The organism is Rothia uropygialis, assembly GCF_004137765.1.
Lineage (GTDB): Bacteria > Actinomycetota > Actinomycetes > Actinomycetales > Micrococcaceae > Rothia.
This window is the reverse complement of record NZ_NOIS01000004.1, coordinates 1-230,686: the sequence shown is the minus strand read 5'-3', so window position 1 is coordinate 230,686 and position 230,686 is coordinate 1. Positions and strand designations below refer to the sequence as shown.

Genomic DNA, 230,686 nt, shown 5'->3' with positions numbered 1-230,686 from the left:
CGGACCTCATCAAGCGTACCGGCAAGGCGCACATCGTACTCGAGGTCGAGATCGGTGCCGTTGGCGGCGAAGAAGACGGTGTGGTCGGCGAAATCAACGACACCCTGTACACCAGTACGGAAGACGCGCTCAAGACCATCGAAGCGCTCGGGGAAAACGGGGAAAAGGGTCGTTACATCACGGCTCTGACCTTCGGCAACGTACACGGCGTCTACAAGCCGGGCAATGTGAAGCTGCGTCCCGAACTGCTCCAGCAGATCCAGCAGGAAGTCGGAGAGAAGCTCGGCAAGGAGCGCCCGTTCGACCTGGTCTTCCACGGTGGTTCCGGCTCGAGCGAAGAGGAAATCGCCGACGCGGTCTCCTACGGCGTCATCAAGATGAACGTGGATACCGACACCCAGTACGCTTTCACCCGCCCCGTTGCCGGACACATGCTGTCCAACTACGAGGGCGTTCTGAAGATCGACGGCGAAGTCGGCAACAAGAAGCTCTACGATCCTCGCACCTGGGGAGCCAAGGCCGAAGACGGCATGTCCGCCCGCGTGGTGGAAGCCTGCGAGCACCTCGGCTCCGCGGGCACCGCGATCAAGTAGACAGTCGGCGGCGGATGCCGCGGACCCTGGCACCCCGGCGTGCGTCCTCCGACCCTAACGGTCGGAGGACGCACGCCGGTGTCGCCTCCGGGTCGTTGCCGTCATCTCATCCCACAGTTCAAGACGCGTTGGAGGGCCCGTTACACCCGGCAAGATCGGTGGCTAATGTGATGGAATGCACCACGTCGACCCTACCGAGAGCACGAATGACCAGCTGACCACCCCGGCGGGACCTTCGGTGTCCGCCCGCATGGATCGGCTTCCGGTCCTGCGCTCCCACCGCCTGATCACGGTCATCGTCGGGCTCGGCGTCTTCTTCGACCAGTTCGAGAACTTTCTCGCGGCCACCATTTCGAAGGTCCTGCAGAACGAGTTCGATCTGACCGGAACCACCCTCTCGCTGGTGCTGGCCTCCGCATTCCTCGGCCAATTCCTCGGGGCGATCCTGATGGGCCGACTGGCCGATCGTGTGGGCCGTCGCGCGGCTTTCGTGGTCAATCTGCTCCTCTACTCGGTGTTCTCGCTGATTGCGGCTTTCGCGCCGGACGCCGCATGGCTGATCGTCTGCCGATTCGTTGCAGGTGTCGGCATCGGGGGCGAGTACGCACTGGCCGATTCCTACCTCTCCGACCTGTTGCCCAAGGATGTCCGTGGGCGGTACATCGCGTGGGCCTACACTGTCAGCTTCCTCGGCATCCCCTTCGTGGGTTTGCTCGCGCACTGGTTGGTTCCGTTGGCTCCGTTCGGTATCGACGGCTGGCGGTGGCTCTTCGTTGTCGGCTCCGTCGGCGGATTCCTGGTGTGGTTCATTCGGCGGCACGTGCCCGAATCCCCGCGGTGGTTGGAAACCCAGGGCCGGCTCGACGAGGCGCGGAGCATCGTCGAGGGCTTCGAGCGGGAGGCCGAACGGTCCGGCAAGACGCTGCCCGAACCGGACCCGGAGATCAGGCCCGCGCAAGAGATCAAGGTTCCGTTCCGTGAAATCTTCCGGCCACCTTTCCGCAAGCGCACTCTGATGCTGTCCGTGCTGAACATCCTTCAGGTCTTCGGCTACTACGGATTCGGAACGGTCGCGGTTCTGGTGCTGAGCGCCAAGGGATTCGACGTGGTCGAGTCCATCGGGTATACCGCCCTGACGTACTTCGGGTACCCGATCGGTTCACTCCTAGTGGTTCCGTTCATCGAAAAATTCGAGCGGAAGCACCTGGTGATGTTCACCGCCGGTCTCATGGGTGTGTTCGGCCTGGCCTTCGGGCTCGGCGAGAACCCTGTATGGGTGGTCATCGCCGGCATGCTGTTCACGATGGCCAGCAACATGTTCTCGAATTCCTATCACGTGTTCATGGCCGAGAATTTCCCGACGAGGGTCCGGGGCACGGCCTCCGGGTTCGCGTACTCGTTGTCCAAATTGACCAGCGCCTTCCTGCCGTTCATTCTCCTGCCGCTGCTCTCGGGTGCCGGTCCGGTGCTGGTGTTCTGCGTGGTGGCGTTGGCCATGGCATTGTTGGTGCTGAACGTGGGCGTGTTCGGCGACCGCACGACCGGCCGCAGCGCGGACCGGCAAGCCTGACCGGCAGGCCCGACTCGCGCGCCCGACCGGACGACGGGGCAGTCTTTCCCGGGGTCTGTCCGACGCCGGTACAGTGGGCACCAGTCCACCTCCTGACGAAAGGATCCATCATGTCCCTTGCCGGAAAGAATCTTCTCGACGGTCCCGAACCCACCTACTTGGACGAGGAACCCGAGCTGTTGGCCCGTATCGAGGCCGGCGACGAAGGGGAAGACCTCGCCCGCGCCTTCCCGAAGTCCTCGCTGGCCTGGGCCCTGCTTGCGCAGGATGCCCTGGACTCGGGATACGTGGTCGAGGGGTACGCGTATGCCCGCGTCGGATACCATCGCGGTCTGGATGCACTGCGCGGACACGGATGGAAGGGTCACGGCCCGATCCCGTTCTCTCACGAGCCCAATCGGGGATTCCTCCGTTCGCTGTACCTTCTGGGGCAGGCAGCGTCGGCCATCGGGGAAGCCGACGAGGCCCAGCGCATCTCATCGTTCCTGAACGATTCCGATCCCGAGGCCGCCGCCCAGCTCTCGTCCTGAAGGACTCGCCCCGGAATGGCTCGCGAGAAGCGGTGAATGTTCCTGGCGGACGGGCCATAATTGAGGGTGGGCGGTGACAACGACGTTGCCGGCCGGATCGACCGAAAGGAACGACTGAACATGCGTATTGGCGTGCCCACCGAGATTAAGCCCAGTGAGCGCCGAGTCGGGATGACCCCCGACGGCGTGCACGCCGTCGTCAGAGACGGACACGAAGTCTTCGTGCAAGACGGAGCGGGCGTCGGCTCGGGCTTCGACAACGCGGAATACGTGGCCGCGGGTGCTCGCCTGGGGACTCAGGCCGAGGTGTGGGAGAAGGCCGAGCTCCTGGTCAAGGTCAAGGAACCCATCGAGCCTGAATACGGTTTTCTCCGGGAGGACCTGACCCTCTTCACATATCTGCACCTTGCGGCGGACCGTGATCTGACCCAGGCCCTGCTCGAGAATAGGACACGGTCCATCGCGTACGAGACCGTACGGGACGGTCGCGCCCTGCCGCTGCTGACGCCGATGTCGGAAATCGCCGGTCGTCTCGCGGCGCAGGCAGCGGCGCAGTACAGCCTCCACACCGAGGGTGGGCCGGGCATCCTCCTGGGCGGCACGCCGGGAGTAGCCCCGGCCCGGGTCGTGATTTTGGGCGGCGGAACGGTCGGGACCCAGGCCGCGCTCCTGGCCGTCGGTCTGAGAGCCGAGGTCACGATCCTGGATGCGTACCTGCCGCGCGTCCGGGAGCTGACGGACTACTTCGGGAATTCGGCCCGGGTTCTGGCGAGCAACCCGCGTAACATCGAGCGCGAACTCGAAGGAGCCGACGTCGTGATCGGGTCCGTCCTGGTGCCAGGGGCCGCCGCGCCCAAGTTGGTCCGAAGAGAGCACCTCGCCGTGCTCTCGCCCGGTTCGTTGCTCATCGATGTCGCGATCGACCAGGGCGGTTGCTTCGAGACATCCCACCCGACCACGTACGAGGACCCCGTCTTCGAGGTGGACGGGATCAGACACTATTGCGTGGCCAATATGCCGGGAGCGGTGCCTCGGACCGGGACGACCTCGCTGACGAACGCGACTTTGCCGTTCGTCCTCCGACTCGCGCAGGGAGTCGACGAGGCCCTCGCAGCGGACAAGATCCTTGCGGCGGGCCTGAACACCGAGGCTGGCGAGATCACATTCCGGGGCGTCGCCGACGCATTCCCGGATCTTCCATCGCGTCTCTAAGGCCGTGGCGGGCTCGAGGAGCTCGTAGGGCGGTGTGGTCGTGGTCCCGCAGAACGGAACATCGCAACCGTTCTGCGGCGCCGCGCCCCGCTCAAGGTGAAGTGAATCACTATATCCTGGGTAAATGCATTGGTTTTCGCACCGATCCGCCGTCGAACAGCCTCCGAACGACGCCGGATCGATCTATCTGCTCTCAACGGCCGGGATTCCCAACTTCGGCGATGAGCTCATCGCGGCGCGCTGGGTCTCCTACCTCGCCAGCGTCGCACCCGACACGGACGTCTGGCTGGACGTCAGGGAACCCGGGACAGTCGCGTCCCTCCTGAAGGGGCTGCATCCTCGGCTCCACCTTACGAATACGGCTATCCGCGCCGCTGACGACTCCTTGAACGGCTCTCGTCGTACCGTGACCGACCTGGTGCAGAACTTGGGGTCACCACGGTACGACATCGGTCTCCTGGAGATGCGCGAGGCATCTGTTCTGCACCTTCTGGGCGGGGGCTTCGTGAATAGGATGTGGCCTCACAACGAACTCGTCGTCGAAGCCATGCGAGCCGCCGCGGAGGTTTCAGGAGCGAAACTCGTGGCCACGGGACAAGGCCTCATGCCCGCGGGCACGGAGGGCTTCGAGGGATTCGACCACGTCAGCGTCCGGGACCGGCCCAGCGCGGATCTCCTGGGGATCCGGCGGGGGTACGACGACGCCTACTTGATTCCGGAGGTGCCCGGACGGAACACCGACGGTGAGACCGAGGTCGTGCTCTGCATCCAGAGCGACCTTCTCGATCCCGGCGGGTTCGAGCGTTTCGTCGACTTCGCACGGGCCCAGATCCGTCTGTGGGACGTGCCTGCCGAGCGGGTCACCTACGTGGAAGCCATACCGGGAGGGGATTATGCGGCATACGCGGTCCTGAACGAGACGGTGGGAGTGGGTCGTTTCGTGCCATTTACCCAGTTCTGGCGGGAGGAATTCCCGTTCGCGGCGCACCAAGTCTGGATCACGACCCGCTTCCACCACCATCTGCTGGGTTCTCTGGCCGGGGCACGTGGCATCGTCCTGACAGGCAAGACCGGCTATTACGATGTCAAGCACTCGTCACTGTCCGAGCTCGGTACCGGTTGGGTTCTGAGCAGTGGGGCGACGGAGGAGCTCCTTCCGATGGACCAGCTGAGGCGCCCCGGGGACTTCCGGGCGCCGGTGGAAGCCAAGAACGCCGAGGCGGACGGAATCTACGAAAGACATTGAGAAGCCGGGGAAAGGTCGATGTCTTCAAATCGGCCTCCGAGTCTCGCCGGACCCTTGGCTTCTGAGAACCGAAGGTCCGGCGAGACCGGCGAAACAGTGACTAGCTGTTCCCGAAGGACTTCGAGTTGTAGCGGAACAGGAACGCGGCCATCTGGTCACGCTGCACCGGCTGCATCGGACGGAAGGTCCCGTCGTCCCAGCCCTTGGTGATGCCCTGATCTGCCATCCACGCGATTTCCCTGTAGAACACGTAGTCGGTCGGCACATCCTTAAACGGGGACGTTGCGGGCGGCGTGTAGCTCGGAGATCCCACCATCCGGTAGAAGAACGCGGCCATCTGATCGCGGTTCACCGGACTGCCGGGCCGGAAGGTACCGTCCGACCACCCCTTGGTGATGCCCTGTTGGTTGAGCCAACTGATCTCCTTGTAGAAGGTGTGGTTGGTCGGCACGTCCTTGAAGGGGGACGTGCTGGGCGGGGTGTACTGGGGTGACCCAGCCATCCGGTAGAGGAATGCGGCCATTTGGTCGCGCTGCACCGGTTGCATGGGTCGGAAAGTCCCGTCCGGCCACCCGGTGGTGATATTCTTCTCGGCCAACCACGCGATCTCGTTGTGGAACACGTAGTCCTTCGGCACGTCCTTGAACCCGGGGTCGTGTCCTGTCGCGTTCGGGGCCGAACGCGTCGGCAGCACCTCGGCCACTCCGCCGTCCTCGCCCTTCGCGATGCCTGAGAGGTCACCGACCTTGTTGTGCAGATGCAGGAACAGGGCCTTGCCCTCCTCCTGACCACCACGGTGAGCGGTCACGGCACCCTCGCGGTCCTTGAAGAGCACGTCGTTGAAAGCGGCGTCCGAGGAGTACCACAGGTCCGGGGAAACCGGGTTGTAGCCGATCCAATCGGTCGAGTCCACCGGTCCCTGCGAAAGCCAGGACTGAGTGGTGACGCGATAGGAAATCTCCGAGGCCGGGTCGGACACATCGATGCCGATTTTGTTCGCATCCACGGGCAGGACGAAAGCGTTCGTGTCCATCGTGTTGGTGTCCCGGTCGCCCCAGGAGCCGTTGACCGGCTGCTGGTCCAGGAGCTCCAGCTGACCGTTCTTGTACCCATGGAGGCTGGCGACGGGGTAATCCAACCCTTTCACCCGATCAAGAGAGACGAGGTAGTCGGGCCGGCCGTTGCGATCGACGTCGATGGCCACTTCGAAGCCCATCGAGGCGGTCAGTGCGGAATTCGGACCCCAGGTGGAGATCCCGAAACCGATTTTTCCGGAGGTGGTGTCCTTCCCCTTGGCCCGAAACTCTGGCAGGTTGGACGATGCGCCTACGTACTGGAGGTCCATGCCCTGTACCGAACGTGCCGGCAGCTTCTGGCTGTTGATCCGGTCGCTGGTCGCGCCGAGTTGGAAGGCGCCCAAGGCAGAGGTGTAGCCGTTCTGATCCAGGGCGGCGCCCTTGAAGTTCACGTCCTGGCTGTCCTCGCCATTGCCGAAGTCGACGGACGTTGATGTCGCCTTCACATCGGACACCGGCTTGGGCGCGATCTGGAGAGGCACGCGCAGATCCGCACCGTTCTCGGACAGGACGAGCCGACCCGAGAGCGTGGAGATGTACTGGCGCGCCTTGCCCAGTTGCTCGCGCGCGGTGGCGGGGTCCAGTTCCTTGCTCAGTTTGGCCGGATCGATCGTAGCCGTCACGGTGATCGTGGATTTGCCACCGGGGCCGACGCTGACTGACGGCGCGAAGGAGAACGATGCGCCGGTCACCGACGTGCTCCCTGCGAACGAGACGCCGTAGGTATGAAGCGCGGAACCCGTGTTGTCCACGGTGATGTCACGCTTGTACGTCTGCACATCCCCGTTGACCTCCGTGACGCCGAAGCTCTGGGAGACCAGGTCCGGCCGGTCCTTGCTGTAGACCAGAACGTCATCGTTGACCGCCCGCAGAGCGTCCACACGACCGGAGCCGACACGTTCCACCGATGCTGTTGCCCCCTCGTTCTTCACATCGTGGGTGGCCGTGTTCATGATCACGGCCTTGATGTTCTGCGGGGAGTAGTTCTGGTGCTTTTGCAGCACCAGGGCGGCGATACCGGAGGTGTGCGGCGTCGCCATCGAGGTCCCGGACATGATCAGAGGATCCTTTCCGGTTCCGACGCCGGCCGAGACGATCGCGGTACCGGGCGCGGCGACGTCGGGCTTGGTGTATCCGATGCTGCCGTGCTCACCGCGAGAGCTGGACTCGTTCAGAACGTCCTTGTTTCCCGAGTCCAGCCGACCGTGTCCGCGCATGCCAGGGTCCAGACGAATCTCCAAGGAACCCTTGTTTGCCGTATCGATGAGCTTGTCCACCACGGACTTGGGGAGAATGGCGCCGGGGATCGTGGCGTTGCCAGCGATGCCCGAGCCCTCGACCTCGCGATCCGAGGTCAGGATGACTCCTTTGGCCCCAGCCTTGGCGGCGTTGTCGAACCGTATTTTCGAACCGCAGGGGAATTTTTGCGTGGCGTCATCGGCCCAGTCCAGGACGACCCACTTGTCCTTGTACTGATCGCCGCTGAAGGGCTCACACCCGTATTTGTCATCGACGGGACCAGCCACCGCGGAGCCCTTGAGCGTCTCCGGGTCGGCGCCACCGTAGTCGAAGTCGGAACTGTAATTGGCGTTGTACTTGCCCTTGAGGTCATTGGGGCCGGTGACCTCGAATTCGTCGGTGCCGGCGGTGGAACCTTGGGAATTCGCCACGGTCAGTGCGGAGGGCGAACTGCCGGGGTTCCCGTAGATGTTGTACTCGTCCCCCGCGTTGCCCGCGGCGATCACGGAGAGAACGCCCTGGCGGGAGAGAGCATCGACGATGTCGTTCTCCGGGTCGTCAGAGGGGCCGAAGTCGGCACCGATGGAGATCGAGGCGATGTTGGCACGGTCGGAGAAGTCACCGTCTCCATTGGGGTCGAGCGTGCGGTCGAGGGCGGCTCCCACCAAGTCGGTGGAGCCTTCGCAACCGAAGACGCGCAAGGAGGTCAACTTCGCCTCCGGTGCGGTGCCGGGCCCGATGCTCATGGAGGAGACATCCTCCTTGGTCAAGTCGGTGTAGCCGCCGCGATAGGTCGAACCGTTCTTGTCCACCCCGTAGCCCGCCGCGGTTCCCGCAACGTGCGTACCGTGCCCTCCGGCCCTGCAGTCCAGGGGGTTCGAGTCCTCGTGGGGTACCCGTGCGGAGGCGTCGCTGCTCGCGGAGTCGTACTCGTCCCCGGCCAGGTCCCATCCACCCGAGAGCTTGTTCGTATCGAAGAGCCCGGAATCGGCCGAGGGCATATCATGTGATGCCTTAGCCTTGTCGTAGGCTTCGGTGGTCCCCGGGCCGCCGAAGTCCGCGTGCGTGTAGTCCAGACCGGAGTCGATCACTGCGATGGTGACGCCCTTTCCTGTCTGACCGGTCTGAGTCCATTCGTCGAGGGTTCCGGTGTCCACCACACTGCCCGAATTGACACGTTTCTTCGGCACGATCTTGGAGACCTTGACGACGTCGTCCCTGTCAGCGAGGGAGCGGATGCGCTCGGCATTGCCGTAGACGGCAGCTCCTCGGATCGCATTGTGCGTGGTGTAGAGGACTTGGCCGCCGCTCTGCTCCGCAACCTGTTGGGACTGGGTGCGCACGCTCGAGGCGATGGCCTGGACGCGCTCGGCCTGGGGCTGGGTCTTGCCTCCCCTGAGTGCCTCGCTCGGTTGGGTTTCCTCGAAGGCGCCCTTGCCTCGGAACTGTACGTAGACGGAGAGATCACCCTGCGCGTCTTGGACCCCCGGCGAGATCACCGGGGGCTGGTTCGCGGCGCTGGGGCCCTGGCCGGGTTGCCCCGGAATGGGGTCTGAGAACGCCGGTGGGGCGAACGAGACAGTGAGCGCAAGGCCGACCGCGGCTGCCACGCAGCCCCGTGCTCTGGAACGTGGCGCACGCCGGTTCTTGGATGTCTTCATGCATGTTGCCTTTCTTGTGTCACCAGTAAATGCTCATAATAAATACAGGCAATTCATCAAGTGTGTTGCACAGCATACAAAGTTTTTCGAGGCGATGTGCAGTTTTCGGAGTCCACGATGTCCGCGTGGAAAACGACGTGATAGGAATTGGGCATGAACCATCAAGCTCCCTCACCCGACGAACGGCCAGGACAGCAGGGGTCGAATGCACGGCCAACCGACCCGGATTTCGGAGAGGGCCAGCGCTCCCACGGCCATTCCGGACAACCCGGATTCGGTGCCCGGGGAGCGGGCCCCGAGGCCGCTCGCGATCGCTCCTTCGACGCCTACGGCAACCGCATCCCGTCCGATGCCCGCACGATGGCCGTGCTGGCGCACCTCTCGACCTTGGTGATCCTTCTGTTCACCGCCGGCTGGTTGAGCATTCTGGGCCCGCTGGTGTTCTGGCTGATCTACAAGGACAAGCCGGGGTACGCGTTCGTCCGGTATTCCTCGGCCCAGGCATTCAACTTCAACCTCCTGATCTGGATCATCAACATCGCGGCCTGGATCCTGGTAATCGTGACCTTCGGCGTCGGTATCGTCATCGCCCTGCCGGTGTGGGCGGTCGTCAATATCATCGCGATCGTCTGCCACATCATCGGGGCCGTCAAAGCGAACAAGGGGGAGGTCTACGCGTACCCGATGAAGATCTCGGTCCTGAACTGAACCACGGGTTCCCGATCCACATGACGTGTCCCGCGGCTCAGGCAGGGGCGGTCCCCGGAAACATACGAACGCTTTCTTCCACAACTCGGGCCGAGACCGTCCGCACCAGGTATCCTGGACTGTGGCTTTGCGAGGCGCTCATGTCCCGCGTGCCTTTCGCCGCCGTGAAACCCGGTCGGTGATCTGTCAACAGGAGTGGATTTTCCAAATGCCAGCAATCGTAATCGTCGGCGCCCAATGGGGCGATGAGGGCAAAGGCAAAGCTACCGACCTCCTCGGCGGCCGCGTCGACTACGTCGTCAAGCCGAATGGCGGAAACAACGCTGGCCACACCGTCGTCGTCGGCGGCGAGAAGTTCGAACTCAAATTGTTGCCCGCTGGAATCCTGAGCCCCAATGCGACGCCGGTGATCGGAAACGGCGTGGTCGTCAATCCCGAGGCTCTTTTCGAGGAAATCGACGGCCTACAGGCTCGCGGGGCGGATACCTCCAAATTGCGGATTTCCGCGAATGCTCACCTCGTGGCGCCGTTCCATCAGACCATGGACAAGGTAACCGAACGGTTCCTGGGCAAGCGCGCGATCGGAACGACGGGACGCGGCATCGGCCCCGCCTATATGGACAAGATCGGCCGCTTGGGCATCCGCGTCCAGGACATCATGGACGAGTCGATCCTCCGGCAGAAGGTCGAGGGCTCACTCCGTCAGAAGAATGAGCTTCTCGTCAAGGTTTACAACCGGCACCATGTGGAAGTCGACGAGATCGTCGATTACTTCATGTCATTCGCCCAGCGGCTCAAACCGATGATCGTGGATTCCACGCTGGTTCTGAACAACGCGCTGGACCAGGGCAAAACATTACTCATGGAGGGCGGCCAGGCCACGTTCCTCGATGTCGACCACGGGACGTATCCCTTCGTGACCTCCTCGAACCCCACAGCCGGCGGCGCATCGGTGGGATCCGGGGTGGGCCCGACCCGCATCTCACGAGTCATCGGAATTCAGAAGGCCTATACGACCCGCGTGGGTGCCGGGCCGTTCCCGACCGAGCTCTTCGACGAGTGGGGCGAATTCCTGCAAAAGACCGGTGGCGAGTTCGGCGTGAATACCGGCCGTCCTCGCCGGTGCGGCTGGTACGACGCGGTTCTTGCCCGGCAAGCCGTCCGTATCAACGGGTTCACCGACCTCTTCCTCACCAAGATGGACGTTCTAACCGGACTCGAGCAAATTCCCGTCTGCGTGGCCTATGACGTCGACGGGGTGCGGCATGACGAGATTCCGATGACGCAAACCGAATTTCACCATGCCAAACCGATCTACGAGTACTTCGACGGATGGACCGAGGACATCTCTCAAGCACAGTCGCTGGACGACCTTCCGGAGAACGCACGGAAGTACGTCGAAAAGCTCGAAGAACTCTCGGGATGCCGTATCTCAGCGATCGGCGTCGGGCCGGGGCGTGAGAACACGATCGTCGTTCGTGATCTCATCGATGAGTGAAACCCGTCAAGAACGAGCAGTGACTACGGATAGACGGGCTGCGCATGGCGTATCTTCTTCACACGCTCATTGATTCGAGCGAACAAACTCATCCGCAGGATTCGGCGGAGGCCGCCATCGCGGAGCTGTCCACCTCTCCTGGATCGAGTGCATGTTTGGTGATCGAGGATCCTTCGGATGAGGAGCTGAAGCGTCTGGCAGAGTCCCTCGATCTTCACCCTCTCGCGGTCGAGGACGCCTCGCACGGACATCAACGGCCGAAACTGGAGCGATACGGCGAGGCCCTCTTCCTGGCGGTTCATCCGATCTCGTATACGGACAGGACCGAGAAGCTGTCGATCAGTGAAATCCACGCTTTCATCGGGCCCAACTATTTCCTGGTGACCATACCGGAAGGCGGGGCCTCCCAGCTGGTCCTGAACCAGATGCGTCGAGCGTTCAAACGTCAACACCTGGAGCCGCACAATCCGCAGACACTGCTGTATTTCCTGCTCGACGGCGTGGTCGACGAGTACGAACCGATCCTGATGGACCTCGAAGAAGACCTCGACGAGATCGAGGAGGAGCTCTTCACGGGAAGCAATTCCTCCCAGCGCATATACGAGCTGTTCAAAGAAGTCGTGAAATTCCAGCGTGGTACGCGGCCGCTGAGTTACTTGCTGGATCTGTTGATGCGAGGCGCCGAGAAGTACGAGACCCCGAAGCAGCTCCATCCGCATTTCCGCGACGTCAAGGACCACGTGCTGAGAGCATTGGAACACCTGGATAGCCTCCGTTCCGCCCTGCAGAATGCGCTCACCGTGGACTCCACGCTGGTGGGCCAACGGCAGAACGACGCGATGAAGAGGCTCTCGAGCTGGGCCGCGATCCTGGCGGTCCCCACCGTCATCGCGGGAATTTACGGCATGAACTTTGAGGTCATGCCGGAACTGAAGTGGACCGTAGGCTATCCCTTGGTCCTGGGACTGATGGCTCTGATCTGCGGGACCCTGTACCTGGTTTTCAAGAAGAAGAACTGGATGTAGCCGGGCTTCGAGACAGTGTCTCGGACTTGGACTTCATGAATATTCGCCGGGCTCGCGACCTGTCGTACCATGAGGTGGTGCAACGCGCCCGTGCCGATCGAAGGAGTGCTTCCGTGCCCCAACTCAACGATGTCGTGATTGTGGGCGGCGCCCGCACTCCGCAGGGAAAAATCATGGGACAACTCGCTGGCCTCACGGCTGTGGACCTTGGAGCCCACGCGATCGCCGCGGCCCTCGAACGTTCCGGGGTGGCCGCGGAGCAGGTGGATCAAGTTTTCATGGGGCACGTGGTCCAGGCCGGTTGTGGACAGAACCCGGCGAAATCCTCGGCGCTGGAAGCGGGAATTTCACGGAGTGTTCCGGCCCTGACCCTCAACAAGGTCTGCCTTTCGGGTCTCGCGGCCCTGATCGAGGCCGCTCGGCTGATTCGGTTGGGGGAAGCTGACGTCGTGGTGGCCGGAGGCCAAGAATCCATGTCCTCAGCGCCGCACGTGGCCCCGGGAGTACGAGCAGGGAGATCGTACGGGGACCTTCGGCTTGTCGACGCCGTCGCGCGTGACGGGCTCACGGACGCTCAGGACGGCCGCTCGATGGGTGCGATGACCGAAGAAGACAACGTGCCTCGCGGCATCGGGCGTGAGGAGCAGGACGAGATCGCGGCCTCTTCGCATCGCCGAGCGGGTGAGGCGGCGGCATCAGGGATTCTGGGCGAAGAGATTGCACCGCTGAGAATTCCCCAGCGCAAGGGCGAACCTGTGACGGTGGATTCGGATCAAGGCATCCGTCCCGATTCCACGACCGAAACCTTGGGCAAGCTGCGCCCTGCTTTCGCCCACAACGGCACCATTACTGCCGGAAACTCCTCGCCGCTGTCCGACGGCGCCGCCGCGCTGATCGTGACCTCCAAGAAATTCGCAGAGGATCACGGACTCGAGTGGCTCGCCGAGCTCGGGGCAGCCGGCCAAACGGCGGGCCCTGACAGCGCCCTGCACTCTCAACCGTCCCAGGCGACCCAGGCGGCCTTGGACAAGGGCGGCTGGACGGCCCAGGACCTCGATTTCTGGGAGATCAACGAGGCCTTTGCCGCGGTCGCCCTGCAGTCCGGTCGCGATCTGAATATCGACCAGGAGAAGATCAATATTCACGGGGGCGCGATTGCGCTGGGTCATCCGATCGGTGCTTCCGGTGCGCGACTGGCCTTGCATGCGGCCTATGAGCTGAAGCGCCGGAATGGCGGCAAGGCCGCCGTCTCGCTGTGCGGCGGCGGTGGGCAGGGCGAGGCCCTGTTGCTGTTCCGGTAGTCACGGCTTGGCACGCTAATTAGGCGAGACCATCGAGCTCCGGTATCGATGGTTCTTAGCGGCCAACCGCATGGAATTCCGTGGAGAGGCTCTGTCGACTATCGGCCGGTGTCAAGGTTCAAGGCTCGACCGCCGGTCGAATTCAATAGGAGACTAATGAATAGCAGCATCAGGACCGAGAAAAGCGAGGTGAGTGCGAAAGCTGTGAACCCCCATGATTCAAGCCCCAAGGCAAAAAGCTGGCCGCCCATCCACGGGCCGAATATGGCACCGAATCGACCCATTCCGGTGGTCCAGCCGATTGCTGAGCCGCGGGACTCAGTGGGGAAAACGTGGGCGACCGCGGCATAAACCATCGTTTGGGCGCTAAAGAGAAAGAACCCCGCACTAAATACGATGCCGTATGTCAAAGCAATTGGGGCATCGATTCCGAGACAGAAAATTGCGATGGCCGTCAATGCGAACCAAATCATGGAAACGCGTACCGGCCCCCATGCATCAGACGACCTGCCCGCGACCAGTAGTCCGAAGATGCCTCCGAGGTTGATGGTCACCAGAAACAAGAGCGAAGACCCGAGTGCGAACCCTTCAGCTTCCATGAGGCTGGGCAACCAAGTGCTGACGCCGTATACGAGCAAGAGGCCACCGAACGATGCCATCCAGAAAAAGACCGTGATTGCGCCGTTCCGGCCGCGAAAAAGCATCGTCAAACTCGCCATCGGTGACTTTCGGGATACGGCCTCTGGCCGTTGCACGGTGGGCATCGCGATGTTGTACCTGGTTGCGAGCGTGCGGGCCTTCCCAAGACGTCCCTTGGCTACCAGATAGGTCAGCGATTCGGGCAACAGGGCCAGAATGAGAGGAACGATGAGGAAAAGCGGCAGGACGCCAATCCAATAGAGAGATCGCCATCCCAGCGCGGGAAGAAGCCACAGGCTGAGTAATCCGGAGGCGATGCCTCCGGATTGGTGAGCGGTCATTAATATACCGATGGAAAGGTTTCGACGCGGGGTGGGTGCTAGCTCAGAGACCATGGCAATGGCCGTAGGAAGCAGGCCACCCAACCCGATGCCGGCTATGGTGCGGAAGACACCGAAGACAGCCGCATTAGGTGCCAACGCACAAATCGCAGAGGCCAAGGAGAAAACGGAAGTGCAGGCGACGATCCCCCAACGGCGTCCGATAGCATCCGTAATCATGCCCGCGCACAAAGCTCCGATGAGCATGCCGAAGGTTGCGTACGAACCTATATTCCCTGCATGGGACGGGGTCATATCGAATCCCGCATCGGAGGCCATCGACGGAATTGTCGCGCCGTACATGAAGGTGTCGATGCCGTCGAACAAAACAGTAAGCCAACACAAGGTCATAACAAGAAAGAAGGTTTTGTGATTGGTTATGCGTTCTGTAGGAGGAGCAGACTGAGAAGCCATCGGAATCTCCTGGAGTGAAGGACTCGCTTTGGGACCTGAGAACTTGGTGGGTTCCGTGCCTTGTGAGTCGGAGGGTGCTGAATACTGAGTTGACGTTCGAACGTCAGTGAACCAGCACACAGAATCATTGTCAACAATTTGGTTGGCAATTGTGGGAGGGGTCGATTCCTCTAGCTTTGTCCAGCGCCGGTCACGCCCATGGCATCAAAGGCTGCCGGAGTTGCCACGACGGCTCTGGCCACCGTGCGGTAAAACCAATCAAGCGCGCTTGTGCTCTGCGAGGTTCCCCTGCGACAGACATGGAAGCGCACTGGGCGGATCTCGAATGGGGCTTCGGAAACCCATAGGTTCCAGCGATCCCGCCACCCGTATGCGATGGAGGATGGGGCTAAGGCAACCAAGTCAGGGTTTGAGATGAGGACGTTGGGAAGGGCTGTGAGACGTTGGACCGTAACCGTGGGCTCAGCATAGGCATCCGAGCGTCTCTCGGATTCCGCCAATTGGTTCGCTGCGGAGTCTCCGGAGACGAAGGCTCGCCTCGACTGGCGGTACTCATCCAAAGAGAGCGTCTGTTGGCTGAAGGGGTTTTCGGGTGACATGACAACTACGTAGCTCTGGTCCTTGACGCTCGTCCTGACAAAATCGCCAGGTATATCTGCGGGCGCGATGGCCACATCGACGTGACCGCGCTGGAGCCAGTCACCCAATTGGTCCTGTACGAGCGGCACGGATTGGACGTTCACGTGCGGTGCTTCCTTCTTGACCTCGGCCACAATGTTGCCCAACCATCCCACTTCACCCAGCTCCGACAAGGCGAGACGGAACTTTTTTCGCGAGTTCGTGGGGTTGAAGCGCCGTATGCGATTTAGGGTTGCGTCGACTCGGTCGAGCGCTTCTCGCATGTCCATGTATGCGTCTATGGCTACTGGGGTCGGTTCCATGCGGCGATCAATGCGTTCGAAAAGAACGTCTTCGAACAGCTTGCGAAGACGCTTGAGGGACTGGCTAACCGCGGACTGGGTCACATGGAGGTGCTCAGCTGCGGTAGTGAGGTTCCTGGCCTCAAAGATGGCTACAAAAACTCTCATGAGGTTTAGGTCCACGGGATTCCCATCCGTTCAATGTTTAGCGAGATTCAAGCTACTAGTAGTGCAGCTAATCCTAAAGGGTTCCATAAATAAGTAGCGTAGGTCACGAAGGCGGCATCGGACCGCTCTACGTGTCGAAGGAGATCTCATGACGGAGTCAGCAGCCCAGGTCATTGCCCAAGCCGGAAGCGCCGTTGAGGCACTCCGCAATGCCCAAGCGTTGCCCGCTATCTTTCCGGTCAAGCCTGAATTCACGAATTGGCGCTCGGAACAAAAAGCGTGGCGTGAGTCAGTTGCATTTTTGGATCAGTCGCATCACATGACTGACCTGTTCATCTCGGGGCCGGATGCACTCAAACTGTTGGAAGACACAGGGGTCAACAGTTTCAAGAATTTCGAGCCGAATCGCGCCAAGCAGTTCGTGGCCGTCAATTACGAGGGTTACCTCATCGGGGACGCAGTGCTGTTCTACCTGGACGAAAACTCCTTTGACCTGGTTGGTTGGTACATGGTCCAAGATTGGGTGCAGTTTATCGGCGAGACGGGCGGATACGATGTCACCTTCCGAAGGGACTACAACTCGATCATGCGCGAGGAAGGCGATCCGGAGCTCTACCGATACGAAATCCAGGGCCCAAATGCCCTGAGACTCCTTGAATCTGTTATCGGTGGTTCTGTGCCGGAAACCAAATTCTTCGGCATGGCAGACCTGACCATAGCTGGTTGCACAGTGCGATCATTGCGTCACGGTATGGCCGGTCAACCTGGGTTTGAGCTTTTTGGGCCTTGGGCCGAAGGCGAAAGTGTCCGGAATGCGATCCTTGACGCGGGCCGGGAACTCGATCTTGTACTCGTCGGGGCGAAAGCGTATTCAACAGCAAATCTGGAATCTGCGTGGGTGCCCTCGCCTTTCCCCGCGATTTTCACGGGAAACCGAATGGACGAATACCTCGAATGGCTTCCGGCGGACCGTATAGGGTCGCTGGCGGGGAGCTTTGCATCGGATGACATTCGCAGCTACTACAACACCCCGTATGACATTGGGTATGGTCGGACCATCAAGTTCGACCACGACTTCATTGGGCACGAAGCCTTGAAGAAGTTGTCTGAAGGTCCACAACGGACCAAGGTGACGTTGGTATGGGACCCGGATGATCTGGCCGCGGCTCAGAAGACTCTGTATGAGGATGGAGTCCCCGCCAAGTACATCGAATTCCCTAAAGCCCGTTATGGGTTGTTTCAGGTGGACGAGGTCCGGTCACAAGGGGAAACCGTCGGGGTCTCCCACGACGCCGGATACATCGCCAATGAGAATGCATTCGTATCCTTGGCGAGTGTCGATGAAAGTCATGCTCAGCCAGGTACACCTGTTGAAGTGCTGTGGGGCGAAAACCCGAATTCGACCAAGCCTGCCGTCGAACAGCACAGGCAGGTAACTATTAATGCCGTAGTCCAGCCCGCCCCATACTCTTCTTTCGCACGTAGCAACTACCGCAAGAACTAAGGACCCCAATACGCATCCGGAGACTGCACGGAGAACCGAAAGAAGAATATAGACATGGCTGACCAAGTTCGATCTGCGGATAACTTGATGCAGGATTTCTCGCTCGAAATAACAGGAAAGGATGTCGAGGGGCTTCGGGAAGGGGCCTTGCATATCCCAGCGGAAACTAGGGTTAACGTCACCTATTTGGGAAACGAAGACCTTGAACTTCGCGTTGGGGCAGCTCGGGCCGTCCTGGAGCTCGGGTTGGTGCCCGTTCCTCATATTTCCGCACGTCGGATTCGATCGATGGAGGAGCTCAAGGAAATTCTTTCAAAACTCCAGGCGATCGGCGCCACACGGAATATTTTCGTTGTGGGAGGAGATCCGTCGAAGGCTGAAGGACCATTTGCAGATTCGTTGAGCCTGATCCAAACAGGAATACTGCCTGAATACGGAGTTCGGGAGGTCGGCGTGGCTGGTTATCCCGAAGGGCATCCGGATATCGCCGATCAGAAACTTTGGGAAGCTTTGACCAATAAGCTCGACGCACTCGAGGGTCAAGGACTCGAATCGTCGATCATCTCCCAATTCACCTTTAGCGTCGGTGCCGTCCAGGCTTGGGTGGAAGAGGTGCGTCGACGGGGAATCGAAGCAAAAATCCGAATCGGTTCTCCAGGCCCAGCGGGGGTCAAGCGACTTTTGGGGTTTGCCCGACGCTTAGGCATTGCAACCAATGCCTCGATGATCAAGAAATACGGATTCTCGGTGACAAACCTCATCGGATCGTCGACTCCCGATAAGTTCATCCAGGAAGCCGCGCGGGAACTGAACGATCCCAACACAGGAGATATAGCAATTCACTTTTATACCTTCGGCGGGGTCAAAGACTGTGTCGAATGGATACATAAGTTCAGGGGGCGGCCATGAACGTGCCAAAGTCACAGGTGCTGGATGGAAGATCGGCCGCCGAAGCAATTCGACGGGAGCTTTCCGAGCGAATCCGCGATCTGAACGCCCGTGGAGTCGAGCCGGGTCTTGGCATTGTACTGGTGGGAGAGGATCCCGCATCCCGTTCCTATGTACGGAACAAAGTTCAAGACTGCGCCGAAGTGGGCATCGTTTCCCTCAGACGTGACCTGCCCGAAGATGCGACCCAGGAGCAGGTCGAACGGGTCGTAGATGAGTTGAACCAGGACCCTTGCTGCACGGGATACATCGTCCAGTTGCCCCTGCCGAAGCATATCGATGAAAAGCGTGTTCTCGAGAAGATCGACCCACAGAAAGATGCAGATGGGCTGCACCCACTGAACCTCGGAAGACTGGTGTTAAACGTCTCAGGGCATACAGAATCGGCATTACCGTGTACGCCCGCAGGTATCATCGAGTTACTTCAACGGCATCGTGTCGGCCTGATGGGGAAGCACGTGGTCATTCTTGGCCGTGGGATCACCGTCGGACGACCATTGGAATTGTTGCTTTCAAGCAAGCTGATCAATGCGACCGTTACCGTGGCGCATACGGGCACCCCCGACCTTGAGGATGTCCTGTCTAGAGCAGACGTCATAGTGGCAGCGATGGGAGTGCCGCATGCGGTTCGACCCGAACAGGTCAAAGAAGGCGCGATTCTGCTCGATGTAGGTGTCTCGCGGATCATGGAACCGGCAACCGGACGATACCAACTGGTAGGGGATATTCATCCCCAAGCACTGGAGAAAGCGCAATGGTTCTCACCAAATCCGGGTGGCGTCGGACCTATGACGCGTGCGATGTTGTTGGTCAATATTGTGGAAGCAGAAGAGCGGAAAATATCGAGAGGATAAACTCCTTGGCGAGATCCGCTGAGGCCGGTCATCCCCTCGAGAGGAACACGGAGAATCAATGACACATTTGGTCGATCGAATGCAGGACCAGGCCTGTTTGGTCGTTAAAGGTCCCGACCGCCCGGGCATAGTGGGGACGGTAGCTTCTGCGATAGCTCGCAACGGGGGAAATATTCTCCAGAACGACCAGTTTACGAGTATTGACCAGGACCCGGTCTTCTACCAGCGGACAGTTTTCCAGAAAGAGAATTTTTCTGAGTCGATTCCAGAGTTGGAATCCGACCTGCAAGAGACTCTGTCATCTGTTGGGCTCGAATGGCAGCTGATCGATCGATCGAAGCCCAAGCGCATGGTTGTCTTGGCACCGAAGTCTGATCACTGTCTTTTGGAATTGCTGTGGCGCCAGAAGCGCGGTGAACTCCCGGTCGAGATCCCCATGGTCATATCGAATCATCCAGACCTGCGCGACGAGGTCGAATACTTCGGCATCCCGTTCCATCACGTCCCGTCCCACGGGTCGGACAAGTCGGTCGCCGAGGCACAGATCATGGAGCTCGTGAGCGGGAAAGCCGACTTCATGGTCCTGGCCAGGTACATGCAGATCCTGTCCGAGGACTTCCTGCGGCGGATCGATGTGCCGATTATCAACATCCATCACTCGTTCCTGCCCGCTTTCATCGGCGCCGGTCCTTACCGCATGGCCTGGGAACGCGGGGTCAAACTGATCGGGGCAACGGCACATTACGTCACGCCGGAGCTCGACGCCGGGCCTATCATCGAACAGGACGTCACGCGGGTGGACCACACGTTCTCGCCTGCGGATCTGCAGAAACACGGGGCATATGTGGAAAGAGCGACTCTGTCCCGAGCGGTCCAAGCCCATGCAGAAGATCGCGTCTTCTGGCACGGGAACCACGCGATCGTGTTCTAGAGCGGACTGCCCCGAAGAAATTGGGGCGTCCGCAATCAGTCGCGCAGCACAGCGGACGCCGCCACGTCGCCCAGTGCCGCCTGACCGCCCTGTACCGAAAGCTCTTCCAGTCGGTCGGCGGAATTGGTGATGACCACGATGGTCGTCGGGTCCTTGCCCGCGGCACGGACCGCCTCAATATCCATCGTGCCCAGTCGTTGGCCCGCCGCGACCCGGTCGTGTTTGGCTGAATGCAGCTCGAAAGGCGCGCCCTTGAGCTCGACGGTATCGATCCCCAAATGCAGCAGAACCTCGAGACCGTCGTCGGTCCGGATGCCGAGCGCATGTTTGCTGCTCGTCGTCACGGTTACTTCTCCGGCCACGGGGGCGACGATTTCTCCCGAGGTGGGATTCTGAATGCCGAAGCCTTCACCCATCATCTTTCCGGCGAACACAGGATCGTCGACGTGCTCGATCCGAATGATTTCTCCCGCGACGGGCGCGAAAATCTGCGAGGGATGCTCGCTCGTGGGGGTGGAATCTTGGGATTGGGGGTGACCAGCGGACATGAGCTCATTCCTTAAGGGAGATTGCGAGGGTTCTACAGTCCACCCTAAAACAGCCGCTCGCTCGCGATGCGCGCACCCTTCGTCAGAGATTTGAGCTTGGCTTCCGCGATTTGCGGGTGAAGACGTCCACCGAGGCCGCAATCGGTGCCCGCAATGACGTTCTCTTTGCCGACGACCGAAGCGTATTGCTCGATGCGCTGGGCCACGAGTTCGGGATGCTCGACGACGTTGGTCGAGTGGGAAACAACCCCGGGGATGACCAATTTGCCCTCGGGCAGTCTCACATCCTCCCAGGCTTTCCACTCGTGGGCGTGGCGAACATTCGCGGCTTCGAAAACGTAGGCGCCGGCGTTAATAGTGAAGAGCGATTCGATGAGGTGCTTGATCTCGATGTCGGTCGTGTGCGGTCCGTGCCACGATCCCCAACACAAGTGGAATCGGATTTGCTCTTCAGGTATTCCCCGCAGGGCATAGTTTGCGGCCTCAATAGCGAGCTGATTGAACCGTAGATACTCCTCGATCGTCGGTTCCGGAACCAACTGGTCCCATGCTTCGGCGATCGAGGGATCGTCGAGTTGGACGATGAAACCCGCGTCCGTGATCGCCTTGTATTCCTCATGGAGAACATCCGCCCAGGCGTAGATGAACTCTTCGTCGGTCGCGTAGTGATGGTTTCCGATGCGCGAGGCCGAGCCGGGGGAGAGCGACGCGACGAACGCCTCGGATGCGCCCTGTTGGGTCACGGCCATTCGCAGGTTGTTGATGTCCGCGGCGACGGCGTCCTGGCCCTTGTACGTCAGTGGCCCGGTCGCGATCGGGAACTCGGCATCAGGGTCATTGCCCAGGTCTAATGACTCATAGAAGTCGGCGAACCGGTTCCAATCCCGGCGGACGGCAAAGCTGTTGTAGCGTCCGTTGCCTGGGGTCTTGAGGATCTCCCGGAACGAGGTGTCGTCGACCGTTTCGAGGCCACCGGTCCGGGCGAAGGAGTAATGCCACCACGCGCCGTAGTCCACGTCGCTGGCCATCGCGTGACCGTATTCGCCGTCGTTGACGACGTCGATTCCCCACTCGACTTGTTTCCCCACGATCTCGTGGACCGATTCGGTCAGTACACGCTGAAAGTCGGGTTCGGAGATTTCGCCCTTGCCGCGTTGTGCGTTGGCTTGAATGAGCTCATCCGTGCGGGGCAGCGAACCCACGTGGGTTGTGCGGATGCGGTCGGAACTGTTCAGCATGTTTCCTCCATCGGTCGTGGCGTTAGCACCGACGAGGCTCGGGCCTCGCGGGTTGCTGCGGCGTCGTCGAGCCAAGTCTCTCGGCCGCTCGGGATGGTCATTTTATTTGGCCCACTTTTCCCGGAATGAGCCCGGGATTCCAACGCAGGCGAGCCAGCTACGGCTTGTGACACGGTATTTCGTGTGTGGTGCCTGTTACGTGATTGTGACACTTGGGGTTATCGTGTCGATTGCGTCTTTTGTGGATGCAGATCACTACAGCCTGTAGTCGTTACCACAACAGGGTGGTCGTGACTGGCGAGTGACCAGTTGATGCAACACCGACGCCGCGCGCTTTTCCTCTGGCTTGCCCGCCTCGCACAGGCGAACCGTCGGCCCCGCGGTGTCACGAAATCTAGAGGAACCTATGACTCAAACGCCTCAACAGCAGGCAACGAAATATCCGGAAGAAATGGCCTATGAGCAGGAACAGGCCGGACTTCAGCAAGGCTTGGGGCCTCGACAGCTCCAAATGATCGCCATCGGAGGAGCGATCGGCACCGGTCTGTTTCTCGGTGCCGGAGGACGCCTGGCCAGCGCCGGCCCGTCCTTGTTCTTGGATTACGCGCTCTGTGGACTGATCGCCTACTTGATCCTGCGTCAGCTGGGCGAGCTGGTGGTTCACCGGCCTTCATCAGGCTCCTTCGTTTCTTATACGCGCGAGTTCTACGGAGAGAAGGCCGCCTACGTCTCCGGATGGATGTACTGGCTCAATTGGGCAACCACGGCCATCGTGGACTCCACTGCCATTGCGATCTACGTGCACTGGTTCGGGCAGTACAGCTCGTTCATCGACGCAATACCCCAGTGGTTCGTCGCGCTCTTCGTGATCGTGGTCGTGGTGATCATGAACCTGATCTCGGTCAAAGTCTTCGGCGAGATGGAATTCTGGTTCTCGTTGATCAAGGTCGTCGCCCTAGTCATCTTCCTGGTTTTGGCGATCGTTTTCGTCATTTTCGGCACGCCGACAGGCAGCCCCCGAGGACTCGGCCTGATCTCGGAGAACGGCGGACTCTTCCCCAATGGATTCCTCCCGGCGATGGTCATCATGCAGGGCGTCGTTTTCGCGTATGCCTCGATCGAGCTGGTCGGCACCACCTCCGGAGAGACCCGCAACGCGGCCAAGGTGATCCCCAAAGCCATCAACACCGTGATTCTTCGTATCGCGATCTTCTACGTCGGCGCGATTTTCCTGTTGTGCCTGCTTTTGCCCTATACGGCCTTCAGCGAAGACGAGTCCCCCTTTGTCACGTTCTTCTCATCCATCAACGTGGGGGCCGCGGGACCGATTATGGAGTTGGTGGTGATCACCGCGGCCCTGTCATCGCTCAACGCCGGGTTGTATTCCACGGGGCGCATTCTGCACTCGATGTCGATGGCAGGTTCGGCACCGCAATTCGCCCAGCGTTTGACAAAGTCGGGTGTTCCTTACGGAGGGATTCTGCTGACCGCGGCCGTGGCTCTGTTGGGCGTGATCCTGAACTACTTCGTTCCGGACGCGGCCTTCGAAATCGTGCTGAATATTGCGTCCCTCGGAATCATCGCCGGTTGGGTTGCGATCACGATGGCGCACATGAAGTTCGTCTCGCTCGTCAAGAAAGGACGTTACGAGAGGCCCAGTTACAGGGCGCCTTTTGCTCCGGTGACCAACTGGGTCACCCTGGTATTCCTCGGGTGCGTCGTGGTACTGATCGGATTCGATTACCCCGTGGGTACTTACACGTTGAGCTCGATGATCATCATCATTCCCGCGCTGATCATCGGATGGTTCGCGGTTCGCAAGCGCGTCCGCGAGTTGGCGGCCGAGCGTGAAGGCGTGACCGGTCTCTACCCGATCGTGGCGGATCGTCCGGCCGCACAGCGTACGCATCAGCGTGGGCGTCACGGGCACGGAAACACCACGATCATCCATCAACCCGATGAGGAAGAAAACGACGAGGACTGACGCCCCTATGCGTAGCGGTCAGTACTCGGGGCGAGACCCAGCGGTCGTCTCGGCAGGAGCTTGTTCCCGCTGAGACCACCGCCGGGTTTGTCCGCGTCTGCATCCGCTGATCGGCACGGCTCAGGCCTATGCTGGGTCCATGCCCCGCATTCTTTTGGACAACGACACAGGCATCGACGATGCGATAGCCCTGGTGTACCTGGCCGCCCAGCCCGAAGTGCGCTTCGAGGCGATCTCCTGCACCCCCGGGAACGTTCCGGCCGACGACGTCGCGAGGAACAACTTGGGTCTCCTGCGGTTGTGCGGGCGTGAAGATGTGCCCGTCTTTCTGGGGGCGAGGCAGCCTCTCGAGGCGGAGCTGACGACCACTCCAGAAACGCACGGGCCGCAAGGAATCGGCCACGCGCAGGTCCATTCCTCCGAGAGCATCTCTGATGGTTACGCCCCGGAAGTGTGGGCAGAATTGGCGCGAGCGAATCCGGGGGAACTGGATGCGATATGCACCGCACCCCTGACCAATTTCGCCCTCGCGCTGCGGATCGAGCCGCGGCTTCCCGAGTTGCTCCGTTCGCTCACGATCATGGGCGGAGCATTTTTCCATCCCGGGAACACGACCCCGTTGACCGAGTGGAACATTCACTCGGACCCGCACGCCGCGCACGAGGTCTTCGCGGTCTACGAGGCGTACGAGGATCTGCCCGAGGAAAAACTTCCGTTGGTGTGCGGCTTGGAGACGACCGAACGGTATGAACTGATGCCGGAGGAAGCCGCAACCTGGGCAATCGACGCAGGCAATCCCCAAGCCCTCGATCCCCATGGTCGAGGCACCGAACTCCTCAGAGTCCTGGACGACGCCCTACGATTCTACTTCGAGTTCCACGAAGAATACGGTTACGGGTACATGGCCCACGTTCATGACTTCTTCGCCTCCGCCGCCGCGATTGGGGACGCGACCTACGAGGCCGTGACGACCAACATCGACGTCGTGACGAGCGATGGCCCGGCCTACGGAGCGACGGTCGCCGACCTGCGAAATCTCTTGGGGCGCAGGCCTTCGGCCCGGCTCGTGACATCGAATGATCCGGACCAAGGATTCTCGCGCCTGCGTTCGTCGATCGTGGATCTCGCTCGGCGAGTCGACAAGTTCGACTCCTAGCTGTAGGAGGCCAGGACGTTGTTGACGCGTCGCGGGGTAGCGGATGCGGGTGGATTGCCGTCGTGCGCGCCGTGTGGCCGGTGGTAGTTGTAGTGCAGGTTCCAGGTCTCCAGCGCTTTCTCGCGCTGGTGCTCTGAGGTCCAGGTCCTCGCATAGAGGAACTCTTCGGCCAGGATGCGGTTGTAGCGCTCGACTTTCCCGTTGTGCTTGGGCGTGTACGGCTTCGTGCGCCGATGCTCAGCACCAGTGAGGGCAGCGGCGAAGGCGCCGGAGCGGTAGCAGGCGCCGTTGTCGGTGATGATCCGCTCGATCTTCACGATGCCGTGCTTGGCGAACCATTCGCGGGCGCGGTTTAGGAACGCGACGGCGGTGGGGCCCTGCTCGTTCTCGAGAGACTCGGTGTACGCCAGGCGAGTGTGCCCGTCGATCGCGGAATGCAGGTACGCGTCCCCGCCTCGCACCCCGCGGGACTTCGCGCGGGCTGCTGCCCTTGCTTCGGGGCTGCCTTTGCCGTGTGCGCGCCAGCCACCCCCATCGGGAATGCGCCCGACCTTCTTCACGTCTAGGTGGACCATGTGCCCGGGATGCTTCGCGGTGATCGTCTTGACTTCTCGGTTCGTCTCGCCATTTGGGTCGATGAAACGCCGATGGTTCAACCCGAGCTGGGCAAGTCGCCGAGTGATTGCGCGCCGGCTGACCGGAACGCCACCGGGGTGCAGTTCGAAGGCGATGCGCGATGCCGACCATTTCTTCTCCCGGCGCAACTCCTCGATCCGCGCCACCGTCTCGCCGGGCATCGCGGTCGGCTGCCGCACCGGAGCAGACGAGCGATCAAACAACCCAAGTTCGCCGAACTTCCGGTAGCGGTTCACCCATTTCGAGGCGGTCGCCCGCGAGATGCCCATCTCGGCCGCCACGTGCGCGATCGGGCGGGTGCGGCACCGCTCGACGAGACGTCGGCGGCCTTCGGGCGTGAGAGGGCTGTTGCGATGAGTCATATGAGTGGCGGCTTCCGAATGCTTGTTGATTGGTTAGTAGTCAGTAACTAGTAATATAGCGCTATGGTCAGTCGAATGAGTGGCGCCGAACGGCGCTCGCAAGTGTTGGAGCACGCGGCGGGAGAGTTCGCCGCGCATGGGTTGCACGGAGCATCAACTGAGGCGATCGCGCGGTCCGCGGGGATCACGCAGGCGTACATCTTCCGCATGTTCGGGACGAAGAAGGCGCTGTTTCTGGAACTTGTGCAGGACGCCTTCGCCCGCGTCACTGACGGGATGCAGGCTGCGGCAGCGAACCAGACCGGTCTCGAGGCGCTCTCCGCGATGGGTCGGCAGTACTACGAGTTGCTGGCGGATCGGACCCACCTGCTCTTGCAGCTACAGGGGTTCGCAGCCTGTGGCGATGCCGAGGTCCGCGATGCGGTACGCGCGAGCTTCGCCGCGATGTGGCAGGCGGTCGCGGAGACGACCGAGCTGGAGCCCGTCACGGTGAAATCGTTCCTGGCCTTCGGGATGCTGCTGAACTCCGGCGCCGCATTGGATGTCGAGGACCTTGATGAGGAGTGGGCCGTGGGACTGCGCACGCGGGTCAACCCGGGTCTGTTCGCGCACATCACCACGGAGACGAACCGATGAGCACAGCACCGGCAGACAGCTCCGCAGCGCGTCGTCTCGGTCCGGCCATCGTCACTGTCGCACTCCTCGGCGCAGTGATCGGCGGCGTCGGCGCGCCTCTGATCACCTCGGTCGCCCTCAACCTGCGGGTATCCCTAGACGCGGCGCAGTGGACGCTCACGTTCACGCTCTTCAGCGGCGCGATCGCCGCCCCGGTTCTCGGCAGGCTCGGCGCCGGCTCGCACCGGCGCGCCACGATCCTCATCACTCTGGCGCTCGTCGCGGTCGGTGGCCTACTCACCGCGATCCCGCTGCCGTTCGGCGTACTGCTCATAGGACGTGCACTCCAGGGACTAGGGCTTGGGGTGGTCGCCTTGCTGATGAGCGTGGCCCGCGATCACCTGCCTGCCGAGCGTGCACACACAACGATCGCGACAGTGTCAGTCGCCTCCACCGTCGGCATCGGCGTCGCCTACCCACTCATGGGATTCATCGACCAGCTCGCCGGACTACACATCGCCTACGGCGTTGGATTCCTGCTCTCCCTCGCCGCGGTCCTGATCGCCTGGCGCACGATCCCGCAAGATGCACCCCGGCCACCCGTCAGAGTCGACATCCCCGGCGCGGTACTGCTGGGCCTCGGATCGCTCGGCGTACTCCTCGTCGTCGCGCAACCCTCCGTGTGGAAAACCCCTTGGATCGGGGTCTCCATACTCGCCGCCGCCGTCGCCGCGCTGTGGGCGTGGGTCGTCATCGAGCGACGAGCCACCGCCCCACTGGTCGACCTCAATCTCTTCACGAAGGGCGCGGTGCTGCGCGCGAACACGGCCATGCTGACCTCCGGCATCGGCATGTACCTGCTGTTTTCACTGCTCACCCGCTACGTGCAGAGTCCACCCCAAGCCGGCTACGGCTTCGGCCTCTCCGGCGTCCTCGCCGGGGCGGCCCTCATCCCTTTCTCGGTACTCGGCTTCGTCGCAGGGCGCCTCACCCCTTGGCTGACCAGCCGCGTCCCCGCGCGCTGGACCTTCGTGATCTTCGTCGTCTTCGTGGTCATCGCCGCCGGTCTGTTCGCCGCCACCCCGAGCTCACTCGCGGCCACGCTCCTCGCGATGGCCGTTCTCGGCTTCGGCGTCGGCGGGATCTCCGCGATCATGCCCCGACTGGTGCTCGACGGGATACCACAGCCAGAGACCTCGAGCGTTCTATCGATCAACCAGATCGTCCGCAGCGTCGGGTTCAGCATAGGCAGCGCCTTTGCAGGCCTCCTGCTGGCTACCGCCACCCCCGCAGGCTCGCTGTTTCCGGACGAGCACGGCTACACCACCGCGGCCCTGTACGTCCTCCCGCTGCTTCTACTCAGCTCCATCGCCGTCCTCGCCAGCAGAGCAAGCACAAAGCGCTAGCCGCTCCACCCCGGCCGCCCAAGGCCACGGCCCAGCGTCAACAACCTTCTGTCCAGCAACACCTAGCCCGCGGGTCCATGTTCCGACCTGAAGGTGACGGGCGGACCGACTCGGACTAATCTGGTAGCTCATTGGGGCCGAGGTGACATAGGCCGTTTCCATCTGACTTTCGGACGACACCTATGCCTTCATCACCTCGCATCACCGACCGGCCCTCCCTGATCAAAGCAGGTTCTTCCGCGCGCTCCTCGTGGCAACGTTTCTGCATCATCGTGGGTGCGTTGCTCATCGCGGCGATCTACCTCGGGACCGTACTGACTCAACCTACCGATGCCGCGATCGGTGCAACCAATGTTCCGGCCGCGGTTCTGTTCGTGGGATACCTCGTCGCTGCGCTCTTCCTGCTCGCCGGAACCCTCCCTGGACTGTCCGTCGGAACCATTGTTCTCATTCCCGTCGGATTGGTGCTCAACATTCTGTTGGGTCAATTCGTCGGCAGCTCGTTGGTCCCCCTGTACCTCGACTCTATGGGTACGATTCTCATCGCTTTCCTCGCGGGTCGCAGCGCGGCAGTCGCGACGGGAATCCTCGGAAACCTCGTGTGGTCGCTGTTCAACCCGACCCTCTTGCCTTTTGCTGCGGTCGCGGCGGTCGTGGGATTCTGCGCCGGGACGGCAGGACGTTGGGGAGCCGTGCGAAGGATCTGGTCCGCCCCGATCTTCGGATTCGTCTCCGGCCTCATCAGCGCGACGATCTCGGCGCCCATAGCCGCATTCGTCTACGGGGGAACATCCGGGGCGGCCACCGGGGCCATCGTGACGGCCTTCCGAGCCTACGGAGACTCGATCCTTCAGGCGACGACCAAGCAAGCGCTCATTACCGACCCGGGGGATAAGGCGATTTCCTTCTTGCTCGTAGCGCTTTTGATCTATGCGCTGCCCCAGCGCACCGTCCGGAGGATTTCTGAGACGCGTTGACACGACTGCATCCCTTCACGGTTCTTACCGCAGGTCTGGCCGTCGTCCTGGTCTCGACGGCCATCGGTGGTGTCTGGTCCGCGGCGCTCGTGGCTTTCCTGTGTTTCGCATTGGCTTTGTTCCATCACCGTGGCAGGGCGTGGCTCGGCGGCGCGGTGGGAATCATGGTTCCTCTGGCGGTATCGCAGCTCATGGTGCACGCATTGTTCGACACCACCGGAGCCACCGTTCTCTTGAACTGGGGTTGGGTGCGTCTGACCGCTGAAGGCATCCGGACCGCGGGCGACTACGGGTTGAGGCTCGTCCCGATTGTCGGCGTGGGTGTGCTGTGCCTCCTCGTTGTGGACCGAATGCGCCTCGTGGCCGCGATCGACGAGTCGAGAGTTCCGCGCACCATTGGATACGTGGTGATAGCTACCCTGAATTTGGGCCCCCACCTGGCCGCGCGCTCGTGGGTTATCGGACAGGCACAGGCCGTGCGAGGGCTCGACCTGGGTCGATTTCCGCTCTCCTGGGTGCGGCGTGTGAGGCATCAGACTGTTCCGCTCGTATCCTCCGTCGTGTACGAAGCAACGGAGCGTTCCGTGCACCTCCAGGCTCGCGGCTTCCCCGGTCACGGCCCCGCCCGTGTCCAGAGGTATCGCGAGGTCGCCGACTCCCGGGGCCAAGCTGTGCTTCGTCGGACAGTCTTGACAGCCTCGATCGTGGCAACGGCGGTGATCGTATGGCTCTTCTGAACCTCGGGATCGAATCCTTCCACCACGAGGAGCGCGTGGATATTCAGAACCCTCTGCTGTGCGACGTCAACGTCGAGCTCAACGCTGGCGAGGTTCTGGCCGTGACCGGCGGGTCCGGCGTCGGAAAGTCCACATTGGGGCAGATCATGGCCGGAATCTTCCCCAGCAACGGAGGGCAGATGCGAGGATTCATCGAATTCGGGGATCAGCGTGTGGACTACCGCTCGGAAGCCCGTCCCCAGACCGATCTGTCCGAATGGTCCCGGTGCGCGGCCTACTTGCCCCAGGACGCCCGGTCCTATCTCTCGGCCGCGAGAGCGACGGTCGAGGAAGAGATCGCCTTCGGTCTGGAATACCGCGGAATGACGAGGGATGAGCAGAGGTACGAGGTGGCACGGGTTGTCGAGACCTTGGGTCTGGGCGGGATACTCGGCCAGGACCCGATGGAGCTCTCGGGAGGACAAGAGCGATTGGTGGCTTTGGCCTGCGTTCTGGTGCTGCGGCCAGCCGTCGTGATCCTCGATGAGCCAGGTGCAGGAGTCGACCCGGAAACCACGACGGCAGTGAGTGAGAGCATCGACGCACTCGCGGCTGACGGCCTTGGCATCGTGCTCCTTGCCGGATACGACGAACCGTTCCTCGACCGGGCTACCCACAGACTGGATCTGGGGGAAAACCCGACCGGATTCGTACCCCATGCTCGCGCTTTCCCGGTATCGCCGGCCAAGGGATCGGGAATCGGGGGCCCGGGGCTCGAACTGCGGGCGGTGGACGCGTACCGACACGGTAGCCAGATGCCCGTGGTCCAGAACCTCAGCCTCAGCGTGGCCCAGGGGGAATGCGTGGCAGTCACCGGACCGAATGGGGCGGGCAAAACCACACTGCTGCGGGCGATCATGGGGCTTGAACACTCGACGGGGCGGATTGCGGTTCGAGGGCAACCGGTTCCGAACAAGCCCGCGGAAGCGGCGCGCGATATCTCCATTATGTTGCAGAATCCGGCGGATCAGCTGAGTGAACGTACGGTCTATTCCCAGGTGCTCGCCGGCGCCCAGAGTCATCTGGCTGCAGACCAGGCCGTCGTCGACTGCGGGCTGGGTTTCCAATGTGACGAGCACCCCCTGGAACTGTGCGCCTCTCAACGGCGCCTGCTCTCCTTGGCCGCCGTCATTGCACGTCAAACGCCCGTTCTCCTCTTGGACGAACCCACGGTCTCTCTCGACGCGGCTGGACGCTCCATCCTCGAGTGGCACATCCGCCGGTGCATTTCTCGGGGCGCCGTGGTTCTCGTGGTGACTCACGACGAAGCTTTCGCCGAGACGGTTGCCCAGAGGCTGATCCGACTGGAACCCGCTCGGTGACGCCCGTCGTCACAGCACCGGGCCCTGCATTCCACCATTCAAGATGGCCCATCTCAACAATTGGCGTGAGTATAACCGGGAGTAGTCTGGACGGAGCATCAGACGTTCAAGGAGGATATATGCCTGACCTGCGTTCCAGAACATCCACGCACGGGCGGAACATGGCCGGGGCCCGCGCGCTGTGGCGTGCGACGGGAATGAAGAAGGAGGACTTCGGCAAGCCGATCGTCGCGATCGCCAACTCCTTCACGCAGTTCGTTCCGGGCCACGTCCATCTGAAGAATATGGGCTCTCTCGTGGCGGGCGCTGTGGAAGAGGCCGGCGGAGTCGCCAAGGAATTCAATACGATCGCCGTCGACGACGGCATCGCGATGGGGCACGACGGAATGCTCTACTCCCTGCCGTCCCGCGACATCATCGCCGATTCGGTCGAATACATGGTCAACGCCCACCGGGCCGATGCCCTCGTGTGCATTTCCAACTGCGACAAGATCACTCCCGGGATGCTCATGGCCGCCATGCGCCTGAATATCCCCGTGGTATTCGTCTCCGGCGGCCCCATGGAATCCGGCAACGCGGTCGAGGGAGTCATCGAGCACCGCATCGACCTGGTCGACGCAATGGCATACGCGGTAGACGAGTCCGTGACCGATGATCAGCTCGGCATGATCGAGGAAAATGCCTGCCCGACCTGCGGCTCTTGCTCCGGTATGTTCACGGCCAACTCGATGAACTGCCTGACGGAGGCATTGGGCCTCTCATTGCCCGGCAACGGGACCACGTTGGCGACCCAGATTGCCCGCAAGGACCTGTTCCTCAATGCCGGCCGCACCGTCGTCGAACTGGCCAAGAAGTACTACGAGGAGGACGACGAATCCGTCCTTCCCCGCAATATCGCGTCCAAGAACGCCTTCGCGAATGCGATGGCCCTCGATATCGCCATGGGCGGTTCGACCAACACGGTTCTGCACATCCTTGCCGCCGCGCAGGAGGCCGAGGTGGACTTCAAACTCAAGGACATTGACGAGCTCTCTCGGCACGTCCCGTGCTTGGCCAAGGTTGCCCCGAACTCGACGAAATTCCATATCGAGCACGTCCACAAGGCCGGCGGTATCCCCGCGATCCTGGGTGAGTTGGACCGGGCAGGGCTGTTTCGGCACGATGGCGTGCGCACCGTGCACGCTGAGTCGGTGGACGAATGGCTCAACGAGTGGGACATCCGCCGCGATTCCGCATCGGAACGCGCGCGTGAACTGTTCCTCGCCGCCCCGGGAGGAGTGCGCACGACGCAGGCCTTCTCTACGGCCAACAAATTCGAGGAACTGGATACGGATCCGGAATTCGGATGCATCCACTCGGTCGAGCACGCCTACACCAAGGACGGGGGCCTGGCCATCCTCTTCGGCAATATCGCCGAGGACGGAGCGGTCATCAAGACCGCCGGAATCGACGAGAGCCTGTTCCACTTCCGGGGCAAGGCCTTTGTGGTCGAGTCCCAGGACGAGGCCGTGTTCGAGATCCTGTCCAAGCACGTCGAACCCGGCGACATCGTGGTGATCCAATACGAGGGGCCCAAGGGCGGTCCCGGGATGCAGGAAATGCTGTACCCGACCTCTTACCTCAAGGGTCTTGGTCTGGGCAAGGAATGCGCCCTCATCACGGACGGCCGTTTCTCCGGCGGCACTTCCGGCATCTCGATCGGCCATATCTCCCCGGAGGCCGCAGCGGGAGGAGCCGTGGGTCTGATCGAACACGGCGACGAGATCGAGATCGACGTCGCCAACCGGCTCCTGCAGGTGCACGTCTCCGACGAGGAGCTGGCCAGGCGTCGAGAGGCCCGTGGTCCTCTGCCCTGGAAGCCGACCAAGCCCCGTGAGCGTCAGGTCTCCACGGCTCTGCGCGCTTACGCTTCTATGGTGACCAGCGCGGACAAGGGTGCTGTTCGCGTCGTTCCGGAGTAAGCTTCCGCGAGGCAGGTTCCGCGAGGGACCGCACCCCCCTTGTCGTGCATCTTCTGTTGTCCACGGGGCGTGTTGCCCCGTGGGCAACTTTCGTTGTGGCGGGGGTTACAGATGTGTCGACATTTCGGTAAGATACCGTGCAGACTTCACGTACCAAGGGGAGGTTCGTGACCGACGTAAGGGGAGGAACCCCCATGGCATCACCTGGTTCAGACTCGTCGGCGGCGAGTCGTTCAACCGAGGCCGCGCAGAATCAATTCGCGGCGGAACAAGAAGGCTTCAAAAAGGGGTTGAGCCCTCGACAGCTGCAAATGATCGCTATCGGTGGCTCGATCGGAACGGGACTGTTCCTGGGTACAGGTGGGCGGCTCCAAAGCGCCGGACCTACCCTGTTCATCCTGTACGCCGTGGCCGGTTTCTTCGGCTATCTGATCCTCCGGCAACTGGGCGAGCTCGTAGTGCATCGACCCTCGTCCGGGTCATTCGTTTCCTATTGCCGCGAGTTCTTCGGCGAGAAGTCCGCATACTTCACCGGGTGGATGTACTGGCTCAGTTGGGCCACGACCACGATCGTGGATGCGACGGCCATGGCGATCTACGTGAAATGGTTCGGTCAGTACATCTCCTTCATCAATGGGATCCCCCAGTGGGCTCTGGCATTCTTGGTGATCGCCGCAGTGACGGTCATGAACCTCATCTCCGTCAAGGTCTTCGGCGAGATGGAGTTCTGGTTCGCGATCATCAAGGTCAGCGCGCTCGTGATCTTCATGATCGTCGGCATCCTGTTCGTGATCTTCGGTTCCCCTTCGGGCGATCCCACCGGATTCACGTTGATCTCGGAATCCGGCGGAATGCTGCCCAACGGGCTGTTGCCCGCTCTCGTCGTCTCGCAGGGTGTCGTCTTTGCGTACTCCGGTATTGAGCTCGTGGGCACGGCCTCGGGCGAGACCCAGGAACCCGGCCGGGTCATACCACGCGCGATCAACTCCGTGATCCTCCGCATCGCCGTTTTCTACGTCGGTTCGGTCCTGCTTCTCTGCCTCTTGCTGCCGTATACGCAGTACAGCGACGACGAATCGCCGTTCGTGACTTTCTTCGCCTCGATCGGAGTCGACGCTGCGGGTCCCATCATGCAACTCGTGGTGATCACCGCGGCCCTGTCCTCGCTCAATGCTGGGCTGTACTCGACGGGCCGAATCGTCCACTCGATGGCGATGGCCGGTTCGGCCCCACGCTTTGCCCAGAAGCTCACCAAGGGCGGCGTCCCGTTCGTGGGAATTCTGCTGACCACCGGTGTCGGCATGCTCGGGGTGATCCTGAATTACCTCGTTCCCGAGGCGGCATTCGAGATCGTGTTGAACATGTCAGCGGTCGGAATCATCGTTGGTTGGGCGGCGATTACTCTACCGCATCAGAAATTCGTGGCCTTGGCGAAAAAGGGCCTCTATCAACGACCGAAATATCGGGCCCCGCTGGCCCCGTTCACCAACTGGATCACGATGCTGTTTCTGACTGCCGTGATGGTGTTGATCGCTTTCGACTATCCGGTGGGCACCTACACCCTGGCGTCCATGGTGGTCATCATTCCGCTGCTGATCCTCGGATGGTTCTTGGTCCGTCGCCGGGTTATGGAAGTCGCCGCACAGCGCGAGGGGTACACCGGTCAGTTCCCGGTGGTTGCTCAGTGGCCGACGACCGACGAAAAGGACACGCCATTCGACCATGGCAAGTCCAATACGACCATCGATCTCGACGACGAATAAATCGGTTTTCCCTGACGGCCGAGGGCATCAGGAGACCGTAGATGCCGCACTGCGGGGACTTTTCCGGGTAAGCTACGGCTTTGAGCCGATCGAGTGAGGTATGACACACGGTGTCGCTATGGGGCCTCGCGGTCGGTGATGTTTCGAGTCGAGCACCCCTCGTTGACTCCGCCCTCAATACGGGGAAGCGACGGGCGGATGCTCCCTGAACCAAAGGGTTAGTCAATGTCATCGACATTTTCTTCGGGGGACCCGTCGGGCAAGGTCCGCGGAAAATCCGACCAATTCATGGCCGCGGAGGACTCCGGCCTTCAGAAAGGACTGGGAGCGCGCCAGCTCCAGATGATCGCGATCGGTGGTGCGATCGGCACCGGCCTGTTTCTCGGCGCGGGCGGTCGCCTCGCATCCGCTGGTCCTTCTCTCTTCATCATCTACGGTGTCTGCGGTTTCTTCGGGTACCTGATGCTGCGTTCACTGGGCGAGCTGGTCTGTCACCGGCCGTCTTCCGGGTCGTTCGTTTCCTACACACGCGAGTTCTACGGGGAAAAGGCAGCGTACGTCTCGGGCTGGCTGTACTGGCTCAACTGGGCCATGACCGCAATCGCGGATGCGACGGCCATTGCGATCTACGTCCGATGGTTCGGCCGGTACAGCGAGGTGATTGCCAGTATTCCCCAATGGGTTTCCGCTCTCGCCGTCGTCGGCATCGTTGTGGGCGCCAACCTGATTTCTGTCAAAGTCTTCGGAGAAATGGAATTCTGGTTCTCGCTCATCAAGGTCGGCACGCTGGTCCTGTTCCTGGTGCTCGGCATCATCTTCGTGGTCTTCGGCTCGCCCACAGGGCAGCCCACGGGAATTTCCCTCATCACGGATCATGGGGGCCTCTTCCCATCGGGCGGTATGGCCGCGCTCGTGGTGATTCAGGGTGTGGTGTTCGCCTACGCCGGTATTGAGCTCGTCGGAACCACATCCGGGGAGACCAAGAATCCGGAGAAGGTCATTCCAAGGGCCATCAACACGGTCATTCTCCGCATTGCGGTCTTCTACGTCGGCTCTGTTCTGCTTCTGTGCATGCTGATGCCGTACACCGCGTACAGCGAGAGCGAATCACCCTTCGTCACCTTCTTCTCTTCCATCGGCGTCGATGTTGCCGGGCCCATCGTGCAGCTCGTCGTCGTTACTGCCGCTCTGTCCTCGCTCAATGCAGGCTTGTACTCCACGGGCCGCATCCTGCACTCCATGGCAATGGCCGGTTCGGCGCCTCGGTTCGCCGCCAAACTCAACGCATCAGGTGTCCCTTTCGGCGGGATCCTCCTGACTGCGGTCGTTTCACTGCTGGGTGTCGTGTTGAACTACCTTGTGCCTTCGCAGGCCTTCGAGATTGTGCTCAATATTTCCGCCATCGGGACGATGGCCTCGTGGGCGGCCGTGACCCTGTCACATGAGAAATTCGTCCGGCTGGCCAAGCAAGGCCTCTACACCAGGCCCGCGTATAGGGCGCCATTCGTACCGATCACCAACTGGTTGACGGTTGCGTTTTTGGTTACGGTCGTCGTTCTCATGGCCCTGGATTACCCCGTGGGGACGTTGACCCTGGGATCCATGCTGATCGTGATCCCACTCCTTGGCCTGGGCTGGTTCTTCGTCCGGGAACGGGTTATGGAGTTGGCGGCCCAAAGGGAAGGCATCACCGGCGCCTATCCCATTGTTGCGGCGCGGCGGGCGGTTGACGCGCGGCATCGGCATGAGGCGCAGAAGGCCAGGACCGTGATCGCTCCGGGCATTTACACGGAAAACGCTGACAACAAGGAGTAGGCCGAAAGTCCGCTCTTGCCTCACCGGTGATATGCGGACGACGGCGAGCCGATTGGCCCGCTCATTCGGCCATCGGGTGAGCGGGCCCTGATGCGATATCCCACTCGTGAGGTGTCACCAACGTTCCAGTTGAGTCGAAGCTTCGGCGGAATGCTCGTCTCGGCGAAACCGGGTTATCTGACCACCGAACTCAACAACAGGCTGGTCTCGCTGTTCACGACTCCGGATATTCCACGGATGCTCTTGAGTACGGCGTCGAAATCCTGAAGATCCACGCACTGCAATTCGGCCACGAGATCCCACCCTCCGTTGGTCGTATGGAGCGCCAGAATCTCGGGGAGCCCGCGCAACTCGTCGATCACGTGATCCGTGGTTCTGCCCTCGACTTCGATCAGCGATATGGCCCGGACCTGTGAAGCTTCTGCATAATCTCGTACGCGCACACTGAATCCCACGATGATTCCGCGAGCGGACAGGGAATCAATGCGTTTGGTGACCGTCGCCCGGGAGACGTCGAGCTCTTGGGCCAGTGCTGCGATGGAGGCACGGCCGTCCTTGCGTAAGGCCGCGATGAGTCGTCGATCCAAGTCTGAAGTCTTCGCCATGTCCATAATGCTAATCGGTCTCGAACAATCTGAGTACCTCATGGGCATTCTGGATGAATTGCGGTTATTTCGGTTCAATAGTGTGAATACTAGTCTCATGGATGAATCAGGAACCCATCAGGAAGGAAACACATGACGCAATTCGTCGATGTTCAGAACATGGCGCGGTGGATCCAGCGCGACGGCGTGGAGGCCATCATCGGGAAGATGATCGGCTACCTCGAGCATGATTTCGGCCGATGGGCCAAATTCGACAAGACCCCTCGGATCGCGAGTCATACGCCTTTCGGTGTCATTGAGCTCATGCCGACATCTGATGGGGAGCTGTACTCCTTCAAGTACGTCAACGGCCACCCTTCCAATCCCGCTCGTGGGTTCCAGACCGTGACGGCCTTCGGCGTGCTGGCCGACGTCGACAACGGCTACCCGACGTTCCTGGCCGAGATGACACTGCTGACGGCGTTGCGGACCGCGGCGACGTCGGCCATGACCGCTCGGAAACTGGCTCGCCCCGATTCCAAGAAAATGGCTCTGGTGGGCGCGGGCTCGCAATCAGAGTTCCAGTCGCTGGGATTCCGCGCGGCACTGGGCATTGAGGATCTCACCGTCTACGACGTCGACCCCAAAGCCATCGAGAAACTGCAACGAAACCTCGAGCCGCTAGGTTTCCGCATCACGGCGGCCGACTCCGTGGATGAAGCAGTGGCCGACGCGGACATTGTCACGACCTGCACCGCGGATAAGGCCCAGAACACCATCCTGGCCACCCGGCACGTCCGCCCCGGGATGCATTTGAACGCGGTCGGCGGCGACTGCCCCGGCAAGACCGAACTGGAGGCAGCGATTCTCGACCGCGGCAAGGTGTTCGTGGAGTTCACTCCACAGACCCGAATCGAAGGCGAGATCCAGCAGATGGACCCTGATTTCCCCGTCACCGAGTTCTGGCAGGTCCTCAACGGCGAGGCGCAAGGGCGGACGTCGGAAGAAGACATCACGATCTTCGACTCGGTCGGTTTTGCGATCAACGACTTCTCGGCGCTCCGTTGCGTTCGGGACGCTACCGCCGATTCGCCGTTGCAAACCTATATTGATATGGTCGCGGATCCTGACGATCCCAAGGACCTCTTTTCTCTCGTCAACGCGCTGAAGCCCGTGGGCTAAAGGGTCTACCTTCTTATACGCTCCGAAGGACCGTGTCGCGCACAGTGTGGTGTGCGGCACGGTCTTTCGTTTTTGTGGGTAACATATTCGACACATCGGGTCGATAATGTATCGGACTGACTCGCACACACGAGGTTTCCTAAGAGAAGGTAACTAACCCATGTCATCCAAAGCATCGCGCACGGAGGCCGAGCCTCAGAGCCACGGAAGCGGGCACACATTCAACGATGAGCAGGCGGGGTTTCACAAGGGGCTGGGCCCCCGTCAGCTTCAGATGATCGCTATTGGCGGTGCCATCGGTACCGGTCTCTTCCTGGGGGCCGGAGGGCGACTCCACAGCGCGGGCCCCTCACTGTTCATCGTCTACGCAATTTGCGGATTCATGGGCTACCTGATTCTGCGCAGCCTCGGTGAACTCGTGGTCCATCGGCCCTCTTCGGGATCCTTCGTCTCCTACTCGCGTGAATTCTTCGGTGAGAAGGCCGCGTACTTCTCCGGCTGGATGTATTGGCTTTTCTGGGCGACCACGGCGGTGGTCGACGCGACCGCGATCGCCATTTACGTGCGCTGGTTCGGGCAGTACTTCGACTTCTTCGCGGCGATTCCTCAGTGGGCCATCGCTTTTCTCGTCGTGGTGATCGTGGTCGCAATGAACCTGATCTCCGTTAAGGTCTTCGGCGAGATGGAATTCTGGTTCTCCCTGATCAAAGTCGTCGCCTTGTTGATCTTCCTGGTGGTGGGCATCATCTTCGTGATCGTGGGTACGCCGAACGGCAGCCCCACGGGCTTCCAGCTCATGTCCGCCAACCACGGTATCTTCCCGAACGGGCTGCTGCCGGCGTTGATCATCACCCAGGGTGTCGTCTTCGCCTACGCAGGAATCGAGCTCGTGGGTACGACATCCGGTGAGACCAAGGACGCGGAAAAGATCATTCCCAAGGCCATCAACACCGTGATTCTGCGTATCGCAGTCTTCTATGTCGGCTCCGTTCTTCTGCTCTGCCTGTTGCTGCCCTACACCGCTTTCAGTGAGACGGAGAGCCCCTTCGTCACGTTCTTCTCCTCGATCGGGGTCGACGCTGCAGGGCCGATCATGCAGCTCGTGGTCATCACGGCCGCGCTCTCCTCCCTCAACGCCGGACTGTACTCGACTGGTCGCATCATGCACTCGATGGCGATGGCCGGTTCTGCGCCCAAATTCGCCCGTAATCTGACGCGTTCAGGCGTTCCCTACGGCGGCATTTTTCTGACCGCAATCGTTGCTTTGCTCGGTGTGGTGCTCAACTACTTCGTCCCGGAAAGCGCCTTCGAGATCGTGCTGAATTTCGCCTCGATCGGCATCATGAGCGCTTGGCTGACCATCACCATCTGTCACATGAAGTTCGTCTCTCTGACCAAAAAGGGGCTGTACCGACGACCGGACTACCGCGCCCCGCTGAGCCCGTACAGCAACTGGCTGGTCCTGTTGTTCATGGCCGGGGTTGTGGTGCTAATCGCTATGGACTACCCCGTGGGCACGTACACGCTCGGATCCATGGTCATCGTCATTCCGGCCCTGATTATCGGGTGGTTCGCGGTTCGGGGTCGGGTTCTCGAAATTGCAGCCGAACGCGAAGGAGTCACGGGGCTGCATCCCGTCGTGGCCCAGCGCCCCGCGGCGAAAGGGCGAGATAAGTCCTGATCCGTAGTTGATCGAAGCGCAATGTCCCCGTGGTGTTCATGGGGCCATTGCGCATTCGGGCTCTGGCCCCGCGGGGCGAAGTGTCCGGGGTCCGGGCTAAGATTGTGTCATGCGTAATGTCAGTCTCCGGTCCTCCCGACTTGCCCTCGATGCGCCGTGCGCCAACGACGTCGCCGCTATGGTCGACGCATGCCGGGATCCGGAGATTCCTCGGTGGACCGGAGCGGTTCCCGATTCCTATGAAGAAGACGACGCCCTCGAATTCATCGAGGGAGTCGTCGCTCCCGGATGGAAATCAGGAAGCGTGCTGACCTGGGCTTTTCACATCAGGAACGAGGCCGACGGACCGGGAGAGGGGACGCTGGTCCAGGTGCCGCGCGACGCCGCCGATCAAGTTCCGGGAGAGGGCGAGAATGTGGGACTCTTCGCCGGGCTGGTCTCCCTGTCCCTGAGTAGTCCCCAGACGGCCAGTATGGGGGTGTGGACGGCACGGGCCGCCAGGGGCGGAGGCTATACCGCGGAGGCGTGCGAGCTGGTTCTGGATTTTGCTTTCGGCTCGCCGGCTCCCCAGGATCCGAAAGATCTGCCCTCCGGTCTGGGCCTGACCAGGGTCGAATGGCGAGCCATGGTCGGAAACATTCCTTCGGCCAGGCTGGCCCAGCGGCTCGGATTCTCGTACGAAGGCCTGTCGCGTCGTGCGCTGTCCACCGCCAACGGTCGATTGCTCGATGTGTGGATCGCCGGGTTGCTCGCAGAAGACTCCCGGGACCCAGTGCGATGGCCCGAACATTTTTTCGAAAATTAACGAAAGCATTTCGAACACAACCTGAGTCTTTTGGCTCCCGAATCCCATTGGTCAACGCAATTGTGCAGATGAGGCACCGATATTTCACGCGCTGACCCTAATGTATAGTCACGCTTTGATTTCGAAACTAGATTTCTTGTATCAAAACGTGACTATTTCTATATAAAATCGGTGTGCCTCGGCGTCGACGAATGTTTGCTGGGCAATTTGTTTCACCGTCTCTCGTCAGCACTGCGAATGGAGCCCTCCATGGGTCTATCTATGCCTACTCAGTCTCTTCTTGATCAAGCCGCCGGCCGCAAATACACGCCGCGACATGCGGGGCGGGGTCAGTCCTTTGTGCAGAGCGTTGCCCGCGGCAAAGTGACTCGCGTAGCCGTTGCGGCGTCCGCACTGGCGGCCACGGCACTGACCGGGTCACAGATTCAGGCGCCAGCATCGAGCCAAGCGGCGCAGCAGGATATCGTGCAGGTCAGCCAGAGCCAGCGAATGGCCGATACCCAGCGCCTTCTGGACGGGATCAATGCTTACCGCAGAGCTCATGGCCTGAATCCGGTCAAATTCTCCGCTCGTCTGACGCAGATCGAACAACAGCATTCGGACGACCAGGTCATCGCGGAGTCCTTCTACCACACCAATAATTTCCTGACCGACTCGCGAGCCGGACGATACTCGCACGCCAATGAGATCATCGCTCTGACCTACCAGAGAGATGTCATGCAATTGCTCGCCTGGTGGAAGACGTCTCCGGCCCACAATGCGGCCCTGCTCAATCCACGGGCCCAGGTTGTCGGTATCGCCCTGACCTACGCGAACGGCAGCCTCTCCCGTACGGGACAGCCGTGGAGTCTCCTCGGCACCGTCAACCTCTATGGATATGCCTACGGCGGGGCTCCCGCGGATGCCTCGGCCACGGCCAGCGGTGCCGGTTATGAGCCCCAGGCGTCCGGCGCGTACAGCACCTACGGTGCGATCGGAGCGGCTTACTACGGCAACGGGGGTCCGGCGGCTTTTGGCAGACCGATCATGAACGAGAGCAACGCGACCGGTGGCCGGTACCAAATCTTCCAGGATGACCGCGGCCGCCGCCACAAGTTCTTGTGGACCCCGCGCACCGGTGCTCACTACGTCAAGGAATACGGGGCAATAGGTGCCTCGTGGTCGCGGTACGACTACGAAAGGGGATTCGGGTTCCCCACGAGCAATGAATACCATTACGGGAACGAGATGAGGCAGAACTTCTCGAAAGGGTATGTCCTGGGGTGGAACATTGCCGACGGGATCGTGCGCGTCTACCGCTGATCGGCGTCCACAACATAGAGTTGCTGGGTGACCTCGACGAAACCTGGACCCCAGCTGACACGCGCCGTTTTGTTCCTGATGTGCCTGGCCACCGGGCTGTGCGCGGGAGGCAACTACTTCAACCAGCCTCTGCTCGAAGAGATCTCGCAGGCGCTGGGCGTCAGCAGCTCAACCGCGGCGACGTCGGTGACGGTCGCCCAAGTTTCCTATGCCGTCGGGCTAGTCTTCCTGACCCCTCTCGGTGACCTGTTCGAACGTCGGAAGCTGACGGTCGGCCTCATCGGCCTGACGGCAATTGGGCAACTGGTCGCGGGGTTCGCGCCCGCTTTCGGCGTCTTCATGATCGGCATCGCGATCGCCGGTCTGTTCTCTGTGGCGGCGCAGATCCTGGTTCCGTACGCTGCGATCCTGGCCGAACCGGGCAAGGGCGGCAAAGCCGTTGGTACCGTCATGTCCGGGCTGCTCGCCGGCGTTCTGATAGCCCGTGCGGTGGCGGGGATCCTGTCCGACATCGGCGGGTGGACCCTGATCTATCACGTGGCCGCGGTCCTCATGATCCTCGTGGGCATCGGTCTGTGGAAGGTTCTTCCGCCGTCCTATCCCGAGAACCCGCCGAGCTACCTCGGGCTCTTCACATCGATGGCCAAGCTCATCCGGCACCATCCCCGGTTGCGAACCCGGTCCCTCATCTCGGGGATTTCCTTCGCTTCGATGAGCGCTGTCTTCGCGACGACGACGCTCCTCCTGGCTGACGACCCCTTCCGGCTGAGCCCCACGGCCATTGGCCTGGTGGGCCTCACGGGCTTGGCGGGTGCGCTCATGGCCAGCGTGGCCGGAGGCATGGTGGACCGGGGCCTCGGCCGCCGAGCCACCGTCCTGGGTCTGATTGCGCTCGCCCTCGGCTGGGGAGCTTTCATTCTGGGCGGACACAGCGTGTTGTGGTTCTGCGTCGGTATGGTCCTCACGGATGTCGGTGTGCAGCTGGTGCACATCATCTCCATGAACACCGTCTATACCCTTGATGCGTCCGCGCGTGCTCGCCTGAACTCGGTGTACATGACCATGTACTTCGTCGGGGCCGCGGTGGGTTCTGCGGTCGGTGTCTGGGCCTGGAATACGGGTCACTGGGTCGGGGTCTGCATTGCGGGGCTCGTGATGACCGCCTTGTGCGTGCTCGTCTGGTTGCGTGACGTGCAACTGGAGAACCGCCAAGTCGGCTCCGAATCCGAGGCCCTTGAAAAGTGAGCGCATCATTCAGGCTTGTGGCCTATGACCAAGAATTGTGTTTGAGTCCCGGCACAACGGAGTCGGTCCGTATGCCGGGGGCTCGCGCGTTCCGGGGCAATCGCTGTCTTGACCCTCTCAGGCTGAGGAACGGGTGCATCGAGCAGCTCGGCGAATCGAGTCAGAAGACCTCGAGCCCTCGGGCCTTCTGATCCGACTCGACGCCGAGCCCTACGGATCGTGCAAAAGGCCGACAATCGCCGAAGCCTACAACTTCGGTCCATGTCGGCCCTCGTGCGCGGTCACGCCGTGCGCTGGCGCTTCGAGGAGATGACCCCGGTATTGAATCCAGCCAAATGAAGACCACCGTGGAATCGTGCGTGCTCAATCTTGATGCACCGATCCATCACGACATTGAGCCCGCCCTTTTCGGCGACGGCTGCGGCTTCTTCGTTCCACGAGCCGAGCTGCAGCCACAGCGTCTTGGCCCCCACTCTGACGGCTTCTTCGGCTACTCCCGGGAGGTCGTCGTGTCGTCGGAAGACATCGACCACGTCCGGCGCTTCGGGGAGATCTTCGAGTGAAGCATAGACCTCCTGACCGAGAACTTTCTTCCCTTTCTCTGCGAGGATCGGGTTGATGAAATACACGCGGTAGGGGGAGCTGGACAGCAGGTAGGTCGAGACGAAATACGAGGCTCGTGCGAGTTTGTCCGACATTCCCACGATCGCGACGGACCGCGTGTTGTGGAGAATGTTGAGCCGTTCGGGTGCACTAGGGCCGACCCAGGTGCGTTCGGTTGCGACGGGCTGGTTGGTCATTGTTCACAGGCCTTTCTGTGCAGCGGACTCTCGGGTCAGACCTGTTGCCGAGGTCAGTGCTTGATCCAGATCCCAGAGAATGTCTTCCGGATCTTCCAGACCGACCGAGATCCGGATCAGGTCCTCGGCCACTCCTCCGGCAAGAAGCTGCTCGGCGGAGAGCTGCTGGTGTGTCGTGGTCGCGGGATGAAGCACGAGGGTTCGGGCGTCTCCGATGTTGGCCAGGTGGCTCGCGAGCTGGAGGTTCTCGATGAAACGACCGCCGACTTCGCGCCCTGATAGGCCGTTGGCCTCCGCCACCCCGAAGCTGAATACGGAGCCGACGCCGAGGGGCAAGTACTTCCGTCCGCGCTCGTAATGCTGGTGATCGGGCAGACCCGCGTAGTTGACGTAGGCAATGCGCGGGTCGGCGTCGAGCCACTCGACGACCTGTTGCGCATTGGCCAGGTGTGCGTCCATGCGCTGGGGGAGTGTCTCGATGCCTTGGATGAGTTGGAACGCCGACTGCGGGGCCAATGAAGGCCCGATGTCGCGCAGCTGTTCCGAACGAAGTTTGGTCAGGAAGCCGTATTCGCCGAAGTTCCCCCACCATGAAATGTCGTTGTAGGACGGGATGGGCTCGGTCATCGAGGGGAAGTTTCCGTTGCCCCAGTCGAATCGACCGGACTCGACCACAACGCCGCCCAGGGTCGTGCCGTGGCCCCCAATGAATTTGGTGGCCGAGTGGATCACGATGTCGGCGCCGTGTTCGATCGGGCGGACAAGGTAAGGGGTCGAAATAGTAGCGTCGACCACAAGCGGGATCCCGGCCTCATGGGCCACCTGGGCAAGCCCTTCGAGATCTGCGACCTGACACGCGGGGTTGGAGACGGCCTCTGTGTAGATGGCCTTGGTGTTTTCCTGGAGCGCATCTTTGAATGCCTGTGGGTCCATCGAATCGATGAATGTGGTCTCTACGCCGAACCGCCGGAGGGTCACATCCAGCTGGGTCACCGTGCCGCCATAGAGCTGCGCTGAGGAGACGATGTGGTCACCTGCCTGGGTCAGAGCCGCGAAGGTGATGAACTCGGCCGCCATGCCCGAGGCCGTCGCGACGGCGCCGATGCCTCCTTCGAGAGATGCGACCCGTTCCTCAAAAGCGGCGACCGTGGGATTGCCGAGCCGAGAATAGATGTTGCCGTATTTCTGCAGAGCGAACAGGTTTGCGGCGTCGTCCGAATCCTTGAAGACGAAGGACGTGGATTGGTAGATCGGAACCGCTCGGGCGCCGTGTTCGGCGTCGGGGGTTCCCCCGGCATGGAGTGCGCGGGTTCGGAATCCGAAGGTGTGTTCGGCCATGCTGATCCTCTTCGACGGTCGATGCTCGCAGTGAAGCGCTTGGGTTTCATCGTCCGCGCGAAAGCCCTCTGCCTGCAACTATTTCGATTGTTTCAGGACTTATTCAGTATGTGACGATGCCCCATGACGAGTGCGGAATGCCGGGAGATTGAAGGCCAGAATGCTGTCTTTCTGGCTTGACCAGGCCAATTGCAGTATCCGCAAATAGTTGGATTTCATCAGCACCCTGATTACTCTTGGACAAAGCGTCGGTACTCACTGACTGCGTCAGTCATCACACTAGGAACACCATGAGCGAATTTCTTCGTCAACGGTGGGGGCAGATTCTGTTCTCGAGTTGGCAACACATGAGCCTCGTGGTGCAGTGCCTTGTGCTCGCAACGATCATCGCGATCGTTCTGGCCGCGCTGTGCTATCGAAGCCGAGCGCTGACCTCCGTGGCAAACAACGTCTCTGCGGTCGGCCTTACCATCCCCTCCTTTGCCCTGATCGGCCTCCTCATAGTCCCGTTGGGTTTTGGTGTGGTTCCGGCCGTAGTCGTGGTCACGTTCTTCGCGATCCTCCCGATCCTGCGCAATGCCGTCGTCGGTCTCGCGGGCGTCGACCAATCGACCATCGAGGCCGCACGCGGCATCGGTATGAGTCGAGTGAAAACGTTCTTCCGCGTCGAGCTTCCACTGGCCTGGCCCGTGATTCTCGCGGGGATGCGGGTCTCCGCGCAGATGACCATGGGCATTGCCGCCGTCGCGGCCTATGCGCTCGGGCCCGGCCTGGGCGGTTACATTTTCTCGGGCTTGTCTCGCCTCGGGGGAGCGAACTCCCTCGAATCCGTCGTGACCGGCGTCGTCGCCGTGATCATCCTCGCCCTCATTCTCGACGTGGTGCTCATCCTCGTCGGCCGCCTGACCACTTCAAGGGGTATCCGTGTCTGAGAACACCCATAGCAACGCCACTTCCGCCCACGCCGCTGCCCAGAGCGCAGGGGCCGAACAGGCGCCGTCGCCCGTGAGCGACGCGCAGACCGACACGTCTTCCGCCGGGGACGGCCGCCACAAAGGCGCCTCGATCCTGATCGAAAACGTCACCAAACGATACGGCAGCGGCAAGAAACCTGCCGTCGACCAGCTGACGCTGGAGATCCCCGCTGGGCAGATCATCATGTTCGTAGGGCCCTCGGGCTGCGGCAAGACCACGACCCTCAAAATGATCAACCGTCTGATCGAACCCACCGAGGGGCGGCTGATTCTCGGCGGGGAAGACGTCACCAAAATCAATGGCGACAAGCTGCGCCGCAAGATCGGGTACGTGATCCAGGCCGGCGGGCTCCTGCCGCATATGACCGTGGCCAGCAACATCGGTCTCGTCCCCAAGATGCTCGGTTGGGACAAGAAGCGCATCGCAGATCGCGTCGACGAGCTACTGGACCTGGTGTCCTTGGACGCCGATACTTACCGCGATCGTTACCCGAGGGAACTCTCCGGCGGACAGCAGCAACGTATCGGTGTGGCCCGTGCGCTGGCCGCCGATCCTCCTGTTTTGCTGATGGACGAGCCTTTCGGGGCCGTTGACCCGATCACCCGTCAGCGGCTCCAGGACGAGCTCATCAATATTCAGCACGAACTCCACAAGACAATTGTTTGCGTCACCCACGATTTCGACGAAGCCGTCAAGTTAGGCGACTGGATCGCAGTCTTCGACGAAGGCGCGCGAATTGTTCAGTACGACACGCCGGAGCGTATCCTCGCGCATCCCGCGAGCGAGTTCGTGGAGGACTTCATCGGCTCCGGGGCCGGACTCAAGCAGTTGGGGCTCGCCCGTGTGGGCGACGTCGACCTGATCCCCGGCGTGATCGGACACCCGGGGCAGGACGCACGGGAGCTCGAGGGGCATGTGGACAAGGCAGGGTTCAACACCGCCGTGGTCCTGGACGAGCGTGAACGCCCGTTGCAGTGGTTGTCGAAAGAACAGCTGTCTCGGATCAGCAAGGTTCCTGCCCAGCAGGATCCCGACCTCCCCATTGTCAGCACGCGATCAACCCTCAACGATGCCCTTGACACGATGCTCGTGGCGAGTACTGGCGAAGCGCTCGTCCAGGGAGGACGCGGTCGGTACAAGGGAATCATCACCGTTGAGACGGTCATGAAGGCCATTACGGAGCTGAGAAGCTACAACCCCGGCGACTACACGCCGGTCGGCAACAACACTGGGGAGATCCCGGTGGCCGAGGTCAGGGACTCGATTGAGTCTTCGGAAGTTTCCCAGAACGGTGCGGGGCAGAACGCGGGTTCGGGTTCCGGTGCGGGTTCGACCGCAGCGGGCTCCTCGGCCAGCGGAAGACACGTCCCCGGGCAAGAACCGTGGAATGAAAGCGGTGAGCGTTCATGAGCCAGACCGTGGAGACGGCCGGCCTCGATACGAGCCGCCGCCAGTGGGCCGGCCTCGTCATTCAACCGATCGTCATCATCCTCGCACTGGGGGCCATCATTTGGTGGCTCACCCAGGCCGACCTGACCGATCCCGAACAAGTGACGCTGGACCCCAAGAATCTGCTGAACCTGACATGGCAGCACTTGCAGTTGACCGTCGTCGCCGCCGTCGTGGTCCTGATCTTGGCCATCCCGATCGGTGTGCTCCTCACCCGCAAGCCCTTGCGGTGGCTCGGGACGCCTTTCATGGCCCTTGCAAACCTGGGACAGGCGGCCCCACCCGTCGGCCTGATCGTGTTGTTCGCGTTCTGGCTCGGCTTCGGTTTTCAGGCCTCCGCCCTCGCGCTGATCCTGTATGCGTTCCTGCCCGTTCTCAAGAACACTATGGTGGGGCTCGACGCCGTGGACCCGCGACTCGTGGAATCCGCGCGCGGCATGGGCATGAGCAACATGGGGGTCCTGCTGAAGGTCGAACTCCCTCTCGCGATCCCGGTGATGCTTGCCGGTATCCGCACCGCACTCGTGCTCCTCGTGGGCACGGCAACACTCGCGACATTCGTCGACGGCGGTGGCTTGGGGCTCCTGATCACAACCGGCGTCAACCTGTCCTTGAACAGGGTGCTCATTACCGGATCGTTGCTGGTGGCCCTCCTCGCGCTGAGCGTGGACTGGATTGCTCGCGTTTTCGAGCAGGTCGCTCGACCGAAGGGACTCTAGACATGTTTGGAAAGAAGAAGACCAGGCTCGCCGCGTTGGGCGTCATCGGGATGCTGGCTTTGAGCGGTTGCGGTCTGCAACCGGCGACGTCGACCCTTCCCGATCTGAAGCCCGGAAGCATCAAATCGATCGACGGTGCGGGGGACCAAAAGGTCACGGTCACGTCCAAGAACTTCACCGAACAGCTGGTCCTCGGCAAGATCGCGGTTCTGACCGCGGACGCGGCGGGGTTCGACGTCTCGGACATGACCAACGTGCCGGGTTCTCAGCCTTCACGCAATCTCATGGTCAGCGGACAGGCGCAACTCGGGTGGGAGTACACGGGTACCGCGTGGCTCACCTACATGGGGGAGACCGAGGCAATCCCCGACGCTCAGCAGCAGTGGGAAGCCGTCAAGAAAGCAGACGAGAAGAACAATCTCACCTGGGGCAAGCCTGCTCCATTGAACAACACGTATGCGTTCGCGGTCCGTCAGGAATTCGAGGACAAATACGGCGTCAAGAGCCTTGACGATATAGCCAAGGTGCCCGTCAACGAACGTACGTTCTGCGTCGAGTCCGAGTTCAACTCGCGCAGCGACGGATTCAACCCGATGTTGGAAAAGTACGGTCTTCAGCGGGGTGCGCCGGATGGCGTTCCGGAGAGCAACGTTTCGGTCATGGACACCGGTACGGTGTACGCGGCCACCGCCAAGGGCGATTGCAATTTCGGAGAAGTCTTCACGACGGACGGTCGCATTCCGGCCCTCAACCTCACGGTCCTCCAGGATGACCGTGAATTCTTCCCGAAGTACAACGGCTCGCCCGTCTTCAACTCGGATCTGGTCAAGAAGTACCCGGAACTGCAGGACCGCTTCGAACAGGTCTCTAAGCTGTTGGATGACAAGACAATGCAGAATCTGAACTACAAGGTCGACGTCGAGGGGCAGGACCCCGGCGACGTCGCACTGGACTGGATGGTCGACAAAGGCCTGGTCGGGAAGAAGTAGCTCGATCTGCCGAAATACTTGAAACGCCCCGGTTCTGTGCTCGATCCGGGGCGTTTTGGGTTCCTGGCCCGCTCTCCGGCGCGGTGAGGAGTTCAGAGCCCGTATTGCCTCTTGACGAATTCTTTGTAGAGGACTCCGTACAGGCTCGGCGAGCCTTTGAGAAGGGTGCCGGCGAGGGCATAGACCGGGCGAGTCATCAGGCACCGCAAAAGCAGGGTGCGGTTCATCGCGTTCTGGCAGGCGGCGACATGGGAGTCGAGGGCCGGCGGATTCAGCCTCAGCGCGGCCTGCGCGGAATTCAGAAACGTCAGAATCCAGGCCGCGGCCAGCGCGTTCTTCTCCCGGTAGGAGCCACGGTGCGCCTGGGTCCGATCCTTGAGAAATTCCATGAAGCGGTAACTCTCCGAGATCGGCGGGACCGAACCCCATGTGATGGACTGCGGATTGACCGAATACAAGTGGAGAGAATCCTGGATGTAGACGACCTCCCTGGCGCGTTGGTATGCGGCGATCGAGAATCCAGAGTCCTCGACCCTATTGAGAAGCGGAAATTCCAGGTCCCCCAGGGAAGAAACACGGAAGATCTTGTCCCACGCATAGGGTGTGAGCTGATCCCGCATGAGGTTGATCATCGCCTCGCGGCCCGTGAAGACTCCGGTGGTCCCTCGTACGCGATATCGGTGCGTCCCGTCGGGGTACAGGATGTCGTGACAACAGACCACGACGTCGGTCGAGGCGGTTGTCTGCGCATGCATCTTCTCGAGAAATTCCGGATGGTAGACGTCGTCGGAATCCAGGAAGGCAACCCATTCTCCCTGTGCTTCGTGCATTCCACGATTCCGGGATCCTGCCAAGCCTAGATTGTGCTCGTTGACGATGTATCGGATGCGGGGATCAGCGATGCCCGTAAGGTGTTGGCGAATCACGCGGTCGGCGTCGTCCGGCGACGCATCGTTGACCACCACGAGTTCGAAGTCCGGATCGGTTTGAGCGGTTACGCTCCTGATCGACCGAATGACGCTCGATGCCGTGTTGTAGACAGGCAGAATGACGCTGGTTCTTGGGGACATGGGTTCACCTGTGTGCGAGGGTGAGCTATATAACAGGGGAAGTATACCTTGGAAGTGTACTCGTGGGTACGCGACCATGTGCCGGGATCATTGTGCTGCGTCGGCCGCGCTGCCCTCCAGACGCCTCAGAATCTCGACCAGGGCGAAATAACCCTCGGTCTGCTCGTGCCACCCCGTGCGGATGAGGGCTTTGCTGACCGCCTGAGGGGAAATGCCGAGCGCATCGGCAATGGCACGGTGCTGTCCGCGGACGCCCGGGAGCAGGAGGTCCACAACGTGCCACTCGGCTTGGGTTCTCGTGCCGATGAGCCGCGAAAGCAGGCGCGCAACGCCGGTCGCCGCATCGGCAAGCCGCGGATCGGGGGCCTCGACCGCGATGTTTCGATATGCCGCATTGGCCTGGGTCGGTCCTGCGGTGCAGCGATCCAAGCCCGCACGTGCGTAGGCCATCGGGCTTCCGGCGACTTCCTCCGGGGCGTTGCCTGCGGTGCCGAGCCCCACCTTGACTCCGGGCTGCCGCAGGGTCATGAGGGTGGCGTCGAGCGCGGCTTCCGGAGTGGTGAATACGGCGCTGAGCCTTCCTGTGGACGAGACGGCGAATTCATGGGAGCACCGGTCGGCGGAGGGCAGCGTGTTCAATTGGTCGGCGAGGGCGCCGGCGTCAGGGGATTCGATGATGAGGGCGTACATGTACGGCTATTATGCCCGGACGGGATCAGGAGATGGTTTTTCGCAGTGATTCGCGCAAGGCGTCGAAGTGGGAGCTCAGCAGGAGCGCGGCTCGTTCCTTTTCCCCATTCCTTACGGCTTCGAGAATGTCTCGATGGGCTTGGGCATTCTTTTTGGCGACAGGAATGGACTGGCCAACCTGCTCCCTGATCTGTCCGTACACGGACCAGAAGACTTCCAGAAGGCTGGCCAGAAGCCCATTGTTGAGAGGGGCGAAGAGCAGGCGGTGGAATTCGTGGTCGTGTTCCGCGTTGAGTGCACCGTCTTGGGCGGACTCTTCCATGCCTTGGATGCATTTTTCCAGGGCCGCATGGTCTTCCGCGGTCATCGCGTCCATGGCCGAGCTGACCAGCGACGACTCGAGGGCCTGGCGGACCTCGACGACTTCCATGGCCTCGTTCCCATGACCCAGGAGGGACATGCGGGCATGGAATTCCAGGCCCATGGCCAAAGCCTCGAGGTTCTTGTGGGCCACGAACATTCCGTATCCGTGGCGTACCTCCACCACGCCCATCGACTGCAGTACTTTAAGCGATTCGCGGACCGTATTGCGTCCAACGCCGAGCTCTTCGACGAGTTCGTATTCCGTGGGCATGGGGTCGCCCGGCGTGAGGCCGCGGTCCAGGATGATTGTCATGATCTCCTGTTGAAGCGCGTGCATGCGATCGGCGGCGCCGACCCGGCGTTTCGAGGTGTAATCCTTCGGTTCCATGCATTCTCCTCGTCGATGGTCGAACTTTGTGGATTTTATCGTGGTCTCATGATCGCTCGACGGCCGCCCACCACCATAAACGTGATGTTGACAACAGGGTCCTATGTGGATAAATTTACACCAAGCATAGGACATCCTACATCCCATCTCCTCTGGAGGCCCAGATGATCCCAGCGTCTTCGACGAAGAAGTCCCAGACCGCGCGCCGCATCTCACGGCGCGGATTTCTCACGGCTGCCGGTGGGTTGAGCGCGGCCCTCGCTTTTTCGGCGAGCCTCTCCGCCTGTTCGGCGGATACCGTACCAGCCAAAAAACGCATCGAGGCGGGCATTTCGTACTCCCTCTCCACCGGCTTCGACCCGATGATCACCACGAGCGCGGCGGCCATGGCAGCGAACCTGCATATCTTCGAGGGCCTCGTCGACCTCCACCCCGCGACCCGGAAGCCGTACCTTGCCCTGGCTTCTGAGATGCCCAGGAAAATCGACGAGCGCACCTACGAGGTGCCGTTGCGGCAGGGTGCCCGTTTCCATGACGGTTCCCCCGTCACCGTCGACGACGTCGTGTACTCCTTCACGAGGGTCCTCGACCCGGAGAATGCATCGACGTTGCTCCAACTCGTCGATTTCATCGACGGCGTCGAACCTCGCGGGGACAAATCAGTTCGGTTCCACCTGAAGAACCCCTTCCCTCTGTTTGCTGAGCGCATCTCGTGCATCAAGATCGTGCCGAAGTCCGTGATCGAAAATGACCCGAAGGGATTCGACGCCCATCCGGTGGGCTCGGGGCCGTACAAGTTCGTCCGGGCCCTCAAAGACAACCGCGTAGAGTTCAGCGGATTCGCGGACTACAACGGTCAGTACAAGGCCACGGTGGACGAAATGATTTGGTACCTGCTTTCCGACTCCGCGGCTCGTGTGACCGCGCAGGACTCGGACCGGGTACAGGCCATCGAGGACGTTCCGTACCTCGACTCCGAATGGCTCCAGAAGAGATCCAACCTGGAACAGGTGCCCTCTTTCGGTCTCTTGTTCATGATGTTCAATCTCCAGAAGCCGCCGTTCGACGACGTCCGTGTACGCCAAGCCCTTCATTACGGCCTGGACACCCAGCAGGTCATCGAGCGAGGGCTGCTGGGGCACGCGAGCGCCGCGACCTCGTTCGTTCACAAAGAGCATCCGGACTACATCAAAGCCTCTACGGTTTACGACTACGACCTCGAGAAGGCTTCTCAGCTCCTGCATCAGGCCGGCGTGGACAAGCTCGATTTCACGGTTCATACCACCGACACTTCGTGGGTCAAGGACGTCATGCCCGTGATCCTCGAATCCTGGAACAAGATCCCCGGCGTCTCGGTGAACATGCAGGCCATGCAGTCGGGTGCCCTGTACGCGCAGTACGTGGACACGGGCAACTACCAACTGTGCGTCGCCCCTGGTGACCCTTCCGTCTACGGCAACGACATGGACCTGCTGCTCTCCTGGTGGTTCCGGGGCAAGACTTGGGCGGACAAACGATTCCACTGGGCCGGCACACCGGAACACGCCCGAACCCTGGACCTCATGGACCGCGCGGTGCAGACCAGCGACCGGGATGAAGCCCTGCGCCTGTGGGGCCAAGCCATCGACATTATGGCCGAGCAAGTCCCGCTCTATCCCATTTTCCACCGCAACTTGCCGACCGCGTGGCACGGAACCGACCTCAAGGGCTTCAAACCTCTGCCGACCACGGGTCTCTCTTTCCTCGGCGTAGAGCGGAACTGACCCAGCCAACTTCTCCCGCATACGATCCAAGGAGGATTTCTCGTGGGGAACATACTCAGACTTTTCGGGCGACGAATCATCGCCCTACCTTTCATGATCCTGGGCATTACGTTGCTCGTGTTCATAGTGCTGCACTTCTCGCCCGGTGACCAGGCAACGGCCGCGCTCGGAGAAAACGCCAGCGCGGATGCCAAGGATGCGTACCGGGAAGAACACGGACTCAACCGGCCGATGATCGTCCAGTACCTGACTTTCCTCGGTCGGTTGTGCACCCTGAACTTCGGCGTCACGACTCCGCCCGAATCACCGATCTCGACCATGATCGCGGGGGCCTTCCCGGTCACGCTTCAACTGACACTCTGGGGCGTCGTCATCGCCGCGGTGGTCTCCCTGGTCCTGGGCACCATCGCTGCTCTGTGCCGGGACCGATGGCCGGACCAACTGATCCGCGTATTCTCGATTGCTGCGGTCGCCACGCCTTCTTTCTGGCTCGGAATCCTGCTCATCCAGTGGTTCGCCGTCGGGTGGCGCATTCTTCCCTCCGGCGGATACACATCCTTCTTCGACAGCCCGAGCAAGTACTTCACCTCGATGCTGATGCCTTCCGTGGCCCTGGCAATTCCGGTGTGTGCTTCCCTCATACGGGTGGTTCGCACCTCGATGGTTGAGGAACTGGACAAGGATTACGTGCGAACGGCCATCGGCAACGGCGTTCCGCGCGGCGAAGTCCTCCGAACGAATGTTCTGCGCAATGCCCTCGTGACTCCGGTGACGGTGCTCGGCCTGCGCATCGGTTATCTCTTGGGCGGTGCCGTGGTGATCGAGATGATCTTCTCGATGCCGGGCATGGGCCAGCTGATTCTCAACGGAATCACCAATCAGGACGTCAACTTGGTCCAAGGCGTCGTCGTGACCATTGCCGTCACCTTCGTGGTGGTCAACATCGTCGTCGACCTGCTCTATCTGCTCATCAACCCTCGCATTAGGACGGTGTGACCATGAGATTCAAGCTCGCCGACCGACTCTCCCAGCCCGGGATTCGATTCCGCAGGATGCCATGGGGATCGAAGGTCGCCACAGTATTTCTGATCCTGATAGCGCTCGCCGCGATTTTCGCCCCACTCCTCGCACCACACGACCCGTTGCAGACCGGAGCGGGAGTTCCTCAGGGCCCCAGCTGGGACCACCTGTTCGGCACGGACCGGCTCAATCGGGATATTTTCTCTCGTCTGCTCTACGGTGCCCGCAGCTCACTCGTCATCGGTTTGGGCTCGGTCGCTTTGGCTCTGGTCCTTGGCGGTATCCTCGGGGCCATCGCCGCGACGGGACGTCGCTGGGTCAACGAGGGGATCATGCGAATCATGGACGTCATCATGGCGTTCCCCGGTATCGCGCTCGCCGCCGTTCTCCTGTCCACGATGGGCAATTCGGTTCCCGTGATCATCCTGTCGATCGCGATCATCTATACACCTCAGCTGGCCAGGGTGGTACGCGCCAATATCCTGACCCAGTGGAATGAGGACTACGTCCGCGCGGAGCGCATCATCGGGGCGAAGCGCGCATTCATTCTGACCAAACACGTGCTTCGCAACAGCGCGGCTCCCGTCCTGGTCTTTGCAACGGTCATGGTCGCGGATGCCATCATCTTCGAGGCATCGCTTTCATTCTTGGGAGCGGGCATCCAAGACCCGGATCCTAGCTGGGGAAATGTCATTTCCTACGGGCGAAATGTGGTCCTTGCGGGTGCGTGGTGGGCCACGACCTTCGCCGGTATCACGATCTTGCTGACGGTCCTCGCCCTGAACGTTCTGTCCGAGGGAATGACCGATGCGATGGCCAATCCGCGGTTGCGAGCCCAAGCGGCCTCCTCGGAAGCGACCTCGCCCCGCAGCGAAACGGCCCAACCCAGGACCGAAGCCATTTTTGCGCCGGAGTCCTCACGGGCCGTCCCGACGTCGAACATCCAGACGGTCAGCCCCCGCGGCAAGTCTTTGCTGGACGAGCAGCTTGCGGCTCTGGCGGCCGCAGAATCACGGCGGGGCGATCGGTTCACTCCCGATCCCCATGCGAAGCCGTTGTTGGAGGTCAAGGACCTCTCGATTTCCTTCCCTGACAGATACGGGGACACCAAGGTCGTTCGTGATCTCAGTTTCTCTGTCGCACCGGGCGAAACGATGGGACTGGTCGGGGAATCCGGGTCGGGTAAATCGATTACCTCTTTGGCCATCATGGGTCTTCAGGCGAACAACGCGGTCGTCACCGGATCTATCCTCTTCAGCGGGAAGGAGCTGGTGCCTTCCAAACCGGGTCAGCAAGCCCTGGACCGCACCTTTGCCGGACTCCGTGGAGAACAGATCGCCATGATCTACCAGGACGCTTTGTCCTCCCTGAACCCTTCGATGCTCATCAAGGATCAGATGGAGCAACTGACCAAGCGCGGCGGACGCATGAAGCCGAATGAACTCTTGCGGCTCGTGCAGCTGGACCCGGATCGGACGCTCAAGAGCTACCCCCACGAGTTATCCGGTGGACAGCGGCAACGCGTGCTCATCGCAATGGCATTGTCCCGTTCGCCCAAGCTCGTCGTCGCGGACGAGCCGACGACAGCCCTTGACGTAACGGTGCAGCGCCAGGTGATCGACCTGTTGCTCGACCTGCAGAAGCAGCTCGGCTTCGCGATGATTTTCGTCAGCCATGATCTCGCTCTGGTTGGGTCCCTGGCCCACCGTGTGACGGTCATGTATGCGGGCCAGGTCGTCGAAACCGGCAGCACGACGGAGGTCCTGTCCGATCCTCGCCACGAGTACACGCAGGGTCTGCTCGGTTCGGTTCTGTCCATCGAGTCGTCGGCCGAACGCCTTTACCAAATCCCCGGCACCGTTCCCAGCCCGCGCGAATTCGCGCCCGGCGACCGATTCGCTCCCAGATCGCAAAGACCCGACGCCAATCCGCTGGCGCCCCTGCATATGGAGCAGATCGACGGATCGGATCATTACTGGGCGACCAACGCTCCCAGGAACGGATCCGCTACCGTCAAAATCATTCAAGGAGCTGACTCATGAGTGCCACGGCATCCCGGACGGACGAAGCCGTTCTGTCCCTTAAGGACCTGAAGGTCCACTTCACGACGCGCACCGGGTCCCTGTTCAAGCGCAACGTCGTCAAAGCCGTCGACGGAATCTCCCTGGACGTCCTGAGCGGTCGTACCGTAGGCATAGTCGGGGAATCCGGATCGGGTAAGACGACCCTCGCGAACGTCATCGTGGGTCTGCAAGAGCCCACGGGCGGTGAGTTGCTGTACCGCGGAAAGCCCGTGGGCACGGGGGCCGCGGATCGCAAGAAATTCGGCAAAGCCGTCACCATGATCTTCCAGAACGCCTCGACCGCGTTGAATCCCCGAATGACCACGCACGATATCGTCAAAGATCCCATGGACGTGCATGGGATGGGGCCCACATCCAGCCGATCGGACCGTGTGTACGAGCTGCTCGATCTGGTCGGGCTTCCGACCTCGGCGGCCGAAGCCGTACCCGCCCAGCTCTCGGGCGGTCAGCGGCAGCGCGTGGCCATCGCCCGAGCGCTCGCCCTCGACCCGGAGGTCATCGTGGCCGACGAGCCCACGAGCGCCCTGGACGTCTCCGTCCGCGCTCAGGTGCTCAACCTCCTCATCGACCTGAAGAAAGAGCTCAATCTGGGAATGGTCTTCATCTCCCACGATATTCAGACCGTCCGCCATATATCCGACGATCTCTTGGTCATGACCAAGGGGAAGGCCGTCGAGCAAGGGTCTGCGGAGGATGTCTTGGGCAATCCGTCCTCCGAATACACAGTGAATTTGTTGAAGGCAGCTCCGACGTTTCTGAGCTGAGGGCCGAACCCGCTACGGCGAACCTGGTGGTCTTCTGAGGACAATGAGACAAGCGCCCGCTCGAAGAATTCCTTCGAGCGGGCGCATTGCCGTGCCAGCCTGCGGCTGGGCTTATCTCACGACGGGATAGTCCGCGATCCATCGATAAGGGATCCGAGAGAAGTAGATACCGTCCCACTCCAATTCCCAGAGCAAGCCAAGATCGCCATCCGGGAACTGAATCATGCTGGAATATACATAGTTATTGGCCCGGAAGACCCTGTTCCGGCCCCAGGTCGCGGAATCGTCGACCGACATTCGGATGACACCGCGTCCCCGCGTGTTTCTCCCGTCCTCACCGGGGAAGGTCTTGCTGGCGTTCGAAAAGAACATGCGGCTCTCGCCGGAGCTCGGATCCTTGCCGTTGATCAGATTGGGTTGAGAGAAAATATCGGGCACGTTGTCTACCGGTGTCGGCACATCCCAAGTCTCGCCACCGTCGGAGCTGCGCGAAGAGAGCACTTTCCCACCCGGGGCCCTGTTGCGCATGTACATCACCAGCGTTCCGTCAGCCCTTTCCGCGACCGAAGGTTCGTGAGTCGCGAGTGACATCGTGTTCAGCGTTTCCGAGGAAATCGTTGTTCCGTTGACCACGCGACCGTCGTTGGGGGACTTTCCCCGGTGCCAGGTGGCACCGGCATCGTCCGTGTAGATGACTGCGCTGGAATAGATACCAGCCATAGACTTCGCGTTGTTGTAGTAGACCGGAACAACGATGCGGCCTCGGTTCTTCTCCGCCGTGAGTTGAATCGCGCTTCCAGGGCCCGTCCCCAAAAATCTCATCCACGGCTCTTTGACCTGATGAGTGATGTCCTTCGGATTGCCCCAGGACTGGCCGTCGTCGCTGCTGGTCACCATCACGAGATACGACGTTTCGTGCTCGAACAACCCTCCGAGGGCGGTGGCTTCTTTCGGCAGGTGAATATTGCCCTTATCAGCTCCGTCTCGTGTCACGGAGCCATCCCCTGCGACTCTGTAGCTGGTTGCCGACCCGTCTTTCCTGGTCACGGAACCGTCGTCATGCAAACGGAATTCTTCTCCGGCCTGGTCAAAAAGGATCTTGAGCCCATTTTCGTCGTACCCGGTTCCCGGTGCGCAGTTTCCTTGTCCAAAACCTCCGGGGAATCGATCGATGACAGCCACCAGTTTTCCAGACCTGGAATCTTGCACAATTGTGGAGTCGATCGCTGATGCCCCAGCCCGGCCGGCGCCTGGCTGGGGCAGAATTGTCTGAAGCGCGGACCACGTTCGACCGCCGTCGGTACTGCGACGGCAGGTCGTCTGAATGTGGTTGGGGCTGTCCATCGGGTTCGAAGTGCGTTGGTCGGCTACGGCGATCAAAGTACCGGCGCTCGTCATGGTGAGAGCGGGAATCCTGTAATTCGATGAGCCGGCATACCCCTTGTCGAAGAGGGCTTGGGCGCTGATCACCGGTTGTTCCGCCAAGCCTGCGATCTGCTGCGACGTGAGCGCCCAAGGGAAGATCTTGACTCTTCCAATGCGGCCGGTGAATTTCCATTCCTCGCCGTGAATATCCGTATTCCCGCCAATCCATAGTCCATTCAAGTCGTCGAGAGATGAAGCGAAACTGTGGTGCGAGTGGCGCTCAACTTCTGAGCCATCGATGTAAATACGGGTGCCGCGTTCGGAAACAGCAGCACACACGGAGTGCCTCTTCCCGTCGTTGAGCTGGGAGGCAACGGTGAACTTCATGTTGTTCGTGCCTTTGGACCGGTGCTCCACGACAAGTTGCCCATCCTTGAGGGCCAGACAAAAGTCCGTAGATTCGGCCCGGGTGTCTCCCAAGCTCATGATTGCCATGGTGCCTGAGCTCGTGGTGCTGAATTCCGCGAACACCGTTCCTTTGTCCCACGACTGGAGCCCCGGAACCTCAGTGAAGCGGTTGACCAGTGGCGCGGAGGCCGAATAGGCCAGGAAGGGGGTCCACTTGCTCTTCGTGTCCGGTAGCGTGCAGCGGGCGGCGATAATTTCATCGGTCAGAGCAGTCGGGGTGCATGAGATCGCCCGTATCGAACCAGTGAAAAACTCGCTCGCGCTACTTCGATTCCTGACGGCACCAGCGGTGAGTACGTTTGGATTACCCCATGCGAACAGCGAGTAATCCCGTGTGAACGCATGGGCCCATTGGCCATCCACGTAGAGCGAGGTTCCTGATTCCTCACACCGTAGGGTGACCCAATGAAGATTGCCGTCGTCCAACTCTCCTCGCCGATCCGAAGGCACGGGAAAGCGTCCCTCGGTTTTCTTGCCTGACGAAGATTCGGAGATGACGACGTGGCCGCTGTCGATTCCCAACTTCCAGATGTCCGGGGAGCCGCTGTCTCCTGCACTCAGGAGCGTGCCACCGGAGCCGGGCGAAGTCTTGAACTGAATGCTCAGCGTCATCGGTCTGACAGTGAAATTGTCCTTGGCCGCCGCGAGATCGTGGAAAGACTTCCCATCGAATTCCATGGGGAATCCGGGAGCCGTTTCTTCGGCAGATTCGGCCAGGCTGGGTGTTGGCATCAGAGCGAGGCAAGCTACCGCTGCCCCTCCGGCAAAGAATTGTCGGCGATTCACAGGTGGGTTCATGATGTTCCTTCCCTCGGGAGTTTTTGTGCAACACCGAGGCATGAGGAGATGAAGTGGTGAAGAAATGGGGATCAGACGTGAGTCGACGAGTCAGGCCGTGGTAGCGATGATTTCGTCGTTTCCGTCTTCCGGGCGAACGCTCTCAGCCGATACGGCCGACTGGGCCCTACGGGGCAGGTTCAGCCAGATGGACAGGATGACGAAGAGGGCGAATCCCACGGAGAGCACCGCCAGGGCGGTGCCCAGGGAGAACTTATCCGCCAGGCTCGCACCGAGAATCGGGCCGACCGCGCCACCCAGGGCGCCCACGTTGTAGGTGAAGCCCAAGCCGGCCGCTCGCTTCTCGACCGGGAAGTAGCTGGAAACCCACTTGGGCAGGAGCCCGGAGATGCCCTGACCGAACATCTGGTTGAAGAAAAGCAGAATCCCGACCAGGACCACGTACTTGCCGTTCTGCAGGAACAGGGGGAACACGAGGACCTGGGAGATGGTCAGGCTGATGGCGTACCAGCGGCGCATGCCGACGGTGTCCCCCGCGAAACCGGCCACGATATAGCCAAGGGCATTGCCCAAGCCCGCGATGGTGACGATATTGGCCACCACGTTCGGGTCCATGCCAACTCCCTTGAGGTATGTCGGCAATAGACCCTGAATCGGCCAGGTGTACATGAAGCTCGCGAAGACCGTCAGGACAATGCCTATCCCGGTGGCCCAGCGCTTCTTGTCGAACTGGATGATGAAGGCGATGAAGACCGCGGCCGACACAGCGGCCAGAAGGATCACGGCATACCTGGGAAGCCCGAAGCCGGCGAAAATGAGCAGGAGGGAGACCGCAGCCGCCACGGTGCCGAGGAGGTTGAGGAACTTCTTCGGGCCGCCGAACAGCGTCGTGAGCATGTCGGCTTCCTTGGTCGTTCCTGTCTTCTTGGATTCCTCCCAATCCTTGGCTTCGGGGAGAGAACGGCGCATGTAGATAGCGACGACGATGGGAACAATGCCCGTCAGGTACAGGGCCCGCCATCCCCAGCCGTGACCGAACTGCTCGGCCCAGGGCACGAGGTACTTGTCGACCTGGGCCGCGAGGACGACGCCGAAGGCGTATCCGGACAGCAGGAAACCGGAGGCCTTGTTGCGCATGTGCTTGGGCCATGACTCGATGACGTATGCGGCCGAGGCGGAGTACTCGCCCGCCATGGCAAACCCGATGATGAGACGGAAGACGAAGAGGAACCAGTAGTTCGGGGCGAAAGCCATGCCTATGGAAGCAATAGCGAACATGAGGATTGAGACGACCATAGCCGGGCGCCTGCCGAACTTGTCACCGACGGCACCCAGAACGAGCCCACCGAGCCAGCGGGTAATGAAGGCCGCGGAGACTAACGAAGCACCCTGGACGAGAGTGAGGTCGAAGGTCTCGATCATCGCGGGAAGGGCGAAAGAGATGAGAACGAAGTCGTAACCGTCCAGGAGAACGCCAAGCCACGCTGCGAAGAACGATTTCCTGTCCTGTGCGCTGAGGTGCTGCCACCAACGTTTCCCGGTCCGAGGGGAAGTATGAGGCGAAGTATGAGGAGAACTCATGACCAAGAGATCCTTGCTTTGAAGGCCGTCAGCCGGCCGCGAATGAGATGTCAGTCATAGGTAGGACGTCCTACGGGTGAAAATAGCAGGTTGAGTGAGCCGGGTCAATATCCAACTTGGGCTCGGAAGGGCATCCTCTTGCCGGTGTTAAACGAGGTGTTAGAGTGCAGTCATAGGATGTCCTATGTGTTGGAGGGCACCCTATTGAAAGCTTCTTTAAACGGAGGAATTGTCATGGAAGCATCGCTGTACGGCAGCGGGGTTCTGGTGGACGAAGCCGGTTCCTGCGCCGACATCAATCGTGCGATGGCTCAGCGGCTGGATCCGCTGCAGGGGCTCAGCAAGGGAACGATTCTGCTGAAGTTCGCGACACTCGTCGACGGCACGTTGCTGTCGGCGCGCGCTGCCGATGAGAGCGCGGAGTGGGAATTGGTGATCGAGCGGAATCGCCTGATTCGCCGTGTGACCGTTGACGGCAAGGTCTCGTCCTTCCTCGATGCCGAAGATGCTGACCGGCTCAATGACGGACGGGAGCACGACGTCGCCGTCGTGGTCGGGCCCAGCGGGACCTCCATCTTCCTGGACGGGTACGAGCTCTTCACCGCAACCGATACAAGCTTCTTTGCGGGGCTTGGTGAGCTTGGATGCCTCGAGGTGGGCCGGGAGGGAGTGCCGGAAGTCTCCCACCTGATCATCCGTTCCGACATCCTGACGCCGCGCGGGGTCTTGGCGCGTACCGAAGAAACGCGGCCTCTGGTCGAGTTCGCCGCAGAGAGGCTCGCGGATCGCGATGCCCGCCGCTGCGCCAGCCTTTCCGCCGGATCCCTGCGGGCCAGATTCCGGGTGAGGGGTCGTCACCAAGGCGGAGTCATCCTCCAGGGTGGCACCGAGACACAAGACCCGGAAAAGCATGCCGTGACCCTGCGGATCGATTCCGGGGACTTGCGCTACAGCGTGGTTGCCGGTGGTCGAGCGCTCGTGGATGTGGTCGCCCCAGGCAATTGGGATGACGGAGGGTGGCACGACGTCGTTGTGACCTCCGGATACGGCGCGACCATCATCTACGTGGACGGTTTTCAGGTCGGTCGGGCGCCGGGCGTTGCTTTCTTCCACGATGTCCCGGACGTCGACATCGTCGCCGTGGGAATGGACATCGGAGGCTCCCGACTCTTCGGTGAGGCCTCGACCGCGATGGTCTTCGACCAAATCCTCTCCGATGCACAAGTCAAGAGACTCTCGATGGTCGACCCTCTCGATACGAACGCACTTTTCGACACGGGAATGCTCGGTTCCGTGAGTTACCGGATTCCATCTCTTCTGCGGACGCAGAGTGGCGTGCTCATAGCCGGAGCGGATCAGCGGACGGCCATAGCCAATGACAGCCCGAACCACATCAATTTCGTGATCCGCAGAAGCCTCGACGACGGCGAGACGTGGGAGGACCTGCAAACCGTCATCTCTTCGCCAGGTGAAGGCCCGGAAGGCGCATCGGTCATCGATTCCTTGTTGGTTGAGGACAGGTCAACCGGCAGGATAGTCGTCCTGATCGACCATTTCCCCGGTGGCGTTGGCCAACCGAATGCCGCGCTCGGCACCGGTTTCAACGACGCGGGTCATCTGATCCTGACAGACGCTGAGGGTGATGAATACCATCTCCAGGAGGACGGAAAAGTTCTTCGAGAAGATGGAACACCCACCGAATACCGGGTCCAAAAGGACGGGACGGTTCTTCGTGACGGCGAGGATCAAGGCAACGTCTGGGCATACACGAGCAACCCACCGCTTCGCCCACTTCCCAGCTGCTACCTCTGGATGATTGCGAGCGACGACGACGGTGAGACCTGGAGCGAGCCGGTGGACATCACGCCGCAGGTCAAGCAACCATGGATGCGCTTCTTGGGTACGTCCCCCGGCTCCGGGATCCAGATCGAGAAGGGGCCGCACGCGGGCCGATTGGTCATGCCCGTTTACTACAACCGCGAGGAGAACATCACCTTCTCCGCGGCGGTCGTGTACTCCGATGATGGCGGAGCCACCTGGTCCCTCGGCGAATCGCCGAATGACGACCGGGAGATCGACGGACAGACCGTCCATTCCAGGACGCTGAGCTGTGATGCTGCTTCCCTCCACGAATCCACTGTCTTCGAGGCCGAGAGCGGTGACCTCGTGCTGCTCATGCGCAATCAGAACAGCAGTGGTCGTGTGGCTCGGTCCCGGAGCAAAGACGGCGGCCGGACGTGGGGACCCGTCGACTTCGATCCTCAGCTGACCGAGATCTTCAGCCAGCCCAATGCGGTTGCGCTCAAGACCGAGAAAGGCCGCGGCGTCGTCTTCGCGAACGCCTCTCAGTTGTTGCCGTTCCGAGGCTGCGGGGTACTGCGGCTTTCCTACGACGACGGCCGAACCTGGCCCCACAACAAAGTGTTCAACCCCCGCCACTACGTCTATCAATCCATGGCGCAACTGAGCGACGGATCGATCGGGCTGTTGTGGGAGAGGGAATGGCACGGCATCTACTTCACCCGCATTCCGTTGTCTTGGCTCGAAGAGTCGCGCCAATCCCTGATCTCGCTTTAACGAGACCTACCCCTAAGGAGAACACATGAGCAACCCCCGTTTCCACGGCGTTATCCCGCCCGTCGTCACCCCTCGAACCAACGACGGGGAGATCGACCGCAACGGCCTCGAAAAGGTCGTTCGCCACCTGATCGACGGAGGAGTGCACGGGCTGTTCATGCTCGGTTCCTCCGCCGAGACCCCCTACCTGAGCGACGACGAGCGGCGCACGGTCGTTGCACTGACCGCAGAATTCGCCAACGGTGCGGTGCCCGTGATCGTGGGCGCCAACGATCAGACGGGCGTTCGCGTAGCCGAGGAAGCGCGGCGGATGAGCAACTTCGGCGCGGACGCCGTCGTCGCCTCCAGCCCGTACTACGTGATCACCAACCAGAACGAGATCCTCGATCACTTCCGTATGGTGCGGGACGCGGTGGACGTTCCGGTCTTCGCCTACAACGTTCCGGTGAGAACCCATATCCCGCTGACCGCGGACCTGCTCGCACAGCTGGCACAGGAAGGAACGATCGTCGGCGTCAAGGATTCGTCCAACGACGACGTTGCCTTCCGGCAGCTCGCGCTCGCGACGCGCGACATCGAAGGATTCTCGCTATTCACCGGGCACGAGATCGTGTGCGACGGTGCGATGCTCTCCGGTGCTGACGGCATAGTGCCCGGTCTGGGCAACGTGGATCCCGCCGGTTACGTTCGACTGTACGAGGCGGCCGTCTCGGGAGACTGGGAGGCCGCACGCCGCGAGCAGGATCGACTGGCGGACCTGTTCAGGATCGTCGGGTGTGCGGATTCGAATCGTGTCTCCGGCGGTGCCGCGGGCCTGGGCGCATTCAAGACCGCGCTGGTCGAACTGGGCGTGATTTCGTCGAATAGAATGTCCAAGCCGATGGCGGCGCTCAACGAGCAGGAAGCCGCTTCGATTCGTACGATTTTGGAAAGGACCGGACTCCTATGACCCACGCCGCGGTCGCCCTCGACCTGGGTGGAACGAAGACGGCGGGAGCGCTCATCACCGCCACGGGAGAAATTCTGGGGCAGGCGGCCGAGCCTACGCCGGCCCAGAGCGGAGCGGCTGCAGTCCTGGCCACCGCGGCGTCGGTGTCCAGAACCCTGCTCGACGAGGCACGCGAACGCGGTATCGAGGTCCGTCCTGTTCTGGGCATTGGCTCGGCGGGTGTCATCGACCCGTATACCGGCCGCGTGGTCTCGGCGACGCCGAATATTCGTAACTGGACCGGAACCGCGTTGTCCGACGAGCTCGCCGCCCGGTTGGAGGACGTGCCGGGCCGACCCATCACGACCGTCCGTCCCGTCAACGACGTCCACGCGCATGCGTTGGGCGAAGCCATGTACCGGAATAATCATGGCATGGCGACCGAGGGGACGATGTTCCTGGTGGCGTTCGGAACAGGCGTGGGCGGGGCCATGCTCATCGACGGGAAGCCGCAGGTTGGCAAGCATTTCGTCGCCGGTCACGTGGGCATGACCCCGTTGCCGCACCACCCCGACGCCGAGCTCTTCGCGGCCGGCTCGAAGACGCCCGAGCACATGATTCTCGAGAACGCGTGCGGCGGCATCGCATTCGCCTCTGCCTATCGGAGCGCCGGGGGACGCGCCGACGTCGGCACCGCCCGTGACGTGTTCGCGCTGGCAGACGAGGACACCGCCGCGCGCCGAGTCATCCGGGTCTCGGCGGAAATCGCCGGCACCTTCCTCGCCGGGATAGTCAACATGATCGACCCGGACGAGCTCGTGCTTTCCGGCGGCCTGGGGGCGTCGGGACCTTTGTGGTGGGAACCCATGATCGAATCCTTCCTGAAGGTCCGCCTGCCAGGGATCACCACGCGGCCGGTCGCTGCCTCCTCGGCAGACTTGGCGGCATTGCTGGGCGCGGCGTCGCTGGCCTGGTCGGATCGGAACCCTGCCGAGCCTTCAACCTGAGAATTGCCTCCGGGCGGAAAGGAATCCATGCTCCTTACCAACGAACAGCTGGCCGGTCTTCGGGGACGTCTCATCGTCTCCGCGCAGGCCTACCCCGGAGAACCCATGCGGGACCCGAGGACCATGGCCCAGGTTGCGCAATCGGCCGTGATCGGCGGAGCCGCGGCCGTCAGGGTCCAGGGCCTGGCGGACATCCAGTACGCCAGATCGGCCGTGGAGGTGCCCGTCATCGGGCTGTTCAAGGACGGTCACGAGGGAGTTTTCATCACACCGACTCTGCATCACGCCCTTGCCGTTGCCCAGGCCGGCGCGCACATCGTGGCGCTGGACGGGACGCGACGGGACCGGCCGGATGGCCGTAGTCTGCGCGAGACGATCGAGGCGATCCACGAGCAGACCGGGGCCACCGTCATGGCCGACTGCGGCTCCCTCGACGACGCTCTGGCAGCGGTCGACGCCGGGGCCGATGTTCTCGGTACAACCCTCGCGGGATACACGGGTGAACGACTCAAGACCGATGGGCCGGATTTGGAACTCATCGAACGGATTGCGGCGGCCGAAACCGGCCGAATGCTGATCGCCGAAGGCCGCATCCATACTCCGGTTCAGGCATCCTCGGCTCTGGCCGCTGGGGCCGACTCGGTGGTCGTCGGAACCGCGATCACGCATCCGGCCAGCATCACCTCGTGGTTTGTCGACGCCCTGCCCGCCACGGACTGACCCAGGGGGTGAGGGTCTAGCCCGGAGGCTGGGGGTGGGTGACCTTGAGGGGCTGGCCCCGATACGTTCGAGGCATGGGGGGGCCTCGGTGTGGCACCTCCGGCATAGCAGCTCCGGCACGAGGTGCGTCTGGGCGGGAAATGCGCGTTTCACGCGGTCGGCAAACCCCACCGACTCGTGTCACCGCCGCTCGTCAGAGCTGCCAGATCGGCCGGTTGTCCCTGACGAAGTCGTAGTACTCTCGGTTCTTGAGCTTGGACGCCGCGGCTTCGTCCACGACGACGACCGCGCGGCGATGCATTTGTAACGCGGTGGCTGGGCAGAACGCGCCCACGGGGCCCTCGGCCATGGCCGCCACGGCGTCGGCCTTGCCCTCGCCCGAAGCGACGAGCAGTGCGACGTCGGCGTCCAGAATCGTGCCAATGCCCTGGGTGATGCAGTGGGTAGGCACCTTGGAGAGGTCGTCGTCAAAGAAGCGGGCATTGTCCCGCCGTGTGGTGGGCGTGAGGGTTTTGACGCGGGTCCTGCCCGAGAGCGAGGAACTTGGCTCGTTGAAGCCGATGTGCCCGTTGCTTCCGATGCCCAGAATCTGAAGATCGACGCCCCCGGCGGAACGAATCGCGTCCTCGTACTCCTCGCAGGCCGCAGGCACATCCTCTGCGTGGCCCTTCGGCACGTGCACCCGCTCGGGGTCGAGCCCGAGCCTCTCCGTCACGTCCCTTCGCACGACCTCAGCATAGCTCTGGGGGTGGCCCTCGGTCAGGCCGACGTATTCATCCAGGGCAAAAGCGCTGACCCGGGACACGTCCAGGCCGTCGCGCACCCTTTTTTCGAGTGCCTGGTAAGTGGGGACGGGGCTCGAACCGGTCGCGACACCGAGAACCGCATTCGGCTTCCTCCGAACGAGTTGGGCGATGCGATGCGCCGCAACGTGGCCGACGGCTTCGGGATCAGCAGCAACGATGATTTCCATGTCTTCACTCTACCGTGTTTCATCCAAATTGGTACGGACCAATATTCCTCATTGAATGATCCGTGTATGTTTGGTGCGTACCAATATTCAATCGATGGGTGGTGTTCGATGGCGGCCGCAAGGAATGCAACGATCGTGCCGAAGTACCTGTCGCTGGCGGCCGCTCTGGAGACCGACGTCGTCGCTGCGGGTGAACCGCACCAGGTGCTGCCGACCGAGCGGTCTTTGCAGGAGGAGTACGGCGTGAGCCGGGCAACCGTGCGTCGGGCCATTGCGCATCTGATTGCCTCGGGCGCGGTGTACTCGGTCCGCGGTTCCGGTACCTATATCGCGGACCCCAGCGTGATTCGCAAGGGCCTGAGGCTGACCTCGTTCTCGGAGGACATGGATGAGCGGGGGCACCGGCCGTCGAGCGAGACCCTCGGCAACGACGTCGTCGCGGCGGACGAGGACCTGGCCGAGCGGCTGAATGTGGCCGTGGGGGAGGATCTGGCACGCATCCACCGGTTGAGACTCGCGGATGGCCTGCCTATGGCGCTCGAGCTGGCGTGCATTCCCCTGACGTTTTTTGGCGGCATCCTGCCCGATCCTGGTGGTTCGCTCGACGAGCAGCTATCGCGCCGGGGCCACCGCGTGGAATTCGCGGATCAGTCGATCCGGGCCGTCAACCTCGGGTTCGAGGAAGCCACCCTGCTGTCGCAACCGGTCGGTGCAGCAGCGCTCCGCGTCGAGCGACAAGCTCGTGATGCTCTGGGACGGCTTGTCGAATGCACAGAGACGACCTACCGCGCGGACCGGTACGGATTCGACCTCAGCGTCGTCCGCGAATCGAAGGACTGAAGTCATGAATATTGTGATCCACAACGCGCGTCCAACCGAAACCCTAAGGGACGTGCCAGTTTTTGCCGGTGTCCCGGCCGAGGCGTTGACGACGGGGGCCGGGCCGGTATGGGTCGAGTGCGACGACGCCGGCGTCCCGGTTCGCGGTGGCCTGGGGGACTCGTACCATCAGAACACCCGAAGCGCGACTGCGTCGCGACCATTCGATGCGTCGGGCATGTTCTTGACAGCCCCGTTTACTGACATCCATTGTCACGGCGCGGGGGGATTCGCGTACGAGGACCCCGAGAGTTTGCCGACTTCGTTGTCGGTGCACAAGGATCAGGGGACCGGGCGGGCGTTGGCTTCGTTCGTCGCCAACCCGGTGGGCCAGCTGGAGGAATCTTTCCGGCGCGTGGCCCGGGCGATCTCGACAGGCGAAGGCATTCCCACCGGTTTGCGGTTGGAAGGGATCCACGCCGAGGGGCCGTGGCTCTCGCCGTCGCACAAGGGCGCACACCGGCGGGATTACCTCCAACCGGCAACGCTGGACCAGGCCCAACGCCTCCTCGACGCGGCCGACGGGTATTTGCGCCAGGTCACCCTTGCTCCTGAGATGGACGAGGGCCTCGCGGTGACCAGGTTCCTCGTGGACCAGGGCGTTCGCGTGGCCGTGGGTCACACGGACGCCGACTACGAGACCGCGCGCCGGGCTTTCGACGCCGGCGCGTCGATTCTGACGCATGCATTCAACGCCATGAACGGCATCCACCACAGGCACCCCGGTCCCGTGGTTGCCGCGATGGAGTCACCGCATGTGGTCGCCGAGGTCATAGCTGACGGGGTGCACGTCGCCCCCGAGGTGATCGCGATGTTGTTTCGGTCCTTGCCCGGACGGGTCGTGCTCATTACCGATGCGATGTCCGCCACCGGGCAATCCGATGGCGACTACCGGCTCGGTTCCTTGGACGTGCGGGTGGACGACGGCATCGCTCGGCTGACCACCTCGGATGGCAGCCAAGGCGCCATTGCGGGTTCGACGCTGACCATGGACCAGGCGGTGCGCACCGTGGTCAGGGCCGGTATCGACGTAGATGAGGCGTTGACGGCGGCCTCGACCCGGCCAGCCAGAGCCGTGGGACTGACCCCATGGGGTGACGGTCTGCAGCTTCGGCTCCTGGACACGGATCTGGTGCCGGTCCGGAACCTCATTCCCAGAACATCGATTCGACGTCCACGCCCCTGATCATGAGCTCTTCCTGGAGAGCATCCCGGCATTCTATGGGCAGGGCCAAGGAACCGACCGAGTCATCCGGCCCAATGTACGGCGTGACCTGGTCGAAACCGATCCGGAAGCGGGCAAGGGACCGGCAGAGTTCCATGATGTCGGAGAGATCGTCTTCGGCCGCGAAGACCCAGAAGGAATCCGCTTCGGTGAGTTGGAACAGGCCCACCGGATAACCGCGGCCGTCCACGGAACGACGTCGAACCCAACCGCCAGGTCCGCCCGGGCCCAGTGGGGGGCACACGGGATCGAAATACCATGACTGAGCATGGGACAACCACTCGGGCACGTGAGGTGCGTACACCACGGCGTCCTCGCCCTCGGGCCATTCGGTCTGTTGGAAAATCGCCGATTCGATGGCGTTCCAGAAGACCCGCTCGTCGCCTTCAATGCCGACGCTGTTCATGTCTTCGGGCTCGGGATCCGGGTCGAAGTCGAGGGGGTCTTCCTCGTCCGTGTCCCAGTAGGTGGTGCGCGTCGCCAGGTCCGCAGTGAGAAGGAACGTCTCAACCTGTTTCAGGTACTCGGGATCCCCCAAGACGACCGTCTGCTCGTCGAAATGGAAGATGTAGGGAGTCCGGGCTTTAAAACTCGGGTTGATGTTTATCATCCCTTCCTCCTGGTTGTGTCCGTGGGGTTCTAGATTATTATTCATGGATCATCCCTTCTTTGTCCCGCGTGCTCCCTGAGAGCGGAAGTTCGTTCCATCGTGCGGCCTCCCGACGAAGGGCCGTGAAACCGCCGAGAATCGACAGCGATTCGGGGCTGGTCGGCCAATAATCTGTGAGGCTGGGGGAGCTGACGATCACCGCCGCCCATTGTCCTCGGGAGACGGCTACGTTGAGTCGGTTGGGTGACAAGAGGAAATCCATCCCCCGAGGCACTTCTTCGGCAGAAGAAGCCGCCATTGAAATAATGACTATCGGCGCTTCCTGGCCTTGAAACCCATCAACGGTGCCCACCCGGACCCCCGTTTCATCCGGATGCGAAAGCCCCTCTTTTTCCAGGGCGTCACGAATGACCTCCACCTGGGCGTTGTAGGCAGCCACGACGAGGACATCCTCAGGTTCCAACGGCCTGAGCGCTTGGTCCGGCGCATCACTCCAGCCCCTTCCGATGAATTGTCTCGCGAGTCCCACGACCTGGTGAGCTTCCTCCGGGGAGGACGTCGCATTCCCCACGTGTGGAACGTCGAGACGATACACGCCGGGGCGGGTATCTGTCAGCACCCGTCGAGTCGCAGCATGCGCGGACTCAAGCCTGCCCTGGTACGACAGCTTGGAGACCGGGGCGCACAGCTGTGGATGCATTCGCCATGACGAGTCGAGGAAGTACCCGAATTCGGGTGGCAGGGTGCGTTCGCCCGCGGAGAGCCAACCCAAAGCTGATTCGTCGACCGGATACGGATGACTTCCCTGGGTGACTTGAGGCAATTGCTGGGGATCGCCCAACAGAAGCATGTTGCGCGCGGCCCGGGATACGGCCAGCATATTGGCCAGGGAATACTGCCCAGCCTCGTCGATGACGAGGAGGTCCAAGCTCCCCGGGGCAAAGCGGTCTTGGTTCGCGAAGTCCCAGGCCGTGCCGCCGTACACCCGCCCCTCGCCTGGACCCGAGTCGGGATACGTCGCTTCCGCCAGGAATGAGGAAATCTCCTTGGGCGAGATTTCCCGCCAAGGAACGAGAGGCGAAGTCGCATCTCCTTGCGGGCGTGTCTTCTTGGCCTTGGCGATGGCCGCCGCGGGGACGCTTCCGTTGGTGATGCAGCCACGCAGCAGATTCTCGATGACGGCGTGTGACTGGGCGACCACGCCAATAGTCCACCCCTCGGTCACCAGACGTCCGATCACATGAGATCCCACGTACGATTTCCCGGTTCCGGGCGGCCCCTGGACCGCGATGTAGGAGTCGTCCAGCCGTGAGACCGCCGCGTGGATCGCATCTGCCATGGGGATCTTCCCGTCTCCCAAGCCCGGGTCGTTTGCTCGTGGAAGGGGTGCCCCGCCGACAAGCCGTGGCCGCCTGCGCGCCAGGATGTCCAATCCCGCTGCCCGAGGTAAATGGGGGAGGGCCGCGTCGACCTCCTCCGCGAGAGCCGCGAGCGAATCTTCCTGGGCCGCAGTGCGAATGGGCGCCGAGGGGGTCGACGCCATTGGAATGTGGTCGAAGGGCTCCGTGCCTTGAGGACGGGACTCGATCATCCGGATGCGGACCAGCCCAGGGGAGGAACCGGGCTCCAAGGATTCCACGGTCAGCCGAGCATCGCTGGCGCGCGAAACGACCGTTCGTTGCCTTCCGGACCGAGCCTCGATGCGTTGCTGCGCTTCGAGCGCCTTGTTCTCCAAATAGGGTGGCAGCGGAGCTTCGTACATAGCGAACAGCCCTGAGTCTCCGGGCTTCAGGCCAGAACCCTCCGCGAGGCGGGCCGTCCCGGCGAGAACTCGCTTTTCGACCTTCGACCGGGTCGAAGCCTTGTGCCAGTCCTCTTCCACACCCATCCGCTCGAAGACCACGACGTCCCGCTGCGACTCCCAATCCGAAACGGGAGCCGTGAGCCGGTCGAAGTGAGCCCACCAAAATTGTTTGCGTTCGCGCCGGTGATAACCGGTAGCGCTGGAAACCATGGCGACCGCACGGACCGTGTCCCTCAGTTCCTCCGGAGCGAGCCCAGTGGACTCGGGCGTGGCCGTCTCCACGAAGTGGTTCAGCGATGATTCGACGGGTGTCTCGCGCGCGGACTCGATCGTTTCCGGTTCGACCTGAGCCCCGGGCAGTTGGGGCGGCCGGCTGAGTTCCTCAGTCGCGGAGCGGGAGACGAGAGAGAGCAACCAATTGCGGAGTTCGAAAGTCGACAGGCAATCGTAACGGTTGTAGTCGCTGATCGAACTCAGAATGGATCTCGCATGCTCGTCCTCGCCCGTATCGCGAGCCAAGCAATAATCGGCGTAGGCCACGACCGACGCCGCGGCGTTGGTGACGTCCCCCATGCGGAGTTGATCGCCCATGTAGAGCGGTTCCAACTTCTTGATCGAATATGAGCCCTGCGAAATGCGCAAACTCGCGCGGACGGATTCGTAGAGATCCACAAGGACCTCTTCGCGAAGGAGGTCGTCGACTTCTTCCTCCCCGACGCCGTGCCGGGCCGCGAGATCTCGCAGTGCACGTTTCTCGTAATTGGCATAGTGATAGATCTTCATACCGGGATAACGCTGCCGACGTTCGCTGACGTACTGCAGAAAATCGAGCAGAGCCTGCTTCTCTTCTTTCCGGGAGTGCGCCCAGAACGGTACGAACACGGGTTCTTCAGCAGGGTCGAGCGGTGTCTCGATGAGACCGAAAAGGTACTCGATGCCCCATGAAGAATCATCAGGATCCTGCCACATGGGGTCGCCCTCGAAATCGAAGAATATGTCCCCGGGGTTGGCGGCCGGGATCCTAGTCAGGGGCGCAGAATAAGTGACCAGATAGGAAACGCTCTGCTGGAGTCCTTCCGCATCCGTATATGTCACGGTCTTGTCCGGGACGGACAGCCCGCATTGCATCGCCGCCTGGTCCCGAGCGGAGCGAACAGGAGCGGGAAGGTCTCGTCCGTTCAGACCCGCTAAGTCCGTCATGGTGCGTACGTCGTAGCGTTGGCGCAGTTTTTTGCGCTGGGTCAGGGACATCCCCGCAACCTTCAGGACGTCCTGGTGCTCCTCGATCTCGACAAGACAGTGCGGACACTTGCCGCAACGGGGCAGGGCCTCGTCCCACCAGTCGAGCGGAGCGGCTGATGGATTCATGCGCTCCTGAGTCAGCGACTCGAAGCGATCCCTGCGCTCTTGGTAAACCGCCATGAACTCCCCGACACCAAATGACGCCCGTTCCCTGTTGCCGAGTACCAACGTGACTGTATCCGAGACAGGGATTCCCGCCTGCGCCAGTTGGTCCGCATATGCGGCGAGCTGCAGTAATGCGGTGACCTTTGCGTGACGAGCCAGTTTGGTGTCGAAGACGGCGTATCTACCATCGGCCTCACGGACGAGGAAATCCGAACGGCCATGGAACCGGCCGTCGAAGAAAGATGCCTGAAAAACGACGTCAGCGCCCAGACGCAGAGCCGCAATGGATTCTTGGTGCTTTCGAAGAAGGATCTCACGGTCCAGGGTCCCGGCCGGCTCGACCTCATAGACCCCGCGGCCGATCCTCCGCTCGAAACGCCCGTACTGAGCGATCATGTCTTGCAGCACCGCGGCCTCGTGCTGATCTCCCAACCTGGAGGTGCGCTCGAGCATCGCATCCTCCGGGGCCCGGAAGCGGGGCAGGCGGCCCAGCTTTTCTTCCAAGATGTGCACTGTGGCCCACGGACATTCCGCGGCGCGGACCAAATCCGAAGCAGAGTAGACCAAGGAACGATAAGAGCCCCCGGCAGATTGGTCCGGGGTATCGACGAAGAACACAGCCACCTCCTGGTTCCGCCTCCGGCATCGCTCGGGGCGTTGAATACAGGGTACGGGGAGTGACTGACAAGTTAAGCGGAGGCGGCCTCATTCTGACCGGAAAGCCCGGTTTGGTCCAGCTCCAGACTCATCGAAATCTGATACCGATCCGAACGGTACGTCGAAATCGAGTATTCGAGTGGAAGCGGCCCGTGTTCTCCGCGGGCAAAGGTGTATCGGTGGAAAAGCAGGACGGGTGCCGCCGCCTCCACGTCCAGGATTTGAGCCAGATCAGGATCTACCGCGGCGGCTTCCACGGTCTGTTCGGCGGTGCTGACCGCGAACTCCGTCCCGGACAAATGCGAATACAGGGATTGGCTCAGGTCTTTGGCAAGCAGAAGGTCGGTCAGCTCCGGTCGCATCCACGATTCGTCCACGCTGACCGGGGCTTGATTCGCAAGCCGGAGCCTTTTGACGCACAGGGTCTCTTCACCGTCGTCCAGCCCGAAGAACTCCGCTGCCCTCGGCGTGGCCTGCCTGCGTTCGGCCAGAAGAATCCTCGTCGACGGTTCCAGCCCTGCGCGTTTCATGTCCTCCGTGAAGGAAGCCAGGTGCAGATTGGAACGAACGCGCCCATGGGAAACATAAGTCCCTTTGCCGTGGATGCGCACCAGTACGCCTTCGGCCACGAGATCCGCGACGGCACGTCGGATCGTGATGCGGGAAACGCCGAACTGCTTTTCCAGCTGCCGTTCGCCAGGTAGGGCATCTCCTGGGGACAACTCGTTCCGTGCCAGGTCACGCAGTTCCGACCTGACCTGTTCATGCTTGTGAACCACCTCTGCGATCGCTTCCGCTACAGCAGATCCTGGATGTCTTCGGCCAAGTTCTCCGCCTCGGGACCGACGACGACCTGAACCATGCCACCCGAGACGACCACACCGTGGGCTCCCATGGCTTTGAGCGCGGCCTGGTCGACGACGGATGAGTCCTCGACCTCGGTGCGCAAACGAGTGATGCAGCCCTCGATGTCCTCGATATTATCCGCACCCCCGAGCGCTTCCAGAAGCTTTTCCGGGTCAAACATTGAATTCCTCCTTGCTCTTGACAAGCAATTCCTTGTGCCTCACAGTGATCAGAACCACTGGTTATAAACAGTTGACTTGAGCGTACCGACTGCGCTCCATCGACACAACCGCACGCTACTCTCGCCGACGCGAGAATCGAGGTCCCCATGTCTTCGTCAGACGTCCCCATGACGGCCGCCGGGTCTTCCCGCAAAAAGGGCGACGGCAAATCCATGAAAGTCCTTCAGCGCTTCGGGAGGAGCCTGATGCTTCCGATCGCGGCCCTGCCCGCAGCCGCGATCCTTCAACGACTCGGGCAAGACGACCTTCTCGGCCGTTTCTCCTCGATCTCCACCGCGGCCCAGGTGATCGGCGCCGCCGGTACGGCTCTGTTCGACGGACTGCCGTTGCTCTTCGCGGTCGGCATTTCCTTCGGCTTCGCCAAAAAGGGCGATGGCTCGACGGCCCTCGCGGCCGTTGTCGGCTACCTCGTGATGACCAACGTGTTCAAGGTGATGTCACCGGTCGTCCTCAGTAGCGACGCGACCTCGGCCGCAGGGGAGGACCCAGCGATCGACTACGGCGTCCTGGGCGGGATCGTGATCGGATTGACGTCCGCCATGTTGTGGCAACGTTTTCACCGGACGAAACTGCCTGATTGGCTCGGATTCTTCGGTGGGAGACGTCTCGTGCCGATCCTGACGTCCTTGGCTGCCCTGGTGCTCGGCGTGATCCTGGCCTTGATCTACCCGCTCTTCGACAAGGGGCTGTCCGCGATCGGCACAGCGGTCGGAGGAAACCCTGTGGCCGGTGCCGGTGTGTACGGCGTACTGAATCGGCTGCTGATTCCTTTCGGCCTCCACCACATTCTCAATTCCATCGTCTGGTTCATCCTCGGGGACTACAACGGCGCCCACGGCGATCTGACGCGGTTCTTCGCGGGCGATCCCAGCGCGGGAGTGTTCATGACGGGCTTCTTCCCGATCATGATGTTCGGTCTTCCCGCGGCTGCGCTGGCCATATGGCATGAGGCCAAACCAGGGCAGAAGAAGATCGTCGGCGGCATCATGCTGTCCACTGGTCTGACGTCGTTCCTGACCGGGATCACTGAGCCCCTTGAGTTTTCCTTCATGTTCATCGCATGGCCGCTGTATCTGATCCACGCGGTCCTCATGGGGACCTCGATGGCCCTGACCAACGCCTTGGGGATTCACTCCGGTTTCGGTTTCTCTGCCGGAACCATCGACTACGTGCTCAACTTCGGCATATCTCAGAATTCGATCTGGCTGATACCTATAGGGGTGGGTTACGGATTGATTTACTACTTCCTTTTCCGATTCGTGATCCGTAAATGGAATCTGCGGACCCCGGGGCGCGAGGAAGACCCCGACGAGGCCGCGGCGGTCGCGGACGGAGACCTCGAGGAGGCCTCGTCATCGGCTACCGAGCAGGACGACTCCGCCGATGGCGAGAAACCCCGTCGAGAGACTGAGGACTAGAAATCCCAGTCGGTATCGTCCGTCTCCACTGCCTTGCCCATCACGTAGGAGGAGCCCGAACCGCTGAAGAAATCGTGGTTCTCGTCGGCGCCCGGAGCGAGGGCCGCCAGGATTTCCGGATTCACGGCGGTCTCTTCCGCGGAGAAGTACGCGGGACAGCCCAAGTTCATCAGTGCTTTGTTGGCGTTGTAGCGGACGAAAACGGCGACGTCATCCATGAGCCCCAGCGGTTCGTACAGTTCTCCCGAATAGTGCAGCTCCAGCTCGTACAGCTCTTCCATCAACTTGACGGTGAATTCTTTGACTTCTTCCTGGCGCTCGATCGAGCAGGCTTGGAGACCCCGCTGGAATTTGTAGCCCGAGTAGTAACCGTGCACGGCCTTGTCCCGAAGGATCAGTCGGATCATGTCCGCGGTATTGGTCAAGGTCGCGTGCACCGAGAAGTGAAGCGGGAGGTAGAAACCCGCGTAGAGCAAGAGTGAAGACAACAAGGTCGATGCGACCTTCCGCCGCAACGGATCGTCGCCGTAATAGTGCACCAAGACCTTCTTGGCACGTTCCTGTAGGAGATCGTTGGAGACTGCCCACCGATACGACTGTTCGATATCGCGAGAGTTGGAGAGCGTGGAGAAAACGCTCGAATAGGATCTGGCGTGCACGGACTGCATGAACGCGATATTCGTGTAGACGGCTTCCTCGTGCTCGGTGCGAGCATCCTGGATCTGGCTGATCTCCCCGACCGTTGCCTGAACCGTGTCGAGCATGGTCAACCCGGTGAACACTCGCATGGTCAATGTTTGTTCCTCATCGGTCAGTCGCTGCCAAGCCGGAAGGTCATTGGACAGCGGTACCTTCTCGGGGAGCCAGAAATTAGAGGTCAATCGGTTCCAGACTTCGAGGTCTTTCTCGTCCTGTACCTGATTCCAATTGACGGGACGCAGGCGCAGAGTCGGGTCGTGGCGAAAGGACGGCGGGGTCACGGAAATATCGGTGATCGGAAGGTTCGAGGTTGCGTGGGACATAGTGGTTTCCTTGGTACGTGGGGCGGATGGGGTCAAAGGGCGCAGGAGACGCAGTTCTGGACCTCCGTGCCCTCCAAGGCGGCCTGGCGGAGCCGGATGTAGTAGAGGGTCTTGATTCCCGCTTTCCAGGCGTAGATCTGGGCACGGTTGATGTCTCGCGTGGTCGCGTCGTCCTTGAAGAACAGCGTCAGCGAAAGACCTTGATCCACGTGTTTGGTCGCGGCGGCGTAGGTGTCGATGATTTTCTCGTACCCCACCTCGTAGGCATCCTCGAAGAGTCCGATATTCTCCTGACTCATGTGCGGTGCCGGATAGTACACGCGCCCTAGCTTTCCTTCTTTTCTGATCTCGATCCGCGAGGTGACCGGGTGCAATGAAGCGGTCGAATGATTGATGTAACTGATCGATCCCGTCGGAGGAATCGCCTGAAGGTAGGCGTTGTACATGCCGTCCCTCATCACGGCCGCCCTCAGGACGATCCAGTCCTCGCGGCTGGGCAGGTGCACGCCCGCTTCGGCGAACAGCGTGCGGACACGATCGGTGGCGGGGGTGCCGTCCGTCGAGACGTAGCGTTCGAAGCGAACCCCGTTCGCATAGTCCGAACTGGCGAATCCTTCGAAAGTCTCGTCGCGTTCGACCGCGAGCAGATGAGAGGCACGGATCGCGTGGAACGTCACGAGCCGAAAATATGCATCCGTGAAATCGATGGCCTCGGCGCTCCCGTAGGGGATGTTCTGGGACGCCAAGTAACCGTGCAAGTTCATTTGCCCGAGCCCGATCGCGTGGGTGGCCCTGTTGCCGCGGGCCACTGAAGGTACGGAGTCGACGTTGCACTGGTCTGAGACGCTGGTCAGCGCTCGGACTGCGGTCTCGACGGTGCGGCCGAAATGTGGGGAGGCCATGGCTGCGGCGATGTTGAGCGAGCCCAGATTGCACGACATATCCCGGCCGACGGACTCGTAGCTGAGATCGGAATCCATCGTCGAGGGGGTGTTGGCCTGAAGGATCTCGCTGCAGAGGTTGGACATCCCAATGCGTCCGGGATGCGCATGATCCCGATTGACGGTGTCGTCGAAGAGTACGTACGGATACCCCGACTCGAATTGAAGCTCCGCGATCGTCGTGAAGAAGTCGCGGGCCCGGACTGAGTCCTTGTGGATCCGCGGGTTTGTGGCCAGCTCATCGTAGAGCGCGGTAATCGACAGATCCGACATCGGTTTTCCGTATTCCCGTTCTACGTCGTACGGACTGAAGAGGAGCATGTCCCGGTCTTCCTTGGCGAGCCGGAACGTGACGTCGGGGATGACGACGCCGAGCGAGAGGGTCTTGATGCGCACTTTCTCGTCCGCATTCTCCCGTTTGGTGTCGAGGAAACGAAGGATATCCGGATGGTGTGCGTGCAGATACACGGCCCCGGCACCCTGCCTGGCGCCCAGCTGGTTCGCGTAGGAGAAGGAATCCTCCAGAATTTTCATGACCGGAACCACTCCAGAGGCTTGGTTCTGGATCTTCTTGATAGGGGCACCGGTCTGGCGAAGATTCGTGAGCATCAGTGCGACGCCGCCGCCGCGTTTCGACAGCTGGAGTGCGGAATTCACCGACCGGCCGATCGACTCCATATTGTCTTCCACACGCAGCAGAAAGCAGGAAATGAGCTCACCCCTTTGCTTCTTGCCCGCATTCAGAAAAGTGGGGGTCGCGGGTTGATAGCGACCTGACATCATCTCGTCGACGAGATGCACCGCCAGCTTTTTGTCGCCCCGAGCGAGATACAAGGCCGTGGCCACCACGCGCTCCGAGAAGTCCTCGAGGTACTCCCGCCCGTCGAAGGTCTTCATGGCGTAGGAGGTGTAGAACTTGAATGCGCCGAGGAAGGACCCGAAGCGGTGCCCCGCCTCAGCGGCTCGTTGGTGAACCGTGAAAAGAAACTCAGGGTCGTAGGCCTGGAGAAAATCCGCTTCGTAGTAGTCGTTGTCCACAAGCCATTCGAGACGTTGGGCCACGCTGTCGAATCGTCGCGTACGAGGCTTGACCCATTGCCGTACATAGGCGCCGATTGCTTGCTTGTCGCGATCGAATTGGATTCGTCCGGATTCATCGAACAGATTCAGTTGAGCGTTGAGGGTGTGATAGTCCTTGCGCGTGCCGATGCCTTCTTTTTCGCCGGGTGATGTCGTGGTGGGAGATGTCATGCGGATTCCTTGTCGTGTTCCAAAGCGTGCCAAAACTCGTCGAGCCCGTGATTGATGGTCTCGACGTCGCGGGAGTGGCCCAAGAGCTCGAATCTGTAGAGCTCCGGGACCCCGCACTTCTTCGAAATCACGGGGCCCGCGATGCAGAAGTGCTCACCGAAATTGGTATTTCCTGAGGCGATGACCCCTCGAATCAAGCTCCTGTTCTGTGGGTCGTTCAGGAAGGTGATGACTTGTCGGGGAACGGCCTGTTTTGCTTCTCCTCCGCCATAGCTCGGCACGATCAGGACGTATGGCCGACTGACGCGGATCATCCCGTCGAGGCGCGGGCGCAGGGGGATTCTGAGGGCGTCGAATCGGAGACGGTCCACGAGGCGCCGGGTGTTCTCCGAAGCGCTCGAAAAATAGACGAGGCTCGGGGACTCGTGCGGGGCGAGGGTGCGGAATCGGATAGGCGGCCGGGATCGGGCGGCCGAGTGCTCTTCCATGTCTTCCTTTCTGTGGGATCCGCGCCGAGCACAATATGTTGTGCTGCTGACGATGTGAAGGGGGCACATATAGGAATATCATTAAGGCGAACTTAAAACTACGCCATGGCGTAGTTATTGACATGAGTCACAATTGAAGGAAAACTTCACGATGTGAAGGAAAAAGTGAAGGAAAACTCCGGCAGGGAGTCGCCTCCTGATGTCCTCGGCTCGCTACGAGCGCTCGCGGACACCTTGAGCCCCGGCCCGGCCAAAGTCGCGAAGTTCATCCTGGACGATCCCGCCCGCACGGTCCCGATGACGCTCGGGGAGCTCGCCCGGAACAGCCGAACCAGCGATGCTTCGGTCATCCGCTTGGCTCGATCCATCGGATGCGCCGGCTACAGGGAAATGCGTACCCTCCTCGCCACCTCTGTCGGTCGGGCTCAGGGCGCCGCCTCGGACCAGCGGTCGTATCCGGTGGGGATCTCAGCCGAGGATGCCCCGGGTGAGATCGTGACGAAGCTGGCTGCAGGTGAGCGGGAAGCAATATCGCAGACCGAGCGGGCACTTGATGCCGACTCGGTACGGACCGTGGCGGATGCTGTGGCGAACGCTCGGCGAGTGCTCGTCGTCGGAATCGGCGCATCCGGTCTGGTCGCTCAAGATCTTGCCGCCAAGCTCGGCCGAATAGGTCTGTCGGTTCATGCCGCGACCGAGGCGCACGATGCGCTGACCTTTGCCGTGCTGCTGACTTCCGAGGACGTTTTCATCGGGGTATCCGCTTCGGGCCGTACCCGCGACGTCGTCGATCCGCTTGGACTGGCGGCTCAAGCCGGTGCCCGAACGGTCGGGATCACGACGCAACCGCGTGCACCTTTGGGGAGTGCCGACCACGTCCTGGTCAGCGTTGCTTCCCGCGAATCCGGGATTCGCCTCGGGGCAATGACCTCTCGCTCGGGACAGCTTTTCGTGGTCGATGCGCTGTTCACCATGGTTTTCCAGGCCCGTGAGGAAGAAGCGAGGACGGCCATCGCGCGTTCCCACGAGGCCCTGGCCTTCAAACGTTCACCCCGCCCGAACGGCACGACACCGCAGGAGAACCGGAGCTCATGACACCTGACATTCCCACCACCGAAGCGATCGACGAACAGTTCTCGGAGATCGACCGCATGCCGACCGAAGCCTTGGCAAGGCTCATGAATCGGGCCGATTCGACGGTTCCGCTCGCCGTGGGGCAACGCAGCGCGGACATTGCCCGACTCGTGGACGCGGCAGTCCCTGGTCTCCGATCGGGGGGCCGCTTGGTGTACGCCGGCGCGGGAACCGCGGGACGGCTCGGTGTCCTCGACGCGTCCGAGTGTCCGCCGACGTTCAATACCGCGACCGGGGAAGTCGTCGGCCTCATCGCCGGTGGAGAGCGGGCCATTGTTTCCGCGGTGGAGGGCGCCGAGGATGACTCGGCCGCGGGCGGGCAGGCCATCGTCGCTTTGGACATCGGTCCCTCGGACACCGTCGTCGGGGTCTCGGCATCCGGGGCGACGCCCTATGCGGTCGGTGCCGTCGAGGAGGCCGCAAAGCGGGGCGCGACGACGGGCGGCGTCGTATGCAATCGGGGGTCCCTGCTCGCGTCGGTTGCCGGGCACGCGATCGAGGTGATTGTGGGGCCGGAACTCGTAGCGGGCTCGACCAGATTGAAGGCCGGGACCGCCCAGAAACTCGTGCTCAACATGATCTCGACGATGAGCATGGTCCGACTGGGTAAGACGTACGGGAATCTCATGGTGGACGTCCAATCGACCAATTCCAAGTTGAAGGAGAGAGTCCGTCGGATCGTTCAGACGGTGACCGACGCCGAGGACTCCGAGGTCGAAGCCGCTGTCGAGGCGGCGGATGGAAGCGCAAAAGTAGCGATTCTCATGATCCTTGCCGGGGTCGATGCCGCACGTGCACGCGAGGAATTGGATCGTGACGCAGGGGTCCTCCGAGCAGCTCTGGGGCGGCTGGTCCGGTCTCACAGCTGACGCGGGAGACCAGTAGGGCAGCGGGGGAATTGCCCGCACGACGTCATGAAGGCAACGCACAAAGGAGTCGACAATGCCTGACCAAGAGAAAATATCGCAGGAAGTGATCGCCGGTCTCGGCGGTGCTTCCAATATCGGCGGGGTAGAAAACTGCATTACTCGTTTGAGAATCCCCGTCAACAACGAGTCCGCCGTCGACGTCGAGGCTTTGCGCGGCGTCGAGGGAGTATTGGGTGTCGTGCCCGGATCGACCATGCAGGTCGTGCTCGGCCCTGGGGTCGTGGACACGGTCGCCCGGGACATCGACAAGCGCCTGCAGGAAGAGAAAGTAACTCAGGGCTCGCGCGGCGGCAGATCCGTGGCGGCGGGAAGCGCGGAGAATCCGGACGTCACCGAGCCGGCGTCCCCGAACGATCTCCAGGCTCTCGGCGCGCAGATGAAACGCTCGCAGTCCGAACGCGGAAAATCCCCGATCCGCGGCTTCCTGGGTCGAATCGCCAATATCTTCCTTCCATTGATTCCCGCCTTGATCGCGTGCGGCATCGTGGCCGGCATCAGCGGCGTTCTGCAAAACTTCGTCGCGAATGGGGCGTGGCCGTGGGCCGCTGGGGCCGTGCCCGTCCTGACAGCGATATCGAGCGGGTTCATGACCTTGATTGCCGTGTTCGTGGGCATGAACGCGGCCAAGGAGTTCGGCGGCACCCCGGTGCTCGGCGGGGCGGTCGCAGCGATCATTCCGTTTGCGGGGGTCTCCGAAATCTCCGTTTTCGGCACATCCCTCGAGCCGGGCCAGGGTGGCGTGATCGGCGCCCTGTTTGCGGCAATCCTCGCCGCGTACATCGAGCGTTGGACACGCAAGTGGGCCCCGGAATCACTGGCCATGTTGATCGTCCCGACGGTCACGGTTCTGATCGCGGGAGCGTTGACGCTCTTCCCGCTCATGACCCTGGCAGGCTGGATCTCGACCGGCATCGGAACCGGTGCGACGTGGCTTTTGGGGGTCGGTGGAGGAGTCGCCGGGTTCGTTTTGGCCGGACTTTTCCTGCCCCTTGTGATGCTGGGTCTGCACCAGGCTCTGATACCGATTCACACAACTCTCATCTCCCAGGCCGGGTACACGATCCTCCTGCCGATCCTCGCGATGGCAGGTGGCGGACAAGTCGGGGCGACCGCAGCGATTTACCTGCGTATCCGCAATCGTGCCTTGAGAAATACCATCAAGTCCGCCCTCCCTGCGGGCATCCTCGGGGTGGGCGAGCCGCTGATTTACGGCGTTACCCTGCCGATGGGTCGCCCCTTCATCACCGCATGCCTTGGTGGAGCTTTCGGAGGCGGATTCGTGGGGCTGTTCAACCAGCTCGGCTATGCAACCGGATCCACCGCCATCGGGCCGAGCGGGTGGGCGCTCTTCCCTCTGGCGGCGGGCAATCACGGTATCGGTGCCGCGCTCGCGATCTATGCCGTCGGGCTGCTGATTTCCTACGTAGCAGGCTTTCTCCTGACGTATTTCCTCGGAGTGCCCAAGGACCTGATCGCCCGCATGGCGGACGAAGACAAGGGGTAGTTGTCCGGCCTCAGCCGATCCGGTCTGAGCCAATGTGCGGCCTGGGCCGGGGGGCGCGTACCGTACAGTGCACGCTAGGAGGCGGCAAGACCTCTGAAGGCATCCCCTTGCCTTTGCTCTCGAGGGGGCGTGTCCCCAGCGGGGACGTCACATTCCGGCGTTATAGGAAACGTGCACAACAGCGAGCGTTCGCCTGAGGTAGAAGGGAGACATGAGTTCGTTTCTCCTCCGCAATGTGCGGGAGGCCTTCACACGCGAGGTCCTCGATGCCCGCATCACCGACGGGCGAATCGATCTGGATTCCCAGATCTCGCCCAACATCGGCGACGAGGTCCTCGACGCCGAAGGCCGCTGGCTCGTCCCGGGTCTGTGGGATGCGCACGTTCATTTTGACCAGTGGGCACAGGCTCGGTCCCGGCTCGACCTCGCGGGAACGAAGTCGCCGGAGGCTGTCACGCGTTTGGTGGGCGACGCCTTGGCCGATGACAGCGGGCATGGGATGTTCTTCGGTTTCGGGTACCGCGCTTCGGAATGGTCGCGCCAGGCAACCGTGGCGGAGCTCGACGCGGTCACCGGTTCGCGTCCCGTGGCTCTGGTGAGCGGAGACATGCACAACGGCTGGCTCAACTCGGCGGCTATGACTCTTATGGGAGCACCACCCAGGGACACGCCCTTCGACGAGGACGATTGGTTTCCCCTATTCGGCAGATTGGAGCCCTGGGCCCCGGACCCCGAATCCGCGGTGCGCGACGCGATGCAGGCGGCGGCGGCCAAAGGCGTCGTCGGTATCGTGGACCTCGAATTCGCCGCGAACCATGATGTGTGGGTTCGTCGGTCCCAGACCGCGGATCCGAAACTGCGCGTGCGCACTGGTGTTTACCCGGACCTCGTTCACACCGTCCTAGAGCGGGGGCTGGCCAGTGGAGATGCCCTCGACGAGCGCGGAATGGTCCGCATGGGGCCTCTCAAAATCATCTCGGACGGTTCCCTCGGTACCCGCACGGCCCATTGTTGCGAACCATACCTCCGAGCGGACGAGATGACTCATCCACGAGGGGTGCAGAATGTGGATCCGCAGGAATTGGTGAGGTTGCTCGGTATCGCTCGATCCGGCGGACTCGACGTAGCTCTTCACGCGCTCGGTGATGCGGCGGTCTCCCACGCATTGGATGCTTTTCGGGCCACGCGGAGCCGGGGGTCGATCGAACATGCACAGGTCGTGCGGTGGGAGGATCTCGACCGGATGTCGAGCCTGGGCATCACCGCCAGCGTTCAGCCGGCTCACCTCCTCGACGACCGCGATGCGATGGATCGGCTGTGGGCCGATCGGGCCGATCGCAGTTTTGCGTTTCGTGCGATGCTCGACCGAGGGGTCCGTCTTGCGTTGGGCTCGGATGCGCCCGTCGCCGCCTTGGATCCCTGGCTCGCCATGGCCGCAGCAGTGTACCGGTCCGGAGACGGGCGTCCCCCGTGGAATCAGCAGGAAGCCCTTTCCCCGCGTGAAGCCCTCGCGGCCTCGACCGATGGTGTCGATCGCGTCCGTTCAGGGGACCGGGGCGATGTACTGTTGCTCGATTCGGATCCGTTCGGCGGGGCGGGACCCGAAGAGGCCGCCCGTAATCTGTCCGGTATGCGCGTTGCCGCGACGTTTGTCGACGGCCGGCCGACCCATTGGGATTTCTAGCCGGCCGCCGTCAAATCACTGCGGGTTGCCGCCGAGCCCTGCCTGGGCGTTTGCGTCGGCACCGGGCACTCGCATTTCGAAGGTCTCGGTGACCACGGTGTAGTCGAAGTACCCCATGCGCGCGATCGGGCGAGCGGCCGTGATGTCGACGCGCCCGTCGTCGGTCAGATACTGCTCGTCAAGGTGGATCCGTTCGACCGTCGCGTAGACCACATCGATGCTCCCAACATTGGACCGACCCGGCAGGCGGTGGGTCGTCAGGTACTTGCACTCGTAGTGGAATGGACTCTCGGCAACCATGGGTGTTGAAGAAAGATCGGCCGTGACCTTGGTGACGTCGAGGCGGTCGAATTCGTTCTCGTGCGCCTCCAGAGCCATCGCGCTCGTGTTGACGGCGTCCCTCAGATCCCATGTGGCCATGTTCCATACGAACCAGCCGGTCTTCTCCGCGTTGATCACGGTGTCCTTGCGCCGCCCATCCGGGTACTGGTTGGCCGCGAACATGACCATCGGCGGATCGAAAGTCAGGTTCTGCCACTGGCTGTAGGGCGCAATGTTCTCGACGCCGTCTTCGCTGATGCTCGAAAGCCAACCGATCGGGCGGGGAACCGTGAGCGCTTTGAAGGGGGAGTGGGCGAGCGGGCGTTCCGTCTCGTTGGGATCGTATTTCACTGTGCATACCTTTCATAGTGAGGAGAAGAGACGTCATCTGAGGACGCGGGCTCACGACCTACGCCTTTGATCCGGGCGATCAGAAGGTACAGGCCGCCGGCGACGACGAGGCCGATCAGCCACGCTATTTCAGCACCGCCGAAAAGATTCGCGACCGGGCCGACGTAGAGGGAACTGTTCATGAAGGGGATCTGAACCAAAACGGCCGCGAAGTACGCGACGAACGCCCCCTTGTTGATGGTTCCATAGGGCCCATTGCGCTGGAACAGGGCGTCGACGTCGTACTTCTTATGACGGACCAGGTAGTAGTCGACCAGGTTGATGGCGGACCACGGTGTCATGAAGTACAGGAGGAACATGAGGAAGTCGGTGAATACTGCGACGAAGTTGTCCGAGGCCAGCAACGCAATCACGACCGCGAAGAGCGAAATGATCAGCACGTAGATCGAGCGGGCGCGGGGTTTGATGACCTCGTGGCGGGCGACAGCGGTCACGATGGTTGCCAGCGACATGAAGCCACCGTAAGAACTCAACGTATTTCCGGTGAGCTTGCCAACGACGACGGCTAGCAGGACGAGCCAGAAGAATGACCCGGCGAGCCCCGAGAGGAAACCGACCTGGTGCTCGCTGAAGGCATCGCCCCCGATCTGGGCGGCAAAGGCGCCGACCGTCATCGCCAGGGTCGCTCCGACGAAACTCCCGGCAAAGGTCCACCCGATGGTCGATTTCTGCGACGTCGACTCCGGCAGATACCGGCTGTAATCGGCAATGTACGGGCCGAAAGTCAGTTGCCACGATGCGGACAACGAGATGCCCAGGATGAACGGTGCCAGCGCGAAGCTCGTATTTGCGGTGATGTCGCTCCTCATGGGACCGCCCAGAATGATGATCAGCAGAAGGACGAACACGATCCCGCTCAGAACCGATGCGGCGTGAGAGAACTTGTGGATCCACTTGTATCCGGCGATCGCGAGAACCGTGGAGAACACGGCGAAGATGACCGCACCGAATCTCACGCTGACGTGAAGAAGCGTCGCCAGAGCTTGCCCTCCGAGCACCAACCCCGTTGCGTAGAAACCGATGTAAATGATGAGAGCCAGGACCAACGGCAAGATCGCGCCGTAATAACCGAATTGTGCGCGGCTCTGGATCATTTGCGGAACGCCCAGTTGCGGTCCCTGGGCGGAGTGCAGTGCGGTAATGAAACCGCCGATCAGGTTGCCGATGATGATGGCGGGAATCGACCACAGGGCGGAATTTCCCAACAGGACGAAGAGGCCGCCGGTGACCAAAGCCGTGATTGAGCTGTTGGCAGCGAACCAGAGGAAGAAAAGCGACACGGGGGAGCCGTGCCGCTCCTTGGGAGGGATCCAGTCAATGGATCGCAGCTCCATGGTTTTGGGCCCCGCTGTTGGAGTGGCCATGAGTATCTCCTTGAATCCTGTTGTCAGTGTGACTGCTGACACTCTTATCTGCGATACTCTACCGATATATTGGCTGTATATGCCAGGGGTATGCAAAAATTTCAATACTGACTCTCAGAGAGGATGACCATGAACCGTCCCACTCGGACGCGGTCCCGCACCACCCTCACCGACATGGCTTACACGAGCATTGAGCACATGATCATCCATGGGGAGATCGAACCGCTCACGTTCGTTTCCGAGGCCGATTTCATGGAATGGACCGGGCTGGGTCGCACACCGGTGCGGGAAGCCGTTCATCGACTCGCGCGTGAACGCATGGTTGAGATCCATCCGAGCCGAGGCATTCTGGTGCCCCAGGTCAGCGTCGAAGCGGAGCTGCGCATCCTCGAGATGCGGCGGGTTCTGGATCCTCTGGCGGTTCAGTTGGCTTGTGAACGTTCTTCGATCGAGGAACGTGATGACATGGGGCAATTGGCCGAGCGCTTGAAAACGGAGGAATTCACTCTCGATACCTACTCGGAAACCGTCCGGCAGACACACGGTCTGATTCTCAAGGCAAGTCACAACGATTATCTGCAGGATGCGATGGTCCCGCTGCAGAACCTCTCGCGTCGATTCTGGACCGCCCACGTCGTCGACGATTCCGAAGTGCGCACAGGAGCCAAGCTGCACCGCGATATGCTCACCGCCATCACAGAACAGGATCTTACCGGCGGTGAGCAAGCGGCACGGCAACTGAACGAATACCTTGTCCACTTCGCACAGCGAATAGTTTCCGGCTGAAAAACCGGCACGATGATGAATCCGAACGCCTCTTCGGCTCCGAATACCGGGTAGAGACAATCAGCTAAGGCGGCGTTTTCCGGCGTCTGTGCTGATCCACGTTGATCACCCAGAACCGGAGAGGGACGACGCCGATGTCACCGCTTCAATACACAGATTCGCCCATGTCAGTACCGACCGCTCACGCGAAAGAGATTGCTGGCCCACAAACAGTGCTTCAGGGACGATTGTGGGCACGGACCCAAACAGCGCTGGGCCACAAAACTCATCGGTTGGGCGGTCCGGGATGGTCGGCGCTGGTCGTCGAGGAGAACAACGTCCTGGGGCGTATTTGGTATGTCCCGTACGGCCCGGTCGTCGAGGACGTCGAATCCCTCGAGACCGCGGTCAAGGCCCTTCGGGATGCCGCGCGTCACGAGGGCGTTGGCTGGTTGAGGGTTGAACCCGTCGTCGCTGACGGTACTCGGCCCATGAGCGCGCCCCGAGTCCGTTCCGAACTTCTGGAACTCGGTGCCCACGAGGCGCCCAGAGACATTCAGCCGCGTCGTACCCGCTGGATCGATCTCACGAAGGATCCGGAAAGGATCCTGGCTGGCATGACGGGAACCAATCGGAACCTGTGGCGTCGGCATCGGGACAAGGGCTTGAGCATTGAGTCGAGCCAGGACCCGGAGGCCGTGGAAGAACTCATCGCACTGAACCACGCAAGCGCTGAGCGCAAGGGGTTCGTTGCGCACGACGCCGACTATCTGCGGGCGGTGGCCCGCACCCTGATGCCTGCAGATGCGGGAAGGGTCTACATGACATTCCACGGAGGGCGGGTCGTCGCATCTGCGTTCGTCTACGATTCCCCGAGCACGAGGATTTTCGCCCACGCGGGAATGCGACCCGAATATCGCAGTATGCGCCCGAATCAGCCGATGATCGCCCAGGCCATCCTGGACGCCGCCGAGCGCGGCAGCTCCGTCGCCGATCTGTTCGGTATTGCGCCCACGGATTCGCCGACGCACCCTTGGGCAGGATTCACGCGATTCAAGAGGTCATTCGGTGGCGACGACGTCGAACTCGCGGGCACATGGGATCTGGCCGTGTCGACGGCTCGCTATGCGGCGTACCGCACCGTCCGTGCGGGCCGAGGTCTGGCACGAAATGCTCGAGAGATGATGCTCGCTCACGATTAGACGATTGCCATTTCCTCGTGCGGATCCCGCGTTCTCATCGAAAATTATCGGTCCGTGTTCCGGGTCCGGGCTTTAGGCTGGGCACATGGATATAGAGATACGTCCGGGAGACATCACCGAAGTCGAGGTCGACGCGATCGTCAACGCAGCCAATTCATCGCTGATGGGCGGTGGTGGCGTGGACGGGGCGATTCACCGTGCGGGCGGGCCTGCGATCCTGGAGGAGTGCAAAAAAATCCGGGAGACGGACTTCCCTGACGGGCTTCCGGCGGGTCGGGCAGTAGCCACGACCGCCGGTGATTTGCCTGCGCAGTGGGTCATTCACACCGTGGGACCCACCTATGCCAAGACCGCAGAGAAGTACGCGGAAAAGGCTCCGATTCTCGCGTCGTGCTACCGCAGCGCGTTGCAGATCGCCGCGGAAATCGGTGCGGCGTCCGTCGCGTTCCCCACCATTTCCGCTGGCGTCTACGGTTGGCCGATGGACGACGCGACGCGCATCGCCGTGGAGGCCATCCGTGCGATGGAGGACCAAGTCGGAGACACGATTCGCACCGTCGTCCTGGTTCCGTTCGGCCACAAGGCGGAAGATGGGTACCGAGCGGCTTTGGCCGAGTGAGCCCAACCGCCCGCTCCGGTTGACAGTGGTCGGAGCGTACTCGAGTTGAGAGGGATACCCATGGGAAAGAACGTCAGCGATATTTTCACCGGGCTGTCCGAGCAGCTGAATTGGCAAGAGGATCTGTACAAGGACCTCCACCGCAATCCGGAATTGGGCCTGAAAGAACACCGGACCTCGGAACGGCTACAAGAAGAGCTGCGCAATTTGGCGCTCGAGCCGAAAGTCATCGGCGATACCGGAGTAGTTGCGGTGGTCGAGAACGGGGATGGTCCGATCATCATGGCGCGTGCCGATATCGATGCACTTCCCGTGAGCGAAAGGACTGGTCTGGATTACGCCTCGCAGAACGATGGGGTGATGCACGCCTGCGGACACGATATGCACATGGCCACGCTTCTGGGCGCGCTGCGGATCCTGGTTCGGAACAAGGAGGCATGGTCGGGCACCTACGTCGCATTATTCCAACCTTCTGAGGAGAATGCCAAGGGCGCGAGCGCCATGATCGACGACGGGCTTGTGGACAAGGTCCCGCACCCCGAGGTCGTCCTGGGGCAGCACGTGATGCCCAAGCCTGCCGGCCACGTCTATACCCACGCGGGTCCCATGCTTTCCATGGCGGACTCCATTCACATCACCGTGCACGGACGCGGTTCGCATGGTTCGATGCCGCATCTGTCGGTAGATCCTGTCGTACTCGCCGCGAGCATCGTGCTGCGCTTGCAGTCGATCGTCTCCCGTGAGGTCGAACCGGGCGAGTTCGCCGTGGTGACCGTGGGTGCCTTCAACTCTGGCACACAAGCGAACGTGATTCCGGATCGAGCCGAGTTGCGCTTGAACATTCGCACCTACGACCATGATGTGCGCAACCGTGTGATCGCATCGATCGAGCGAATTGTTCGTGGTGAGTGCGCGGCCGCTGGCTCGCCCGAGGACCCGGAATTCGAGTACTACGACCAGTTCCCGCTTACGGAGAACGACGCCGATGTGACCGACCGTGTCAGCCAAGCGTTCAGCTCCGGATTCGACGACGGCGTTCTTCAGGAAGGATCCCCCGCGACGGCTTCCGAGGACTTCAGCGAACTCCCTGACGCTTTCGGGGTGCCGTATTGTTACTGGTTCTTCGGAGGTGCGGATGAGAAGAAATACGCCGACGCGGTGAAGAACGGCAGGTTGCAGGAAGACATCCCGGCGAACCATTCGCCTTTCTTTTACCCGGTGATTCACCCGACCATCGAGACCGGAACGCGAGCCCAAGTGCTCGCGGCGTTGGAGTATTTGACCGCATAGAACCTGACGCCGCGAGTTGGCAAATCCGCACGATTACGGGTCGGGGAGGAATGCGTCTTGCCAACTCGCCGGCCGCGCAGGGTTTACTCCGGGGTGACGTACGCGCCGGAGAGGCCGCCGTCGACCAGGAAGGTGTTGGCGGTGATGAATGAGGAATCATCCGAGGCCAGAAATGCCACCGCGGCTGCCATCTCTTCCGGTTCCCCGAACCGGCCCATTGGAACGTGGATGAGGCGCCGCTGTGCTTGTTCGGGGTCCTTGGCAAATAGTTCTTTGAGCAATGGTGTGTTGACCGGTCCGGGGCACAGGGCGTTGACTCTGATTCCCTCGCGTGCAAATTCGACGCCGAGTTCGCGACTCATGGCAAGAACACCGCCCTTGGAAGCGGAATATGAGATCTGCGAGGTCGCTGCGCCCATCACGGCAACGAATGAGGCCGTATTGATAATGGACCCGCTGCGTTGGGCCCTCATATGCTCCAGAGCGTACTTGCAGCAGTGGAAGACGCTCGTCAGGTTGACGTCCTGGACCCGTTTCCACGCGTCGATACCGGTTTCGGTGATCGACGCGTCATCATTCGGTGAGATTCCGGCGTTGTTGAACGCAACATCCACCGAACCGTACTCATCCTTGGTTCGTTGGAAGAGGCCCCTGACGCTCTCGGCGTCTGTCACGTCGGTCTTCACGAAGAGGCCGCCGACTTCGCTGGCCGCCGCCCGTCCTTGTTCCTCGGATACGTCGGCGATGACCACGCGCGCCCCTTCGGCCGCGAGGCGCCGGGCCGTGGCGAGGCCGATGCCGGAAGCTCCTCCCGTGATGACCGCGCTCTTTCCGTCGAGTCGGTGTGCTTTGACGTCAGTCATGGTTTCCTCCTGTAATCGGGGTGAGGTGGTTAGTTGTCGGAAAAATAGACGTTCTTGACTTCGGTGAAGGCCTCGACCGCGTGGGGCCCGAGTTCTCGGCCGAACCCGGACTGCTTGAAGCCACCGAATGGGGTGGAGTACCGCACGGAACTGTGGGAATTGACCGAGAGGTTGCCTGACTGGACGCCTCGGCTCACGCGCAGCGCCCGCCCGAGATCCCTGGTCCAAATGGAACCGGAGAGCCCGTATTCGGTGTTGTTGGCGATGCGGAGAGCCTCGGCTTCGTCCTGGAACCTGAAGACCGAGACGACAGGCCCGAAGATTTCCTCCGTGAAACATTTCTCGGTTTCGGAATCGGCGATCAGAACAGTCGGCGGAACCCAGAAGCCGGGACCCGCGGGTGCCGAACCCGTGAAAGCGACGTTTCCTTGATCAACGTATTCCAGGACCGAATCACGATGTCCCGCCGAGATCAGAGGGCCCATATCCGAGCTCTCGTCCAGGGGATCGCCGACGACGAAATTCTTGACCGCAGGCTCCAGATGTTCCAGGAACTCGTCGAACACGGAATCCTGCACCAGGATCCTCGATCGTGCGCAGCAGTCCTGACCCGCATTGTCGAATGCACCGCCGGGTGCGGCGAGTGCGGCTGCGCGTACGTCCGCGTCGGCGAAGACGATATTCGAGTTTTTGCCGCCCATCTCCAAAGTGACCCGCTTGGACTGCGGGGCGCAGCCGGCCATGATTCGTTGACCGACTGCGGTGGAGCCTGTGAAGACGATTTTGCGGACGGCCGGATGCGTTACGAAGCGTTCTCCCACCACGGAGCCCTTGCCCGGTAGGACCTGGAGCACCCCATCCGGGATGCCGGATTCCTGAGCTATTCTTCCTATGCGCAGGGCGGTCAGTGGGGTGAGCTCGGCCGGTTTGAGAACCACGGTGTTGCCCGCGGCCAGGGCCGGACCGATGGCCCATCCCGCGATGGGCATCGGAAAGTTCCACGGAACAATTACTCCCACGACGCCGAGCGGCTCGTGGAACGTGACGTTGATTCCACCGCCGACGGGGATCTGATCTCCGAGGAGACGCTCAGGTGCGGCCGAGTAGTACTGGATGACATCGCGCACGTTTCCGGCTTCCCACCGGGCGTTGCCGATGACGTGGCCTGCATTCGCGACCTCCATTTGCGCCAGGTCCTCTTGCGCGGCATCCAAAGACTGCGCGAACCGGCGCAGGATATCGGCCCTCTCCGCGGGGGCGACATGCTTCCAGGTCTCGAAAGCCAGGGCAGCCCGGTCGATGGCCTCATCCGTCCGCGTCCGGTCGAAGAGCTCAACATCTTCGATCCTCATCTCATTCGTGGGATTGATGATTTCGTGAACCGTCATCTCGTGTCCTCCTTGTGCCATGGTTTGGGTGAATCTGAGGCCTTTCGTGCGGAACCGTGCTCGCGGCAGGCGTTGACGAAGGCGGAGAAGAGGCGGGCATCGTCCAAACGCTTTTCTTCCGGGTGGTACTGGGTGGCCACGAGCCAAGCATCCCCGGCGCTCTCCAGGATCTGGGGCAGTCCGTCGGCCGAGCGCGCCGTGACTTTCAGGTCCCTACCGACGGCATCGATGCCCTGGTGGTGATACGAGGAGACGACGCACGAACCTCCCAGGATCCCGTATGCGAGGGTGCCCGGGTCCACAGTGATTTCTGTGTCCGTGAAGACTGCCGGTGCCGCGCGGTACCGTTCCCCGTCCGGAAGCACTTCCGGCAAGTGCTGATGCAGGGTTCCTCCGTGCGCAATGTTCAGGATCTGGGCTCCGCGGCAAACGCACAGGAGGGGAATACCGGCCGCTTCGGCGGCTTCGAGCAACGCGAATTCGTGAGCGTCCCGGTCAGCATCCGAGACGGTGGCCGGGTGAGGGTCCTGACCGTAACTGTTCGGATCGACGTCGGGTCCTCCGATGATCATCAGGCCGTCCAGAAGTCTGAGAAATTCGGGGTTTGTCCCTCTCGGCGGAAGAAGAACGGGGCTGCTTCCGGCATCGACCAGAGCGTTCAGATAATTGCCCGGGAGAATAGCGGCCTCACCGCTCCAGTCTCCCCACTGTGCGTCCTGGTAGTACGTGGTGACCCCGATGACGGGCGTGTTGTCAGAGTCGCTCAAAGCCTCTCTCCCTTTCCCAATCGGTCACGGCTCGTCCGAACGCTTGCAGTTCTATGTCGGCAGCGTGAGCGTAGTGGTCGACGACCTGGTCGCCGAACAGCTCGCGGGCAACCGTGCTTTTGGCGAACGAGTCCCGCGCCTGAGCCAGGGAACCGGGAACTCTGTCGGCTTCGGTCACGTAGGCGCTACCGGTGGTGATCGGCGGAATCGGGAGAGCCTTTTCGATCCCGTGGCAGGTCGCTGCGATGATCGCGGCAACGATCAGGTATGGGTTGACGTCGCCTCCGCCGACCCGGTTCTCGACCCGCAGTGAACCGTTCTCGCCCACGACTCGGAGGGCACAACTGCGGTTGTCCTTGCCCCACGCGATAGCGGTCGGCGCAAAACTGCCTTCTCGGAAGCGCTTGTAGGAATTGATGTTGGGGGCGAAGAAGAGGGAGAAATCGGATAAGCATGCGATCTGCCCGGCAATCATCTGTTGGAACACTGGGCTGAACCCGTATTCGCTGTCTCCGGTCGAGACCGGGTTCCCATCCAAGTCCGTGAGACTGAAGTGCACGTGACAGGAATTGCCTTCGCGCTCGTTGTACTTGGCCATGAACGTGATCGATCTACCGTGCTGTGCAGCGATCTCCTTGGCCCCGGCCTTGTAAATGCTGTGATTGTCGCAGGCCGTGAGGGCGTCCCGGTACCGGAAAGTGATTTCCTGTTGGCCGAAGTTGCATTCTCCCTTGGAGGCTTCGACGGCCATCCCGGCATGTTCCATTCCGACCCGGATATCCCGGATCACCGGTTCGAGACGCGACGTGGCCAACAAGGAATAATCCACATTGTGTTGCGTGGACGGTTCGAGATCCGCGTAGTGGCGCATATGGGCGTCCTCGTAATCTGTCTCGAACATGATGAACTCGAGTTCAGTCGCCGCATTTGCCCGATACCCCAAGGATTCCAGCCGGTCGATCTGCTGCTTCAGCAATTGCCTCGGCGAGACGGGAATCGGCCGTCCGTCCGTCGAGTGGATATCGCACAGAACCAGGGCCGAACCCGGCAGCCATGGGAGTCTCCGCAGCGTCGCGAAGTCCGGCTTCATGACCAGATCGCCATAGCCGTTTTCCCATGACGAGCACGAGTATCCGTCCACGGTGTTGTTGTCCACGTCCACCGCCAGAAGGTAGTTGCATCCTTCGACCCCGTGACGGGCGACGTCGTCAAGGAAGAATCGGGCGCCGCATCTCTTCCCTTGGAGTCTGCCCATAGCGTCGGTGATGCCGACGATGACGGTGTCGATTTCCCCCTTGTCTACCAGCGCCTCGAGCTCATCGAGGTCGAGCATTCCGGGCAATTTCCCTGAATCCGGCATGAGTGATCCTTTCTCCGGAGCCGAAACTGGGTCGGTCTCCTAGGCGTTCATTTGAGGCGTGATTCGGCTTCGGCTATCGAAGCGAATTCTTCTTCCGGTGCACTGGTGACAACTCTGTGGCGGCTGTAGAACCAGAAGTAGGCCAGTGAAAGTACAAAGACTCCGAGGGTGTAGGACGCGGCGGCGACGTCGACCACGAAAGTGGCGATCACGGCGACAACAGCCAGAACCAAGGAGATCGAGGTCGTCACGATCCCACCCGGGGTGTAATAACCGCGCTTCAAACCTGGTTCCCGCACGCGCAGGATGACGTGGGAGAGATTAAGTAGCACATAGGAAACAGTTGCGCCGAAGACGGCAATGTTGATCAGCAGGCCGCCGTCCCGGACGGTGGCGGCAAGGATGAATCCGATGGTCCCGGGGACCACGAGGGCCAGAGCCGGGGTGTTTCGTCTGGTCGTGAGGGACAACCAGCGGGGCAGGTACCCGGCTCGGGACAAAGCGAAGAGTTGCCGCGAGTACGCGAAGATGATGGAGAAGAAACTCGCGACCAGACCTGCCAATCCGGCGTAATTGACGGCCTGGGCCAGCCAGCTGTCCCGCCCGTACACGGCACGAAGGGCATCCGGCAACGGACTCTCCGACGTGCTCATGGCAACCGCACCTGCACCTCCCGGCGCCAAGACCAGGACGGCCAGCCCTGAGCAGAGCAGAATCAGGATGGCCGTGACGATTCCTCTCGGCATATCGCGTTGAGGATTGGCCGTTTCCTCCGCTGCGAGCGGCACCCCTTCGACGGCGAGGAAGAACCAGATCCCGTACACGAGGGCCGCGAGGGCTCCGGCGAACCCGAAGGGAAGGAACGAAGTGGCCCCTGCCGCGGAGACAGGGTCGAAGTCCACCAGATTCGAGGGGTCGAAGTGGGGGAGCATGCCGCAGACGAAGGCGACCAGAGCCGCTACGGCAATCGCGGTGATGACGAACATGACCTTGAGGGCCTCGCCGACCCCTACACAGTGAATTCCGATGAAGACGAGATAGAACACGAGGTACAGGGGCCAGGAATTCGTGATTCCGAAGAGGTCCAGCGACTCAATGTATCCGCCGATGAAGGTCGCAATCGCTGCCGGTGCGACCGCGTATTCGATCAGGATGGCCATCCCGGTTGCGAACCCTCCGAGCGGGCCCAGAGCCCGTCGCGCGAATCCGTATCCGGCCCCGGCCGTCGGTAGCGTCGAGGAGAGCTCGGCAAGACCCAGGACCATGCAGGTGTACATGAGTCCCATGAGGACGAACGCGATGAGCAGGCCTCCCCACCCACCTTGTGCGAGACCTAGATTCCACCCGGAGAAGTCTCCGGAAACGACGTAGGCGACGCCCAGTCCGGCCAGCAGAATCCATCCGGCCGCACCCCTGTTGAGCTGTCTCTTCCTGAGGTAATCGGACTGGTGCCGTGCGTGATCGGTCATGGAGCCCCTTCCACTCAAAGGTATTATTCACAACCTTTAACGTGGCTCACTATCATGAGGTAAGTCACATAAACCTGTCAAGAGGTTGTATCAAAGTCACGATCGTCCCAAGTAAAGGATTCATAATCACACCTTTGGGCGCTCCATATTTGCCCAGGTCACTAGAATGAAACGAGTGGGGATGCGAGAGAAGGACGGTCGACAGGTGACGGGTGAAGCGACTGGATGCCGGCGCAAGGTCGGGGACCCTCATTCGTTGATTCGTCCCGTTCGGGCCGCGAATACCCTGGAAGCGACCTTCGAGGCCTTGGTGCGTCTGGTCAAGGTCGGGGCGATCCCACCGGGTGAAAAACTGCCTTCCGAGCGGGAGCTGGCCGAACAGATGCACGTTTCCCGGTCGACTCTTCGAAGCGTCCTCCGCGACCTCCAGGGGCACGGTTACCTGGAAGTCCGAAGGGGCCGTTACGGAGGAACATTCGTGACAACTGCGGTACCGGAGACGGATCTTCCCGTAGAGGTCGACCCCAGCCAAGCCAACGACATTCTGTTGTATCGATCGGTTGTCGAAACAGGGGTCGCCCGGCTGGCGGCGGAGTCCGACCTGACGGCCCGGCAGCGTCGAGATCTTCGTGCGGCGTCCCAGGCGGTCATGGAAGCTCCGCCGGAACACTACCGACGGCTCGATTCGAGGCTTCACATCGCCATAGCCGAAGCCACGGGATCTCGTCGACTGACCGAGTGCGTCATTGAGTCGCGTGCCCTGGTCAATGATCTGCTGAACAGAATTCCTCTGCTGGCTTCAAATCTCAGGCATTCGAACGATCAGCACCGCGAACTGGTCGAAGCGATACTCGAGGGGGAGCCAGAACTTGCCGAGTCCGTCGCTCGGAATCACGTGCAGGGCACGGAGTCGTTGTTGCGCGGATTCCTGCACCTGGACCGGTAGAGACGAAAAACGGGCGGCGTCGCGAACCAGTGGTTCGCGACGCCGCCCGTCGGAAAACAAAGCGATGAGTCGTTCCGTGCCTTAGCGTCGGAACGGAACTCGGGCTACTTGGACCGCTCGATGGCCTCGGTGATAAGGCGCTCGGCTTCTTCCTTGGAGCCCCAGCCTTCGCCCTTGACCCACTTACCGGATTCGAGATCCTTGTAGCGCTCGAAGAAGTGCTTGATCTCGTCCTTCTTGTAGTCCTCGACGTCGTCCAGGGTCTGGATATTGTCGAAGCGCTTGTCGGTCGGAACGCAAAGGATCTTGGCGTCTCCGCCGGCTTCGTCCGTCATATTGAAGACACCGATCGGTCGAGCCTCGACGATCACGCCCGGAATGATGTCGTAATCCATCACGACCATGGCGTCGAGCGGATCGCCGTCTTCGCCGAGGGTGTTCTCGAAGTACCCGTAGTGGGTGGGGTACTGCATCGAAGTGAAGAGGACTCGATCCAGGCGGAGGCGGCCGGTCTCGTGGTCGATCTCGTACTTAACGCGGGATCCCTGGGGGATCTCGATCGTGACATCAAGTTCCATGAATGGTTCTCCTAGAGGATGGATAGTTGTGGAATTCGTGACAACGGTGCCGAGTTCTCGGCTTTTCTATCCCTCAATCTATCGTCCCGCGTCGCCATTTGGGAAAACCAGATCGGCGGAATTGCGCCTAAACTCGTGAAGGAGCACCTGGGCGACGGCGGTCGTCCGGCTTCTGACCGAAGACCGAACCACCATCGAATCGAGGAGTCCAGATGAGCAAGCGTCAGCCGAAGCGATCCGACCAGCACACCTCACGCGGATGGTGGATCGCATCGGGCATCGTCGCCGTCGGCTGCATCGGGATAGGAGCATGGCTCGTGCCCACGGCCGCGGGCCAATGGGATTCTTTGACCGGAGCCGACCAACCCAATGCGCTGGCCTCGGCCTCGTCGGTCAATAATCCCGTCAAGGACCTTCCGGGCGATGCCGCCCAGCCGGCTCCCGCCGACCTTGCGGGGCCGTTGGGGTCCGCGTCCGGCAAGCTCGACGGCGGCGGCACGATGGCTTCCCAGGTGGTGGACGTGACCAGTGGGAACGTCCTGTATTCGGATGATGCGACGCGTCCGGTGACTCCGGCGTCGAACCTCAAGCTGCTGACGCAATTCGCGCTGCTCAGCCACGCCGATCCGAATTCGCGCTATGAAACGAATTCCTACCTGGCCGACGATTCGAAATCGGTCACCCTGGTGGCCGGCGGCGACACGATGCTCTCGAGCGGGGACTCCGACGAGAACTCCGTGTTGGGGCACGCGGGCGTTCAGACGCTCGCGGCGCAGACCATTCAGGAGCTCAAGGACAAGGGCATCAGCGGAAAACTCCCCGTGAATCTGGATGCATCGATGTATTCGGGGCAGGGGACAAACCCGGCATGGGACTCTGCGGATGTCGACGCCGGTTACGTAACCTCCGTTTCTCCGATCGCGTTGTGGGACCACCACACGCAACGGCCCACGGACGGCGAGGATGTTTCGCATCGCCCCCAGAATGCGGGGGCGGATGCCCTGAACGGCTACGTCAAGGCCCTCAACGAGGCCGGGGCGAGCCAAGGACTCAGCTTTACACCGGGCTCGGACTCGTCAGGGTCCGCCGAACACGGTGACTCCCAACGGCTGGGATCGGTCGAATCCGCAACGGTCCTCGAACAGGCCAAATACATGATGGAGAATTCGGACAATGTTCTTGCCGAGGTGCTGGGCCGTAACGCGGCGATCGCCGCGGGCAATGAAGGCTCCATCGAGGGCGCCATCAAAACCGTCAAACAGACGCTGACCGACGCGGGGATCTCCACGGATGGACTGACGCAGAAGGACTCCTGCGGACTGTCCGCGGACAACCGCGTGACTCCCATAACCCTGGCCCAGATCATCGCGCACGCGACCCAGTCCGAGACGGCAACCTCAAACCTGGCGGAAACGTTGCCCGTCGCCGGCGGCACCGGAACCCTGGCGGGTCGCTTCGAGGCCAATGACGCATCGGCTGCTCAGGGCAGCGCTCGCGCGAAAACGGGAACACTTCTCAAGGTCAATTCCTTGACGGGGTACACCACGACGTCGCAGGGCCGTCTCTTGGCCTATTCATTCGTCGTCAACGACGTGACGAATTCCGAGGCCGCAACGACAGCCCTCGATGCTTCGGTCGCTGCATTGACCAAACTCTGAGCTCCGTACCCGGATGCGAAGACGGGCGGTCCGACCGCGCACCCCGTCCCCGAGGAGGTTGGGCAGGATCGGCCGATCCGCTCAGGTTGGGCTCAAAGTCGTGTGGCATGGTGGGGATCATGAGCGAGAACATCATCAGTTGGAACGCCGCAGCCGCTACCGCCGCGCGGTTGACTCCTGCCGGGCCCAAGCTGTCCGCCGGGGCGACGCGTCGAGTCGTCGAGTCCGTGCGATACAACGCGACCGCATCCGTGGACCACGTGCATCGGATCACCAGGCTCGATGCGGCGGAGAATCTTCACGACTCCGAAGTGCTGGTGGTGGATCGGGCCGGATGGTCGCGAGCAAATTCCCAAACCTTCTCCTACATCCTCAATCGGCTGGTCCAGGCCGGGATGAAGGAAAGATTCGACGAGATGGGGCAGGTCGATCGCAAGATCGCAGAACTCGGCACCGCCGTCGAGCTCGGGGGAATTCTTGCGTTCATGTCGAGCAAGGTCTTGGGCCAGTACGACCCCTTCGCGGCGCTCGGTGGCTTTGGTGCTTCGGGCGGCCGTTTGCTCCTCGTGGCCCCCAACATGGTCATGATCGAAAAGGAACTCAACCTCGAACCGGAAGATTTCCGCTTGTGGGTGTGCCTCCATGAACAAACACACCGCGTCCAGTTCGCGGCGGCACCGTGGCTGCGCGAGTACATGCTCGGGTTGATGTCCCGATTGCCCCAGTCCGTTGCCGGTGGCGGGCGGGAGCTCGTGGACCGGCTGCTCGAAGGGGCGAGCGAGGTTGTCCGCAATGCGACACAAAAAGACGAAACCTCTCCCAAGGCCCGGGTCGACGGCGCCGCACCGAACTCCTCGGAAGAATTGCGTCCCGTGCCCCAAAACCGGATGACGGCCTTGCTGGACAAGGAATCGGCGGCCGTTTTCTCGGAGCTGACCGGGATCATGAGTTTGATGGAAGGCCACGCCAACGTCGTGATGGACGCCGTCGACTCGAGCATTGTGCCAACGGTCAAGACCATCCGGCGTCGATTCGACAGCCGGGGCAAGAATCGCGGCGCTCTCGATACCCTGATTCGCAAGGCCATGGGGCTCGACATCAAGATGCGTCAGTACCGTGACGGTCAGGTTTTTGTCCAGACCGTCGTCGACGAACGCGGGATGGAACAGTTCAACCGTATTTGGGAAGGCCCTAAAAATCTCCCGAGCGAACTCGAGATCCACAATCCGAGGCTCTGGATCGAGCGGGTCCTCGACGGAACGCCCCGGGACGCCAGCGCCCGCGGCTTCTCCGGAGGCGCGAGCTAGTGGCACAGACCGGGCGAGAAGGCCGACTCCATCCCTCCGTAGGGTCGGCACGCAAGAAATTTGTCGAGGTCCTCGAGCATCACCTTCCGGACTTCTGCGCGGCCCCCACGGGGCGAACTCGAGGCGCCGTGCCCGACGAAGCCGAGGATGTGCCTTTGGCTCTGGTCGCGTGCAGTGGCGGGGCCGATTCGCTGGCTTTGGCCTCCGTCGCCGCGCATTTCGCCCGGCGCGGGGATCTGCGGGTGGGCGCCGTCGTCGTGGACCACGCTCTCCAGGACGGCAGTGCGGAACAAGCAGACCGAGCCGCGGCAGAGTGTCGGAGGCTCGGTCTCGACCCGGTACTCACGGTTCGTGCGGAGGTCAGAAGTCAAGGAATGGGGCCCGAGATGGCCGCCCGTACGGCCCGTTACGAGGTGCTCGACCGGACGGCCCGTGAGGAGGGGGCGCGTGCCGTTTTATTGGGCCATACCCTGGACGATCAAGCCGAAACCGTGATGCTGGGACTCGCTCGAGGCTCGGGGACCCGTTCCCTGTCCGGTATGCCCCAGGCTCGACGCATCGACGAACCGGCGACCGAGGACGCGGCTCTTCTGATTCGCCCGTTCTTGGACCTACGCCGGCGAGACACGCTTGCGATCTGCGAGGCCGAGGGAATCGAGCCCTGGCACGATCCGACGAACGAGCATCTGGCGTTTCGTCGAAACCTCGTCCGGCACGAGGTCCTTCCCTTTCTCGAGGAGAGGATCGGGCCGGGAATAGCTCAAGCGCTCGCGCGGACGGCGGCCGTCTTGGGGCCGGATGCAGAATTCTTGGAGCAACGGGCAGACGAGGTCGCGCGATCCGCGGCGGCGGACCCTGCCGACTATCAGCCCGTACCGATGAAAGAGGGTCAGCGGCCGGTAGTGGCGTTGTCTATGCCGGAACTTCGCGCAGCGCATCCCGCGATGCGCCGTCGCGTGCTGGCCCGTGCCATCGTGGCAAGCGGGGGAGAGTCTCCCAGCTTCGAGCGGCTCCGGGCCCTGGACGAATTACTGGCCGGGCACGGAAATGCCGGCCCGATTCAAATGGCCGGTCACGTGGCCGTCTGGAGACGCCGCCCGTTGGAACCATCGAGACCACAGCAGCATCGGCAAGGGCGGGACGGTGCTCTGGTCCTCATCCGGTCTTCATAGGACGTCAACGCGTTGATTCCGGGGCGATTCGGAAACAGTAATGCGCGTGGAGAACAGACGGGTAGAGTTGCCATGTGTCGTCGCGATCCGCGGCCTCCGGTGCCGAATTGCACGACCCCCAAGATTTCAGTGACTCAAGCAGGAGACAGCAGTGGATTCACAGGACGTCAAGGACGATCTCAAACACGTGCTCTTCACCAAAGAAGAGATTCAGGAGAAGATCGCCGAGCTCGCGGCCCAGGTAGACAAGGACTACGAGGACAGAGACGTTCTTCTGGTCGGTGTGCTGAAGGGTGCGGTCATGGTGATGGCCGACCTGTCTCGTGCTCTGCACGCGCATTACACCATGGATTGGATGGCCGTATCATCGTATGGTTCCGGAACTAAGTCCTCCGGCGTGGTTCGTATCCTGAAGGATCTGGACACGGATCTGCATGGCCGCGACGTGCTGATCGTCGAGGACATCATCGATTCCGGGCTCACCTTGTCCTGGCTCAAGTCCAACTTGGAGTCGCGGGGGGCCAACTCGGTGGAAATCTGTGCACTCCTGCGCAAGCCGGCGTCGGTCAAGACTGAGATTCCGGTCAAGTACATCGGCTGGGACATCGATCCCGAATTCGTGGTCGGCTACGGCCTGGATTTCGCCGAGCAGTATCGCAACCTTGATTGCATCGGAACTCTCGCGCCCCACGTATATTCCTAAGGGTCTCGCGGGACCTTCCATGAACCTCGGCAGATGTCCGCTGTGAGGTGAAGAGCGCACGCTCCTCACCGCTCGGCGGTAGCCTATTCCGAGAATTAAATCTCGACCGTGAACGCCTCACGCGGAGGAAAAATAGCTTGGCTCAGCAAAATAGCAACCAGAAGAAGCCGCTCAAGGACAGGATCCTGAAGGGGCCTTATTTCTGGATCTTCCTGGCGCTTTTGGTTCTGCTGCCCGTGATCTTCGTCTCCACCTCGTCGAATACGAATCGGGTGGACACCAACGTGGGCATGGAATTGCTCAAGGACGACAAGGTCGACGAGGCCAAGATCTACGACGGCGACCAAAAGGTCGAGCTGTCCCTCAAGAACAACTATCACGAGGGCGATCGGGACCTCGGGAAAAAGGTTGTCTTCTACTACGTCCAGCCGCGTTCGGGCGACGTCGTGAAGGCCATGGACGACGCCGGTCTCAAGGGCTACACGGATCAACCCGTTCAGAACAACTGGTTCACCTCGATGTTGGGCTTCATCGTGCCCTTCCTCCTCATTATGGTGATCTTCTGGTTCCTTCTCTCCCGCATGGGCGGTGGCGGCGGCCAGATCATGAACTTCGGCAAGTCCAAAGCCAAGAAGTTCAACAAGGAGAATTCGACCGTCAAGTTCGCCGACGTCGCCGGAGCCGACGAAGCGGTCGAGGAGCTCCACGAGGTCAAGGAATTCCTGACCGAACCTTCCCGGTTCACCTCCGTCGGCGCAAAGATTCCCAAGGGCGTGCTGCTGTACGGCCCACCCGGAACGGGCAAGACCCTGCTCGCCAAGGCGGTAGCGGGCGAGGCCGGTGTTCCGTTCTACTCGATCTCCGGTTCCGACTTCGTCGAAATGTTCGTCGGCGTGGGCGCCTCGCGCGTTCGCGACCTGTTCGAGCAGGCCAAACAGAATGACGCGGCCATCATCTTCGTCGACGAGATCGACGCTGTCGGCCGCCAGCGTGGCGCCGGAATGGGTGGCGGCAACGACGAGCGCGAGCAGACCCTGAATCAGCTTCTCGTCGAAATGGACGGTTTTGACGAGAACACCAACATCATTCTGATCGCCGCGACCAACCGTCCGGACGTTTTGGACCCGGCGCTCCTGCGTCCCGGTCGTTTCGACCGGCAGATCGGCGTCGACGCCCCCGACCTCAAGGGCCGAAAGCGCATTCTCGAAGTTCACGCCGAGGGCAAGCGCCTGGCAGACAACGTCGAGCTCGGCTCCGTGGCCAAGAGGACTCCCGGCTTCACGGGTGCGGATCTGGCCAACGTCATGAACGAGGCCGCCCTTCTGACCGCACGGTCCAACGCGCAGATTATCGACGACCGTGCCCTGGACGAGGCGATCGACCGCGTCATCGCCGGCCCGCAACGTCGTTCGCGCCTCATGAAAGAACTCGAACGCAAGATCACGGCCTACCACGAGGGCGGACACGCCCTGGTTGCCGCGGCACTGCGCAATACCGACCCGGTCACCAAGATCACCATCCTTCCGCGCGGTCGGGCACTGGGCTACACCATGGTCATGCCCGTCGACGACAAGTACTCGACGACCAGGAACGAGCTTCTCGATCAGCTCGCCTACGCCTTGGGCGGACGAGCTGCCGAGGAAATCATCTTCCACGATCCGTCCACGGGAGCCGCGAATGACATCGAGAAGGCTACCGGCACGGCCCGCAAGATGGTCACCGAATACGGGATGAGCTCGGTCATCGGTTCAGTCAAGCTCGGCTCGGGGAATTCGGAACCGTTCGTGGGTCGCGACGCCGGCGCCAGCGGACCGGAGTACTCCGACGAGTTGGCGGCCAAGATCGACGCCGAAGTCCGATCCCTCATCGACAACGCACACGACGAGGCCTACGAGATTCTCACTCAGAACCGCGACGTCCTGGATCGTCTCGCGTTCGAGCTCCTGGACAAGGAGACGCTCAACGAGCACGAGATCGCGGAAATTTTCAAGGACGTTCGCAAACGTCCTTTGCGCGAAGTATGGCTGTCCAAGGAGACCCGTCCGGTCTCGAGCATGCCTCCGATCACGACCCCCGCAGAAAAGCAGGAGGCCGCCGAGGCGGGTGCAGAAGACCCCGAGAACATGGCTCCTCAGGATCAGGCCGTGGCCGCAAAACCAGAGCATCCGCTCGAGGTCCCGGAGAATTCCTCGGGAGCGACGCCGCCGGAAAACGTCCCGCAGCCCGGTCCGGGAGAACCCGGGTCGGACAATCCCGGTCAGGGGCCAGCGGGTTCGCCCGGGGCCGATGACGAGACGCCGGGTCACCAGGGGTAAGCATGGATCAGCCTCGTATCGAAGCCGCCGTCCGTGAGATCCTCTCCGCGATAGGAGAGGACCCGGACAGGGACGGGCTGAAGGATACCCCGGCGCGGGTTGCTCGTTCTTATGCCGAGGTATTTTCCGGTATGGGGGGCGATCCCGCCGAACTGTTGTCCAAGACCTTCGATATCGACCATTCCGAGATGGTGTTGGTCAAGGACATCAGCTTCTTCTCGATGTGCGAGCACCACTTGGTGCCTTTCTACGGCTTGGCCCATGTGGCATATATTCCGGGCGTGAACGGCAAGGTGACTGGTTTGTCGAAATTTGCCCGGCTCGTGGACATGTATGCCAAGCGTCCCCAAGTCCAGGAGCGTCTCACGACTCAGATCGTCGAGTCCATCGAAGACTTTCTCGATCCCGCGGGTGCGATGGTGGTCCTGGAAGGCGAGCACATGTGCATGTCGATGCGCGGGATCCAAAAGCCCGGGACCAAGACGGTTACCTCGGCCGTTCGGGGTCAAATGCGAGACACCGCCACACGCTCCGAGGCGATGGGACTCATTATGGGAGGGAAACAGCGGTGAACGCTCCCGTAGCCTCGTTCGGCGGCCCCGGAGACGCGTCCAGCGTGCCTCCGGAATCGTCCGCCGCGCGGGGGTGGGGATCCTTTGCCGATCTGCCTCAGGACCGGACGTTGGTCATGGGTATTCTCAACGTCACGCCCGATTCCTTCTCCGACGGGGGTGAACACCATGACACGACGCGTGCCGTGGCGCATGCTCTGAAGCTAGTGGCCCAAGGTGCCGATATCGTCGACGTCGGCGGGGAATCGACCCGCCCAGGAGCAACACCCGTCGCTGCGTCGACGGAACGCGAGAGAATTCTCCCCGTCATCCACGAACTGGTTGCCCGAGACATCGTCGTTTCGGTGGACACCATGCATGCGAGCACGGCTCAGGCGGCCATCGAAGCCGGTGCCCACATCATCAACGACGTCTCGGGCGAGCGGGTTGAAGACGCCATGATCGATCTCGTGCGCGAATCCGGGGTGCCGTACATCCTCATGCACTCCCGCGGAGACTCCAGATCGATGGACCGGCTGGCTCATTACCAGAATACGGTCGAGGACGTTCGGGCCGAACTGATCGAATGGCGCCAACGACTCTTGGACGCCGGGATCGCGCCCGGCCAGATACTCCTCGACCCCGGTTTGGGATTCGCGAAGGGCGGCGACCAGGACTGGGAACTCTTGGCACGGATGGACCGGATCGCGGATCTCGGTCACCCCGTGCTGATTGCGGCCTCCCGGAAACGATTCGTCGGAACATTGATGGCTCAAGCGCGCGCTACTTTCCCTGCACCTTTGGGGGAAACATCGCAACGGGTGCCGCGTCCTTCGGAGCGTGACGCCTCAACCGCTGCAATTTCGGCCCTCGCGGCGGAAAGAGGCGCTTGGGCCGTGAGAGTCCACGACGTCGCATCAACCCGGGATGCGGTGGAAGTCACCCGTAAACTGCTCGCGATCAAAGCCTTATCTGACGCATCCTGATAGTCAACGCACTCAATAGCATCGCAATGCGACACATCACTTGCACCTCATGAGGAGACAAACAAATGACGGAAAATCTCCAAGAAGCGCCAGCCGCTGCCGTGGCGCGAGGCACAAGCCAGTATGACCGAATCTCGGTCACAGGCATTGGTGCCGTTGGTTATCACGGTGTTTTCGATCATGAGAAACGCGTGGGCCAGCCGTTTTTCGTCGACGTCACGCTGTTCATGGACTGCAGTACCGCGGGCCGGACGGACAACCTGGAGAACACCGTCAACTACGGGGCGGTGGCCGAATCGGTCAAAGAGGTCATCGTCGGGGAGCCGGTCAACCTCATCGAAACCGTTGCCGAGCGCATTGTCCAGGGACTGTTCGAGAAGTTCGACCTGCCCGCCGTCGAGGTGACGGTCCACAAGCCGAAAGCACCGATCGAGGTCACCTTCGCGGATGTTTCGGTGACGATTCTGCGGGAGAACCATGACCGTTGATTCCATCATCGCCCTCGGATCGAATCTGGGGGAGTCACAGGATACGCTCGCACGCGCCATCGCCGCCCTCGCGGGAAATGTGAAGATCACCGTCGAGGCGACTTCTCCGATTGCCGTGACGGAACCCGTTGGTGGCCCTGAAGGCCAACCGGACTATCTCAACCAGGTCATTCGGGTAAGCACCGACATGAGTCCCTTCGCCCTTCTGCGGTTCTGTCAGGGAATCGAGGAAGATTTTCACCGAGTCCGGACCATCCGATGGGGTCCGCGAACCCTTGATATCGACATCGTGACCTTTGGGAACCTCTTCATGGACGAACCCGAATTGAGTCTGCCGCATCCCCGAGCGGCCGAACGTGCATTCGTCCTGGCCCCTTGGGCGCGCATGGATCCGGATGCCCTGTTGGACGGCCAGCCCGTGGTCGACCTCGCCGCCCGCGCCGAGGACCGAAACGGAATACGGGGATACTTGGGCGAAACGATCACCCCGGGGCAAAGCACGTGAGACCTCTCCGCTACCGATGGTTGGTCCTTCTGGCGGCCGTGGTCCTGGCCGCGAGCAGCGTCGTGACGGCGTTGTGGCCGGACCTGCGCGAAGTGGCCTTTGTCCTGCCGTGGCCGTCGCTCGCGTTGAGTATTCTCCTGGCCTTGGTGTCCCTGAGTCTCGGATGGAAGGTCAGAGCTCACGTCAAAGACCCCAAGCACAAACCCATCGAGCCGGTGTTTGCAGCGAGGATCGCGGTTCTCGGTCAAACCTGTGCCGTATACGGGGCCGTGCTCTTCGGCTGGGCCGGAGGAGTGCTCATCTACGAGTTTGCGCTGTTGAGATTTCGACCGGCCTCGGACACCTTGGTACTGAGCATCGCTAATGTGGTGGTTGGTACGGTGGTGTGCATCGCAGGCTGCGTCGCCGAGATGTGGTGCAAGAGGCCACCGGACGACCCGAACAGTTCCGAGTCCGGCAACGGAATCTCCCCTCGACGTCGCAACGACAAAGACATACCCGAGGGAGAAGGCGGATATGCCAGGAACCAGCGACGCTGAGAACCACGAGGTCCCGAGCCACGACCGTTCTGGACCGAACCGACGGATACGAGCCGATACCCAGCCACTGGGCGGAGAACCACGAGACGAGAACCCGGCCGCTGACCGCACCGTTGCCGAATCGGCGACTCGAGACCGCGACCCTTCGCGACGCCTTGGACCCGGTAGCCTCCGGTTCGAAGAGAAACTTCGGGAATTGGACGCATGGGATACGGAATGGATCCGGCCGGATCGGCGGTACCCTCGGCTCATTCTCGTCTCCGAGGCCCTGTCCACGGTGGTCGTGACCGCGATCCTGAGCATACCGCTCGTCTTCGTCTCGATCGGGTGGTGGAACTGGCCGTGGTTCTGGCTGGCCATTGTGGTCCCGGCTGTGTACCTTGTGGTGTGCATCGTCCGAATGGCACTCGTGCCTCGGCGCGCACGGGCCCGCGGATATTCGGAACGCGAAGACGACCTTCTGATCCGTCACGGAGTCCTATGGCACAAGATCAATGCGGTCCCTTATGGGCGGCTCCAAACGGTCGAGGTCTCGGTCGGCCCGTTGGAACGCAAATTCGGTCTGGCCAAGGTCGAGTTGCACACGGCGTCATCATCCACTGACGCAAAGATCGAAGGCATCAGCGCTCAAGACGCGGCTCGGCTGCGCGAGGAGCTGTCGAAGCGTGGCGACGACCGGCTCGCGGGGCTGTAAATGAAGGACCCACAGATTCCCGCTACCAAGGACTGGGAACGGGTGCACCCCCTCAGTCCCCTGGCTCGTTTTTGGTTCGCCATCCTGATCTTCCTCTTCGCAATCGGCAGGCACTTCGTCGAGGACGCTTTCGAAGGTCAGACCGACGTCCAGAAAGTGCGTCACGGCATCGGAGAATTCTTCGCGTCTCTCAGCCTCATTGCCTGGTTCGGGCTGATCTTTGCGGTCATCCTTGTTCTCGGCGGCATGTTCTGGAGCTGGTGGTTCACCCGCTACCTCGTGACCGAGGACTCGGTCCGGATGCGGCAGGGATACTTCTTCCGCAAGGAAAAACAGGCGCGGCTCGATCGCGTTCAGAGCATCGAGATCTCTCAACCGTTCTTCGCACGCCTGGTCGGCATGGCCGAGCTGCGGTTCGACGTCGCGGATTCCGGGGATTCAGCACTGCACCTCCAATACCTGCCGAAAACCGAGGCCGAAGAGCTCCGCGCGCGCCTGCTGGGTCGGAAACAGACAATTCTGGCGAAGGAACACGACACCGGTGACTCAACCCTTCGGTCGGCTGTCAGCCCGACAGAATCCCTGTGGTCCCAGGATCCTACCGCCCACAGGCAGAGCGGCGACTCGGTGACCACGGCAGGGCCCTCCGTCGCCGGCACCGGGGCGTACCTTCTCGACCCCGGAGCTTCTCCGACCGGCCCTCGCGTCGATACCGAAAGTCCGATCGCCTCGGTCGGTGTCGGACGTGCCGTTCTGGCAACGCTTCTCGGCTCAACCGGGATCTGGTTCGTGATCGTTCTCCTAGCGTCGTTGTCCTTCGCGATTTTTCTCCCAGAGGTGGGCGGATTCATCTTCATACCCGCGGCCTTGAGCCTTGTGAGCGGTGTGTGGAGCTCGGTCAACACCTCCGCGAATTTTCGAGTAGCGCGCACTCAGGACGGACTCAAAGTGCGGTACGGGTTGACGTCCACCCGAACTCAGACCCTCCCTGTGGGCAAGATCCAGGCAGTCGGTATAGAGCAACCCGTGTTGTGGCGCATCCCAGGATGGTTCCGTGTGCGAATCAACACGGCAGGGTTGGGCTCATCATCGTCTGAAGGAGAACATCGTGTCCTCTTGCCTGTGGGGACGGGGCAAGACCTGATGAATCTCTTGCCGCATATCGTCGCCACGACGGAGACCGGCATCGACGGACATCAGCTGCGAGCCGCGCTCGAAGGAAGCGGACCGGATTACGGATTCGTGGTGGCCCCGCGCCGTTCCCGATGGTTGGATCCCTTCAGCTACCGGCGCAACGGATATTCCAATACTGCGGATTTGTTGCTTCTGCGCGGCGGCTGGCTGAAGCGTAGGCTCTCCGTTGTGCCCCACGAGAGGACGCAGTCGGCCTCGATCACGAACGGGCCATTGCTCAGGCTTCTCGGCCTGGCGGACGTGCGTCTGGATTCCGTTGGGGGATCGGTCAGCACCACGGTCGCGCACCTGGCCGTCGACGACGCTCGACGCATGATTCGTGACCAGGCGGAACGGGCAGCATTCGCTCGTAGACTCACGGGCGGACGAATTCCACGGGGTGCCGGAACATACTCAACGATCAAGGACGAAGCACACTATGACTGAACCAGCGAGTCGTCCGGGGCGGCTCGGAATAGGGATCATCGGCGCAGGAAAGGTGGGCGCCGTGCTCGGTGCCGCCCTGCGCAATGCGGGCCACGCCCTCGTTGGGGTTCACGCGGTTTCAGAAGAATCACGGACGAGGGCCGAGGCGCTTCTGCCCGACGTCCCCGTTCTCCAGATCCCCGAAATCGTCGAGCGCAGTGAAGTCGTTCTTTTCGCAGTTCCCGACGACGCACTCGAACCTCTGGTGTCAGGGTTGGCCCGAGGCGGTCACTTCACCACGGGGCAGATCCTGATCCACACCTCCGGTCGGTTCGGAACGGAGGTCTTGTCCGCCGGTCGGGACGCCGGAACGATCGCGCTGGCTATTCACCCGGCCATGACTTTCACGGGTCTTTCGCTTGATCTGACGCGTTTGCAGAGCGCGAGTTTTGGTGTGACGGCCGCGGCCGCCTTTCTGCCAATCGCACAAGCGATGGTCGTGGAAATGGGAGGAGAGCCTGTGGTCATTGCCGAAGGCGACCGTCCCCTCTACCACGCCGCCCTGGCTCACGCGTCGAATCATACGGTCACCCTCATCGGGCAGGCTTCCCAGATCTTGGAGAGCCTCGGCGTCGAGAGCCCTGGCGAGGTTCTGGGCCCGCTCGTGCGGGCCAGCGTGGACAACGCCTTGGCTTCGGGCGACAGTGCTCTGACCGGCCCCGTCGTGCGTGGTGATTCAGGGTCGGTCGAGACACACCGAGAGGTCCTCCAAGGCTTCGGGGCGGAAGAATCCGCGCCGGACATCGGCGCGGCGTATCTCGCTCTCGCTGAGGCGAGCGCGTACCGCGCACATCGGCGGGGGATCCTGCCCGAAGAAGCATTTCACCGAATATTGCGGGCACTGGACCTTGAAAAAGCGCCCGAAAGTGAAAGCGACGACTACGAACAGTAAACTGCTTTGCGGTCCTAGACATCCTCCGCACCTTCGCGGGCAGGCTGTCGACCAGTTGGCACCTGACCGTTCACGATGTTCGGTCATGCCACAGCATCCGGTTAAGGAAGGACGACTATGACGGGTGAGCTCTTCGTTGCTCGAACCCTGGAAGAATTTTCCGCCCATATCAGCCAGAGAATGGGCGACGCCGAGGCGCGAATCCACTCGGCCGAGGCCGAAAGGCTCGCTGACCATCGCGCCGACCCGGAAACCGAGCCTGCTGCGCCCCGCGTCGCGACCATGGGATTCGTTCCGACCATGGGTGCGCTCCACGACGGGCACGCGACCCTGATCAGCCGGGCTCGCGAGCAGAATGACATCGTAGCAGTCTCGATCTTCGTCAACCCCCTGCAATTCGGTCCCGATGAGGACTACGACAAGTACCCTCGTCGGGAGGAAGAAGACCTGGCCCTGCTGCGAGAGCAAGGCGTTGATATCGTGTTCATCCCCGAACTAGAGGTCATGTACCCGGGCGGAGAACCTCTGGTCCGTGTGAGCTCGGGGCGTCTGGGCACTCTTTTCGAGGGGGCGGCCCGTCCCGGACACTTCGACGGCGTCCTGACCGTGGTCAACAAGCTGTTCAACGTTGTCGTTTCGGCAGCCGGGACTCACCGCGTCAGAGCGTATTTCGGGCAGAAGGACGCCCAGCAGGTCGCATTGGTCCAACGGATGGTCGCCGACTTCAACATTCCCTTGGCCGTGTGCCCCGTCGCGATTGTCCGCGACGACGACGGCCTGGCCATGTCCTCCCGCAACTCGTATCTCGGCCCCGAGGAGAGGAAAGCGGCGCTCGTTCTGTCACGGACGTTGGCCCTGTTGCGGGAAGAAGGGCTCTCCCGCGGCTACGCGGGAATAGACGTCGACGCCGCACGAGAGCGCATCTCGGACAGGGACGGCGTGGAGCTCGAATACCTCGAAATCGTCGACCCCAAAACATTCGAATCGCCGGTGGAAAACTCGGAACGCGCGACCGCGCTCGCGGCAGTTCGAGTGGGCGGGACTCGACTCATCGACAACATGGATGTCATCTAGCCGTCCGCACCCCTTTCAATTCCTTCCCCGGAAAACCCACAGATAGGCTTAGGATCGTGACTACTTCAGATTCGTCGTCCTCACAACAGGACCAGACAAGTCAGCAGACCGAGATCAACGAGCAGATGCGAATCCGCATGGGCAAGCGTGCCGAGCTGATTTCACGGGGGCGCGAAGCCTACCCCGTGGGTCTTCCGATTACTCGCACCATTCAGAGCATCCGTGAACAGTATGAAGGCCTCGAAGCCGGCGAAGAAACGGGTGACGTCGTCGGTGTCGCCGGGCGGGTTGTGTTCGTGCGGAACACGGGAAAGCTGTGCTTTGCGAGCATCCAGGCCGGGGACGGCACCAGACTGCAGGCCATGATTTCGCTGGCCAAGGCCGGGCAGGAGAATCTGGACGACTGGAAGGCCCTCGTGGACCTCGGGGATCATGTGTTCGTGCACGGTGAGGTCGTCAGCTCACGCCGCGGCGAGCTGTCCGTCATGGTCGAGGACTGGGAGATGGCCTCGAAGTCCTTGCGGGCGCTTCCGACGTTGCACAAGGACCTCAACGAAGAGACCAGGGTCCGCCAACGCTACCTGGATCTCATGGTTCGCAAGGAAGCACAAGAAACCGTGATCAAGCGCGCGAAGATCATGCAGACCGTGCGCCAGGTCCTTGTCGACGAGGGATACATCGAGATCGAGTCTCCTATTCTTCAGCTCGTCCACGGGGGCGCGACCGCACGCCCGTTCCAAACGCATTTGAATGCTTTTGACCAGGACATGACCTTGCGCATCGCGACCGAACTTTATTTGAAGCGGGCCGTGGTCGGCGGAATTGATCGCGTTTTCGAAATCGGCCGTATTTTCCGTAATGAGGGAGTGGACTCGACGCACAGCCCCGAATTTACGACCCTGGAGGCTTATCAGGCATACGGGGACCAGTTCACCATGGCCGAACTCATCAAGGACATCATCATGTCCTGCGCGGACGCCGTGGGAACACATCAGATCGAAAGCGAAAAAGGCACGATCGATCTGGACGCGGAATGGAAGTGGCTGGGTGTTTATCCTGGTCTTTCGGAAGCCGTGGGCCAGGAAATCGTGCCCGAGACGCCCGCCGAGGTTCTGCGAGAAATCGCACAAAAGCACGAAGTCTCCGTGGATCCTGCATGGGGCGCAGAGAAGCTCGTGATTGAGCTATTCGGGGAAATCGTGGAGCCGACCCTGATCAATCCGACGTTCGTGTGCGATTACCCGCCGTCTGCCCAGCCTCTGGCCCGTCCGCATCGTTCCAAGCGTGATGTCATCGAGGCTTGGGACCTCATCATCGGCGGCACAGAACGCGGAACGGCATTCTCCGAATTGATCGATCCCGTGATCCAGCGCGAGCGTCTCACGGAACAATCCCGATTGGCCGCTGGTGGCGACGACGAGGCGATGGAGCTCGACGAAGACTTCCTGCGGGCCCTGGAACACGCCGCTCCGCCCATGGGCGGTCTGGGTCTGGGAATTGATCGCCTGATGATGTTGTTTACCGGACTGGGGATTAGGGAAACTATCCTGTTTCCGCTGATGAAGCCCGAATAACTCGGGGTGATCGAGCGGGCCGGAGGGCCCGGGGAGAAGGTTCAGCATGGAATATGTGGCTGTATTGTTGCCTTCCGTCGCTATCGGAGTCATCTTCTATTTCCTGATGAGGTGGGCGTTTCGGGCGGATAGTTCCGAACGCAAAGCCCATGCCGCTTCAGAAGAAGACGCGCGAAAATGGTACGAGGAGATCAAATCTCGGGAGGGAACCGGCGAAGTTTTTCGCCCACGAGAACAAGAAGATTCATAAGTTATTCTCAGGAAGAATTATGCCTTCCTCACACTGTTTAACTGTGATTTCCTCCCCTTGATTGATACTCTGTTGTTATACAGGACAAATGTCCACCAGCTTTAGTGTCGCGTGAGTCGCCGATGGTTCCCGCGCCTCGCTAACACGTTTTATGGTCCTAAGACATCACATAATGCGTCGGACCACTGCCAATAAGGACTGAGGAGACACTCATGGCTCAGAAAGTAAAGATCATTCTGGAAGACGATCTCGAGGGCGGTGCCGCTGACGAAACCGTACGTTTCGGACTCGACGGTGGCCAGTACGAGATTGATCTGTCCTCGGGCAACGCCGCAAAGTTGCGCGACGCGATCCGTCCGTTCGCCGCCAAGGCCCGTCGCGTGCAGGCGCGCAACAGTGGCCGGACCGGATCGGGCAAGGGCACGGGGCAGGTCCGCAATCCCGAGACCGCTCTGATTCGCAAGTGGGCCAAGGACAACGGCTACAACGTGTCTGATCGTGGCCGCATCCACCAGGAGATTCAGGACGCTTACTACGCAGCCCGTAAGAAGGACTCCTAGTAAGGGGCGGTTTTGGCCGTTACCGATGAATCGGCAGAGGCTCTCTACCGGTTCTCTTGAGCTAGAAGATCAAGCTCAGGGCGGAAATTCTCATGTATTTTCCGCCCTGAGCTTTATTGTGTCTCGCCGGTGGCGAACAGTAGTTACCAAGCCATTTTCCGTGCGTAGCATCGAAACAAAGACGTACAAGGAGACCTAACTATGTTTGAACGGTTTACGGACCGCGCACGGCGTGTTGTGGTGCTGGCTCAGGAAGAAGCCCGCATGCTCAACCACAATTACATCGGCACAGAACACCTGTTGCTGGGTCTGATCCATGAGGGCGAAGGAATCGCCGCCAAGGCTCTGGAGTCCATGGGAGTGACCCTCTCTGCCGTTCGCGAGCAAGTGCAAGACATCATTGGACCAGGTCAGCAAGCTCCGAGCGGGCACATCCCGTTCACACCGCGGGCCAAGAAGGTTCTCGAGCTCTCTCTTCGGGAAGCCCTTCAGCTGGGCCACAACTACATTGGAACCGAGCACATCCTGCTCGGTCTGATCCGCGCCGGCGAAGGAGTTGCATCCCAGGTTCTGTCGAAGTTGGGTGCCGAGCCTTCCCGCGTCCGTCAGACGGTTATCGACATGATTTCCGGTTATCAGGGCGGTTCAGGAGATTCCAAGGAGACCGCAGGCGTTGGCGCCGGTGGCAAGGACGGCACTCCAGCAGGATCCGCAGTCCTGGACCAGTTCGGCACTAACCTGACCGCGGGGGCTCGCGAGAGCAAGCTGGACCCGGTGATCGGGCGGTACAAGGAGATGGAACGCGTCATGCAGGTCCTCTCCCGGCGTACCAAGAACAACCCTGTGCTCATCGGCGAGCCCGGCGTCGGCAAGACCGCCGTCGTCGAGGGGCTGGCCCAGGCCATCGTCCGCGGAGACGTTCCGGAGACGCTCAAGGACAAGCACCTCTACACGCTGGACTTGGGTTCCCTCGTGGCCGGTTCGCGTTACCGCGGTGACTTCGAGGAACGCCTCAAGAAGGTGCTCAAGGAGATCCGCACTCGCGGGGACATCATCCTGTTCATCGACGAGATCCACACTTTGGTGGGCGCAGGCGCCGCAGAAGGCGCGATAGACGCTGCTTCGATCCTCAAGCCCATGCTGGCCCGCGGCGAATTGCAGACGATCGGTGCCACCACGTTGGACGAGTACCGCAAGCACATCGAGAAAGACGCCGCGCTCGAGCGCCGTTTCCAGCCGATCCAGGTCGATGAGCCTTCGCAGGCCCACACGGTCGAGATTCTCAAAGGTCTCAGGGACAAATACGAGGCGCACCACCGGGTCACGATTTCCGATGAGGCGCTCGAAGCCGCGGTGAGCCTCTCGGCCCGATACATCTCGGACCGGTTCCTCCCGGACAAGGCGATCGACATGATCGACGAGGCCGGTGCCCGCCTCCGCATCAAACGCCTGACGGCCCCGCCGGAGATCAAGGATCTCGAGGAGCGCGTCGCGGAAGTGCGGGCGCAGAAGGAAGCAGCGATCGACGGCCAAGACTTCGAGAAGGCCGCCTCGCTCCGCGACAAGGAGCAGAAGCTCATCGCGGAGAAGGACGAGGAGGAGAAGAAGTGGAAGGAGAGCGATTCCGCCATGGGCGAGGTCACTCCGGACGTCATCTCCGAAGTTCTCTCGGCCTCCACAGGTGTGCCGGTTTACAAGCTGACCGACGAGGAATCCGGTCGCCTTCTCAACATGGAGGACGAGCTGCACCGCCGCGTCATCGGCCAGGACAATGCCATCAAGGCGCTGTCCCGCTCGATCCGGCGTACTCGTGCGGGTCTGAAGGATCCGCATCGTCCCGGTGGCTCGTTCATCTTTGCCGGCCCCACCGGCGTCGGCAAGACCGAGCTGGCCAAGGCCCTGGCCGAGTTCCTGTTCGGTGACGACGAATCCCTGATCACCCTGGACATGTCCGAATACCAGGAAAAGCACACTGTCTCGCGACTGTTCGGTGCTCCTCCCGGCTACGTCGGTTATGAAGAGGGCGGCCAGTTGACCGAGAAAGTCCGTCGCAAACCGTTCTCCGTGGTTCTCTTCGACGAGGTCGAGAAGGCCCACGCCGATTTGTTCAACTCGTTGTTGCAGATCCTGGAGGACGGTCGCCTGACCGATTCTCAGGGTCGCGTGGTGGACTTCAAGAACACCGTGATCATCATGACCACGAACCTCGGCACCAAGGACATTTCGCGGCGTGTGCCCGTTGGTTTCCAGTCCATAGAGGATCCGTCGACCAACTACGAGCGCATGCAGTCGAAGGTCCAGGAGGAACTCAAGGAGCACTTCCGCCCCGAGTTCTTGAACCGTGTGGACGACATCATCGTCTTCCCGCAGCTGTCGGAGAAGGAAATCGTCCAGATCGTCGACCTGTTCGTCGCACGCCTGGCGGAACGCCTGAGGGAGAAGGACATGTCGATCGAGCTCACGGACGAGGCCAAGAAGGTCCTGGGAGAACGCGGTTACGATCCTTCGATGGGTGCTCGTCCGCTGCGTCGCACCATGCAGCGCGACATCGAGGACCAGATCTCCGAGAAGATCCTCTTCGGAGAGATCAAGGGCGGCGAAAAGATCACCGTGGGCGTCGAAGGCGAGGGGAAGGAAGCCAAATTCACCTTCTCTTCGCAGAAGATGTCGGAGCTGTCCGATGACGGTTTCGATTACGGTGGGACCGAGTCGACCGAGTCGAATCCGGATTCGCAGCAGCTCTCGCGCCCGTCAACGCCTCCGCGTTATGAGGGCGGCGACGGCGGTGGGGCCGCTGGGTCCGCGACCGCATAGTGTGTTCGCAGTGTGCGAGGGGGCCTGATCAGGCTTCTGACCTTCGATAAGCGGGGCCGTCCCTTACGGGGCGGCCCCGCTTTCTCTTGCACAGGAATCTTTGCGGCGAGGAGAGCTCGGTCAGAGGTTGCCGACCTAAGGGTACTGTCGCAAGCCGTGGGTTTAACCTCTCCATCGGGGCGGCACGGGGCTCCGGGTGGTCCCGGTTCTACTTCTGTGACGCGTGCCGTGACTTTGGCGCCTGGGCAGGACGGCGGCGTAAACTCAAGGCTCATGACGACCTTGCGGATGCGACCTGCCAGAACTTCAGACGTCAACGGCATCAGGCGTCTGGTTGCACCGTATGTGGAGACGGGCGCCTTGATTTCCAAGGAAGCCGTTGACTACTTCGAGGCAATCCAAGAATTCCTCGTGGTCGAGGACCTCGATGCCTCACATCCCGAGGATGCGGCGCCGTTGATCGGCTGCGGGGCCCTTCACATTCTGTGGGAGGATCTCGGTGAGATTCGGACCCTCGCCGCGGACGAGCGAGCTCGCGGACGCGGCGTGGGGCGGATGCTCGTGGACGCTCTATTGGAACGCGCCCGCGGCATCGGCGTCGAGCGCGTTTTCTGCCTGACCTTTGAGGTCGAATTCTTCCGTCGTATGGGCTTCGAGGTGATGACCAACCAGGAGACCATCGACCACGAAGTCTTCGCGGAGCTCCTGCGGTCCCACGACGAAGGGGTCGCGGAATTCCTCGACCTGGCCCGGGTCAAGCCCAATACGCTCGGCAACACCCGGATGATCCGCCACCTCTGAGCCCTTGACTGCCTATCCGGGCAGCGTAACCCGATTCTGGTCATCTTCGAAGGCCAATTCGTCCCGGATAAGCCCATCCAGGCACCGTTCCAGCTGCTCATGTGAGGCCTCGAGCGTGCGGAGCCGGGTCATCGACTCCGGTTCCACACCGGGCGTATCGTCATGGGGCACTATTAATGCTTCGCGTGGAATCGGTTTCGTGGCTTCCCTCAGCACGGCCATGATCGCGCCACGCGCCTGCCGGTCGGTGCCTTTCCATGTTTGGCCCCGCGGCACGTACTCCGCCTCGGGCCGACCGGCGGCAACCCAGGCGCAGTCGTCGAGCACGGGGCAGACATCGCACTTGGGCGACTTGGCCGTGCAGACCAACGCGCCCAATTCCATGACCGATATGTTCCACAGCGCCGCGGCTTCGTCATCCTCGGGCATGAGCTCGTGAGCGAGGCGTGTTTCGGCGGAGGTGAGAGACTTCGCCGGAAGCGCTTTTCCGCTGACAGCACGGGCATGGACACGTCGAATATTCGTGTCGATCACGGTCTGCCGCTTTTCGAAGGCGAAAACCGAAATAGCCGCCGCGGTGTACGAGCCGACGCCGGGCAGTGCGAGAAGATCCTCGTATTCTGAGGGAACTTCGCCTCCGTGACGTTCCACGATCGCCACTGCGGCCGCGTGTAGCCGCAATGCTCGGCGGGGGTAACCGAGGCGTCCCCATTCCCGGACGGCATCGCCGGTCGTGGCCTGTGCCAGATCCTCCGGAGTCGGCCACAAATCCATCCAGCGCCTCCACTGGGGCAGTACCCGGACAACGGGCGTCTGCTGGAGCATGAACTCACTGACCATAACCTGCCACGGTGTACGGTCGGGCGCACGCCAAGGCAGATCCCGCGCGTTTTCGGCGAACCAGTTCGCGATACGCCGATGCAGGCGTTGGATCTTTTCCGGGTCGAGGTCGGTATCCCGATATCCGGGCGATGTGGGCTGATTCGACCTTTCGGCCGACGCATTCGAAAATTTCATGACGTGACTACTGTAGTGTCCCCATTTCTTCCCTATGTTGGCGCTTCTGTTTAGTAGCCTTGGACGCATGGCTGAGTACGAAGATCCCACCCCGGATGACGACGGTTTTGAGCGCGGGTACCGACGTGAGTCCCCGGAGGTTTACCGTCGACGCCGGATCATTGCGTTGATTCTGGCTCTCTTGGTGATCGTCCTGATCGTTTGGGGCGTCGTCTTTGCCGTGAACAAAATCGCTTCGAGCCTCACCGGGGGAAGTGACGCATCGACTTCGGCGCCCCCGAGCGATAACTTCGCGAGCTTCAGCGCGCGTCCTTCGCCATCGGCTTCTGGGTCGGGGGGACCCAGCGGCTCTGCGGGTCCGTCGGCGTCCTCGTCAGCGAGCGCCTCCGGATCGTCGGAACCTTCGGAGAGTAAGAGCGAGACGCCGAGCCCGAGCGAGTCCTCGGCAGAGGCCGCGTCCGGGCAGACCCCGACCGAGAGCGAACCAGCCAAGCCGGAGGCCTGCGGTTCTAATATTCAGGTCAATGCGTCCTTGGACAAACAGTCGTACGGACAGGGGGAGAACCCCGTCATGACGGCGGCCGTCAAGAACACCGGCGGCGACCCGTGCAACATCGACTTGGGCGCCAGCAAGGTCACATACGACATCACCTCGGGCCCGGCCGATGTCTACAACAACACCAAATGCGGCGGTGGGGGAGGCTCCAAGGAAGCAACCTTGGAGGCCGGTGGCGAGCAAAAGGTAACCCAGCCATGGGATCGAACCATCAACGCCAACGGCTGCGGTGACGCGTCGCAGCCTGCTCAACCCGGCTACTACTGGCTGACCGTCTCAGTCAATGGGGTGCCGAGCGAGCAACAGCAGATCGTTATCCAGTAGCTTCTGCCCAAGATCGGGTAGGCCGGCGATCCTGGCATTGAATCGTCGAGGATCGTGCCACGAACCGTCGAAGACAGTCACCGTTACATGAAGCGGTCGAGGAGGCTGGTTTCCGCCATCCGGGCCAGTGATTCACGGATGCTTCTGGCGCGATATTCCCCGATGCCCTCGACGCCACGAAGGTCGTCCAGATTGGCGGCCATGAGTGATTGCAAGCCCTCGAACCGATCCACAAGTCTTTCGGAGACCGAGCGCGGAATGGACTTGACTCCGCTGAGCAGGCGGTAACCGCGCGGGTGCAGCGTGTAGTCGAGGTCTCCGCCACCCGGTAGACCCACGGCCCTCGCGATGGCGACGGGATCCGCCAGCTCAACGGGGGAAAGATCCGAGAGGCTCTCCTGGGCCCTTTCGACCACAGCGGGGTCTTGGCCTGACGGCAGGTAATCGCGGAGGACGAGTTCCGCGGTGGGCTGGTTCAGGACGAGCTCTTCTAGCTGCATGGCGATCATGCGGCCCTCGGCACCCAGCTCGACGACGCTGTCCCCGATTTCTTCGGAAATTCTGCGTACCAGTTCCAGGCGCTGCAAGGCTAGGGCCACGTTCCGCACCGTGACATCGGATTGGATTTCCAAAGCGGAAAGATTTCTGAGTTCCTCCTCGAGGCGCATCGTGTATCGCTCAAGGGTCTGAATGGCTTGGTTCGCCCGCCCCATGATTTCTTGAGACCCTTCCAGAGGGTATCTCTGTCCATCCGTATAGATGGTGATGACCCCCATGGATTTCGAGACCGATATGACCGGGAACCCCGTTTGTTTGGCCACCCGTTCCGCCGTGCGGTGGCGCGTTCCGGACTCCTCGGTGCTGATCGTGGGATCCGGCATCAGCTGTACACCAGCGTGGTAGATGGTGCCGACTTCTCGGTCGCACACGATCGCGCCGTCCATTTTGGCAAGTTCGCGGAGGCGGGTGCCGGTGAATTCCGTGTCTATGGTGAACCCGCCGCTGCTGATCGCCTCGACGGTGCGATCCTTCCCCAACACAATCAGTGCACCGGTTCGTCCTTGAAGGATCCGGTCGAGGCCGTCCCGGAGTTGAGTTCCGGGAGCCAGGAGCGCCAACGTCTTTTTGAGCTGTTTGTTACGGGGTGAAGCCACGAATCTAGCCTAACGCGTGGTCACAACGATGTGGCTCGCCGCGCCATCAGGAATGGCCTGGAAAGAGAGTGTCGACGGCATCAACCACGGACGCGACTTCCTTGACATGTACGCCCTCGGGCACTTCTCCAACACCGGCGGGTGAGGCCGGGACCATGACATGCGTGAACCCGAGTCGGGCAACCTCATTGATGCGCTGCCGGATTCCGGGTACCGCCCGGACCTCACCCGCTAGCCCGACTTCGCCGAAGACCACGAGTTTGCGGGGAAGCGGTTTGTCTTCTGCCGCTGAGGCCAGGGCCATCACCGTGGCCAAGTCCGCGGCGGGTTCGTTGAGTCTGACCCCTCCGACGGTTGAAAGGTAACAGTCCAGCTTGCCGACGTTGAATCCGGCCCGGCGCTGAAGCACTGCGAGAAGCATCGCGGTGCGTGCGGAGTCGAGTCCGGCAGTTGCCCTCCGCGGCTGGGCCGTTGAGGATTCGTCGAGCAGGGCCTGGACCTCGGCCAGCAGAGGGCGTCGCCCTTCCATGGTGACCGTCAGACAGGTGCCCGCGACCGGGTGAGCGGTACGGGAAACGAACAAACCGGATGGATCCGAGACCCCTTCGATCCCGTCCTCGAGCAGGTCGAAACAACCGACCTCGTCCGTGGGCCCGAAACGGTTTTTGACCGCACGGAGCATCCGGATCCGTGAATTCTTGTCTCCCTCGAATTGGCAGACCACGTCCACGAGGTGCTCGAGCAAACGCGGCCCCGCGATGGTCCCCTCCTTGGTCACGTGGCCCACCAGCAGCGTGGTCATATTGCGCTTTTTGGCTTCGGCGATGATCGATGCGGCGACTTCACGGACCTGCGTGACACCGCCCGCCGATCCCTCGACCTCCGCGCTGGCCAATGTCTGGACGGAGTCTACGACGAGCAGGCTGGGGGAGACCTTGTCCATGTGGGCCAGGGCCGATCCCAGATCCGTCTCCGCGGCCAAGAACAATGTATCGGCGACCGCATTGATGCGATCCGCGCGGAGCTTGACCTGCGCTGCGGATTCCTCGCCGGTCACGTACAGGACCTCGTGAGGCTTGGAGCCACCGTCAAGGGCATCGGATTGTCCCGCCGACCCCTGAGCCTCGCGGTGCGCGGGACGTCCTCGGGCGAAAGTTGCCGCGACGTCCAGGAGGAGGGTCGACTTGCCCACTCCGGGTTCACCGGCCATGAGGATCACGGCACCGGGGACCAAGCCGCCACCCAGGACGCGGTCGAATTCTTGAATCCCAGTGCTGGAGAATTGGGCGACGGAGGCATCTACCTCGCCGATGGGACGGGCCGGTGTCTCGACCGAACGAGCGGCACTGGTCCGTGCGACCGTGGGACCGCCCGCTTCCTCGATGGTCCCCCACTGCTGGCACTCGCCGCAGCGTCCGACCCACTTGGCCGTGGTCCAGCCGCATTCGCGGCAACGATAAGCGTTGGTGTTCCGGGGTGACTTACGTGCGGGGCTCATAGGAAAAGACTACGGGCGCTGACTGACAACTTAAGAGTCCTGACCCTTGATGTCTCGCGGATCTATCACGTCGATGGCCTCCGTGAGTTCCTGGCGTATCGTCACGAGTACCTTGCCGGCGGACTTCTCGTCCATCCCCGTCATCACCAAGAGATCAGTTGTCAGCGGGCGGATGATCATGACGAGGGCCTCGCCCTGATATGTTCTGACGCCCAGGGCTTGAGGGTCGAGCTTCGCCGCCGTCGAGCTCAGGTCGATGCGGGCACGACGGCGCATGACGTTGCGGGCATCCTCGGTGTCCGCCTTGAGCGCCAGACCCAGAAGATCCACTGCCTCGGAGAGCTCGAGCAGAACGTCTCTCAGCGAGGAAATCGCCTCGTCCCGCAATTGAACCGTATTGATGACGTTGGCGATTCTCCGCACGAGAACACGAGCATTTCGAATCGCGTAATCGAAACCGTGGAGCGCCTGCTCGTAAAAGCGTATGTCTTCCATCGCTTGGCGTCGCGTGATCGCAACCCTCGCCATGGACTTGCTGGTCTTGAGCGAACTCTCGACCTGGTCGAGAAGAGGCTGGGTCTTTCGTGCGCGACTCAGAGCGTGCCAGGCCCGAGTGGCATCGTAATCCCCGATTGCCTCGGATGCCTCGCGCAGTACCCGTGAGAATTCGCGGACGACGTGCAAGATCTCGTCCTTCGGCTGACGCCGTGGATCCTGCGGCACCAAGGCCATGATCACCAGGGCGCACAAACCACCGACGACGGCGTCGAGGCTCCGGGCAAACGGTCCGTCGATTGCGGGAGGCAACAGAACCACAAGCACCGCTTGGAGACCCATCTGGGTCGAGAAGATAGTCCCGTTGTCCAGGAATCGTGCCAACAGCAGGGAGAACAACAAAACGAGCGAGGCCTGGAGCGGGCCCCGCCCCAGGAAGTACATCAGCGAATCGCCCACCGCGATGCCGAGGGTACACCCGATGGCCACTTCCATGATCCGACGCATGTGATTGCCACCGCGGACATAACCCAAGGAGACGATCGCGGCCGTCGCGGCGAACAGAGGCTGATGGTGCCGGAACAGGACTTCGGCGATGAAGTACGCACCGACCGCGGCGACCGTGATCTGAATGGATTGGAACAATCCGCTCCGAACCCTGGAGAGGCCAAGGCGAGCACGTGAGACGATCTCACGTCTCGAGGACCGTGCCCTCTCCCTGACCTTGAATCGACTCATGGAGCCATCATAGTTCGTCGTTGTCACGGTCTAACTTCAAAATTAACCCGCCGTTCACTCTACCCCGGGCAGCCGGATACCTGCCCTCCGTAATGTGCCAGAGGTAGGGGACAGGACGGAATCCTTATCCGCTCGGGTTCCTTGCCATTCGGCCGAGCTATCGTCCGACCGCATCACATCACCGGGCCGTTCCGATCCGCGCAAAAAATCCCGCGGGCGACGGTTGACGACACTTGAAGGGGTACTTTTCGTGAAGATCTCTCGCATTGGGCGTTTCGCAGCCATCGTAGCGGTAGGCGCTATCGCATTGACCGCTTGCGGCTCCGACAACGCCACGGGTAAGGCGGGAACCGCCTCGTCCTCGGCAGGGCCCGATGTCAACGGCACTCTGTCGGGGGTAGGGTCCTCCGCCCAGCAGGCGGCCATGACCCAGTGGCAGACCGATTTCCAGAGCCAGAATTCGGGCGCCAACGTGCAGTATTCCCCGGATGGCTCGGGAGCCGGTCGCAAGGCCTTCCTCTCGGGCGGTGCCAACTTCGCCGGTTCGGATGCTCACCTGTCCGATGACGAGTACAGCCAAGCCAAGGACCAGTGCGGTCCCGACGGAGCCATCGACATCCCGGTCTATGTGTCCCCGATCGCCGTCGCCTTCAACGTCAAGGGCGTCGACTCTTTGAACCTCGACCCCGCGACGATCGCAAAGATCTTCAAGGGCGAGATCAAGAACTGGAACGACGACGCCATCAAGAAGCAGAACCAGGACGCGGACCTGCCTTCCACTCCGATCACAGTCGTCCACCGATCGGACAATTCGGGTACGACCGAGAACTTCACCGAGTACCTTTCCAAGGCTGCCGAAGGCGCCTGGGGCCAGGAGCCTTCGGGTGACTGGCCCAGTCAGTTCAAGGGAGAAGCCAACAAGGGAACCTCCGGTGTCATCTCGACCACTCAGAGCACCGACGGGGCGATAACCTACGCCGATGAGTCGGCCGTGGGCGACCTTTCGACCGCCAAGGTCAAGGACGGAGACGACTATGTGGAAGTCTCTGCCGACTCCGCGGCCAAGGCCGTCGAGCAGTCCAAGAAAATTGAGGGACGCGGTCAGCACGATATGTCGCTCGAACTGAACCGTACGCCGAATGACGGTTCTTACCCCATCGTCTTGGTCTCCTACCACGTCCTATGCTCCGGTTACTCGGATCAGAAGACCGTTGACCTGGTCAAAGCCTTCGAAAATTACGTTGTGAGCGAGGACGGACAGAAATCGGCAGCCAGCGCCGCGAAGTCTGCCGTTCTTCCTGAGAGCATGCGAGAAGACGCCAAGAAGGCTATCGAATCGATCAAGACCAAGTAGGCCTGCCGCCGCAAGACCTGCGGCCAGGTGAGATTCCCGCCAAGGCGCAGGTAGCCTTGGCGGGAATCTCGCGCAACGACCAACAGCAACCAGCAGAGAGTTTTTGAGGATTCATGTCTGACTCTTCTTCGACGGTTCCCACTTCCGGAACCTCAACCGAGCTCGGTGGGGGACACGGGGACGAGGACAACGGTCCTCGGCAGAACCGGCCCATTCCCGTGGCCGGTGCAAAGGGGAGCCCCGCCCAGGACAAGGTCTTCGCGAGCATCACACTCATCGCCGGCGGCATCATCCTCGTGGTGCTGGCGGCCGTGGCTTTCTTCCTGACGTGGCAGGCCTCGCCGATTTTCAGTGCGGCCTCCAGCGAAGTGACCGGTGGGGAGGGGTTCCTGGCCTACATCTGGCCGCTCGTGCTCGGGACCCTAATTGCCTCGGTGATCGCGTTGCTCCTCGCGACCCCAGTCGGGATCGGCGTCGCCCTGTACATTTCTCACTATGCTCCCCCGCGGCTCGCCAAGGGTGTGGGCTACGTGATCGATCTTCTGGCGGCTATCCCATCAATCATTTTCGGGGCGTGGGGTGCCTCCGTCCTGGCTCCCAAGATCGTTCCGTTCTACGACTGGTTGTCGAGTACCCTCGGATTCCTTCCGATTTTCGAGGGACCGGCGACCGCGACCGGAAAGACCATCCTCACGGCCGGAATCGTGCTGGCGATCATGATTCTGCCGATCATTACCTCGATGTGCCGCGAAATCTTTGCTCAGACCCCGGTGCTGCAACAAGAAGCAGCGCTCGGGCTGGGGGCAACCAAATGGGAAATGGTTCGAATGACCGTGTTTCCGTTCGCACGAGCCGGCATCATCTCTTCGGTCATGTTGGCCCTCGGTCGTGCCATGGGCGAGACTATGGCCGTGACCCTGGTCCTTTCCGGCGGACCGTTCAACCCTTCCCTAATCCAGTCCGGAAACCAGACAGTGGCTTCAGAGATCGCGTTGAATTTCCCTGAGGCCTACGGCTTGCGCCTCAACGAGCTCATTGCAGCGGGCTTGGTTCTGTTTGTGATCACCTTGGTGGTCAATCTCCTCGCGCGCCTGGTGATCAGCCGATACAAAGAATTCTCGGGAGCCAACTCATGAGCACGTCCGCGACCACCGCATCCAAACTCACCAGTGGACAGTCCCCACGCTGGCTCCCCGCGGTCATCGGTTTGAGCTCCCTGATCGTAGGTGCCGCGCTTTCGGCCCTGGCAGGATTCAGTATCGCCTTGTGGGTTGTCTTTGCCGCGGTCATTTTCGTGATCGCCGGGCCGCTCGCCGTCGGGGTCATCGAAGGCCGTCGCAAAGGCCAGGACGCCTTCGCCCGCTATTTGATCTACGGCGCATTCCTGTTGGCCTTGGTCCCCTTGATCTCGGTGATCTGGGTTGTGCTCAGTCGCGGGGTTCCTGGGTTGTCCGGGAATCTCCTGGGTACCTCGATGAACGGCGTCAGCGGAGTCACCGACAACGAGGCCGCCAACGGCGGTCCGGTATACGGCGGGGCCTACCACGCGATCGCCGGAACCGTGATCATCACTTTCTGGGCAACATTGATGTCGGTCCCGATCGGTCTGCTGACCGCGGTGTTCCTGACCGAGTACAGCGGCAGCAACGCAGCATTCCGGTGGATGGGGCGCATCATCACGTTCCTCGTGGACGTCATGACCGGCATCCCATCAATCGTTGCGGGTCTCTTCGCCGTGGCACTCTTCGTCCAGGTCCTGGGGGACCCGTCGGCCAGATTCGGATTCATCGCGTCCGTCGCGTTGTCGGTGCTCATGATTCCCACCGTCGTGCGCAATACGGAGGAAATGCTCAAGATCGTTCCGAACGAATTGCGTGAGGCCTCGTATGCACTGGGGGTGCGCAAGTGGCGCACCATTACCAAGGTCGTCATTCCGACGGCGATCTCCGGTATATCCTCGGGCGTTACCCTGGCCATCGCACGGGTGATCGGTGAGACTGCGCCGATTCTCGTGACGGCTGGCTTCGTCTCGAGCATCAATTTCAACGCCTTCAGCGGATGGATGACCACGTTGCCGACGTTCATCTACTACCAGATCATGAACCCGACGTCGCCGACGAACCCGCAGGTTTCCGAAGGTCGTGCCTGGGCTTCGGCCCTCATCCTGATCATCCTGGTGATGGCGCTGAACCTCATCGCCCGCCTGATCTCCAAGCTCTTTGCCCCCAAGACCGGTCGCTGAGTCCGGCGAACAGAAGTAAAGGAAATAAATGTCCAAGCGCATCGACGTCGAACACCTCAACGTCTATTACGGCGATTTCCTGGCGGTGGACGATATCACAATGGAGATCGAGCCCCGCTCGGTGACCGCGTTCATCGGGCCGTCCGGTTGTGGCAAGTCGACTTTCCTTCGCACCCTGAACCGTATGCACGAGGTCATCCCCGGCGCCTACGTGGAGGGCAAGGTCATCCTCGACGGCGAGAACCTGTATGGGAAAGGCGTGGACCCCGTCCGGGTCCGTTCCCAGGTGGGCATGGTGTTCCAACGGCCCAACCCGTTCCCCACGATGTCCATCCGAGACAACGTGCTGGCCGGCGTCAAATTGAATTCACGGCGCATCTCCCGCTCCGACGCTCAGACGCTGGTCGAATCCTCGCTCCGGAGCGCCAACCTGTGGGAAGAGGTCAAGGACCGCCTGGACAAACCAGGCTCCGGCCTCTCAGGCGGACAGCAGCAGCGCCTGTGCATTGCGCGCAGTATCGCGGTCCGCCCGGACGTGATCCTCATGGACGAGCCGTGTTCGGCGCTCGATCCTATTTCCACTCTGGCCGTTGAAGACCTCATCAACGAGCTCAAGGAGGATTACACCGTCGTCATCGTGACCCACAATATGCAGCAGGCCGCTCGCGTTTCCGACAAGACGGCTTTCTTCAATATTGCGGGTACGGGCAAGCCCGGCAAATTGATCGAGTACGCGCCCACCCAGGAAATCTTCAACAAACCCCAGAACAAGGCGACCGAGGACTACGTCTCGGGTCGTTTTGGCTGAGGTCTTCCCCGTCGGTCGACGTCGGCCGTTGGCCTACCGTGCCTCGTACGGACTTCTCGGCAGGTCAACCCCTGTTCGAGGAGTCCGTACGGCCTTTTGAAGCGCCCTCACCGCGACCCAAGAGCGGCTACTGGATCGTGGAATTACAACAATGGGGACAGCGCGAGGAAAAAGATGGCCGAGACGATGACCGTGACCGGCACGGTGACGATCCAGGTCAGGACCAGGCGGGCGGCCGTATGGGCACGCACCGCGCGGAAGCGTTGGTTGGAACCTGCACCCAGGACGGCAGAGGCCGCGAGGTGGGACGAGGAGAACGGGTCCTTGGCCACGGCCCCCGTTCCAAAGATCAGGAGACTGGTCACGGCCTGAGCCACTGCACCGCGGAATGGGTCGATTGTGACCAGACGGTCCGAGATGGTGTGTCCGATACGCCAGCTGCCCATCAGAGTTCCGATGACCATCATGACGCCGAGAAGTGCGCACATCCAAGCGGTTTGGGTCGACGTGATGCTGTGCCCGATCGACATCCACATCAAAGCGCCGATCACCAGGCTACGATGCCCGAAGTAGATCCCGTGCCCGAGGGATATGACGGATGTGCTGAGTGAAAGAACGTAGCGCGAGCGTCGGTGAATCCTTCCCGGGCTCGTGTGCTGGAGCAAATGCACCAACGGGATGACCGCCACCCAAGCGATCCCGAAGGCGGCCAAAGGGGCAAGGACGAGGGGAAGGATGACGTCGCCCACCATCGTGAGTCCGAGTCCAAGATGATCGCCCAGCCCAACCTGCTGGGTGGCCCACAGCGCGCCGAATACCCCGCCGATCAGGGCATTGGTCGACGAGGAGGGCGACCTGCGCCACCAGGTGAAGATCTCCCACAGGATCACCGTGAGCAATGACGAGGTCAGGACGGCGAGGCCGATATCGTCGTGCGGGATCGTGAGCCAGTGATCCGAAGTCAGCGACAACGTCAGCGAGCCGATGAGCAACCCCACCACATTGAAGAACGCACAGACGAGCAGCGCAACCTTGGGGGTGAGGGCACGGGCTCCGACGGGTACTGCTACGGCGTTGGAAGCGTCGTGGAAACAACCGATGACGGTGTAGCCCAGAAGAAACAACCCGCACAGGGCGAACAGGAAGTACTCCACCGGTTACGACTCCTGGACGAGGATTCGTCCGACGTCGGTGGCCACTTCTCGCACGCTCAGAGAAGCTGCTTGAAGCTGAGCGGTGAACTGCGACTCCTTGAGATAGGCCGCCGGCTTGAGCCGGTCCATCATGTCAGCTTGGTAAAGGTTCGTGGTCCGGATGGACTGTTTGGACATGCGAAGGACCTCGACCCAGTATTCGTCGAGGCCCTCAAGATCCGAGAGATGCCGCATGGCCTCGGCGGTCAGAGAAGCTTGGCGTTGGAGAAGGTCCAGGAGATCGGAGGCACGCTTGGAAAATCGATCCAGGTTGTGGATCTTGATGATATGCGAGGCCGAGGTGAGGGACTCGGTCGCTTGGTTGAGGCGCTGGCCGAGGAGGTACAGGTCAGCGCGGGGGAGAGGGAGCACGAAGGCGCTTCGCACGGTGGTCATCAGCGCGAAGAACGAATCGGTGGATCGTCCCTCAATCTCCAAAGCCTGTTCGAAGACCTCGTCGTGATCCGTGAGAGGCGACCCCATCATACGCGAGGCCGCGGAAGTGGAATCAACGACAAGCTGTGCCATGTCCGCGAGCAGCTCGAGGGCCTTGTTCTCCTGAGGAAATAAGCGAATTGCCACGCTCTGCCTTCCAAGGTGGTGGTGGTGATCGTTCCTAAGATAACCGTCCTTGGTTAACAGGGCTGTCATGGAAGGTTCACAAGGCCATTATGCAGTGGGCCCCGGTCGGTGCCGTGATGCTGCTCTGTCCCAGAGCCGATCCACCATTGTGGCACCTAGTCGGGGAAGCAACCGGTGCGTTGTGGGCGATTCGTCGAGGGGCCTGCCGCGCAAACGCAAAAGCCCCCGCTGAAGCGGGGGCACGGTGATGAAGATTAGGGGCACTGGACCGGGTGCGCCTCTCGGCGGAAGGCCGCTCGAAGCGGCTAAATAATGGAGCCCGGGGCAACCTGCGGCCCAGTGCCTTATATCCAGTGTGGTCCTTTTCCCGAGAACCTGTCAAAGAGGTACCTCCGAAGAAGGCTGGGTCGGACTCGTGGTGAATCCGACCCAGCCTCCCCACCGCGGAAGGATGCGACGGTGCTCAGGCGACGAGGCTAGCGCATCATCTCGTTGCGGCTCTGCTTGATGTCCTTGAACCAACGTCCGCCTTGTCCTACCCACATCATGATGGCGCCGATGATCAACAGGATGGTGCCGACTGAACCGGTGATTCCGGAGCCGTTTCCGAGGGAGACCAAGAGCGAGAGAAGGCTCAGAATGGCGAGGACCAACAGGGTGATTCGTCCCCAGTTCTTACCCTTGGTCGCGGCTCGTGCGGCGAGGACCTGAAGCACCACGATGGCCACAGAGATGACGGCGCCGAAAATCAAGCCGCCCCAGACGAAGCCGGACTGGCCTCGGTCCTGAAGTTGCTTGTATTCGTCGCTGCCCATGAGGACGAACGGGGAAATGATCAGACCGATGATGGTTATGGCCGCAGAGATGTACACCAAGAGCGCGCCGGTTCTGACGGGCTTGGGGGCGACAAGTGACCCGTCTTGGTTTTGAACGGGTCCGTCTCCCTGTCCGTAACCTGTGTCTCCACCCTGGTACCGCGGCTGGCCGCCCTCGGGGGAGCTGCCGTACTGAGGAGGCTGGTTGCCTTCCGGCAAGTTGTGGTTCTCGGTCATTATTTCCTCTCACGGGTGTTTGATCTGACGTCACTATCCAAACACGGATTTGTAGTTCACCACAATAGGCTGAATCAAATTCGGGATAATATGCGATGGCAATGGGCTTTAACAATTCGTATCGACAAAAACAAAAGCGGTCGAGAGATTACTGTTTCTACTTCCGGCTGTCTTGCATGTTCCACCGTGGCGGAAACTCCGGTCGGTATATCGGACCACGTGGACCTGGTGCTGCCCGGGCCGCAAGGGGCTTCCGCGAGATGTGCGGCCTCGACCACGATCACATCGGTCCGATTCTGGGAACAGTGCACCAAGGGTCTTGGTGCACTAGTGAATCCTCGTATCAAAGATTGTGCAACAGCCTGTTGTTACGAAGGACCGTTCTCGAATATCTGGATAAGTACCGGGCCGGCAGGAGAAACCTAAAAGAGCACAATCGATACGAGCTGTGGACAGTACCGTGGATGATCATTGATTCACCGACGGGAACAGTCATCCGTGAACGCAGATTCTATCTGATCACGTTCCGGCCCAGGCCTCTCCCGGTCAAAACCACCTGATGAGGTCACCCGCTTCCACGAACGTCGACGTCACGATTCATTGCGGCCACGTCATATGACGTCGAGATTGCGTCACGTGTGTGGGTTCGCTCAATGCGCGAAATGCGGCGTCAAACTCTCTCATCTCTTGCGGGCCCGAGCTGAGCCGGATTGAATACTTGCGTATCTATCCAGAGCGGCCGAGAGACCTGGCTCGTCGACGCCGCAGCAACCTCCTCACGGAAACCCGAACGTCTCGGTCCCGAGGAAAGGTGCTCCCGCCAGGACCGATGGAGTGTATCGGCCGTCTCCGGACGTCGTCGGCGTGCAACTGCGGCGCGGTCCCACTGGACCGGGTCGGTTGGGCCGGCGGACGAGGAGGCTCCGCTCTCCGTCGGGTGTACCGAAAGGAGACCCGGCGTGAAACCTGATGACAGGCCAGCGTTGTCCTTCGAGCTCTATCCGCCTCGCGGCAGGATGAGCCGACAGGCGTTGGAAACCACTATCGCCGAGATCGAACCCACTCGCCCTGATTACGTTTCCGTGACCGCCGCTGTGGACGGCGAAAGGAGGCGCCAAAGCCTGGACTTGCTGCGACACCTCGTCGATGAAACGCAACTAAAACCATTGGCCCACATCGTCTCGACCGGACAGACGGCCTCCGAGCTCGAAGAACTGGTCGATGAGATCATCCGACTTGGCGTGCGCGGCCTCTTGGCTCTGAGGGGCGATCGACCTGAGAACTACGCCCTCAAGCAGGGCGAACTTCCCTTCGCACGACACCTGGTGGAACTGATCCGCGGCGTCGAGTCGAGGGGATCGGCCAAATTGTGCGCAGGACGCCTGGCCGTCGGTGTGGCGGCATATCCGGTCCGTCACCCAGAATCCTCGAGTATCCACCATGACACCGAGGTCCTGCTGGCCAAGCAACGAGCGGGAGCGGATTTCGCGATCACTCAGGTCTATCCGGACCCCTCCGATTACGCTCACCTGGCCGAGCGCGCCCGCGCCAACGCCATCGAACTGCCACTGATCCCTGGAATTCTTCCCGTGACCAGCCTTCGGAGGTATCTGCGAGTGTGCGGACTCGCGGGGATCGAACCGAATGCGGGTCTTGCACACAGGCTCGAAACCGCCGAGACGTTCGCGGAACGACTGGCCGTCGGAGTGGACTCGGCGGAGGATTTCGCTCGTCAGGCTCTTGCCGCAGGGGCCCCAGGGCTGCACATCTATACCTTCAACGAACACCAGGCGGCGCTCGAACTCGTGGATCGACTCGGCCTGCGCGGCAAAACTGCCCCTTCGAACCAACCCATCTCGCCTCTCAACGACCAGGAGATCATCGTGACGAACCCTAACAACACCCTCCACGACACCTCGCCCCAGGGCAGGGCTTTTCCCCCGGCAACTATCCTCGGTTATCCGCGCATCGGGCCGAATCGCGAGCTCAAACGTGCCCTGGAAACGTACTGGAGCGGGCAAAGCGATATCGAGGACCTGACGTCCTCCGTGACCGAAATTCGACGCCTGACCGTAGGCCGCCTGCGGAAACTGGGCCTGAAGGCTTCCTCCTCGATCCCGGCCTCATTCGCCCTCTATGATCAGGTGTTGGACGCGATTCTGGCGACAGGAGCCGTGCCTACCCGGTTTGCGGATCTTGCGGACCGGGACCATCACCTGAATCGGGATGCATCCTTCGTCCTGGCCCGAGGGGATGACGCCCGTGGCCCACTCGAAATGACCAAGTGGTTCAATACGAATTACCACTACCTGGTGCCCGAGATCGGCCCTCGGACTCCTTTCGCCGCAAATCCGCAGGAGATCGTCGGCCAGTTGCAGGCCGGTGCCGTTTCACCGAACGACGACGCCCCACTGCGCCCCGCCATCCTCGGTCCGATTTCGTTCTTGCTTCTCTCCAAGGCCGAGGACACCGCGCCCGTTGGGTTCGAACCTCTGAATCGGATCGAGGAACTCGTGGAGGTATATCGAGAGCTCATCTCCGCGCTGGGCAATGCCGGCGCCGAATGGGTTCAGCTCGAAGAACCGGCCCTCGTCGCCGAGAATCACAATCCGGAACTGGTCGAGATCGTCCGGCGAACCTATGAGCGCTTGAGCGCCGATCGCGCAGCCGGTGATCCCTCGGTCCTGGTCACGACCGCCTACGGTGACGCCGAGAATCTTCTCGAGCCCCTGGTGGCGGCTGGCGTCGACGCCGTCCACGTGGACCTTATCTCCGGCCCTGCGAACGGGCGGATCCGGCGACTCGATCCTGAGCAGCTGTCACTCTTTACCGGCCCCGAAGCCCCGGTGCTGGTGGCCGGCGTCGTAAGCGGACAGAATATTTGGCGAACGGATCTGCGTATGGCCTTGGCTCGGCTCGAGGAGCTCCACGAGGCCGGGGCGAATGTGGCGGTCAGTACGTCGACATCGCTCATCCATGTACCGCACGACGCCGCTCTCGAGGACCAGCTCGGCGACGAACCTCGCACCTGGCTCGCCTTCGCGGACCAGAAAGTCGATGAGGTTTGCATCCTGGCCCGAGGGCTTGCGGAAGGACCCGAGGCGATCGCGAATTTCCTCAACGAGTCCGACGGAGCGATTCGTCATAGGACCGAGGCTCGTGGGACCAGGGACGCACGGGTTCGAGAGAGGACTGACCTGCTGACCGAGGCCGATGTCCACCGTGAGCCCGCGGAAGACAGGAGCCGGGAACAGGCTCTGCGGGGCATCTTGGCAAGCCTGCCGGAACTGCCCACGACGACGATCGGCTCTTTCCCACAGACCCCGGAGATCCGAGCGGTACGTGCGGGCCACAGAGCCGGGCGCATCTCCGATTCCGAATACGCCGAGCGTTTGCGAGAAGAAATTCGTGCCGTCATTGCTCTTCAGGAGGAGATCGGGCTGGACGTGCTCGTGCATGGAGAACCCGAGCGCAACGACATGGTCCAGTACTTCGCGGAGAACTTGGATGGTTTCGATGTAACCCGGTACGGCTGGGTCCAGTCCTACGGCTCGCGCTGCACCAGGCCCTCGATCCTGTGGGGCGACGTCAGTCGACAAGGCGAAGGAGTACTGGGGCGAGCGATCACGGTTCCCTGGATCACCTATGCGCAGTCCCTGACGGACCGCCCTGTAAAGGGGATGCTGACGGGCCCCGTCACCATCCTCGCCTGGTCCTTCGTCCGCGAAGACCAGCCGCTGGCGGAGACCGCGAATCAGGTCGCTCTGGCTTTGCGCGACGAGGTCAACGACCTCGAGGCGGCCGGTATCGGCGTCGTGCAGGTAGATGAACCCGCCCTGCGCGAGCTCCTTCCGCTCCGGGAACGCGACCGGGCCGAATATCTCGAGTGGTCGGTACGGGCCTTCCGCTTGGCCACGTCCGGGGTGAGGCCCGAAACACAGATCCATACGCACCTGTGCTATTCCGAATTCGCAGAGGTGCTCTCCGCGATCGACGCGCTGGATGCGGATGTGACCAGCGTCGAAGCGGCGCGCTCGCGGATGGAACTGCTGGATCCTCTGGCGGACATCGGATTCGAGCGTGGGATCGGTCCCGGCGTGTGGGATATTCACTCTCCTCGGGTCCCCACGGTGAGGGAAACCGAAGATCTGTTGTCTGCGGCAGCGCGAGTCATCCCTCGCGACAGGCTCTGGGCCAACCCGGACTGCGGTCTCAAGACGAGACAGTATGAGGAAACCACGGCTGCGTTGAAGCGACTCGTGGAGGCCGCACGGCGGGTACGCGCGGGTGTGACCGTCTAGAAATCGAGCACGCGGCCTGAGGCGAGGCAGCCTCAGGCCGCGTTTTCCCCGTCGGGGAAGAGACGAATGGCGTCTTCGACGAGTCGGTCAAGGTCCGCGTCGACGTCGACCGCGGTACGGACCAAGAGACCGTGGACGAACAACAAGAGCATATTCGCGAGTCGCGGAGGGTCTATCAGGGGGCTCAGCGGATCTGCGCCCTCTGAAACTCTCTGCCGAGACCACGGTGTGAGAATTTCTGTGAGCAGCTGACGAGCCCGAGCAATATTTTCTCGCGCGACCTCCCCGACCTCCGGGTTGACGGTCGATTCGGCGATGAACTGAATCAGCAACGGCCCCAAACCGTTGGTGAAAAGTGTGTTGACCACGAGTCGGGCGACGTCGGAGGGGGCCGGGGTCGAACCTTTTTCGCTTTCCATGGCAACCAAATCCTGCAGTGCCGCGTGGAAGATGCTCTCTGCGGTGCCCCTCATGATTGAGGCTTTTCCGTCGAAGTGCGAGTAGATCGAGCCAGGGGACATGCCTGATTCGGCAACAATGTCCGCCATGGAGGTGTTGGAGAAGCCGTTGCTGAGGAAGCAGCGGCGGGCAGCGGCGATGATGCGCTCGCGTCTGTCGATCTTTGATGACTCGGATAGCTTCGGCATAGAAAAAGAATAGTCGTTCTGTTAGGCTGGCCGCAAGTAGAAGAAACATTCTGTTTAGGAGACGCTGTGAGCGTTCGGGATACTCAGCACGGCGAGGCTGAATCCACTTCAAACCCCTCGAAAAACCGCACCGGCAGCCATATGGGCAAGGTAGTGGGAGTGTCCCTGCTTGCCGCCGTGGTGATGACCATTTTTGTCATGGCATTCACCTGGCCCAGCAAGACATCGACCGCCCACAATCTGCCGGTCAGCGTCGCAGGCCCGCAGCAAGCCATCGATCAATTCGAGAGCAAAATCAACGAGAAGTCTGGAGATACCTTCGACTTCGTGGCCGCCGATAGCCGCAGCCAGGCCGTTGATCAGATCAAGCATCGGGAAACTTACGGTGCCGTCATCTTGGCCGAACAACCGAAGACTCCGGAAGTTCTCACCGCCCCGGCCGCCAACTCGACCGCAACACAGGTCATGAGCGGGATCGCGGATCAACTGACCCAGCAGATCCGTACCCAGATCGCCGGTCAGGTTGACCAGATGAAAGAGAAGTCCGGCGGTCAGCTGAACGGTCAGCAGGCGCAAAAGGCCGAGCAGCTGGAAGAGAAAGCGGCATCGACTCAGGTAGCCGAAACCGAGGTAGTGCCCCTCTCGGACGACGACTCGAACGGCGCTGGCCTCACCACGGCGGCATTTCCGCTGGTTCTCGGCGGAATGATCGGCGGTGTTCTCATCACATTCCTCGTCAAAGGCGTATGGCGCAGGCTCGTCGCGGCATTGGCCTACGGGGCTCTGGCCGGACTGAGCCTGACCCTGATCCTGCACACGTGGTTCGGGTTCGTGCAGGGCAATTTCGGGCTGGTCTGGCTCGCCTTCGGCCTGTCGGCCATGGCCACCGCGACTTTCATCCTGGGCTGTACGGCGGTCCTGGGTACGCCGGGCATCGGACTCGGTGCCGTGGTCACGCTGTTGGTCGGCAATCCGCTCTCCGGAGCCCAGGTGCCGTGGCAGTTCATGGTGGAACCATGGGGCCGTATCGGTCAGTATCTGGTGCCGGGTGCCTCAAATACATTGCTGAGGTCCCTGAGCTACTTTCCTGAGGCCCCCATGGCTCAACAGTGGTGGACGCTCATTGCGTGGGTCGTCCTCGGCGTCCTGTTGACAAGCTTCGGCCACTTCAAACACAACCGCATTAACGACGATGCCGAAGAGCACGTCGCAGACCCGCCGGCCCCTCGGCACCGTCGGGAAGAAGTTCCTGCTCAGGGCTGATCCGCGGTACGCGGCCCGCCGGCCTGGTGAGCCCGTACAAAGAACTGAGGGGGCCGGGCGCCGTGATCGGGGGTTTTAATCCCCTGCATACGGCACCCGGCCCCCTCCTCGTTCGATGGGACGCAGAACTGGCTGTGCGTCTTAGAGCTGCTGGTTCCTCACACGAACGGTGCGCTCGTTGGTGAACTGCTGCAATGCCCACTGCGCATTCTCGCGCCCGTAGCCCGAGCGGTTGATACCGCCGAAGGGGAACTCGGGGCTAGAATCCATGTGGGTGTTCACAAAGGTCATACCGGCATTGATCTTTTCGGCGAAATTCTGACCGCGTTCGGGGTCGGTGGTCCATACCGAAGCCATCAGCCCGTACTGCGTATCATTCGCGATCCTCAGAGCGTCTTCCTCGTCCTTGGCCTTGAAAACCATCACGGCCGGACCGAAGAGCTCATTGCATCCCAAATCGGAATTCGGGTCAATGTCTGTCAGCAACGCCGGGGACATGAACCAACCCGGTCGATCCAGCTTCTCGCCTCCGGTGTGCAAGGTTGCACCTTCTTGTGCGGCCTTCTGGATGCGCTCGACGACCTCGTCGCGTGCGCCCTCGGAGGAGAGCGGACCCATATCGGTCTCGGGGTCGTCAAAGGCTCCGACGGTCACGTTTTCGACCGCTTCCTTGGCGGCCGCCACGAAGTCGTCATAGTAGTCCTCGACCACGATGAAACGTTTGGGCGAGGTGCAGACCTGCCCGGCGTTCGCGGTCCTGAGGGTTACGGCCTTTTGCGCGAGTCCTTTGACATCGTCGGTGTCCAGCACGACGAACGGGTCATTGCCGCCGAGCTCCAGAACCGAGCGCTTGAGGTGCTTCGCTGCGATCTTTGCTACCGAGGCGCCTGCTTCCTCGGACCCCGTCAAGGAGAAGCCCTTGACGCGGAAATCCTTGAGGACCTCTTCTGCATCGCTGCTGTTCAGGTAGATATTCGTGTAAACGCCCTTGGGCAGCCCCGCTTCTTCGAGAAGGTCCTGGAAAGTCTGGGAGGACTTGGGACAGATGGCTGCCTGCTTCATCAGGATCGCGTTGCCGACCATGATGTTGGGCAGTGCGAAACGCGCGATCTGGTTGTACGGGAAGTTCCAGGGCATGATGCCCAGGAGCACACCCAACGGGTCGTGCTTGACATAAGTTTTGTCGGCGCCTTGCGCATCCGGCAACTGTGTGTCGGTGAGGAAATTTTCGGCGTTTTCGGCGAACCAACGAGCCGTGAAGGCCACCTTCTGGGCTTCTGACTCGCCCTGTTTCTTGGGCTTGCCCATTTCTCGGCCAATAATGTCGGCCAGTTCTCCGGCGCGAGCCTCGACGAGGTCGGCGAATTTCTTCAGAATTTCGCCACGCTTGCTGACAGGGGTGTCCCGCCAGGACTGGAAGGCCTGATCGGCGGTGTCGATGACCCCGGGAATCTCCTCTGCCGTGAGGGACTCAAAAGTCTGCTCGACTTCGCCAGTGTTCGGATTGGTCACAGCAAAAGTACTCATATAGGTACTCAAACCAAATTCCGTGGCCACGTCCAGTGAATTTCGACGTAGGCGGAATGTTTCTCGTGGTTACCGAGGCGAGAAGCAGGCCCTGAGCTCCCGAGCCGTGGCTTCCGGGTCGTCGGCTGTGGTCACGGCCCGTACGACGACGATCCGCTCGGCCCCGGCGTCCCGAACCAGCGGCGCGGTTTCGGTGTTGACGCCGCCGATCGCGAAGAACGGTTTGGCGGATGAATCCGGGCTCTGGCCTATGCGGGCAGCGAACCCGGGCAATTCGAGTCCCACCGCCGCCCGCCCGGGTTTGGTGGGGGTCTCCCAGATCGGGCCCGTGCAGTAGTAATCCACCCCGGGGTCTTGGGACGCGGCACGAACCTGTGCATTGTCATGACACGAGCGACCGACCAGGACGTCTTCCCCGAGAATTCGTCGAACCTGCTCGGTGGTCAGGTCGGTTTGTCCCACGTGAAATACGTCGACCCCTGAAAGCAACGCGACGTCGGCACGGTCGTTGGCCGCGGAAAGGCCGCCTTCTTCCCCCGCAACCGAGACGAGAACGTCCAGGGCCTCGAGCTCGGTCCGAATGGAAACCTTCTTGTCGCGCACCTGGATGATGTCCGTACCACCGCGAAAAGCGGCCCTGAAGAACTCTTCGAGCCGTGCGGTATCGAGCTGTTCGACAGAGTCGGCTGCCGATTCTCCGAGAATGAATCTCTGCAGATCCGTGCAGAGATAAAGGCGGGCACAGTGCAATCGAGCGGATCGTTCCGTCCGAAGCCGGGAGAGCCTGGGAGCTTGGGCGGGCCCTGTCGGGGAAGTAGGGTCTGGTGCATTCTGGGCAGTCGTCACTCTTGCAATATTAAAGGACTTGCGAGTTAGGTCATAGACTGGAGCCACGTGGGAGTCCGGGTTGGCCGGACTGAGAGGGCAATACCGCCGACCATTCGAACTCGATGCGGGTCATGCCGTCGTGAGGAGGAGTAACCGATGCATATCGGCATAGTGGGTTCCGGCGTCGTCGGGACGCAGACCGCGTGGCACCTGAGATTGCGGGGCCACCGGGTAACGATCTTCGATCCGGATCCTGGCAACGGTGCGACACGTGCCGCAGCGGGCATGTTGGCACCCATCAGTGAGGTGCAGTTCGGGCAGCAGGGGCTCTACCCGCTCATGCTTGCCGCCCGGCGAGAATATCCGCAGCTCATTGCTCAGCTGGAACGGGTCACCGATCGTCCTCACGGATACCTCGAGAACGGCACGTTACTTGTTGCGGCAGACCGCGCCGATTTGGCTCGAGCCGCAGATCATGCCCGGGTCCAGGCCGAATACGGCATGGAGACCCGGCCCGTCTCCGCCAGTCGCTTGCTGGATATGGAACCCGGCCTGAACCCTCGCTTGGCCGGCGGATTCGAAGCGTCGACCGATCAGCAGGTGGACCCGCGTCTCCTCCTGGAGGCCCTCCGCGCCGCACTCGTCGATGATCTCGATCCCACCGGATTCCCCCACGCCGGGCCGTCCGCCGCATGGATCGTGGATAGCGTTTCCAGAATCGACCCAGTAGGGGACCGAGCAGCAGGCTACGACGTCACGACGGGCGACACCGGCCACCACCGGGTCGATCGAGTGCTCGTGGCGTGTGGTGTGAATTATGGGCGTATCGGTGGGGTTCTCGACCGTCTGCCCTTGGACCTGAGGCCGGTGTACGGGGACATTCTTCGGTTGAGACTCCGCGGAGGGCAACTCGCACCGGGAGAAAAGCATGTGGTGAACGCGACGATTCGCGCGACAGTCCTGGGACGACAGGTCTACCTGGTCCCACGGGCCGATGGCGGGCTGGTGATCGGAGCCAGCGTGCGGGAAGACAATCTGTCCGGAGTCAACGCGGGATGCGTGCAGGAGCTGCTCGAAGACGCCGTGACCGTTGTGCCGGGCGTGAGGGACATGGAACTCGTTGAGACCATGGCCAGGGCGCGTCCGGGGACCCCCGACGATATCCCGTACGTCGGACCCGTTCCGGGGGCCCCGGGCGTCGTCGTCTCGACCGGCTATTCGCGCCACGGAATTTTGCTCGCACCGCTGGGCGCACGGCTCGGCGCCGATCTGCTCACCGGGGCGTCCTTGAGCGACGCGGACGCCCGATTGCTCGAAACCATGGACCCCAGCCGCTTCGGCGCGCACACTGAAATGGCGCAAGCGCGCCTCACAGGAGGTATACCCGCATGAAAACTGTGAAGGTCAATGACGAAGAAGTCTCCCTGCACGATCGCGCGACGCTCGTCGACGTGGTCGGCAAGTTTTTGGATCGAGACCTTGAGCCCGACGGACGTCCCGTGGACGGCGGACGACTCGGTGTGGCCCTCTCCGTTGGAGGCCAAGTGGTACCCCGGACCGCGTGGCAAGAACGAGTGGTCGCGGACGGCACGGAAATCGACCTGGTCACCGCCGTCCAGGGTGGATAGAAAGAAGAAGAATGGAACAGCTGACAGCAACCAACGCAGCCACGGCGCAGACGCCGGTCACCGACCAGCAATTGCCCCCTCTGCGTATCGGAGACTACGAACTCGTCAACCGGCTCATCATGGGCACGGGCGGCGCCACAGACCTGACCTCCCTGGAGGACGCGTTGATCGCCTCGGGTACGTCCCTGACGACCGTAGCCGTGCGACGGTACAACCCGGAGACCAAGACCAGCGTCTTCGCGCTCCTGGAGAAATTGGGAATCGACGTCCTGCCCAATACCGCGGGTTGTTACACGGCTCGCGACGCAATCCTCACCGCCAACCTGGCTCGTGAAGCACTCGAAACCGATCTGATCAAGGTCGAGGTCATCGCCGACGAGGACACGCTCCTGCCGGACGTCGTCGAAACGCTTCGCGTGACGGAGACCCTCGCCGAGCAGGGGTTCACGCCACTGGTGTACACCACCGATGACCCCAGCGTGGCGCTCAGGCTTGAAAGCGTTGGGGCGGCCGCGGTCATGCCGATGGGATCGCCGATCGGCACTGGGCTGGGAATCCTGAACCCGTACAACATCGAGCTCATTGCAACCCGCGCCTCGGTTCCGGTGGTCGTCGACGCGGGCATCGGAACCGCGTCCGAGGCCGCGCAGGCCATGGAACTCGGGTGCGACGCCGTCCTGGTCGCTTCGGCCGTAACGCGAGCCCGCGATCCTCGGGCGATGGGGCTCGCGATGCGTCGCGGAGTCGAGGCCGGCTATCTCGCTCGCGAGGCAGGCCGCATCCCGCGTCGTACCGAGGCTCTGGCATCCTCGCCCGTGCAAGGACGGGTCCGCGCGGAGGACCGCATATGACCGGTATCAACGATCTCAGCGATACCCAACTCGAGCGCTTCCAACGTCACCTGGGACTGGTGGGTTTCGGCCCGGAAGCGCAGCAAGCGCTGCTTGACTCACGGATTCTCGTGATCGGTGCCGGAGGGCTCGGATCTCCGATCCTCCAGTACCTGGGGGCTGCAGGAGTAGGGCATATCGAGATCGTCGACGACGATGTCGTCGACCGTTCCAATCTCCACCGGCAAGTCATCCACTCGGAAGCCGACTTGGGTAGACCCAAGACCGAGTCCGCCGCGGATGTGGTGAGAGGGCTCAACCCGGATGCCGAAGTCGTTGAACACCGTTTCCGGATTACCCCGGAGAATGCCCTGGAGCTGGTCCGTCCCGTTGACCTCGTAATCGACGGTTCGGACAACTTCTTGACTCGGTACATCGTCTCCGACGCGGCCGAGATCCTGAGCAAGCCCGTAGTCTACGGTGCAATTCTGCGTTTTGAAGGTCAGGTCGGTGTCTTTTGGGCAGGTCACGGACCCACGTATCGGGACTTGTTCCCCGAAGCACCGGGACCGGGAGAGGTCCCCTCATGTGCCGAAGCGGGAGTGATCGGAGTGCTCCCTGGAGTCATCGGTACTCTGATGGCGACTGAAGCCATTAAGGTCCTGACCGGTATCGGTGACCCCCTCTTGGGGCGGGTGATGGTCTACGATGCCCTGGCCGCGAGTTTTCAGGAACTACGGCTGGAACCGGACCCACAACGCCCGAAAGTCACCAGTGTGGCCTCGGATCTTGCAGAGTCGTCCGACGAGACGATGTGCGCTGTGGCTCCGCCCTCGACTCCGCAGGACGAAATCAGCCCGACCGACTTGAATGCGCTTCTCGAGGAGCGCGACGAGCTGATGATCGTGGACGTACGCGAACCGTGGGAGAACCGATTGGGCGCGATATCCGGTGCCGCAAACGTCCCTTTGGGGGATATCCAACGCGACTCCGGGAAAGCCCTGGGTGCTCGTCTCGACAAGGACTCGCACGTGGTTCTCTATTGCAAGGCGGGAGTTCGCTCGCGGAAGGCCATGGACATCCTGGCCGAGGTGCGACCGGACGTTGAATTCCACAGCCTTTCGGGCGGGTACGACGAGTGGAGCGCTACTTTCGCGGATTGACCGGCAGAGAGCGCGGCGTCGCGGGGGTTTCCAAGCTCATTTCGGCCGGAAACAGAATCCGATCCTGGGCGGACGCCAAGGTGTAAGTCCTGGGGCGAGTCAAGCAGCTGCCACGGCGCTGGCGGCGATTAAGAAAGTTCTGCGTGATAAATGAGCCAGGGTCCGCAGTTGACCAGGTGGTATTTCGGCTCGGTGACGCCTGCCTGAAACGAAAATGATCGCGATTAGGCGGTGTTACACAGGGCAAACATCGTATGACGTAACAGTTTGTAATAACCCATGGGGGCAAGGGGATAGTTGCGGGGCGTTCCGGCTTGATCTCGTCGGGTAAGGCAAACGAATACCACACGTTAAATATTGAACCGGATTGCTGACCTCGAGCGGTCTGGCAATCCGGCTTCACGGGGTCTGAGGCGACTGCTCATGGGATTGGGTCAGGGTTCGGTTGGAAGGAGCGGGGTAATCGCTACGTTGCCCCATGAAGCAGTCGGTGACTTTGATTGGGTTGTTGTGTGGATCCCTGCAATGCGGGGGACGAAACTTTTCGTGAAGACACCAAAAGTTAATGTACTGATCAGTACAAAAGTGTCCTGTGGCTATGTAATGTTCCGTGCAGATGTCGTCGAACTCGCCAGATCGGGCCCGGGATGGGGCTGAACAGCTTTCTTGGAGAAGAGCACAGCCCTCGTCACGAGTGTCGATCGGTGCGGCTGCACAGCGGTTCGTCGAGATCTATTGTTCAAGGTCAAAACGAGGAGCACCTATGAAGCTGACAGGAAAGATGGCCGGAATTCTGGGCGGCAGCGCGCTGCTGGTCGGTCTCGCCGCATCGCCCGCGAGCGCCACCACCGTCGAGAACCACTACCCTGAAACGCCGGCGCTGAATCCCACATTGCCGATCGTGAACACCTATCACGGGTCGGATCACATCAAGCCGAATGTGTTGAACCCTCACCCCGTGTGCAACGCTCTGGAGGACCGTCGCACCGTGGTGTACAAGGTCAACGACAATTTCTCACCGGTGGGGACCATCTCCACGACCAATCACACCGCCAAAGACATTCCGCTGACGCAGGAGACGTCCAAGTCCCAAACGATCAATATCAGCGTGAATGGCGAGCAGGGAAATAGCACCACCATCAACGGTGGGGCCTCCAAGGATGGCGGGACCTTCGGCATCGCCGAAGAGATCTCCAAAAAGATCGGTTTTGAGGCGTCCTACGAGCTGTCATGGAATGCAGGCCAAACAATCGGCCCCTACGATGTTCCTCCGGGATACACGGGTGAAGCCACGTATGGGTTCCGCACTGTGACGATGTCCGGAACGCAGCAGATCTGCGGAGCGGATGGGAGATGGACCAACCCCACGGCGTGGAACGCATTCGTGCCCGTCAAGAACGAGGTCGAAGTCAAGCTGTACAACAATCCGGCTGACTCCTAAGACGCCGCTGGACTTTGGAACGGAGAACCAAACCAATGATGAAAAAGTTCATGAGCCGTGCCGCAGCGGCCACTTTGGCCCTAGCCCTCGGCGTCGTCACTTGTGGTGCCGGTGCTGCCCAAGCGGTCGAACCTGCCACCTCCGCACACGACCTGACCGTTGGGTACACCGTCTCGGGAGCGAAGGCGAAAGGCTATGCCGGGTTGGTTGCGATTCACGCGAAGAACGTCGGGTCCGAGCGCTACTACTCCGAATTTCCGGCGATCAGTTTCCGGATTGACGTCAAGACCGACAACGGTCCCCAAGGCGTCGATCGGCTGATTACCCCAGGGTGGTTCAACGGCGCTTACACCCAAGACTTGGGGTTCGACGAGAAAACGTCAACCCGGTCCTTCATGGTCACCCTGTCCAACCCCGTCGATGCCGGTCAGGATCAGCTCATTGCCAACCTCAACTTCGGTGACGGGTTGACCAAGGAGGGGCGCCTGACCAACTACATCACCGTGACCCAGGTGGGCCGCCTGGACGAGGACAAGTCCACGGGCAACGATCAGAACGTGGATTCGCGCCAGAACACCACGACCGATTTCGGAAACCCGAGTCCGGGCATATTCTGAGCCCTTCGCCGTGAACCAGTGTCGGTCTCATGGCGTGAAGTGCGGCCGGGGGGAGGTACTCTCCCGGCCGCACTTTGTTCGAGGATTCGAATTCTTTATAGACTCATCCGCTATGGAGAACCCGGCAGTTTTTGACGTGGACGGAACGATCTGTTTTGACGGGCATAGAATCTCGGAGGACATCGTTGAAGCCCTCCGGGAGCTCCGCGGCTTCCGGCAGCTCATTTTCGCCTCAGCCCGCCCTCTCCGTGACCTCGTTCCCGTGATCCCGACGGACCTTCAGGACCAAACTTTGATTGGGGGCAATGGGGCCTTTGTCCGTCACGCAGGCCAAACCGAGGTTGTGGGGTTCCGGGCCGGGGATCGCAGGATGCTCGATGAACTGATTGATGCACATGAATACGCGTATCTGCTGGATGGCCCGTGGGATTACGCCTATACCGGAGATGCGGATCATCGAATATTCCGGCAGCTGGACGCCGGGCGGTTGGCTTCCCACGTCGAGCGGTCTCGGCTGGAAACTTACTCGAAGGCCGTGCTGTTCACGGAGGATGCGCAGACGATAGATCGTCTGCGCAGGGCGGGCCTCACGGTGACGCACCATCCCGCGGAGGGGTTGATCGACGTCGCGCCCAGTGGAATTTCGAAGTTTGCAGCGTTGAGCCCGTTGCGCGTATCCGCCGGAAGCTATACAGCGTTCGGCAATGATGCGAACGATGTCGACCTGTTGCGCAACGCGGAACAGAGCTATTGCGTAGGCGATCATCCGTCGCTCTCTTTCGCCGAGCATTTCCTGGCCCCGGGTGACGTTGCCCGGGCCATTCGCGGCCTCACACGGGCGCGCGTCTGAGGCTCACATGAGTTCCTGCTCGATGTTGCGTAAGTAGTTGTGGCCCAAAGGGGTCAGCTCGAAGTCGTGGCGTTTTGCGCCAGTTCTGGCGATGTCGACTTTGCGAATGGACAGTGCTCCGCTGTCGGCCAGTCTCTTCAGGGTCCTGTAGAACCCTCGCTCCGTGACGGACCATCCCGTGGCCCGGACGAATTCGTTGCGGATCGCAGGGGCCGGTAGTCGCCCGTAATCGCGGACGATCCTAAGCAGTGCCAGGGTCGTGGCCGACTTCTTGTAGACCTCGATCCAGTTTGCGGTCAGTTCCTCTACCCATTCCTGATCTTCAGAAGACAGCGGTTGGGGGCCCGTTTCCGAAGTGCTCAAGGGCGAGACGCCTCGAAACCGCGGGACACAACGGCGCCGATTCCGTGGGCGATCAGGCCGATTCCCCAGAAGGAGGCCATCCCCAAAGTTGCTCCCAGCCAGTGGGGATCCAGAGGGAATTCCCCGCCCGTCAGGATTGCGGGTGAGTTCAGGGCGACCAGGAAATAGGCGTGGAGCAGATAGCCGACGTTGAAGATGCCGTAGGTGAGCGCATGAGCAACGAAAGAGCCGTATCGGATCCGGTTCAGCTTTCTTCCCACCGTCAAGAGGTAGGTCGTGTACCCGACTGCAATGCCGCCCAGCGCCGTGGTGGAGACCGCATTGATGCGATTGTCCCGGAGGAGGAACAGAATGTTGGAGCCGATAAGACTCAGGGCGAAGGGCAGGAGTGAGAGGTGGGCTCGAGTGCTGGTCGAACAGATGATCTGAGCTGAAGCTGACATATTTGGACCCCAGGGTGGCACTAATGGTGTAAACGAGGCGTACGAAGGTACTGTGCCAAACGTTCACTGAACGGGGCGTTCCGGCTCGGAATTCGACGTCGCGCCTCCGGGGTGGTCCCCAACTTCGCCCCGGCGTAGTCTGTAAAACAGCCAGAGCGAAGAACTGTCCGGATGCGAGGTGCGACCGTGGAATCCCATAAGACGACGAGGCCACGGCCGACCACCGTGCCCCATAAGCAATCTCCAACTCTGCCGCGCAAGCGGTGGTTCGCGCTCTTGGGGCCAGCATTCGTCGCATCGATTGCGTATGTGGATCCGGGAAACGTCGCCTCAAATCTCTCGGCGGGAGCCGAATACGGATACCTGCTGGTCTGGGTGCTCGTCCTGGCGAACCTCATGGCGGTCCTGGTGCAGTACTTGTCTGCGAAACTCGGGGTCGTCACGGGGCAGAGCCTTCCGGATCTCCTGGGCCAGCGCATGCGTCGAGGACCCCGTTTGCTGTTCTGGGGTCAAGCAGAAATTGTGGCGGCAGCGACGGACCTCGCGGAGGTCGTGGGCGGAGCCATAGCCTTGCACATTCTCTTCGGTTTGCCGCTGCTATGGGGCGGAGTACTAGTGGGTGCTGTTTCGATGCTTCTCCTGGCCACCCAGAACGGCCGCAATCCACGCAGGTTCGAGGCGCTCGTCGTCGGGCTTCTGGTGGTCATCACGATCGGTTTCATGGCCGGACTGGTCGTCAGCCCCGTGGACTGGACAGGGGTCTCCGAGGGGTTGGTCCCGAGGTTTCAGGATTCGCAGTCCGTCTTGCTTGCCGCGAGCATGCTGGGGGCCACCGTGATGCCTCATGCGATCTATCTGCACTCGGCTCTTGTCTGCGACCGACACGGCAGCCCCCGGGGACGTGCCGACGGGATGACTGGACGCCTTTTGAAAGCAACGCGGTGGGACGTCGTCCTTGGTCTGGTTCTTGCCGGGTCGGTCAATATTGGCATGCTGCTCATGGCGGCCGCGTCATTGCCCGGAGTGCCCGGAACGGACAGCATCGAAGGTGCTGCAACGGCCATTTCCGATCATCTCGGGCCGGTGGTCGGGCTCGTCTTTGCACTGGGACTGTTGGCTTCCGGACTGGCCTCGACCTCAGTCGGCTGCTACGCGGGGTCGGCGATCATGAAAGGTCTTCTGCACGTTCAGCTCCCGTTGCTAGCACGAAGGGCCATCACCTTGATTCCCGCGCTCGCGGTCCTCGCCGTCGGTTGGGACCCCACGTGGAGCTTGGTGGTCAGTCAAGTGGTTCTTTCTTTGGGTATCCCGTTTGCAATCATTCCGCTGGCCAAGTTCACGGCGGACCGTCAACTCATGGGTCAGTGGGTCAACCCGATGGTGATTCGGGTCTTTGCGGTCGTGGTCACCGCGGCGATTGTTGTGCTCAACGTATTGCTGGTGGTGCTGACATTTTCCGGATTAGCCTGACGACGTGCCGAGCGCAACTTTGCTCACGAATTCCCGTGAAGCCTGTCTTATGCGGCCCTCCAAGACCTCATGCGAGGACAGCTCGTTCGATGTTGCGTAGACCCCGGTCGGTGTCACGTCGGCGTGGAGGAAATTGAATAGCGGCCGCATCGAGTACTCGATGACCATTGATTGGCGGGCAGATCCACCGGTGGCACCGACCAGTACCGGTTTACCGGAGAGGTCCTCGGGAGATATCAGATCCCAGAAGGATTTGAAGAGGCCTGAATAGCTGCCCTGAAAAGTGGGGGACACCGTGATGATGCCTGCCGAGTCCAGGACCTCATTCAGAAGGCTTTCCAATTCCCCTTCCGGGTATCCGTTGGTGATGAAATCGGCGATCTCATAGCAGAACTGACTCAGGTGGTGAGTGCGGATCTTGGGTTCAATGCCCCGGTCGAGCAGTTCGCTTTTCGTGGCGTCCTTGAACCGGTCCGCCAGCTGCGCGGATGAGGAATGCAGGGCCAAACCGCCCGTGATGATGGTAATTTCCGCGCTTTGCATGACTCTCCTGAGGATTGTTGCCTCATCCCAGCATGGCACGGGAGGCATCGCGTGTTATCCCCAGCAGATACAGAATGGATGCCCTGCTGGGTCGGCGAAGACGTGAAAACCATGAGCAGCTTCTAGGTCGTGGGGCGCTTGGATCGAGTGAGCCCCCAGCGCGAGTACTTCTTGGCAAGAGTCCTCGAACTCTGCTGGGGTGACGGTGAGGTCGTAGTGTAGCTGCTGGTGCTGGTCGCCTTCACCGGCGGGCCAAGTCGGGGCGATGTGATCGGGAGCGTGCTGAACCGAGACCTGAATTTCCCCGGCCACCACGATGTCCCGCCACTGCGGATCGTTGCTGTCCTCGTCGCTGACCTGGCCGCCCAGAACGTTGGCCCAGAAGGAGGTTTCTGCTTCGATATCGGATGCATCGAATACAACGTTTTTCCTGACGATATCCATGATTTTCGCCGCTTTCACTGGTGGACGTTCGATAGTGGCCGGTTGGCCTCGTATGGGTACATCATGCTCTATATATCCAAAATTTTTCTAGGTTCAGAGGGGTCCCATCGAGGGGAATACCTCGAATTCCGGTTCGTGGACGACGGAGAGACTGCCGACAAACTCGACCTAGTCGTGATTGAATTGTGTCTCTGCCGATTGGGTCACAGTGGGTTGTAATCGGCATGACACTCGCATCGACTGAGAAGGGGGCCCAATTATGGGTACCAACACAGCTGAGACGAGCGCCCAACCGAGGGAGCTCAAAAAGGTCATCGGACCCAAGCTGCTGATTCTGCTGATTATCGGAGACGTGATCGGGGCCGGGGTATTCGCGATCACCGGTCCCGTTTCCAAGGAAGTCGGGGGTGTTGCGTGGTTGCCGTTCCTCGTCGCTTTCATCGTCGCGACCTTCACGGCATTTTCCTACCTTGAGTTGGTTACCAAGTATCCTCAGGCGGCCGGTGCTGCTCTCTATATTCATAAAGCGTTCGGAATACACTTCGTTACCTTTATCGTTGCTTTCGCGGTCGCATGCTCGGGTATTACGAGCGCGGCGACGTCGTCGACCTTGGTCGGCAAGAATTTGCTGATCGGTATTGGGCAGTTCATTCCCGGGATTCCCTCCGGCCCCACTGCTTCGATGTTCATGGCTATCGGAATCATCATCATCCTTGGGCTCGTGAACCTCCGAGGAATCGGTGAGAGCGTGAAGTTCAACGTGATCCTGACGTTGGTGACTCTGGTCGCGATGGGAATCATCATTGTGATCGGTTTTGCCGCGATCGTCAGTGGGCACGGTGACTTGGGCCGGATAGTCGTCTTCGAAAATCACAGCGACCGGAACATGTTCGCTGCGGTGACTATGGCGACGTCGGTGGCTTTTTTCGCGATGGTCGGCTTCGAGGACTCCGTGAACTTGGTGGAGGAGTGCAAGGACCCGAAGCGCGATATGCCCCGAATGATGCTTACAGGACTCGGCGTATGCGTGATCATTTACATCCTGGTTGCAGTGACCGTGACGATTGTGATCCCTCCGGGTGACATCGCCGACCCGAAGAACCCGGATGCCGGTGTTCTGCTCGACGTCGTGCGTGTGGGCGCCCCAGGCATCCCGGTTGATGTGATCTTCCCGTTCTTGACGGTCTTTGCCGTTGTGAACACCGCTCTCATCAATATGCTCATGGCCAGTCGCCTGCTCTATGGCCTCGCCAAGCAGCACGTCTTGCCCAGACCATTCGCAAGTGTTCTGCCCAAGCGCCGGTCTCCGTGGGTTGCGGTCGTGTTCACCACGCTCTTGGCGGTAGGTCTGGTCGTGTACGTCAACGTCAGCGGTCAGAAGAGCATCGTGGCGGCTCTGGGAGGAACGACCGCGCTGTTGCTCTTGTGCGTCTTCGCGGTGGTCAACGCGTCTCTTCTGGTGCTCCGCAGGGACGCGACCCCTCCGGGCGCCTTCCGATCTCCCACGATCATTCCGATTCTGGGCGTGATCACGTGTGTATTCCTTGCCGGGCCTTGGGCCCGAGAGCGATCGGCGTGGATTCAATATGAGATTGCGGGGGCACTGCTGATCATCGGCATAGCTCTGGGCCTCATCAACTGGTTTTTCGTTCATCGAAAAGGCGATAACACGGAGGTATTCGAAGACATTGAGCATCTCGAGGACTAGCTCCCAACGGTGAGCTAGTTCGATAGAGCGTAGACACGGGAGCGGGTCGCCCATCGGGGCGGCCCGCTCCCGGAACACGCAGACCGTCGCGGCTGCGCGTGCGTTGTGGAGAGCCATCAGCTGACGGGGCTTGCCCGAACTACTAAGTTGTCCTGATAGGTGAAGAGGCCTCTGTTGACTCCCGCTACCTCAGGACCGGAACACGTGACGAGATGTAATCGATGCGGCCCTGTCGTAGTCAGCAAATCCGGGTCTTCCTTGAGCTTGGACTGAGGGACCACAAACAGGTCGGTAACGCGGTATGCGTGTGCTGTCCCGTCGGATCCCGCAGCGAAAATCGGAGCGCAGGGTTCGAGCTCGTGGAGGTGCCCCCAAGGGGAAAGGTCGCCAGAATTGTGGTTCACGTGGCCGGCCAAGAAAGTTGAGCCGGACCGGGAACCAATATCTGCTGACCCGTTGTCCCTGACCCCTCGTGGTGCCTCCGGTAGAGGCAATTCTCCGAGGTCATTCGTCTCGGCGACGTCGAATCCAGCCGTGGCGCCGACGGACGGTGCGTTCCACGTATTGCTGCCAGGAAGGTCTGGGACAATCCCAACGGTGCTGGTCTCACATCGCGCATTCCTGAAACCGCGGACGGGACGCGGGGCGTATTGCCCACGAGTCATTTCATCGAGGGCAGTCTTGTGTGGGCCCCGATCCAAAAGGGTGTGTCCCTCCGGTGACGTGGAGGTCCGGCCCAGGAGAAACCCGGGGTGTCTGAGTGCGAGGGGAACATTTCGCGAAGGGGAGAACTCGCAGACGAGCACCAACAGGATGACCGTCAACCCTAGCAGTATCGGAACCAGGGTGCGGGTCCCCGCCCTCGACGAAGGCTCGAGTTTAGAAACCTCCAGCATTGTAATCATGCCCGGTTCTCATCGCTGAGAAAGTGCACGCCTTTGGCCGCCAGTGATCGTCCATAGCGGGGAGGAATCGGTTTGCACGGGGACCGCGATCTGCAGTATGTGATGGGTCCTTGCGACGGTGGCGGCCCCGATAAGCCCCGTATCCGACAAGGGCGGTTCCGATTCCGATGCCTACTACCGAGGCTGAGCTGACTTCGTTATCGCCAGTGACACCTGTGCGCGCGATCGGCCCAGCGCGGTGAGGTTCCTCTGGCGACGGGGCTAGTGACCCGGGCGATCGAGGGGGCGGCCCCGGTAGTTCGTCGGCTGGCTTTTCTGATGGGATTGCTTGTGGCGGTGGCGTGCCGTCTCCGGGCGGTTCGGGATCCCTTGACTCCGGCTGCGGAGGCGCAGGCTGGGCCGGCGGCTCCTGTGGCCGAGGGGGTTCACCACTGGGTTGTGAAGGAGCCGGCGTATGAGTCCGGACGGGGTTCGACTTCAGCCAGTTTCCGTTATAGGACTCCGTGAAAGTGTTCTCGACGTCGCCCGCATCGATCCGGGTCATTTGAACGTAGACGGACCAAGCCTGCTCTTTCGCACGGTTGGATTCGAGGTTCAGAATCTTGAGGAACTCATCCGTGGCCGAATACGTCACGGCGCCGGATCGTTGGTCGATTTTCTGAGTGAAATACCGGGTGATGTCTTCACCCGGGCCGATCACAGAACCATTCTCGCGGACAAAGGAGCTCGTCGAGAGGACTACGAAGTTGCCGTCGTAGCGATCATGGGATTCGTCGTAGTCGTCGAAGATCGTCCACTCGGTGGTCTGTCCGGCGTATTGGGCCGGACGTACGGAGGAATCCAGTCTGTAATCGAACATTTGGCCCAGAGGTATGGTGCCTCCATTCAGCGATATTCGGTCGGCCGACGACATGACGATGTCCTTATGCGGATTGATCTTTCTCACGTGATTGGCAACGGTTTCCGTCTGAACCCGATAATCGTTGACGATCTGCCACGCGGTATTGCTGATGTCTCCATTGGCATTCATGGTCACCATGTAGGGAAGTGAAATTACATATTTGCACCCGAGAGGCGGTACGAGTCGCCCGCCTTCGACCTTGGCCATGATGGACAGGCCCGCCGCGCCCGCATCCTTCAGTTCGAATTGACCGGTGACATCTTCAGACCCCATGGTGACTACTTCTCGGAGAGCCTTCAGATTGACGCCATCTGCCTCGGAAGGAACCTTGTAAATTCGGATCGAGGACACGTCGATGCTGCCGTGCGCCTCGTCGTAGTCATCAATCATGCCAAAGCGGGTGATCGGTTCGACGGTCTCGGCAAGCTGGGACGCATCCAGGGAAAGAAAGTATTGGATCGTCTCCCCAATGGTGACGGCTTTCCGATCGATGTCTTCGCCGTTGACCGAATGGGCCCCGCGTTTGTGGGGATCGATCGATGGCTCGTGGTAGGCGTGGGTCTCCGTGTAATCGAGTCTTCCGTTGACAATCGAAAATCCGGCGTCGCACTCATCATCCGCAAAGCCGTCGGCCAAGGCCGTCTGACTCAGACTGAGGGTATAGGCGGTGTTCTTTGTGAGAGTTTGGGCGTCCTTGGCTTCTGCCCGGACTTGGAGAACCTTCTTGCCTTGGAATTCCGTCTCTTCCTTGATGAGATGGAACCGGTCCGAAACGTCAACTCCTTCGGACTCAACTCGGACTGAGGCCATATCCACAGTTACCGGGACGCGCCCGTCTTCGGTCGCGAAGACATTGTCACCAATGACGAATTGCTTGAGTGGTTCGAAACCGGTGCTCTTGGTGACCGTCTGGTGAGTGGTTTGCCCAGGGAGGACGAATTTTCCTTCCCCGCGGGCGACCTTCTGGGTGCCAGAGCCCGGTGTGAACAACTCGTGATAGCGAACGGATGCGGTTACGGGCGCAACGGGTGGTACTTCCTGACGTTTTGGCAGTGCGGGAGGTCGTGGAGGGGTAGGCATCGCCTCGGTAGGGGCAACGGTATCCGAGGAGAGCATGACGTGGTTGTAAGTCGCCGTAATGGCCTCGACGTCGTCAGGATCGCGCCCAGGGGAGCCTCCAGAAGTCCCGACCCAGAATGAGGAGCTGTTGTGTGCCAAGAAGGTCACGCCAAGGTGTGTCATGATGTCCGGATCGGTATCAGCAATGGACCGAGACTGACGCCCGCCTTGGGGCAGCATGAACGCGTTGGTCACAGCCTTGGACGCCGAACCGTGGACCGTCTGGGCTTCCCGGGATATTTCTGACTTCGGATTCACGAACGACGCGATGACCCCGTGGCCGGCCGCAGCGTAAACCCCATGAGCATATTCATAGCGAGCCTTGTCCGCTTGGTGCTGACCGTTCAGTGAACCGAAGGACACATAGTAGTTGTGGTCGTATTCCTCCCCGGTGTCGGAGAACACAAAGCTCAAGGTTTGTTTGACCGCCGTCACGTTGTAGAGGGCCACATTGTCCGAATAATTCGAGAAGACTTCGATGGTTGGCCGTCCCGGATTGGTCGCGGATGTGACCACGTCCGATACGTGAATTCTCGCGTCAAGCGACCGACCGGTTGCCTTGTCTCGAGCCACGTTCTTGTACGAGACCGTGAAATTGGATCCGTCGGTCGGATACACGTGGGTCACGGTATCCGAGTTGTAATTGTTGTGGGCGTCGAACAGGTTGTTCTGGCCGGGGTGACTCTCAATGCCTTCGATACGAACGAGGCTATTTCGGTTTTCTGAGATGGTGAACGGTTGCTCGTACACGAGTTTCCCGGGAGAGAGGGCATGATTGGGGTCGGCCGCGGTGATCTGCTCCTTGAGATGGGTATCGTACTGAGCCTTCTCGCGGTCGTACTGCTCTTTGGCTCGATCGTAAGCAGCTTTATCTCGTTCGTAGTCAGCCATCTCCCGCTGGTACTTCGCTTCGGCTTCAGACTGGCTGATGCTGTGCGCGGCCTTCAGCTCCTGGAGTCTTCTGGACGCAGCCTCCAGGGCGCTCGCTTGCTCTCGGTATGATTTCCGGATTGCATCCAGGCGTTCAGGCACGGCTCTGTTCTCGACAGTTTCACTGATCACGCCCTCCTTCCTGACCTGAACTCCCATATTTTCTGCGTTGGAGACTGCTGTATCCAAAACCGTTGTCTCCACCTGAACGCGTTCGCGGTAGCTGGAGGCTTCTCGGCTGGTGGAAACGGACGAAAATTCGGGCGTGGCCGCCCATGCGCATTGGCTTCCCACGGCCGAGGCCATCAACAAGCCGCTGAGCGTCGATATCCCCACCGTACGAAGGCGAAGTCGATGTGCACTGGCGATACGTTCCCGTAATTCTCGACGGTTTGAAAGCAACATGAAACCTTCCCCCAAGGTATGAAACAGTCATCCCGGCTTTTCCGGTTTTCCGAACGGATATCCGTCAGCGCGTTCTTTAACTGATGTCAGAAGCCCGGAACCGCCGGTAGCCGGACCGGCGTCAAACGGTGCCTGGTCCGACCGATTGGCCTTGGACAGAGATATTAGATTCTGGAGGAAGTCGATGAGCACGGATCCGGGAATCTGTGGATATCTCCCCGGAGGCCGGTTCGAGAACCGAAATCATACATAACAAGAGAAAAACCTTGACGTGATGTTCCATGACATTGATACGGTGATGTGTAGCACTTATAGGGACGGTCACTCACTATTCAAGGGGCAGGACCGCATCGGTTCTGCGTCAGGAAGCAGCTCGCACAATGTCTGCCATGAATTCTCCCCTTGATTTTGCCTGTCGGGCTCGAAAAGTCGCGGCCGGGCTGACTCTCATGTTCTTCCTTGCCTCGTGTTCTGCGGGAGATCCACAGGGCCAGCGAGATGATTCGGACGGCCCCTCTTCGGCCCCTGCATCGCAGCAGCCTTCCTCCTCGCATGTCGAGGAACCGGTCGTCCAACGTGATGAACCCTTGTCGAAAAGGATCAATTACCCAGTCGACGGCGAAGGGGATCCATCTCAGAACTGGGGCGACCTCTATCTTCCAGCTGGTAAGCACGACGCCAAGTCGGTGCCGTTGGTCGTTCTGATCCATGGCGGTGCATGGCAGAACACCATCGGGGCGGAATCCTTTGACGCGTACGCCGAGTCCCTGGTCGACCGGGGGATGGCGGTATACAACATCGAGTATCGACGGGTGGGATCAGGTGGTGGCTGGCCGACGACATTCACGGACGTCGCGTCCGCGCTGGACTTCATCCCGGAGCTCAGCAAGAAGCACCCGGAATTCACGACCGACGACGAACTGGTGGTCGGCCACAGCGCTGGGGCCCAGTTGGCCATGTGGGCCGGGACTCGAGATTCGAAGCAGGAGCATGAGCTCGGTGTTCACCCCCGATTCGTCCCGACGAGGGTCGTTTCCTTGGCCGGTCCACTTGACCTGACGTATGCGGCGACTCACGGAGATACCAATATCATCAATGCGCTGGGCGGCACACCCGATCAGATCGCGGCCCGTTATTCCGACGTCGATCCCATACAGAACATCGACAACACTCTGCCGGTGGTCGCGGTCCACGGCACCGCGGACCAGGTCGTTTCACCCGAGAATTCCCGGCGGTACATCGATGCCGTCAAGAAAGCGGGGGGTCGGGGGAGTCTGCGCCTCATGGAGGGGGATTCGCACGGCTCTTTGGTCGAGGCCCAATCGGAACACTTCAACAACATCCTGGACATCATCGATGAGACGGCCGACGCGGATGTGGGCGATGTCGGCGAACCGGGGAGCGCCTGATGGAAGGTCTCTCAAGCAGTTGGGTCGGCGGAGATGCCGAGACCAACATGCCCCTATCTGCTGAAGCCATCGTGGTTTCGGTAGATAGGGACGTAGCTTAAGTGACGCCGCAGGTGTGGCAGAAATTTTCGCACCTGCGGCCTTCAGCGTGTTGTCTACTGGTCGGTGACGTTCAGTTGCACGTCGATGTTCCCGCGGGTCGCGCGAGAATAGGGGCAAACCTGGTGCGCTTGGTCCGCCAGTTCTTGGGACTCCTCAACGGGAAGGTCGGGGACGACGACTTCCAAGACGACCGAAAGGCCGTATCCTTCACCCTCTTTGCCAATGGAGACGCGCGCGCCAACGGCGGAATCGCCGAGTTTTTTGTGAGCCGATTTCGCAACCGACTGAAGGGCCGAATGGAAACAGGCCGCGTAGCCCGCAGCGAAGAGCTGCTCGGGATTGCTGCCCTCCCCGCTTCCCCCCATCTCCTGGGGCGGAGCCAGATCGATGGAGACGGTGCCGTCACTCGATCGAACGTGCCCTGAGCGGCCATTTCCAGTGCTGAGTGCCTCTGCGGTGTAAAGCGGTTCCATGGGTCTCCTTAATGTTTCCTTAAAGCACGACTATATTGGGCACAATATAAAAGCGTCAACCGTTTTGCTAGAGTTCGGTTGTGTCGAATTCGAAATCCCCCTTGGCCCTGGACAATCAGCTGTGCTTCAGCCTGTATCGCGCCAGTCACGCCATGGTCCGTGCCTACCGTCCATTATTGGATGAATTGGGCCTCACTTATCCGCAGTACCTGGTGATGCTTGCGCTCTGGCAATCGAATGACTCCCAAAGCAATGACTCCCAAAGCGTTGGGCAAATTGGGCAACTCCTCGGTCTGGACAGCGGAACCCTGACTCCAGTGCTGCGTCGCCTTGAGCAGCGAGGCCTCGTGGTGCGGCGGCGGGATCCCCATGACGAGCGGCGTCGGCTCATTGTCCTGACCGACCGGGGTCAGGAACTCCAACGCCCTGCCGAGGACGTTCCGGAAAAGGTCTGGGCCAAATTCCCCCTCGAACCCGAAGGCTATTCATCATTCAAAAGCCAACTCAACGGGGTTGCCGAGGCCTTTGAAGCCGGGCGCAGCTAATGGCTCGCAGTGTTGTGCTTGCGGGGTGCGGTGACGTCGGAATCCACCTGGGCCAACGCCTGGTCCGAAATGGCTGGCGAGCGACCGGGGTGCGACGTCGAGCGAAGCTTTTGCCTGCCGAGATCTCTCCGATGAGCTTGGACCTGACGAATCCGGGAAGTACGAGAATTCCGAATCCGGACGCGGTGGTTGTTTCCCTGACGGCGGATGCCGCCGAGACAGAGGCATACGCTCACACGCATCTCGGGGGACTGCGCGGGCTGGCTCGCGCGCTGGCAGAGAGCGCAAGCGGCGAGCAACCGAGGGTAGTGCTGATCTCCTCGACCGGAGTCTACGGCCAGAGCGACGGCGAGATCATCACCGAGGAGACCGTGCCACTGCCCCGGAGGGAAACCTCCCGGATTCTGTTGGAAGCCGAAGGTCTGGTCACCCGCTTGTTCCGTAACGTGACGATCATCCGGCCAGCCGGAATCTATGGTCCGGGCAGAAGCGCCCTGATAGACCGCGTCCGTCGTGGAACTCCGCTCGTACGTGACCGAATGACAAACCGCATACATCGGGACGATCTGGTGACGGTGATCGAAAGAGTACTCGAAGTCGACAGCCCTCCGCCGATCGTTCACGCGGTCGACAGGGAAGCCGCACCCTTGGGGGAAGTCGCGGACCACATTGCTAGGCTCCTGGGTGCCCCAGAACCACCAGCCGCACCGGAAACGAGACCTCGCGATCGCGGCAAAACGATAGACGGGTCCTTGGTGCACTCAATGGTACGAGAGGTCCGGTATCCAACTTTCCGCGAAGGATATGCCGCGCTCCTGACCGACCGCACCTGACGCGAGCGGGTCCACGAGTCGCTGTATACGCTCTGAAACCGGGCTGCCCCCCCGTAGTCGCTCTGGCGCAACCTTCGGGAAAGGGCGTGTTTGATGAAATCCCGCACGTAGAGGCAGCGCTCGGAATCGATCGGATTCCGTGCAGATCCTCGTCGCACCCGGCGTCACCGGTTTGGGGCTTTTTCCGCGGTGTCTTGGCTCCGGACGCGCACGGCACCGATGAAGCCGAGTGCCAGGAAAACCACCGCGAGGATGAGCGCCCATCGGGTTGCATCCGCGAAACCATTGCTCAGTGCGTCGATGACCGCCGCAGTCTCGTGGCCGAAGGCGCCGGGTCCGCCCTGATCGCGAAGCTGGGAGATCGTGGTGCCGGCGGTTTGGCGGGTTGCGTCCGAAACTGCACCCGCATCCGAACCGTCAATACCGATACCCGAGAGCCTCGCAGGCAACGTCGCCGCCATCGCGATCGAAAGACAGGCGCCGGCGAGGGCGGTCCCGAGAGCGGTCCCTACTTGGCGGACAGTGGACTGAACTGCCGATCCCTGCCCCGACTCCTCTTTCGGCACGTCACGCAGAACGGTGCTCGTGAGCTGCGCGGAGGCCAGGCCGAGCCCCAATCCGTAGAGGGTCAGCGGTACCGCGACCAACCAGCCGGACGTTTCACCGGTGATCAGCATCGCCAGCGCTATGACGCCGATGATCTCCAGTCCGAGCCCGACGAGAACCGTTCCGGATGCCCCGAACCTGGCCGCGATATGGCGCGCCTCGGCCCCGGAGACGAAAGCCCCGACTGCCATCGCGGCCAGGACGAGCCCCGCGCCCACGACTTCCAGACCCAGCGCATTCGTCAGGTACAGCGGCAGGACGAAAATGATGGCGAATTCACCGACCGCCACCATAGCCGCGGTGATGTTGCCCCAGGAAAAGGTCGACAGGGCGAACAGGTTCAAATCGACCAGAGCATCCCGATGCATGTTCCGACGGTGCCGTTCCCACAGAAGGAACGACGCAAATGCGATCGCAGCCACCGCGAGTATCACTGGGACAGGGGACAAGGGGGCACTCGATGACCACGTCCATGCTCCGATGGAGAGTTCGCTGTGGGGCCTCCACCACCCGAGGCCCGGCCCCTCGATGACCGCAAAAACGAGCGCACCGAATCCCGTCATGCTGAACAAGGCACCTGCCACGTCGGCACCGCGAAGCTTCTTCGGGGCGCGTGTTTCCGGAACGCTCAGCAGCGCTCCGAGCGCAACAACAAGCCCCAGTGGCGCATTGATCAGGAAGATCCAGTGCCACGAAGCCCATTGGGTGAGTGCGCCACCGGCGAGAGGGCCGACGGCGGCGGCTCCCGACATCACGGCTCCCCACACCCCAAAAGCCACGGCTCTGTACTTACCGCGAAAGACTGCGTTTACCGTCGAGAGAGTCGACGGCATGATGAACGCCGCGCCGACGGCCTGCACCGCTCGCGCTGCGATCAGCGTGCCTGCCGCCGTGGAGGCTGCAGCCAGGAGGCTGCCTCCGACGAAGACGCCGAGCCCCACGACGAACATGCGCTTGCGACCCAGCAGGTCCGCGAGCTTGCCCGCAGGCAAGAGGAACGCTGCGAGGAGAACGGCGTACAGGCTGTTGACCCACTGGGCGTCGGAGAGGCCCAACCCCAGGGAACCGATGATCGTGGGGAGTGCGACCCCCACAATGGTTCCGTCGAGAACGATCAAACCCAACCCCGCGGCGAGCGTGGCCAGCCCGATCCACTGTTTCGTGGTCGGAGCGTTTTCGTGCGTGGTTGCGGAGGTGTCCATATTTCAGGCCTCGAGGCGGGGCTCAGAACGGTTCTCGGAAGCCTTCGAAATCGCGCGACGAAGCGCGATGAAGAGCACGATCATGCCGGCGGAAATGGAAATGTGTCCGAGTCCCGCGATTCCAGAGATCATGGCGCTGGATTCTTTGCCGATGACTGTCAGCGAACCGTGCCACGCAAGCATGGCGCAGGTGAGAACCACGCCGATGTTGTAGAGCCAGAAGAACCAGTTGAACAACTTGCGGCTGTCGGAGATGCGGAAAATCTTCTCGAGAACCAGGACGATCAGCAAGACAATGAAGCCGAGGGTGAGCAGGTGGGTGTGCACCAAGCCGAGTTGCGTGAACTGCCCGTCAGGGAAGTCATTGGCCTTGGCGAATTCCCTGTAGAACAGGCCGGACAGTACGCCGATGAGCATGTAGATGAATGCCGCATTCAATAGTTTTTTCACGGGAGGTTCCTTCCTCAGGACGAGCTGTGCGTTGCAGATACAACTCAACCAAGCCGCGGCCCTGCGGAACATCGGGTAAAAGACTGAAGACTGGATCAACCGAATGATTGATGAATCGCTCTTCCCACGGCGTGTCGCTCTGAGAAAAATCCATAGCCCCGCACGCGCGCGAAACCCACCAGTGCCGCCGAAGGGCTCGGAACGCGGGTCTGGCTAGGTTGAGCGATACACCACAAATAGGTTAACCATCCGTGAACGGGTAGTGTACGGTAGCCAGCATTATATGTGCCCGAATAATTGAGAGATGGGTGCCAACAGCCCTTTGAGAACTATGGAAAGTCGAAACGCGAGGTAATGCCATGTCCAGTCGGTTTCTTGATGTGAGCCGACGAGTCGGCGTCGTCATCGGGGGCGTCCTCGTTTACGTGCTGATCTGGCTGAGCCTTATGCTCCTCATCGCAGGCCTCGGCATTCGTTTCTTCTGGGGCAAGATCTCCGTGGGGCAGATGCTCCTGAACCTCGTATCGGTTCAAACCGACGGCGGTGGCGGAGCCATTGTCTGGATGGGCATCCTGGGCATCGGAGTTGCCCCGGTCCTCATCACCGTCGGCATCGCTGTCTGGCGGCATTTCCGATTGCGCAAGCTGCGACGCAACGGTGGGGACAAGTCGAAGCGGCGTCGTCCGTGGGTCAGGCGCTCGATCTCAACCGTTCTGGTCCTCGCTCTGACCGTCGGCGGCGGTTCGGCATTTGCCACCACGGTCGGCATGAGCGACTACATCAAGTCTGCCAATTCCAAGTACGACATGGGTGACTACTACGCCGAGCCGGAAGTCACCGACGATTCGAAAAAGAACAACTTGGTGACCATTTACCTTGAGTCAGGCGAGCAGACCCTGACCGACGATCAGCTCTTCGAGAAGGATGCTTTCAAATCTCTCGAAGGCGCCACCCAAGAGTCTGATGGTTGGCAGAGTGTCGACGGGTTGCAGCAGTACGAGGGCGGAGGCTGGACCATGGCGGGGCTGACGTCCACGCAGTGCGGAATTCCGCTCAAGGGACCCGGCATCGGTGAGGGCAGCGGATCCATCGGGAAGTCGGAGGAGTCGCAGGCTTCGTATCTGGGCGGTGTCAACTGCGCAGGCAACGTGCTTGCGGACCACGGCTACAAGAACGTCTTCATGGGCGGGGCCAATGGGTCCTTTGCTTCCAAAGACACCTTCTTGAGCAGCCACGGTTACTCCGAGGAGAAAGACCTCAACGACTGGCGCGCCGCTGGTGAGCCGGAGAAGAACTTCCGGAGCGACTGGGGCTTGAGCGACGAGCGTCTGATGGCTCATGCCAAGGAGGAGATCGATCAGCTCCACGCCGAGTCGGAACAGACCGGACAACCCTTCAACCTGTCCATGCTGACCTTGGACACGCACGAGCCGGTGCACATCTTCGACTATTGCAACGTGGACACGGACAGCGACGTCACTTCCGTTTACGCCTGTTCGATGGAACAGGTCACCGGATTCGTGGACTACATGAAGGAAAAGGGCTACCTCGACGACACGTCGGTTGTGATCATGGGTGACCACCTGAAGCACATGAGCGCGGGCGACGCATTCCACGAGCAGTTGGACAACAACCCCAATCGTTCGATCTTCAACCGCATTTGGGTTCCGGGAGAGAACAAGAACCGAAATCTGCGTGCCCCCGTGGACCAGCTGAACATGTACCCCACGATCCTGGAAGCCGCGGGCCTCCAGCTGAAGGACCATCAGGCGGGACTGGGAGTGTCAGCTTTCACCTCGCAGATCCCTGAGGGCTCTGCCCAAGCCTTGGATCCGGACGCATACCGCGAACTTCTGGATTCCCGGTCAAAGGATTTCTATTCCAAGGCCTGGTCAGGCTAGGGCGAGGAAGGGGCCGTCGTGATGGCGGCGGAACTGGCGAGCGAGTCATTGGCTCTCGCCGCGGGAGCCCAGAATTGTCATCTCGCGGGTGTGCCGTCGGCGTCGTGCCCCGTGCCGGCGTGCTATTGGGTGGGGGTTGCCCGATTCGGTTCCGTTTTCCTGCGTTCGGAGGAGGTATAACCCGCCACCTAACGCATGAAAGGGCCTCTCAATCGGGCAACCCCCACCCAACGTGGGGTGCCCGCGGGGCGGGCTCAGGTCCCGTCCGTATTCACTGGCTAAAGCGGTTGCGTATGATGTTTTCTCCATGCTCAGCCGCCTCGTCCAGGCTGGCCATTACTGGTCCCTAGATCTGAAGGACAGCTCGGGCAATCAGGAAGTACACGATCAACCCGGTGGCATCCACGAAGGTACTGATAAACGGGTTCGAGAAGACCGCGGGGTCCACTCGAAGCGCCCGCGCAATCATGGGCATGACCCCTCCGACCGTCGCGGCCAAGGAGCACACGGCCACGAGCGTCAGCCCAATGACTACTCCGATGCGCGGTTCGTACAGGAGCGCGGTCAGCAGGCCTCCCAGGGCGCCCAGTGTCGCTCCGAGTGAGAAGCCCACACCCAGCTCGCGGAGGAGGACCTTGAACAGGTCACGCGGCTGGACGTCACCCAGCGCCAACGCTCGGGTCACGGTGGTCGCGGCCTGATTTCCGGTATTTCCACCGGTCCCGATCAGCAACGGTACGAACAATGCGAGCAGCGTTACCTGCTCGAGGGTCGCCTCGAAATGGGACTGGACCTGCACAGTCAGAGTTGCGCCGATGGCGAGGACAAAAAGCCATACGATGCGAGATTTCACGAGGGCACGGATCGGGGTCGCGAAGTACGGACGCCCCAGGGGTTCGACGCCGCCTTGTCGGGCCGAGTCTTCCGTCTCTTCGTGCTCGAGGATGCGGACGGCGTCGTCGATGGTAAGAATACCGACGAGCCGACCTTCTTTGTCCACGATGGGTAGGGCGAGGAGTCCCAGGTTGGTGCTGCGGCGGGCAGCCTCTTCTGCGGACTGGTAAGCCGAGGTGGTTTTGGCCTGGTGCATCAGCTCGGAAATCTTCACGTGCGATTCCGAACGCATGAGGTCTCGTAGGCTCACGACGCCGACGACGCGGCGGCTTCCGTCCAATACCGGAAGTGTGTACACGGTTTCGGCGTCCGCGAGGTGATGGTTCACCCGCTCCAGGGCCTGAGCCACCGTGTGATCAGGGTGCGTGGATACGTACTCCGGGCTCATGCGTCGACCAACGGACCCTTTCGGGTATCCGAGTACTCCCGAGGTCAGTTCGCGGTCCTTGGCAGAGAGCCCATGAAGGAGCCGAGGAGCGAGCGCCGCGGGCAGCTCGTCGAGGAGCCACACACGGTCGTCGGGGTCGAGATCCGCAAAGATTGCTGAGACTTCCGAATCCTGCAGGCCGTCGATGAGGTCGCTTTGCATCTTGGGAGTGAGCCGCTCGAAGACTTCCAAGGCTTTCTCCTTGGGCAACAAGCGGTACACGATCGCCAGGTGATTGACCGACAACCGTTCCAGGAGGGAAGCGACCTGTTCGGGAGTCAGGGGAGCCACGGCGTCGACGATCGCGACGAAGTTTTTGGACTGGATCAGCGGCTGAATGTCCGCCACGATGTTGGCCACTTCAGTGGTCTGAGGAGTGTTCATGCTGGTTCCTTAAGGCAGAGGAATTTCATCACCTGAGGGCGAATCGCCTCAGCGTGACCGCGGGACATCACGCCCGCTCCAGCTGATGGACCTGGTTAATCCCAGGAAAATGATCCGGAGGGGGCGCTCAATAAAGAATGACTGGGACTTTCACTGTCCATCGGGCCTCACCTCGCTTCCAGATCACTTGTGAACTCCGAACAACAACTCTATAGCATGCACTCTTTCATGATTTTCTCAAAAGAAGGGCAGGGTTCGAGGCGTGACTCGAACCCTGCCCCATCCGCAGGATGGCCGGATCAGCTATCCGGGATGGTTTCGCCGCTATGGGCGTCGATCTGGACTTCGTTATCACCCGACCCGTCCGACTTGTCAATGTCGAACTCGTACTGGGGCCCACGTTCCTTTCCTTCAAGTTTCCATTTGTTAATGGGACCGTCGTGAACGGCCTTGGCCTTCTTCATTGCATCTTCCAATGACATGACGTTAGATACGTCGATCTTGTCTGAGTCGCGTTCCGTTCCGATATCTTCTTGATCAAGGTCATCGGTTTTCTCACTGACGGTGTCACCCGACTCGGCGTCAATCTGGATTGCATACTTTTGCTGATCCGAGAGGAGCTCGATCTTGTACTCGTACTTGCCGGAGGGGTTCGGTTCCAACTCGATCTTGCTAACGTCGCCGTCGAACTTGCCCTGTGCCGTCTTCAGGGCATCGTTCCAGCTGACGGGGAACTTCTTGGTCGCGAGGTCTTCTGTTGAACCACTCGATGCGCTGGCATTGGCCGAGGTCGGCGACGATGAGCCCTGGTCGTCTGAGGCATCGTCGGCTCCGCATCCGGTCAACGCAAGTGCAAATACGACCGAAACTCCGGCCGCAATTTTCCGTCGCATATCAGTCTCCTTTTCGAGGTGCTTTTTCAGGCTACAACGAGTAACTCCCCGGTAAAAGCCGAAAGGCTGAGGAAATTTTCGGAGCTGAAGCTGAGACAGAAACAAATAGGATCGTAGAGGTGGGGGGGGCGGGGCTCTTCGTGAAATTAAGATTATTTATTGAGAATTGAGGACTTGAGTTATAGCGCACGGCAGTGGAGGCGGGGTTCGATCCGGGTGGGGCAGGAGGAGCGGCTTCGGCCGATGCAACCAAGGGTTGTCACCTGCGGGGCGCCGACGCCTTGGATCGCCGCGGCCTGTCGAATAATTTATTTGGGTCCTGAGCGCGAGCTCCACGACGCGCAGGCTGAAATAATCGCCCAGGGCATGCAATGTGGAGAAAGATCTTGTGCGCACTTCTACGATGACATGGCAGATTATGTTGATAAATCTAACAGAGACAAAAGCGTGTGGGAGAGGGAATTGTCGAATTGCTCTGAATCCGTGAATTCGGTTGGTCATAGATCGGGTATTCGGAAATAGGGGCGAGTGTGGACGTCTAGGAGCGGTCTCTGGTTGCTGGTGCCGCGCCGATCAAGGACGAGAGCTCGTCGGCCGCGGCAATCACCGAATCGGCGGCCTGGGGGATGATCTCCGATGGCATGCGGAATGCAGGTGCGGACACATTGACGGCCGCGACGACTTCGCCTCGATGGTCGTATACCGGGGCCGCAACTGCGACGAGTCCTGGTTCGGATTCCTCTATAGCTACCGAGTAACCTTTCCCGCGTTCGCTGCGCAGACGCAGTAGTACGGCCGAGACGTCACGGGGTGACGAGACGGTGCCCGGAAGCGGGGAGCCGGATCCTTCCAGGAGCGACCGGACATGAGGCTCGTCGAGTCCGAACATCAGTGCGCGACCTGCGGAAGTGCAACTGAGCGGCGACGTGCGACCGACCCACTCGTTCGCCTGGATCCCGCGGGAGGTGCGCTCGGTCAGGAGTGTCATCGCACCTTGGCCTGAAAGAACGGTCAGGTAGGCGGGCTCTCCTACTCTGCGCACGAGGGCCCGCAGAACACCGGGGGCTTCTCTCTGAAGTCGGTCCTGGGACGCCGACGTCGCCAGGGCCAGCACCTGCCACCCGAGGCTGTAGCGCAGACTGCGGGCGTCCCTTTCGACGAAGCCCTCTTGAGCCAGGACCTTCAACGTTCGGGAGACCTGGGTTTTCTCCCGCCCCACTGCGGAAGCCACGTCCTGAACCCCCATAGGGCCCTGTCCGAGAACGCGTAGGACATCAAGTGCACGGTGCACGCTGCTCAAATTCTCGCTCGCCATACTGCATATGATGACAGTCGCGTGCGTATGGAGCAACTAGCGTTGTTGTTTAGGAACGCGGCCACCTAGGGTCGAACTCATGTGTGGAATCGTAGGCATCTTCAACGATGCAAAAGACATCAACCTTCAGCTCGCCATGGAAGCCGAAGGTGCCCTCGACCGGTTGGCGCACCGCGGTCCTGACGACAAAGGTGTTCGACACGTCGGTCGCAAAGCCTGGCTCGGTCACCGTCGTCTGTCGATCGTCGACCTGGAGGCGGGGCACCAGCCCCTCGGTGGTACTCGCGGCAGTGGCGACTGGTCGCTGGTGTGCAATGGAGAAATCTACAATCACAAAGAACTGCGCGGGGAGATGCCCGAAGTCTTCGATTCCCTGTCCGATTCCGCGGCGGCGCTCGCTGTCTTGAGAACCTTCGGGCCCGGAGAGCTGGGGCGGCTTCGTGGAATGTGGGCACTGTGCGCAGCGACCGAGGACGGACGCTTCGTGGCCGCCCGCGATGCCGTCGGAATCAAACCGCTCTACTGGGCGCGCACCGAAACGGGCGTGCACTTCGCTTCGGAACTCCGCGCCTTCGCCCCCGACATCCAACCGGCCGCCGAGATCTTCCCGCCAGGTTTCTGGTGGACGCCGGAGGGCGGCCTGCAACGTTTCGCTTGCCCGGTCCCCGCTCGAGAAGAGGGAACTGACCCGATCGAAGCGTCGTCTGCGGCTTTGGAGAAGGCTACCTTCGACGTTGTGGCCGATTCCGTACGCCGACATCTGATGGCCGACGTCGACGTCGGCGTCTTCCTGTCCGGTGGCCTCGACTCGGGATTGGTCGCCGCGGTGGCCGCCCAAGACTACGCGCGGCAAGGACGGCGCCTGAAGACTTTCGCGGTGGGAACGGAAGGCTCGCCGGATCTGTTGGCCGCCCGTGAGACCGCAGCGTTTTTGGGTACCGAGCACCACGAGGCTCTCCTCGATGAAAGTGAAGTCCGTGGGATTCTCGGCGTCGTTGTCGGGTCCATCGAGTCATTCGATGCGAGTCTTGTCCGCAGCGCCGTACCCAATTGGTTTTTGTCCCAGTTGGCGTCCCAGCACGTCAAGGCGGTTCTCACTGGCGAGGGGGCGGACGAGTTGTTTGCGGGCTACGGCTACTACCATGAAGAATTCGGTGAGCCCGATGATCTTGATGGGGAGCTGCGGCGCACGATCGAGAGGCTCCACGGTTTGAACCTGCAGCGGTGCGATCGCATCACGATGGCCCACGGGTTAGAGGCTCGTGTGCCGTTCCTGGACCACGAAGTCATCCAACACTCGATGTCGCTTCCGACGCAGGTGAAAGCCCTCGAGGCGGACGGGATGGAGAAAGGGCACCTTCGCCGTGCCTTCGACGGTTGGCTCCCGGATCACCTGTTGTGGCGGCGCAAAGAGCAATTCGGCACAGGAAGCGGCGCACAGAACCTCCTCGACACCGTGGGCTCTGAGATCACCGACGATGATTTCATGGCCGAAGTGAACCGTGAAGGTGCCCCACAGATCCGGAGCAAGGAAGAGCTGGGGTATTACAGGATTTTCCGGGGTGTTTTGCCCGGTGTGCGGCCCGATGCCGTTCTCACCCGCTTCGCCACTGCCTGAGTGGAAACAAGCGCACGCGCGTGTCGATCATCGGTTGTCAGCTTGGACGGTCTTTCACCTGACTGTCGTTGTGTCCCAGGTTCTTTGGACCTTCCTCGGCCTGAAGCGGCACTCGTCACCGGCGAGATTCGTATCGACAGTCACAGGGTCGGCGACATCCAGCGGGGTCGAGGCGACACTGACACGCTGTAGGTGTGGCAAGCAATGTGCGTAGCCTGCCTCACCATCACTCACAGGTCTCGGGCATCCGCGCCGAGGCCTGTCCTAGGCGACAAAAATCCCGCCCCGGCACAAGCCGGGACGGGATTCAAAAACAGTGCGCCCTGTGGGGCTCGAACCCACGACCCACGGTTTAAACGTTTCGCTACCCCCAAATTTCAATCGTTCCCGCCGCGTTCATGCATGGGCTACCCGCTTGTGCCGACGAGACACGACGACGCTTACGAGATATTGAACCCAGGAGGCTATTCATGACCATGCACCGAAAACACGACGTATCAACCAACAACAGGGGAGGACCCAGGATGATCCACGACAACCGGAGCGGGAAGATTGTTGAGATCGAAGCCGGCCATGAACATGACCCACTGGCTCGAGGTCATGCACTCACCGCATATACGGCCATCGGTGCCGTTGCTTCATTCCTGTTTTCTGGCGCATGCCCCCGTGCTACCGCTGTAAGTTCCTGATTGTGGGTAACGGTTAGGCCAAATTGTACTGCTGGATGTATGCGTCCAGCAGTTCCTTGGCCACCTTGGGGGCAAGGGTCTCTTCTAGCTTCCGAAGGGTCGCTGAATAGGATTCCCAAACAGTGGACTTCTCACATTGTTTTGAAAGAGCGTGCAAAATGTGACGAGCTCTCGCGTATTTTTCCCCCGTGACTTGGTATTTGGACTGGACGACGTGTACTGGGCGGGCGTCATCGCTAACTGAACGAGTCATCTCGAGCAAGGAAATTCGCTCGGAGAGGTTTAATAACTCTTCGCTTTCCAAATTTTACTCCAGATCGGTTGCTAGACTATTGCGCCAACGATAGTAGACAAAGCGTCGGAAATAACCCCCCCCCGCATCACCGCTTTGGATCAGTATATCGAATAGCTTCTGTTTGGCGGCCTGTTCGGGTATCCCTGCAATTTCGGAAACCTGATCTAGTGCGTCAGCTACAGCACCCCGGTTGGTCTTGAGGCTTGCGCGAGCGGCATCGTCAAGGAGTGGGAGTGAGTCGATAGTTCCATCGGCGGCAGGAGAGCGAAGAGCCTTGGCCAGGAGTTTAGCTCCTTGTTTGCCTGCCCACTTAACTCCTATCTGGGTGCTTGTTCCCGGGGCTTGATATCACGGGCTTGTTACGCCAATAGGGGTTGTTGTCGCGGGTGTGCTTGTTGCATTCACTGAGGAAAACCCGAAAAGCAGAACTGTTATAATGGCAAGCACGCAGAGGGGGACGTTCTTAATTTTCACAGTTCGGCATTCCTTTCCAGTATGTATGTAAATAATATCTTAGTGGGTTCTTGACCTTGTAAACTCTCGGAAAAAATATGTATTATTTCTGGTTGCTGGTAGTGAGCATTGGGGTCAGTTTGTTGATCTATAACTGTCTGTAGTTGCCGCAGCGTGCACGTGCGAACTGGCCACCTGAACTGGGTGCACCCTCCTCACGTCCTGGCGACATGATTTTCGCGGCTTGTGCCTGCGACATGGCAACAGTTGGTTAAATGCCGTCCCCGCGCGCGTTATGCACCTGCGTATGAGCTGGACGAACCACATCGACCTATTTGCTGAATGGCTCCGTGCTGGAGCGCGCCGTGAGACCACCATCGATACACGACGACGCGGGGTCCAACACCTCGCCCTCCACCAGACCGAATGGGACTGCCGCACGGGTGGGTGACATCTGGTCTGGCTTGCCCAATGGGCGGCCTGGAAGGATGTGCACCATGCCCGCTCCCTACCCCCGAGAGTTCCGCGAAGACGTCGTGCGCGTGGCCCGGTCCCGCGAGGACGGCGTCACTCTCGCGCAGATCGCGAAGGACTTCGGCGTCCACGAGATGACGCTCCATAAGTGGATCCGCCAAGCCGATATCGACGACGGCAACCGTCCCGGCAAGACCCGGGAGGAGTCGACCGAGCTGCGGGAGGCTCGCAAGAAGATTCGCCTGCTGGAGCAGGAGAATGAGGTCTTGCGCCGCGCCGCCGCGTATCTCTCTCAGGCGAACTTGCCGGGAAAAGGTACTACCCGCTCGTGAGTGAGCTCGCCGCGGACGGCATTCCCGTCGCGGTGTCCCTGCGGGGCCTGAAGCTCTCGCGCCAGCCCTACTACCGCTGGCTCAAACAGCAGGTCACCGAGGCCGAGCTGATCGAGGCCTACCGGGCGAACGCGCTGCTGGACGCCCCTCTGGATGATCCCGAGTTCGGGTACCGGTTCCTCGCCGGCGAAGTGGAGGCCGCCGGCCAGCGCATGAGCGAGCGGACCGCGTGGCGGATCTGCCGAGACAACCAGTGGTGGTCGGTGTTCGGCAAGAAACGGGCAAAGAACGGGAAGCGCCCGGGCACGCCCGTGCACGATGACTTGGTCCAGCGGGACTTCACTGCCGATGACGTCAACGAGCTGTGGCTGACCGACATCACCGAGCACTGGACCGACGAAGGCAAGCTCTACCTTTGCGCCGTCAAGGACGTCTTCTCCGGCCGCATCGTTGGCTACTCCATCAGCGACCGGATGAAGGCTCGCCTCGCGGTGAACGCCCTGGACAACGCAATATCGAGGCGTCGCGACGCTGCCGGGTGCATCGTGCACTCGGACCGAGGATCTCAGTTCAGGTCACGGAAGTTCGTGCACGCACTGAACCGTCACCACCTCATCGGATCGATGGGGAAAGTCGGTGCTGCTGGCGACAACGCCGCGATGGAGTCCTTCTTCGCGCTGCTCCAGAAGAACGTCCTGGACCGCAAGCGATGGCGGGCCCGAGAAGAACTGCGGATCGCGATCATCACCTGGATCGAGCGGACCTACCACCGACGCCGCCGACAGGCCCGCCTGGGCCGATTGACTCCCATCGAGTACGAGACCATCATGAACCCGGTCGCTCTCGCGGCCTGACCCCCGAACTGTCACCTGATCGTGCGGCAGTCCCAAGGTTTTCGATCCGGCACGGTTCGCCACGAGTACAGACACGTTGATTCTCCTGGGTGATCGACACCGGGCCAGCTCTTCTGTGTTGGTGTCGACGTTGGTGTGGGACGTTTTCCGGGCCGCCGTCACTGCGGCCGCCCGTACTGTCAGGAGTCGGCTGGAGGTTCCGTTGGTGATGGAACTCGACGAGCTGGGTAACGCTGTGGTTCTCCCGAAGCTTGCAGATTGGTATTCCTATGCCGGGTCGCTGGGGATCGTGATCTCGAGTTATCTTCAGACCTACGCCCAGGGATCAAAACGTTCGGGAAAGACGAGTTTGAGGCGATCTACTCGGGGGCGGCAATGTTCGTCTACGGAGGCGGTTCCCGGGATGACAAGTTCCTTGATTCGCTGACTAAAGTCCTCGGTGACTATGAGCACGTCATCCACCACACGTCGACGTCTAAGACACCGGACCAGTGGGGGTCTACCGGTTCGTCGACGCACCATCAGCAACGCCGGATTCTCACAGCCGCGGATCTGGCGTTTCTCTCCCTTGGGAAGATTTTGGTGATGACACGCGATAGGGAGGCTGGGTTAGTTGGCGCCAGGTATTGGTTCTCCGACGCCGTGCTTGTCGATAAGTTGGGACCGGTGATCGAGCGGCTGAAAATCAATGCCGGGATACAAGGAATCGAGACATCATCGCATGGCCAGTGACGGGTCTCAGGAAAAGGGTCAAGAGCGTCATACTGACGGCTCCCAGGATTTTGTCGCCTCGGTGGTCGAGACTTGAGCATCATCGAGCAGGACGCTTCCGGTGCGGCCACGCGTTCGTGCCCTGAGTGGTGGAAGCATCCGGAGGCAGCCGCTCGAATGCGGGCTTTACATGTGGCTTATATCCAGGCCTCTGCCGCCAATGAGCTTTCTGGGTGGTGGGTGCACCACTGGGACGCTCACCACCGCTGGCTGTTCGACGCGAGCACGGGGATCTTCCGGGTTTGCGGGTACTCCCATCGGGAGCATCGACAGCGGCAGATACGAGAGGAGGTTTCGAGTAGCTTCCCGGATAATCTACCTCGGATCCTGAATGAATATGGAGGTGGAAACGACTTCAGGCTTAGGGCATTAGGCTATTTAAATGCCCATCGGACGTGACGGGGATCAGTGCCCTCGACTTATGCGTCGAGGGCACCGATCAAGTGCTCATGTGTCTAATTTTGCTTTTTCTGTCGCATTTCGGAACGAACCTCAGAAAATCCTTCCTTCATCGAATCCTTCATAGCATTACTGCGGCGCCGATATTCCTCATCAGAGATTTCAGCTTTCCACGGCTTCGTAATGAGCGCAATGGGGGTGGTTCCCAACAACCCGGCGATTGCTCCAAAAAGGATCCAGATCGGTTGATGCATAAGAACTACCGACATGATGGCACCAATAAGCAACGGCGGAACAAAGGCATAAAAGATCGGTCTTCCACCAGAGAGCATAATCTTATTGGTTTTCGACTGTTCTTGCCTCGTCAGCAATTGCGTAGCTATTCCAGACACAACACCAGTGACAAGTGCGATGACACAGAATGACACGAGATCAACTTCGCGAATCAGAAAACCTAACACGAGAAGTACGACAAAAGTAGGTATCGCTGTAAAGGCGCCGACCACGCCGGATCCAACTACCGCTGCACCTACACTTGGTGCCATGTACTCTGTGTTATCCATGACTACTCCTTACGCAATGCATGCACTGTAGATCGCACCGACACATGTGAGCTCGGAGAGAATATTGAGTCCTTCTTCGCCAAGCTCGGCTGCACCCTCACCACCCTGGATCGCCTTGACAGCCATGGACATCGAACCCCACTCCTTGTAGGCAGTACGAACCACTTTCACGATCTTGAAAGCTGGGAAGCCCAGGCTAAACGCGAAGGGCACAGCGGCGGTGACGCAGTCGCCAACGCTAGCCTAGGTATTGACACCACTCCCGGAAGCCCCGGCCTTAAGGGTGATTCCCTGCTTGGCGAGCTCGTCCGTGACTCGCTGCTCGTAGTTTGGCGTAGTTGCAGGATCCGCCATTTTGAGATCTTCGGGCAATTTATCCAAGGCATCGACGAACTTAAGCATTCCCTCTTCGGATCCTCGTTGATCGCCCGACTGAGAGGCGCTGTTTGATGAGATCTGGTTAGCGGCGAGACTGGGGGTGGCCACCCCGAAAAGCATCCCGATCGACACCAGCGAAGCAGTCGTTACTTTTACGGACCTGATGTTCATGAGTCTTCCTCTTCCTATGTATCCTACGGACACCTAGACCCTAACACCATGGGTGTGACGCACATCAACTATGCCCAAACTTTAAAATATATCTCGCTCTCTGCAACCAAATCGTCGATTCTGAAATTTACTTGCATAGACAACCTTCGTGTTGGCCATGGTTCATTTAGCTTCTGCAATCGATCAATTACCCATCTTGTTCGTTTGGCCGCAAGGAACTTGCGTCTTTAGATCTCCTTTGTGGTTCCTGCGATGGTTGCTCGCCTTTTGCTAGCGAAGGCGACTACTTCGCTGTCGCGATGCCCGTTCATCCCACTGTTGCAGGGTGCGCGGGCGTCTCGCGGTCGACGTGGAACGTGGCGCGGATTCGAGGCCCTGACTCATCGTCTTCCTTCTCGTCTGCCATTCTGTCGGTCGGGCTCCCTTTCTCAAAATGTCTAAATCTGCTTTAGATTGCGCTGCCGTTAATTTCTTGGAACGATTCTCATCTGCAACCATAGTTCCGGCCATTTCGGGCGTGGAGTGTTTCATCAGTACGTAGTGAGCGTAAGCGGTTTCTCGATCGGTAATAACGATGTGGTAAGTCACTTCAGATTTGGCGAGTTCATGCTCTGTTTCGCCCCGATCCCGCGTAACGACTTTGATTGTCTTCTGAAGCTCCTGGTGTCGCGCGTCTGAAGCGATCAGTTCGTCGTTCTTCGCGTGGACCGCATTTGGTGTCCCGTATTTTGCTTCAAACTGATCTAATTGTATGAGGGTATGAGGGTATGAGGTTGTCGACACGTTCGTGGACGCGGCGGGCCGGTGACTGGCCGGCACACGAGGGGTGGGGCCGATGATAGTTCTAGTGATGGACCCACACCCCATCGCATCCTAACGGGCCTGTTGCTAGTCATAGACGCGGGCGTAGAGGCATTCCTCGGCCAGCAGCCGCTGATACCGCTCGACCATCCCGGTATGGCCGGGGCGTGTAGGCCCGGATGCGCTGATGGCAAGAAGCCAAGGCCTGCCCGGTCCGAGTCAACGCCGCGATCCGATAAGTTTGCGCCGTGATCGGGGGTCACGGGCACGATCCAGGTGTTGCCGTGGGCTGGGAAGAACGCCCTGGCTCGGGGTGAAGACCCCGACGGTCGTGGACGCGGTCTCATCCGTGAGGGCTACGGTGTATGCCAGGCGGGAGTACCCATCGACGGCTGAGCGGAGATAGGTGCATCCCACGCGCTGCTTGTGAGCCCGCTGGCCTGCCAGGACAGGCTTGCTGCCGCGCCCATGAGCCCGCCAGGGCACCACCATCGGGGATCGCGCCGAGCTTCTTCACATCCCGGTGAAGCATGTGGCCGGGGAACCGGGCGGTGATCCTGCCGGCCTGGCGGTTGTTCCCTCCGTTTGGGTCGAGGTCACGAGACCGTGAGATTCCCAGTCGGTTGAGCCATCTGCCCACAGTGTATAGGCAGCAGTGGTAGCCGCCGGTGGTGAGTTCGAGGTGGATCCGGCGGGCGGACCTTTTGTGCTCCCGTCGCCAAGTGCCGATGGGATCGATCGCCTTGATCGGTAGTCGTCTCGGACGCCTGCTGGGGGCACTGGAGCGATCACTGAGAGCCTCGAGGCCCTCGCCACGATACCGATGACCCATTTGCTCAGCATCGAGCGGGCCACACCGGTTTCGCCTGTGAGGAGGGAGAGCGGACGGGCGTGCTCGGTGATACCGGTGACGAGGCGGTGCCTTCCCGCCGGGGTCAGCTGGGCATGAGCGTGGGTCATGGAACGGGTCTGCTGGTCGGAGGGTTACACTAGAGGCCTCCATCCTGACCAGTCGAGGCCCTTTCCCTCATTCCCGATCCAGTGCCTACAACGTCATGACCCACAACAACTAGGCGTGCTGTCAATCAACCTGAACTAGCAACCGCATTGGGCGTCAGTCAATCCGGAGTGTCTGCCCGGCTACATGGGAAGACTGCGTTTACCATCCATGATCTTGGCGTCATCGCTGGTCATCTAGGCATTACTCTGGGGGACTTGCTCGGATCGGTGGCTTGGGCGCCTATTGAGGTCCCGCGAAGGAACGTGAAAAATCCCGCCCCGGCCGAAGCCGGAACGGGATCCCACGAAACAGTGCGCCCTGTGGGGCTCGAACCCACGACCCACGGATTAAAAGTCCGATGCTCTACCAACTGAGCTAAAGGCGCCCACCTGAGTCGGACGCGGTCAACACGCGCTTGACTCAAGCTCATCTAGTCTACAACATCAAACGGCCTCGATCTAACGGATGTCATCACCCTCACGTCAAAACCATGTCGCGCAGCCTCGTGGGGGCAGGACCGCGTTTCCGTGTGGCGAACCGTGAGAATCTGCACGGTCACGCCACCGCTCGGAAGCCTAGACTGGGCGCATGTCAGGATCGAGCCAGCCCTCAAAGCACCACAGCCCCGTGAAGTTCTCGCCGGGGATGTTCGAGCACCTCGCGGGAGGAGCGGACCCCGAGGTCATAGCCCAGGCTGCTCACTCATCGGCTTGGGCGCTGTTGACCCAAGGCCGCGAGAACAGCGACCCAGCCGTGACCGAAAGGCTCGTAGAATTCACTGATCACTATGGGTTAGAAGCGATCGCCGAAATGTGGGCGGAAGCCCCCGGCGTCTCTCTGCCCGGTGCGTTGTGGCGAATTTACGCTCTCCGAGACGCTGTACGGCAGAGCCCAGAAACCATTAGCCGCCATTATCATTTGGGACAGGATGCGGCCCAAGTCTCTCGAGTGGTGGCAGGTGTCGCCGATCCTCCGAAAGCCGAGGAAGTGTGCCGGACCATCGACGCGATTCTCACCGGTGCCTATACGGGGGAATTCGACGTCGCCCTGGAACGGTTTGGCGCATTCTGCCGCGTCGTCGCCCTTGGCCAAGCCGTTGCCGCGGACCGCGCCGACGTCGCAGTCGAGGCCGTTGGAGCTGAAGGGCATCTGCACGCCGGGGAATTCGTCTCTTCCCCCGGATCCACTGCTCAAGGGAATCGGCTCACCAAGGCTTCCCGCCGACTGATCACCACGGCCGAAGAGCTCGAATCATCCGCAAGCGCTTGGCGGCACGGTCAGCTGGACTGACAGTTCGCTTTACACCCGCCGCACCGATCGGAAGCTACAGAAGCCCCGAAGTCAGACGGCACACGTTCTCCAACGCCTTCATGCGCAGCGGTCGTTTCTTCCATTCGTCGTAGTCGATCCCGAAGCTGGTCTCGAGGTAGTCATCCGCGATCTCCTGGAGCTCCGCCGTGACCTCCTTGTCCAGGATCAACAGCGATACCTCAAGGTTCAGGGCAAATGACCGCTGGTCCATATTCGACGAACCGATAAAGGCGACGTCGTCGTCGATAATCATGAACTTCGAATGCAGAACGGTGGGCGCCGGGTAGAGGTGAATTTTGATTCCGCTCTCCAAGAGGGCTTCGTAGTAAGACCGCTGGCCGAAGTGCGGGAAGAATTGATCACCTTTCTCGCATACGATCAGGTGGATCTCGATGCCGGACTGCGCGGCGGTGGTGAGCCCCATTTTGAGGGAGTCATCCGGCACAAAGTAGGGGCTGCAGATGACGATCCGACGTTCCGCGTTGTAGATCAAATGATTGATGAGCCGCAGATTATTTTCGGTTTCGAATCCCGGCCCTGAGGGAACCACCTGGGCCCGGACCCCGGAATCCACGGCCGGCAACTCCTGGTCAACCTCATCCAGCAGGAGGTCTCCCGTCTCGGAATACCAGTCGGAGATGAAGAGCGCGTTGAGCTCATCGACCATGGGGCCTTCAAGCCGGAGCATCAGGTCCTTCCACGCCAGGCCTTTCCGGAGGTTGGCACGCTTGTTGTAGGACCGGTTGATGATGTTTTGCGATCCGGAGAATGCAATATCTCCGTCGATGACCAGGATCTTGCGGTGGTTCCGCAGATCAGGTCGCTGATATTCGCCGCGCCACGGACGAATGGGCAGGGACCTCCGCCAAGAGATGCCCGAATCGTCCAGCATTTTCACCAGCTTGCTGTAGCCGGGGTAGCCCGCAGAACCGAGCTGGTCCACCAGAATATGTACCTTAACCCCGCGGCGATGCGCACGGAACAGGGAGTCCAAAAGGGGCGCGCTCGTTTCGTCGTACGCGACGATGTAGAACTCGAAATGAACGTATTCCTTGGCCTGGTCGACGGCATCGGCCATCAGGCGCATGGACTCGTGGTTGTCACGAAGAAATTCCAGGCGATTGCCGCCTGCCATCGGCAAGGAGCCGAGTTTGTAGTTCAGCTTCGCGGAGGACAAATCCGGCTCCCGCAACCCCGAGGTGTCTCCCAAGATGGGTTGGTCTCCGATTTGCTCACGAATGATCTCATTCATGTGGGTTTGGCGTTCCCGGCGTCCACGAGGCAGATAGGTTGACCCGATGATCAAGAACGCCACAATTCCTACGTAAGGGATGAGGAAAATTGCCATGAGCCATCCCAGGGCCACGGACGGCTTTCGGTTGTACGGGATCCAGCACAGGGCAATAATGCGGATCAACAAATCGATGACAACCAGCGTTGTATCGACCCAGGGCGGCAAACCGGGGACGTCCAGGAGCGAGTAATTCACGGGCCAAGTCTACGGGAGGAGGGTGGGGCATCGTCATGGTCCCAGGGAATGAGACTGCTCTCCTCTGTGTATGTTTCGCCTGGCGAAGGCCTGCTGACAGAAGATGCTCCGGTACGAGCAGGACCGCCCGATCGCCTCAATTCCGCCCGAGCGCGCGACACGTAAACCAGCGCCGTGACCGTCAGGACTGCGGCGCACACCAAAACTATTCCCCCATTGATCCAAATATTGTGAACATCAATGTTGGTGTAAGGAGGTTGTGGGACGGTCGATTCCGTGCCGGAGGAAATGTAATTACCGGGAAACCCATTAATGAATACATTGGTCACGGCGGTCTTACCGAAGTCCAACCCCGAATGGAACATGGCCTCGTTTGCCCAGGGAAGAGGCACAAAAGTTGCATACCTCTGGAACCGGTCGATGACGCCATAGACGGCCCACGCGCCGAGGGCATATGTCCACCAACGTCGCATGACGGGAGAAAGGACAACCGCGATGGTCGCGAACAGCATGCAGAAGGCCGCGACTCCAATCGCCGCTTCCAACATGTAAAACAGCGCGGTCAACCAAAGGTCGCCGAAATGAGGGGCGGGCCCGCGCCATATGTTGCCGATGATGACCTCGCCGCCCTGGATGATTCCCATGACCAGTGACGTTTGGATTGTAGGCGCGGCCGTTCTGGCCAGACGCCGTTGCAAGCTGACGGGCGGACTGCCTGACGGGCGCGGTCTCACCGCGACCAGGATCAGGAAAGCCGTGTAGATCAACAGCACGAGCCACGCCACAAAGGTAATGGTTGGGGTCACGGATCGAAGCGTCGGAGCCGAGACTGACTGAGCGCCGGAAAATCTGTTGAGAATTCCAAGGGTCCACATCACCAGAAGACCGGCGCAGTACAGCGGCAGATGGCTCAGCACAGAACGCCACGGGCCAGGCACATCATCGTAAATGGCCCGCAGGTACGGCTGGCCGATACTTTCCATGGAGAATCTTTCTGGCGCGGGACGACGATCGCGCGCGTCGGCCTCTCGGGCGGGAGCCGGCGCACAACTTCGATTTTACCGGTGTAATCGCTGGTCAGCACCACGATGGGAACTCCTGCCCCCGAGTGTCGCGGTGGGCTATCCCGAATATCTCGACGCCGCGAGGGCAAGCTCGTAGGCGTTGGTTCGCGACGGCGCCCAATCGACGGAACACGCGTTGGCCTTCGCCAAGGCAATCTGCGCAGCGTCCGGCGGAACCATGTACGGAGAAGAGCTATGTTCCGCCGTTGCCGAGGCGATTCCGCTTCCGGCGACTTGGTCTGCGCCGGCAGCGTCGTCGCTCTTGTCCGCAAAGAGTATTGCTCGCTGGGTATGCAACATACCGGCGTACGCGACGCCAGGTCGGAGGCGGGCGGAATCGGAATAGACAACCCAACCCAACCGGTTCTCGCCCAAACTGCGGCATATCCCGGGCAAGAACTCGGCTTGGATGCTGACCTGGGGAAAAACCAGACACAAGACCTGCCATGCGGCGTAAACAGCATCGGCATCGTCGCTGGGGTGTCCGCTCAGAAGATCCCGAGCGGCCAACAGGCCGGCGCGGAATTCCGTGGGCAAGCCCCGGATGGCCATCGAGTGCATACGCAGTGCAGCCTGGAACGCCTCGAAGCGTGCCTCTTGGACTTCGGCGTCGAGCCACGGGGCCAGGGCGCCGGCTTCCTGCCAGTCGCCCGCAAGCCATTCCTGATCGATCGCCTGATCAGGGTATCGATAACTGGCCAGCTCGTCTCTGAGCGATAGAACGGAGGCCTTGTTTTCTCTGAGGTCATCGCGCAGCGCTTCGTGGGCGGCCCGAAGCTGCCGGAGTTCTCTGTGCACCCCGTCCACCTTCGTCTGTGCGTCCTGTTCCTCGGTTTGCGCGTTGCTTTGACTGCGGCGAAGCTGGGACAGATGCTCTCGCCATGGCGCGCGCACACGGCCGAAGGTCGCAAGACGCGAGATCATTCTCGGCTCGTCCTTCAGGTGTGTGGCAATTGCGTCGCTGAACTCCATGGAGCGCGCTCGAGCGGCATCATGCAGCTGAGTCAGCCTTGCCAACTCTTCTTCCTTTTCCGCGATCCCGCCGGAGGATTCGGCGAGCGCTTCCGCGATATCCGTGACGACCTCTTCGTTGCGCAGCAGCATGGGAACCACTTCGTGAAAGCGCTGGCGTTCCCGGAGCAGGGTGCGGACTCTTTCGACGCTCGCCAAGACGGCCTCGGCGGTTTCGTCCCAGAGTTCGTAGTCCTCTGGCGTCATGTGAGGCGAAAGATGCCTCAGGGCGTTGAGCACGGAGTCGATCGCGTGGACGGCCTCCACGTTCTCATCTTTCGTGAACTCTCGATACGGTTCGTCGTCTTCCATGCCCGGCAACAACCGAACATGTGCAGGGGAGGCTCCCAGGGCGAAAACAGGTTGATCAGTCCGAGCCCCCTGACGGTCTTGATCGTCCGAATATGATCCCGTGTCGTTGCCATCCGTGCGATCAAGGAGGGGTGAGGACCGCAGGATCTCGAATTGCGCCAAATCGGGGTGAGGTGCGAAGATCTGACGGCTTTCGGACCATTCCAAGGGCTCAGGGTCGAACAGCTCTGCGGGGTCGGGAATGTTCGCCATCGCAACCGCGCGCCGGGTCACCAAACCGGCCAGCATGTCATCGGTCCACGCCGGATCCGGAGCCCCGGCGGCTGTCCGTCGTGGGCAGCACCAGAGCCCTTCCGCGTGCGACAGCTCGTTAAGCGCCGCGTTGATGGCAAATTGTGTGGCTGCGGTTGGACGATCCAGATGGAAGGTTCCTTCGGGGACCATCTGCGGGGCGAGCGCATAGTAGAGAATCTCCCGGGATTCTGTGACGTCTTCGAAGGATTCCGCGGCATCCACCCCGAGGAGCCCGGCAGCAGCCTGACGGAATCTCGTGGTATCCGTTGCGAGGTCGAGGTCCTCCGCTGCGGGGTGGTTCAGCAAAGACATGTCTCCCACCGAGTTGACCGGTGGAACCAGAGTGCTCGCAATGCGTATGGGAAGGTTCTTCGGCTTGTCCGGGAACAAGGCCTGAAGGCCGAGCCAACTTCGTGTGTACTTGATAATTTGCGTTATGTCGGCCCGGTCCAGCGGGTGATCCCGCTCGATGTCGTTCGTGATCCGGTGGTACCGCACGCCATGCATCTGTACGCGGCGTTCGCGGAGCACCTTGACGGCACCAGTCCTCCACTGCTCGGCCGCGTCTGCGAACAAAGTTGGCACGTCGGCTTGTCGCCCGAGAACGGCCGCTGCCCAGGCCGCACGGGACAATTCGAGACTTTCCGCAAGGAGTCGGCCGTCCTCGGTCACGCGGGCCGCGAAGAGCGCCGTGAGTTCAGCAGTTTGGGCGGCGTCGTCGGAGATGAGGCCCGTAAACGTCATGAGGCGGCGGTATTGGACCAATCCGGCGAAGACGACGTGGCGCCAGGCGCGGTCTTTGCCATTGCTGATGTGACCGGCGGCGGGTTCCCACGGAAGATGGTGCCCTGACAGGTAATCCTTGACTGTGGAGGCGCGCTCCGATGCCCGAGGCCTCGGCAAAACCCGAGGGCTGAGCTGAGCGACGGAACGCCACAGCTCAATCGGGTCGTCGTGGATTCGGGTGCGCGCGGTCATACAAACAAAGTTACAAGGCCCGGGTCCCGCCTGAAGAGAAGAGGTTTAGTATTAAGCAAGGTGTGGCTTGTCAGCTACCTGACGGGAACCGCCCCTTCGCTGAGAATACGGAACCTTGGAGCGTCCGGCTACAGGTCCGTTGCTTCCCATCTCGACCCTTCGGGCCGTCCACGACCACCGTTTTCAACCCCCTTGAGGAGCCCATCTCACAGTGACCAACGGCCATTTGCGCGAGATCATTTCGTTCGCCCCCTCGACCTCGGATCACATTCCGGCGATGCGAATTGCAGCAAGCGTGGCTGTTCCACTGGCGGTACTGCTCCTCGTAGGGCGCGTCGATCTCACGATTTACGCGTCATTCGGCGCGTTCACGTCTCTCTACGCGCGTCAGGAACCCTTTTGGGATCGTTTCCGCCACCAATGCGAGGCCGCGGCCCTGCTCATCGGTTCGATCGCCGTTGGCCTTGCGCTCGCTTCTATGCAACCTGGCCCGTGGGTCGTGATTGTGGTTTGTGCGTTGGTCGGCGGCTTATGCGCCATGGCGTGCTCGATCCTCACCCTGCGACCGCCCGGAGGCTTGTTCTTCATCTTCGCTTCGGGCGCAGTGGGTTCTATGCCGACGACGCCGCCCGTGCTTTTGGCCCTTCTCGCCGCGGTCGGCGCAGCAACGTGGTCTATTCTCGCCGGCATGGCCGGTACGTTCCTGGGCGAAGGGCGTCGGGGGCCCGTGGCCCGCGTTCCCATGCATCACGGCCAGACCACGCCGCAGGTATTCCGGCGTGGCCTGCTCTTTTTCTGCGCTGCGGCCATCGCGGGGATCCTCGGGGAACTCTCGGGGCTGACCCACGCGTATTGGGCGATGGTTGCCGCAGTGGCACCCATCGCTGCCCCGAGCGTCACGGCCCGTTTGCACAAATGCGTCCAGCGCATCATCGGGACGTTCGGGGGCATCTTAATCACAGCCTTCCTGCTGTCGACGGGACTGCACCAATGGCATATGGCCGTGTATGTGGTGGTTTTCCAGTTCCTGGCCGAGGCGTTTGTCATGAGGAATTATGCGTTTGCGATGCTTTTCGTGACCCCTTTGGCCCTCATGATGGTTCAAATGGGCCACCCTGCCTCGCCCACGGAAATCCTGACCGCGCGCATGGCAGAAACCGCGATCGGCGCGGCCGTTGGTTTCGTTCTCATCCTGGTCACTCGCACTCCGGCCGAGCGTGCTGCTGACACGCAGGCCATGCCGATTCTCCGTAGTAGCCAACGCAAGAAGAAGGTCGCATGACATCCCGACGCAGACGTCTCAATGCAGGCGGATTGAGAAAAGGTGCCTCCAAGGTCCTGAAGTTCTCGATTGTCCTGCCGTTGTTCATGACCATCATGTTTCCGCTGGTTTACGGGTTCAGCATGCATTCGCCGTCCCCGCACGGTCTCAAAGTCGCGGTCATCGGTTCGGATGCGAAGACAGAGCAGATGGCGACCAAGCTCAACGCGACCGCGGGGGCGTCCTACGAGGTTTCAGCGGTCGCCTCGGTGGATGAGGCCAAGGACCAGATCGAGTCCCTTCAGATCCGTGCCGCGTGGGATCCGCAGACCAATACCGAGTACGTCGCCACTATGGGCGCATCCACGGCCGCTCAATTCGCGGAGGCGTATTTCACCAAGGCGGCGCCGCAGGTTCTGACACAGTCGGGCCAATACGCCAGCCCCGATGATGTTCCGGAACCTACGGTTCAGGACCTGGTCCCACCTCCGCCGAATGACGGGATGGGGACATCGTTGATGTTCATGGGCCTCCCGGTCCTGTTGGCGAGCTTCATGACGGCAGTCGGGCTGAGAAGCAATCTGGCCAAACTCAGCGCCAAGGTTTCGATCTCGATCATGGGGATCATGGCGTTGTTCATCGCCACGGTTCCGATGTTCATCGCATACGCAATTCACGGGGCATTCACCGAGCACGGGCTCCCGGTGTACTGCTTGCTCGCGTTCATGTCCTTCACGGTCATGCTCTTCCACACCGGCGGGCTCAGACTCATCGGGCTCTACATGGCCCTGCCCACGATGTTCCTCTTGGTTCTCCTCGGGATACCCGCCTCCGGTGCGGGGATGGCTATCGAGCTGGTTCCACCCGTATTCCAGGGGTTACACAAGATCCTGCCTACTCCTGCATTGATGGAAGCCTTACGGCGGATCCTCTACTTCCCGAATGCGCCGTTGAGCAGTTACATCATCACGTTGATGTTCTGGTTCTTCCTGGCGCTGATTCTGCTGGCGGTCTCTTTCCTGAAGAAACCCCGGCCGTCGGACCCGGACGCCCTCGACTTTGAGCAGAAGGGCGACAGCGAGATTCCGGAAGGGGCCCCCCGTCACGTCAGCCGCGGCTATTCTTCACCGGGATTCCGTTACTACTTCGGTAGCCGTCGTTCGGTCAGCGAAGAGCAGATGCAGAATCGCCGAGGACTGATCCATGCGTTCAAGCTGCCTGTCATCGTTCTGATAGCTCTGCCGCTCATGTACATCGGTCTGGTGCATGCACCCTCGCCGAATCACATGAAGCTCGACGTCGTCGTGGCCGACCAGTCATCAGAAGCGTTGGCCCACGCTATGAAGCAGCTTCCAACCGATCAGTACCAGGTCAATACGGTTCACGATGCCGACGAGGCGCGTCAGGACGTCAAGGAAAATAAAGCCCGCGCGGCATTCGTGCCCGCTTCGGCAGCGGGAGGTGTTTCAGAACGGAACGATCCTGCCTCGTCGGTGTTATATGTGGCCACCGGAAACGGTATGCAAGCCGAGACAACCGTCAAAAAACTCTTCGGAACCCTCGCCAACGGTCAACAGATGCAACAAGTGGACTTGGCCCCGACGAGCGACAACGACAAATTCGGCATGTCGATGATGTACCTCGGAATGGGTGGAATAGTCGGTTCCAACCTGGCCGGAATGATGATCGGGCTGGTCGGGCGCGGGTGGCACTGGTTCAGACGCATCGCGTGGGTCATCGGTGTGGCGGTGGCGAACACGTTCCTGCAATACGTGATCTCGGTGCACGTGGTTCATTTCCTGGATCCCGGTGCGCCGTGGACCGTTTGGGGGATACTGTTCCTGACCTCGCTGACCATTCAGTTCTTCACGCTCGGTGGGGCGCTCTTCCTCCGAAATTCCGTGATGCTGATATCGCTGCCGCTGTTCATCATGTGCGGCGTGCCCAGCTCCGGCCTGCTCCTTCCCTTGGACATGGCCCCACCGATTTACACGGTGCTCAATCACGTGGTGCCCAGTTCGGCGGCTCTCGGCGCGATCCGTCTCCAGGTGTATCTGCCGGACGCCTCAATCCGGGGAGACATCATCCTGGAGCTTGTCTGGCTCGTCATCGGGGTACTGCTCTACACCGGGGGGCACCTGTACGTGCAGCATCTGAAGCGGAAGAACGCCGCGGTAGAGCTGGCCGAGGCCCAACAATATGAGGACGAGGACCCCGGCGATTTCGAAGGAAGAGTTCTTACCGGAACCGAGAACCCGGAGACGCGTCAGTTGCGCGCGGTCCGGGCCGGGCACCGGCGGTCCTCGGACGGTCGGGGAAGCGACTAGCTAGTTCGCGGCGCGGACCGTCCGCTCCTGGACTATCGCATGAGCCAACTCGGCGAGAGCCGAACGCCATCCGGCGACAACGGTCGCGTGGACCTCACGCGGCAATGGACCCTGGCTCACGACGACACGCGTTCCTTCGGTCCCGTCGACTTCGCGCGAGAGGAACTCGATTCTGTGGAGCACGGTCGCGTCCGTGGCTTCGCCGTCGGGACCGGGAAGAGACTCCCGATGCTCGATGAGCTCACCTTCGACGACGCTGACGAACGTCGAATACAACGGAACTGCTTGGTTGGGCTGTGCGTGGTTGACCATGGCCAAGCGAAAAGTGCCGCCTGGTCTCGGTTCGAGCGAAATCGTGTGGACCGGCACGATCCAGCCTTCCGGCCCGTACCAGCCCGCGAGGCGGAGCGGGTCGATGAAGGCACCGAAAACGTCCTGGGGCGGGGCCGGAACATCGTGGGAGACGGAAACGATTTGGTCCTTCGGGACCGTGGTCAAAATGCTCAATACTTGGCCTTTCTACGCATAGTAACGACCCAGGAACTCGTCACGATACTGGAAGTATTCTCCCGAGGCGATGGTCTCCCGAGCGGTATCGACCATACGGACGATGAAACGCTCATTGTGAATTGAGGCCAGCGTGGCCGCGAGGCGTTCCTTGGCCTTGAAGAGGTGATGCAGATACGCCTTGGTGTAGTTTGCACAGGTATAGCAGTCGCACCCGTCGTAGATCGGGGTGAAGTCCTTCTTGAACCTGGCGTTGGACACGTTGAAGCGGCCATCCGGAGAGTAGACAGCAGCAGTACGTGCGACCCGCGTCGGTGAAACACAATCGAAGGTGTCGGCGCCGTTCTCAATAGCCACGAAGATGTCATCGGGTTCCGAGATCCCGAGCAGGTGCCGCGGTTTGTTCTCGGGAAGTTCTTCGTTGCACCAGCGCACAATGGTTCCCAGATTCTCTTTTTCCAATGCACCTCCGAGACCGAAGCCGTCGAATTCCATGTCGCCGAGATCTCGACATGCTTTGCGCCGGAGATCCTCGTACTGGGCTCCTTGGATCACCCCAAACAGGGCCTGGTACGGCTTGTCGGCTCGCTCAGCGGTGAGTCGTTGATGCTCCGCAATGCACCGCAACGCCCAGAGACGGGTTCTTTCCAACGCTTCTTCCTGGTACCCGCGCGAGTTGTAGAGCGTGGTCAGCTCGTCGAAGGCGAACATGACGTCGGCGCCGAGCTGATGCTGGACGCCCATGGAAACTTCCGGCGTGAAACGGTGGAGGTCACCGTTGAGATGAGATTTGAAAGTCACGCCGTCGTCGTCGACGTGGGCCATCCGTTCCTTGCCGGAGGCGACGTCGTCGTCCCCAACAGGGCGTCCGTCGGCGCCGATGGTTCCCGCGACGGTTCCCATGTCGATGACCTTCTTGAACCCGGAACCAAGGGACATGACCTGGAAGCCGCCCGAATCGGTGAATGTGGGTCCGCCCCAGTTCATAAACGCCCCCAGACCGCCCGCGGCGTCGAGTACGTCCGGGCCGGGCTGGAGAAAGAGGTGGTAGGCATTGGCCAAGAGCGCCTGGGCTCCGAGCTGCTTCATTTCCTCCGGAAGGACAGCCTTGACGGTTGCTTTGGTTCCGACCGGGATGAAGGCGGGGGTCTGGATCCGGCCGTGCGGCGTCGTGATCACGCCCGTTCGTCCGAGGAACTCGCCGCCGTTATTGCGGTCAAGAGCGGCCGAGGACGCATCGTCGCCCGCCGTATCGTTCAGGCGCGAGCCGACGTCGAAGCGAAAATTGGGGTTGGGAAATTCAGTGTTGGACACCCGACCTATCCTAGATGGTCCGAACGAATCACGGTTCCAGGCCGGGAAGGTCCGAGATCATGCGTTCGGAAGCCTCCCACAGCTTGTGGCCCATTAGCGGGTTCTGGGCATTGTGTGCCATGGTCGCGGGCTTGCGCTTGGCGAAATATCCGCCCGAACCGAAATCTTCGCCCGGAACCGCTTCGGCCAGCCACACGAGAGTATCGGAACCCTGCTCCGGGCCGGCGAGGAGCTTTTGCACGGGCCCCTGATAGAGGACACCAACCCCAGCGCCGGACGAATCCCTGGAAAAATTGCTGCTGATGACGCCCGGGTGGAAGGACGCCGATGCCAGCCCGAGGTGGTTGTAGCGCCGCGACAGTTCCTGTGCATGCAGCAAATCCGCGAGTTTGGCGTTTCCGTACGCGATACGGGGATCGTAGCGTTTTTCGGAATCCAAATCCTCGAGAGAAAAGCGGGCCATGATCCTATGCGCGAACGACGAGGTGTTGACCACGGTCGCTTTCGAGGCCAGGAGCCGACCCATGAGCAACTGTGTGAGGTAGAACTGCGCGAGGTAATTGACCTGGAAGGTCATCTCATGTCCGTCGGTGGTGACCCAACGTCCTTTGCCGAAAATCCCGCCGGCGTTGTTGGCCAAGACGTCGATGCGGTCCGTCGACTCCGCGATGTCCGAAGCCAACGAGTGAACCTGTGACAGATCGGAGAAATCCGCGAGAAAGTATCGGGCCTCGATCTCTTCGGCAACTGCGCGAGTTTTCTCCCCCGAACGCCCGACGACGATCACCTCGTGACCGCCACGGCTGAGCCGTCGTGCGGCAGAGGCGCCGATACCGTCGGAAGCCCCAGTGATGACGATCGTCTTTCGGCTGGCGTCTTGCATCAGCAGCGTCCCCAACCGGCGTAGGCCAGGGCACGTCTGACGAGGTCCCCGCTTCCGCCCTCGAACTCTTCTTGGACCTCGTCCCGAAGGGCTTCTTCCGGTGTGAGCCAGGAAAGTTGCAGTGCATCCTGGCGGGGCTCGCAATCTCCGTTGACGGGGATCACGTAGCACAGGGCGACGGCGTGCTGCCTGTCGTCTGTCAGCCCTGACTGGGAAGGATGTGGGAAGTACTCGGCAATAGTGAAGGGGGCAAGCGACGGAGGCAACTGTGGCATGGCCAATTGCCCGAGGTCCTTTTCGAGGTGACGGAGCAACGCGGCTCGCACTGTCTCCCGATAGTGAACCCTGCCCGAAACGAAGGATCTGATCATATTTCCCTCGTCGTTAGGGCGCAAAAGCAGACCGATCTCGCTGACACATCCCAAGGGATCTAGGGTTACGGGGATTGCCTGGACGTACACCATCGGCAATTGTTGGCGGGCCTGTGCAAGCTCTTCATCCGAAAGCCAGCCGGGCGTGGGGTCCGGGGTGCGTACTCTGCTCATATTTCGGTTCTATCTCACCGAATGGCGTGCTGCCTAGTCATCAGGGGTTTTCAAGGCGGGGTTCGGCTACCCGCTGAAACTGTGATTGGAGCTCCTGGCCGGTCACAGGTCGCCGAGTCGCACATGGGGGCACCGGTTCCGGGCGGGAAGCGGTGCGTCATCGGCAACCCGACGACCGCGAGGTGGTGTATCAGGCCAAGCGGTACGCCGCTTCCAGGATGGTCCAGGCCTGGATCTGGGAGCTGAGCTCCACCTTCGCCCCGGCACCGAGCGTCTCGGAGCTGTGCCGGGAAGCATCGGGGGAGAAGAGGACCACGGAATCGCCGCGAATTTCATTCACGTCCACGCCCGGCTCGTTGAGCGGGAGGTCGGGATCGTATTCGCGGCGCCCGGCCCAGAGGAGTTCGGCCGTTGCGATGATGACCTCGCGGACAGCGTGACGAACCTTGGGGTCGATCCGAGCATCTTCAGCGGCGGAGGCAAGGTAGCGGGCCAAAATACCGGCAAACAGGCCGCCGTCACCTGTCCCGCGCGTATCGAGGATACGGAATTGAGCGTTTTCCGCTTCGTGGGTCGCGGTGAAACGGTCGAGGACTATGCGCACAATGTCCTCCACATGCCGTATGTCTCCGCCCGAGACCTCCAAATGAGCCCCGATCGCGAGCCCTTGATTGTAGGGGAATGCGGCTTTTTCGACGACGTGTTCGTACGAGCCGTCCCTCTGGAGCACGCGTTTGATCCCATCCAGGTAGCCTTTCTCCGAAGACCACAGGTTTTCCCGGAACCATCCGACCAACTGCGCGGCCGCTACGTGGTCTCCTGCCCGGGCCAGAGCGATCGCGATGGGGCCGGATGCCGGGAGGTTCTTGAAGTCTTCTGCCTTGGACCAGAAGGCCCCGCCACCGAGGTCCTCCGTGACTGCCTGACGGAGCTGCGGATAGAGAATCCGGCCCACCTCCTGTGCCGGCTCCGAGCCGGCCCCCAGCACCTCGTGTGACAAGGTGTTGAGCCGGTGAGCGGCGAGGACGAGCCACGCCATGTCGTCGTAGTACGAATTGACGTACGTGCCAAAATTGTGGATTCGAATGCCACGGAGCAACCGGTGGCATTGGTCGATCACGCGTTTGGCCTCGGTTTTCTGACCGTTGTGGAATGCGCGCTCGCCAGAATCGACGAAGGCATCCAGAAGTTGGGCCTGCCACCAATAGTTCCAATCGGTCACCTTTTTCTTGATTCCCTTGGCGGGAGGCAAGGAAGGTTCTGCGATCAGGGTTCCGGGAACCCCCATGAGACGGTGCACGAACAAACGGTTGACGGAATATGAGGCGCGTCCGGCCCGGTTTGCACGCTCGATTCGGTCTTTCTGCGTTGCGGTGAGGACCTGATGACGAGATGCCGTGGTCGCTCGACGGCGTTCGTTGCTCGAATTCTGCGTGGTCGGGCTGTTCTGGTTGCTCATGGTCTCTCCCGGTCGATAGTGGTTTCGATTCAGTGGGAATCAGCGATCGTACTGACATCCAGCGTACGGTCTGAGCGGATGCGAAGGTACTCCTGAGTGAACGGGTGCTTGAAGAGTACCTCGCGGGCGAGCAGCCGCAGGTTCCCGATGGGCCGCCTCAGCTCTTCCTCCTGGATGCGCGGGTACAAAGGGTCGCCGTAGATCGGTCTGCCCAACGAGTTCATGTGAACGCGGATCTGGTGCGTTTTCCCGGACAACGGATTGGCGCCGTACAGTCCCCACTCTGTTTCCCCGATCTCCTGCAGGAGAACGACGCCAGTGAGAGCATTCGGGGCACCGGGAACCGCGCGTGCTTGGAGAGAAGAGGCGTCCTTGACGATGCGGGAGCGCACGACCCATGGTTCCGCCGGATAGACCGGGAGATGCGGTGGACCGACGTCGGGAGTCAGCGGCGCGAGCGGAGCGATGAGCTCGTACGTTTTGGAAACCCGTTGGAGTTCAAAAAGCGCTTGGAGCGGACCACGCGCCTCACGAGTTTTTGCGAAGAGAAGGACGCCGGCCGTCAACCGGTCGAGCCGGTGGACCGGGGAGAGCAATATATTGTCCGTTTCGACCCGCAATTTCGTGACCGCGGTTTGTCGGACGAATGAACCACGCGGAGTCACAGGCAGGGAATGGGGCTTGTCGACGGCGAGGAGGTGTTCGTCCTCGTAGAGAACCGGCAGGTCCAAAGGCAATTCCGGTTCATCGGGCAGCGGTCGAAAGACCCACACGTGACTACCTGGCCGAAAGGCCTCGCGGACGTCCAGCGGCTGTCCGCCAGGGTCCAAGACGTCGCCCCGTGCGAAGAGCTCCTCCGTCACCTTCGGGTCGTGCGGCGGGAAGCGTGCGGTGAGGAATGCGGAGATCGTCGGGAATTCGCCGTCGCCAGGAAGCCTGACGCGGGTAGGCGAAACGCCATTACGGGCAGGGACGGGACAAGATGGTCGCGGTCGACGGGACATGGGCCAGTTTTCTGTAGTCGGCGGCGGGATCCGGTGCTCGCCGGGTCAGGCCGTGTAGAGGTCGGGGCGCCGGTCGTTCAGGTAAGGGTTCTCCTCCCGGGAGGCCCGGACGCGTTTCGGGTCGAGTTCCGCAAAAAGAAGTTCCGGTTCTTCGCCCGCCATCGTCAGGATTTCGCCGTCAGGAGCGGTCACGCTGCTTCGACCCACGTAGGTGAGGTCCCCTTCGGCGCCCACATGGTTTGCGTAGGCAACGTAGATCTGGGACTCCCACGCGCGGGAAGGGATCGTGCGTTCCGCAATGAATGCATACGGTGCCATCTGCGCGGTCGGGACTAGGACGGCGTCGGCCCCTTGCAGGGCGAGGGAACGCACGGTTTCGGGAAACTCGACGTCGTAGCAGATCAGCATTCCGAGCTTGAGGCCCTCGAAATCAATGATGGGAGAGGGAGCTGAACCCGCACTGAACATCGAGCGGTCGAGGTCGCCGAACAGGTGGGTCTTGTCGTATCGGGCAATTTGCTGACCTTGGCGGTCGAAGAGCGCGACGCTGTTGACGATCCCGCCGTCGGCGGTGAGAGGCAAGCCGGCGGCAATCGCGACGCCTGCTACCCGGGCGATCTCCGCCACGGACTCGGTCAAGGGGAGAGCGGTCAGGGCCGAGAGCTGACCGCCGATGTTGTATCCGGTCACGAACATTTCGGGAGTCAGGAGCAAACCTGCCTCGGCTTGGGCTGCGCGTTCTGCCGCCTCGCGGAGTTCCTGCAGATTCGCCTCGACGTCGCCCGGTGAGCCTTCGGTCTGGAGGAGCGCGATGCGTACGGGTTGTGAATCTGAGGTAGTCATGAAACCACGGTATCTCGTGGACCGGCAGAAGGGCGACGGAGCGCAACCGGTCGGACCGATCGCGCGCCGTCGTCAGGGGGCGTGGAGGCCTAGTCAGGAGACCGGTGTCGAGGAATCGGTGGGCGCCTGATCGGATGGTGCTTCGTGACCGAGCCGGCTGTGGTGACGGGAATACGCGAAGTACACCACGATGCCGATGGCAAGCCAGACGACGAAGCGGATCCAGGTTTCCAGGGGCAGGTTCATCATGAGGTAGAAGCACACGAGAGCGGAGATAATCGGCAGAACCGGCACAAAAGGAACCTTGAACGAGCGTTTCAGATCCGGCCGATTTTTGCGCAGAATGATCACGCCCACCGAAACCAGAACAAAGGCCGAAAGCGTGCCGATGTTGACGAGGTCCGCGAGTTTGGACAGCGGAACAAAAGCGGAGAGCAGCGCAATGGCGAGACCGGCGAGGATTGTGAACCGGTACGGAGTCTTGAATTTCGGGTGAGTCTTTCCCAAGGCCTTTGGCAGGAGATTGTCCCGCGACATCGAGAAGCCAACGCGGGTTTGGCCCAGGAACAAGATCATGGTCACAACGATCAAACCGATGCAGGCGCCCACGGCAATGATGTTTCCCATGATCGGCAGACCGCTGTGGGTGAATGCGGTCGCGAGCGGGGCGCCGTCGTCCGGATCGATGTCTTTGTAGTTCTGCATTCCGGTGATGACCAGCGAGACTCCGGCATAGAGGACGGTCACGATAGCCAATGAACCAAAGATGCCAACCGGGAGGTTCTTCTGAGGATTACGGGTCTCCTCGGCGGTGGTGGCGACGATGTCGAAGCCGATGAACGCGAAGAACACCATGGCCGCGGCCGCGAACACGCCTCCGATCCCGAAGACGCTGGGGGCGATGCCGAAGACCGTCTGGACGAGGGGCAGCGTCAGAGCGCTACCTTCGGATCCACTGGCTCCCTGAGCCGGAGGAATGAAAGGAACCCAGTTGGAGACCTTGACGAAAAAGATACCGACGATGATGACCGCCAGAACGACGAGCAGTTTGATACCGGTGACTATCTGATTCAACCGACTGGAGAGTTTGACCCCAGTGATCAGGACGACGGTCAGGGCCGCAACCAGCAGAAAGGCCGGTAGGTTGATCCATCCTGTTTCCACGGAAGCGATCGCGTCCGGAATTGCGAAGGGAGTATCGGCTAGGAGAACACCGAGATACTGGCTGAACGATGTGGCCAAGGCCGCCGCACCGACGGTGAATTCGAGGATCAGGTCCCAGCCGATGATCCATGCGGCCAATTCACCCAGCGTGGCGTAGGTGAAGGTATAGGCGGATCCCGCGACCGGGACGGTCGAGGCGAGCTCGGCATAACACATCGCCGCCAAACCGCAGGCAACGCCCGCGATCAGGAATGAGACAACGATAGCGGGGCCGGCGTTGGTGGCCGCGGCGTGTCCGGTCAGAACGAAGATGCCGGCACCGATGCAGACGCCGACGCCGAACACGACAAGATCAAGCGAACCGAGATTTTTCTTGAGCTGATGCTCGGGCTCTTCGGTGTCCCGGATGCTCTGCTCAACGGACTTGGTGCGGAAAAGTCCAGAGGCCATGATGGCTCCTTAACGGAAAGTAAGGCCGGTAATAATGATGTCTGAGCGTACTCTGCGGATAGCCGCTTTGGGGGCGGATTCTCAATATTTGAAACTGGGCACTGAAGGTCTGGCGATTGACCGGAGGAAGTCAGAGGGATGTTTTGCCCGCACAATGAACACCTCCTCCGGTCGCGATGCTCCAGGGCTAGTCTTGAAGTGATGACCTGCACACCATGGTTGATGCCGCGAGCCTCTGGTAGGGCGATCCGACGGCTCGAACGTACCGGAACTCTGCCGTGTCACTGCACGTTGAGCGCAGGTACCGGCACGACCAAAAGCCCAACTAAGGAGAAGGCACGATGCCCATCGAACCTGGGGGCCAGCGGCCCGAACCTCTCAAAAACCGCACACGCCTCTGGAGCCCATCCCAGGAATCGATAGAACGGTCCCGGATGTACGCCTTCGCTCGATGGGTTGAACGGAAGCACGGGTTTGACTTGCCCGACTACCAGAGACTCCATGAGTGGTCGATCGAGCACCTCGAGGACTTTTGGTCCGATGTCTGGGAATACTTCGGCGTGGTCTCTTCGGAGCAATCGGATCGAGTCTTGACGACCCGCGAGATGCCGGGCGCCCAATGGTTCCCTGGAGCCAAACTAAACTATGCGGAGAATTCGTTGCGCGCAGCGAAGAGCCGCCCGAACGACGTCGCGATCATCGGCGAACACGAGTCTGCCCCGCGCACCGAGCTCACCTGGGGAGACTTCGAGGCGCAGGTGGCATCGGTTGCGCAGAAACTTCGCGATCTCGGTGTTGAACCCGGGGATCGCGTGGCAGCGGTGCTCCCCAATATCCCCGAGACCGTGGTGGCGCTCATGGCCACCGCCTCGGTCGGCGCGATCTGGTCGGTCGTCAACACGGACTTCGGCCCCCAAGGCGTGGCGGACCGTTTTGCGCAGATCGAACCGAAGATCCTGTTCACTGTTGATGGCTACGACTACAACGGCACGATGCGGGACATGACGGGCACGATCGACCCACTGCGCCAGCTCCTGCCGACGGTCGAACACGTCATCCTCGTCGACCAGAGTTCCCCAACGAATGTGGGCGCCGGGCCCCAGGACGTGCTCCGCTACTCCGAGATCATCACGACACCGGCCGAGCCCCATTATGAACAGGTCCCCTTCGACCATCCCCTGTGGATCCTGTACTCCTCCGGCACCACGGGCAAACCCAAAGGAATAGTGCACTCGCACGGTGGCGTGAGCCTCGAATTCATGAAGGCGCTGGGGCTCCACGCGGGCGTCGGCCCCGGGGACATCGTCTACATTGCAGTCGCGACGACGTGGATGATGTGGAATCTGCACATGGGAAACCTCCTGGTCGGAAGCGCGGTCCTGGTCTACGATGGATCTCCCGTTTTCGATGGGCCGGACAAGTCTTTGGAGCTCGTGGCACGGAACAGGGTCACTTTCTTCGGGACTGGCGCAGGCGTGCTGAGCATGGTGCATCGGGCGGGCGTTTACCCCAACACCAAATACGATTTTTCGGCCCTCAACGGGATCCTCGTGACCGGCTCGCCTCTTCCCGACCCCACATGGGATTGGGTATACGAGGCCGTCAGCGACGACGTCAGACTGGGGTCCGACTCGGGCGGAACCGATGTGACCAGCGCATTCGTCGGCAGTAACCCGTATATGGACGTGTATCGCGGTGAAATCATGGGCCCGTACCTCGGCATCGCGGCAGAAGCGTGGAATTCGGAAGGCGAACGAGTGTGGAACGAGGTGGGAGAGCTCGTGATCACACTGCCGATGCCCAGTATGCCGATCTGCTTCTGGAACGACGCCGACGGTACTCGATACCGTGACGCCTACTTCGATCTTTTCCCCGGAACATGGAGGCAAGGGGACTGGACCACACAGATGCCGGATGGACGAATGATCATCCACGGCCGGTCCGATTCAACGATCAATCGCGGTGGCATTCGGATGGGTTCGGCGGACATTACCGACGTCGTGGATCAGGTCGACGGCGTCGAGGCGTCGATGGTCATCGGCGCGGAACTGGCCGGCGGGGACTACTACATGCCCTTGTTCGTGGTGCCTCAACGGGGAAAGAAACTCACGGATGAGCTCAAAGCGAGCATCGTGCAGGCCATTCGGACTCGGGTCTCTCCGCGCTACGTGCCCGACGAGTTCATCGAAGCCCCCGCGGTCCCCAGGACACGCACTGGGAAACTGATGGAGATTCCGGTGAAAAAGCTTTTCCAGGGGGCTGACGCCGGCACATTGAACCGTTCGAGTGCCGAGGATGAGGACGTCCTCGACTGGTACGCCGCCGCAGCCCGGATTTTCCGCGCAAGCCGTGAGGACGTCGAGCGGTGATGTGACGACAATGCGCGGTATCCCGTGTGGATATCGCGCTCAAACGCTACCCAACGGGCAGTTCGGACCCGGTCCGTGCAGAATTGCCACGTCGTCACTTTCGCATCCGGATCCCGCGGGGCGTCGTATAGAAACCTGCGGAAACCAGTCCGTCCCGGAGAACAGCGATCGGAGCGCGCTCGCCGCCATCGCCGGTGGTTCCCCGCTCGAGGATCGAGACCCCATTGATCTTCTCGACAATGAGTTTGTCCACCGCCCCGACTCTCACAGCGGAAGCAACCGCGGGACCGGCTAGCTCCAAGTCCGTGGGATCGGCAGAGAATGCAAGCATGGTTTTCCCTCCGCGCTCGACGTACAAGACCGACCTGCCGTCCACCAAAACAATCAAGGAACCGGCCTTCCGGCCCGGGCGAGCGAGACGAGAATCCTCGTCCGCAGTCGCGTCACGACCGAGAAGCCGTGGCGCGGGAACCGCGTCGGGCCATGCCAATGCCGCGCCATAGGCATTGGCCGGATCGCTGGCCGCCAACACCACCACTTCCGGGGCCCGCGGCTCAGAGGTCGAGCCTTCGAGCTGCTCGTCGATCGTCGAGGACCGCAGAAGATCCACGGTGGAAGGTGCGGCGAATTGAGCACCGCCGAGACCCTCAATGAAGTATCCGCGCCGGGCTTCGCCTTGGTCCTCTTGCGCGGTCAGTATCTGGTATACGGCGGCGAAGCCACCTGGCGTCTCTTCTTGGGCAACTGCCCCACGGGTCAGAATGCCGTACCGGTCGAGCATCAGTTGCGCCATGGCGACCGCACGGACCGTCATATCCAGCGGTTCCTCATCGAGGAACGAGCTGACCCGCGACCACCGACCGCTCAATTCGCGTTCCCGTTGGGGGCTCAACCCGGACATATTTGCGGCAGACTCCGCGGGCTCTCCCGTTGCGAGTCCAAGCCCGAAACGCGACGGATCGGCGTGGGTCCGGCTGCCCAACCTGGCCGAGGTGATGCGGCCGGCTCCGCGTCGCCCACGAGATCTGGACCGTCCCGGTGCCTTGGGCCTCGAATGTGCGGATTTCCCTCCGTCCAAGAACGCGCGAAGGGGTCCCGCGGTGTCGTTGGTGACCAACCCGGCCCAGGCGAGTTCCCACAGCGCATCGCCTGCCGTACCGACGGTCATCCCGGCTCGCATCGCAATTCTTGGGGCAAAATCGGCGCCGTCCCCCATTGCATCGAACACCTTGCGCGCGTCCTCGCTCAGGTCATCGAGCCGGGTAGGGGGCTCCGCCGGAACGGTGAGATCCGCGGATTCGGCCAGGTGCAAGCTGACCCACCCGTCCTGGCCTGGAATCGTGCCCGCGCCCGTCCACAACACGTCACCGCGGGACATCGCCTCGTCGAGCATCTGGGGCTGGTAGCCGCGAATGCGGGCGGGCAGAACGAGGGTCTCCAACGCGGAGGCCGGGACCGGGAAGCCGGCAAGCTGGTCGATGACACTCAGAAGGCCGTCCGAATCGTCCACGCGCGGATCGTCGCTGGCACCTTTGGCTCGTACGTGTTGCCACGCCGGCAGGAACCGAGCGTATGTCGCCGCATCCACGGGCTCGATCTGAGAGCGCAATGCGGCCAGAGAACGCCGGCGAATCGTACGGAGCACACTGGCATCGCACCATTCGACGGCTTGCTCGCCGCCTGCCCGCTCGTTCGCCATCTCCGGCGGCAGAAAACGACCCTGGACGACACGCCGGTCGGTGGCCAGCCGTGCCAGAGTCGTCTCGACCACGGCGGGCCCGAGCCCGAGCGACTGAGCGGCCTCGGTGGCGGTGAATGGGCCATGAGTTCGTGCGAAGCGGGAGACCAAGTCACCGAGCGGATCTGCGACAGGCTCGATGAAAGCGTGAGGAATTCCCATCGGCAGAGGTGTCCCGAGACCATCACGCAAGCGGGCGGCGTCTTCTACGGCAGCGATCTTTTCGGATCCGGCCACGCGGGTCCTGTACGCACGATTTGCTCGGAACAGTTCCTGAGCGAAAAGTTTGGTGCCCTCCCCGTCTTCGAGGCGCGCGGCCGCCTCTTCCACGGTGAGAGGCCCGAGTATCCGGAGCAGGTCCGCAAGACCCTCGGGTCCGTGCATCTGCCGGCCTTCGGCCAGACGCTGGAGCTGTGTTTCGGTTTCCCGAATCACCTCGGTATCCAGCAACTCGCGCAATTCGTCCCGGCCCAGCAATTCGGAGAGCAACGTCGGGTCGAGGGACAACGCGGCGGCCTTGCGTTCGGCCAGTGGCGCATCCGTGTTGTACAGGAATTGCCCGACGTAGCCGAAGAGCAGAGTCTTGGCGAAAGGCGAGGGTTCCGGGGTCTCCAGTTCCCGGACGGTAATGCGTTTGGACTCGATGCTCTCGTGAATTCGACGCAGAGCCGGAAGATCATAGACGTCCTGGAGGCACTCGCGCACAGTTTCCAGGATGATCGGGAAGTTCGGGTGCTTGCGGGCGACATCGAGCAATTGGGCCGATCGTTGCCTTTGCTGCCACAACGGTGTCCTCTTGCCAGGGTCACGGCGTGGAAGCAACAGAGCGCGCGCTGAACATTCGCGGAAGCGCGAGGCGAATAATGCCGATGATCCGACCTGCTCGGTCACGATCGCCTCGATCTCATCCGGTTCGAACATGAACAAGTCCGCACCGGGAGGGTTCTCTTCCATCGCGGGGATGCGCAAAACGATGCCGTCATCGGCCGCCATCGCGGAACCGTCCAAACCGTAGAGCTCGTCGATCCGGGCTCCGACGGCCAGCGCCCACGGGGCATGGACGGGCATGCCGTAAGGGGAATGTAGGATGACCCGCCAGTCGCCCAGTTCGTCACGGAAACGTTCGGCAACCACGGTTTTCTCGCTCGGAACCTGCCCGGTCGCGCCCCGCTGTTCGTCCACGTAGGCACACAGATTGTCGACGGCCCATTCGTCCAGTCCGGCAGAGGTCAGGCGTTCCCGCACCGCTTCGACGCCCTCGTCGCCTTCGGCAAGAGACGTCGCCACCTCACGCGTGAACTTTCCTGTAGCTTCCCCCAGATCAACGGGTCGCCCTGGCCCATCGCCGTGCCAGAACGGCAATTTGCCGACCTGGCCGGGCGCCGGAGTCACGTTGACGCGGTCGTGGGTGATTTCCTCGATGCGCCAACTGGTCGCACCGAGGGCTATCACGTCCCCGGACCGAGATTCGTAGACCATTTCTTCGTCGAGCTCGCCCACGCGTTTGGGGCCCCGGTCCTGCTCCTCGGAGCCAACGATGTAGACCGGGTACAGGCCCCGGTCCGGGATCGTGCCTCCTGAGGTGACGGCGACGCGTTGGGCGCCCGGACGCGGCTCGAGGGTCCCCGCGTCTCGATCCCAGACCAACCGTGGGCGGAGCTCCGCGAATTCATCGGACGGGTATTTTCCGGCCAAGAGGTCGAGGACGGCGTCAAAGGCGGATCGTGGAAGAGCCGCGAACGGCGCGGTGTGCCGGACCGCTTCGAACCATGCCTCGACGTCGATGGGCCCTAGTGCGCACGCCGCAACGGTCTGCTGCGCCAAAACGTCCAGAGGATTGGCCGGAATGTGCAGTGGCTCGATGGCCCCGGACCGCATGCGTTCGACGGTGACGGCCGACGAGAGCAGATCACCACGGTGTTTGGGATACATCACCGCGCGTGAGGTCTCGCCCACCTGGTGGCCTGCGCGTCCAACGCGCTGCAGTCCGCTGGCCACGCTCGGCGGAGACTCGACCTGAATGACCATCTCGACCGCGCCCATGTCGATGCCGAGCTCGAGGGAACTCGTCGCGACAACGCAACGGAGACGGCCTGATTTCAGAGCGTCCTCGATCAGGGCCCGCTGGTCCTTGGATACGGATCCGTGGTGTGCGCGAGCCAGTTCGGAGGGAGCCGTGCCGGAATTCAGGTGGTTCAGAGCCGGAGGGGCATACGGAATTTCGGCTCCGCCCGGAAGGCTTCCCGGAACATCGTCTTGTGGGCCCTTGAAGAGGGAGAGACCAGTATTTTCCGTTGTCGGTGCAGCGTTGCCACGTTGTTCCTCGCGAAATGCGTGTACCTCATTGAGTCGCGAGGTCAGCCTTTCCGCCAGTCCTCGTGAATTGGCGAAGACAATGGTCGAGCGGTTCGCTTCCACCAAGTCGACAATTCGTTCTTCGACGTGCGGCCAGATCGAGGCGACCACGGTGTGCGGTGTTTCCTGGGGGAGCGGATTCGAGGCGGACGGCGCGTGCTCATTGTGATCGGAGTCCTGCATCAGAGGGGACTCCAGGTCCAGGCCGAGGGCGTCCTCCAGGGTCGCAGTACCCGACGATGCCGATCCGGCGCTGACCCCGGAGCGCTGTTCGGGCAGGTCGGTGCGGGGGACCGGAGTCGTCAGATTGGACATGTCCGGTACCGGGACGGAAACCGTGAGGTCCCAGTTCTTCTCGGCCTCGGGACGGACGACGGTCACGGGTGCGGTGCCGCCGAGGAAACGAGCGACCGTCTCCACGGGCTCGACCGTTGCGGAGAGCCCGATCCGCTGAGCCGGCTGGGGGAGTATCTGATCCAATCGTTCCAAGGAAACCGACAGGTGGGCGCCTCGTTTGGTACCGGCAACGGCGTGGACCTCGTCCACGATCACGGTGTCCACCTGGGACAAGGTCGACCTCGCCTTGGAGGTCAGCATCAGGTAGAGAGACTCCGGCGTGGTGATCAGGATGTCCGGGGGATCCGTGACCAGACGCCGTCGCTCACGAGCGGGCGTGTCGCCTGAGCGAATCCCAACGGAGAGTTCGCGTGGTTCCGTGCCGTGGAATCTCGCGGTTTGGGAGATGCCGACCAAAGGAGAACGCAGGTTCCGTTCCACGTCGACGCCGAGGGCTTTGAGCGGCGAGATGTAGAGAACCTTGGTGTGGTTGGCGGCTTTCTTCCTCCGTTCCGCGGCTCGTCGGCCGGGGGCTTCGGGTGTGCCGTGCGGCCCCGTCGGAGTGGGGGCTGACTCGTCGGTGGAACCCGTGCCGGTGTCGGCGTGGAGGAGACGGTCGAGAGCCCACAGGAACGCGGCGAGGGTTTTGCCGGATCCGGTAGGAGCCACAACGAGCGCGTGCCGACCTTGGGCGATCGCATCCCAGGCGCCGTCTTGTGCCGAAGTTGGTCGCAGGAATGCGCCGGTGAACCACTCGCGGGTTGCGGGGCTGAAACGTTCGATTGCCGAGGGCATACCTCCCATTGTGCCGTGTCCTGCCTTCCCCGCTCCAGGTAACCTGGACCACCGTGCAGTGTGTTTCTCTCATTGATATGTCACAGGAGAACAGGTGAAGGTTGGAGTGAAAATTCAGAGCGAGGATCGACCTGGTTTTCTTCGCAGCGGTGGCACTTGGCTTGCGGCCAACCTGGTGGTCACCACAATGCTGACGGGAACACTTTTCGTGCCGTCCTTAGCCTACGGAACCTCGCTCGTGTTGATCGTCGCAGGGACTCTGTTGGGCGGTATCGTCCTGATCCTGGTCGGCAACATCGGCACCCGCACACGACGGGGGACCATGGAACTGACGGAGGTTCCCTTCGGCCGCGCCGGGAGCGTCGTGCCCAAGGTCGCCAACATCCTGGTGCTCATGGGGTGGAGTTGGGTCCAAGCGATGTTAGCGGGCGTCACCGTCAACACGTTGGTCTCCAACGCTACGGGATGGTCGAATCCAGTCCTATTCTCCGTGGCTTGCGAACTGTTGGTCGTGATCCTGGCCGTTTTCGGACACTCCGGAATCTCCCGCGTCGAGCCGTGGCTGGCCTTGGTCATTCTTGTGTGCATGGCTTGGATATTCTGGCAATGTCTGGGGGAAGGTCAGGCTTCGCATTATCTCGCGCGCCTCCCCGCGGAAGGAGCGTATACGCCGTCGTTGGCCTTCGACGCCGTCTTCGCCACGGCGATTTCGTGGACGGTTCTCTCCGCGGACCTGAACCGGTACGGTCGATCCCAGCGAGGAACCATGTCGGGCACGTTCTTGGGATACACGGCCTCGACGATCCTCGCGATGGCGATGGGAGCCACGGCCACCATGGCGATCCTTGACCAGGGTGGCCCGGTGGCGGAATTCAATCCGCAACCGCTCGTCAACAGCTTCGGATGGCCCATCGCCGCCATCGTGTTCCTTTCTGTCATGGCCACCAACACCATGGTTGTCTATGGGATGGTCACTTCCGTTTCCAGTCTCTTCCCGGCGGCGGGGAAGCGGTACGGGAGAACCGTCGCGGTGGTCGGCGGGATCTCTATTCTGGGAGCCACCCAAATTGCCCTGTTGTCCTACTTCACCGATTTTCTGCTGGTTATCGGGGCGTTTTTCGTCCCCGTCTTCGCGATTATGATCTGCGACTATTACCTGAAGAACAAGGCCCACTACGCGGAAGGCGCGGCTATGCCGGCCTTCGGTCTGCCTGCGCTCTTGTCATGGACCGTGGGGGCACTGACCTCGTGGTGGTTTGCATATGTGGTCTCGATTCCCTGTGGCGCAACCCTGACGGCCTTCGTCGTGACTTTCGCGGTGTACGCAGTGGTGGCCCGTCGCCCACGGAGGGGGCTTTAGCGAGTTCCGTCACACTTGCGGCTGGACGAGCTTCTCACGGAATAAGCATTTGAAAGAGTCCGTTTACACGTAAAGCAACGGCACTCGTCCAGTGCCGCTCCGAGACGAAGGAATACGAATGATCGACACCATAACCCAGTCACAGTTGACCGACGAGGATCTCCATCTGCTCTTCAACTCTCGCACTGTCAGCGAGTTCGAAGACGTCGAGGTCACCGAGGACCAGAAGCGCGCCATCTACGAGCTGGCGAAAATGGGTCCGACGGCTTTCAACTCTCAGCCGCTTCACGTGGTGTGGGTCGAGCGCGGCGCAGGGCGGGAACGTTTGGTCTCGCACATGATGCCCGGCAATCAGCCGAAGACCGAGGCCGCCCCGTTGGTCGCGATCCTGGCCGTCGACAAGAAGTGGCACCACAAATTCGAGCATTTCCTGCCGGCCCGTCCGCAGATGGGGCAGATGTACCTGGACAATCCGGAGCTCGCAGAGACTACCGGTCGCGACAACGCATTCATCCAGGTGGGCTACTTCGTCATGGCTGTACGGGCCCTGGGCCTCGCAGCGGGCCCGATGACAGGATTCGACACCGCCGGCGTGGACGAGGACCTGCTCGCCGGAATGGACCTGAGCTCGCTTGTGGTCGTGAACATCGGTAAAGGTGTCGACCCTTCATATGATCGTTCCCCGCGGTACTCCTACGAGGAATCCACGACGACCCTCTAGCGGAATCTCCGTTCAGCTCTGGACGCCGATCTTGCTCACGGACAGTTGCTGAACCGAACCATTGGCGCACGCCGACATCGGGAAGCTGACATCCAATACTTGTTCGCTTCCCGGTGCGGTGATGCGCAGGCCGGAAGCATTGGTTTTTTCGCATGTTTGTCCGTAGAGGTCCGCCTGAGTGCTGCGCAGAGCAGCCGAGGTGGAGCCCCCAGGGTTCAGGGTTGCCCCGTTGCCGGGAAGCTCGGTGGCCTGCATTGCCGCGGCACCGATCGTCTGCCCGGAATCGTTGACGAAGTTGACACTGGGATATCCGGACAGCTTGCACACATCCGACCCGGAATTGGTGAACGTCACGGTGTAATTCGTGGACCCGGCCGCGCCGCCGGAAGCCTCGACGGCGACCTTGAGTGCACCGTCAGCGCAAGAAGTGCTTTTCGCGCCCGGTTGAGTCGTGGGGCTCTGGGAAGAAGCCCCTGACGAGGGGGCCTGCTCCGTCGGCGTGGGCTCGCTTGGCTGAGGTTCCGACGGTGCCTGGGACGAGGTGCCCGAAGGCTCTTGTGTCGGAGACTGCTCGGTGACGGTCGGCGTGGGGGCGGGCGTCGAAGAGGCGGGCCCAGGGATGGGTTCGGCAGACGTCGCGGAGGAAGACGGGGCGGGGCTCGACGTCGACGATGATGCGGAACCGGAAGACGACGCGGATTCGTTCTCCCCTTGGGATCCGCCAGGAGAACACGCGCTAACTCCGAGGAGCAACGCCGCGACGGCAACCCCCGTGAGCGACGTTCGAAAGCGTCGAGTGGTGTCATGAGCCATGGCATTAGATTATGCGTATTAACAGAGCGGTTCCACCGCTTCCGTCGAATGTGGCGTTCGGCAAAATAACGCCGCAAGAACTGCCCAGGCTACATTCCGGGCTTGAGAGTTACCGTTGCCCCATCGAGCTCGTCCTTGTATTCGGTCTGGCAAGCCAGCCGCGAGTAGTCGTTCGCGACGTCGTCGATCATCTCGAGCAGGTCTTCTTCCGCTTCCGTGCGTTCGTCGCCGCCGGCTTCGAAGTGTTCGGGGTCCATGAAGGTATGACAGGTTGCGCACGATGCGTTTCCGCCGCACGTGGCCAGAACCGGATACTGGTTCTTGTGCAGGCATTCGAGGAGTGTCTGGTTGTCCTTCCACTCCACTTCCTGAGCCTCTCCGGACTCATCGACCACGGTGATATTGATGCTCATTGCTCTCCAGATTGGATCGAAAATCTCTTTCGAAACAGTCTAGGTGGGGCTCCGGTGTCGGCGTAAACGACTCTTCACAAGGAGTGACCGGAAACATACGACGATCTGCCCAGCCGACATCTCCAGTAATCTGGCGAGTGATCCAATCTTCAGGAGGCCGAATGAGCCGGAAGCGCTCGCAGCAAGAGCCGGAGGAACAGTTCCTGTTCTCTCTTGACCTCACCGAATTCGCCGAGTCCGGCAAGGACGAGGGGTGTGTTGTAGGTTCGGGCGAGGGTGCGGGCCGGTCCATGGCGCCGACATCACGGCCTGCCACGGCGCCACCGAACCTCCGGGAGGCAGAAGCCGAGATGACCAGGGCAGAGATTGCGGCTTTCCGTCGGACCCAGCCGGAGTACCTGTTGGATCGCGCTCGCCGTGTTTTCCACCGTGCGTTGCTCGATGAGCGCGTGCTGGTTCTGAACCCTTCCTCCGGGGTGCCGTCGAATGCTGACAAGGACTCCACATCGAGCATCCGTTATGCGCGGTTCGTTGCCGACGGCATCGGCGGAGTTCCCGAGGTTGCGCGAGCGCCGGGCAAAGGGGTGAGTCGGAACTTCGAGCGGGCCGTTGCGGCGTACCTCAAGTCGGTGACACAGGCCCTGGATGCCATCCGGCCCGGCGATTGGGTCGTTCGGCGGCTCGGAGATCGCGAAGAATGGACCGGGATCGAAGATGCCTCTGAGATCTTTGAACAGTACGAACACCTGTCGACGATGCGCGAGGCCATCGTTTCCCGTCGTGACTTGAGGGCGCTCATGGGGCATGACGCGGAGATCATTGCCCCCGATGTCGTGATTGCTCGTCATCCGGTTCCGGATACCGAGTTGAACGGGTCCGCACGCCTGGTTGATCCGATGGGGCCGTTGGCCTCGTCCAGCCCATTGCGTTCGTCTGTTCAGCCCAAGCCGTTGCTTCATGCCGTGATCTCCTGCAAGTGGACGTTGAGAAGCGACCGGGCGGAGCAGGTCAAATCGGAGTCACGTCACTTGATCCGCAATAGGCGTGGCAGGGTTCCGCATCTCGTGGTCGTCACGGGTGAGCCCATGCCTTCCCGCATCGCCTCGGTGGCTTTGGGAACGGGGGATATCGATTGCGTGTATCACTTCGCGTTGTACGAGCTGCTGGATGCGATCGACCCCGAGACTGACCCAGCCGGCGCCGAGCTCCTTCACACGATGGTTCAAGGCCGACGCCTCCGCGACATTTCGGATTTGCCGCTGGACCTGGCGATTTAGCCGAACTGATCTGGCCGGTGCCGGCTCGTGGATTCGATCGGGTCATGCTCCCGATTCGGACTAACCGAATTCGGTCGATGCTCTACGCTCTTCTGCGGCTATGGGCTGAAGTCCTAAGCCTTTGGATTCGAATCGGTGTTGCCTCTGGCCGATATTTCGCCGATTGATACGGAGCAGATCCCCGATCCAGGACGTGAGTTCTCCCATCGGCAGGGATCTAGTTTCCCGAACTGCGGCCGTTCCCTTTGCGCGTGCGGAGGCCGCATGAGGCAGGAGCTATCCTAGTGTACCGGTAAGTAGCCTTCGGAAATCATCCGGGGTACGAGTGTGGGCGGGGGGCCACGCTGCTTCGAATCCCCGTATGTCTCCGGCCCCATCGAGAACAGAAGAAAGGAATGTATCGATGCAGATTGCGGTGTTCGGTTCCGGTTACGTGGGGCTGGTCACAAGTGCATGTTTGGCCGATGGTGGGCACGAGGTGACATGCGTCGACGTCGACGCCGCCCGCGTACGCCGCCTCCAGAGCGGAGAATCCCCGATCTTCGAGCCGGGCCTTGACCGTCTCCTCGCCAGGAATCTGGAAAATGCCCGGTTGCGCTTCACCACCGACGCCGGTGAAGCTCTGGACGGCGTAGAGGCCGCGTTCATCGCGGTAGGCACACCCCAGGCCACTGATGGTTCGGCGGACCTGCGCGCCGTCGACGCCGTGGCCCAGGAAATCGGTCGGCGTGCAAACCTCGACATGCTGGTCATCAACAAGTCCACCGTGCCCGTCGGCACGGCCGCTTGGGTTGCCGAGACTATCCAGCGCGAGCTGAACCAGCGGTATCCCGAGGGGGGAGGCCCGCGCGTGGGTGTGGCTTCCAATCCGGAGTTCCTCAAGGAAGGGACGGCGATCGCGGACTTCAAGCACGGCGAGCGTGTCGTCATCGGCACTGCGAACGATCGCGACGCGAGGGTTCTCCGGGAGATCTACGAACCCTTCAACCGTCAGCGCGAGAAGATCATCGCCATGGACGTCGCTTCCGCCGAGCTCACCAAGTACGCGGCGAATGCAATGCTGGCCGCCAAGATCAGTCTGATGAACGAGATCGCGGGCATCGCCGAGGCAACGGGCGCTGACATCGAAAAGGTACGGCTGGGGGTCGGCTCGGACTCCCGTATCGGCCAGCCATTTCTCTACGCGGGCGCCGGGTATGGCGGGTCCTGTTTCCCTAAGGACATCGCAGCTCTGGCGCACGTGGCTCGCGACGCGGGACGCACGCCGCGCATGCTGAAGGCCGTCGAAGGCGTCAACGCGGAGCAGAAGAGACTGTTGTTCCAGAAGCTGTCCGCGCTGGTTCCTGCTTTGGAAGGCAAGATCGTGGCCGTGTGGGGTTTGAGTTTCAAACCCAAGACGGACGACGTGCGTGAGGCTCCTTCGCTCGATGTCGTTCGATCTTTGCTGGCCGCCGGATCCACGGTGCGTGTATACGATCCCGTCGCTGCGAACTCGTTCCGGGACGCCGTGGGCCAGGAGGAGGATCGATTGATCTACGCGGAGACGAAGGAGGGTTCCGTCGAGGGAGCAGATGCGTTGGTGATTTGCACCGAGTGGGAAGAATTCCGGGTGTTCGATACCGCGTCGCTTTCCCGGGCGATGCGTGGCCGAGTCATCGTGGACGGCCGCAACTTGTATGATCCGGAGCGCGTAGCCGAGGCGGGATTCGTGTACGCCTCGATCGGTCGGGCGACGGCGGGGCTGCACGGCTGACCGATGCGGGTTACCACCCGGTCCTGACTCGCTCCGGACCGTGGTTATCGGTCAGGGCGCAAGTCCTCCCTCACCGTCGAAGCCCCATCCCGGCACGCCGTCCGAGGAATTCCTCGGACGGCGTGCCGCGGGCCGGACGTCCATTCCGTTTGACGGGCTCGCGCAGTCAGCTCATCCTGGCCGATTTTTTTGGGGGGGATTCGTTTGCGTGGGGCCGGCAGGTCGCAGATCGGTCTTCGTCAGCAGCTGGTCGCGGTAATGAACTGTAAACCGGGCCACGTGTGCTCGATCCGGCTCGTTATCCTGAAACAGTGGGCGCTGCGCACCGGTATCCCCATCGAGTGGGCTTTTAATGGGGGAAGCCCCGTCATCCGGGGATGACGGGGCTTCCGTTGATGTGCGCCCGAAGGGATTCGAACCCCCAACCTTCTGATCCGTAGTCAGATGCTCTATCCGTTGAGCTACAGGCGCCCGGCCACTGAACGGCTTCCCGCTTCAAGGCCGAGTACTAGCTTACATGCGAGCTTTTGAAACGCCAACTCGAGGTCTTGTGATCTGCGCTTCATTGAGATCGTGGAACAGCACGTTCGGTTTACGCTACTGTGGTCATGTCACAAGGGACGGAGCTGGATCCTGTTGTGCGCGCAGCGAGCAACAGTCCATATGGATATCGAGCACCCCCCACACAATGTCGTGAGTGATGGCCTGTATAGGGCCGCAACCTGTTGAGGGGAACAATTAATGACTGACATCGTCGTCGGAAACAGCGACAAGCTGAAGCCAGCCGTGGAAGAGGCCCTGAAGAACGCCCCCACCAAGTACCAGCCGTTGCTGGACTGGGTTCGTGAAGTCGCCGAGTTGACTGAACCGGATGCCATCCACTGGGTGGATGGTTCACAGGAAGAATGGGACCGCCTCACGAGTGAACTCGTGGACGCCGGTACGTTTGTGCGGCTCAGTGAAGACAAGTTCCCGAACTCATTCGCCGCATTCTCCGATCCAGAGGATGTTGCACGTGTCGAGGAGCGCACATTCATCTGCTCCAAAACCCGCCAGGGTGCAGGGCCCACCAATAACTGGGTGGACCCGGAAGAGATGAAGGGGACCCTGACCGAAAAATACCGTGGTTGCATGCGTGGTCGCACGCTCTATGTGATCCCTTTCGTCATGGGGCACCTGGATGCCAAGGCCCCGAAATTCGGGGTGGAGATTTCAGACTCCGCCTACGTCGTGTGCTCGATGCGCATTATGGCGACCATCGGTCAAGACGTGCTGCGCAAGATGGAAGAGACTGAGGCTTTCTTCGTAGAAGCCCTCCATTCCGTGGGCGCACCGCTGGAAGAAGGGCAGGAGGATGTCGCCTGGCCCTGCAACCCGGATAAGTACATCGTCCAGTTCCCAGAAGAACGAGCCATTTGGTCCTTCGGTTCCGGTTACGGCGGCAACGCGCTTCTCGGCAAGAAGTGCTATGCCCTGCGCATTGCCTCGGCCATCGCACATGATGAGGGGTGGCTCGCCGAACACATGCTGATTCTCAAGGTCACCGACCCCAAGGGGGAGACTCATTACATCAGCGCGGCATTCCCGTCCGCGTGCGGCAAGACCAATTTCGCGATGATCGAGCCCAGTATTGAAGGCTGGAAAGCAGAGATGGTCGGTGACGACATCTCCTGGATCAGCTTTGATGACCAAGGCAAGCCTCGGGTTATCAATCCGGAGGCTGGCCTGTTCGGTGTGGCCCCGGGGACCGGTTGGTCGACCAACCCCAATGCGATGCGCGGCGTCGCGAAGGGCAATACGATCTTCACCAACGTTGCTCTGACCGATGACGGCGGCGTCTGGTGGGAAGGCATGACCGACGAGGTCCCCGAGCACCTGACGGACTGGAAAGGTCAAGACTGGACCCCCGACTCAGGTCGTCCTGCCGCGCACCCGAACTCGCGGTTCTGCACACCGATCGAGCAGTGCGACATCGTCGCTCCCGAGTACAGCGACCCCGAGGGTGTGCCGCTGTCCGCGATCGTCTTCGGTGGACGGCGCAAGACCACCGTGCCGCTCGTGTCGCAGTCCTTCGACTGGAACCATGGTGTTTTCCAGGGTGCGACGTTGTCTTCGGAAACGACCGCAGCGGCGAAGGGCCAGGTCGGCGTCGTGCGTCGCGATCCGATGGCGATGTTGCCGTTCATAGGCTACAACGCCGGTGACTACCTGAAGCACTGGGTGAGCCTCGCGGAGAAGTATGGCGAAGAGAATATGCCGAAGATCTTCTACGTGAACTGGTTCCGCCGCACCCCGGACGGCGGTTTTGCCTGGCCCGGATTCGGCGAGAACTCGCGCGTGGTCAAGTGGATCGTCGAGCGTCTTCAAGGCACCGCCGGTGGGCGGGAAACGGCCGTCGGCATCGTGCCCGATGTCCAGGATCTCGACCTGACCGGACTCGACGCCGATCCCCAGGCCACCGCGGCCGCCCTGGCCGTCAACGCGGATGAGTGGGAAGAAGAGCTCCCGGGAATCGACGAATGGCTGGAGAAGCTCGGTGATCGCGTTCCATCCGAGATGAAGGAACAGCGTGACGCTCTGCGAGCACGTTTGAACGGCTAACCTCCGTTGACAACGACGCCGCCCGGCCGCTTCCATTGTGGAATGCGGCCGGGCGGCGTCGTTGGCTATCTCCCGGCGATAGTCCGCGCCGGGTTCTCGATCGAGTGGACTAGGACGGCTTGGTCGGCTGCTGCCGAACCAGGTCCAGAGCGAAATCCCGGACACGCTCCATCGTGGCCTGATCCGGTGCCTCAACGTTCAGGCGCAGGAACGGCTCGGTGTTCGAAGGGCGGAGATTGAACCACCATCCTTCGGACCGGTGAGTGAAAGTCGTGCCGTCCATGTCATCCACGTCTACCGGCTGATCCGACAGAGCCTTACGAACCCGCTGGACCGCGGCCGCCTTGTCTTCGATCTTTGAATTGATCTCCCCGGAAGCCACATAAGGCGCGTACTTCGCAGCCAGCTCGGACAGCGGTTGGTCCTGCGTCCCGAGCGCAGCGAGCACGTGCATGGCTGCGAGCATGCCGGTGTCCGCGTTGAAGAAGTCCTTGAAATAGTAGTGAGCCGAGTGCTCACCGCCGAAGACTCCTTTTTCGCTGGCCATAACGCCTTTGATGAAGGAATGGCCCACGCGCGTTTTGACGGGACGGCCACCTTTCGCCTCGACGAGCTCGGGCACGGCTTTTGAGGTGATCAGATTGTAGATGATGACCGGTTCGGAATTCCCGTCGGCGTTCGCGCGATCGATCTCGCGCTCGGCAACCAGCGCGGCAATCGCGGAAGGGGTCACCGGTTGGCCTTTCTCGTCGATGACGAAGCAACGATCGGCATCTCCGTCGAAGGCAAGCCCGATGTCGGCACCCTGTTCGACGACGGCGGCCTGCAGGTCGCGCAGATTGGCCGGCTCGAGGGGATTGGCCGGATGGTTAGGGAAAGTGCCGTCGAGCTCGAAGTACAACGGGCTGATGTCGAGCGGCAACGCGTCCAGCACCGAGTCGCCGAGCACGGCAGGTGTGGTTTTTCCGGCCATTCCGTTGCCCGCATCGACGACGACCTTCAATCTGCGAATTCCGGCGAGATCCACCAAGTCACGGAGGTACTTTGCGTAGTCCGCGAGGATGTCACGCTCCTTCACGGTCCCCGTATTCTCGACCGAAGTCACGCCTTCGCTCAAGTACTTCTGGGCCGCATCACGGATCTCGAACAACCCGGTTTCGGAGGAGACCGGGACCGCCCCGGCCTTGGCCATTTTCATGCCGTTGTACTCGGCGGGGTTGTGCGAAGCCGTGAAGGTAACGCCGGGAGCGTCGAAAACACCACAGGCAAAATACAGCTCATCCGTGGAGATCAGACCGATCTTCAGAACATCGGCTCCCCGCGCCGTCGCTCCCGCTGCGAACTCGTCGATGAATTCGGGAGAGGAAGGGCGCATATCTCCGCCGACCAGGACGGTTTTTCCGGTTAGGCCAAGAACATCGACGAAAGCCGCTCCCGTTGCTCGAACGGTCGCATGAGTTATGGTTTCCCCCACGATTCCGCGGACGTCGTAGGCCTTGAATGACTCTTCTAGGTTAATGCTCACGCTGAGATTCTACGGTGCCGCACTTCGAAAACTTGCTGTGCACGGTCGTGGCCGCTCTCACACCCGCTCACGGATACTGCGCTCTCGAGAAGACGTGTGGTTGGATTGATGACTATGGGGCAGCTATTGAAGATGGTAAATCCAATCCAGAATTATGCCTGGGGCACCCGGGACACGCTTCCTAAACTCCGTGGCGCAGAATATCCCGCCGCCGAGCCCGAGGCCGAGCTGTGGGTCGGTGCTCACCCGAAAGCGCCGTCCATGATCCAGACTGCGCAAGGGGAGCGCTCTCTGGCTGAACTCGTCAGCGACGATCCGGAGGGGCTGCTTCCGAGCGGTACGACCGAATTCCCGTTCCTCTTCAAGATCCTGGCCATCGAGTCACCGCTGTCGTTGCAGGTGCACCCTTCCGAAGCGCAGGCTGCTGAGGGGTATGAACGGGAGGAGGCGGCCGGCATCGCGCTGGATGCGCAGGAGCGCAATTACAAGGATCGCCAATCAAAACCGGAGACGGTCATCGCGTATTCGCCGCTTCGAATCCTCACAGGTATCCGGCCCGCGCTTGACCTCAAGGACATCGCAAAAAAACTGAATCTGACGTGGCTCGCCGAAATGGCGGATTACAACGCCGCCGACATCATCACGGCCATTTTCGCCAAGGATGAGACGAGCTCTTCGGTCGCTTTGGACGCCACCGTGAATGCAGCGATGGATTGGAGCCTTGCTCACCCGTTCGAAGAGGAGGGCGCCGCCGAGCGTCGCGAGCAACCCGGATTCGAGCTTGACGCTCTGGCCGACCTCATCCTCCTGGTGCATGACGCCTATCCGGGGGACCGCGGACTGCTCGTAGCAGTGGCCATGAACCAGCTTTTCCTCAAACCCGGAGAATCCGCGTATACCCCCCACGGGCAAGTACACGCTTATCTCCAGGGCACTGCGGTCGAGATCATGAACCCGTCCGACAACGTGATGCGCGCCGGCCTCACACCCAAGCACATCGACGTCAAGGAAATGCTCTCGGTCCTCATCGAGGATCAGCCTGCTCCGGAACTCCGCCTGCCGAAGCAGCAGAAGCCTGGGGTCGCTCGCTATGAATTGTGGGACCCTCGGCTGAGCGTTGCCCAGATCGACGTTGCACAGGACGCGCCCGTAGAGTACCCATGCGATGGTCTTGCCGCGATCTTGTGTATAGACGGCGAGTTCGGCATTTCGGGAGCCGGAGAAAACTTCAGCCTGCGCGGGACGGAATCCGTGTTGCACAGTGGTTCTGAAGACACGCTGGAATTCACGGGCAACGGCCGAGCATACGTCGCGACCTGCGCCTAACCACTGACAAAAACCGGTGGACGGCGAGTCCAAGCCCATGCACCGGGTCAACCACCGAACGGGTAGAAGAGAAACGGAGACTCCCACGGCGATGAGTCATCAGGATCAGCAGTCGCGACGCGGCGCAGGCTTGCCTCTGGGCGTCGTAGGGCTGGTTGCGCTCGCAGCCCTCGTCGTATTCATGGGCGGGCTCAAATTCATCTCGGACATTTTCGGGCCGATGTTCCTTGCATACTCTTTGGTCGTCGCCGTACGGCCGATGCGTCTGTGGCTCGCCGACCGGAAGGTTCCTCGCTGGCTGTCGACGCTCTTGGTGGCCCTTTTCCTCTATGCAATACTTCTGGCCATCATCGGGTCGATGGTCGTCTCTGTCGTCCAGCTGGCCGAGACTTTGCCCAGTTACAGCGGTAAATTTGCTGCTCTCTACCAGGAAGCCAGACACTGGCTGAGCGATTATGGTCTCAGCGAGACCGACGTGGGAGACTCGTTGCTCGAGTACCTGCAGCCCAGCCGCATCATCAGCGCAGCTACCACGGTTCTGAGCGGGCTTTCTTCGGCCGGATCCCAGCTCTTCGTGCTCGTGATGGTCATGGCCTTTCTCTTCATCGACGCCACCATCATTCCCGGCCGTCGATCGGAGATCAGCAAAGCCAAGCCGGGCCTGGGGGAGGCATACGCGGACTTCAGTCACCGAACCTCGAAATACTGGGTAGTCAATACGGTATTCGGCGCGATTGTCGCTGTCTTGGACACCGTGGCCCTGATGCTTCTGGGCGTTCCGCTGGCCTTTACCTGGGGCGTTTTCTCCTTCGTCACCAACTACATCCCGAACATCGGGTTCGTCATCGGCTTGATCCCTCCGGCACTCTTGGGACTTCTCGCCGGCGGACCGGCCACAGCGGTCTGGGTTATTGTGCTGTACTCGGTCATCAACTTCGTGGCCCAGTCCGTGATTCAGCCCAAAATTACGGGGGACGCTGTCGGGCTCAACACCACTGTCACGTTCGTTTCCTTGATCTTCTGGGCGGCAATCGTGGGCCCTCTCGGCGCGATCCTCGCGGTGCCCCTGACCTTGTTCTTCAAAGCGATGTTCATTGACTCAGACCCCCGCTCGCGGTGGATTGGCGTGGCCTTCGATTCCCGGGGCAAGCCCAATGATCTACGCCGGACCGGGGAGTCCGTTCACGAAGACGGGCGTTATTCGCTGCGCAAGACGTATGGCCCGGACCCGGACGATGCTCCGGCCGGTGCCGTGGGAGCGACCTCAGAGCAAAAGAGGCAGCTCAAGCGTGAAAAAGGAATGCGGCTCGGGCGGCAGCGGGCCGCTGGCGGTGCCACGAGCTCCAGAGAGAAATCCGGAACAGGGCCTCTCTGAGTGATTTAATGAACTGGCCCGCTCGAGCCGACCGAGCCTGCCCCGGGGCCGCGCAAACCTCTGGCAACCCGCGATCACTCAGAAAGAGCACCATGAAAATAATTCTCACCGTGACGGGCCTGGATCACGAAGGCATCATTGCCGCTGTCTCCACGGGATTGGCCGATCGTCACGTGAACATCCTCAACGTTTCCCAGACCCTCATGGATGGATATTTCACCATGATCATGCAGGGTGAGTTCGACGAGTCTCAACAGACCATCGAGGACATCCAGGCGGCCATGAAGCCTATAGGGCAAGCGGCCCGGGTCGAGGTCAGGATCCAGTCCGAGGCCATATTCGACGCGATGCACACACTTTAGGGCGCCCGAGCATGATCGATACCAACGCAAATATTCTTGAAACCATCCAGATGATCGAGGAGGACAAGCTCGACATCCGGACGGTCACCATGGGCATTTCTCTGCTCGACTGCATCGATTCGGATGGGGCGAGAGCCCGCCAAAAGATTTACGACAAGATCACCGGCCGTGCCAAGGACCTCGTACGCGTCGCTCAGGGGATCGAGGCCGAGCTGGGCATTCCGATCATAAACAAGCGCATCGCCGTGACGCCCATCGCGATCGTAGCCGGGGCCTCGGGCGATAGCGAGTACCTTGACTACGCGCGCACCCTCGACCGGGCGGCTCGAGCGGTAGGGGTCGATTTCATCGGAGGATTTTCGGCCCTGGTCGACAAAGGCCAGACTGAATCCGACCGGAGGCTCATGGCCTCAATACCGCAGGCGCTGGCGGAGACGGATGTCGTGTGTTCATCTGTCAACATCGGCTCGTCGCGCGCCGGCATCAACATGGATGCCGTCCAGGAGATGGGACAGGTTATTCGCCAGACCGCGGACCTCACCGCGGATGCCCACGGTTTCGGCTGCGCCAAACTGGTCGTCTTCGCGAATGCCGTATCGGACAACCCATTCATGGCCGGGGCATTCCACGGCGTAGAGGAGTCCGACTGCGTCGTCAGCGTGGGTGTTTCCGGTCCCGGCGTCGTCAAACGCGCGCTCGAGAAGGTTCCCGGCGCGTCATTGAATGCCTGTGCGGAGACCATCAAGAAGGCCGCTTTCAAGATCACGCGCGTCGGTCAGCTGGTGGGCAACTTGGCCGCGGAACGCCTTGGTGTCTCCTTCGGCATCGTCGATTTGTCCTTGGCCCCCACGGCCGAGGTCGGGGACTCCGTGGCACGTGTCCTGGAAGAAATGGGACTTGAAGTCGTCGGAACTCACGGAACCACCGCAGCCCTGGCGTTGCTTAACGACGCCATGAAGAAGGGTGGGCTGATGGCTTGCTCGCGTGTCGGTGGCCTGTCCGGATCGTTCATTCCGATTTCAGAAGATATCGGGATGATCGAGGCGGCTGCTTCCGGTGACATCACGCTCGACAAGCTCGAGGCCATGACCGCGATCTGTTCCGTCGGGCTGGACATGGTGGCCGTCCCTGGCGATACGACCGCCGCGACGCTGTCGGCGATGATCGCGGACGAGGCGGCCATCGGGGTCATGAACCACAAAACGACGGCGGTTCGGGTGATCCCCGCCGTCGGATTGGGTGTGGGCGACGTCGTCGAATTCGGGGGTCTGCTGGGGCGGGCACCCGTTATGCCTGCGCATCAGGGCTCATCGGAGGTATTCGTCAAGCGGGCCGGCCATATTCCGTCGCCCGTCCACGGCTTTCGAAACTGAATGATGGAGAACTCCTCCGGCCTCGACCCCGCGCCTCTCTGAGGCACGGGGCCGTTTGGCGGGAGATAAAAACGAATATCTTTGGGCCAGCAGGCTCAGTGGCGCAGTATCAAGCTGGCCGCCATCGCTTCGAAGGCCAATCGTGGGCTGACGTTCGTGGAAATCCGGCGCCGTGTGAGATTGATCGTGTCGATCTGTTCGAGGGTTCGTTCCGCGCTGGAATTGACCGCATAATCGCTCAGCTCGCGTTCCAAATGGTGATTGATCAGTTGCGAGCCCGTTTTGAGCTGAAGCGTCAGCACATCGCGGTAGAAGGTAGATAGATCAATGAGAAAACGATCCAAGGTATCTACCTGTATTCGCTTGGCTCGGCGCTTCTGATCTTCTTCGAGTCGGCGTACGGCGGCTTTGATGGTCGGCGGAACCCGGCCCGATTCGGGGGCGCCGAGAGTGATTAAGAGGTCAGCTTTTTCTCGGTCATTGCGCTCGTCGGCATCGGCGGATGCCTCTGCCTCGGCCGTTGAAATCAGACGATCCGCAGCGGCGACCGCCGAGCTGATGCCCGCCAACCCCAGGGGGAGTCGAACCACGTCTTCACGACGGGCTTTGGCTTCCGGGTACAACGCCAGCCGCCGGGCGATTCCAATATGTCCTTGGGCCAGGCGTGCCGCCTGCTGCGCGGTCTCCGGATCTACGTGATCTCGGCGAGACAAGAGCCCAGCGACTTCCTCGGCCGTGGGAACCTTGAGGGTGATTGCGCGGCATCTCGAACGGATCGTGACCAAGACGTCGATGGGGCTCGGCGCGCAGAGCAACCAGATGGTGTGGGGAGGCGGTTCCTCAATGGCCTTGAGGAGCACGTTCGAGGTGCGTTCGGGCATGCGGTCCGCGTCTTCGACGATCATGATCCGCCAACGACCCACCGAAGGACGGTCCTGGGCCTTGACCACGAGGTCGCGTGCTTCCTCGATCTTGATGCTGACGTTTTCGGTTGCGAAGTTGGTGACGTCCGCGTGTGCACCCGTCATGGCGGTGCGGCAGGATTTGCATTCGCCGCAGCCGCGCTCGGCGGGATCCGGCTTCTCGCAGAGCAAAGCGGCCGCGAGGGACCTCGCCGCGATGGATCGGCCGGAGCCGGGAGGTCCCGTGAACAACCAGGCATGAGGCGGTTGCTCAGAAGATGCGGCCCGGCGCAATTGCTGGACTGCCTGGTCCTGTCCGACCAACTGGTCCCACACGCTCATCGCGGCTCACCCGCCGCCAGTAGTGGCGCGACGGCGTTCCACACCCGGTCGGCGACGTCGTCGATCTCTCCTCCGCCGTTGATCGTGACGCGAGCGGAATCGGTGCTCTGCGCCAGCGAGTGAAAGGAATCGCGGACCCGGGCATGGAACGAGTCCGGTTCTGCCTCGAGCCGGTCGGCCGCTCCACGGGACGTGACTCGCCGCCGGGCGTCCGAGACCCCGACCGAAAGAAATACCGTGAGGTCGGGAAGAAGGTTTTCGGTGGCCCACCGGGAAAGCTCGGTGACGGGACGTTCTCCGAGTCCGCGACCGGCCCCCTGGTATGCGGCCGAGGAGTCGATGTAACGATCACAGACGACGATCGCGCCACGCTCGAGCGCTGGGGCAACGACCTGATGCGTGTGCGCTGACCGGGAAGCCGCGTACAGAAGGGCTTCGGTACGGGCATCTATCTGCCCCTGACCCTGCTCCAAGACCAAGGACCGAATCTTCTCGCCGATTTCCGTGCCTCCGGGCTCGCGGGTGAGGAGAACCTCGCACTTGATTTCCTCACGAATCCGCGTCTCCAGGATCCGGGCTTGGGTCGACTTCCCACTGCCGTCTCCGCCCTCGAAGACAATGAAAATGCCAGGACGTGGGGGAGCGTTGGTTGCCGGGGAGTAATGGAGCTCTGAAGTCACTCTCGTAGCCTATCGAAATCATTGGAGGCATATGAGCGCCCAACCGGGATCGCCGCGGTGCTCCGGGTAGCCTGTGGACTATGCAGCAAAATTCTTCGGATATCCACGGACGCAAGGGGCACGAGCCCGAGGAGGTCGTTGCGGAAGAGCGCCGCGCCGAGCGTGAAGGCACGGAAGCATCTTCCCCGTGGTCGCGGGAAACCCTGGTCGTTTCGGCAGGCCGTCCTGCCTCAGAACACGATGCCCCGGTCAACTCGCCGATCGTCCTGTCTTCCACATTTCACGGTGCGGGCCCCATCCTGCCCGAGGACCGAGCATACGGGCGGTTCACGAACCCGACGTGGGAGGACTTCGAAGGGGTGCTTTCCTCGCTCGAAGGCTCGGAATTGCCTGCACTTCTCTTCGGCTCCGGTATGGGCGCGGTCGCGGCGGTCGTCGGTCAGGTCCCGGTAGGATCCGTCATCGTCATGCCGGAGCATACGTACCTGGGCTCCATGTCGTTGGTGCGGCAGATGGAGCAACGCGGAATTTGCACGCTGGTCGAGGTTCCGATCGAAGACACGGATCACGTCATCGAGGTACTGACTCAGCAGGCCCGGTCTCTTCCCGAACCGGCTCAGGGCGCCGAAGCTCCGTATGTGTTGTTGTGGCTGGAAAGTCCTACCAACCCCATGCTCGAGGTCGCTGATCTGCCGACACTGCTCGCCGCGGCACGAGGATTGGGAGTCCGGACCGCGGTGGACAACACTTTCGCAACGCCGCTGGTGCAACGCCCTCTTGAATGGGGAGCGGACTTCGTCGTGCATTCTGCAACCAAATACCTGGCCGGACACTCTGACGTGATTCTGGGCGCCGTCGTCACCCGCGACCCTCGGCTGCGGAAGTCCACTCTGGCCGAGCGTTCGCTATCCGGGGCGATCGCCGGACCGGTCGAAGCGTGGCTGGGACTTCGAGGACTGAGGACTCTGTCCTTGCGCATCAAACAGTCTTCCTCATCGGCACAGATTCTGGCCGAGCGCCTGAGCGAGCATCCCGCGGTTGCCGAAGTGCGTTACCCGGGACTTCCGACCGATCGCGGACATGAGCGCGCCAAAGCACAGATGAGTAATTTCGGTTCGGTCCTCTCAGCGACTCTCGACGCCGATGCGGAAACTACCGAGCGCGTGGTCGACGCCCTGAGCCTCTGGACGCCGGCAACGTCGTTGGGCGGCGTGGAATCCCTGATCGAGCGTCGTCGCCGGCATTCCAACGAGGCGCAGAGCGTCAGTGAGTCATTGCTCCGCCTGTCGGTGGGCATCGAGGACGTCGAGGACTTGTGGAGCGATCTTCAGCAAGCACTTGAGCTTGTTCAGAAACGATAGGGTAGGCACATGACGATCTTGACCGTAGTGCTGAACCTCGAGCGCATCATCGACCTCGCGCTCGGCCTGATTCTTTTCCTGCTCGCCCTGTGGGCCTTTATTTCCGCGGTGGGGGCCAGCGACTACGCTTATCAGTCCGCGTTCAAACGCACCAAGAAGTTCTGGGTCCTGGTCACGGCAGCGTGCCTTCTGGGCGCCGTGATTTCGATGCTCGGGGCGTGGCGAGGAGGCTCTTCGAGCCTGTTCATCCAGTTGATTGCGGCCTCTGCCGTGGGCGTGTTCCTCGCCGACGTCAGACCGGCCGTTCGCACGAGGAAATAGCTCCCAATCTTCTCTGCCGCATACGCGGTCGTCCACATGCCCCGGGTTCGCCCGGGGCATGTGTGTTTTTCTGTGGGAGGCTTCCCGCATGCTCCTCAGAAAGTGGAACAATGGGGCTATGGCTGAAACTTACAAACTTGTTCTGCTCCGTCACGGGCAGAGCGAATGGAACAAAGAGAACCTGTTCACCGGATGGGTTGACGTGCCCCTCTCCGACCAGGGCAAGGAAGAAGCCGCGCGAGGCGGCGCCTTGCTCAAGGAAAGGGGAATCCTTCCGGAGATCGTTCACACCTCCCTCTTGCGCCGTGCCATGAACACCGCGAACATCGCGCTGGACGAGGCTGATCGCCTTTGGATCCCCGTCAAACGCAGTTGGCGTCTCAACGAGCGTCACTATGGCGACCTCCAGGGCAAGGACAAGGCAGAGGTCCGGGAGAAATACGGCGAGGACCAGTTCATGCAGTGGCGCCGCTCGTACGACGTGCCGCCGCCTCCCTTGGACGATGACTCAGAGTTCTCCCAAGCCCACGACCCGCGGTACGCGGATGTCGAGGACGCCCCCCGGACAGAGTGCCTCAAGGACGTTCTCGAGCGCATGCTTCCGTACTGGGACGAGGGCATCAAACCCGATCTGGCCGCAGGCAAAACCGTCCTGGTGGCCGCGCACGGCAATTCGCTCCGCGCATTGGTCAAGCACTTGGACAACATCGCCGACGATGAGATCTCCGGGCTGAACATTCCGACCGGGATCCCGCTCTATTACGAGCTCGACAAGAACTTCAAACCGATCAAGGCCGGTGAGTACCTAGATCCCGACGCCGCTGCCGACGCGATCCAGGCCGTAGCCAACCAAGGCAAGAAATAAGCCCTGGTCTTACCCGGTAATGAAGCCGCCCCGCGAGGTATCTTGCGGGGCGGCTTCATTGTGCGCAAGGGCACTGATCGGATCCGTCGCAACCGCGCGCCGGCGACGTCCCCCGTGCGGCCGGGAACTGTCGTTTTGATTAAGCCTTTACGACTGGCTGGCCGTCGGCGCTGAGTCCCACTCGCCGGTGACCAAGTATGTGACTTTGCGAGCCACCGAGACGCCGTGGTCGCCGAAGCGCTCCATGTAACGGGAAACCAAGGTCATATCGATCGTGGTCTGTGCATTGGACCCCCATTCGGCGCCGGCAATATGGGAGAAAACCGATTCGTGCAGCACGTTGATGCGGCCTTTGGCCGTGTAGATCTCGTCGGCGTAGCCCAACTCGCGGGTTTCGAGCAATTGGATGACGTTCTTGATGATCGTCTTGTCGTTGTCGATGATTTCCTGGAAGGTCGGGACGAGGTCTTCCGGGACGGCGGCTTCGGGATACCGGAGCCGCGTGACCTGTGCGACGTGGCGGGCGAGGTCCCCGGCGCGTTCGAGCGAGGCGCTCATGCGAAGGGCTCCCACGATCATGCGAAGGTCCGAGGCGACGGGGCCTTGGAGCGCGAGGAGATCGATGGAACGCTCGTCGAGCTGGTTCTGCAGGAAGTCGATGCGCGCGTCATTCGAGATGACCTCTTCGGCTTCCTGAATGTCTGCGTTCAACAACGAGTCAGATGCGCGGTCGAACGCAGCCTCCACGAGGGTCGCGATTTCGACGAGGTCGTCGCCCACTTGTTGGAGCTCGGCCTGAAAAACTTTGCGCACGATTAACGGTCCTTTCCTGACGGCACGGATCTACTACCTTAGAGTCTCAATCGCGCGTAAACGCGATCCCCGTCTTGGGTGAACCTTAGTTGAACCCAGGGGCGCAGGGCACTATTTGGGTCAATTCCGTTGATACTTATGCCTAAGCTGTACGGGTGAGTTCTGTCGCTTTAGCCTTCATGTGGGGCCTGATCGGGTTGGCGCTTGGTTTGGTCAGCCACTTCGCCCTGCGCCGAAGCGATCGCCAGCGTGCCGACTGGGCGGTGGTCGACGAACCGACTATCAGCGATGGTGCCGCTCAGGTACTGGCCGTCGTCGGACAGGCGTACGTGCTCGTCGACGCGGTGGACGGTGTCGTACGGGCGTCCCAGGGGTCTTATGCCTACGGCCTGGTTCGCGGGCACAGCCTGGCTCAACCCGAATTGCTCGAATTGATCCGTCAGGTACGGCGCGACGGAGTGATTATCGAGAAGACCGTAGAGATCTCTCGTGGCCCGATGGGACGCGGAGTCCTCGTGCTGAATGTCCGCATAGCACCCGTGGCAGACGAATACATTTTGATGCTCGCGGATGACCGCACCGAGATCACTCGTGCACAGGCGATCCGAACAGACTTTGTGGCCAACGTCTCGCATGAGCTCAAGACCCCGGTCGGTGCCGTCCGTTTGCTGGCCGAAGCGATCGAAGGATCGTCCGGGGACCCGGAAGCGGTACGGCATTTCACACGGAGACTCCACAAGGAAGCGGCGCGTCTGACCGCGCTGGTTCATGACATCATCGAACTCTCGCGGTTGCAAGGCACGGACATCGTGCAAAAGGGAAAGATCATCGATCTCAACCAGCTGGTGCATGAAGCAGCGGACCGAAACAAGCTCACCGCCGAGAACAAGAACATCTCGATTCGGGTGGGAGGCACTGCTACCCGGCCAATTCACGGCGACCCGGAGTTGCTCATGACCGCCTTGCGGAATCTCATCGACAACGCGATTCGCTATTCGCCGGAGAACACCCGCATCGGTGTGGGCATTCGATCCAAGAACGGCGCGGCTTCCGTGTCCGTCAAGGATCAGGGGCCGGGCATTCCCGAAGAAGAACAAGATCGCATATTCGAACGCTTTTACCGGGTCGACGCCGCTCGCTCGCGGCAAACAGGTGGTACCGGCTTGGGGCTGTCGATCGTGAAACACGTGATGGCTCAGCACGGCGGAGAAATCTCTGTGTGGTCGACGCCAGGACAGGGCTCGACATTTACGGTGAGCCTTCCGGAGCTGGACGAGGCAACCGAGAAGGACCTGCGCGAAAGCGAGTCGGATCTCGGACCGATCCGCGATCAAGAACCCGTTTCCATCATTGCGGTGGATCAGACCCCTGCAGATAGCGCGGGGAAGAACAGATCCGGTGATACCGGTGTTGACGAGGAGGATACTCAAGCATGACTCGACTCTTGGTTATCGAGGATGAGGAAGCCCTCAGCGAGCCTCTGGCCTTTTTACTGGGGCGCGAGGGGTTCGAGGTGACCGTGATCGACAACGGTCTCGACGCCGTCGCCGAATTCGATCGAGCAGGAGCCGATCTGGTTCTTCTGGACCTGATGTTGCCGGGGCAGTCCGGGACGGAAGTGTGTAAGCAATTGCGTCAACGTTCCAACGTCCCGATCATCATGTTGACCGCGAAGGACACGGAAATCGATAAGGTCCTCGGCCTCGAGCTGGGTGCCGACGATTACGTGACGAAGCCATATTCGTCTCGTGAACTCGTTGCCCGGGTGCGCGCCGTGTTGCGGCGGCAAACGGAGACGGAGGAGTTGGTGACCTCGACGGTCGAGGGCGGACCCGTACGCATGGACATCGAGCGGCACGTGGTCAGCGTCAACGGCCAACAAACCGCAATGCCCCTGAAAGAATTTGAACTTCTCGAGATGCTGTTGCGCAACGCTGGTCGTGTTCTGACTCGTGGTCAGCTCATCGACCGTGTGTGGGGTAGCGACTACGTGGGCGATACCAAGACGCTGGATGTTCACATCAAAAGGCTCCGGTCCAAGATTGAACCCGATCCTTCCCATCCTCGATACCTCGTGACCGTACGCGGCCTCGGGTACAAATTCGAACCCTGAAATCGGCCAGGTCTTTCTTCGGCATGATGGAAGGACCCCTGGCATGCACAAGGGCTCCCCGTTGCAGCGCAACGGGGAGCCCTTGTGCATGCGGAGCGGGGCTGTCCGCTCCCGGAATGCGCGAGTCTTAGCTGCCCTGTGAGGACCGGCTGGAGCTGGGCGAAGCGCTGCTCGAGGACTGCGTCTCGGCCAGGTTCGGCATGTATTCCTTGTACTCATCGAGCGTGCCGTCCAGAACCGGGACGTTGGCGGTGGTGCTCTGCGATCCGACCGAGAGCTTGGCGCCATCGAGGAGTTCACCCGGGGCCTTGCCGACCGGGTCGAGGATGGTTTCCTTCTGTTCCAACTGAACCTTGCCGTTGGCGGGGACGCTGACGGAAGCGGTCGCGTTGCCCGTGTCGATCCGGACGTCCATGTCCTGGTCCGAGGAGTTGACGATGGTGCCGAGCAGACGGCCTGCGGAGTCCTTGTCCTTGGCTATGACCATCAGGTTCCGGAATTCTGCATCAGCCACGTTCGCATGAACGCCGTCGGACGCGGCGTAATGAATCGTGGTGGGCTGTTGGTGAATGTAGCCACAGCCCGTGGCGGACAGAACCGCCGCCGCAATGGCAACCGTTGCTCCGGCGCGCTTGACGTTCTGGCGAGCAAAAGACTTCACGTCTCACTCCTTGTGTGGTGATGCGAGGATCGATCGACGCCCCGATTAAAGCGCCGCAGAGTCATTCCCTGGTCAGTTTAGCGCTTTTTGTGGACGCTTCGTCGGCAACGGCGCCCGTGGCGGGCGCGCCGAGGCCATGCCCTTGGCCGATAGGGCGGCCGTGCCTTGATTTAGAGGGATGCACCCCACTGGCGGTGGTGGCGAAAGCCTCAGATTTTCCAGTGCTTCATTATAGGAAACTCATGGCTCATTGGTGTAAATGGGCCGTGGTAAACTGGGTAGGCTGAAAGGGGTTTATCCATATGCTTTTTGAGGTTGGCGAAACCGTCGTATACCCTCACCACGGCGCGGCGACGATCGAAGAGATCAAGACTCGCATGGTCAAGGGCGAAGAGAAGATGTATCTCAAATTGCAGGTCGCGCAGGGCGACCTGACGATTGAGGTTCCGGCGGACAACGTCGACATGGTGGGCGTCCGGGACGTCGTTGATGAGAAGGGCCTCCAAGAGGTCATCAACGTACTTCAGGCCGAGGACGTCGAGGAAGCCAGTAACTGGTCCCGCCGTTTCAAGGCCAACTCCGAGAAGCTCGCTTCCGGCGATGTCCTCAAGGTTGCCGAGGTCGTTCGCGATCTGTGGCGCCGCGAACAAGTGAAGGGTCTTTCGGCAGGCGAGAAGCGCATGCTGTCCAAAGCTCGGCAAATTCTCTCCTCCGAGGTGGCCTTGGCGAGAGACATCGACGAAGAGGCAGCGGAGATCCAGCTCGACAAGATCCTCGAGGACTAGTCGGGGCTTCGGGCGTCGAAGAGTTCACGACGAATGCGCGTTCCTCCATCCAGGAGGGGCGCGTTTTTGTCGTTGATCGTGTCCTCGCCCAGAAGTTCCAGGTCGGCTGAGGGCGCGCCTTGATCGTGCCCTGGACTCGGTACTTGATGATCGTCGTTAGAATTGCCCCGTGAGCTTGCGTTTTTACAGTACCGATACGGCCAGTGTCCGAGATTTTGAGCCGGTCTCCCCGGGGGAGGCGCGTCTCTACTATTGTGGCGCCACGGTGCAGGGTATGCCTCATATCGGGCACATCAGATCGGCTTTGGTCTTTGATCAGCTCAGCCGTTGGCTGCGGTATCGGGGATATAAAGTCACGACGGTTCGTAACGTGACGGATATTGACGATAAGATCCTCGCCAATTCTGCGGCCAGCTTTGAGCAGGGTTATTCGGGTTCGCATCCCGAAGAACAGTGGTGGGCTCTGGCCTATCGTTTCGAGAAGGTCTTCGCTTCGGCGTATCAAGCACTCGCAATCGACCAACCGACCTATGAGCCGCGCGCGACAGGGCACATTACGGAGATGTTCCGCCTCATTCAGCGGCTAATCGATCGTGGACATGCCTATCCCGCCTTGGATGAGTCCGGAGACGTCTACTTCGATGTCCGCTCATGGAAGCCCTACGGCTCATTGACCCGTCAGAACATTGACGACATGCAAGCCGCCCCCGATGCCGACCCCAGAGGCAAGCGCGATCCTCGCGACTTTGCTTTGTGGAAGGGACACAAGGACGGCGAGCCGCTCACGGCCTCGTGGGAATCTCCTTGGGGAAGGGGACGGCCGGGGTGGCACCTGGAGTGCTCTGCCATGGCCGGTAAGTATCTGGGGGAACGCTTCGATATTCACGGGGGTGGGCTGGACTTGCGGTTCCCACATCACGAGAATGAACTGGCGCAGTCTTCCGCCGCCGGCTTCGGCTTCGCAAACTTCTGGCTGCACAACGGCCTGGTGACTTACGAGGGCGACAAAATGTCCAAGTCCATCGGCAACACCGTGTCCCCCGAGGAGATGCTGGAAACGGCGCGTCCTCTGGTCGTCAGGTACTACTTGGGCCAAGCGCACTATCGATCGATACTGGATTATCGCCCTACCTCTTTGGACGAAGCTCAAGTGGCGGTGGAACGCGTGGAGGCCTTCCTCGCGCATGCAGGCGGCGGCCGTCCCGAGGGCGAGGTTCCGCAAGGATTTGCGGATGCGATGGACGATGACCTCAATATCCCGCAGGCCCTGGCCATTTTGCACGAACACGTACGGTCCGGAAATGCGGCCCGTGCAGAGCATAAGGAAGATGCCGTCGCCCGTGAAGCCGACGCCGTGCGTGCGATGACCGATGTGCTCGGTTTGACGCCTCTCATGGACTTCGCTTCACCGAGCGGTTCGGGGGCGGAGCACGAAGCCCTCGACTCACTCATCCGAACACTTGTGGCCCAGAGGGCCGAGGCGCGCGCCGCAAAGGACTGGGCTCGCGCAGATCACATCAGAGACGAACTCGCCGCCGCCGGAATTGCCGTCAAGGATTCCGAAAGCGGAACGACTTGGTCGGTCTGAGACCGAGCCAAGCACAGAAAGGCACATCATGGCTGAAAACAACCGGCCCGGAGCGATCCGGAAGAAGAAAAAGGGCCCTCTCAAAGGCACGGGTGGTCACGGGCGCAAATCCTTGGAGGGCAAAGGCCCGACGCCCAAGGCGGAGGACCGTCCTTATCACAAAGCTCACAAAGCAAAGAAGCTTGCAGCCCGTCACCAGCGTTCCGCTGGGCCGGCGAGGCAACAACGTCTTGGCGGAAGGCGCACGAGCGAAGAACTCGTGACAGGGCGCAACGCGGTACTTGAAGCGCTGCGCACTGATATTCCGGCCAAACACATCTTTGTGATGGCCAATATTGAAGCCGACGACCGCATCAGGGAAATTCTCGCAACCGTTACCCGCCGGGACATTCCCGCTTTGGAGATCACGCGGAGCGAGATCGAGCGGCTGACGGAAGGGGCCGTTCACCAAGGCGTGGCTCTGCAGATCCCTCCCTACAAATATCCGGATGCAGGCGACCTCACGTCTTCGATCCTGGAGAAATGGCATGGGGGCAAGATGGAGAAGCCTCCGCTGTTCGTTGCTCTGGACGGAATCACAGATCCGCGTAATTTGGGGGCGATCATCAGGAGCGTTTCGGCGTTCTCGGGACAAGCTGTGATTGTTCCGGAGCGTCGAGCTGCGGGCGTGACGGCGTCAGCATGGAAGACGAGTGCGGGGGCGGTCTCACGAGTTCCGGTAGCCAAGGCAACCAACCTCAACCGTGTGATCGATCAGCTCAAAGAACAGGGGGTGTTTGTCGTAGGCCTCGATGGCGACGGTGATGTTCAACTGCCCGCACTCGAGCTGGCCACCGAACCTCTTTGCGTAGTCGTGGGTTCTGAAGGTAAGGGCCTGTCCCGGTTGACGGCTGAGAAGTGCGATCAAGTGGTTTCTATCCCGATTGATTCTGCGATGGAGTCCCTCAACGCATCGTTGGCTGCGGGCATCGCTTTGTACGAGGTATCCCGCCTCCGCGGGCAAGCCGGGGGGCAACGATAGGGGTGTTCCACTCACCGTGGAGTGTGTGATGCACGTCACGGGACCTCGAGTTGCGGGGGCCCGTGAGCGTATGTAAAGTAATGCGAGTTGCCACGGCGACCGGGTCCACGACCTGGCAGTGGCGGCCAATCTCCAGAAAAACTCACCAGCTCACTGACTTGCTTCAGTGAGATAGATGAGCTAAACTGAGAGATTGTGGCTCCTGAGACTTCGGTCTTCAAGGGTCGAAAATCGAGTGAACAAAGCGGAAACGTCAAGTTGACTCGCCGAAGAACAGCCGGTAAAGTTGTTCAGGCAAACCGCGGGAGCGGACATCACATACTTGATGCGAGTTCCTAGTACGGGATTGTTGTTTGAGAACTCAATAGTGTGCTTTGTTTGAATGTTGTACCGAAGTTTTTATTTTTGAATTCTTGTTGGTTTCA

General features: G+C 61.2%; 190 protein-coding genes, 2 tRNA genes, 3 pseudogenes and 2 riboswitches (1 of these 197 cut by a window edge). Of the genes and pseudogenes, 117 read left to right on the top strand and 78 right to left on the bottom strand.

Annotated elements, in window-relative coordinates; all coding sequences use genetic code 11:
* The 5 genes from fbaA to EWV35_RS10305 all read left to right on the top strand — a co-directional run.
* Positions 1 to 593, top strand: partial view of a class II fructose-bisphosphate aldolase gene (gene fbaA, locus EWV35_RS10325; protein ID WP_129661588.1) — the 3' portion only. 433 nt of this gene lie to the left of the window's left edge; 593 of the gene's 1,026 nt are visible here — the last part of the coding sequence; the start codon falls outside the window, past its left edge; it ends in the stop codon at positions 591 to 593.
* Positions 594 to 768: 175 nt separating this feature from the next.
* On the top strand, positions 769 to 2,163 hold the full coding sequence (locus EWV35_RS10320; RefSeq protein ID WP_129661586.1) for an MFS transporter: 1,395 nt from the start codon (positions 769 to 771) through the stop codon (positions 2,161 to 2,163).
* 110 nt (positions 2,164 to 2,273) lie between these two features.
* The gene (locus EWV35_RS10315) at positions 2,274 to 2,693 is read left to right on the top strand and encodes a DUF3151 domain-containing protein (protein ID WP_129661584.1); all 420 of its coding nucleotides are present in this window, start codon (positions 2,274 to 2,276) and stop codon (positions 2,691 to 2,693) included.
* Positions 2,694 to 2,813: 120 nt separating this feature from the next.
* Complete coding sequence (gene ald, locus EWV35_RS10310) at positions 2,814 to 3,905, top strand: alanine dehydrogenase (RefSeq protein ID WP_129661582.1); 1,092 nt, start codon at positions 2,814 to 2,816, stop codon at positions 3,903 to 3,905.
* Between the two features lie 124 nt (positions 3,906 to 4,029).
* Positions 4,030 to 5,151: a polysaccharide pyruvyl transferase family protein gene (locus tag EWV35_RS10305; protein WP_129661580.1), complete on the top strand. Its 1,122-nt coding sequence runs from the start codon at positions 4,030 to 4,032 to the stop codon at positions 5,149 to 5,151.
* A gap of 100 nt (positions 5,152 to 5,251) precedes the next feature.
* On the opposite strand, the gene EWV35_RS10300 is transcribed toward EWV35_RS10305, so the two are convergent.
* A complete protein-coding gene (locus EWV35_RS10300; protein WP_129661578.1) occupies positions 5,252 to 9,127 on the bottom strand; it encodes a S8 family serine peptidase in 3,876 nt (1,291 codons plus the stop codon).
* A gap of 153 nt (positions 9,128 to 9,280) precedes the next feature.
* On the opposite strand from EWV35_RS10300, the gene EWV35_RS10295 reads away from it, so the two are divergent.
* The 4 genes from EWV35_RS10295 to EWV35_RS10280 all read left to right on the top strand — a co-directional run bounded on the left by EWV35_RS10295 (position 9,281) and on the right by EWV35_RS10280 (position 13,659).
* A complete protein-coding gene (locus tag EWV35_RS10295) occupies positions 9,281 to 9,835 on the top strand; it encodes a DUF4870 domain-containing protein (RefSeq protein ID WP_129661576.1) in 555 nt (184 codons plus the stop codon).
* A 208-nt stretch (positions 9,836 to 10,043) separates the two neighbouring features.
* Positions 10,044 to 11,333, top strand: coding sequence for an adenylosuccinate synthase (locus EWV35_RS10290; protein ID WP_129661574.1), 1,290 nt, complete (start codon positions 10,044 to 10,046; stop codon positions 11,331 to 11,333).
* 44 nt (positions 11,334 to 11,377) lie between these two features.
* Entirely contained in the window at positions 11,378 to 12,358 is a 981-nt protein-coding gene (gene corA, locus EWV35_RS10285; protein WP_129661572.1) for a magnesium/cobalt transporter CorA, read from the top strand.
* A gap of 113 nt (positions 12,359 to 12,471) precedes the next feature.
* A complete protein-coding gene (locus EWV35_RS10280) occupies positions 12,472 to 13,659 on the top strand; it encodes an acetyl-CoA C-acetyltransferase (RefSeq protein ID WP_274542958.1) in 1,188 nt (395 codons plus the stop codon).
* 98 nt (positions 13,660 to 13,757) lie between these two features.
* Here EWV35_RS10280 and EWV35_RS10275 read toward each other — a convergent pair whose 3' ends face one another.
* Positions 13,758 to 15,092, bottom strand: coding sequence for an MFS transporter (locus EWV35_RS10275; protein ID WP_129661570.1), 1,335 nt, complete (start codon positions 15,090 to 15,092; stop codon positions 13,758 to 13,760).
* Between the two features lie 170 nt (positions 15,093 to 15,262).
* Positions 15,263 to 16,180 carry a LysR family transcriptional regulator gene (locus EWV35_RS10270; RefSeq protein ID WP_129661568.1) on the bottom strand — a complete coding sequence of 306 codons (918 nt, stop codon included), beginning with the start codon at positions 16,178 to 16,180 and terminating at the stop codon, positions 15,263 to 15,265.
* Between the two features lie 148 nt (positions 16,181 to 16,328).
* Between EWV35_RS10270 and EWV35_RS10265 the strand changes: the two genes are divergently transcribed.
* Genes EWV35_RS10265 through purU form a run of 4 tightly spaced genes read left to right on the top strand, consistent with a single transcriptional unit; the run spans position 16,329 to position 20,417 of the window.
* A complete protein-coding gene (locus EWV35_RS10265) occupies positions 16,329 to 17,684 on the top strand; it encodes an aminomethyltransferase family protein (protein WP_129661565.1) in 1,356 nt (451 codons plus the stop codon).
* A 54-nt stretch (positions 17,685 to 17,738) separates the two neighbouring features.
* Positions 17,739 to 18,593, top strand: coding sequence for a methylenetetrahydrofolate reductase (locus EWV35_RS10260; RefSeq protein ID WP_129661562.1), 855 nt, complete (start codon positions 17,739 to 17,741; stop codon positions 18,591 to 18,593).
* Entirely contained in the window at positions 18,590 to 19,486 is an 897-nt protein-coding gene (locus tag EWV35_RS10255; RefSeq protein WP_129661559.1) for a bifunctional methylenetetrahydrofolate dehydrogenase/methenyltetrahydrofolate cyclohydrolase, read from the top strand. The genes EWV35_RS10260 and EWV35_RS10255 overlap by 4 nt, the downstream gene beginning before the upstream one ends.
* A 58-nt stretch (positions 19,487 to 19,544) precedes the next feature.
* Positions 19,545 to 20,417: a formyltetrahydrofolate deformylase gene (purU, locus tag EWV35_RS10250; RefSeq protein ID WP_129661556.1), complete on the top strand. Its 873-nt coding sequence runs from the start codon at positions 19,545 to 19,547 to the stop codon at positions 20,415 to 20,417.
* 35 nt (positions 20,418 to 20,452) lie between these two features.
* On the opposite strand, the gene EWV35_RS10245 is transcribed toward purU, so the two are convergent.
* The gene (locus EWV35_RS10245; protein ID WP_129661553.1) at positions 20,453 to 20,965 is read right to left on the bottom strand and encodes a PTS sugar transporter subunit IIA; all 513 of its coding nucleotides are present in this window, start codon (positions 20,963 to 20,965) and stop codon (positions 20,453 to 20,455) included.
* 44 nt (positions 20,966 to 21,009) lie between these two features.
* On the bottom strand, positions 21,010 to 22,203 hold the full coding sequence (locus EWV35_RS10240; protein ID WP_129661550.1) for a cobalamin-independent methionine synthase II family protein: 1,194 nt from the start codon (positions 22,201 to 22,203) through the stop codon (positions 21,010 to 21,012).
* A gap of 4 nt (positions 22,204 to 22,207) precedes the next feature.
* A riboswitch (SAM riboswitch) is annotated at positions 22,208 to 22,303 on the bottom strand.
* A gap of 306 nt (positions 22,304 to 22,609) precedes the next feature.
* On the opposite strand from EWV35_RS10240, the gene EWV35_RS10235 reads away from it, so the two are divergent.
* Both EWV35_RS10235 and EWV35_RS10230 read left to right on the top strand, forming a co-directional pair.
* The gene (locus EWV35_RS10235) at positions 22,610 to 24,187 is read left to right on the top strand and encodes an amino acid permease (protein WP_129661547.1); all 1,578 of its coding nucleotides are present in this window, start codon (positions 22,610 to 22,612) and stop codon (positions 24,185 to 24,187) included.
* 139 nt (positions 24,188 to 24,326) lie between these two features.
* The gene (locus EWV35_RS10230) at positions 24,327 to 25,343 is read left to right on the top strand and encodes a nucleoside hydrolase (protein ID WP_129661544.1); all 1,017 of its coding nucleotides are present in this window, start codon (positions 24,327 to 24,329) and stop codon (positions 25,341 to 25,343) included.
* On the opposite strand, the gene EWV35_RS10225 is transcribed toward EWV35_RS10230, so the two are convergent.
* Positions 25,340 to 26,341 carry an IS481 family transposase gene (locus tag EWV35_RS10225; RefSeq protein ID WP_129661541.1) on the bottom strand — a complete coding sequence of 334 codons (1,002 nt, stop codon included), beginning with the start codon at positions 26,339 to 26,341 and terminating at the stop codon, positions 25,340 to 25,342. The two genes, EWV35_RS10230 and EWV35_RS10225, sit on opposite strands and share 4 nt — an antisense overlap.
* Positions 26,342 to 26,404: 63 nt before the next feature.
* Between EWV35_RS10225 and EWV35_RS10220 the strand changes: the two genes are divergently transcribed.
* The 8 genes from EWV35_RS10220 (at position 26,405) to EWV35_RS10185 (ending at position 36,976) form a co-directional block, all read left to right on the top strand.
* Positions 26,405 to 26,977, top strand: coding sequence for a TetR/AcrR family transcriptional regulator (locus EWV35_RS10220; RefSeq protein ID WP_238654395.1), 573 nt, complete (start codon positions 26,405 to 26,407; stop codon positions 26,975 to 26,977).
* The gene (locus EWV35_RS10215; RefSeq protein WP_129661539.1) at positions 26,974 to 28,362 is read left to right on the top strand and encodes an MFS transporter; all 1,389 of its coding nucleotides are present in this window, start codon (positions 26,974 to 26,976) and stop codon (positions 28,360 to 28,362) included. Before EWV35_RS10220 ends, EWV35_RS10215 begins: the two co-directional genes overlap by 4 nt.
* Before the next feature lie 182 nt (positions 28,363 to 28,544).
* Complete coding sequence (locus tag EWV35_RS10210; RefSeq protein WP_129661536.1) at positions 28,545 to 29,339, top strand: ECF transporter S component; 795 nt, start codon at positions 28,545 to 28,547, stop codon at positions 29,337 to 29,339.
* On the top strand, positions 29,336 to 30,076 hold the full coding sequence (locus tag EWV35_RS10205; RefSeq protein WP_129661533.1) for an energy-coupling factor transporter transmembrane component T family protein: 741 nt from the start codon (positions 29,336 to 29,338) through the stop codon (positions 30,074 to 30,076). The genes EWV35_RS10210 and EWV35_RS10205 overlap by 4 nt, the downstream gene beginning before the upstream one ends.
* Positions 30,064 to 31,437 (top strand): ATP-binding cassette domain-containing protein, encoded by a 1,374-nt coding sequence (locus EWV35_RS10200; RefSeq protein WP_129661530.1) that lies wholly within the window; start codon positions 30,064 to 30,066, stop codon positions 31,435 to 31,437. The genes EWV35_RS10205 and EWV35_RS10200 overlap by 13 nt, the downstream gene beginning before the upstream one ends.
* A gap of 119 nt (positions 31,438 to 31,556) precedes the next feature.
* Complete coding sequence (gene ilvD / locus EWV35_RS10195; protein WP_129661527.1) at positions 31,557 to 33,398, top strand: dihydroxy-acid dehydratase; 1,842 nt, start codon at positions 31,557 to 31,559, stop codon at positions 33,396 to 33,398.
* A 194-nt stretch (positions 33,399 to 33,592) separates the two neighbouring features.
* Complete coding sequence (locus EWV35_RS10190; protein WP_129661524.1) at positions 33,593 to 35,161, top strand: amino acid permease; 1,569 nt, start codon at positions 33,593 to 33,595, stop codon at positions 35,159 to 35,161.
* A gap of 225 nt (positions 35,162 to 35,386) precedes the next feature.
* On the top strand, positions 35,387 to 36,976 hold the full coding sequence (locus tag EWV35_RS10185) for an amino acid permease (protein WP_129661521.1): 1,590 nt from the start codon (positions 35,387 to 35,389) through the stop codon (positions 36,974 to 36,976).
* 173 nt (positions 36,977 to 37,149) lie between these two features.
* On the opposite strand, the gene EWV35_RS10180 is transcribed toward EWV35_RS10185, so the two are convergent.
* Positions 37,150 to 37,581 carry an Lrp/AsnC family transcriptional regulator gene (locus EWV35_RS10180; protein ID WP_129661518.1) on the bottom strand — a complete coding sequence of 144 codons (432 nt, stop codon included), beginning with the start codon at positions 37,579 to 37,581 and terminating at the stop codon, positions 37,150 to 37,152.
* 132 nt (positions 37,582 to 37,713) lie between these two features.
* Between EWV35_RS10180 and EWV35_RS10175 the strand changes: the two genes are divergently transcribed.
* The 5 genes from EWV35_RS10175 to EWV35_RS10155 all read left to right on the top strand — a co-directional run bounded on the left by EWV35_RS10175 (position 37,714) and on the right by EWV35_RS10155 (position 43,775).
* Positions 37,714 to 38,742: an ornithine cyclodeaminase gene (locus tag EWV35_RS10175; protein WP_129661515.1), complete on the top strand. Its 1,029-nt coding sequence runs from the start codon at positions 37,714 to 37,716 to the stop codon at positions 38,740 to 38,742.
* A 160-nt stretch (positions 38,743 to 38,902) separates the two neighbouring features.
* The gene (locus EWV35_RS10170) at positions 38,903 to 40,423 is read left to right on the top strand and encodes an amino acid permease (RefSeq protein WP_129661513.1); all 1,521 of its coding nucleotides are present in this window, start codon (positions 38,903 to 38,905) and stop codon (positions 40,421 to 40,423) included.
* Between the two features lie 109 nt (positions 40,424 to 40,532).
* Entirely contained in the window at positions 40,533 to 41,228 is a 696-nt protein-coding gene (locus EWV35_RS10165) for a GNAT family N-acetyltransferase (protein ID WP_129661510.1), read from the top strand.
* Between the two features lie 261 nt (positions 41,229 to 41,489).
* Positions 41,490 to 42,530: a CAP domain-containing protein gene (locus EWV35_RS10160; protein ID WP_129661507.1), complete on the top strand. Its 1,041-nt coding sequence runs from the start codon at positions 41,490 to 41,492 to the stop codon at positions 42,528 to 42,530.
* 27 nt (positions 42,531 to 42,557) lie between these two features.
* On the top strand, positions 42,558 to 43,775 hold the full coding sequence (locus EWV35_RS10155; RefSeq protein ID WP_202976082.1) for an MFS transporter: 1,218 nt from the start codon (positions 42,558 to 42,560) through the stop codon (positions 43,773 to 43,775).
* A gap of 281 nt (positions 43,776 to 44,056) precedes the next feature.
* Here EWV35_RS10155 and EWV35_RS10150 read toward each other — a convergent pair whose 3' ends face one another.
* Complete coding sequence (locus EWV35_RS10150) at positions 44,057 to 44,575, bottom strand: CoA-binding protein (protein ID WP_129661504.1); 519 nt, start codon at positions 44,573 to 44,575, stop codon at positions 44,057 to 44,059.
* Between the two features lie 3 nt (positions 44,576 to 44,578).
* Positions 44,579 to 45,913, bottom strand: a complete 1,335-nt coding sequence (locus EWV35_RS10145; protein ID WP_129661501.1) for an O-acetylhomoserine aminocarboxypropyltransferase/cysteine synthase family protein — start codon at positions 45,911 to 45,913, stop codon at positions 44,579 to 44,581.
* 290 nt (positions 45,914 to 46,203) lie between these two features.
* Between EWV35_RS10145 and EWV35_RS10140 the strand changes: the two genes are divergently transcribed.
* From EWV35_RS10140 to EWV35_RS10125, 4 genes are all read left to right on the top strand, one after another.
* The gene (locus tag EWV35_RS10140; RefSeq protein ID WP_129661498.1) at positions 46,204 to 46,845 is read left to right on the top strand and encodes an ABC transporter permease; all 642 of its coding nucleotides are present in this window, start codon (positions 46,204 to 46,206) and stop codon (positions 46,843 to 46,845) included.
* A 73-nt stretch (positions 46,846 to 46,918) separates the two neighbouring features.
* Positions 46,919 to 48,298 (top strand): ABC transporter ATP-binding protein, encoded by a 1,380-nt coding sequence (locus EWV35_RS10135; protein WP_129661897.1) that lies wholly within the window; start codon positions 46,919 to 46,921, stop codon positions 48,296 to 48,298.
* Complete coding sequence (locus tag EWV35_RS10130) at positions 48,295 to 49,056, top strand: ABC transporter permease (RefSeq protein ID WP_129661495.1); 762 nt, start codon at positions 48,295 to 48,297, stop codon at positions 49,054 to 49,056. Before EWV35_RS10135 ends, EWV35_RS10130 begins: the two co-directional genes overlap by 4 nt.
* Positions 49,057 to 49,058: 2 nt before the next feature.
* On the top strand, positions 49,059 to 50,045 hold the full coding sequence (locus EWV35_RS10125) for a glycine betaine ABC transporter substrate-binding protein (protein ID WP_129661492.1): 987 nt from the start codon (positions 49,059 to 49,061) through the stop codon (positions 50,043 to 50,045).
* Between the two features lie 92 nt (positions 50,046 to 50,137).
* On the opposite strand, the gene EWV35_RS10120 is transcribed toward EWV35_RS10125, so the two are convergent.
* The 3 genes from EWV35_RS10120 to EWV35_RS10110 all read right to left on the bottom strand — a co-directional run bounded on the left by EWV35_RS10120 (position 50,138) and on the right by EWV35_RS10110 (position 52,556).
* Positions 50,138 to 51,115 carry a glycosyltransferase family 2 protein gene (locus EWV35_RS10120; protein WP_165168516.1) on the bottom strand — a complete coding sequence of 326 codons (978 nt, stop codon included), beginning with the start codon at positions 51,113 to 51,115 and terminating at the stop codon, positions 50,138 to 50,140.
* Positions 51,116 to 51,202: 87 nt separating this feature from the next.
* Complete coding sequence (locus EWV35_RS10115) at positions 51,203 to 51,805, bottom strand: hypothetical protein (RefSeq protein ID WP_129661486.1); 603 nt, start codon at positions 51,803 to 51,805, stop codon at positions 51,203 to 51,205.
* Positions 51,806 to 51,830: 25 nt separating this feature from the next.
* Complete coding sequence (locus tag EWV35_RS10110; protein WP_129661483.1) at positions 51,831 to 52,556, bottom strand: FadR/GntR family transcriptional regulator; 726 nt, start codon at positions 52,554 to 52,556, stop codon at positions 51,831 to 51,833.
* 164 nt (positions 52,557 to 52,720) lie between these two features.
* On the opposite strand from EWV35_RS10110, the gene EWV35_RS10105 reads away from it, so the two are divergent.
* The 4 genes from EWV35_RS10105 to EWV35_RS10090 are packed head-to-tail and all read left to right on the top strand — an operon-like array spanning position 52,721 to position 58,187.
* On the top strand, positions 52,721 to 54,319 hold the full coding sequence (locus EWV35_RS10105; protein WP_129661480.1) for an ABC transporter substrate-binding protein: 1,599 nt from the start codon (positions 52,721 to 52,723) through the stop codon (positions 54,317 to 54,319).
* 42 nt (positions 54,320 to 54,361) lie between these two features.
* Positions 54,362 to 55,315 (top strand): ABC transporter permease, encoded by a 954-nt coding sequence (locus EWV35_RS10100; protein WP_129661477.1) that lies wholly within the window; start codon positions 54,362 to 54,364, stop codon positions 55,313 to 55,315.
* 2 nt (positions 55,316 to 55,317) lie between these two features.
* A complete protein-coding gene (locus tag EWV35_RS10095; RefSeq protein WP_129661474.1) occupies positions 55,318 to 57,381 on the top strand; it encodes a dipeptide/oligopeptide/nickel ABC transporter permease/ATP-binding protein in 2,064 nt (687 codons plus the stop codon).
* On the top strand, positions 57,378 to 58,187 hold the full coding sequence (locus EWV35_RS10090; protein ID WP_129661471.1) for an ATP-binding cassette domain-containing protein: 810 nt from the start codon (positions 57,378 to 57,380) through the stop codon (positions 58,185 to 58,187). Before EWV35_RS10095 ends, EWV35_RS10090 begins: the two co-directional genes overlap by 4 nt.
* Positions 58,188 to 58,298: 111 nt before the next feature.
* On the opposite strand, the gene EWV35_RS10085 is transcribed toward EWV35_RS10090, so the two are convergent.
* The gene (locus tag EWV35_RS10085; protein ID WP_165168514.1) at positions 58,299 to 60,818 is read right to left on the bottom strand and encodes an exo-alpha-sialidase; all 2,520 of its coding nucleotides are present in this window, start codon (positions 60,816 to 60,818) and stop codon (positions 58,299 to 58,301) included.
* A 90-nt stretch (positions 60,819 to 60,908) separates the two neighbouring features.
* Positions 60,909 to 62,399 carry an MFS transporter gene (locus EWV35_RS10080; protein ID WP_129661465.1) on the bottom strand — a complete coding sequence of 497 codons (1,491 nt, stop codon included), beginning with the start codon at positions 62,397 to 62,399 and terminating at the stop codon, positions 60,909 to 60,911.
* Between the two features lie 234 nt (positions 62,400 to 62,633).
* On the opposite strand from EWV35_RS10080, the gene EWV35_RS10075 reads away from it, so the two are divergent.
* The 4 genes from EWV35_RS10075 to EWV35_RS10060 are packed head-to-tail and all read left to right on the top strand — an operon-like array spanning position 62,634 to position 67,631.
* Positions 62,634 to 64,976, top strand: coding sequence for a sialidase family protein (locus EWV35_RS10075; RefSeq protein WP_129661462.1), 2,343 nt, complete (start codon positions 62,634 to 62,636; stop codon positions 64,974 to 64,976).
* Positions 64,977 to 65,001: 25 nt separating this feature from the next.
* Positions 65,002 to 65,925 (top strand): dihydrodipicolinate synthase family protein, encoded by a 924-nt coding sequence (locus EWV35_RS10070; RefSeq protein WP_129661459.1) that lies wholly within the window; start codon positions 65,002 to 65,004, stop codon positions 65,923 to 65,925.
* Positions 65,922 to 66,911, top strand: coding sequence for an ROK family protein (locus EWV35_RS10065; protein ID WP_129661456.1), 990 nt, complete (start codon positions 65,922 to 65,924; stop codon positions 66,909 to 66,911). Before EWV35_RS10070 ends, EWV35_RS10065 begins: the two co-directional genes overlap by 4 nt.
* Before the next feature lie 27 nt (positions 66,912 to 66,938).
* The gene (locus EWV35_RS10060; protein ID WP_129661453.1) at positions 66,939 to 67,631 is read left to right on the top strand and encodes an N-acetylmannosamine-6-phosphate 2-epimerase; all 693 of its coding nucleotides are present in this window, start codon (positions 66,939 to 66,941) and stop codon (positions 67,629 to 67,631) included.
* Between the two features lie 193 nt (positions 67,632 to 67,824).
* On the opposite strand, the gene nagB is transcribed toward EWV35_RS10060, so the two are convergent.
* The gene (gene nagB / locus EWV35_RS10055; RefSeq protein ID WP_129661450.1) at positions 67,825 to 68,604 is read right to left on the bottom strand and encodes a glucosamine-6-phosphate deaminase; all 780 of its coding nucleotides are present in this window, start codon (positions 68,602 to 68,604) and stop codon (positions 67,825 to 67,827) included.
* Positions 68,605 to 68,739: 135 nt separating this feature from the next.
* Between nagB and EWV35_RS10050 the strand changes: the two genes are divergently transcribed.
* Both EWV35_RS10050 and nagA read left to right on the top strand, forming a co-directional pair.
* A complete protein-coding gene (locus EWV35_RS10050; protein ID WP_165168512.1) occupies positions 68,740 to 69,444 on the top strand; it encodes a GntR family transcriptional regulator in 705 nt (234 codons plus the stop codon).
* A gap of 4 nt (positions 69,445 to 69,448) precedes the next feature.
* Positions 69,449 to 70,669, top strand: a complete 1,221-nt coding sequence (nagA, locus tag EWV35_RS10045; RefSeq protein ID WP_165168510.1) for an N-acetylglucosamine-6-phosphate deacetylase — start codon at positions 69,449 to 69,451, stop codon at positions 70,667 to 70,669.
* Here the strand turns inward: nagA and EWV35_RS10040 are convergent.
* The 4 genes from EWV35_RS10040 to EWV35_RS10025 form a co-directional block, all read right to left on the bottom strand.
* A complete protein-coding gene (locus EWV35_RS10040; protein ID WP_129661441.1) occupies positions 70,632 to 71,363 on the bottom strand; it encodes a hypothetical protein in 732 nt (243 codons plus the stop codon). The two genes, nagA and EWV35_RS10040, sit on opposite strands and share 38 nt — an antisense overlap.
* Positions 71,356 to 75,147 (bottom strand): TM0106 family RecB-like putative nuclease, encoded by a 3,792-nt coding sequence (locus EWV35_RS10035; RefSeq protein WP_129661437.1) that lies wholly within the window; start codon positions 75,145 to 75,147, stop codon positions 71,356 to 71,358. Before EWV35_RS10035 ends, EWV35_RS10040 begins: the two co-directional genes overlap by 8 nt.
* A 71-nt stretch (positions 75,148 to 75,218) precedes the next feature.
* Complete coding sequence (locus EWV35_RS10030) at positions 75,219 to 75,965, bottom strand: GntR family transcriptional regulator (RefSeq protein ID WP_202976081.1); 747 nt, start codon at positions 75,963 to 75,965, stop codon at positions 75,219 to 75,221.
* 17 nt (positions 75,966 to 75,982) lie between these two features.
* Entirely contained in the window at positions 75,983 to 76,213 is a 231-nt protein-coding gene (locus EWV35_RS10025) for a glucose PTS transporter subunit EIIB (protein ID WP_129661431.1), read from the bottom strand.
* A gap of 147 nt (positions 76,214 to 76,360) precedes the next feature.
* On the opposite strand from EWV35_RS10025, the gene EWV35_RS10020 reads away from it, so the two are divergent.
* On the top strand, positions 76,361 to 77,692 hold the full coding sequence (locus EWV35_RS10020; protein WP_129661428.1) for a PTS transporter subunit EIIC: 1,332 nt from the start codon (positions 76,361 to 76,363) through the stop codon (positions 77,690 to 77,692).
* Here EWV35_RS10020 and nrdF read toward each other — a convergent pair.
* Genes nrdF through nrdI form a run of 3 tightly spaced genes read right to left on the bottom strand, consistent with a single transcriptional unit; the run spans position 77,689 to position 81,394 of the window.
* Positions 77,689 to 78,714 (bottom strand): class 1b ribonucleoside-diphosphate reductase subunit beta, encoded by a 1,026-nt coding sequence (gene nrdF, locus EWV35_RS10015; RefSeq protein WP_129661425.1) that lies wholly within the window; start codon positions 78,712 to 78,714, stop codon positions 77,689 to 77,691. The genes EWV35_RS10020 and nrdF overlap by 4 nt on opposite strands.
* 32 nt (positions 78,715 to 78,746) lie before the next feature.
* Positions 78,747 to 80,906, bottom strand: a complete 2,160-nt coding sequence (nrdE, locus tag EWV35_RS10010) for a class 1b ribonucleoside-diphosphate reductase subunit alpha (protein ID WP_193554103.1) — start codon at positions 80,904 to 80,906, stop codon at positions 78,747 to 78,749.
* Entirely contained in the window at positions 80,903 to 81,394 is a 492-nt protein-coding gene (gene nrdI, locus EWV35_RS10005) for a class Ib ribonucleoside-diphosphate reductase assembly flavoprotein NrdI (protein WP_129661422.1), read from the bottom strand. Before nrdI ends, nrdE begins: the two co-directional genes overlap by 4 nt.
* 165 nt (positions 81,395 to 81,559) lie before the next feature.
* On the opposite strand from nrdI, the gene EWV35_RS10000 reads away from it, so the two are divergent.
* The 4 genes from EWV35_RS10000 (at position 81,560) to EWV35_RS09985 (ending at position 86,645) form a co-directional block, all read left to right on the top strand.
* Complete coding sequence (locus EWV35_RS10000; RefSeq protein WP_129661419.1) at positions 81,560 to 82,489, top strand: MurR/RpiR family transcriptional regulator; 930 nt, start codon at positions 81,560 to 81,562, stop codon at positions 82,487 to 82,489.
* Positions 82,486 to 83,397: an N-acetylmuramic acid 6-phosphate etherase gene (murQ, locus tag EWV35_RS09995; protein ID WP_129661416.1), complete on the top strand. Its 912-nt coding sequence runs from the start codon at positions 82,486 to 82,488 to the stop codon at positions 83,395 to 83,397. The genes EWV35_RS10000 and murQ overlap by 4 nt, the downstream gene beginning before the upstream one ends.
* A 73-nt stretch (positions 83,398 to 83,470) precedes the next feature.
* The gene (locus EWV35_RS09990; RefSeq protein WP_129661413.1) at positions 83,471 to 84,961 is read left to right on the top strand and encodes a PTS transporter subunit EIIC; all 1,491 of its coding nucleotides are present in this window, start codon (positions 83,471 to 83,473) and stop codon (positions 84,959 to 84,961) included.
* Positions 84,962 to 85,172: 211 nt separating this feature from the next.
* Complete coding sequence (locus EWV35_RS09985; protein WP_129661410.1) at positions 85,173 to 86,645, top strand: amidohydrolase; 1,473 nt, start codon at positions 85,173 to 85,175, stop codon at positions 86,643 to 86,645.
* A gap of 15 nt (positions 86,646 to 86,660) precedes the next feature.
* Here EWV35_RS09985 and EWV35_RS09980 read toward each other — a convergent pair whose 3' ends face one another.
* Positions 86,661 to 87,317, bottom strand: a complete 657-nt coding sequence (locus EWV35_RS09980) for a flavin reductase family protein (RefSeq protein ID WP_129661407.1) — start codon at positions 87,315 to 87,317, stop codon at positions 86,661 to 86,663.
* A complete protein-coding gene (locus tag EWV35_RS09975) occupies positions 87,314 to 88,741 on the bottom strand; it encodes a purine-cytosine permease family protein (protein ID WP_129661404.1) in 1,428 nt (475 codons plus the stop codon). The genes EWV35_RS09980 and EWV35_RS09975 overlap by 4 nt, the downstream gene beginning before the upstream one ends.
* A 129-nt stretch (positions 88,742 to 88,870) precedes the next feature.
* Here EWV35_RS09975 and EWV35_RS09970 point away from each other — a divergent pair, with 129 nt between their 5' ends.
* The 4 genes from EWV35_RS09970 (at position 88,871) to EWV35_RS09955 (ending at position 92,617) form a co-directional block, all read left to right on the top strand.
* Entirely contained in the window at positions 88,871 to 89,527 is a 657-nt protein-coding gene (locus tag EWV35_RS09970) for a GntR family transcriptional regulator (protein ID WP_193554102.1), read from the top strand.
* 164 nt (positions 89,528 to 89,691) lie between these two features.
* Positions 89,692 to 90,708: a lipid II:glycine glycyltransferase FemX gene (locus EWV35_RS09965; RefSeq protein WP_165168507.1), complete on the top strand. Its 1,017-nt coding sequence runs from the start codon at positions 89,692 to 89,694 to the stop codon at positions 90,706 to 90,708.
* An 85-nt stretch (positions 90,709 to 90,793) separates the two neighbouring features.
* On the top strand, positions 90,794 to 91,327 hold the full coding sequence (locus EWV35_RS09960) for an O-acetyl-ADP-ribose deacetylase (RefSeq protein WP_129661398.1): 534 nt from the start codon (positions 90,794 to 90,796) through the stop codon (positions 91,325 to 91,327).
* A 60-nt stretch (positions 91,328 to 91,387) separates the two neighbouring features.
* Positions 91,388 to 92,617, top strand: coding sequence for a M20 family metallopeptidase (locus EWV35_RS09955; protein ID WP_129661395.1), 1,230 nt, complete (start codon positions 91,388 to 91,390; stop codon positions 92,615 to 92,617).
* 83 nt (positions 92,618 to 92,700) lie between these two features.
* Here the strand turns inward: EWV35_RS09955 and EWV35_RS09950 are convergent, their stop codons facing one another.
* Genes EWV35_RS09950 through eat form a run of 5 tightly spaced genes read right to left on the bottom strand, consistent with a single transcriptional unit; the run spans position 92,701 to position 98,464 of the window.
* Entirely contained in the window at positions 92,701 to 93,480 is a 780-nt protein-coding gene (locus EWV35_RS09950; protein WP_129661392.1) for a 3-oxoacyl-ACP reductase, read from the bottom strand.
* Between the two features lie 29 nt (positions 93,481 to 93,509).
* On the bottom strand, positions 93,510 to 94,868 hold the full coding sequence (locus tag EWV35_RS09945) for an aldehyde dehydrogenase family protein (RefSeq protein WP_129661389.1): 1,359 nt from the start codon (positions 94,866 to 94,868) through the stop codon (positions 93,510 to 93,512).
* Complete coding sequence (locus EWV35_RS09940; RefSeq protein WP_202976080.1) at positions 94,865 to 95,635, bottom strand: gamma-glutamyl-gamma-aminobutyrate hydrolase family protein; 771 nt, start codon at positions 95,633 to 95,635, stop codon at positions 94,865 to 94,867. Before EWV35_RS09940 ends, EWV35_RS09945 begins: the two co-directional genes overlap by 4 nt.
* Positions 95,622 to 96,995: a glutamine synthetase family protein gene (locus EWV35_RS09935; protein WP_202976079.1), complete on the bottom strand. Its 1,374-nt coding sequence runs from the start codon at positions 96,993 to 96,995 to the stop codon at positions 95,622 to 95,624. The genes EWV35_RS09940 and EWV35_RS09935 overlap by 14 nt, the downstream gene beginning before the upstream one ends.
* Positions 96,996 to 97,042: 47 nt before the next feature.
* Positions 97,043 to 98,464 carry an ethanolamine permease gene (gene eat / locus EWV35_RS09930; RefSeq protein WP_129661386.1) on the bottom strand — a complete coding sequence of 474 codons (1,422 nt, stop codon included), beginning with the start codon at positions 98,462 to 98,464 and terminating at the stop codon, positions 97,043 to 97,045.
* A 181-nt stretch (positions 98,465 to 98,645) separates the two neighbouring features.
* On the opposite strand from eat, the gene EWV35_RS09925 reads away from it, so the two are divergent.
* The gene (locus EWV35_RS09925) at positions 98,646 to 99,410 is read left to right on the top strand and encodes a FadR/GntR family transcriptional regulator (RefSeq protein WP_129661887.1); all 765 of its coding nucleotides are present in this window, start codon (positions 98,646 to 98,648) and stop codon (positions 99,408 to 99,410) included.
* A gap of 104 nt (positions 99,411 to 99,514) precedes the next feature.
* Here EWV35_RS09925 and ppa read toward each other — a convergent pair whose 3' ends face one another.
* Complete coding sequence (gene ppa, locus EWV35_RS09920; RefSeq protein WP_129661383.1) at positions 99,515 to 99,988, bottom strand: inorganic diphosphatase; 474 nt, start codon at positions 99,986 to 99,988, stop codon at positions 99,515 to 99,517.
* 212 nt (positions 99,989 to 100,200) lie between these two features.
* Here ppa and dacB point away from each other — a divergent pair, with 212 nt between their 5' ends.
* The 18 genes from dacB (at position 100,201) to EWV35_RS09825 (ending at position 120,530) form a co-directional block, all read left to right on the top strand.
* Entirely contained in the window at positions 100,201 to 101,646 is a 1,446-nt protein-coding gene (dacB, locus tag EWV35_RS09915) for a D-alanyl-D-alanine carboxypeptidase/D-alanyl-D-alanine endopeptidase (protein ID WP_129661380.1), read from the top strand.
* 119 nt (positions 101,647 to 101,765) lie between these two features.
* Positions 101,766 to 102,953, top strand: a complete 1,188-nt coding sequence (locus tag EWV35_RS09910) for a zinc-dependent metalloprotease (protein WP_238654393.1) — start codon at positions 101,766 to 101,768, stop codon at positions 102,951 to 102,953.
* On the top strand, positions 102,953 to 104,125 hold the full coding sequence (gene tilS, locus EWV35_RS09905; RefSeq protein WP_238654391.1) for a tRNA lysidine(34) synthetase TilS: 1,173 nt from the start codon (positions 102,953 to 102,955) through the stop codon (positions 104,123 to 104,125). Before EWV35_RS09910 ends, tilS begins: the two co-directional genes overlap by 1 nt.
* A 151-nt stretch (positions 104,126 to 104,276) precedes the next feature.
* Positions 104,277 to 104,828, top strand: coding sequence for a hypoxanthine phosphoribosyltransferase (gene hpt / locus EWV35_RS09900; RefSeq protein WP_129360426.1), 552 nt, complete (start codon positions 104,277 to 104,279; stop codon positions 104,826 to 104,828).
* Positions 104,829 to 104,965: 137 nt separating this feature from the next.
* Positions 104,966 to 107,143, top strand: coding sequence for an ATP-dependent zinc metalloprotease FtsH (gene ftsH, locus EWV35_RS09895; RefSeq protein ID WP_274542957.1), 2,178 nt, complete (start codon positions 104,966 to 104,968; stop codon positions 107,141 to 107,143).
* Positions 107,144 to 107,145: 2 nt separating this feature from the next.
* On the top strand, positions 107,146 to 107,715 hold the full coding sequence (folE, locus tag EWV35_RS09890) for a GTP cyclohydrolase I FolE (protein WP_129661374.1): 570 nt from the start codon (positions 107,146 to 107,148) through the stop codon (positions 107,713 to 107,715).
* Positions 107,712 to 108,680 (top strand): dihydropteroate synthase, encoded by a 969-nt coding sequence (gene folP, locus EWV35_RS09885; protein WP_238654389.1) that lies wholly within the window; start codon positions 107,712 to 107,714, stop codon positions 108,678 to 108,680. The genes folE and folP overlap by 4 nt, the downstream gene beginning before the upstream one ends.
* Positions 108,681 to 108,745: 65 nt before the next feature.
* Positions 108,746 to 109,168 carry a dihydroneopterin aldolase gene (folB, locus tag EWV35_RS09880; protein WP_129661371.1) on the top strand — a complete coding sequence of 141 codons (423 nt, stop codon included), beginning with the start codon at positions 108,746 to 108,748 and terminating at the stop codon, positions 109,166 to 109,168.
* Positions 109,158 to 109,673, top strand: coding sequence for a 2-amino-4-hydroxy-6-hydroxymethyldihydropteridine diphosphokinase (gene folK / locus EWV35_RS09875; RefSeq protein WP_129661369.1), 516 nt, complete (start codon positions 109,158 to 109,160; stop codon positions 109,671 to 109,673). Before folB ends, folK begins: the two co-directional genes overlap by 11 nt.
* Positions 109,670 to 110,212, top strand: coding sequence for a DUF3180 domain-containing protein (locus tag EWV35_RS09870; RefSeq protein ID WP_165168505.1), 543 nt, complete (start codon positions 109,670 to 109,672; stop codon positions 110,210 to 110,212). The genes folK and EWV35_RS09870 overlap by 4 nt, the downstream gene beginning before the upstream one ends.
* Positions 110,190 to 110,906, top strand: coding sequence for a PH domain-containing protein (locus tag EWV35_RS09865; RefSeq protein ID WP_129661363.1), 717 nt, complete (start codon positions 110,190 to 110,192; stop codon positions 110,904 to 110,906). The genes EWV35_RS09870 and EWV35_RS09865 overlap by 23 nt, the downstream gene beginning before the upstream one ends.
* On the top strand, positions 110,907 to 112,526 hold the full coding sequence (locus EWV35_RS09860) for a PH domain-containing protein (protein WP_129661360.1): 1,620 nt from the start codon (positions 110,907 to 110,909) through the stop codon (positions 112,524 to 112,526).
* Positions 112,519 to 113,457: a Rossmann-like and DUF2520 domain-containing protein gene (locus EWV35_RS09855; protein ID WP_129661357.1), complete on the top strand. Its 939-nt coding sequence runs from the start codon at positions 112,519 to 112,521 to the stop codon at positions 113,455 to 113,457. Before EWV35_RS09860 ends, EWV35_RS09855 begins: the two co-directional genes overlap by 8 nt.
* Before the next feature lie 117 nt (positions 113,458 to 113,574).
* Positions 113,575 to 114,531 carry a pantoate--beta-alanine ligase gene (panC, locus tag EWV35_RS09850; RefSeq protein WP_238654387.1) on the top strand — a complete coding sequence of 319 codons (957 nt, stop codon included), beginning with the start codon at positions 113,575 to 113,577 and terminating at the stop codon, positions 114,529 to 114,531.
* A gap of 125 nt (positions 114,532 to 114,656) precedes the next feature.
* Positions 114,657 to 116,105, top strand: coding sequence for a lysine--tRNA ligase (gene lysS, locus EWV35_RS09845; RefSeq protein ID WP_129661877.1), 1,449 nt, complete (start codon positions 114,657 to 114,659; stop codon positions 116,103 to 116,105).
* 462 nt (positions 116,106 to 116,567) lie between these two features.
* Complete coding sequence (locus tag EWV35_RS09835; protein ID WP_129360435.1) at positions 116,568 to 116,915, top strand: histone-like nucleoid-structuring protein Lsr2; 348 nt, start codon at positions 116,568 to 116,570, stop codon at positions 116,913 to 116,915.
* Positions 116,916 to 117,116: 201 nt separating this feature from the next.
* Positions 117,117 to 119,729 (top strand): ATP-dependent Clp protease ATP-binding subunit, encoded by a 2,613-nt coding sequence (locus EWV35_RS09830; protein WP_129661351.1) that lies wholly within the window; start codon positions 117,117 to 117,119, stop codon positions 119,727 to 119,729.
* A gap of 273 nt (positions 119,730 to 120,002) precedes the next feature.
* Positions 120,003 to 120,530 (top strand): amino-acid N-acetyltransferase, encoded by a 528-nt coding sequence (locus EWV35_RS09825; RefSeq protein ID WP_129661348.1) that lies wholly within the window; start codon positions 120,003 to 120,005, stop codon positions 120,528 to 120,530.
* A 12-nt stretch (positions 120,531 to 120,542) separates the two neighbouring features.
* Here the strand turns inward: EWV35_RS09825 and EWV35_RS09820 are convergent, their stop codons facing one another.
* Positions 120,543 to 121,547: an HhH-GPD family protein gene (locus EWV35_RS09820; protein ID WP_129661345.1), complete on the bottom strand. Its 1,005-nt coding sequence runs from the start codon at positions 121,545 to 121,547 to the stop codon at positions 120,543 to 120,545.
* A gap of 67 nt (positions 121,548 to 121,614) precedes the next feature.
* Between EWV35_RS09820 and EWV35_RS09815 the strand changes: the two genes are divergently transcribed.
* On the top strand, positions 121,615 to 122,427 hold the full coding sequence (locus tag EWV35_RS09815) for a hypothetical protein (RefSeq protein WP_129661342.1): 813 nt from the start codon (positions 121,615 to 121,617) through the stop codon (positions 122,425 to 122,427).
* 83 nt (positions 122,428 to 122,510) lie between these two features.
* Here EWV35_RS09815 and disA read toward each other — a convergent pair whose 3' ends face one another.
* From disA to EWV35_RS09800, 3 genes are read right to left on the bottom strand one after another with little or no spacing between them, the layout of a single operon-like run.
* Entirely contained in the window at positions 122,511 to 123,581 is a 1,071-nt protein-coding gene (disA, locus tag EWV35_RS09810; RefSeq protein ID WP_129661339.1) for a DNA integrity scanning diadenylate cyclase DisA, read from the bottom strand.
* A gap of 46 nt (positions 123,582 to 123,627) precedes the next feature.
* The gene (locus tag EWV35_RS09805; RefSeq protein ID WP_129661336.1) at positions 123,628 to 125,079 is read right to left on the bottom strand and encodes a DNA repair protein RadA; all 1,452 of its coding nucleotides are present in this window, start codon (positions 125,077 to 125,079) and stop codon (positions 123,628 to 123,630) included.
* 30 nt (positions 125,080 to 125,109) lie between these two features.
* Positions 125,110 to 126,312 carry an FUSC family protein gene (locus EWV35_RS09800; RefSeq protein WP_129661334.1) on the bottom strand — a complete coding sequence of 401 codons (1,203 nt, stop codon included), beginning with the start codon at positions 126,310 to 126,312 and terminating at the stop codon, positions 125,110 to 125,112.
* Positions 126,313 to 126,562: 250 nt separating this feature from the next.
* On the opposite strand from EWV35_RS09800, the gene pstS reads away from it, so the two are divergent.
* From pstS to pstB, 4 genes are all read left to right on the top strand, one after another.
* Positions 126,563 to 127,666 carry a phosphate ABC transporter substrate-binding protein PstS gene (gene pstS, locus EWV35_RS09795; RefSeq protein ID WP_129661331.1) on the top strand — a complete coding sequence of 368 codons (1,104 nt, stop codon included), beginning with the start codon at positions 126,563 to 126,565 and terminating at the stop codon, positions 127,664 to 127,666.
* A gap of 113 nt (positions 127,667 to 127,779) precedes the next feature.
* The gene (gene pstC, locus EWV35_RS09790; RefSeq protein ID WP_129661329.1) at positions 127,780 to 128,802 is read left to right on the top strand and encodes a phosphate ABC transporter permease subunit PstC; all 1,023 of its coding nucleotides are present in this window, start codon (positions 127,780 to 127,782) and stop codon (positions 128,800 to 128,802) included.
* Positions 128,799 to 129,908, top strand: coding sequence for a phosphate ABC transporter permease PstA (gene pstA, locus EWV35_RS09785; protein WP_129661326.1), 1,110 nt, complete (start codon positions 128,799 to 128,801; stop codon positions 129,906 to 129,908). Before pstC ends, pstA begins: the two co-directional genes overlap by 4 nt.
* Positions 129,909 to 129,936: 28 nt before the next feature.
* Complete coding sequence (gene pstB / locus EWV35_RS09780; protein WP_129661324.1) at positions 129,937 to 130,716, top strand: phosphate ABC transporter ATP-binding protein PstB; 780 nt, start codon at positions 129,937 to 129,939, stop codon at positions 130,714 to 130,716.
* Positions 130,717 to 130,859: 143 nt separating this feature from the next.
* Here pstB and EWV35_RS09775 read toward each other — a convergent pair whose 3' ends face one another.
* The 3 genes from EWV35_RS09775 to EWV35_RS09765 form a co-directional block, all read right to left on the bottom strand.
* Positions 130,860 to 131,870: an inorganic phosphate transporter gene (locus tag EWV35_RS09775; protein ID WP_129661321.1), complete on the bottom strand. Its 1,011-nt coding sequence runs from the start codon at positions 131,868 to 131,870 to the stop codon at positions 130,860 to 130,862.
* A gap of 3 nt (positions 131,871 to 131,873) precedes the next feature.
* Positions 131,874 to 132,491 carry a DUF47 domain-containing protein gene (locus tag EWV35_RS09770; RefSeq protein WP_129661319.1) on the bottom strand — a complete coding sequence of 206 codons (618 nt, stop codon included), beginning with the start codon at positions 132,489 to 132,491 and terminating at the stop codon, positions 131,874 to 131,876.
* Between the two features lie 476 nt (positions 132,492 to 132,967).
* A complete protein-coding gene (locus EWV35_RS09765) occupies positions 132,968 to 133,543 on the bottom strand; it encodes a hypothetical protein (RefSeq protein WP_129661316.1) in 576 nt (191 codons plus the stop codon).
* A gap of 723 nt (positions 133,544 to 134,266) precedes the next feature.
* A riboswitch (SAM riboswitch) is annotated at positions 134,267 to 134,379 on the top strand.
* A 123-nt stretch (positions 134,380 to 134,502) separates the two neighbouring features.
* On the opposite strand from EWV35_RS09765, the gene metE reads away from it, so the two are divergent.
* Entirely contained in the window at positions 134,503 to 137,844 is a 3,342-nt protein-coding gene (gene metE / locus EWV35_RS09760; RefSeq protein ID WP_129661313.1) for a 5-methyltetrahydropteroyltriglutamate--homocysteine S-methyltransferase, read from the top strand.
* A gap of 32 nt (positions 137,845 to 137,876) precedes the next feature.
* On the opposite strand, the gene EWV35_RS09755 is transcribed toward metE, so the two are convergent.
* On the bottom strand, positions 137,877 to 138,491 hold the full coding sequence (locus tag EWV35_RS09755) for a TetR/AcrR family transcriptional regulator (RefSeq protein WP_129661310.1): 615 nt from the start codon (positions 138,489 to 138,491) through the stop codon (positions 137,877 to 137,879).
* A 66-nt stretch (positions 138,492 to 138,557) separates the two neighbouring features.
* Between EWV35_RS09755 and EWV35_RS09750 the strand changes: the two genes are divergently transcribed.
* On the top strand, positions 138,558 to 139,754 hold the full coding sequence (locus tag EWV35_RS09750; RefSeq protein ID WP_129661307.1) for an ABC transporter permease: 1,197 nt from the start codon (positions 138,558 to 138,560) through the stop codon (positions 139,752 to 139,754).
* 141 nt (positions 139,755 to 139,895) lie between these two features.
* On the opposite strand, the gene EWV35_RS09745 is transcribed toward EWV35_RS09750, so the two are convergent.
* Both EWV35_RS09745 and EWV35_RS09740 read right to left on the bottom strand, forming a co-directional pair.
* Entirely contained in the window at positions 139,896 to 141,281 is a 1,386-nt protein-coding gene (locus EWV35_RS09745) for an NAD-dependent succinate-semialdehyde dehydrogenase (protein WP_129661304.1), read from the bottom strand.
* Positions 141,282 to 141,350: 69 nt separating this feature from the next.
* On the bottom strand, positions 141,351 to 142,127 hold the full coding sequence (locus tag EWV35_RS09740) for a thiamine phosphate synthase (protein WP_129661301.1): 777 nt from the start codon (positions 142,125 to 142,127) through the stop codon (positions 141,351 to 141,353).
* A gap of 138 nt (positions 142,128 to 142,265) precedes the next feature.
* Between EWV35_RS09740 and thiO the strand changes: the two genes are divergently transcribed.
* From thiO to EWV35_RS09705, 7 genes are all read left to right on the top strand, one after another.
* The gene (gene thiO / locus EWV35_RS09735) at positions 142,266 to 143,501 is read left to right on the top strand and encodes a glycine oxidase ThiO (protein ID WP_129661298.1); all 1,236 of its coding nucleotides are present in this window, start codon (positions 142,266 to 142,268) and stop codon (positions 143,499 to 143,501) included.
* The gene (thiS, locus tag EWV35_RS09730) at positions 143,498 to 143,737 is read left to right on the top strand and encodes a sulfur carrier protein ThiS (RefSeq protein WP_129360456.1); all 240 of its coding nucleotides are present in this window, start codon (positions 143,498 to 143,500) and stop codon (positions 143,735 to 143,737) included. Before thiO ends, thiS begins: the two co-directional genes overlap by 4 nt.
* An 11-nt stretch (positions 143,738 to 143,748) precedes the next feature.
* Complete coding sequence (locus EWV35_RS09725; RefSeq protein WP_129661295.1) at positions 143,749 to 144,588, top strand: thiazole synthase; 840 nt, start codon at positions 143,749 to 143,751, stop codon at positions 144,586 to 144,588.
* Positions 144,585 to 145,730 carry a molybdopterin-synthase adenylyltransferase MoeB gene (moeB, locus tag EWV35_RS09720; RefSeq protein ID WP_129661292.1) on the top strand — a complete coding sequence of 382 codons (1,146 nt, stop codon included), beginning with the start codon at positions 144,585 to 144,587 and terminating at the stop codon, positions 145,728 to 145,730. The genes EWV35_RS09725 and moeB overlap by 4 nt, the downstream gene beginning before the upstream one ends.
* Positions 145,731 to 146,493: 763 nt before the next feature.
* On the top strand, positions 146,494 to 147,171 hold the full coding sequence (locus tag EWV35_RS09715) for a hypothetical protein (protein WP_129661289.1): 678 nt from the start codon (positions 146,494 to 146,496) through the stop codon (positions 147,169 to 147,171).
* Between the two features lie 50 nt (positions 147,172 to 147,221).
* A complete protein-coding gene (locus tag EWV35_RS09710; RefSeq protein WP_238654385.1) occupies positions 147,222 to 147,788 on the top strand; it encodes a hypothetical protein in 567 nt (188 codons plus the stop codon).
* A 112-nt stretch (positions 147,789 to 147,900) separates the two neighbouring features.
* The gene (locus tag EWV35_RS09705) at positions 147,901 to 148,638 is read left to right on the top strand and encodes an HAD-IIB family hydrolase (RefSeq protein WP_129661286.1); all 738 of its coding nucleotides are present in this window, start codon (positions 147,901 to 147,903) and stop codon (positions 148,636 to 148,638) included.
* A gap of 3 nt (positions 148,639 to 148,641) precedes the next feature.
* Here EWV35_RS09705 and EWV35_RS09700 read toward each other — a convergent pair whose 3' ends face one another.
* Both EWV35_RS09700 and EWV35_RS09695 read right to left on the bottom strand, forming a co-directional pair.
* Positions 148,642 to 149,001, bottom strand: coding sequence for a helix-turn-helix transcriptional regulator (locus tag EWV35_RS09700; protein WP_129661283.1), 360 nt, complete (start codon positions 148,999 to 149,001; stop codon positions 148,642 to 148,644).
* Complete coding sequence (locus EWV35_RS09695; RefSeq protein ID WP_129661280.1) at positions 148,998 to 149,444, bottom strand: 2TM domain-containing protein; 447 nt, start codon at positions 149,442 to 149,444, stop codon at positions 148,998 to 149,000. Before EWV35_RS09695 ends, EWV35_RS09700 begins: the two co-directional genes overlap by 4 nt.
* 171 nt (positions 149,445 to 149,615) lie before the next feature.
* On the opposite strand from EWV35_RS09695, the gene EWV35_RS09690 reads away from it, so the two are divergent.
* Entirely contained in the window at positions 149,616 to 150,914 is a 1,299-nt protein-coding gene (locus EWV35_RS09690; protein ID WP_129661277.1) for an Nramp family divalent metal transporter, read from the top strand.
* On the opposite strand, the gene EWV35_RS09685 is transcribed toward EWV35_RS09690, so the two are convergent.
* Together EWV35_RS09685 and EWV35_RS09680 are read right to left on the bottom strand one after the other, a co-directional pair.
* Positions 150,906 to 151,457 carry a CE1759 family FMN reductase gene (locus EWV35_RS09685; protein ID WP_165168503.1) on the bottom strand — a complete coding sequence of 184 codons (552 nt, stop codon included), beginning with the start codon at positions 151,455 to 151,457 and terminating at the stop codon, positions 150,906 to 150,908. The two genes, EWV35_RS09690 and EWV35_RS09685, sit on opposite strands and share 9 nt — an antisense overlap.
* Before the next feature lie 54 nt (positions 151,458 to 151,511).
* Complete coding sequence (locus tag EWV35_RS09680; protein WP_238654383.1) at positions 151,512 to 151,919, bottom strand: VOC family protein; 408 nt, start codon at positions 151,917 to 151,919, stop codon at positions 151,512 to 151,514.
* A 241-nt stretch (positions 151,920 to 152,160) separates the two neighbouring features.
* Between EWV35_RS09680 and EWV35_RS09675 the strand changes: the two genes are divergently transcribed.
* Positions 152,161 to 153,609 (top strand): APC family permease, encoded by a 1,449-nt coding sequence (locus tag EWV35_RS09675; RefSeq protein ID WP_129661270.1) that lies wholly within the window; start codon positions 152,161 to 152,163, stop codon positions 153,607 to 153,609.
* Between the two features lie 116 nt (positions 153,610 to 153,725).
* Here the strand turns inward: EWV35_RS09675 and EWV35_RS09670 are convergent, their stop codons facing one another.
* Together EWV35_RS09670 and EWV35_RS09665 are read right to left on the bottom strand one after the other, a co-directional pair.
* Entirely contained in the window at positions 153,726 to 154,274 is a 549-nt protein-coding gene (locus EWV35_RS09670; protein ID WP_165168501.1) for a class F sortase, read from the bottom strand.
* A gap of 214 nt (positions 154,275 to 154,488) precedes the next feature.
* Positions 154,489 to 157,770, bottom strand: coding sequence for an LPXTG cell wall anchor domain-containing protein (locus EWV35_RS09665; RefSeq protein ID WP_274542959.1), 3,282 nt, complete (start codon positions 157,768 to 157,770; stop codon positions 154,489 to 154,491).
* Between the two features lie 488 nt (positions 157,771 to 158,258).
* Between EWV35_RS09665 and EWV35_RS09660 the strand changes: the two genes are divergently transcribed.
* On the top strand, positions 158,259 to 159,278 hold the full coding sequence (locus EWV35_RS09660; protein ID WP_129661260.1) for an alpha/beta hydrolase family protein: 1,020 nt from the start codon (positions 158,259 to 158,261) through the stop codon (positions 159,276 to 159,278).
* A 155-nt stretch (positions 159,279 to 159,433) separates the two neighbouring features.
* On the opposite strand, the gene EWV35_RS09655 is transcribed toward EWV35_RS09660, so the two are convergent.
* On the bottom strand, positions 159,434 to 159,853 hold the full coding sequence (locus EWV35_RS09655) for an organic hydroperoxide resistance protein (protein WP_129661257.1): 420 nt from the start codon (positions 159,851 to 159,853) through the stop codon (positions 159,434 to 159,436).
* An 80-nt stretch (positions 159,854 to 159,933) separates the two neighbouring features.
* Between EWV35_RS09655 and EWV35_RS13535 the strand changes: the two genes are divergently transcribed.
* Together EWV35_RS13535 and EWV35_RS09645 are read left to right on the top strand one after the other, a co-directional pair.
* A complete protein-coding gene (locus EWV35_RS13535; protein ID WP_274542956.1) occupies positions 159,934 to 160,398 on the top strand; it encodes a MarR family winged helix-turn-helix transcriptional regulator in 465 nt (154 codons plus the stop codon).
* Complete coding sequence (locus EWV35_RS09645) at positions 160,398 to 161,231, top strand: NAD-dependent epimerase/dehydratase family protein (protein ID WP_129661253.1); 834 nt, start codon at positions 160,398 to 160,400, stop codon at positions 161,229 to 161,231. Before EWV35_RS13535 ends, EWV35_RS09645 begins: the two co-directional genes overlap by 1 nt.
* Before the next feature lie 164 nt (positions 161,232 to 161,395).
* Here EWV35_RS09645 and EWV35_RS09640 read toward each other — a convergent pair whose 3' ends face one another.
* Both EWV35_RS09640 and EWV35_RS09635 read right to left on the bottom strand, forming a co-directional pair.
* The gene (locus EWV35_RS09640; RefSeq protein ID WP_129661250.1) at positions 161,396 to 163,039 is read right to left on the bottom strand and encodes an MFS transporter; all 1,644 of its coding nucleotides are present in this window, start codon (positions 163,037 to 163,039) and stop codon (positions 161,396 to 161,398) included.
* A 3-nt stretch (positions 163,040 to 163,042) separates the two neighbouring features.
* On the bottom strand, positions 163,043 to 163,489 hold the full coding sequence (locus EWV35_RS09635; protein WP_129661247.1) for a DUF2871 domain-containing protein: 447 nt from the start codon (positions 163,487 to 163,489) through the stop codon (positions 163,043 to 163,045).
* A gap of 359 nt (positions 163,490 to 163,848) precedes the next feature.
* Here EWV35_RS09635 and EWV35_RS09630 point away from each other — a divergent pair, with 359 nt between their 5' ends.
* Together EWV35_RS09630 and EWV35_RS13200 are read left to right on the top strand one after the other, a co-directional pair.
* Positions 163,849 to 165,390, top strand: coding sequence for a sulfatase-like hydrolase/transferase (locus EWV35_RS09630; protein WP_129661244.1), 1,542 nt, complete (start codon positions 163,849 to 163,851; stop codon positions 165,388 to 165,390).
* 18 nt (positions 165,391 to 165,408) lie between these two features.
* Positions 165,409 to 165,570 carry a hypothetical protein gene (locus EWV35_RS13200; RefSeq protein WP_165168497.1) on the top strand — a complete coding sequence of 54 codons (162 nt, stop codon included), beginning with the start codon at positions 165,409 to 165,411 and terminating at the stop codon, positions 165,568 to 165,570.
* A 166-nt stretch (positions 165,571 to 165,736) separates the two neighbouring features.
* Here the strand turns inward: EWV35_RS13200 and mgtE are convergent, their stop codons facing one another.
* From mgtE to EWV35_RS09615, 3 genes are all read right to left on the bottom strand, one after another.
* Complete coding sequence (mgtE, locus tag EWV35_RS09625; RefSeq protein WP_129661241.1) at positions 165,737 to 167,095, bottom strand: magnesium transporter; 1,359 nt, start codon at positions 167,093 to 167,095, stop codon at positions 165,737 to 165,739.
* A gap of 299 nt (positions 167,096 to 167,394) precedes the next feature.
* Positions 167,395 to 167,988 carry a PepSY domain-containing protein gene (locus tag EWV35_RS09620; protein ID WP_129661238.1) on the bottom strand — a complete coding sequence of 198 codons (594 nt, stop codon included), beginning with the start codon at positions 167,986 to 167,988 and terminating at the stop codon, positions 167,395 to 167,397.
* A gap of 538 nt (positions 167,989 to 168,526) precedes the next feature.
* On the bottom strand, positions 168,527 to 169,303 hold the full coding sequence (locus tag EWV35_RS09615; protein WP_129661235.1) for an IclR family transcriptional regulator: 777 nt from the start codon (positions 169,301 to 169,303) through the stop codon (positions 168,527 to 168,529).
* A 79-nt stretch (positions 169,304 to 169,382) separates the two neighbouring features.
* Here EWV35_RS09615 and asnB point away from each other — a divergent pair, with 79 nt between their 5' ends.
* A complete protein-coding gene (asnB, locus tag EWV35_RS09610) occupies positions 169,383 to 170,921 on the top strand; it encodes an asparagine synthase (glutamine-hydrolyzing) (RefSeq protein WP_129661232.1) in 1,539 nt (512 codons plus the stop codon).
* A gap of 702 nt (positions 170,922 to 171,623) precedes the next feature.
* Here asnB and EWV35_RS09605 read toward each other — a convergent pair.
* On the bottom strand, positions 171,624 to 171,863 hold the full coding sequence (locus EWV35_RS09605; protein ID WP_129661229.1) for a hypothetical protein: 240 nt from the start codon (positions 171,861 to 171,863) through the stop codon (positions 171,624 to 171,626).
* Positions 171,864 to 172,855: 992 nt separating this feature from the next.
* Here EWV35_RS09605 and EWV35_RS09600 point away from each other — a divergent pair.
* The 3 genes and pseudogenes from EWV35_RS09600 to EWV35_RS09585 all read left to right on the top strand — a co-directional run bounded on the left by EWV35_RS09600 (position 172,856) and on the right by EWV35_RS09585 (position 175,188).
* Positions 172,856 to 174,018, top strand: a protein-coding gene (locus tag EWV35_RS09600) for an IS3 family transposase (RefSeq protein ID WP_129661226.1) whose coding sequence is annotated in 2 segments (ribosomal slippage) — positions 172,856 to 173,140 and positions 173,143 to 174,018 — 1,161 coding nt in all. Because the reading frame shifts where the segments join, the coding sequence is not laid out codon by codon here.
* 208 nt (positions 174,019 to 174,226) lie between these two features.
* A pseudogene (locus EWV35_RS09590) lies at positions 174,227 to 174,750 on the top strand (TraM recognition domain-containing protein).
* 72 nt (positions 174,751 to 174,822) lie between these two features.
* Positions 174,823 to 175,188, top strand: coding sequence for a DUF4913 domain-containing protein (locus EWV35_RS09585; RefSeq protein WP_129661217.1), 366 nt, complete (start codon positions 174,823 to 174,825; stop codon positions 175,186 to 175,188).
* 56 nt (positions 175,189 to 175,244) lie between these two features.
* Here EWV35_RS09585 and EWV35_RS09580 read toward each other — a convergent pair whose 3' ends face one another.
* The 4 genes and pseudogenes from EWV35_RS09580 to EWV35_RS09570 form a co-directional block, all read right to left on the bottom strand.
* Positions 175,245 to 175,751: a hypothetical protein gene (locus tag EWV35_RS09580; RefSeq protein WP_129661214.1), complete on the bottom strand. Its 507-nt coding sequence runs from the start codon at positions 175,749 to 175,751 to the stop codon at positions 175,245 to 175,247.
* Between the two features lie 9 nt (positions 175,752 to 175,760).
* Positions 175,761 to 175,916 carry a hypothetical protein gene (locus EWV35_RS13475; RefSeq protein WP_238654379.1) on the bottom strand — a complete coding sequence of 52 codons (156 nt, stop codon included), beginning with the start codon at positions 175,914 to 175,916 and terminating at the stop codon, positions 175,761 to 175,763.
* Positions 175,917 to 175,994: 78 nt separating this feature from the next.
* Positions 175,995 to 176,300: a hypothetical protein gene (locus tag EWV35_RS09575; protein WP_129661211.1), complete on the bottom strand. Its 306-nt coding sequence runs from the start codon at positions 176,298 to 176,300 to the stop codon at positions 175,995 to 175,997.
* Positions 176,301 to 177,033: 733 nt separating this feature from the next.
* Positions 177,034 to 178,061, bottom strand: a pseudogene (locus EWV35_RS09570) (helix-turn-helix domain-containing protein).
* Positions 178,062 to 178,205: 144 nt separating this feature from the next.
* Between EWV35_RS09570 and EWV35_RS13640 the strand changes: the two are divergent.
* Positions 178,206 to 178,307 (top strand): annotated as a pseudogene (locus tag EWV35_RS13640) (hypothetical protein); the annotation flags it as partial.
* Between the two features lie 106 nt (positions 178,308 to 178,413).
* Here EWV35_RS13640 and EWV35_RS09560 read toward each other — a convergent pair.
* A tRNA-Lys gene (locus EWV35_RS09560) sits at positions 178,414 to 178,486 on the bottom strand.
* Positions 178,487 to 178,689: 203 nt separating this feature from the next.
* Between EWV35_RS09560 and EWV35_RS09555 the strand changes: the two genes are divergently transcribed.
* Positions 178,690 to 179,391, top strand: a complete 702-nt coding sequence (locus tag EWV35_RS09555; RefSeq protein ID WP_129661208.1) for a hypothetical protein — start codon at positions 178,690 to 178,692, stop codon at positions 179,389 to 179,391.
* Between the two features lie 34 nt (positions 179,392 to 179,425).
* On the opposite strand, the gene cls is transcribed toward EWV35_RS09555, so the two are convergent.
* The 3 genes from cls to EWV35_RS09540 form a co-directional block, all read right to left on the bottom strand.
* Entirely contained in the window at positions 179,426 to 180,901 is a 1,476-nt protein-coding gene (gene cls, locus EWV35_RS09550) for a cardiolipin synthase (protein ID WP_238654376.1), read from the bottom strand.
* Positions 180,898 to 181,884, bottom strand: coding sequence for a hypothetical protein (locus EWV35_RS09545; RefSeq protein WP_129661205.1), 987 nt, complete (start codon positions 181,882 to 181,884; stop codon positions 180,898 to 180,900). The genes cls and EWV35_RS09545 overlap by 4 nt, the downstream gene beginning before the upstream one ends.
* Positions 181,885 to 182,022: 138 nt before the next feature.
* Positions 182,023 to 184,560, bottom strand: a complete 2,538-nt coding sequence (locus EWV35_RS09540) for a coiled-coil domain-containing protein (protein WP_129661202.1) — start codon at positions 184,558 to 184,560, stop codon at positions 182,023 to 182,025.
* Between the two features lie 211 nt (positions 184,561 to 184,771).
* Here EWV35_RS09540 and EWV35_RS09535 point away from each other — a divergent pair, with 211 nt between their 5' ends.
* Both EWV35_RS09535 and EWV35_RS09530 read left to right on the top strand, forming a co-directional pair.
* Positions 184,772 to 185,842 (top strand): FUSC family protein, encoded by a 1,071-nt coding sequence (locus EWV35_RS09535; protein ID WP_129661199.1) that lies wholly within the window; start codon positions 184,772 to 184,774, stop codon positions 185,840 to 185,842.
* The gene (locus EWV35_RS09530) at positions 185,839 to 188,148 is read left to right on the top strand and encodes an ABC transporter permease (protein WP_129661196.1); all 2,310 of its coding nucleotides are present in this window, start codon (positions 185,839 to 185,841) and stop codon (positions 188,146 to 188,148) included. Before EWV35_RS09535 ends, EWV35_RS09530 begins: the two co-directional genes overlap by 4 nt.
* On the opposite strand, the gene EWV35_RS09525 is transcribed toward EWV35_RS09530, so the two are convergent.
* The 8 genes from EWV35_RS09525 to EWV35_RS09490 all read right to left on the bottom strand — a co-directional run bounded on the left by EWV35_RS09525 (position 188,149) and on the right by EWV35_RS09490 (position 196,317).
* A complete protein-coding gene (locus EWV35_RS09525) occupies positions 188,149 to 188,655 on the bottom strand; it encodes an SRPBCC family protein (RefSeq protein ID WP_129661194.1) in 507 nt (168 codons plus the stop codon).
* 12 nt (positions 188,656 to 188,667) lie between these two features.
* Positions 188,668 to 189,969 carry a tRNA guanosine(34) transglycosylase Tgt gene (gene tgt / locus EWV35_RS09520; protein ID WP_129661191.1) on the bottom strand — a complete coding sequence of 434 codons (1,302 nt, stop codon included), beginning with the start codon at positions 189,967 to 189,969 and terminating at the stop codon, positions 188,668 to 188,670.
* Between the two features lie 28 nt (positions 189,970 to 189,997).
* Positions 189,998 to 190,852 (bottom strand): SDR family NAD(P)-dependent oxidoreductase, encoded by an 855-nt coding sequence (locus EWV35_RS09515; RefSeq protein WP_129661188.1) that lies wholly within the window; start codon positions 190,850 to 190,852, stop codon positions 189,998 to 190,000.
* Complete coding sequence (locus EWV35_RS09510) at positions 190,852 to 191,397, bottom strand: NUDIX hydrolase family protein (protein ID WP_129661185.1); 546 nt, start codon at positions 191,395 to 191,397, stop codon at positions 190,852 to 190,854. Before EWV35_RS09510 ends, EWV35_RS09515 begins: the two co-directional genes overlap by 1 nt.
* A 190-nt stretch (positions 191,398 to 191,587) precedes the next feature.
* Positions 191,588 to 192,856, bottom strand: a complete 1,269-nt coding sequence (locus EWV35_RS09505) for a glycoside hydrolase family 76 protein (RefSeq protein WP_129661182.1) — start codon at positions 192,854 to 192,856, stop codon at positions 191,588 to 191,590.
* A gap of 29 nt (positions 192,857 to 192,885) precedes the next feature.
* A complete protein-coding gene (locus EWV35_RS09500) occupies positions 192,886 to 193,719 on the bottom strand; it encodes a pseudouridine synthase (RefSeq protein WP_238654373.1) in 834 nt (277 codons plus the stop codon).
* A 186-nt stretch (positions 193,720 to 193,905) separates the two neighbouring features.
* The gene (locus EWV35_RS09495) at positions 193,906 to 194,703 is read right to left on the bottom strand and encodes a carbon-nitrogen hydrolase family protein (protein ID WP_129661176.1); all 798 of its coding nucleotides are present in this window, start codon (positions 194,701 to 194,703) and stop codon (positions 193,906 to 193,908) included.
* A gap of 93 nt (positions 194,704 to 194,796) precedes the next feature.
* On the bottom strand, positions 194,797 to 196,317 hold the full coding sequence (locus EWV35_RS09490) for an amino acid permease (RefSeq protein ID WP_129661173.1): 1,521 nt from the start codon (positions 196,315 to 196,317) through the stop codon (positions 194,797 to 194,799).
* Between the two features lie 341 nt (positions 196,318 to 196,658).
* Here EWV35_RS09490 and EWV35_RS09485 point away from each other — a divergent pair, with 341 nt between their 5' ends.
* Entirely contained in the window at positions 196,659 to 198,686 is a 2,028-nt protein-coding gene (locus EWV35_RS09485) for an acetoacetate--CoA ligase (RefSeq protein WP_129661170.1), read from the top strand.
* A 94-nt stretch (positions 198,687 to 198,780) separates the two neighbouring features.
* Here EWV35_RS09485 and EWV35_RS09480 read toward each other — a convergent pair whose 3' ends face one another.
* Positions 198,781 to 203,910, bottom strand: coding sequence for an Lhr family helicase (locus EWV35_RS09480; RefSeq protein WP_129661167.1), 5,130 nt, complete (start codon positions 203,908 to 203,910; stop codon positions 198,781 to 198,783).
* A gap of 106 nt (positions 203,911 to 204,016) precedes the next feature.
* Here EWV35_RS09480 and EWV35_RS09475 point away from each other — a divergent pair, with 106 nt between their 5' ends.
* Together EWV35_RS09475 and EWV35_RS09470 are read left to right on the top strand one after the other, a co-directional pair.
* On the top strand, positions 204,017 to 205,270 hold the full coding sequence (locus EWV35_RS09475; protein ID WP_129661164.1) for a purine-cytosine permease family protein: 1,254 nt from the start codon (positions 204,017 to 204,019) through the stop codon (positions 205,268 to 205,270).
* 118 nt (positions 205,271 to 205,388) lie between these two features.
* Positions 205,389 to 205,991: a malonic semialdehyde reductase gene (locus EWV35_RS09470; protein WP_129661161.1), complete on the top strand. Its 603-nt coding sequence runs from the start codon at positions 205,389 to 205,391 to the stop codon at positions 205,989 to 205,991.
* A gap of 12 nt (positions 205,992 to 206,003) precedes the next feature.
* On the opposite strand, the gene EWV35_RS09465 is transcribed toward EWV35_RS09470, so the two are convergent.
* Together EWV35_RS09465 and EWV35_RS09460 are read right to left on the bottom strand one after the other, a co-directional pair.
* Positions 206,004 to 206,804 (bottom strand): DUF4232 domain-containing protein, encoded by an 801-nt coding sequence (locus EWV35_RS09465; protein WP_129661158.1) that lies wholly within the window; start codon positions 206,802 to 206,804, stop codon positions 206,004 to 206,006.
* An 89-nt stretch (positions 206,805 to 206,893) separates the two neighbouring features.
* Entirely contained in the window at positions 206,894 to 207,217 is a 324-nt protein-coding gene (locus EWV35_RS09460; RefSeq protein ID WP_129360496.1) for a 2Fe-2S iron-sulfur cluster-binding protein, read from the bottom strand.
* Positions 207,218 to 207,378: 161 nt separating this feature from the next.
* Here EWV35_RS09460 and EWV35_RS09455 point away from each other — a divergent pair, with 161 nt between their 5' ends.
* On the top strand, positions 207,379 to 208,494 hold the full coding sequence (locus EWV35_RS09455; protein ID WP_129661155.1) for an NgoMIV family type II restriction endonuclease: 1,116 nt from the start codon (positions 207,379 to 207,381) through the stop codon (positions 208,492 to 208,494).
* Between the two features lie 403 nt (positions 208,495 to 208,897).
* Positions 208,898 to 210,247, top strand: coding sequence for a UDP-glucose dehydrogenase family protein (locus tag EWV35_RS09450; protein ID WP_129661152.1), 1,350 nt, complete (start codon positions 208,898 to 208,900; stop codon positions 210,245 to 210,247).
* Between the two features lie 398 nt (positions 210,248 to 210,645).
* Here the strand turns inward: EWV35_RS09450 and EWV35_RS09445 are convergent.
* A tRNA-Arg gene (locus EWV35_RS09445) sits at positions 210,646 to 210,718 on the bottom strand.
* A gap of 270 nt (positions 210,719 to 210,988) precedes the next feature.
* Here EWV35_RS09445 and EWV35_RS09440 point away from each other — a divergent pair.
* On the top strand, positions 210,989 to 212,848 hold the full coding sequence (locus EWV35_RS09440) for a phosphoenolpyruvate carboxykinase (GTP) (protein ID WP_129661149.1): 1,860 nt from the start codon (positions 210,989 to 210,991) through the stop codon (positions 212,846 to 212,848).
* Between the two features lie 109 nt (positions 212,849 to 212,957).
* Here the strand turns inward: EWV35_RS09440 and EWV35_RS09435 are convergent, their stop codons facing one another.
* Positions 212,958 to 214,373 carry a phosphomannomutase/phosphoglucomutase gene (locus tag EWV35_RS09435; RefSeq protein WP_129661146.1) on the bottom strand — a complete coding sequence of 472 codons (1,416 nt, stop codon included), beginning with the start codon at positions 214,371 to 214,373 and terminating at the stop codon, positions 212,958 to 212,960.
* Positions 214,374 to 214,505: 132 nt separating this feature from the next.
* On the opposite strand from EWV35_RS09435, the gene manA reads away from it, so the two are divergent.
* From manA to EWV35_RS09415, 4 genes are all read left to right on the top strand, one after another.
* On the top strand, positions 214,506 to 215,699 hold the full coding sequence (gene manA / locus EWV35_RS09430) for a mannose-6-phosphate isomerase, class I (protein ID WP_238654371.1): 1,194 nt from the start codon (positions 214,506 to 214,508) through the stop codon (positions 215,697 to 215,699).
* Between the two features lie 91 nt (positions 215,700 to 215,790).
* Positions 215,791 to 217,074, top strand: a complete 1,284-nt coding sequence (locus EWV35_RS09425) for an AI-2E family transporter (protein ID WP_165168495.1) — start codon at positions 215,791 to 215,793, stop codon at positions 217,072 to 217,074.
* A gap of 92 nt (positions 217,075 to 217,166) precedes the next feature.
* Positions 217,167 to 217,436: an ACT domain-containing protein gene (locus EWV35_RS09420; protein ID WP_129661136.1), complete on the top strand. Its 270-nt coding sequence runs from the start codon at positions 217,167 to 217,169 to the stop codon at positions 217,434 to 217,436.
* Positions 217,437 to 217,447: 11 nt separating this feature from the next.
* A complete protein-coding gene (locus EWV35_RS09415) occupies positions 217,448 to 218,809 on the top strand; it encodes a PFL family protein (protein WP_129661133.1) in 1,362 nt (453 codons plus the stop codon).
* A gap of 95 nt (positions 218,810 to 218,904) precedes the next feature.
* Here the strand turns inward: EWV35_RS09415 and EWV35_RS09410 are convergent, their stop codons facing one another.
* Entirely contained in the window at positions 218,905 to 220,053 is a 1,149-nt protein-coding gene (locus EWV35_RS09410) for a DNA polymerase III subunit delta' (RefSeq protein WP_129661130.1), read from the bottom strand.
* A complete protein-coding gene (tmk, locus tag EWV35_RS09405) occupies positions 220,050 to 220,733 on the bottom strand; it encodes a dTMP kinase (RefSeq protein WP_129661127.1) in 684 nt (227 codons plus the stop codon). The genes EWV35_RS09410 and tmk overlap by 4 nt, the downstream gene beginning before the upstream one ends.
* An 80-nt stretch (positions 220,734 to 220,813) precedes the next feature.
* Here tmk and EWV35_RS09400 point away from each other — a divergent pair, with 80 nt between their 5' ends.
* From EWV35_RS09400 to EWV35_RS09390, 3 genes are all read left to right on the top strand, one after another.
* A complete protein-coding gene (locus EWV35_RS09400; RefSeq protein ID WP_129661123.1) occupies positions 220,814 to 222,094 on the top strand; it encodes a trans-sulfuration enzyme family protein in 1,281 nt (426 codons plus the stop codon).
* 9 nt (positions 222,095 to 222,103) lie between these two features.
* Positions 222,104 to 222,415, top strand: a complete 312-nt coding sequence (locus tag EWV35_RS09395) for a DUF2516 family protein (protein ID WP_129360508.1) — start codon at positions 222,104 to 222,106, stop codon at positions 222,413 to 222,415.
* 118 nt (positions 222,416 to 222,533) lie between these two features.
* On the top strand, positions 222,534 to 223,280 hold the full coding sequence (locus EWV35_RS09390; RefSeq protein WP_129661120.1) for a phosphoglyceromutase: 747 nt from the start codon (positions 222,534 to 222,536) through the stop codon (positions 223,278 to 223,280).
* Positions 223,281 to 223,427: 147 nt separating this feature from the next.
* Here the strand turns inward: EWV35_RS09390 and phoU are convergent, their stop codons facing one another.
* A complete protein-coding gene (gene phoU, locus EWV35_RS09385; RefSeq protein ID WP_129661117.1) occupies positions 223,428 to 224,093 on the bottom strand; it encodes a phosphate signaling complex protein PhoU in 666 nt (221 codons plus the stop codon).
* Between the two features lie 155 nt (positions 224,094 to 224,248).
* Here phoU and EWV35_RS09380 point away from each other — a divergent pair, with 155 nt between their 5' ends.
* Together EWV35_RS09380 and EWV35_RS09375 are read left to right on the top strand one after the other, a co-directional pair.
* Complete coding sequence (locus EWV35_RS09380; RefSeq protein ID WP_129661114.1) at positions 224,249 to 225,529, top strand: sensor histidine kinase; 1,281 nt, start codon at positions 224,249 to 224,251, stop codon at positions 225,527 to 225,529.
* Positions 225,526 to 226,206 (top strand): response regulator transcription factor, encoded by a 681-nt coding sequence (locus tag EWV35_RS09375; RefSeq protein ID WP_129360512.1) that lies wholly within the window; start codon positions 225,526 to 225,528, stop codon positions 226,204 to 226,206. Before EWV35_RS09380 ends, EWV35_RS09375 begins: the two co-directional genes overlap by 4 nt.
* A 127-nt stretch (positions 226,207 to 226,333) precedes the next feature.
* Here EWV35_RS09375 and EWV35_RS09370 read toward each other — a convergent pair whose 3' ends face one another.
* Complete coding sequence (locus EWV35_RS09370; protein ID WP_129661111.1) at positions 226,334 to 226,867, bottom strand: hypothetical protein; 534 nt, start codon at positions 226,865 to 226,867, stop codon at positions 226,334 to 226,336.
* Positions 226,868 to 227,169: 302 nt separating this feature from the next.
* On the opposite strand from EWV35_RS09370, the gene EWV35_RS09365 reads away from it, so the two are divergent.
* From EWV35_RS09365 to rlmB, 3 genes are all read left to right on the top strand, one after another.
* Positions 227,170 to 227,652, top strand: a complete 483-nt coding sequence (locus EWV35_RS09365; RefSeq protein ID WP_129661108.1) for a CarD family transcriptional regulator — start codon at positions 227,170 to 227,172, stop codon at positions 227,650 to 227,652.
* 169 nt (positions 227,653 to 227,821) lie between these two features.
* Positions 227,822 to 229,240, top strand: coding sequence for a cysteine--tRNA ligase (gene cysS / locus EWV35_RS09360; protein WP_129661106.1), 1,419 nt, complete (start codon positions 227,822 to 227,824; stop codon positions 229,238 to 229,240).
* 28 nt (positions 229,241 to 229,268) lie between these two features.
* Positions 229,269 to 230,261, top strand: a complete 993-nt coding sequence (gene rlmB / locus EWV35_RS09355; protein WP_129661104.1) for a 23S rRNA (guanosine(2251)-2'-O)-methyltransferase RlmB — start codon at positions 229,269 to 229,271, stop codon at positions 230,259 to 230,261.
* The last annotated feature ends 425 nt before the right edge of the window (positions 230,262 to 230,686 follow it).

Excerpts from the sequence above, each read along its gene's own strand:
- EWV35_RS10320 (WP_129661586.1), top strand. The coding sequence starts at position 769 with ATGCACCACGTCGACCCTACCGAGAGCACGAATGACCAGCTGACCACC.
- EWV35_RS10315 (WP_129661584.1), top strand. The coding sequence starts at position 2,274 with ATGTCCCTTGCCGGAAAGAATCTTCTCGACGGTCCCGAACCCACCTAC.
- ald (WP_129661582.1), top strand. The coding sequence starts at position 2,814 with ATGCGTATTGGCGTGCCCACCGAGATTAAGCCCAGTGAGCGCCGAGTC.
- EWV35_RS10305 (WP_129661580.1), top strand. The coding sequence starts at position 4,030 with ATGCATTGGTTTTCGCACCGATCCGCCGTCGAACAGCCTCCGAACGAC.
- EWV35_RS10300 (WP_129661578.1), bottom strand. The coding sequence starts at position 9,127 with ATGAAGACATCCAAGAACCGGCGTGCGCCACGTTCCAGAGCACGGGGC.
- EWV35_RS10295 (WP_129661576.1), top strand. The coding sequence starts at position 9,281 with ATGAACCATCAAGCTCCCTCACCCGACGAACGGCCAGGACAGCAGGGG.
- EWV35_RS10290 (WP_129661574.1), top strand. The coding sequence starts at position 10,044 with ATGCCAGCAATCGTAATCGTCGGCGCCCAATGGGGCGATGAGGGCAAA.
- corA (WP_129661572.1), top strand. The coding sequence starts at position 11,378 with ATGGCGTATCTTCTTCACACGCTCATTGATTCGAGCGAACAAACTCAT.
- EWV35_RS10275 (WP_129661570.1), bottom strand. The coding sequence starts at position 15,092 with ATGGCTTCTCAGTCTGCTCCTCCTACAGAACGCATAACCAATCACAAA.
- EWV35_RS10270 (WP_129661568.1), bottom strand. The coding sequence starts at position 16,180 with ATGAGAGTTTTTGTAGCCATCTTTGAGGCCAGGAACCTCACTACCGCA.
- EWV35_RS10265 (WP_129661565.1), top strand. The coding sequence starts at position 16,329 with ATGACGGAGTCAGCAGCCCAGGTCATTGCCCAAGCCGGAAGCGCCGTT.
- EWV35_RS10260 (WP_129661562.1), top strand. The coding sequence starts at position 17,739 with ATGGCTGACCAAGTTCGATCTGCGGATAACTTGATGCAGGATTTCTCG.
- EWV35_RS10255 (WP_129661559.1), top strand. The coding sequence starts at position 18,590 with ATGAACGTGCCAAAGTCACAGGTGCTGGATGGAAGATCGGCCGCCGAA.
- purU (WP_129661556.1), top strand. The coding sequence starts at position 19,545 with ATGACACATTTGGTCGATCGAATGCAGGACCAGGCCTGTTTGGTCGTT.
- EWV35_RS10245 (WP_129661553.1), bottom strand. The coding sequence starts at position 20,965 with ATGTCCGCTGGTCACCCCCAATCCCAAGATTCCACCCCCACGAGCGAG.
- EWV35_RS10240 (WP_129661550.1), bottom strand. The coding sequence starts at position 22,203 with ATGCTGAACAGTTCCGACCGCATCCGCACAACCCACGTGGGTTCGCTG.
- EWV35_RS10235 (WP_129661547.1), top strand. The coding sequence starts at position 22,610 with ATGACTCAAACGCCTCAACAGCAGGCAACGAAATATCCGGAAGAAATG.
- EWV35_RS10230 (WP_129661544.1), top strand. The coding sequence starts at position 24,327 with ATGCCCCGCATTCTTTTGGACAACGACACAGGCATCGACGATGCGATA.
- EWV35_RS10225 (WP_129661541.1), bottom strand. The coding sequence starts at position 26,341 with ATGACTCATCGCAACAGCCCTCTCACGCCCGAAGGCCGCCGACGTCTC.
- EWV35_RS10220 (WP_238654395.1), top strand. The coding sequence starts at position 26,405 with ATGGTCAGTCGAATGAGTGGCGCCGAACGGCGCTCGCAAGTGTTGGAG.
- EWV35_RS10215 (WP_129661539.1), top strand. The coding sequence starts at position 26,974 with ATGAGCACAGCACCGGCAGACAGCTCCGCAGCGCGTCGTCTCGGTCCG.
- EWV35_RS10210 (WP_129661536.1), top strand. The coding sequence starts at position 28,545 with ATGCCTTCATCACCTCGCATCACCGACCGGCCCTCCCTGATCAAAGCA.
- EWV35_RS10200 (WP_129661530.1), top strand. The coding sequence starts at position 30,064 with ATGGCTCTTCTGAACCTCGGGATCGAATCCTTCCACCACGAGGAGCGC.
- ilvD (WP_129661527.1), top strand. The coding sequence starts at position 31,557 with ATGCCTGACCTGCGTTCCAGAACATCCACGCACGGGCGGAACATGGCC.
- EWV35_RS10190 (WP_129661524.1), top strand. The coding sequence starts at position 33,593 with ATGGCATCACCTGGTTCAGACTCGTCGGCGGCGAGTCGTTCAACCGAG.
- EWV35_RS10185 (WP_129661521.1), top strand. The coding sequence starts at position 35,387 with ATGTCATCGACATTTTCTTCGGGGGACCCGTCGGGCAAGGTCCGCGGA.
- EWV35_RS10180 (WP_129661518.1), bottom strand. The coding sequence starts at position 37,581 with ATGGCGAAGACTTCAGACTTGGATCGACGACTCATCGCGGCCTTACGC.
- EWV35_RS10175 (WP_129661515.1), top strand. The coding sequence starts at position 37,714 with ATGACGCAATTCGTCGATGTTCAGAACATGGCGCGGTGGATCCAGCGC.
- EWV35_RS10170 (WP_129661513.1), top strand. The coding sequence starts at position 38,903 with ATGTCATCCAAAGCATCGCGCACGGAGGCCGAGCCTCAGAGCCACGGA.
- EWV35_RS10165 (WP_129661510.1), top strand. The coding sequence starts at position 40,533 with ATGCGTAATGTCAGTCTCCGGTCCTCCCGACTTGCCCTCGATGCGCCG.
- EWV35_RS10160 (WP_129661507.1), top strand. The coding sequence starts at position 41,490 with ATGCCTACTCAGTCTCTTCTTGATCAAGCCGCCGGCCGCAAATACACG.
- EWV35_RS10150 (WP_129661504.1), bottom strand. The coding sequence starts at position 44,575 with ATGACCAACCAGCCCGTCGCAACCGAACGCACCTGGGTCGGCCCTAGT.
- EWV35_RS10145 (WP_129661501.1), bottom strand. The coding sequence starts at position 45,913 with ATGGCCGAACACACCTTCGGATTCCGAACCCGCGCACTCCATGCCGGG.
- EWV35_RS10140 (WP_129661498.1), top strand. The coding sequence starts at position 46,204 with ATGAGCGAATTTCTTCGTCAACGGTGGGGGCAGATTCTGTTCTCGAGT.
- EWV35_RS10130 (WP_129661495.1), top strand. The coding sequence starts at position 48,295 with ATGAGCCAGACCGTGGAGACGGCCGGCCTCGATACGAGCCGCCGCCAG.
- EWV35_RS10125 (WP_129661492.1), top strand. The coding sequence starts at position 49,059 with ATGTTTGGAAAGAAGAAGACCAGGCTCGCCGCGTTGGGCGTCATCGGG.
- EWV35_RS10120 (WP_165168516.1), bottom strand. The coding sequence starts at position 51,115 with ATGTCCCCAAGAACCAGCGTCATTCTGCCTGTCTACAACACGGCATCG.
- EWV35_RS10115 (WP_129661486.1), bottom strand. The coding sequence starts at position 51,805 with ATGTACGCCCTCATCATCGAATCCCCTGACGCCGGCGCCCTCGCCGAC.
- EWV35_RS10110 (WP_129661483.1), bottom strand. The coding sequence starts at position 52,556 with ATGGAACCGAAGGATTACACCTCGAAACGCCGGGTCGGCGCCGCCGAT.
- EWV35_RS10105 (WP_129661480.1), top strand. The coding sequence starts at position 52,721 with ATGATCCCAGCGTCTTCGACGAAGAAGTCCCAGACCGCGCGCCGCATC.
- EWV35_RS10095 (WP_129661474.1), top strand. The coding sequence starts at position 55,318 with ATGAGATTCAAGCTCGCCGACCGACTCTCCCAGCCCGGGATTCGATTC.
- EWV35_RS10090 (WP_129661471.1), top strand. The coding sequence starts at position 57,378 with ATGAGTGCCACGGCATCCCGGACGGACGAAGCCGTTCTGTCCCTTAAG.
- EWV35_RS10085 (WP_165168514.1), bottom strand. The coding sequence starts at position 60,818 with ATGAACCCACCTGTGAATCGCCGACAATTCTTTGCCGGAGGGGCAGCG.
- EWV35_RS10080 (WP_129661465.1), bottom strand. The coding sequence starts at position 62,399 with ATGAGTTCTCCTCATACTTCGCCTCATACTTCCCCTCGGACCGGGAAA.
- EWV35_RS10075 (WP_129661462.1), top strand. The coding sequence starts at position 62,634 with ATGGAAGCATCGCTGTACGGCAGCGGGGTTCTGGTGGACGAAGCCGGT.
- EWV35_RS10070 (WP_129661459.1), top strand. The coding sequence starts at position 65,002 with ATGAGCAACCCCCGTTTCCACGGCGTTATCCCGCCCGTCGTCACCCCT.
- EWV35_RS10065 (WP_129661456.1), top strand. The coding sequence starts at position 65,922 with ATGACCCACGCCGCGGTCGCCCTCGACCTGGGTGGAACGAAGACGGCG.
- EWV35_RS10060 (WP_129661453.1), top strand. The coding sequence starts at position 66,939 with ATGCTCCTTACCAACGAACAGCTGGCCGGTCTTCGGGGACGTCTCATC.
- nagB (WP_129661450.1), bottom strand. The coding sequence starts at position 68,604 with ATGGAAATCATCGTTGCTGCTGATCCCGAAGCCGTCGGCCACGTTGCG.
- nagA (WP_165168510.1), top strand. The coding sequence starts at position 69,449 with ATGAATATTGTGATCCACAACGCGCGTCCAACCGAAACCCTAAGGGAC.
- EWV35_RS10040 (WP_129661441.1), bottom strand. The coding sequence starts at position 71,363 with ATGAATAATAATCTAGAACCCCACGGACACAACCAGGAGGAAGGGATG.
- EWV35_RS10025 (WP_129661431.1), bottom strand. The coding sequence starts at position 76,213 with ATGTTTGACCCGGAAAAGCTTCTGGAAGCGCTCGGGGGTGCGGATAAT.
- EWV35_RS10020 (WP_129661428.1), top strand. The coding sequence starts at position 76,361 with ATGTCTTCGTCAGACGTCCCCATGACGGCCGCCGGGTCTTCCCGCAAA.
- nrdF (WP_129661425.1), bottom strand. The coding sequence starts at position 78,714 with ATGTCCCACGCAACCTCGAACCTTCCGATCACCGATATTTCCGTGACC.
- nrdE (WP_193554103.1), bottom strand. The coding sequence starts at position 80,906 with ATGACATCTCCCACCACGACATCACCCGGCGAAAAAGAAGGCATCGGC.
- nrdI (WP_129661422.1), bottom strand. The coding sequence starts at position 81,394 with ATGGAAGAGCACTCGGCCGCCCGATCCCGGCCGCCTATCCGATTCCGC.
- murQ (WP_129661416.1), top strand. The coding sequence starts at position 82,486 with ATGACACCTGACATTCCCACCACCGAAGCGATCGACGAACAGTTCTCG.
- EWV35_RS09990 (WP_129661413.1), top strand. The coding sequence starts at position 83,471 with ATGCCTGACCAAGAGAAAATATCGCAGGAAGTGATCGCCGGTCTCGGC.
- EWV35_RS09985 (WP_129661410.1), top strand. The coding sequence starts at position 85,173 with ATGAGTTCGTTTCTCCTCCGCAATGTGCGGGAGGCCTTCACACGCGAG.
- EWV35_RS09975 (WP_129661404.1), bottom strand. The coding sequence starts at position 88,741 with ATGGCCACTCCAACAGCGGGGCCCAAAACCATGGAGCTGCGATCCATT.
- EWV35_RS09970 (WP_193554102.1), top strand. The coding sequence starts at position 88,871 with ATGAACCGTCCCACTCGGACGCGGTCCCGCACCACCCTCACCGACATG.
- EWV35_RS09965 (WP_165168507.1), top strand. The coding sequence starts at position 89,692 with ATGTCAGTACCGACCGCTCACGCGAAAGAGATTGCTGGCCCACAAACA.
- EWV35_RS09960 (WP_129661398.1), top strand. The coding sequence starts at position 90,794 with ATGGATATAGAGATACGTCCGGGAGACATCACCGAAGTCGAGGTCGAC.
- EWV35_RS09955 (WP_129661395.1), top strand. The coding sequence starts at position 91,388 with ATGGGAAAGAACGTCAGCGATATTTTCACCGGGCTGTCCGAGCAGCTG.
- EWV35_RS09950 (WP_129661392.1), bottom strand. The coding sequence starts at position 93,480 with ATGACTGACGTCAAAGCACACCGACTCGACGGAAAGAGCGCGGTCATC.
- EWV35_RS09945 (WP_129661389.1), bottom strand. The coding sequence starts at position 94,868 with ATGACGGTTCACGAAATCATCAATCCCACGAATGAGATGAGGATCGAA.
- EWV35_RS09935 (WP_202976079.1), bottom strand. The coding sequence starts at position 96,995 with ATGCCGGATTCAGGGAAATTGCCCGGAATGCTCGACCTCGATGAGCTC.
- eat (WP_129661386.1), bottom strand. The coding sequence starts at position 98,464 with ATGACCGATCACGCACGGCACCAGTCCGATTACCTCAGGAAGAGACAG.
- EWV35_RS09925 (WP_129661887.1), top strand. The coding sequence starts at position 98,646 with ATGCGAGAGAAGGACGGTCGACAGGTGACGGGTGAAGCGACTGGATGC.
- ppa (WP_129661383.1), bottom strand. The coding sequence starts at position 99,988 with ATGGAACTTGATGTCACGATCGAGATCCCCCAGGGATCCCGCGTTAAG.
- dacB (WP_129661380.1), top strand. The coding sequence starts at position 100,201 with ATGAGCAAGCGTCAGCCGAAGCGATCCGACCAGCACACCTCACGCGGA.
- EWV35_RS09910 (WP_238654393.1), top strand. The coding sequence starts at position 101,766 with ATGAGCGAGAACATCATCAGTTGGAACGCCGCAGCCGCTACCGCCGCG.
- folE (WP_129661374.1), top strand. The coding sequence starts at position 107,146 with ATGGATCAGCCTCGTATCGAAGCCGCCGTCCGTGAGATCCTCTCCGCG.
- folB (WP_129661371.1), top strand. The coding sequence starts at position 108,746 with ATGACGGAAAATCTCCAAGAAGCGCCAGCCGCTGCCGTGGCGCGAGGC.
- folK (WP_129661369.1), top strand. The coding sequence starts at position 109,158 with ATGACCGTTGATTCCATCATCGCCCTCGGATCGAATCTGGGGGAGTCA.
- EWV35_RS09865 (WP_129661363.1), top strand. The coding sequence starts at position 110,190 with ATGCCAGGAACCAGCGACGCTGAGAACCACGAGGTCCCGAGCCACGAC.
- EWV35_RS09860 (WP_129661360.1), top strand. The coding sequence starts at position 110,907 with ATGAAGGACCCACAGATTCCCGCTACCAAGGACTGGGAACGGGTGCAC.
- EWV35_RS09855 (WP_129661357.1), top strand. The coding sequence starts at position 112,519 with ATGACTGAACCAGCGAGTCGTCCGGGGCGGCTCGGAATAGGGATCATC.
- panC (WP_238654387.1), top strand. The coding sequence starts at position 113,575 with ATGACGGGTGAGCTCTTCGTTGCTCGAACCCTGGAAGAATTTTCCGCC.
- lysS (WP_129661877.1), top strand. The coding sequence starts at position 114,657 with ATGCGAATCCGCATGGGCAAGCGTGCCGAGCTGATTTCACGGGGGCGC.
- EWV35_RS09835 (WP_129360435.1), top strand. The coding sequence starts at position 116,568 with ATGGCTCAGAAAGTAAAGATCATTCTGGAAGACGATCTCGAGGGCGGT.
- EWV35_RS09830 (WP_129661351.1), top strand. The coding sequence starts at position 117,117 with ATGTTTGAACGGTTTACGGACCGCGCACGGCGTGTTGTGGTGCTGGCT.
- EWV35_RS09825 (WP_129661348.1), top strand. The coding sequence starts at position 120,003 with ATGACGACCTTGCGGATGCGACCTGCCAGAACTTCAGACGTCAACGGC.
- EWV35_RS09820 (WP_129661345.1), bottom strand. The coding sequence starts at position 121,547 with ATGAAATTTTCGAATGCGTCGGCCGAAAGGTCGAATCAGCCCACATCG.
- EWV35_RS09815 (WP_129661342.1), top strand. The coding sequence starts at position 121,615 with ATGGCTGAGTACGAAGATCCCACCCCGGATGACGACGGTTTTGAGCGC.
- EWV35_RS09805 (WP_129661336.1), bottom strand. The coding sequence starts at position 125,079 with ATGAGCCCCGCACGTAAGTCACCCCGGAACACCAACGCTTATCGTTGC.
- EWV35_RS09800 (WP_129661334.1), bottom strand. The coding sequence starts at position 126,312 with ATGAGTCGATTCAAGGTCAGGGAGAGGGCACGGTCCTCGAGACGTGAG.
- pstC (WP_129661329.1), top strand. The coding sequence starts at position 127,780 with ATGTCTGACTCTTCTTCGACGGTTCCCACTTCCGGAACCTCAACCGAG.
- pstA (WP_129661326.1), top strand. The coding sequence starts at position 128,799 with ATGAGCACGTCCGCGACCACCGCATCCAAACTCACCAGTGGACAGTCC.
- pstB (WP_129661324.1), top strand. The coding sequence starts at position 129,937 with ATGTCCAAGCGCATCGACGTCGAACACCTCAACGTCTATTACGGCGAT.
- EWV35_RS09765 (WP_129661316.1), bottom strand. The coding sequence starts at position 133,543 with ATGACCGAGAACCACAACTTGCCGGAAGGCAACCAGCCTCCTCAGTAC.
- EWV35_RS09755 (WP_129661310.1), bottom strand. The coding sequence starts at position 138,491 with ATGCCGAAGCTATCCGAGTCATCAAAGATCGACAGACGCGAGCGCATC.
- EWV35_RS09745 (WP_129661304.1), bottom strand. The coding sequence starts at position 141,281 with ATGAGTACTTTTGCTGTGACCAATCCGAACACTGGCGAAGTCGAGCAG.
- thiO (WP_129661298.1), top strand. The coding sequence starts at position 142,266 with ATGCATATCGGCATAGTGGGTTCCGGCGTCGTCGGGACGCAGACCGCG.
- thiS (WP_129360456.1), top strand. The coding sequence starts at position 143,498 with ATGAAAACTGTGAAGGTCAATGACGAAGAAGTCTCCCTGCACGATCGC.
- EWV35_RS09725 (WP_129661295.1), top strand. The coding sequence starts at position 143,749 with ATGGAACAGCTGACAGCAACCAACGCAGCCACGGCGCAGACGCCGGTC.
- moeB (WP_129661292.1), top strand. The coding sequence starts at position 144,585 with ATGACCGGTATCAACGATCTCAGCGATACCCAACTCGAGCGCTTCCAA.
- EWV35_RS09715 (WP_129661289.1), top strand. The coding sequence starts at position 146,494 with ATGAAGCTGACAGGAAAGATGGCCGGAATTCTGGGCGGCAGCGCGCTG.
- EWV35_RS09710 (WP_238654385.1), top strand. The coding sequence starts at position 147,222 with ATGAGCCGTGCCGCAGCGGCCACTTTGGCCCTAGCCCTCGGCGTCGTC.
- EWV35_RS09705 (WP_129661286.1), top strand. The coding sequence starts at position 147,901 with ATGGAGAACCCGGCAGTTTTTGACGTGGACGGAACGATCTGTTTTGAC.
- EWV35_RS09695 (WP_129661280.1), bottom strand. The coding sequence starts at position 149,444 with ATGTCAGCTTCAGCTCAGATCATCTGTTCGACCAGCACTCGAGCCCAC.
- EWV35_RS09690 (WP_129661277.1), top strand. The coding sequence starts at position 149,616 with ATGCGAGGTGCGACCGTGGAATCCCATAAGACGACGAGGCCACGGCCG.
- EWV35_RS09685 (WP_165168503.1), bottom strand. The coding sequence starts at position 151,457 with ATGCAAAGCGCGGAAATTACCATCATCACGGGCGGTTTGGCCCTGCAT.
- EWV35_RS09675 (WP_129661270.1), top strand. The coding sequence starts at position 152,161 with ATGGGTACCAACACAGCTGAGACGAGCGCCCAACCGAGGGAGCTCAAA.
- EWV35_RS09670 (WP_165168501.1), bottom strand. The coding sequence starts at position 154,274 with ATGACTCGTGGGCAATACGCCCCGCGTCCCGTCCGCGGTTTCAGGAAT.
- EWV35_RS09665 (WP_274542959.1), bottom strand. The coding sequence starts at position 157,770 with ATGGCCTCGGCCGTGGGAAGCCAATGCGCATGGGCGGCCACGCCCGAA.
- EWV35_RS09660 (WP_129661260.1), top strand. The coding sequence starts at position 158,259 with ATGAATTCTCCCCTTGATTTTGCCTGTCGGGCTCGAAAAGTCGCGGCC.
- EWV35_RS09655 (WP_129661257.1), bottom strand. The coding sequence starts at position 159,853 with ATGGAACCGCTTTACACCGCAGAGGCACTCAGCACTGGAAATGGCCGC.
- EWV35_RS09645 (WP_129661253.1), top strand. The coding sequence starts at position 160,398 with ATGGCTCGCAGTGTTGTGCTTGCGGGGTGCGGTGACGTCGGAATCCAC.
- EWV35_RS09640 (WP_129661250.1), bottom strand. The coding sequence starts at position 163,039 with ATGGACACCTCCGCAACCACGCACGAAAACGCTCCGACCACGAAACAG.
- EWV35_RS09630 (WP_129661244.1), top strand. The coding sequence starts at position 163,849 with ATGTCCAGTCGGTTTCTTGATGTGAGCCGACGAGTCGGCGTCGTCATC.
- mgtE (WP_129661241.1), bottom strand. The coding sequence starts at position 167,095 with ATGAACACTCCTCAGACCACTGAAGTGGCCAACATCGTGGCGGACATT.
- EWV35_RS09620 (WP_129661238.1), bottom strand. The coding sequence starts at position 167,988 with ATGCGACGGAAAATTGCGGCCGGAGTTTCGGTCGTATTTGCACTTGCG.
- EWV35_RS09615 (WP_129661235.1), bottom strand. The coding sequence starts at position 169,303 with ATGGCGAGCGAGAATTTGAGCAGCGTGCACCGTGCACTTGATGTCCTA.
- asnB (WP_129661232.1), top strand. The coding sequence starts at position 169,383 with ATGTGTGGAATCGTAGGCATCTTCAACGATGCAAAAGACATCAACCTT.
- EWV35_RS09605 (WP_129661229.1), bottom strand. The coding sequence starts at position 171,863 with ATGACTCGTTCAGTTAGCGATGACGCCCGCCCAGTACACGTCGTCCAG.
- EWV35_RS09580 (WP_129661214.1), bottom strand. The coding sequence starts at position 175,751 with ATGGATAACACAGAGTACATGGCACCAAGTGTAGGTGCAGCGGTAGTT.
- EWV35_RS09575 (WP_129661211.1), bottom strand. The coding sequence starts at position 176,300 with ATGAACATCAGGTCCGTAAAAGTAACGACTGCTTCGCTGGTGTCGATC.
- EWV35_RS09555 (WP_129661208.1), top strand. The coding sequence starts at position 178,690 with ATGTCAGGATCGAGCCAGCCCTCAAAGCACCACAGCCCCGTGAAGTTC.
- EWV35_RS09545 (WP_129661205.1), bottom strand. The coding sequence starts at position 181,884 with ATGGAAAGTATCGGCCAGCCGTACCTGCGGGCCATTTACGATGATGTG.
- EWV35_RS09540 (WP_129661202.1), bottom strand. The coding sequence starts at position 184,560 with ATGACCGCGCGCACCCGAATCCACGACGACCCGATTGAGCTGTGGCGT.
- EWV35_RS09530 (WP_129661196.1), top strand. The coding sequence starts at position 185,839 with ATGACATCCCGACGCAGACGTCTCAATGCAGGCGGATTGAGAAAAGGT.
- EWV35_RS09515 (WP_129661188.1), bottom strand. The coding sequence starts at position 190,852 with ATGCAAGACGCCAGCCGAAAGACGATCGTCATCACTGGGGCTTCCGAC.
- EWV35_RS09510 (WP_129661185.1), bottom strand. The coding sequence starts at position 191,397 with ATGAGCAGAGTACGCACCCCGGACCCCACGCCCGGCTGGCTTTCGGAT.
- EWV35_RS09505 (WP_129661182.1), bottom strand. The coding sequence starts at position 192,856 with ATGAGCAACCAGAACAGCCCGACCACGCAGAATTCGAGCAACGAACGC.
- EWV35_RS09495 (WP_129661176.1), bottom strand. The coding sequence starts at position 194,703 with ATGACTACCTCAGATTCACAACCCGTACGCATCGCGCTCCTCCAGACC.
- EWV35_RS09490 (WP_129661173.1), bottom strand. The coding sequence starts at position 196,317 with ATGGCCTCTGGACTTTTCCGCACCAAGTCCGTTGAGCAGAGCATCCGG.
- EWV35_RS09485 (WP_129661170.1), top strand. The coding sequence starts at position 196,659 with ATGCCCATCGAACCTGGGGGCCAGCGGCCCGAACCTCTCAAAAACCGC.
- EWV35_RS09480 (WP_129661167.1), bottom strand. The coding sequence starts at position 203,910 with ATGCCCTCGGCAATCGAACGTTTCAGCCCCGCAACCCGCGAGTGGTTC.
- EWV35_RS09470 (WP_129661161.1), top strand. The coding sequence starts at position 205,389 with ATGATCGACACCATAACCCAGTCACAGTTGACCGACGAGGATCTCCAT.
- EWV35_RS09465 (WP_129661158.1), bottom strand. The coding sequence starts at position 206,804 with ATGGCTCATGACACCACTCGACGCTTTCGAACGTCGCTCACGGGGGTT.
- EWV35_RS09460 (WP_129360496.1), bottom strand. The coding sequence starts at position 207,217 with ATGAGCATCAATATCACCGTGGTCGATGAGTCCGGAGAGGCTCAGGAA.
- EWV35_RS09455 (WP_129661155.1), top strand. The coding sequence starts at position 207,379 with ATGAGCCGGAAGCGCTCGCAGCAAGAGCCGGAGGAACAGTTCCTGTTC.
- EWV35_RS09450 (WP_129661152.1), top strand. The coding sequence starts at position 208,898 with ATGCAGATTGCGGTGTTCGGTTCCGGTTACGTGGGGCTGGTCACAAGT.
- EWV35_RS09440 (WP_129661149.1), top strand. The coding sequence starts at position 210,989 with ATGACTGACATCGTCGTCGGAAACAGCGACAAGCTGAAGCCAGCCGTG.
- manA (WP_238654371.1), top strand. The coding sequence starts at position 214,506 with ATGGTAAATCCAATCCAGAATTATGCCTGGGGCACCCGGGACACGCTT.
- EWV35_RS09425 (WP_165168495.1), top strand. The coding sequence starts at position 215,791 with ATGAGTCATCAGGATCAGCAGTCGCGACGCGGCGCAGGCTTGCCTCTG.
- EWV35_RS09420 (WP_129661136.1), top strand. The coding sequence starts at position 217,167 with ATGAAAATAATTCTCACCGTGACGGGCCTGGATCACGAAGGCATCATT.
- EWV35_RS09415 (WP_129661133.1), top strand. The coding sequence starts at position 217,448 with ATGATCGATACCAACGCAAATATTCTTGAAACCATCCAGATGATCGAG.
- EWV35_RS09410 (WP_129661130.1), bottom strand. The coding sequence starts at position 220,053 with ATGAGCGTGTGGGACCAGTTGGTCGGACAGGACCAGGCAGTCCAGCAA.
- EWV35_RS09400 (WP_129661123.1), top strand. The coding sequence starts at position 220,814 with ATGCAGCAAAATTCTTCGGATATCCACGGACGCAAGGGGCACGAGCCC.
- EWV35_RS09395 (WP_129360508.1), top strand. The coding sequence starts at position 222,104 with ATGACGATCTTGACCGTAGTGCTGAACCTCGAGCGCATCATCGACCTC.
- EWV35_RS09390 (WP_129661120.1), top strand. The coding sequence starts at position 222,534 with ATGGCTGAAACTTACAAACTTGTTCTGCTCCGTCACGGGCAGAGCGAA.
- EWV35_RS09375 (WP_129360512.1), top strand. The coding sequence starts at position 225,526 with ATGACTCGACTCTTGGTTATCGAGGATGAGGAAGCCCTCAGCGAGCCT.
- EWV35_RS09365 (WP_129661108.1), top strand. The coding sequence starts at position 227,170 with ATGCTTTTTGAGGTTGGCGAAACCGTCGTATACCCTCACCACGGCGCG.
- rlmB (WP_129661104.1), top strand. The coding sequence starts at position 229,269 with ATGGCTGAAAACAACCGGCCCGGAGCGATCCGGAAGAAGAAAAAGGGC.